The 225,840-nt window shown below is 64.7% G+C and carries 196 protein-coding genes and 5 tRNA genes (2 of these 201 running past the window's edge); 106 read left to right on the top strand and 95 right to left on the bottom strand.

What is annotated here, in order from left to right:
* Positions 1 to 1,308 carry the 5' portion of a sn-glycerol-3-phosphate ABC transporter substrate-binding protein UgpB gene (gene ugpB / locus WH367_RS01825; RefSeq protein WP_133858713.1) on the bottom strand. Its footprint begins 9 nt before the window's first position, so the window shows 1,308 of its 1,317 coding nt (coding positions 1–1,308); it begins with the start codon at positions 1,306 to 1,308; its stop codon lies beyond the left edge, outside the window.
* A gap of 503 nt (positions 1,309 to 1,811) precedes the next feature.
* Between ugpB and WH367_RS01820 the strand changes: the two genes are divergently transcribed.
* The 18 genes from WH367_RS01820 to WH367_RS01735 all read left to right on the top strand — a co-directional run bounded on the left by WH367_RS01820 (position 1,812) and on the right by WH367_RS01735 (position 21,417).
* Complete coding sequence (locus tag WH367_RS01820) at positions 1,812 to 5,723, top strand: FAD/FMN-binding oxidoreductase (RefSeq protein ID WP_339533940.1); 3,912 nt, start codon at positions 1,812 to 1,814, stop codon at positions 5,721 to 5,723.
* Positions 5,720 to 6,199: an HIT family protein gene (locus WH367_RS01815; protein WP_339533938.1), complete on the top strand. Its 480-nt coding sequence runs from the start codon at positions 5,720 to 5,722 to the stop codon at positions 6,197 to 6,199. Before WH367_RS01820 ends, WH367_RS01815 begins: the two co-directional genes overlap by 4 nt.
* Before the next feature lie 103 nt (positions 6,200 to 6,302).
* Positions 6,303 to 6,719: a DUF971 domain-containing protein gene (locus WH367_RS01810; RefSeq protein ID WP_312988130.1), complete on the top strand. Its 417-nt coding sequence runs from the start codon at positions 6,303 to 6,305 to the stop codon at positions 6,717 to 6,719.
* Positions 6,720 to 6,909: 190 nt separating this feature from the next.
* Positions 6,910 to 7,641, top strand: coding sequence for a bifunctional demethylmenaquinone methyltransferase/2-methoxy-6-polyprenyl-1,4-benzoquinol methylase UbiE (gene ubiE, locus WH367_RS01805; protein ID WP_339533936.1), 732 nt, complete (start codon positions 6,910 to 6,912; stop codon positions 7,639 to 7,641).
* Positions 7,642 to 7,788: 147 nt separating this feature from the next.
* Positions 7,789 to 8,778, top strand: a complete 990-nt coding sequence (locus WH367_RS01800) for a Tim44 domain-containing protein (protein WP_339533935.1) — start codon at positions 7,789 to 7,791, stop codon at positions 8,776 to 8,778.
* 75 nt (positions 8,779 to 8,853) lie between these two features.
* Entirely contained in the window at positions 8,854 to 9,492 is a 639-nt protein-coding gene (locus WH367_RS01795) for a hypothetical protein (protein WP_339533933.1), read from the top strand.
* Positions 9,489 to 11,060: a ubiquinone biosynthesis regulatory protein kinase UbiB gene (gene ubiB, locus WH367_RS01790; RefSeq protein ID WP_021027839.1), complete on the top strand. Its 1,572-nt coding sequence runs from the start codon at positions 9,489 to 9,491 to the stop codon at positions 11,058 to 11,060. Before WH367_RS01795 ends, ubiB begins: the two co-directional genes overlap by 4 nt.
* Before the next feature lie 34 nt (positions 11,061 to 11,094).
* A complete protein-coding gene (locus tag WH367_RS01785; RefSeq protein WP_021027840.1) occupies positions 11,095 to 12,576 on the top strand; it encodes a sodium:solute symporter family protein in 1,482 nt (493 codons plus the stop codon).
* Positions 12,577 to 12,679: 103 nt separating this feature from the next.
* Positions 12,680 to 12,976: an FmdB family zinc ribbon protein gene (locus WH367_RS01780; RefSeq protein WP_339533932.1), complete on the top strand. Its 297-nt coding sequence runs from the start codon at positions 12,680 to 12,682 to the stop codon at positions 12,974 to 12,976.
* A gap of 13 nt (positions 12,977 to 12,989) precedes the next feature.
* A complete protein-coding gene (locus WH367_RS01775; RefSeq protein ID WP_027011103.1) occupies positions 12,990 to 13,628 on the top strand; it encodes a DUF502 domain-containing protein in 639 nt (212 codons plus the stop codon).
* Positions 13,629 to 13,669: 41 nt separating this feature from the next.
* A complete protein-coding gene (aspS, locus tag WH367_RS01770; RefSeq protein WP_116927055.1) occupies positions 13,670 to 15,478 on the top strand; it encodes an aspartate--tRNA ligase in 1,809 nt (602 codons plus the stop codon).
* Positions 15,479 to 15,619: 141 nt separating this feature from the next.
* Positions 15,620 to 16,453 carry a CsgG/HfaB family protein gene (locus tag WH367_RS01765; RefSeq protein ID WP_339533931.1) on the top strand — a complete coding sequence of 278 codons (834 nt, stop codon included), beginning with the start codon at positions 15,620 to 15,622 and terminating at the stop codon, positions 16,451 to 16,453.
* Positions 16,450 to 16,941, top strand: coding sequence for a dihydroneopterin triphosphate diphosphatase (gene nudB, locus WH367_RS01760; protein WP_339533929.1), 492 nt, complete (start codon positions 16,450 to 16,452; stop codon positions 16,939 to 16,941). Before WH367_RS01765 ends, nudB begins: the two co-directional genes overlap by 4 nt.
* The gene (locus WH367_RS01755) at positions 16,938 to 17,693 is read left to right on the top strand and encodes an endonuclease/exonuclease/phosphatase family protein (RefSeq protein WP_021027846.1); all 756 of its coding nucleotides are present in this window, start codon (positions 16,938 to 16,940) and stop codon (positions 17,691 to 17,693) included. Before nudB ends, WH367_RS01755 begins: the two co-directional genes overlap by 4 nt.
* A 416-nt stretch (positions 17,694 to 18,109) precedes the next feature.
* Positions 18,110 to 18,841, top strand: coding sequence for a GTP cyclohydrolase I (gene folE / locus WH367_RS01750; RefSeq protein ID WP_021027847.1), 732 nt, complete (start codon positions 18,110 to 18,112; stop codon positions 18,839 to 18,841).
* Between the two features lie 77 nt (positions 18,842 to 18,918).
* A complete protein-coding gene (locus WH367_RS01745) occupies positions 18,919 to 19,809 on the top strand; it encodes a DMT family transporter (protein WP_339533927.1) in 891 nt (296 codons plus the stop codon).
* 3 nt (positions 19,810 to 19,812) lie between these two features.
* Positions 19,813 to 20,670, top strand: a complete 858-nt coding sequence (locus tag WH367_RS01740; protein ID WP_339533925.1) for a DUF429 domain-containing protein — start codon at positions 19,813 to 19,815, stop codon at positions 20,668 to 20,670.
* Between the two features lie 87 nt (positions 20,671 to 20,757).
* On the top strand, positions 20,758 to 21,417 hold the full coding sequence (locus tag WH367_RS01735; protein WP_339533923.1) for a LysE family translocator: 660 nt from the start codon (positions 20,758 to 20,760) through the stop codon (positions 21,415 to 21,417).
* A 41-nt stretch (positions 21,418 to 21,458) separates the two neighbouring features.
* Here WH367_RS01735 and WH367_RS01730 read toward each other — a convergent pair whose 3' ends face one another.
* Complete coding sequence (locus tag WH367_RS01730) at positions 21,459 to 21,851, bottom strand: tautomerase family protein (protein WP_339533921.1); 393 nt, start codon at positions 21,849 to 21,851, stop codon at positions 21,459 to 21,461.
* A 104-nt stretch (positions 21,852 to 21,955) separates the two neighbouring features.
* Here WH367_RS01730 and WH367_RS01725 point away from each other — a divergent pair, with 104 nt between their 5' ends.
* Positions 21,956 to 22,813 carry a LysR family transcriptional regulator gene (locus tag WH367_RS01725; protein ID WP_339533919.1) on the top strand — a complete coding sequence of 286 codons (858 nt, stop codon included), beginning with the start codon at positions 21,956 to 21,958 and terminating at the stop codon, positions 22,811 to 22,813.
* A 3-nt stretch (positions 22,814 to 22,816) separates the two neighbouring features.
* Here the strand turns inward: WH367_RS01725 and WH367_RS01720 are convergent, their stop codons facing one another.
* From WH367_RS01720 to WH367_RS01690, 7 genes are all read right to left on the bottom strand, one after another.
* The gene (locus WH367_RS01720) at positions 22,817 to 24,157 is read right to left on the bottom strand and encodes a tetratricopeptide repeat protein (RefSeq protein ID WP_339533917.1); all 1,341 of its coding nucleotides are present in this window, start codon (positions 24,155 to 24,157) and stop codon (positions 22,817 to 22,819) included.
* Positions 24,158 to 24,174: 17 nt separating this feature from the next.
* Positions 24,175 to 25,581, bottom strand: coding sequence for an amidase (locus WH367_RS01715; protein WP_339533915.1), 1,407 nt, complete (start codon positions 25,579 to 25,581; stop codon positions 24,175 to 24,177).
* A gap of 107 nt (positions 25,582 to 25,688) precedes the next feature.
* A complete protein-coding gene (locus tag WH367_RS01710; RefSeq protein WP_339533914.1) occupies positions 25,689 to 27,179 on the bottom strand; it encodes an ABC transporter substrate-binding protein in 1,491 nt (496 codons plus the stop codon).
* 95 nt (positions 27,180 to 27,274) lie between these two features.
* A complete protein-coding gene (locus WH367_RS01705; protein WP_339533912.1) occupies positions 27,275 to 28,126 on the bottom strand; it encodes an ATP-binding cassette domain-containing protein in 852 nt (283 codons plus the stop codon).
* On the bottom strand, positions 28,123 to 29,148 hold the full coding sequence (locus tag WH367_RS01700; RefSeq protein ID WP_021025010.1) for an ABC transporter ATP-binding protein: 1,026 nt from the start codon (positions 29,146 to 29,148) through the stop codon (positions 28,123 to 28,125). The genes WH367_RS01705 and WH367_RS01700 overlap by 4 nt, the downstream gene beginning before the upstream one ends.
* 9 nt (positions 29,149 to 29,157) lie before the next feature.
* Complete coding sequence (locus tag WH367_RS01695) at positions 29,158 to 30,069, bottom strand: ABC transporter permease (RefSeq protein ID WP_339518406.1); 912 nt, start codon at positions 30,067 to 30,069, stop codon at positions 29,158 to 29,160.
* Between the two features lie 7 nt (positions 30,070 to 30,076).
* Entirely contained in the window at positions 30,077 to 31,039 is a 963-nt protein-coding gene (locus WH367_RS01690) for an ABC transporter permease (protein WP_339533910.1), read from the bottom strand.
* A gap of 200 nt (positions 31,040 to 31,239) precedes the next feature.
* Between WH367_RS01690 and WH367_RS01685 the strand changes: the two genes are divergently transcribed.
* Positions 31,240 to 31,497: a YfhL family 4Fe-4S dicluster ferredoxin gene (locus WH367_RS01685; protein WP_021025013.1), complete on the top strand. Its 258-nt coding sequence runs from the start codon at positions 31,240 to 31,242 to the stop codon at positions 31,495 to 31,497.
* 43 nt (positions 31,498 to 31,540) lie between these two features.
* Here the strand turns inward: WH367_RS01685 and pth are convergent, their stop codons facing one another.
* The 7 genes from pth to WH367_RS01650 form a co-directional block, all read right to left on the bottom strand.
* Entirely contained in the window at positions 31,541 to 32,149 is a 609-nt protein-coding gene (pth, locus tag WH367_RS01680; protein WP_339533909.1) for an aminoacyl-tRNA hydrolase, read from the bottom strand.
* Positions 32,150 to 32,254: 105 nt separating this feature from the next.
* Positions 32,255 to 32,845 carry a 50S ribosomal protein L25/general stress protein Ctc gene (locus WH367_RS01675; RefSeq protein WP_021025015.1) on the bottom strand — a complete coding sequence of 197 codons (591 nt, stop codon included), beginning with the start codon at positions 32,843 to 32,845 and terminating at the stop codon, positions 32,255 to 32,257.
* 129 nt (positions 32,846 to 32,974) lie between these two features.
* Entirely contained in the window at positions 32,975 to 33,940 is a 966-nt protein-coding gene (locus WH367_RS01670; RefSeq protein WP_021025016.1) for a ribose-phosphate pyrophosphokinase, read from the bottom strand.
* Positions 33,941 to 33,996: 56 nt separating this feature from the next.
* Positions 33,997 to 34,073 (bottom strand) — tRNA-Gln (locus WH367_RS01665).
* 40 nt (positions 34,074 to 34,113) lie between these two features.
* Positions 34,114 to 34,971 (bottom strand): 4-(cytidine 5'-diphospho)-2-C-methyl-D-erythritol kinase, encoded by an 858-nt coding sequence (gene ispE, locus WH367_RS01660; protein ID WP_339533907.1) that lies wholly within the window; start codon positions 34,969 to 34,971, stop codon positions 34,114 to 34,116.
* Positions 34,972 to 34,993: 22 nt separating this feature from the next.
* Positions 34,994 to 35,500 (bottom strand): outer membrane lipoprotein LolB, encoded by a 507-nt coding sequence (locus WH367_RS01655; protein ID WP_339533906.1) that lies wholly within the window; start codon positions 35,498 to 35,500, stop codon positions 34,994 to 34,996.
* Positions 35,497 to 37,272 carry a tetratricopeptide repeat protein gene (locus tag WH367_RS01650; RefSeq protein ID WP_339533905.1) on the bottom strand — a complete coding sequence of 592 codons (1,776 nt, stop codon included), beginning with the start codon at positions 37,270 to 37,272 and terminating at the stop codon, positions 35,497 to 35,499. Before WH367_RS01650 ends, WH367_RS01655 begins: the two co-directional genes overlap by 4 nt.
* A gap of 45 nt (positions 37,273 to 37,317) precedes the next feature.
* On the opposite strand from WH367_RS01650, the gene mutM reads away from it, so the two are divergent.
* From mutM to WH367_RS01635, 3 genes are all read left to right on the top strand, one after another.
* Positions 37,318 to 38,130 (top strand): bifunctional DNA-formamidopyrimidine glycosylase/DNA-(apurinic or apyrimidinic site) lyase, encoded by an 813-nt coding sequence (gene mutM / locus WH367_RS01645; protein WP_339533904.1) that lies wholly within the window; start codon positions 37,318 to 37,320, stop codon positions 38,128 to 38,130.
* A gap of 70 nt (positions 38,131 to 38,200) precedes the next feature.
* Positions 38,201 to 39,238 carry an A/G-specific adenine glycosylase gene (gene mutY / locus WH367_RS01640; protein ID WP_339533902.1) on the top strand — a complete coding sequence of 346 codons (1,038 nt, stop codon included), beginning with the start codon at positions 38,201 to 38,203 and terminating at the stop codon, positions 39,236 to 39,238.
* Positions 39,239 to 39,345: 107 nt separating this feature from the next.
* Positions 39,346 to 39,582 (top strand): DUF2789 domain-containing protein, encoded by a 237-nt coding sequence (locus tag WH367_RS01635; RefSeq protein ID WP_339533900.1) that lies wholly within the window; start codon positions 39,346 to 39,348, stop codon positions 39,580 to 39,582.
* Between the two features lie 12 nt (positions 39,583 to 39,594).
* Here the strand turns inward: WH367_RS01635 and rapZ are convergent, their stop codons facing one another.
* Genes rapZ through WH367_RS01620 form a run of 3 tightly spaced genes read right to left on the bottom strand, consistent with a single transcriptional unit; the run spans position 39,595 to position 43,035 of the window.
* Positions 39,595 to 40,488: an RNase adapter RapZ gene (gene rapZ, locus WH367_RS01630; RefSeq protein ID WP_021025023.1), complete on the bottom strand. Its 894-nt coding sequence runs from the start codon at positions 40,486 to 40,488 to the stop codon at positions 39,595 to 39,597.
* Positions 40,478 to 42,136, bottom strand: coding sequence for a DNA repair protein RecN (gene recN, locus WH367_RS01625; protein WP_021025024.1), 1,659 nt, complete (start codon positions 42,134 to 42,136; stop codon positions 40,478 to 40,480). Before recN ends, rapZ begins: the two co-directional genes overlap by 11 nt.
* Positions 42,133 to 43,035, bottom strand: coding sequence for an NAD kinase (locus WH367_RS01620; protein WP_312988822.1), 903 nt, complete (start codon positions 43,033 to 43,035; stop codon positions 42,133 to 42,135). Before WH367_RS01620 ends, recN begins: the two co-directional genes overlap by 4 nt.
* Positions 43,036 to 43,335: 300 nt before the next feature.
* On the opposite strand from WH367_RS01620, the gene hrcA reads away from it, so the two are divergent.
* On the top strand, positions 43,336 to 44,337 hold the full coding sequence (gene hrcA / locus WH367_RS01615; protein ID WP_260720237.1) for a heat-inducible transcriptional repressor HrcA: 1,002 nt from the start codon (positions 43,336 to 43,338) through the stop codon (positions 44,335 to 44,337).
* A 52-nt stretch (positions 44,338 to 44,389) separates the two neighbouring features.
* Positions 44,390 to 44,466: transfer RNA gene (locus WH367_RS01610), tRNA-Ile, on the top strand.
* Positions 44,467 to 44,586: 120 nt separating this feature from the next.
* Here WH367_RS01610 and WH367_RS01605 read toward each other — a convergent pair.
* Positions 44,587 to 44,922 (bottom strand): type II toxin-antitoxin system PemK/MazF family toxin, encoded by a 336-nt coding sequence (locus tag WH367_RS01605; RefSeq protein WP_339533898.1) that lies wholly within the window; start codon positions 44,920 to 44,922, stop codon positions 44,587 to 44,589.
* A complete protein-coding gene (locus tag WH367_RS01600; RefSeq protein ID WP_339533897.1) occupies positions 44,916 to 45,215 on the bottom strand; it encodes an AbrB/MazE/SpoVT family DNA-binding domain-containing protein in 300 nt (99 codons plus the stop codon). The genes WH367_RS01605 and WH367_RS01600 overlap by 7 nt, the downstream gene beginning before the upstream one ends.
* A gap of 127 nt (positions 45,216 to 45,342) precedes the next feature.
* Here WH367_RS01600 and WH367_RS01595 point away from each other — a divergent pair, with 127 nt between their 5' ends.
* On the top strand, positions 45,343 to 45,825 hold the full coding sequence (locus WH367_RS01595) for a GreA/GreB family elongation factor (protein ID WP_339534125.1): 483 nt from the start codon (positions 45,343 to 45,345) through the stop codon (positions 45,823 to 45,825).
* Here the strand turns inward: WH367_RS01595 and WH367_RS01590 are convergent.
* Entirely contained in the window at positions 45,822 to 46,619 is a 798-nt protein-coding gene (locus tag WH367_RS01590) for a hypothetical protein (RefSeq protein WP_339518390.1), read from the bottom strand. The genes WH367_RS01595 and WH367_RS01590 overlap by 4 nt on opposite strands.
* 650 nt (positions 46,620 to 47,269) lie before the next feature.
* Here WH367_RS01590 and WH367_RS01585 point away from each other — a divergent pair.
* Together WH367_RS01585 and ygiD are read left to right on the top strand one after the other, a co-directional pair.
* Positions 47,270 to 48,313 (top strand): NAD(P)-dependent alcohol dehydrogenase, encoded by a 1,044-nt coding sequence (locus tag WH367_RS01585; protein ID WP_339533896.1) that lies wholly within the window; start codon positions 47,270 to 47,272, stop codon positions 48,311 to 48,313.
* Between the two features lie 134 nt (positions 48,314 to 48,447).
* Positions 48,448 to 49,335 carry a 4,5-DOPA dioxygenase extradiol gene (gene ygiD / locus WH367_RS01580; RefSeq protein WP_021025032.1) on the top strand — a complete coding sequence of 296 codons (888 nt, stop codon included), beginning with the start codon at positions 48,448 to 48,450 and terminating at the stop codon, positions 49,333 to 49,335.
* Here the strand turns inward: ygiD and pdxR are convergent, their stop codons facing one another.
* Entirely contained in the window at positions 49,336 to 50,814 is a 1,479-nt protein-coding gene (gene pdxR, locus WH367_RS01575) for a MocR-like pyridoxine biosynthesis transcription factor PdxR (protein WP_339533895.1), read from the bottom strand.
* A gap of 126 nt (positions 50,815 to 50,940) precedes the next feature.
* On the opposite strand from pdxR, the gene WH367_RS01570 reads away from it, so the two are divergent.
* Positions 50,941 to 51,834: a dihydrodipicolinate synthase family protein gene (locus WH367_RS01570; RefSeq protein ID WP_339533893.1), complete on the top strand. Its 894-nt coding sequence runs from the start codon at positions 50,941 to 50,943 to the stop codon at positions 51,832 to 51,834.
* 41 nt (positions 51,835 to 51,875) lie between these two features.
* Here WH367_RS01570 and WH367_RS01565 read toward each other — a convergent pair whose 3' ends face one another.
* Positions 51,876 to 52,844 carry a LysR family transcriptional regulator gene (locus WH367_RS01565; protein WP_021025186.1) on the bottom strand — a complete coding sequence of 323 codons (969 nt, stop codon included), beginning with the start codon at positions 52,842 to 52,844 and terminating at the stop codon, positions 51,876 to 51,878.
* Positions 52,845 to 53,116: 272 nt separating this feature from the next.
* Between WH367_RS01565 and WH367_RS01560 the strand changes: the two genes are divergently transcribed.
* From WH367_RS01560 to aldA, 4 genes are read left to right on the top strand one after another with little or no spacing between them, the layout of a single operon-like run.
* Positions 53,117 to 54,415: an MFS transporter gene (locus WH367_RS01560; protein WP_339533890.1), complete on the top strand. Its 1,299-nt coding sequence runs from the start codon at positions 53,117 to 53,119 to the stop codon at positions 54,413 to 54,415.
* A 24-nt stretch (positions 54,416 to 54,439) separates the two neighbouring features.
* Complete coding sequence (gene rhmD, locus WH367_RS01555) at positions 54,440 to 55,627, top strand: L-rhamnonate dehydratase (protein ID WP_339533888.1); 1,188 nt, start codon at positions 54,440 to 54,442, stop codon at positions 55,625 to 55,627.
* Between the two features lie 46 nt (positions 55,628 to 55,673).
* Positions 55,674 to 56,474, top strand: a complete 801-nt coding sequence (locus WH367_RS01550) for an HpcH/HpaI aldolase family protein (RefSeq protein WP_116927021.1) — start codon at positions 55,674 to 55,676, stop codon at positions 56,472 to 56,474.
* A gap of 9 nt (positions 56,475 to 56,483) precedes the next feature.
* Positions 56,484 to 57,917 carry an aldehyde dehydrogenase gene (gene aldA / locus WH367_RS01545; RefSeq protein ID WP_339533885.1) on the top strand — a complete coding sequence of 478 codons (1,434 nt, stop codon included), beginning with the start codon at positions 56,484 to 56,486 and terminating at the stop codon, positions 57,915 to 57,917.
* 110 nt (positions 57,918 to 58,027) lie between these two features.
* On the opposite strand, the gene WH367_RS01540 is transcribed toward aldA, so the two are convergent.
* Positions 58,028 to 58,615: a TetR/AcrR family transcriptional regulator gene (locus WH367_RS01540; RefSeq protein WP_339533883.1), complete on the bottom strand. Its 588-nt coding sequence runs from the start codon at positions 58,613 to 58,615 to the stop codon at positions 58,028 to 58,030.
* An 88-nt stretch (positions 58,616 to 58,703) separates the two neighbouring features.
* On the opposite strand from WH367_RS01540, the gene WH367_RS01535 reads away from it, so the two are divergent.
* On the top strand, positions 58,704 to 59,987 hold the full coding sequence (locus WH367_RS01535; protein WP_339533881.1) for an MFS transporter: 1,284 nt from the start codon (positions 58,704 to 58,706) through the stop codon (positions 59,985 to 59,987).
* A 25-nt stretch (positions 59,988 to 60,012) separates the two neighbouring features.
* On the opposite strand, the gene WH367_RS01530 is transcribed toward WH367_RS01535, so the two are convergent.
* From WH367_RS01530 to WH367_RS01520, 3 genes are read right to left on the bottom strand one after another with little or no spacing between them, the layout of a single operon-like run.
* Complete coding sequence (locus WH367_RS01530) at positions 60,013 to 61,026, bottom strand: Bug family tripartite tricarboxylate transporter substrate binding protein (RefSeq protein ID WP_339533879.1); 1,014 nt, start codon at positions 61,024 to 61,026, stop codon at positions 60,013 to 60,015.
* Positions 61,023 to 62,039: an NADPH:quinone oxidoreductase family protein gene (locus WH367_RS01525; RefSeq protein ID WP_339533877.1), complete on the bottom strand. Its 1,017-nt coding sequence runs from the start codon at positions 62,037 to 62,039 to the stop codon at positions 61,023 to 61,025. Before WH367_RS01525 ends, WH367_RS01530 begins: the two co-directional genes overlap by 4 nt.
* 14 nt (positions 62,040 to 62,053) lie before the next feature.
* Positions 62,054 to 63,238: a CaiB/BaiF CoA transferase family protein gene (locus WH367_RS01520; RefSeq protein WP_339533875.1), complete on the bottom strand. Its 1,185-nt coding sequence runs from the start codon at positions 63,236 to 63,238 to the stop codon at positions 62,054 to 62,056.
* Positions 63,239 to 63,389: 151 nt separating this feature from the next.
* Here WH367_RS01520 and WH367_RS01515 point away from each other — a divergent pair, with 151 nt between their 5' ends.
* On the top strand, positions 63,390 to 64,313 hold the full coding sequence (locus tag WH367_RS01515; protein ID WP_021025196.1) for a LysR family transcriptional regulator: 924 nt from the start codon (positions 63,390 to 63,392) through the stop codon (positions 64,311 to 64,313).
* Between the two features lies 1 nt (position 64,314).
* Here WH367_RS01515 and WH367_RS01510 read toward each other — a convergent pair whose 3' ends face one another.
* The 14 genes from WH367_RS01510 to WH367_RS01445 form a co-directional block, all read right to left on the bottom strand.
* Entirely contained in the window at positions 64,315 to 65,457 is a 1,143-nt protein-coding gene (locus tag WH367_RS01510; RefSeq protein WP_339533874.1) for an ABC transporter substrate-binding protein, read from the bottom strand.
* Entirely contained in the window at positions 65,454 to 66,266 is an 813-nt protein-coding gene (locus tag WH367_RS01505) for an ABC transporter ATP-binding protein (RefSeq protein ID WP_339518365.1), read from the bottom strand. The genes WH367_RS01510 and WH367_RS01505 overlap by 4 nt, the downstream gene beginning before the upstream one ends.
* On the bottom strand, positions 66,263 to 67,372 hold the full coding sequence (locus WH367_RS01500; protein ID WP_339533873.1) for a FecCD family ABC transporter permease: 1,110 nt from the start codon (positions 67,370 to 67,372) through the stop codon (positions 66,263 to 66,265). Before WH367_RS01500 ends, WH367_RS01505 begins: the two co-directional genes overlap by 4 nt.
* Complete coding sequence (locus tag WH367_RS01495) at positions 67,372 to 69,807, bottom strand: TonB-dependent siderophore receptor (protein ID WP_339533872.1); 2,436 nt, start codon at positions 69,805 to 69,807, stop codon at positions 67,372 to 67,374. The genes WH367_RS01500 and WH367_RS01495 overlap by 1 nt, the downstream gene beginning before the upstream one ends.
* 87 nt (positions 69,808 to 69,894) lie before the next feature.
* A complete protein-coding gene (locus WH367_RS01490) occupies positions 69,895 to 70,860 on the bottom strand; it encodes a FecR family protein (protein WP_339533871.1) in 966 nt (321 codons plus the stop codon).
* The gene (locus WH367_RS01485) at positions 70,860 to 71,366 is read right to left on the bottom strand and encodes a sigma-70 family RNA polymerase sigma factor (RefSeq protein ID WP_339533870.1); all 507 of its coding nucleotides are present in this window, start codon (positions 71,364 to 71,366) and stop codon (positions 70,860 to 70,862) included. Before WH367_RS01485 ends, WH367_RS01490 begins: the two co-directional genes overlap by 1 nt.
* Positions 71,367 to 71,550: 184 nt before the next feature.
* Positions 71,551 to 71,856, bottom strand: a complete 306-nt coding sequence (locus WH367_RS01480) for a transcriptional repressor (protein WP_312990177.1) — start codon at positions 71,854 to 71,856, stop codon at positions 71,551 to 71,553.
* 120 nt (positions 71,857 to 71,976) lie between these two features.
* Positions 71,977 to 72,348 (bottom strand): DUF3325 domain-containing protein, encoded by a 372-nt coding sequence (locus tag WH367_RS01475; protein WP_339533868.1) that lies wholly within the window; start codon positions 72,346 to 72,348, stop codon positions 71,977 to 71,979.
* A complete protein-coding gene (locus WH367_RS01470; protein WP_339533867.1) occupies positions 72,345 to 72,668 on the bottom strand; it encodes a hypothetical protein in 324 nt (107 codons plus the stop codon). Before WH367_RS01470 ends, WH367_RS01475 begins: the two co-directional genes overlap by 4 nt.
* The gene (locus tag WH367_RS01465; RefSeq protein WP_339533866.1) at positions 72,665 to 74,305 is read right to left on the bottom strand and encodes a PepSY-associated TM helix domain-containing protein; all 1,641 of its coding nucleotides are present in this window, start codon (positions 74,303 to 74,305) and stop codon (positions 72,665 to 72,667) included. Before WH367_RS01465 ends, WH367_RS01470 begins: the two co-directional genes overlap by 4 nt.
* Positions 74,306 to 76,894 carry a TonB-dependent siderophore receptor gene (locus WH367_RS01460; RefSeq protein WP_339533865.1) on the bottom strand — a complete coding sequence of 863 codons (2,589 nt, stop codon included), beginning with the start codon at positions 76,892 to 76,894 and terminating at the stop codon, positions 74,306 to 74,308.
* Positions 76,895 to 77,019: 125 nt separating this feature from the next.
* Complete coding sequence (locus tag WH367_RS01455) at positions 77,020 to 78,015, bottom strand: FecR family protein (protein ID WP_339533863.1); 996 nt, start codon at positions 78,013 to 78,015, stop codon at positions 77,020 to 77,022.
* Positions 78,015 to 78,482, bottom strand: coding sequence for a sigma-70 family RNA polymerase sigma factor (locus WH367_RS01450; protein WP_339533861.1), 468 nt, complete (start codon positions 78,480 to 78,482; stop codon positions 78,015 to 78,017). The genes WH367_RS01455 and WH367_RS01450 overlap by 1 nt, the downstream gene beginning before the upstream one ends.
* Before the next feature lie 264 nt (positions 78,483 to 78,746).
* Positions 78,747 to 80,837 carry an IPTL-CTERM sorting domain-containing protein gene (locus tag WH367_RS01445; protein ID WP_339533860.1) on the bottom strand — a complete coding sequence of 697 codons (2,091 nt, stop codon included), beginning with the start codon at positions 80,835 to 80,837 and terminating at the stop codon, positions 78,747 to 78,749.
* A gap of 322 nt (positions 80,838 to 81,159) precedes the next feature.
* Here WH367_RS01445 and WH367_RS01440 point away from each other — a divergent pair, with 322 nt between their 5' ends.
* The 3 genes from WH367_RS01440 to WH367_RS01430 all read left to right on the top strand — a co-directional run bounded on the left by WH367_RS01440 (position 81,160) and on the right by WH367_RS01430 (position 85,322).
* Entirely contained in the window at positions 81,160 to 81,675 is a 516-nt protein-coding gene (locus WH367_RS01440) for a sigma-70 family RNA polymerase sigma factor (RefSeq protein WP_339533858.1), read from the top strand.
* Positions 81,672 to 82,646 (top strand): FecR domain-containing protein, encoded by a 975-nt coding sequence (locus tag WH367_RS01435; RefSeq protein WP_339533857.1) that lies wholly within the window; start codon positions 81,672 to 81,674, stop codon positions 82,644 to 82,646. Before WH367_RS01440 ends, WH367_RS01435 begins: the two co-directional genes overlap by 4 nt.
* A 117-nt stretch (positions 82,647 to 82,763) precedes the next feature.
* On the top strand, positions 82,764 to 85,322 hold the full coding sequence (locus tag WH367_RS01430; RefSeq protein WP_339533856.1) for a TonB-dependent receptor: 2,559 nt from the start codon (positions 82,764 to 82,766) through the stop codon (positions 85,320 to 85,322).
* A gap of 60 nt (positions 85,323 to 85,382) precedes the next feature.
* Here WH367_RS01430 and WH367_RS01425 read toward each other — a convergent pair.
* The 5 genes from WH367_RS01425 to WH367_RS01405 form a co-directional block, all read right to left on the bottom strand.
* Positions 85,383 to 85,470 (bottom strand) — tRNA-Ser (locus WH367_RS01425).
* 68 nt (positions 85,471 to 85,538) lie between these two features.
* Positions 85,539 to 87,197 (bottom strand): Na/Pi cotransporter family protein, encoded by a 1,659-nt coding sequence (locus WH367_RS01420; protein ID WP_021025300.1) that lies wholly within the window; start codon positions 87,195 to 87,197, stop codon positions 85,539 to 85,541.
* Positions 87,198 to 87,400: 203 nt separating this feature from the next.
* Positions 87,401 to 87,919 carry a signal peptidase II gene (gene lspA / locus WH367_RS01415; protein WP_339533855.1) on the bottom strand — a complete coding sequence of 173 codons (519 nt, stop codon included), beginning with the start codon at positions 87,917 to 87,919 and terminating at the stop codon, positions 87,401 to 87,403.
* The gene (ileS, locus tag WH367_RS01410; RefSeq protein WP_339533853.1) at positions 87,919 to 90,774 is read right to left on the bottom strand and encodes an isoleucine--tRNA ligase; all 2,856 of its coding nucleotides are present in this window, start codon (positions 90,772 to 90,774) and stop codon (positions 87,919 to 87,921) included. Before ileS ends, lspA begins: the two co-directional genes overlap by 1 nt.
* Before the next feature lie 149 nt (positions 90,775 to 90,923).
* Positions 90,924 to 91,964 carry a bifunctional riboflavin kinase/FAD synthetase gene (locus tag WH367_RS01405; RefSeq protein WP_339518347.1) on the bottom strand — a complete coding sequence of 347 codons (1,041 nt, stop codon included), beginning with the start codon at positions 91,962 to 91,964 and terminating at the stop codon, positions 90,924 to 90,926.
* Positions 91,965 to 92,166: 202 nt separating this feature from the next.
* Between WH367_RS01405 and WH367_RS01400 the strand changes: the two genes are divergently transcribed.
* Positions 92,167 to 92,724 (top strand): HNH endonuclease, encoded by a 558-nt coding sequence (locus tag WH367_RS01400; RefSeq protein WP_027010515.1) that lies wholly within the window; start codon positions 92,167 to 92,169, stop codon positions 92,722 to 92,724.
* Positions 92,725 to 92,808: 84 nt separating this feature from the next.
* Here the strand turns inward: WH367_RS01400 and WH367_RS01395 are convergent, their stop codons facing one another.
* Positions 92,809 to 94,128, bottom strand: a complete 1,320-nt coding sequence (locus WH367_RS01395) for a methyltransferase (RefSeq protein ID WP_339533852.1) — start codon at positions 94,126 to 94,128, stop codon at positions 92,809 to 92,811.
* 120 nt (positions 94,129 to 94,248) lie between these two features.
* Here WH367_RS01395 and purN point away from each other — a divergent pair, with 120 nt between their 5' ends.
* Positions 94,249 to 94,830: a phosphoribosylglycinamide formyltransferase gene (gene purN, locus WH367_RS01390; protein WP_339533851.1), complete on the top strand. Its 582-nt coding sequence runs from the start codon at positions 94,249 to 94,251 to the stop codon at positions 94,828 to 94,830.
* Positions 94,831 to 94,846: 16 nt separating this feature from the next.
* Here the strand turns inward: purN and WH367_RS01385 are convergent, their stop codons facing one another.
* Positions 94,847 to 95,092 (bottom strand): DUF1653 domain-containing protein, encoded by a 246-nt coding sequence (locus WH367_RS01385; RefSeq protein WP_043338519.1) that lies wholly within the window; start codon positions 95,090 to 95,092, stop codon positions 94,847 to 94,849.
* Between the two features lie 125 nt (positions 95,093 to 95,217).
* Here WH367_RS01385 and WH367_RS01380 point away from each other — a divergent pair, with 125 nt between their 5' ends.
* Together WH367_RS01380 and WH367_RS01375 are read left to right on the top strand one after the other, a co-directional pair.
* Positions 95,218 to 97,182 (top strand): M48 family metallopeptidase, encoded by a 1,965-nt coding sequence (locus WH367_RS01380; protein ID WP_339533850.1) that lies wholly within the window; start codon positions 95,218 to 95,220, stop codon positions 97,180 to 97,182.
* 45 nt (positions 97,183 to 97,227) lie between these two features.
* The gene (locus WH367_RS01375) at positions 97,228 to 98,499 is read left to right on the top strand and encodes an RsmB/NOP family class I SAM-dependent RNA methyltransferase (RefSeq protein ID WP_339533849.1); all 1,272 of its coding nucleotides are present in this window, start codon (positions 97,228 to 97,230) and stop codon (positions 98,497 to 98,499) included.
* Between the two features lie 64 nt (positions 98,500 to 98,563).
* Here the strand turns inward: WH367_RS01375 and WH367_RS01370 are convergent, their stop codons facing one another.
* On the bottom strand, positions 98,564 to 98,944 hold the full coding sequence (locus tag WH367_RS01370; protein WP_339533847.1) for a hypothetical protein: 381 nt from the start codon (positions 98,942 to 98,944) through the stop codon (positions 98,564 to 98,566).
* Positions 98,945 to 99,203: 259 nt separating this feature from the next.
* Here WH367_RS01370 and WH367_RS01365 point away from each other — a divergent pair, with 259 nt between their 5' ends.
* The gene (locus tag WH367_RS01365) at positions 99,204 to 100,739 is read left to right on the top strand and encodes an aminotransferase-like domain-containing protein (RefSeq protein WP_445228050.1); all 1,536 of its coding nucleotides are present in this window, start codon (positions 99,204 to 99,206) and stop codon (positions 100,737 to 100,739) included.
* A gap of 117 nt (positions 100,740 to 100,856) precedes the next feature.
* On the opposite strand, the gene rpmG is transcribed toward WH367_RS01365, so the two are convergent.
* From rpmG to trxB, 3 genes are all read right to left on the bottom strand, one after another.
* The gene (rpmG, locus tag WH367_RS01360; RefSeq protein WP_021026858.1) at positions 100,857 to 101,027 is read right to left on the bottom strand and encodes a 50S ribosomal protein L33; all 171 of its coding nucleotides are present in this window, start codon (positions 101,025 to 101,027) and stop codon (positions 100,857 to 100,859) included.
* 11 nt (positions 101,028 to 101,038) lie between these two features.
* Positions 101,039 to 101,272: a 50S ribosomal protein L28 gene (gene rpmB, locus WH367_RS01355; RefSeq protein WP_021026859.1), complete on the bottom strand. Its 234-nt coding sequence runs from the start codon at positions 101,270 to 101,272 to the stop codon at positions 101,039 to 101,041.
* Between the two features lie 265 nt (positions 101,273 to 101,537).
* Positions 101,538 to 102,491, bottom strand: a complete 954-nt coding sequence (gene trxB / locus WH367_RS01350; protein ID WP_339533845.1) for a thioredoxin-disulfide reductase — start codon at positions 102,489 to 102,491, stop codon at positions 101,538 to 101,540.
* Between the two features lie 515 nt (positions 102,492 to 103,006).
* Here trxB and WH367_RS01345 point away from each other — a divergent pair.
* Entirely contained in the window at positions 103,007 to 105,415 is a 2,409-nt protein-coding gene (locus tag WH367_RS01345; RefSeq protein WP_027010900.1) for a DNA translocase FtsK, read from the top strand.
* Positions 105,416 to 105,560: 145 nt separating this feature from the next.
* Positions 105,561 to 106,193, top strand: coding sequence for an outer membrane lipoprotein chaperone LolA (gene lolA, locus WH367_RS01340; protein WP_021026862.1), 633 nt, complete (start codon positions 105,561 to 105,563; stop codon positions 106,191 to 106,193).
* 106 nt (positions 106,194 to 106,299) lie between these two features.
* On the opposite strand, the gene WH367_RS01335 is transcribed toward lolA, so the two are convergent.
* The 9 genes from WH367_RS01335 to brnQ form a co-directional block, all read right to left on the bottom strand.
* On the bottom strand, positions 106,300 to 107,622 hold the full coding sequence (locus WH367_RS01335) for an LLM class flavin-dependent oxidoreductase (RefSeq protein WP_339533844.1): 1,323 nt from the start codon (positions 107,620 to 107,622) through the stop codon (positions 106,300 to 106,302).
* Positions 107,619 to 108,956, bottom strand: coding sequence for an MmgE/PrpD family protein (locus WH367_RS01330; RefSeq protein WP_339533842.1), 1,338 nt, complete (start codon positions 108,954 to 108,956; stop codon positions 107,619 to 107,621). Before WH367_RS01330 ends, WH367_RS01335 begins: the two co-directional genes overlap by 4 nt.
* A gap of 2 nt (positions 108,957 to 108,958) precedes the next feature.
* Positions 108,959 to 109,807: an amino acid ABC transporter ATP-binding protein gene (locus tag WH367_RS01325; RefSeq protein WP_339533841.1), complete on the bottom strand. Its 849-nt coding sequence runs from the start codon at positions 109,805 to 109,807 to the stop codon at positions 108,959 to 108,961.
* Positions 109,794 to 110,606, bottom strand: coding sequence for an amino acid ABC transporter permease (locus WH367_RS01320; RefSeq protein ID WP_339533839.1), 813 nt, complete (start codon positions 110,604 to 110,606; stop codon positions 109,794 to 109,796). Before WH367_RS01320 ends, WH367_RS01325 begins: the two co-directional genes overlap by 14 nt.
* The gene (locus tag WH367_RS01315; RefSeq protein ID WP_339533838.1) at positions 110,596 to 111,345 is read right to left on the bottom strand and encodes an amino acid ABC transporter permease; all 750 of its coding nucleotides are present in this window, start codon (positions 111,343 to 111,345) and stop codon (positions 110,596 to 110,598) included. Before WH367_RS01315 ends, WH367_RS01320 begins: the two co-directional genes overlap by 11 nt.
* Before the next feature lie 10 nt (positions 111,346 to 111,355).
* Positions 111,356 to 112,180: a transporter substrate-binding domain-containing protein gene (locus WH367_RS01310; protein WP_339533837.1), complete on the bottom strand. Its 825-nt coding sequence runs from the start codon at positions 112,178 to 112,180 to the stop codon at positions 111,356 to 111,358.
* A 66-nt stretch (positions 112,181 to 112,246) separates the two neighbouring features.
* Positions 112,247 to 113,101, bottom strand: coding sequence for a transporter substrate-binding domain-containing protein (locus WH367_RS01305; RefSeq protein ID WP_339533835.1), 855 nt, complete (start codon positions 113,099 to 113,101; stop codon positions 112,247 to 112,249).
* 478 nt (positions 113,102 to 113,579) lie between these two features.
* Complete coding sequence (gene mqo / locus WH367_RS01300) at positions 113,580 to 115,307, bottom strand: malate dehydrogenase (quinone) (RefSeq protein ID WP_339533833.1); 1,728 nt, start codon at positions 115,305 to 115,307, stop codon at positions 113,580 to 113,582.
* 225 nt (positions 115,308 to 115,532) lie between these two features.
* Positions 115,533 to 116,852 carry a branched-chain amino acid transport system II carrier protein gene (brnQ, locus tag WH367_RS01295; RefSeq protein WP_339533831.1) on the bottom strand — a complete coding sequence of 440 codons (1,320 nt, stop codon included), beginning with the start codon at positions 116,850 to 116,852 and terminating at the stop codon, positions 115,533 to 115,535.
* A 393-nt stretch (positions 116,853 to 117,245) separates the two neighbouring features.
* On the opposite strand from brnQ, the gene WH367_RS01290 reads away from it, so the two are divergent.
* The 5 genes from WH367_RS01290 (at position 117,246) to WH367_RS01270 (ending at position 123,580) form a co-directional block, all read left to right on the top strand.
* Positions 117,246 to 118,553, top strand: coding sequence for a replication-associated recombination protein A (locus WH367_RS01290; protein ID WP_339533829.1), 1,308 nt, complete (start codon positions 117,246 to 117,248; stop codon positions 118,551 to 118,553).
* Positions 118,554 to 118,913: 360 nt separating this feature from the next.
* Positions 118,914 to 120,353 carry a cytochrome c gene (locus WH367_RS01285; protein WP_339534120.1) on the top strand — a complete coding sequence of 480 codons (1,440 nt, stop codon included), beginning with the start codon at positions 118,914 to 118,916 and terminating at the stop codon, positions 120,351 to 120,353.
* Between the two features lie 5 nt (positions 120,354 to 120,358).
* The gene (locus WH367_RS01280) at positions 120,359 to 120,952 is read left to right on the top strand and encodes a sugar dehydrogenase complex small subunit (protein WP_339533827.1); all 594 of its coding nucleotides are present in this window, start codon (positions 120,359 to 120,361) and stop codon (positions 120,950 to 120,952) included.
* Positions 120,949 to 122,589: a GMC family oxidoreductase gene (locus WH367_RS01275; RefSeq protein WP_339533826.1), complete on the top strand. Its 1,641-nt coding sequence runs from the start codon at positions 120,949 to 120,951 to the stop codon at positions 122,587 to 122,589. The genes WH367_RS01280 and WH367_RS01275 overlap by 4 nt, the downstream gene beginning before the upstream one ends.
* 79 nt (positions 122,590 to 122,668) lie before the next feature.
* Complete coding sequence (locus WH367_RS01270; RefSeq protein WP_339518327.1) at positions 122,669 to 123,580, top strand: bestrophin family protein; 912 nt, start codon at positions 122,669 to 122,671, stop codon at positions 123,578 to 123,580.
* Here WH367_RS01270 and WH367_RS01265 read toward each other — a convergent pair.
* From WH367_RS01265 to WH367_RS01245, 5 genes are all read right to left on the bottom strand, one after another.
* Positions 123,543 to 124,991 (bottom strand): sensor histidine kinase, encoded by a 1,449-nt coding sequence (locus WH367_RS01265; protein WP_339533824.1) that lies wholly within the window; start codon positions 124,989 to 124,991, stop codon positions 123,543 to 123,545. The genes WH367_RS01270 and WH367_RS01265 overlap by 38 nt on opposite strands.
* Positions 124,988 to 125,689: a response regulator transcription factor gene (locus tag WH367_RS01260; RefSeq protein ID WP_339518325.1), complete on the bottom strand. Its 702-nt coding sequence runs from the start codon at positions 125,687 to 125,689 to the stop codon at positions 124,988 to 124,990. Before WH367_RS01260 ends, WH367_RS01265 begins: the two co-directional genes overlap by 4 nt.
* Before the next feature lie 92 nt (positions 125,690 to 125,781).
* Positions 125,782 to 127,326, bottom strand: a complete 1,545-nt coding sequence (locus WH367_RS01255) for a tripartite tricarboxylate transporter permease (protein ID WP_339533823.1) — start codon at positions 127,324 to 127,326, stop codon at positions 125,782 to 125,784.
* 24 nt (positions 127,327 to 127,350) lie between these two features.
* On the bottom strand, positions 127,351 to 127,788 hold the full coding sequence (locus WH367_RS01250; RefSeq protein WP_043339957.1) for a tripartite tricarboxylate transporter TctB family protein: 438 nt from the start codon (positions 127,786 to 127,788) through the stop codon (positions 127,351 to 127,353).
* Between the two features lie 183 nt (positions 127,789 to 127,971).
* Positions 127,972 to 128,883: a LysR family transcriptional regulator gene (locus WH367_RS01245; protein WP_339533821.1), complete on the bottom strand. Its 912-nt coding sequence runs from the start codon at positions 128,881 to 128,883 to the stop codon at positions 127,972 to 127,974.
* A 121-nt stretch (positions 128,884 to 129,004) separates the two neighbouring features.
* On the opposite strand from WH367_RS01245, the gene WH367_RS01240 reads away from it, so the two are divergent.
* The 15 genes from WH367_RS01240 (at position 129,005) to WH367_RS01170 (ending at position 146,170) form a co-directional block, all read left to right on the top strand.
* Positions 129,005 to 131,125, top strand: coding sequence for a 3-hydroxyacyl-CoA dehydrogenase NAD-binding domain-containing protein (locus tag WH367_RS01240; RefSeq protein ID WP_339533819.1), 2,121 nt, complete (start codon positions 129,005 to 129,007; stop codon positions 131,123 to 131,125).
* A 167-nt stretch (positions 131,126 to 131,292) separates the two neighbouring features.
* Complete coding sequence (locus WH367_RS01235; RefSeq protein WP_021026881.1) at positions 131,293 to 132,489, top strand: acetyl-CoA C-acyltransferase; 1,197 nt, start codon at positions 131,293 to 131,295, stop codon at positions 132,487 to 132,489.
* Positions 132,490 to 132,633: 144 nt separating this feature from the next.
* A complete protein-coding gene (locus WH367_RS01230) occupies positions 132,634 to 133,830 on the top strand; it encodes an acyl-CoA dehydrogenase family protein (RefSeq protein ID WP_339533816.1) in 1,197 nt (398 codons plus the stop codon).
* Between the two features lie 156 nt (positions 133,831 to 133,986).
* Positions 133,987 to 135,144, top strand: a complete 1,158-nt coding sequence (locus WH367_RS01225; RefSeq protein ID WP_339518320.1) for an acyl-CoA dehydrogenase family protein — start codon at positions 133,987 to 133,989, stop codon at positions 135,142 to 135,144.
* The gene (locus tag WH367_RS01220; protein WP_339533814.1) at positions 135,144 to 135,953 is read left to right on the top strand and encodes an oxepin-CoA hydrolase, alternative type; all 810 of its coding nucleotides are present in this window, start codon (positions 135,144 to 135,146) and stop codon (positions 135,951 to 135,953) included. The genes WH367_RS01225 and WH367_RS01220 overlap by 1 nt, the downstream gene beginning before the upstream one ends.
* A 69-nt stretch (positions 135,954 to 136,022) precedes the next feature.
* A complete protein-coding gene (locus WH367_RS01215) occupies positions 136,023 to 137,249 on the top strand; it encodes a CaiB/BaiF CoA transferase family protein (RefSeq protein ID WP_339533812.1) in 1,227 nt (408 codons plus the stop codon).
* A 68-nt stretch (positions 137,250 to 137,317) separates the two neighbouring features.
* Positions 137,318 to 138,067, top strand: a complete 750-nt coding sequence (locus WH367_RS01210; protein ID WP_339533810.1) for an electron transfer flavoprotein subunit beta/FixA family protein — start codon at positions 137,318 to 137,320, stop codon at positions 138,065 to 138,067.
* A 43-nt stretch (positions 138,068 to 138,110) separates the two neighbouring features.
* Positions 138,111 to 139,043: an electron transfer flavoprotein subunit alpha/FixB family protein gene (locus WH367_RS01205; RefSeq protein WP_339533809.1), complete on the top strand. Its 933-nt coding sequence runs from the start codon at positions 138,111 to 138,113 to the stop codon at positions 139,041 to 139,043.
* Positions 139,044 to 139,479: 436 nt separating this feature from the next.
* Positions 139,480 to 140,409: a branched-chain amino acid ABC transporter permease gene (locus tag WH367_RS01200; protein WP_021027913.1), complete on the top strand. Its 930-nt coding sequence runs from the start codon at positions 139,480 to 139,482 to the stop codon at positions 140,407 to 140,409.
* 10 nt (positions 140,410 to 140,419) lie between these two features.
* Positions 140,420 to 141,496, top strand: coding sequence for a branched-chain amino acid ABC transporter permease (locus WH367_RS01195; RefSeq protein ID WP_021027914.1), 1,077 nt, complete (start codon positions 140,420 to 140,422; stop codon positions 141,494 to 141,496).
* 15 nt (positions 141,497 to 141,511) lie between these two features.
* The gene (locus tag WH367_RS01190; protein WP_239810913.1) at positions 141,512 to 142,291 is read left to right on the top strand and encodes an ABC transporter ATP-binding protein; all 780 of its coding nucleotides are present in this window, start codon (positions 141,512 to 141,514) and stop codon (positions 142,289 to 142,291) included.
* Between the two features lie 2 nt (positions 142,292 to 142,293).
* Complete coding sequence (locus tag WH367_RS01185) at positions 142,294 to 143,025, top strand: ABC transporter ATP-binding protein (protein ID WP_021027916.1); 732 nt, start codon at positions 142,294 to 142,296, stop codon at positions 143,023 to 143,025.
* A gap of 450 nt (positions 143,026 to 143,475) precedes the next feature.
* Positions 143,476 to 144,123, top strand: a complete 648-nt coding sequence (locus WH367_RS01180) for a DUF47 domain-containing protein (RefSeq protein WP_021027917.1) — start codon at positions 143,476 to 143,478, stop codon at positions 144,121 to 144,123.
* A gap of 31 nt (positions 144,124 to 144,154) precedes the next feature.
* Complete coding sequence (locus WH367_RS01175) at positions 144,155 to 145,165, top strand: inorganic phosphate transporter (protein ID WP_021027918.1); 1,011 nt, start codon at positions 144,155 to 144,157, stop codon at positions 145,163 to 145,165.
* A gap of 72 nt (positions 145,166 to 145,237) precedes the next feature.
* Entirely contained in the window at positions 145,238 to 146,170 is a 933-nt protein-coding gene (locus tag WH367_RS01170) for an alpha/beta hydrolase (RefSeq protein WP_339533806.1), read from the top strand.
* A 14-nt stretch (positions 146,171 to 146,184) separates the two neighbouring features.
* Here WH367_RS01170 and WH367_RS01165 read toward each other — a convergent pair whose 3' ends face one another.
* Positions 146,185 to 146,664: a hypothetical protein gene (locus tag WH367_RS01165; RefSeq protein WP_339533804.1), complete on the bottom strand. Its 480-nt coding sequence runs from the start codon at positions 146,662 to 146,664 to the stop codon at positions 146,185 to 146,187.
* A 17-nt stretch (positions 146,665 to 146,681) separates the two neighbouring features.
* Entirely contained in the window at positions 146,682 to 147,209 is a 528-nt protein-coding gene (locus WH367_RS01160) for a GNAT family N-acetyltransferase (protein ID WP_339533802.1), read from the bottom strand.
* A gap of 107 nt (positions 147,210 to 147,316) precedes the next feature.
* On the opposite strand from WH367_RS01160, the gene rpsP reads away from it, so the two are divergent.
* The 6 genes from rpsP (at position 147,317) to WH367_RS01130 (ending at position 151,442) form a co-directional block, all read left to right on the top strand.
* Positions 147,317 to 147,568 carry a 30S ribosomal protein S16 gene (gene rpsP, locus WH367_RS01155; RefSeq protein WP_116927508.1) on the top strand — a complete coding sequence of 84 codons (252 nt, stop codon included), beginning with the start codon at positions 147,317 to 147,319 and terminating at the stop codon, positions 147,566 to 147,568.
* 103 nt (positions 147,569 to 147,671) lie between these two features.
* The gene (gene rimM, locus WH367_RS01150) at positions 147,672 to 148,244 is read left to right on the top strand and encodes a ribosome maturation factor RimM (protein WP_021027922.1); all 573 of its coding nucleotides are present in this window, start codon (positions 147,672 to 147,674) and stop codon (positions 148,242 to 148,244) included.
* A 39-nt stretch (positions 148,245 to 148,283) separates the two neighbouring features.
* Positions 148,284 to 149,060, top strand: a complete 777-nt coding sequence (gene trmD, locus WH367_RS01145) for a tRNA (guanosine(37)-N1)-methyltransferase TrmD (RefSeq protein WP_339533801.1) — start codon at positions 148,284 to 148,286, stop codon at positions 149,058 to 149,060.
* Between the two features lie 133 nt (positions 149,061 to 149,193).
* Positions 149,194 to 149,577 (top strand): 50S ribosomal protein L19, encoded by a 384-nt coding sequence (gene rplS, locus WH367_RS01140; RefSeq protein WP_027011119.1) that lies wholly within the window; start codon positions 149,194 to 149,196, stop codon positions 149,575 to 149,577.
* Between the two features lie 93 nt (positions 149,578 to 149,670).
* On the top strand, positions 149,671 to 150,417 hold the full coding sequence (locus tag WH367_RS01135; RefSeq protein ID WP_339533800.1) for a CoA pyrophosphatase: 747 nt from the start codon (positions 149,671 to 149,673) through the stop codon (positions 150,415 to 150,417).
* Positions 150,418 to 150,464: 47 nt separating this feature from the next.
* Positions 150,465 to 151,442 carry a CobD/CbiB family protein gene (locus WH367_RS01130; RefSeq protein WP_021027927.1) on the top strand — a complete coding sequence of 326 codons (978 nt, stop codon included), beginning with the start codon at positions 150,465 to 150,467 and terminating at the stop codon, positions 151,440 to 151,442.
* Between the two features lie 119 nt (positions 151,443 to 151,561).
* Here the strand turns inward: WH367_RS01130 and WH367_RS01125 are convergent, their stop codons facing one another.
* Positions 151,562 to 152,728 carry an MFS transporter gene (locus WH367_RS01125; RefSeq protein ID WP_021027928.1) on the bottom strand — a complete coding sequence of 389 codons (1,167 nt, stop codon included), beginning with the start codon at positions 152,726 to 152,728 and terminating at the stop codon, positions 151,562 to 151,564.
* 159 nt (positions 152,729 to 152,887) lie between these two features.
* On the opposite strand from WH367_RS01125, the gene WH367_RS01120 reads away from it, so the two are divergent.
* On the top strand, positions 152,888 to 153,868 hold the full coding sequence (locus WH367_RS01120; protein WP_339518308.1) for a LysR family transcriptional regulator: 981 nt from the start codon (positions 152,888 to 152,890) through the stop codon (positions 153,866 to 153,868).
* Positions 153,869 to 153,884: 16 nt separating this feature from the next.
* Here the strand turns inward: WH367_RS01120 and rsgA are convergent, their stop codons facing one another.
* Genes rsgA through WH367_RS01105 form a run of 3 tightly spaced genes read right to left on the bottom strand, consistent with a single transcriptional unit; the run spans position 153,885 to position 156,500 of the window.
* Positions 153,885 to 154,868 carry a ribosome small subunit-dependent GTPase A gene (gene rsgA, locus WH367_RS01115; RefSeq protein ID WP_339533797.1) on the bottom strand — a complete coding sequence of 328 codons (984 nt, stop codon included), beginning with the start codon at positions 154,866 to 154,868 and terminating at the stop codon, positions 153,885 to 153,887.
* Between the two features lie 5 nt (positions 154,869 to 154,873).
* Positions 154,874 to 155,218 (bottom strand): 4a-hydroxytetrahydrobiopterin dehydratase, encoded by a 345-nt coding sequence (locus tag WH367_RS01110; RefSeq protein ID WP_021027931.1) that lies wholly within the window; start codon positions 155,216 to 155,218, stop codon positions 154,874 to 154,876.
* Positions 155,211 to 156,500 (bottom strand): M48 family metallopeptidase, encoded by a 1,290-nt coding sequence (locus WH367_RS01105; RefSeq protein ID WP_445228049.1) that lies wholly within the window; start codon positions 156,498 to 156,500, stop codon positions 155,211 to 155,213. Before WH367_RS01105 ends, WH367_RS01110 begins: the two co-directional genes overlap by 8 nt.
* A 60-nt stretch (positions 156,501 to 156,560) precedes the next feature.
* Between WH367_RS01105 and orn the strand changes: the two genes are divergently transcribed.
* Positions 156,561 to 157,175 (top strand): oligoribonuclease, encoded by a 615-nt coding sequence (orn, locus tag WH367_RS01100; protein WP_021027933.1) that lies wholly within the window; start codon positions 156,561 to 156,563, stop codon positions 157,173 to 157,175.
* Here the strand turns inward: orn and WH367_RS01095 are convergent.
* The gene (locus WH367_RS01095) at positions 157,168 to 157,968 is read right to left on the bottom strand and encodes a hypothetical protein (RefSeq protein WP_339533796.1); all 801 of its coding nucleotides are present in this window, start codon (positions 157,966 to 157,968) and stop codon (positions 157,168 to 157,170) included. The two genes, orn and WH367_RS01095, sit on opposite strands and share 8 nt — an antisense overlap.
* Before the next feature lie 341 nt (positions 157,969 to 158,309).
* On the opposite strand from WH367_RS01095, the gene WH367_RS01090 reads away from it, so the two are divergent.
* Positions 158,310 to 160,382 carry a DEAD/DEAH box helicase gene (locus tag WH367_RS01090; RefSeq protein ID WP_339533794.1) on the top strand — a complete coding sequence of 691 codons (2,073 nt, stop codon included), beginning with the start codon at positions 158,310 to 158,312 and terminating at the stop codon, positions 160,380 to 160,382.
* A 119-nt stretch (positions 160,383 to 160,501) separates the two neighbouring features.
* Here the strand turns inward: WH367_RS01090 and WH367_RS01085 are convergent, their stop codons facing one another.
* The 7 genes from WH367_RS01085 to WH367_RS01055 form a co-directional block, all read right to left on the bottom strand.
* A complete protein-coding gene (locus WH367_RS01085) occupies positions 160,502 to 161,740 on the bottom strand; it encodes a multidrug effflux MFS transporter (RefSeq protein ID WP_339533792.1) in 1,239 nt (412 codons plus the stop codon).
* 165 nt (positions 161,741 to 161,905) lie between these two features.
* Complete coding sequence (locus tag WH367_RS01080; protein WP_021027937.1) at positions 161,906 to 162,448, bottom strand: GTP-binding protein; 543 nt, start codon at positions 162,446 to 162,448, stop codon at positions 161,906 to 161,908.
* A 20-nt stretch (positions 162,449 to 162,468) separates the two neighbouring features.
* Positions 162,469 to 163,380: a hypothetical protein gene (locus WH367_RS01075; RefSeq protein ID WP_339533790.1), complete on the bottom strand. Its 912-nt coding sequence runs from the start codon at positions 163,378 to 163,380 to the stop codon at positions 162,469 to 162,471.
* A 324-nt stretch (positions 163,381 to 163,704) separates the two neighbouring features.
* On the bottom strand, positions 163,705 to 164,193 hold the full coding sequence (locus tag WH367_RS01070) for a copper chaperone PCu(A)C (protein WP_339533788.1): 489 nt from the start codon (positions 164,191 to 164,193) through the stop codon (positions 163,705 to 163,707).
* Positions 164,194 to 164,363: 170 nt separating this feature from the next.
* A tRNA-Lys gene (locus tag WH367_RS01065) sits at positions 164,364 to 164,439 on the bottom strand.
* Between the two features lie 67 nt (positions 164,440 to 164,506).
* Positions 164,507 to 164,582: transfer RNA gene (locus tag WH367_RS01060), tRNA-Lys, on the bottom strand.
* Positions 164,583 to 164,779: 197 nt separating this feature from the next.
* Entirely contained in the window at positions 164,780 to 165,757 is a 978-nt protein-coding gene (locus tag WH367_RS01055; RefSeq protein ID WP_021027940.1) for a GMP reductase, read from the bottom strand.
* Between the two features lie 293 nt (positions 165,758 to 166,050).
* Here WH367_RS01055 and WH367_RS01050 point away from each other — a divergent pair, with 293 nt between their 5' ends.
* Both WH367_RS01050 and WH367_RS01045 read left to right on the top strand, forming a co-directional pair.
* Positions 166,051 to 168,504 carry a UvrD-helicase domain-containing protein gene (locus WH367_RS01050; RefSeq protein WP_339533786.1) on the top strand — a complete coding sequence of 818 codons (2,454 nt, stop codon included), beginning with the start codon at positions 166,051 to 166,053 and terminating at the stop codon, positions 168,502 to 168,504.
* Positions 168,505 to 168,799: 295 nt separating this feature from the next.
* A complete protein-coding gene (locus tag WH367_RS01045; protein ID WP_339533784.1) occupies positions 168,800 to 169,933 on the top strand; it encodes an FUSC family protein in 1,134 nt (377 codons plus the stop codon).
* Positions 169,934 to 169,984: 51 nt separating this feature from the next.
* On the opposite strand, the gene WH367_RS01040 is transcribed toward WH367_RS01045, so the two are convergent.
* The 3 genes from WH367_RS01040 to WH367_RS01030 form a co-directional block, all read right to left on the bottom strand.
* Positions 169,985 to 170,782, bottom strand: coding sequence for a BPSS1780 family membrane protein (locus WH367_RS01040; RefSeq protein WP_021027566.1), 798 nt, complete (start codon positions 170,780 to 170,782; stop codon positions 169,985 to 169,987).
* A gap of 140 nt (positions 170,783 to 170,922) precedes the next feature.
* Entirely contained in the window at positions 170,923 to 171,879 is a 957-nt protein-coding gene (locus tag WH367_RS01035) for a homoserine kinase (RefSeq protein WP_339533782.1), read from the bottom strand.
* Positions 171,880 to 172,006: 127 nt separating this feature from the next.
* Positions 172,007 to 172,381, bottom strand: a complete 375-nt coding sequence (locus WH367_RS01030) for a hypothetical protein (RefSeq protein ID WP_339533780.1) — start codon at positions 172,379 to 172,381, stop codon at positions 172,007 to 172,009.
* Between the two features lie 52 nt (positions 172,382 to 172,433).
* On the opposite strand from WH367_RS01030, the gene polA reads away from it, so the two are divergent.
* Both polA and WH367_RS01020 read left to right on the top strand, forming a co-directional pair.
* Positions 172,434 to 175,238 carry a DNA polymerase I gene (polA, locus tag WH367_RS01025; RefSeq protein ID WP_339533779.1) on the top strand — a complete coding sequence of 935 codons (2,805 nt, stop codon included), beginning with the start codon at positions 172,434 to 172,436 and terminating at the stop codon, positions 175,236 to 175,238.
* 238 nt (positions 175,239 to 175,476) lie between these two features.
* Complete coding sequence (locus WH367_RS01020; RefSeq protein WP_339533777.1) at positions 175,477 to 176,433, top strand: ZIP family metal transporter; 957 nt, start codon at positions 175,477 to 175,479, stop codon at positions 176,431 to 176,433.
* A gap of 29 nt (positions 176,434 to 176,462) precedes the next feature.
* On the opposite strand, the gene WH367_RS01015 is transcribed toward WH367_RS01020, so the two are convergent.
* Complete coding sequence (locus WH367_RS01015; protein ID WP_339533775.1) at positions 176,463 to 177,251, bottom strand: LytR/AlgR family response regulator transcription factor; 789 nt, start codon at positions 177,249 to 177,251, stop codon at positions 176,463 to 176,465.
* Positions 177,252 to 177,315: 64 nt separating this feature from the next.
* Positions 177,316 to 178,350, bottom strand: coding sequence for a sensor histidine kinase (locus tag WH367_RS01010; RefSeq protein ID WP_339533773.1), 1,035 nt, complete (start codon positions 178,348 to 178,350; stop codon positions 177,316 to 177,318).
* A 122-nt stretch (positions 178,351 to 178,472) separates the two neighbouring features.
* Between WH367_RS01010 and argH the strand changes: the two genes are divergently transcribed.
* From argH to pbpC, 4 genes are all read left to right on the top strand, one after another.
* Entirely contained in the window at positions 178,473 to 179,930 is a 1,458-nt protein-coding gene (gene argH, locus WH367_RS01005) for an argininosuccinate lyase (protein ID WP_116927565.1), read from the top strand.
* A gap of 42 nt (positions 179,931 to 179,972) precedes the next feature.
* A complete protein-coding gene (locus WH367_RS01000; protein WP_339533771.1) occupies positions 179,973 to 180,959 on the top strand; it encodes a Bug family tripartite tricarboxylate transporter substrate binding protein in 987 nt (328 codons plus the stop codon).
* Positions 180,960 to 181,134: 175 nt separating this feature from the next.
* The gene (locus tag WH367_RS00995) at positions 181,135 to 187,104 is read left to right on the top strand and encodes an alpha-2-macroglobulin family protein (protein WP_339533769.1); all 5,970 of its coding nucleotides are present in this window, start codon (positions 181,135 to 181,137) and stop codon (positions 187,102 to 187,104) included.
* Positions 187,101 to 189,368 carry a penicillin-binding protein 1C gene (gene pbpC / locus WH367_RS00990; RefSeq protein WP_339533767.1) on the top strand — a complete coding sequence of 756 codons (2,268 nt, stop codon included), beginning with the start codon at positions 187,101 to 187,103 and terminating at the stop codon, positions 189,366 to 189,368. Before WH367_RS00995 ends, pbpC begins: the two co-directional genes overlap by 4 nt.
* A gap of 50 nt (positions 189,369 to 189,418) precedes the next feature.
* Here the strand turns inward: pbpC and WH367_RS00985 are convergent, their stop codons facing one another.
* Positions 189,419 to 189,739 carry a heavy metal-binding domain-containing protein gene (locus tag WH367_RS00985; protein ID WP_021027576.1) on the bottom strand — a complete coding sequence of 107 codons (321 nt, stop codon included), beginning with the start codon at positions 189,737 to 189,739 and terminating at the stop codon, positions 189,419 to 189,421.
* An 18-nt stretch (positions 189,740 to 189,757) separates the two neighbouring features.
* Positions 189,758 to 191,032 carry a lytic murein transglycosylase gene (locus WH367_RS00980; RefSeq protein WP_339533765.1) on the bottom strand — a complete coding sequence of 425 codons (1,275 nt, stop codon included), beginning with the start codon at positions 191,030 to 191,032 and terminating at the stop codon, positions 189,758 to 189,760.
* Between the two features lie 197 nt (positions 191,033 to 191,229).
* Between WH367_RS00980 and xdhA the strand changes: the two genes are divergently transcribed.
* The 4 genes from xdhA (at position 191,230) to WH367_RS00960 (ending at position 197,412) form a co-directional block, all read left to right on the top strand.
* A complete protein-coding gene (xdhA, locus tag WH367_RS00975; protein WP_339533763.1) occupies positions 191,230 to 192,831 on the top strand; it encodes a xanthine dehydrogenase small subunit in 1,602 nt (533 codons plus the stop codon).
* Between the two features lies 1 nt (position 192,832).
* On the top strand, positions 192,833 to 195,256 hold the full coding sequence (gene xdhB, locus WH367_RS00970) for a xanthine dehydrogenase molybdopterin binding subunit (RefSeq protein WP_339533761.1): 2,424 nt from the start codon (positions 192,833 to 192,835) through the stop codon (positions 195,254 to 195,256).
* Positions 195,257 to 195,353: 97 nt separating this feature from the next.
* On the top strand, positions 195,354 to 196,655 hold the full coding sequence (locus WH367_RS00965; RefSeq protein ID WP_312988782.1) for an NCS2 family permease: 1,302 nt from the start codon (positions 195,354 to 195,356) through the stop codon (positions 196,653 to 196,655).
* A 121-nt stretch (positions 196,656 to 196,776) separates the two neighbouring features.
* Positions 196,777 to 197,412 (top strand): YbhB/YbcL family Raf kinase inhibitor-like protein, encoded by a 636-nt coding sequence (locus WH367_RS00960; protein WP_339533760.1) that lies wholly within the window; start codon positions 196,777 to 196,779, stop codon positions 197,410 to 197,412.
* Between the two features lie 46 nt (positions 197,413 to 197,458).
* On the opposite strand, the gene WH367_RS00955 is transcribed toward WH367_RS00960, so the two are convergent.
* Positions 197,459 to 199,120, bottom strand: coding sequence for an L-lactate permease (locus WH367_RS00955; protein WP_339533759.1), 1,662 nt, complete (start codon positions 199,118 to 199,120; stop codon positions 197,459 to 197,461).
* Positions 199,121 to 199,397: 277 nt separating this feature from the next.
* On the opposite strand from WH367_RS00955, the gene WH367_RS00950 reads away from it, so the two are divergent.
* The 4 genes from WH367_RS00950 (at position 199,398) to WH367_RS00935 (ending at position 204,466) form a co-directional block, all read left to right on the top strand.
* Entirely contained in the window at positions 199,398 to 200,567 is a 1,170-nt protein-coding gene (locus tag WH367_RS00950; RefSeq protein WP_339533758.1) for an alpha-hydroxy acid oxidase, read from the top strand.
* Positions 200,568 to 200,709: 142 nt separating this feature from the next.
* Positions 200,710 to 201,621 (top strand): DMT family transporter, encoded by a 912-nt coding sequence (locus WH367_RS00945; RefSeq protein ID WP_339533756.1) that lies wholly within the window; start codon positions 200,710 to 200,712, stop codon positions 201,619 to 201,621.
* Positions 201,622 to 201,724: 103 nt separating this feature from the next.
* The gene (locus WH367_RS00940; protein ID WP_043340784.1) at positions 201,725 to 203,068 is read left to right on the top strand and encodes an MFS family transporter; all 1,344 of its coding nucleotides are present in this window, start codon (positions 201,725 to 201,727) and stop codon (positions 203,066 to 203,068) included.
* Positions 203,069 to 203,224: 156 nt separating this feature from the next.
* Positions 203,225 to 204,466, top strand: a complete 1,242-nt coding sequence (locus WH367_RS00935; protein WP_339533754.1) for a Y-family DNA polymerase — start codon at positions 203,225 to 203,227, stop codon at positions 204,464 to 204,466.
* Here WH367_RS00935 and queF read toward each other — a convergent pair whose 3' ends face one another.
* From queF to WH367_RS00915, 4 genes are all read right to left on the bottom strand, one after another.
* On the bottom strand, positions 204,467 to 205,324 hold the full coding sequence (queF, locus tag WH367_RS00930; protein WP_339533752.1) for an NADPH-dependent 7-cyano-7-deazaguanine reductase QueF: 858 nt from the start codon (positions 205,322 to 205,324) through the stop codon (positions 204,467 to 204,469).
* 55 nt (positions 205,325 to 205,379) lie between these two features.
* Positions 205,380 to 206,258 carry a 2-oxoglutarate-dependent dioxygenase gene (locus tag WH367_RS00925; RefSeq protein WP_021027588.1) on the bottom strand — a complete coding sequence of 293 codons (879 nt, stop codon included), beginning with the start codon at positions 206,256 to 206,258 and terminating at the stop codon, positions 205,380 to 205,382.
* Between the two features lie 38 nt (positions 206,259 to 206,296).
* A complete protein-coding gene (gene yaaA / locus WH367_RS00920; protein ID WP_339533750.1) occupies positions 206,297 to 207,073 on the bottom strand; it encodes a peroxide stress protein YaaA in 777 nt (258 codons plus the stop codon).
* 64 nt (positions 207,074 to 207,137) lie between these two features.
* Positions 207,138 to 210,203, bottom strand: coding sequence for an Rne/Rng family ribonuclease (locus tag WH367_RS00915; RefSeq protein WP_339533749.1), 3,066 nt, complete (start codon positions 210,201 to 210,203; stop codon positions 207,138 to 207,140).
* Between the two features lie 588 nt (positions 210,204 to 210,791).
* On the opposite strand from WH367_RS00915, the gene WH367_RS00910 reads away from it, so the two are divergent.
* Genes WH367_RS00910 through WH367_RS00895 form a run of 4 tightly spaced genes read left to right on the top strand, consistent with a single transcriptional unit; the run spans position 210,792 to position 213,975 of the window.
* Complete coding sequence (locus WH367_RS00910; protein ID WP_312988773.1) at positions 210,792 to 211,811, top strand: RluA family pseudouridine synthase; 1,020 nt, start codon at positions 210,792 to 210,794, stop codon at positions 211,809 to 211,811.
* A 33-nt stretch (positions 211,812 to 211,844) separates the two neighbouring features.
* Positions 211,845 to 212,501, top strand: a complete 657-nt coding sequence (locus WH367_RS00905) for an HAD-IA family hydrolase (RefSeq protein ID WP_339533747.1) — start codon at positions 211,845 to 211,847, stop codon at positions 212,499 to 212,501.
* Positions 212,502 to 212,561: 60 nt separating this feature from the next.
* Positions 212,562 to 212,939 carry a Rieske (2Fe-2S) protein gene (locus WH367_RS00900; RefSeq protein ID WP_021027944.1) on the top strand — a complete coding sequence of 126 codons (378 nt, stop codon included), beginning with the start codon at positions 212,562 to 212,564 and terminating at the stop codon, positions 212,937 to 212,939.
* 1 nt (position 212,940) lies between these two features.
* Positions 212,941 to 213,975 carry a S49 family peptidase gene (locus WH367_RS00895; protein WP_052330112.1) on the top strand — a complete coding sequence of 345 codons (1,035 nt, stop codon included), beginning with the start codon at positions 212,941 to 212,943 and terminating at the stop codon, positions 213,973 to 213,975.
* A gap of 87 nt (positions 213,976 to 214,062) precedes the next feature.
* Here WH367_RS00895 and WH367_RS00890 read toward each other — a convergent pair whose 3' ends face one another.
* Complete coding sequence (locus tag WH367_RS00890) at positions 214,063 to 214,845, bottom strand: SAM-dependent methyltransferase (RefSeq protein ID WP_339533745.1); 783 nt, start codon at positions 214,843 to 214,845, stop codon at positions 214,063 to 214,065.
* Positions 214,842 to 215,438: a Maf family nucleotide pyrophosphatase gene (locus WH367_RS00885; protein ID WP_339518261.1), complete on the bottom strand. Its 597-nt coding sequence runs from the start codon at positions 215,436 to 215,438 to the stop codon at positions 214,842 to 214,844. The genes WH367_RS00890 and WH367_RS00885 overlap by 4 nt, the downstream gene beginning before the upstream one ends.
* Before the next feature lie 26 nt (positions 215,439 to 215,464).
* Between WH367_RS00885 and WH367_RS00880 the strand changes: the two genes are divergently transcribed.
* The 12 genes from WH367_RS00880 to WH367_RS00825 all read left to right on the top strand — a co-directional run.
* Positions 215,465 to 216,022 carry a YceD family protein gene (locus WH367_RS00880; protein ID WP_339518259.1) on the top strand — a complete coding sequence of 186 codons (558 nt, stop codon included), beginning with the start codon at positions 215,465 to 215,467 and terminating at the stop codon, positions 216,020 to 216,022.
* Positions 216,023 to 216,177: 155 nt separating this feature from the next.
* A complete protein-coding gene (rpmF, locus tag WH367_RS00875; RefSeq protein ID WP_021027949.1) occupies positions 216,178 to 216,360 on the top strand; it encodes a 50S ribosomal protein L32 in 183 nt (60 codons plus the stop codon).
* A 129-nt stretch (positions 216,361 to 216,489) separates the two neighbouring features.
* Positions 216,490 to 217,542: a phosphate acyltransferase PlsX gene (gene plsX, locus WH367_RS00870; RefSeq protein ID WP_021027950.1), complete on the top strand. Its 1,053-nt coding sequence runs from the start codon at positions 216,490 to 216,492 to the stop codon at positions 217,540 to 217,542.
* Between the two features lie 5 nt (positions 217,543 to 217,547).
* Positions 217,548 to 218,528, top strand: a complete 981-nt coding sequence (locus WH367_RS00865; RefSeq protein WP_312988766.1) for a beta-ketoacyl-ACP synthase III — start codon at positions 217,548 to 217,550, stop codon at positions 218,526 to 218,528.
* 65 nt (positions 218,529 to 218,593) lie between these two features.
* Positions 218,594 to 219,538: an ACP S-malonyltransferase gene (gene fabD / locus WH367_RS00860; RefSeq protein ID WP_021027952.1), complete on the top strand. Its 945-nt coding sequence runs from the start codon at positions 218,594 to 218,596 to the stop codon at positions 219,536 to 219,538.
* Positions 219,535 to 220,281 carry a 3-oxoacyl-ACP reductase FabG gene (fabG, locus tag WH367_RS00855; RefSeq protein WP_021027953.1) on the top strand — a complete coding sequence of 249 codons (747 nt, stop codon included), beginning with the start codon at positions 219,535 to 219,537 and terminating at the stop codon, positions 220,279 to 220,281. The genes fabD and fabG overlap by 4 nt, the downstream gene beginning before the upstream one ends.
* A gap of 105 nt (positions 220,282 to 220,386) precedes the next feature.
* On the top strand, positions 220,387 to 220,626 hold the full coding sequence (gene acpP / locus WH367_RS00850) for an acyl carrier protein (protein ID WP_021027954.1): 240 nt from the start codon (positions 220,387 to 220,389) through the stop codon (positions 220,624 to 220,626).
* An 84-nt stretch (positions 220,627 to 220,710) separates the two neighbouring features.
* Positions 220,711 to 221,955 carry a beta-ketoacyl-ACP synthase II gene (fabF, locus tag WH367_RS00845; protein WP_021027955.1) on the top strand — a complete coding sequence of 415 codons (1,245 nt, stop codon included), beginning with the start codon at positions 220,711 to 220,713 and terminating at the stop codon, positions 221,953 to 221,955.
* A gap of 211 nt (positions 221,956 to 222,166) precedes the next feature.
* Positions 222,167 to 222,628: a hypothetical protein gene (locus WH367_RS00840; protein WP_339533743.1), complete on the top strand. Its 462-nt coding sequence runs from the start codon at positions 222,167 to 222,169 to the stop codon at positions 222,626 to 222,628.
* Positions 222,629 to 222,689: 61 nt separating this feature from the next.
* Positions 222,690 to 223,325 (top strand): RNA polymerase sigma factor RpoE, encoded by a 636-nt coding sequence (gene rpoE / locus WH367_RS00835; RefSeq protein ID WP_182343191.1) that lies wholly within the window; start codon positions 222,690 to 222,692, stop codon positions 223,323 to 223,325.
* 56 nt (positions 223,326 to 223,381) lie between these two features.
* Positions 223,382 to 224,149 carry a sigma-E factor negative regulatory protein gene (locus tag WH367_RS00830; RefSeq protein ID WP_339533742.1) on the top strand — a complete coding sequence of 256 codons (768 nt, stop codon included), beginning with the start codon at positions 223,382 to 223,384 and terminating at the stop codon, positions 224,147 to 224,149.
* 219 nt (positions 224,150 to 224,368) lie between these two features.
* Positions 224,369 to 225,840, top strand: the 5' portion of a protein-coding gene (locus WH367_RS00825; RefSeq protein WP_043341130.1) for a DegQ family serine endoprotease. 1 nt of this gene lie beyond the right edge of the window; only the first 1,472 of its 1,473 coding nucleotides appear in the window; its start codon is at positions 224,369 to 224,371; only part of the stop codon is in view: it crosses the right edge, with 2 bases visible at positions 225,839 to 225,840.

Below are 225,840 nucleotides of genomic sequence, written 5' to 3'. Positions count from 1 at the left end.
GTACGACTTTTCGAAGCGGGCCAGCAGTTCGTTGCCACGGCTCACGATGGAGTCCAGGGCTTCCTTGCCGGTCTTCTTGCCAGCCCAGACCTGTTCGAGTTCTTCGTCCTCGATGGTGCGGATCTGTACGTAGTTGCCCAGGCGGATACCACGCGAGTTGTCGGTGACCTTGCGGATCATCTGCGTCACGGCGGTGTCGGTGCCAGGGTTCTTTTGGTAGAAACCGGACTTTTCGGTCAGGTCATACGCGGCCATCGTCACAGGCAGGTAGCCGGTGCGCTGGTGCGAAGCGGCCTGCACCTTGGTTTGCGACAGGAATTCGAAGAACTTGGCCACGCCCTTGTACTCTTCGGATTTCTTGCCGGCCATCACCCACAGCGATGCGCCACCGATCACGGTGTTCTGAGGCGCGCCCTTGACGTCAGGGTAGTAAGGCAGGGGTGCCAGGCCGTAGGCGAACTTGGCGTTCTTGGCCACGTCGCCGTAGAAACCGGACGAGGTCTGGATCATCGCGCATTCACCGGCGGTGAACGAAGCCTGGGCGGTGGACGCACGGCCCTTGTAGACAAACTCACCGGCCTTGGCGGCAGCGGCCAGGTTGTCGATGTGCTTGACGTGCAGTGGCGAGTTGATCTTCAGGCGTGCCTTGTAGCCGTTGGCAGACAGGCCATTGTGCTCGGTCGCGAACTCGACGTTGTGCCAGGTGGAGAAGGACTCCAGCTGGGTCCAGCCTTGCCATGCCAGGGTCATCGGGCAGCTGTGGCCGCTTTCCTTGAGCTTCTTGGCAGCAGCGAACACTTCAGGCCAGGTGGTGGGCGCCTTTTCCGCGTCCAGACCGGCCTTCTTGAAGGCGTCCTTGTTGTAGTAGAAGATGGTCGTCGAGCTGTTGAACGGGAAGCTCAGCATCTGGCCGTTAGGCGCGGTGTAGTAACCGGCAACCGCTGGGATGTAGGCCTTGGGGTCGAAGGACACGCCGGCGTCGGACATCACCTTGCCCACGGGCACGGTGGCGCCCTTGGAGGCCATCATCGTGGCGGTGCCCACTTCAAACACTTGCAGGATGTGGGGCGCATTGCCCGAGCGGAAGGCGGCGATCGCTGCCGTCATCGACTCGTCGTACACACCCTTGAAGGTTGGCACAACCTTGTATTCCTTTTGGCTGTCGTTGAACTCCTTGGCCAGGTCGTTGACCCATTCGTTGTTCACGGCGGTCATGGAGTGCCACCATTGGATCTCGGTGACGGCATGGGCGGACAGGCTGGTAGTGGCTGCAATACCGGCAGCGATGACCAAACGCTTGAAGTGCATGAATGCTCCTAGGGGTTTATAAAACGCTCAAAAACGAATCGTATGTGGCGTTTGTGAATGTTCTGTGACGTTGTGGCATATCCGCTGGTTTTAGGCAACTGGGGAAAGCCAGCGCCCGTCTGCACAGCGTCAACAAATACAAGGCGTTACGATTGTAGTTCAGCCGCCATTCGTATTCGAGAGAAAAGTGTAACCTTAGGGGTTTAGACGCGACAGTGCTTTGGGGTTGTCACATGGGACTGTCAAACAGTTGTGGTAGAGGTGGGTGGGGGGTTCGAAATGCTCAATTTCGATCAAATAAGAAAAAATAGGAAAAAGTAGGCGCTGACGCAGGCGGGCGCCGGGATGGCTCCAGCGCCGGCAGGGGCCATGCGGCAAAGCCAGACTGCGGCGTACCATGTTTTAAAACGGGCAGCCATGCGTGCAAGCCCGGTGTCATAAAATCGGTGGCCCCACTGCTTACCCATAAAAGGGAGCGCCCGCTCCCGTACAGGTCCCCACACATGAACGCACCGATTGCGCTGGCAAGCTTGCAAGCACAGGTTGACGGGCCCGCCCGTCTCCGCGAGATCCCCTACAACTACACCTCGTTCTCCGACCGCGAAATCGTCATTCGCTTGCTGGGCGCGCAGGCCTGGGATCTGCTCGACCAGCTGCGCCAGGAGCGCAAGACGGGCCGCTCGGCGCGCATGCTCTACGAGGTGATGGGGGATATCTGGGTGGTGCAACGCAACCCCTATCTGCAAGACGACCTGCTGCACAACCCGGGCCGCCGCAAGCAGCTGGTGGAGGCACTGGAGCACCGCCTGGCCGAGGTGCAAAAGCGCCGCGCGCCCGCCGAGGACCCGGCGCGTGATGCGCTGGTGGGGCAGCTGATTGCCGCAGCACAGGTGGCAGTGTCCGAGTTCGACACCACCTTGCAGGAGGCCACCGAGTTGCGCCGCAAGGTGCAGCGCGTCTTCAAGCCGCTGACGGCGAAGGACAACGTCAAGTTCGACGGCCTCTCACGTGTGAGCCATGTGACCGATGCGACCGACTGGCGCGTCGAATACCCGTTCGTCGTGCTGACGCCCGACACCGAAGAGGAAATGGCCGTGCTGGTCAAGGCCTGTATCGGCCTGGGGCTGACGATTGTTCCGCGCGGCGGTGGCACCGGCTACACCGGCGGCGCGATTCCGCTGAGCTGGCGCAGTGCCGTCATCAATACCGAAAAGCTCGAGAAGATGTCCGAGGTGGAGATGGTGTCCCTGCCGGGCATCGACCACCTGGTGCCCACCGTCTGGTCGCAGGCCGGTGTCGTGACCCAGCGCGTGGCCGATGCGGCCGAGCGCGGCGGCTTTGTGTTTGCGGTCGATCCGACCTCGATCGAGGCCTCGTGCATCGGCGGCAATATCGCGATGAACGCCGGCGGCAAGAAGGCCGTGCTCTGGGGTACGGCGCTGGACAACCTGGCGAGCTGGCGCATGGTCACGCCCGATGCGCAGTGGCTGGAAGTCACACGCCTGGACCACAACCTGGGCAAGATCCACGACGCCGAGATGGCCAGCTTCGAGCTGAAGTACCTGGAGGCCGACGGCAAGACCCTGGTGCGCACCGAGCGCCTGGACATCCCCGGCTACAAGTTCCGCAAGGAGGGCCTGGGCAAGGATGTGACCGACAAGTTCCTCTCGGGCCTGCCGGGCATCCAGAAAGAGGGCTGCGATGGCCTCATTACCAGCGCGCGCTGGGTGGTGCACCGCATGCCCTCGCACACCCGCACCGTCTGCCTGGAGTTCTTTGGCAATGCCAAGGATGCCGTGCCCTCGATCGTCGAGATCAAGGACTATATGTTTGGCGAGCAAAAGCGCTGCGGCGTGCTGCTGGCCGGGCTCGAGCACCTCGACGACCGCTACCTGAAGGCGGTGGGCTATGCCACCAAGAGCAAGAAGCACGGCGGCCTGCCCAAGATGGTGCTGTTTGGCGACATCGTCGGCGACAACCCCGATGAAGTGGCGCGCGTGACCAGCGAAGTGGTGCGCATTGCCAACTCGCGCAGCGGCGAAGGCTTTATCGCCATCAGCCCCGAGGCGCGCAAGAAATTCTGGCTGGACCGCAAGCGCACCGCCGCCATCAGCCGCCACACCAATGCCTTCAAGATCAATGAAGACGTGGTGATCCCGCTGCCCCGCATGGCCGAGTACACCGACGGCATCGAGCGCATCAACATCGAGCTGTCGCTGAACAACAAGATCAAGCTCTGCGACGCGCTGCACGACTTTTTTGCCAAGGGCAAGCTGCCACTGGGTAAGCAGGATGACGCCAACGACATCCCGTCGGCCGAGCTGCTGGAAGACCGCGTCGCGCAGGCGCTGGTGCTGGTTACCGAGGTGCGCAACCGCTGGCAGGGCTGGCTCGATGGCGTGGCCGAGCAGTTCCGCCAACTGCAGGACCACAGCCTGCGCGCCAGCTGGAAGAACGATCTGCGCGCGCCGCTGGCCGCGATCTTTGGTGGCTCGGCCTATAAGCCGATCATGGACGAGGTGGTGGCCATCCACCAGCGCGTGCTCAAGGGCCGCGTGTTTGTTGCGCTGCACATGCATGCGGGCGATGGCAATGTGCACACCAACCTGCCCGTCAACAGCGATGACTATGAAATGCTGACCACCGCGCATGCCGCCGTGGCCCGCATCATGGCGCTGGCGCGCAGCCTCGACGGCGTGATCTCCGGTGAGCACGGCATCGGCATCACCAAGCTGGAGTTTTTGAGCGACGACGAGCTGCGTCCCTTTGCCGAGTACAAAGCCAAGATCGACCCGCACGGCCACTTCAACAAGGGCAAGCTGCTGCGCCCCGAAGAGCGCCGCCTGCTGCTGGAGCAGACCTATGCGGGCGACAAATCGCGCAAGTCGCTGATGTATGCCGATCTGACCAATGCCTACACGCCATCGTTTGGCCTGATGGGGCATGAGTCGCTGATCATGCAGCAAAGCCATATCGGCGCGATTGCCGATTCGGTCAAGGACTGCCTGCGCTGCGGCAAGTGCAAACCGGTCTGCGCTACCCATGTGCCGCGCGCCAACCTGCTGTATTCGCCCCGCAACAAGATTCTGGCGACCTCGCTCCTCGTTGAGGCCTTCCTCTATGAAGAGCAGACGCGCCGGGGCGTGTCGATCCGCCACTGGCAGGAGTTCGAGGATGTGTCGGACCACTGCACGGTCTGCCACAAGTGCGCCACGCCTTGCCCGGTCAAGATCGACTTTGGCGATGTGACGATGAACATGCGCAACCTGCTGCGCCAGATGGGCAAGAAGAGCTTCCGGCCGGGCAACAAGGTGGCCATGGCCATGCTCAATGCCACCAACCCGGACACCATCAAGCTGCTGCGCAAGACCATGGTGGGCGTGGGCTTCAAGGCCCAGCGCCTGGCGGTCGATGTGCTCAAGGGCTTTGGCAAGCGCCAGACCGCGCACCCGCCCGCCAGCGTGGGCACGGCGCCGCTCAAGGAGCAGGTGATCCACTTCGTCAACAAGAAGCTGCCCGGTGGCCTGCCCAAGCAGACGGCGCGCGCGCTGCTCGATATCGAGAACAAGGACTACGTGCCCATCATCCGGGACCCGAAGACCACCACCTCCGAGACCGAGGCGGTGTTCTATTTCCCCGGTTGCGGCTCCGAGCGCCTGTTCAGCCAGGTCGGCCTGGCCACACAGGCCATGCTCTGGCATGCCGGTGTGCAGACCGTGCTGCCGCCGGGCTACCTGTGCTGCGGCTATCCCCAACGCGGCTCGGGCCAGTTCGACAAGGCCGAGAAGATGATCACCGACAACCGGGTGCTCTTCCACCGCGTGGCCACCACCTTGAACTACCTGGACATCAAGACCGTGGTGGTGAGCTGCGGCACCTGCTACGACCAGCTCCAGGGCTACCAGTTCGACAAGATCTTCCCGGGCTGCCGCATCATCGACATCCATGAATACCTGCTTGAAAAGGGCGTGACCTTGCAGGGCAAGAGCTCCTACCTGTACCACGACCCCTGCCACACGCCGATGAAGCAGCAGGACCCGATGAAAACGGTCAAGGCCCTGGTGGGCGACAACGTGCTGAAGAGCGAGCGCTGCTGCGGCGAATCGGGCACCTTGGGTGTGACCCGTCCCGATATCTCGACCCAGATCCGCTTTCGCAAGACCGAGGAAATCCGCAAGGGCGAAGCGCAGTTGCGCGAGTCCGGCCAGGTGCAGGCCAAGGAGAACGTCAAGATCCTCACCAGCTGCCCCAGCTGCCTGCAGGGCCTCAACCGCTACCAGGACGATCTGCAAAACGGCCTGCTCGAAGCGGACTACATCGTGGTCGAGATGGCGCGCGAGATCCTGGGTGAGAACTGGATGCCTGAGTATGTGCAGCGTGCCAACCAGGGCGGCATCGAACGGGTGCTGGTATGACGGCCGCCCACGCCCACGCCAACGCTAACCCCGACTGCCCGCTGTGCCAGACCGAGGGCGGACGCCTGGTCTGGCAGGGCGCCCGGGGTGGCGCGCTGCTGCGCGTCATCCATGCCGACGAGGCCGGCTTTCCTGCCTTTTACCGCGTGGTCTGGGCTGCGCATGTGGCCGAATTCTCGGATCTGTCCGAGTCCGAGCGCCAGTGGTGCATGGATGCGGTAATGGCGGTGGAGCTGGCGCTGCGGGCGCTGGAGCCCGCACCGGCCAAGATCAACCTGGCGACCCTGGGCAATATGGTGCCCCATCTGCACTGGCATGTGATTGCGCGCTTCGCGGAGGACAGCCATTTCCCCGCGCCCGTCTGGGCGGCGGCCCAGCGGCCGCGCAATGCCGGGCTGGAAGCGGCGCTGGCCGCGCAACTGCCTGCAGCCGAAGCGCGCATGCAGGCAGCGCTGGAGCGCCTGCGTACGGCATAATTGCTATTGTTTTTGATAGCACGGCGCTGCCTTGCATGGAGCGCCCTGCGTTCATCTGGGCTGGGGCCTGCGGGCCGCTGCGCCTGGTTTGCAAAGGATTGACATGGCTGGCTTGAACCAGGATACCCCCACCCCGACCGCACTGACGGTGCATGGCGCAAGCCGCGTGCTGGAAGTGCAATACGCCGATGGCGCGGCCTTTCGCCTGCCGTTCGAGCTGCTGCGCGTGTACTCGCCGTCCGCCGAAGTGCAGGGTCATGGCCCGGGCCAGGAGGTGCTGCAGACCGGCAAGCGCGATGTGAGTATCGTCGCGGTGGAGCCGGTGGGCAACTACGCCATCAAGCCCATCTTCTCGGACGGCCATGAAAGCGGCCTCTACAGCTGGCAGTACCTCTACGAGCTGGGCAGCCGCCAAACCGAACTCTGGCAGGACTACCTGGACCGCCTGCAGGCCGCAGGCGCGGACCGCGACCAGCCCATGCCTGGCAAGGCCGGCAGCGCCTGCGGACACCAGCACTGAGCCAGCACTGGCCCTGATCACCGAATGGCCACGCGGTCATTCGGAAAAATTTTGTATTTAAAGCTATTAAACTTATAGCTTTGAGTATTCGCCACCATTGGCTTTGGGCGTTTTATGCATTGAACTGCATACCCTCGAATAATTCGGGGTATGGGGGTCGGACGTTACAGAGCTTGCTAGCATTCACACCATGAGTACCACCCACTTTGGATTTGAGACGGTTGACGAGAAGGACAAGGCGCGCAAGGTGCGCGGCGTGTTCGACTCGGTCGCGAGCAAATATGACGTGATGAACGACCTGATGTCCGGTGGCCTGCACCGGGTCTGGAAGCACTACACCGTCATGGTCGCCAACCTCAAGGAAGGCCAGCGCGTGCTGGACATCGCGGGCGGTACCGGTGATCTGTCGCTGGCCTTTGCCAAAAAGGTGGGCCAGAGCGGCCAGGTGGTGCACACCGATATCAACGAAGCCATGCTGCGCGTGGGCCGCGACCGCCTGATCGACAAGGGCCTGAACCTGCCCACCACGGTCTGCGATGCCGAGGCCCTGCCTTTCCCCGACCAGTACTTTGACCTGGTGAGCGTGGCCTTTGGCCTGCGCAACATGACCAACAAGGACCAGGCGCTCAAGGAAATGTGCCGCGTGCTTAAGCCACGCGGCAAGCTGCTGGTGCTGGAGTTTTCCAAGGTGGCCAAGCCGCTGGAGAAGGCCTACGACTTGTATTCCTTCCAGGTGCTACCACGTATAGGGCAGATGGTGGCGGGCGATGCCGACAGCTACCGCTACCTAGCCGAATCGATTCGCATGCATCCTGGCCAGGCCGAACTCAAGGCCATGATGCAAAAAGCAGGCTTTGGCCATGTGGACTACCACAATATGACGGCAGGGATTACCGCCTTGCATGTCGGGATCAAATGCTGAAGAAGTGAGATGCGATACCGGTCGCAAAGCCAGGCGCCTGCCCAGTGCCCAGCGCAATACAACACAACAGACCGGTGTTGCTGAGAAGTGGGCGTGGATGTAATAGCCGGCGCAAAGGCGTACCGGCCCTAACAAAACGGAGCAAATATGACAAAACTGTGGTCAGTGGTCTTGGTGGTACTGCTGGCATTTGTGCACCTCGATGCCGATGCCAAGCGCATGGGAGGTGGCAAGTCCATGGGCCAGCAGTCCGGCAATGTGACCCAACGGCAGGCGACGCCTGCGCAAGCGCCTGGCAACAATGCCACCGCGCCTGCGCAAGCCCAGCGCCCCGCCACCCCGAATGCCGCCCCTGCGGCCCCCAAGAAGCCTTGGGGCGCGATGCTCGGCGGCCTGGCCGCTGGTCTGGGCCTGGCCTGGCTCGCCCACTCGCTGGGCTTTGGTGAGGCCTTTGCCAACATGCTGCTGATTGGCCTGGCCATCATGGCAGTGCTGGCCATTGTCGGCTTTGTGATGCGCCGCAAGGGCGCCGCTGCAGCCCAACCTGCGCAGTCGCCCTTCGCCTTCCAGGGTGCTGGCAACGCCGTGCCGCAAGCGCCGGTCTCGGCTCCGGTGGCTCCGCAGTACAACCCTGAGAAGGTCGGTAACGACGCCTCGGCCCGCCCCTGGGAGCAGGGCGCTGCGCCTGCCGCCGCCGCTGGTGGCAGCATGATCGGTTCCGGCCTGGCCGGTGCCCAATCCTGGGGTGTGCCAGAAGGTTTTGATACCAATGGCTTCCTGGAGGCCGCCAAGCGCAACTTCGTGACCCTGCAGTCCGCCTGGGACCGCTCGGACATCAACACCCTGCGCTCGATGATGACCGACGACATGCTCGGCGAAGTCAAGGGCCAGCTGCAGGACCGTGAGCAGCACCGCGAAGGCGTGCAGCCCAACCAGACCGATGTGGTGATGCTCGAAGCCCAGCTGCTGGGTATCGAGGATGTGGGCAATGCCTACATGGCCAGCGTCGAGTTCTCGGGCATGATCCGCGAAGAAGCCCATGCAGGCCCCAGCCCCTTCCGCGAAGTCTGGAACATGACCAAGCCCAAGGACGGCACCAGTGGTTGGCTCGTAGCAGGTCTGCAAGCGCTGCAGTAAGCAAACCGTAAAACTCCACCGCTTTGCCTGTTAATGCTGACGACAGGCGGCGGACTTGGGGAATAATTGGGGACTATGGCAACACAGTCCCCTTTTTCTTTTCCGGGCGGCATTTTTGCGCGCATTCTGGAGTCGGCCCAACCCCCGCAGTGGCTGGTGTCGGAGGTGCAGCACCGCGTGGTGCTGTTCCTGAACCACGTGCTGATGCAGGAAAGTGCGGCCATGGAGCGCCTGGTGCGCCAAAGCGGGCGCGTCGTTCAGGTGCAGTGGCGCAGCATTGTGCTGGCGCTCAAGATCACGCCCGCCGGCCTGCTGGACCTGGCAGGCGCCCAGGAAACCCCCGATCTGCGTGTGCAGGTGGTCGATGACTCGCCGCTGGCCTTGGCGCGCGGCGTCATCCAGGGCGAGAAGCCCACCATCCGCATCGATGGCGATGTGCAGTTTGCCGCCGAGATCCAGTGGCTGGTCGACCATGTGCGCTGGGATGTGGAAGAAGACCTGGCCCGCCTGGTGGGTGACACCCCCGCGCATTGGCTGGCCCAGCTCGGCCAGCGCGTAGCGGCTGCGCTGCGCCAGTTCGTCAGCATGGGCGTGCGCACCGCAGACCGCTTTGGCGCCGGCCGCTCTGGCGCGCAGGCCCAGCCGCCTGCACCGCCCACGCCCCCCGGCTACGCTGCGGACAGCGACCCAGCCAGTGAGCGCAACGCGACATGAAGCGCTTTTTTCGCGGCTTCACCATTTTGTGGGTGGTCTGGCGCTATGGCTTGCACGACATGGTGCTGTCCAGCTTCAACCACCCCTGGCTCAAGGGCATCACCCGCGTACTGCGCATAGGCCGCAAATGGACCGAGCCGCGCGGCCAGCGCCTGCGCGAGGCGCTGGAGCAACTGGGCCCGATCTTTGTCAAGTTCGGCCAGGTGCTGTCGACCCGGCGCGATCTGCTGCCCCCCGATATCGCCGAAGAGTTGTCCCTGCTGCAGGACCGCGTGCCCTCGTTCGACCCGCGCATTGCAGTGCAGACCATCGAGCGGGCCTTCCGCAAGCCGCTGGCCGAGGTCTTTGTCAGCTTTGACGAAAAGCCCATTGCCAGCGCCTCGATTGCCCAGGTGCACTTTGCCACCATCCGCACCCGTGCGGGGGAGCTGCGCGATGTTGCCGTCAAGGTGCTGCGCCCGGGCATGCTGCCGGTGATCGACAGCGACCTGGCGCTGATGCGCACGATGGCCGAGCTGGTCGAGAAGTTCTCTGCCGACGGCAAGCGCCTCAAGCCGCGCCAGGTGGTGGCCGAGTTCGACACCTACCTGCACGACGAGCTTGACCTGATGCGCGAGGCCTCGAACGCTGCCCAGCTGCGCCGCAACATGGAAGGCCTGGACCTGGTGCTGATCCCCGAGGTGTTCTGGGATTTCTGCCACCAGGAGGTGATGGTGATGGAGCGCATGAATGGCGTGCCCATCAACCAGGTCGATACCCTGCGCGCTGCCGGTGTCGATATCCCCAAGCTCGCCCGCGATGGCGTGACCATCTTCTTCACCCAGGTGTTCCGCGACGGCTTCTTCCATGCGGACATGCACCCCGGCAATATCCAGGTCAGCCTGGAGCCCGAGAGCTTTGGCCGCTATATCTCGCTGGACTTTGGCATTGTCGGCACCTTGACCGAGTTCGACAAAGAGTACCTGGCGCAGAACTTCACCGCCTTTTTCCGCCGCGACTACAAGCGCGTCGCCGAGCTGCACATCGAAAGCGGCTGGGTGCCACCTGACACCCGGGTCGATGAGCTCGAAGCCGCCATCCGCGCGGTCTGCGAGCCGTACTTTGACCGCCCGCTCAAGGAAATTTCGCTGGGCATGGTGCTGATGCGCCTGTTCCAGACCTCGCGGCGCTTCCAGGTCGAGATCCAGCCCCAGCTGGTGCTGCTGCAAAAAACCCTGCTCAACATCGAAGGCCTGGGCCGCCAGCTCGACCCCGACCTGGACCTCTGGAGCACGGCCAAGCCGTTCCTCGAGAAATGGATGCTCGACCAGATGGGCCCCCAGCGCCTGTGGCGCGAGCTTAAATCCCAGGCGCCGCGCTACGCCAAGCTGCTGCCCGACATGCCCCGCCTGGTGCACCAGTACCTGGCGCGCAATGGCGGCGGCGGCCACCACGACGAGACGCTCAAGGAGCTGCTGGTGCAGCAGAAATTGACGAACAAGCTGCTGCAGATCATCATTTGCGGAGGCATTGGTTTTGTCCTGGGGCTGGTGGTGCTGCAAGTGCTCATCCGCATCCGACTTTTTTAAACCCTTAACCCTTACGCTTTGCAGGAGTGACAACGTGCTGCTCTACATGGTGATCGCCTACCTATTTGTAACCATCGGCGTGGGTCTGTGGGCCGCCAAACGGGTCAAGAACACCGCCGATTTCGCCGTTGCCGGCCGCCATCTGCCGCTGTTCATGATCATCACCACCACGTTTGCGACCTGGTTTGGCTCCGAGATCGTGCTGGGTGTGCCGGCCAAGTTCATCGAGGGTGGCCTGCGCAATGTGGTGGAAGACCCGTTTGGCGCTGGCATGTGCCTGATCCTGGTGGGCATGTTCTTTGCGGCCAAGCTCTACCGCATGAACCTGCTGACCATCAGCGACTACTACCGCAAGCGCTACGGCAGCGCGGTCGAGATCATCTGCTCGCTGATCATCATGCTGAGCTACCTGGGCTGGGTCTCCGCCCAGGTCACCGCGCTGGGCCTGGTGTTCAACCTGCTCTCGGGCGGGGCGGTCAGCATCCCCATGGGCATGGTGATCGGCGTGGTGTCCATCCTGGCCTATACCTTGTTTGGCGGCATGTGGTCGGTGGCAGTCACCGATTTTGTGCAGATGATCATCCTGGTGGTCGGCCTCATGGTGCTGGCCTTCTTCGCGTCGGACATGGCCGGCGGCGCCGGCAAGGTGATCGACCTGGCCACCAGCCGCGATCTGTTCCAGTTCTGGCCCGAGCCGAGCTGGCATGACATCGTCTTCTTCTTTGCTGCTGCCATCACCATGATGCTGGGCTCGATCCCGCAGCAGGACGTGTTCCAGCGCGTGATGTCGGCCAACACCGAAAAGTCGGCCGTGCGCGGCACCATCATCGGTGGCTCGGCGTACATCCTGTTCGCCTTTGTGCCGATGTTCCTGGTGGCCAGTGCGCTGATCATCATGCCCGAGGCCACGTCGGCCTTGCTCAAGGACGATCCGCAAAAAGTGCTGCCCACGCTGGTGATGGAGAAGATGCCTTTTGTGATGCAGGTGCTGTTCTTTGGCGCGCTGCTGTCTGCCATCAAGTCCTGCGCATCGGCCACCTTGCTTGCCCCGAGCGTGACCTTTACCGAGAACATCTGGCGCCAGTTCCGCCCCAGGGTGAGCGACCGCGAGAACCTCAAGACCATGCGCATCAGCGTGCTGGTGTTCAGCGCCTGCGTGCTGGCCTATTCGATCCGCATGCAGGGCACCCCCATCTATGAGCTGGTCTCGGGCGCCTACCAGGTGCCACTGGTCGGGGCCTTTGTGCCGCTGGTGATGGGCCTGTACTGGAAGCGCGCCACCACCCAGGGCGCGCTGCTGGCGGTGTTCCTGGGCATCGGCATCTGGCTGGCCGGTTTGAACATGGCCTGGGGCGCTGCCTTCCCGGCCCAGCTCGCTGGTGTGCTGGCCGCCTTCACCGGCATGATTGTCGGCTCGCTGGCGCCGCAAGCCATCCGCAACCAGAAGACGGACGTGCAGGCCTTTGTGGCCGATACCGCGCCCGCCGCCAGCGGCGCAGCAGTGGCGGGGCGCTGAGCGAACGGCGCTGAATGCGGGGCGTAGTGCTAAGCCTACGCCCCGGATCGGTTTTGCAACCCGCCTATAATCAAGAGTTTCCCTCCGTTTTCTTACACGCGCGATGCCTATTTACGCCTACAAGTGCAGTGCCTGCGGCTATGCCAAGGATGTTTTGCAAAAAATATCGGATGCACCGCTGACGGACTGCCCCGAGTGCAAGCAAGCCAGCTTCTCCAAGCAACTGACGGCCCCGGGGTTCCAACTCAAGGGCACGGGCTGGTACGCCACCGACTTCAGTGGCAAGTCGGCTGCGGCGGCACCGGCCAGCGCGCCTGCGGCCGACGCGGCTGCGCCTGCAGCGGCAGCAACGCCCGCACCCGCATCTGCACCGGCTGCCAGCGGCGGCTCGGCGGTCTGAGGGCTACGAGGTGATGGCGTCCTTGCGCAAATGGTTGCTGACCGGCTTGCTGGTCATCGTGCCGGGCGTCATCACGGTCTGGGTGCTCAACTGGATCATCGGCACGCTTGACCAGACCTTGCTGATCCTCCCGCAGCACTGGCAGCCCGACGAGGTCCTGGGCTACCATATCCCCGGTTTCGGCGTGGTGCTGACCTTGGCGATCCTGCTGATCGTCGGCGGCATTGCCAGCAATTTTGTCGGCCGCAAGCTGGTGGCCTGGGGCGATGCGCTGGTCAGCCGGATTCCGGTGGTGCGCTCGATCTACTCGAGCGTCAAGCAGGTCTCCGACACCTTGTTTTCCGAAAGCGGCAATGCCTTTCGCACCGCGGTCATGGTGCAGTGGCCCCATCCGGGCATGTGGACCATCGGTTTTGTGACCGGCGCGCCCAGCGGTGAGCTGGACAGCCACCTGCACCAGAGCCCGGACAGTGCCGATACCGCGTTTGTCAGCGTCTATGTGCCCACCACGCCCAACCCCACGGGTGGCTACCTGGTGATGGTGCGCAAGAGCGACTGCATTGAATTGAACATGAGCGTGGATGCTGCGCTTAAATACATCGTCTCGATGGGGGTCGTGGCTGCGCCCGATGTCCCCACGGGGTCTAAATAACTGAGAACTAAGGCACCTTCATCGGTGCAGGAAGATTGGCTATGGCAATGCGTTCCCAATACTGCGGTCAAGTGACCGAAGCCCAGATGGGCGAAACCGTGAGCCTGTGCGGCTGGGTCAATCGCCGCCGTGACCACGGTGGTGTGATTTTCATCGACCTGCGTGACCGCGAAGGCTATGTGCAGGTGGTCTGTGACCCTGACCGCGCCGAGATGTTCAAGGTCGCCGAAGACGTGCGCAATGAGTTCTGCGTGCAGGTCAAGGGCCTCGTGCGTGCCCGTCCTGAAGGCACCACCAATGACTCGATCAAGAGCGGCAAGATCGAAGTGCTGTGCCACGAGCTGACCGTGCTCAACGCCTCGGTGACGCCTCCGTTCCAGATCGATGACGAGAACCTGTCGGAGACCGTGCGCCTGACCAACCGCGTGCTGGACCTGCGCCGCCCCACGATGCAGCGCAACATGATGCTGCGCTACAAGACGGCCATCCAGGTGCGCAACTTCCTCGACAAGGAAGGCTTCATCGACATCGAAACGCCGATGCTGGGCAAGAGCACGCCCGAAGGCGCGCGTGACTACCTGGTGCCCAGCCGCGTGCACGACGGTGAATTCTTCGCGCTGCCCCAGTCGCCCCAGCTGTACAAGCAGATGCTGATGGTGGCCGGCTACGACCGCTACTACCAGATCACCAAGTGCTTCCGCGACGAAGACCTGCGCGCTGACCGCCAGCCCGAGTTCACGCAGATCGACTGCGAAACCTCGTTCCTGAACGAAGAAGAGATCCGCGCCATTTTCCAGCGCATGATCAAGGAAGTGTTCCAGACCCAGCTGAATGTGGACCTGGGCGAGTTCCCGATCATGACCTACCAGGACGCGGCCTTCCGCTTTGGTTCGGACAAGCCTGACCTGCGCGTCAAGCTGGAATTCACCGAGCTGACCGACGTGATGAAGGACGTGGACTTCAAGGTGTTCTCGGGTGCTGCCAACATGAAGGGCGGCCGCGTGGTGGGCCTGCGTGTGCCAGGTGGTGCGCGCGAGCAGGGCGGTCTGTCGCGTGGCGACATCGACGCCTACACCGACTTCGTCAAGATCTATGGCGCCAAGGGCTTGGCCTACATCAAGGTCAACGAGCTGGCCAAGGGCCGTGACGGCCTGCAGTCGCCCATCGTCAAGAACATCCATGACGCCGCGATTGCCGAGATCCTCAAGCGCACCGAAGCGCAAGACGGCGACCTGATCTTCTTTGGCGCCGACAAGGAAAAGATCGTCAACGACGCCATCGGCGCGCTGCGCATCAAGATCGGCCACAGCGCCTTTGGCAAGAGCACCGGCCTGTTTGAGGACCGTTGGGCACCGCTGTGGGTGGTGGACTTCCCGATGTTCGAACACGACGAGGAAAACGACCGCTGGGCCGCCGTGCACCACCCCTTCACGTCGCCCAAGGACGGCCATGAGGACCTGATGGACACCGACCCCGGCAAGTGCATCGCCAAGGCCTACGACATGGTGCTCAACGGTTGGGAACTGGGCGGTGGCTCGGTGCGTATCCACCGTGCCGATGTGCAGTCCAAGGTGTTCACCGCGCTCAAGATCAGCGCCGAAGATGCACGTGCCAAGTTCGGCTACCTGCTGGATGCGCTGCAGTACGGCGCGCCTCCCCACGGTGGCCTGGCCTTCGGTCTGGACCGTCTGATCACCTTGATGACCGGCTCCGAGTCGATCCGCGACGTGATCGCCTTCCCCAAGACCCAGCGCGCCCAGGACCTGCTGACCCAGGCCCCATCGCCTGTGGACGAAAAGCAGCTGCGCGAGTTGCACATCAAGCTGCGCAACCCAGCCGGCGCGCAGTAAGCGGACCGCGCGCTGCATGGGCCTGCCTGATGCACGGCGCCGCCACAAGGCCAAAGCCCTCCAGGCTTTGGCCTTTTTTGTCATTCTGGGGCGCTATGCTCTGGCCTGACTGACAGATTGCAAAGGGTACGCATGCACGCGATGACTGCGACTTCCAACCGAACCGGGCGCTGGGCATGCGCCATGGCCTGGGCCGCCATCGCGCTGGCCTTGGCCGGCTGCGGCGAGAAAAAGACCGAGCTGGGCGAGGGCGGCTCGGAGGTCTCCGGCTCGGCCGGGCCGGCAGGCGGCCAGGGTGCGCATGCCAGCCTGGAGCGCTGCGACGAGCCCATCGCCACGGTGGCCCTGCTGGAGAACCCGCGCGGCTATGTGATGCCCAGCAGCGTGAACCTGCCGCCCACCCCCGTGCCGCTGGTGCGCTTGCTGATGCAGCAAAGCGGCTGCTTTCGCGTGGTGGACCGGGCCGGAGGCCTGCAGGGCACCATCCGCGAAGGCGAGCTGCAGGATGCCGGCGTGCTGCGCCCCAACGGCACGGTGCAAAAGCGCAAGGGATATGAGGCCCAGTACACGTTGGTGCCCAACCTCACCTTCAGCGAGCAGGATGCCGGCCGGGGCCTGGCGGGCATCATCGCGATGATCCCGGTGCTGCGCGATATCGCGGGCCTGGCCGGCGTGGCCGAGCAGGTCAAGTTCAAGGAGGCGCAGACCGCCTTGTTCCTGACCGACAACGAAACCACCGAGCAGGTCGCCGCCGCCACCGGCTCGGCCCGCGCCACCGACCTGGGCGTGGGCGGCGTGCTGCTGGGCCGCCTGGGTGGCGGCGCCGGCATGGGCTGGAGCAATACCAATGAGGGCAAGGTCATTGCCGCAGCCTTCCTGAACGCCCACAACCTGATGGTGCAGCAGGTGCGGCTGCTGCAGGCCAAGGCCTTGCCACCGGCCGTGGCCATCCGCAAGCCCGAGGTCCCGCGTTGACGATACAAGAGACCACAGGTGCCAGCCTGCCCTACAAGCTGCCCCGCTCGGTGCTGGTCATCATCCACACGGCCGATCTGCAGGTGCTGCTGCTGCGCCGCGCCAGCCAGATGGAGGGCCAGGACTACTGGCAGCCGGTGACCGGCAGCCAGGACAGCGATAGCGAAACCTGGCAGCAGACGGCGATCCGCGAGGTTTTTGAAGAGACCGGCATCGATGCCCAGCAACCTGGCTGCGTGCTGCGCGACTGGGATCTGGAGAACACCTACCCGATCTACCCGGCCTGGCGCCACCGCTATGCGCCCGATGTCTGCATGAACACCGAGCATGTGTTCAGCCTGCAGGTGCCGTCCTACACCAAGATCGTGCTCAGCCCGAGGGAGCACACCGCGCATGCGTGGCATGATTGGCAAGAGGCAGCACAGCGCTGCTATTCCATATCGAACAGCGAAGCCATTCTTTGGCTGCCGAGGTTCATAGCTTCATGACCGATACTCACGACGATTTACCGATACTGCGGGTGGCCACCTACAACATCCACAAAGGGGTGCAAGGCCTGGGACCCGTGCGCAGGTTGGAGATCCACAACCTGGGGCTGGCGGTCGAGCAGATGGATGCCGACATCATCTGCCTGCAGGAAGTGCGCAAGGACAACCGCAAGGAAGAGAGCTTCTTCAACAACTGGCCCGAGCAGAACCAGGCGGATTTTCTGACCCCGCTGGGCTATACCGCTGCCTACCGCACCAATGCCACGACGCGCTGGGGCGAGCACGGCAACGCTTTGCTCACCCGCTGGCCGATTCTGGAGTCGAACCATCGCGACATCTCCGACCACCGCTTTGAGCAGCGCGGGCTCTTGCATGTGGCGATGGCGATTGCCGGCCAGCGCATCCACACCATCGTGGTGCACCTGGGCCTGGTGCATGGCAGCCGCCTGCGCCAGACCGCGCTGATCCATGAGTTCATCAAGGCCCATGTGCCCGATGATGAGCCGGTGATTGTCGCGGGCGACTTCAATGACTGGGGCTTTCAGGTCAAGCGCATGCTGGCCGGTTTTGGCCTGTTCGAGTACGACGAGCAGCCGCTGATGACCTACCCCTCGCGCCTGCCCGTTGTGCAGCTGGACCATGTCTATGCCCGGGGTCTGACGCCCTGCGGCCTGTTTGTGCCCCGGGGCCGCATCTGGTGGCGCATGTCCGACCATCTGCCCTTGATTGCCGAGTTCCGGCTGCGCGACTGAGGCAAAAACCGCTTTTCGGCTTTTGGGCGCCGAATGCTATCGAATCCATAGCTTTTGCCCTTTTCTTGCGCTGGCCTAAGAACCTGTTCAAAGTCTCCTCGCGCCGCGACAGTGTCTTTGCGAGATGGGATGCTAGGCGCAATACCGCAGCAATAGCCGCGCTATTGCGAGGATTTGCAACAACGCAGACCGCTCCCTTCCCGGGCAGCGCAAAGCCACTGTCCCTACGGGTTGGAGTGAAATCGGGCGATTTCTGCGCGCTGGCCCTTGCTTGCACCCCGGTGCAAGCTGCGTTCCATCCCTTCGAACTCATCCCGATTGCACTCCAACGCGGCTGCGTAGAGACTCTGAACAGGTTCTAAGGGGGAGAAACACCGTATGCTTGCGGGTCTGCAATCGCTGCTACCATCCCCGCTATGTTTACAGAACTATCCGATCCGAATAAAGCACCCGCCAGCGACGAAGGCACGCCGGTGTCCGTCAAGATCCGTGAGCGGATAGTGGCAGCCCAGCAGCGCTTCCATGCCAATGACAATATCTCCGAGTTCATCGAGCCCGGTGAGCTCGAGCAGCTGCTTGACGAAGTCGAGCACAAGATGCAGGGCGTGCTCGACAGCATGGTCATCGACACCAAGGACGACCACAACACCCGCAACACCGCGCGCCGTGTCGCCAAGATGTACCTGACCGAGGTGTTCAAGGGCCGCTATGTGCCCCAGCCCGAGGTGACGGCCTTCCCCAATGCCGAGCACCTGAACGAGCTGATGATCGTCGGCCCGATCACCGTGCGCAGCGCCTGCAGCCACCACCTCTGCCCGGTCATCGGCAAGGTCTGGATCGGCGTGCTGCCCAACAAGAACACCAATGTGATCGGCCTGTCCAAATATGCGCGCCTGGTCGACTGGGTGCTGGGCCGCCCCCAGATCCAGGAAGAGGCCATCGTGCAGCTGGCCGATCTGATCATGAAGAAGACCCAGCCCGATGGCCTGGCCGTGGTGCTGGAGGCCTCGCACTTTTGCATGTCCTGGCGCGGTGTGCGCGAGATGGACTCCAAGATGCTCAACTCGGTCATGCGGGGCGAGTTCCTCACCAACCCCAATCTGCGGCGCGAGTTCCTGTCGCTGATTCCGCAGCGCGCAGGCAACTGATCCGCACCCTGACTGTGTGACACCCGGGCCCGACCCGGGTTATTTTTTTCCGTCTCGCTTCCACCGTTCCTCCAGCCATGACGCTCCACGCTTTCACGCTCATCATCGCGGCCGGCATCATCCACGCTTTCTGGAACATCGTCGCCAAGAAAGCCGGGGGTGACGCCCGCTTCTCGCTGTTCACCTCGGTGCTCAATGCGCTGGTGTGGCTGCCGGTGGGCTGGTGGGTGGGCAAGGATGTGGTGCCCCAGTGGGGCCTGACCGAATGGGCCTTTGTCTCGGCCAGCGCCTTGCTGCATATCTTTTACTTTGTCACCTTGCTACGCGGCTACCGGGTGGCCGATCTCACCGTGGTCTACCCGCTGGCACGCGGCAGCGGGCCGCTGATCTCGTCGATGGTGGCGGTGCTGTTTCTGGGCGAGCATCTGTCGAGCCTGGGCGCGGTGGGCATTGCGGCCGTGGTGGCGGGCGTATTTTTGATTGCTGGCGGCCCGGCCATGCTGCGTGCCGCCACCCGGCCGGGCCCCGGCGAGGCCCGCGATCGCACCATCAAGGGCCTGCACTACGGGCTGCTCACGGGCCTGTTCATTGCCGCCTATACGGTGGTGGACAGCTATGCCGTCAAGGTGATGCTGCTCTCGCCCATCCTGCTCGACTACATGGGCAACCTGGTGCGCGTGGTGATGCTGGCGCCGCTGGGCATGATGAACTGGGCTGAGACCCGGCGTCTGTGGCTGCAGCAATGGCGCTTTGCGCTGGTCGTCGCCATCTTCAGCCCCATGGCCTATGTGCTGGTGCTGTATGCGGTGCAGACAGCGCCGATCTCGCATGTGGCGCCTGCGCGCGAGGTCTCGATGCTGTTTGCCGCGCTGATCGGCGGCAAGCTGCTGGGCGAGGGCGACCGCCTGCTGCGCATTGCCGGCGCGCTGCTCATCGGCGTGGGCGTGGTCGCGCTGGGATTGGGCTGAGCGATGCCAGGCGCTGCGCTGCCACCGGTGCTGGGCTGCGATTTCAGCAGCAGCCCGAGCCGGCGCAAACCCGTGGTCGTGGCCTGGGGCCAGCTGGATACCGAGGTGGGCACGGTGGCGCTGCAGGGCTTTGAGCGCTTTGCCAGCTTGGCGCAGTGGCAGGATTTTTTGCAGCAGCAGCCGGCCTGGGTCGGCGGCTTTGACCTGCCGTTTGCGCTGCCGCGCGAGCTGATCACGCAACTGGGCTGGCCCCGCGATTGGCAGGCCTGCATGCAGCACTATGCTGGCCTGGAGCGCAGCGAGATCCGCACCCTGTTCAAAGCCTTTTGCGATGCCCGGCCCGCCGGCGGCAAGTTTGCCCACCGCGCCACCGATGGGCCCGCAGGCTCCAGCCCGTCGATGAAATGGGTCAACCCGCCTGTCGCCTGGATGCTGCATGCGGGCCTGCCCCGGCTGCTGGATGTGGGCGCGGATTTCCCCGGTCTGCTGCGCCGAGAAAGTAAGCGCGTCGCGCTGGAGGCCTACCCCGGCATGCTGGCGCGCGAGTTGATTGGCCGGCGCAGCTACAAAAGCGATGACCGCCAGCGCCAGACGCCCGAGCGTGCCCAGGCCAGGGCAGAGTTGCTGGAGGCCTTGCTGCATGGCCAGCACCATTTGGGGCTGCGCCTGCTGGCCGATGCTGCGCAGCTGCAGACCATGGCAGCCGATGCCAGTGGCGACCACCTCGATGCCGCCATTTGCATGTTGCAGGCCGGCTGGGCGCTGGCCCAGCATGCGGCGGGCCATGCGCTGTATGGCTTGCCGCCCGGCATTGACCCGCTGGAAGGCTGGATCGTCACTGCGCCGCTGTCACGCCCGTAAGCGCTGGCAGATCTGGTCGGCTGGGCCGCAGGCCATAATGTGCCGGTTCTTCGCCGCTGGTCTGCGGCCCTTCCCCGAGACATTCCTATGCCTACCTTTCAATCCCTGCTGGCCTTTTTTGGTGTTGCCGTGTTGCTGGCGCTGTCGCCCGGGCCGGACAACCTGTTTGTGCTGATGCAGTCGATACAGCGCGGCTGGCGGGTGGGGATTGCCGTGGTGGTGGGCCTGTGCCTGGGTGTGGTGGTGCATACCACGGCGGTGGCGCTGGGGCTGGCAGCGGTGTTTGCGGCGTCCAGCATGGCATTCACGGTGCTCAAGTGGTGTGGCGCGGCCTACCTGGCCTATCTGGCCTGGGGGGCCTGGCGGGCACCGGTGGCTGCAGATGCCTCTGCTGGTGGAGCGGCCGCCAGCGGAAACGGTCGAGCGGACATCGCGGGCAAGGACCTGCTGGTGATGGTGCGCCGTGGCGTGGTGATGAACCTCACCAACCCCAAGGTGCTGATCTTCTTCCTGGCCTTTTTGCCGCAGTTTGCCGACCCGGCCATCGGCCCGGTCGGCCCGCAGATCTTTGTCTTTGGCGCCGTGTTCATCCTGGCGGCCTTCCTGGTGTTTGGCGCCATTGCGCTGTTCTCGGGCGCCTTTGGCAATCTGTTGCTGCGCTCGCCGCGCGCGCAGTTTTGGCTCAACAAGATCACCGCCGTGGTGTTTGTCGGCCTGGCAGTCAAGCTGGCCACCGCGCAGCGCTGAGGCGCTGTAAAGTCCCCGGCGGCTGTGCTGGGCGGGATGGGTTAACCGTGGTGGTAGCGGTATTCCTGCGTCTTGCCACCATAGCCATAGGCGGCGGCGCGGGCATCGATCAGATGCACATAGGACACCGGATGGAGCTTGGGCATCAGGCCGGCCATCGTGTCGTAGACCGCTTGCAGGTAGCGCGCCTTTTCGGCCTTGGTATTGGTCTCGTCGGTGATGCTGATGTCCAGCTGAAAGGCCGACTGTCCCAGCTCCTCCAGCGTCTGGCCGGCAATCCACCAGTCCTGCGCAGCGACCTGGGTGAAGGCGATGGCAATCACCTCGGGGCGCTTGCCCAGAATGTCTTGGGTGAGCTGGGCCATGGCCTGGCTGATCTGTTGCTGGCGCTCGGCATGGCGGGAGCCGGAGAGTTGGATGGCGATGTGGGGCATGAAAGGCTCCTGGGGTGGTTGATGGGTCTATTGTGCGAGCCCTCTATGCATTTGAAAAACGGGAAGATATGATGAAAGCCATCTGTTAAACCGTTGGATAGAACATGGCCCATCTGGACCTCGCCCAGCTCCGCACCCTGATCGCCGTGGTCGAGGCCGGCAGCCTGACGGCCGCAGCGCCACAGCTGTTCCTGTCGCAGTCAGCGGTGAGCGAGCAGATCAAGAAGCTGGAGGAATGCATTGGCAAGCCGCTGCTGCTGCGCAGCAAGACTGGCGTGCTGCCCACGGCGGCGGGCAGCCAGCTGCTGGGCCATGCGCGGGCGCTGGTGGGCATGGCCGACCATGCCTTGCGCGACATGCGCGGCCTGGCGCTGCAAGGGGCGCTCAAGCTGGCGGTCACCGATTACTTCAAACCCGATGCGCTGGCGCGCATGCTCAAGGCCCTGGCTGAACGCCACCCTGCCGTGCGGCTGGAGGTCAGCGTGCTGCGCAGCGCCGAGGTGGAGGCCGCCTATGCCCAGGGCCAGTGCGATCTGGGTGTGGTGATGGCGCTGCCCCCTTTCAAACAGCGCCTGCAGTTGCTGGGGCCCGAAGAGCCGCTGGTCTGGGCCCGTGCCCGCCAATGGGCCGCCGAGCCCGGCCAGCCGCTGCCCTTGCTGGTGCTGCCCGACAGCTGCGCGCTGCGCCACTATGCCGAGACGCGCTTGCGCCAGCAGGGCCTGGACTATGTGGTGGCCCACCAGGCCTCCGGCGTCGCCGGCCTGCAGTCGGCCATTGCGGCGGGTTTGGGCGTGGCATGCATCAATGCGGCGGTGCTGACCGAGGCGATGGCGCCCGTGCTGCCTGGCGCGGGCTTGCCGCGCCTGAGCCGCGTGCGCTTTGGCCTGCTGCCGGTGCAGGGGGCTGAGCCGGCCCTGGTGCAGCAGGTGCGGGCCTTGCTGCAATCGGATTGGGTGGCCTGACTGTCAAGCCGCCAGGGAGGGTGGCAAGCCCAGGCCCTGGTAAATGCGCCGCATATGCGCGGCCAGCCGTTTGGATTGGGGCTGCTGGTTGTACCAGGGCTGCACCAGGTTTTGCAAGGCCGTCCACTGGCCGCTGTGCCGCAGGGCGCTCCAGTAGAGCTGGCTGAACAGGTCGCGCTGCGCGTGGCTGCCGCCGACCTCGACCAGGCGCGCAATCAGGGGCCCCAGCTGCTGGGCGGCCTGGCCGTACTGGCCTTGGGCATGGGCCAGCAGGCCGCGCGCGGCGGGCAGGCAAACATCCTGCCAGGCCGTGCGCAGCCGGGGTTGGACCTGCGCATCGGCATGGCCTTGCATGCTGGCCAGCAGCTGCTGCGCGGCCTGCCATTGCCCAGCGCGTGCCAGGCCGTAGAGGTACTGCAGATCCAGAAACGGCAGCACATGGTCATGCTGGCGCTGCAGCAGGTAGGGGCTGAGCTGCTGCCAGCGCTGGCCGACATCGACGCCTTCGAGCTCCAGCCGCGCCAGCAGTGAGATGGAACCGATCTGGTCCTGCGAATAGGCCGGCACCACGCCCCAGACCTGGCTGTCATGCAGCTGCAGGGCCTCGTCGTGGCGCGCATCCTCCATCAGGAACAGCGCCAGGTGCCACCAGTTGTGCGTCTGCATGAAGGAGTTGAGCCCCGTCCAGCTGCTGCTCGCGTTTTGCATAAAGGCCAGGCCCTCGTCCACGCGGCCTTGGGTCAGCAGTACATGGGCCAGCGCATGGTGGGCCCAGGGCTCCTTGAAGCGCAAATGCAGCGCCTGGCGCGCTGCGCGCTCGGCCTGGCCCAGCAGATGGCATTGCTCATAGGCAAAGGCCAGCATGCCGTGGAAGTAGGGGATATCGGCGCAGTGCGGCTGGGCCGCCAGCGCCATGCGCAGCATGGCCGGGGAATCGCCCAGGTTGAAGGCATGGTAGTGCGCAAGCTTGAGCGCGGCCAGATCGCGCGGGTAGTGCTGCAGCAGTGCTTCGAGCCTTTGCGCAGCCAAGGGCATGTCGCCATCGGCCCAGGCCTCGATGGCGGCCAGCCACTGCGCTTCGCGGTCATGGGCCTGCGCCAGCTGGGTGCGGGCGCGCTGCAAAAAGGGCCGCGCCTGCTGGGCGGCCTGCGCATCTTCGGCAAACAGATGGAGCGCGGCGCACCAGATTTGCACCAGTGGGCTGGGGTCCTGCGCGGCGATGTCCAGGATGCGCAGCACGCGCATCTCGCAGGCGGCAAAGCCTTCGGCAAAATCGTTCAGGTAGGGCAGGGCGGCCGCATCGCTGCTGACCGGGTTGCCATACAGGTCCTGCTGCGTGCCCATGCGCTGCGCTCCTTGGCTCAGGCCTGGGGCGGCTGGGGCCAGGGCTTTTGCGGGCCGCGGATCTGCTCGAAAGCGCGCGACAGCTGCAGCACGCCCAGGTCGTCAAAACGCGCGCCGGCAATCTGCAGGCCAATGGGCAGGCCAGCGGCGGTGTAGCCGCAGTTGATGGACGCAGCCGGCTGCTCCGACATGTTGTAGGGCACGGTAAAGCCGATGTGCTCCAGCGGGCGCAAGGGGTCGTTGGTGGGCGATGCCCATTCGGCATCAAAGGCAGCATGTGGCGCCACCGGCGAGATCACAAAATCAAAGGCGCTGCAGGCTTTGACGGTGGCCAGGCGCACCTGGTGGAACTGCTGGCTGGCTTGGAATACTGCGCTGCCGCTCATGCCCTCGGCGCTCTCGGCCCAGGCGCGGATATAGGGCAGCACCTTGTCGCGCTGCGCGCTGCTGAGCGCCTGCAGATCGCTCAGCGAGCGCATGCGCCAGAAGCGGTCCATGCCGTCCAGCATCGCAGGCGTCATGAAGGGCTGCATCGGCGTGATCTGCGCGCCAGCGGCTTCCAGCAGCGCAGCGGCCTGCTCGATGGCCGCGCGCACCTCGGGCTGCAGCGGCAGGCCGCAGCCGGCATCGAGCAAGAGGCCAATGCGCTTGCCCCGGATAAAGTCCGCGCCGGTGCTGGCCACCGTGCTCCAGGCGATGTCCTGCGGCGGCAGGCTCATCGTGTCGCGCGCATCGGGGGCCGACAGCACCTGCATCATCAGTGCCGAGTCGTCCACGCTGCGGGTCATCGGGCCTGCAGCGCGGCCCTGGTAAGGGGGGTCGATGGGGATGCGGCCCAGGCTGGGCTTGAGGCTGTAGATACCGCACCAACTGGCCGGCAGGCGCAGCGAGCCACCGATGTCGGTGCCGATGTGCAGTGGTCCGTAGCCGGCAGCCGCTGCCGCACCACCGCCCGCGCTGGAGCCGCCCGGGCCCTTGCTCAGGTCCCAGGGGTTGCGCGCGAGCGGGTGAAAGCTCGACAGCCCCGACGACAGCATGCCGTAGTCGGGCATGGTGGTCTTGCTGAAACAGATGGCATGGGCCTCGCGCAGGCGGGCTGCGGGCGGTGCATCGGCGGCTGCGGGCACCAGCGTGACGGCCGCTGTGCCGGCGGGCAGGGGGTCGCCCTGGGTGGCAATGTTCTCCTTGATGGTCACCGGCAGGCCATCGAGCAGACCGGCGGGTGCGCCCTTGTGCCAGCGCGCCTCGCTGGCCCGTGCCTGCGCCAGTGCCTCTTCCGGCCGGTAGAGGTAGGTGGCGCAGAGGTGCGGCTCCCACTGCGCGACATGGTCGATGACGGATTGCATGACATCGACAGGGGAGAGTTCTTGCTTTTGGTAGGCGGCCAGCAGCGCTGTGGCGGGCCAATCGTGCAACGCGGTCATATCGGGCAGGGGTAGTGAAAAGGGTAAGGACGCAGAATAAAAAACGCCCATCTCGGCAGGCCGTAGATGGGCGATGTGCTGGTTTGAAGCCTAGCGCAAGACCGGGCTCAAGCCCAGTACATGGATGACAGGTCGTTGATGAAGATCGGCATGTCCTTCCAGAGACCTCGCACGTTCTTGGCGGCAATGGTCACCCATTGCGGCTGGTACAGGAAGACGTTGGCGGCATCTTCGGCCAGCAGGCGCTGCGCCTCGCCCAGCAGGCGCGAGCGGTCAGCAGGACGCGCTTCAAGCTTGATCTGCTCGAACAGCTTGTTGAACTTCTCGGACTTGTAGCCCCAGTAGTAATCGGGCCGGGTGTAGTTCTCCAGATCGAAAGGCTCGACGTGCGAGATCAGCGACAGGTCGTAGTTCTTGTTGGTGTAGGTGCCCGAGAGCCACTGCGCCCATTCCACATTCTGCAGCTTGACCTCGACACCGATCTTGGCCAGTTGCGCGGCAATGATCTCGCCGCCCTGGCGCGCATACGGCGTGGGGGGCAGGGTCATGCTCAGGCTCAGTGGGGTCTTCACGCCGGCCTCGGCCAACAGCTTCTTGGCCTTTTCCACATCAAAGGGGTTGATGCCGGTGGTGTCCACATAGCCATAGGCGCCGGGCACATAGTGGCTGCCAATCGGCACGCCCAGGCCTTCGGCCGCGCCGGCGATGACGGCCTTGCGGTCGATGGCCGCGGACAGCGCACGGCGCACACGCACATCATCGAGCGGCTTGCGGCGCTCATTGATGGCGACGATGGTCTTGGCGCGCGAGCCGGAGATGACCACCTGGTAGCGCGGGTTGGTCTTGAACTGGTCGATGCCTCGGGCCGAGACGCGCGGGAAGATGTCCACATCACCGGCCAGCAAGGCGGCGACTTGCGCAGCGGCATCCGAGATGAAGCGGAAGGTGGCGCGGCGGATACGGATGCTGCCGGGGTTGCGGTACTGCGGCCAGGCCTCCAAGGTGATGGACGCGCCCTTGCTCCAGTTGCCCAGCTTGTAGGGGCCGGTGCCGATGGGCTTGGTGGCGTTGCTGTCGGCGCTCTTGGGCTCGACGATGATCGAGGTGGCCTGGCCCAGCACAAACAGCAGGTCCGGGTCGATTTCCTTGTTCAGGATCACCACCGTGTGATCGTCCACCACCTGGGCCGTCAGGTTGGCGAAGGTGCGCTTGTCCTTGTTGGTGCTCTTCTCGCCGGCCGCGCGGTCAAAGGAGAACTTGACGCTGTTGGCGTTGAAGGGCTCGCCGTTGTGAAAAGTCACCCCGTTGCGCAGCTTGAAGGTGTAGCTCTTGAGATCGGGCGAGACTTCCCAGCTTTCGGCGAGCAGCGGCGAGACACTGCCGTCCGAGTTGATCTTGGTCAGCGTCTCGTAGAGGTTGTAGTGCGTGATCTCGGCAATCGACGAGGCGGCGCCGGCGGTCGGGTCCAGTCCTGGTGGTTCCAGCGTCATGCCCAGCACAACGGTGTCTTTCTTGGCCTGCGCCTGGGCGATGCCAGGCAGCCACAGCGGCAGCGGTGCCAGGGTGCCTGCGGCAAGCAGGTGTCTACGGTTCAGCATCCGGGTACTCCTTGGATAGGGTTTTATTCAATTTATGGGGGAAAGCTGCGGAGTGGCAACGCCCTTGCCGGGCGCGCCGAGAAGCTCAAACACGGTTATACAGGACTTGCGCCAATCCCTGCTGGCATGCGGTGTCGGCGTGGCCGCACCTGGGGCACGGCCTGCACCAGTTTTTGCGTATAGGGATGCTGGGCATGCTGGAACAGCTCGCTGGGCGCGCCGCGCTCGACGATCTCGCCCTGGTAGAGCACCACCACGGCGTCGCAGAGGTGGTTGATGACGGCCAGGTCGTGGCTGATGAGCAGGTAGGTGATGCCATGCTCGCGCTGCAGGTCCTGCATCAGGTTGAGCACCTGGGCCTGTACCGACACGTCCAAGGCGCTGACCGGCTCGTCGGCAATGATCAGCCGGGGCTTGGTGATCAGCGCACGGGCGATGGCGATGCGCTGGCGCTGGCCGCCGGAGAACTCATGCGGGTACTTGTCCACATCCTGCGCGCGCAGGCCCACCTGCTGCAGCACCTGGCTGGCGCGCTCACGCTGCTCGGCCCGCGAGGCGGTGTTTTGCGCCTGCAGCGGCTCGCTGACGATGCGCTCGACGGTCTGGCGCGGGTCGAGCGAGCCATAGGGGTCCTGGAACACCATCTGGAAATCCTTGCGCGCGCGCTGCAGAGCGGCCGCTTCCATGCGGTGCAGGTCCTGGCCTTCGAGCAGCACCTGGCCGGAGGTCGGCTGGTCCAGCGCCATCACCAGGCGCGCCAGGGTGGACTTGCCCGAGCCCGACTCGCCAACGATGCCCAGGCTCTGGCCGGCATGCAGCTCAAAGCTCACGCCCTTGAGGGCCTGCACCGTGGGGGGCGCGGAAAACAGCTTTTCGCGGGGCAGGGTGTAGGTGTGCACCAGGTCGCGCACCTGCAGCAAGGGGGTGTCGTGGGGGGCTGCCGTCATGCGGGGGTCTCGTCAGGGGTCTCGGTGGCGATGGCGTAGGCCTCGGGGCGCAGGCAGTGCACCTGGTGCGTCTCCTGCGGATGGGTCGATGGCAGCGCCACGCTGGGCGGCCTTTGCACAAAGCAGGGGGCCTGGGTAAAGCTGCAGCGCCCGGCAAAGGTGCAGCCTGCGGGCAGGTCGACCAGCTCGGGCACCGAGCCGGCAATGGTGTGCAGGCGCTGGGGCTGACCCTGGATGCGCGGCTGCATGCTGGGGCGCGCGGCCAGCAGGCCCCGGGTGTAGGGGTGGGCCATGTGCTCGAACACGGCCTCGGTGCTGCCCGATTCGACGACGGTGCCGCCATACATCACGACCATCTTGTCGACGTTCTGCGAGATCACGCCCAGGTCGTGCGAGATCAGCAGCAAGGCCATCTGGCGCTCCTGCACCAGCCCATTGATCAGGTCCAGGATCTGCTGCTGGATGGTGACGTCCAGCGCCGTCGTGGGCTCGTCGGCGATCAGCAGATCCGGGCCACAGGCCAGCGCCATCGCAATCGTGATGCGCTGGCGCTGCCCGCCCGAGAACTGGTGCGGATAGGCATCAAAGCGTTGCGCCGGCTGGGCGATGCCGACGCGGTCGAGCAGCGCAATCGCTTCTTCACGGGCCTGGCGCGCGCTCCAGCCCTTGTGCAGGCGCAGCGGTTCGCTGATCTGGCGGCCAATGGTGTGCACCGGGTTGAGTGCCGTCATCGGCTCCTGGAAGATCATCGCAATGCGGTTGCCGCGCACGCTGCGCCACCAGTGGTCGGGCTGCTGCACCAGGCTTTGGCCGTCGAGCTGGGCGCTGCCGTTGACCTGGGCCGACTCCGGCAGCAGGCCCATCAAGGCCATGGCCGTGATGGACTTGCCGCAGCCCGACTCGCCAATCAGGCCCAGGGCCTGGCCGCGCTCGATCTGGAAGCTGACATCGCGCACGGCGCGGGCGGGGCCCCGGTGGGTTTGCAGCACGATTTCCAAGTGCTGTACATCGATCAATGCCATGGCAACTCCTTAGCGCTTGCGGGCCAGACGCGGGTCAAGCAGGTCGCGCAGACCGTCGCCCAGCAGGTTGAGCCCCAGCACCGACAAGGCAATCGCCACGCCTGGGAAGACGGCCAGCAGCGGCGCCTGGAACATCAAGGTCTGTGCCTCGCTCAGCATGCGGCCCCAGGACGGCTGCGGCGGCTGCGTGCCCAGGCCCAGGTAGGACAGTGCGGCCTCGGCCAGGATCGCAATCGCAAAGCGGATGGTGCTCTGCACGATCAAGGTGGCCGAGATATTGGGCAGCACATGCTGCCAGGTGATGGCCCAGGCGCCCTTGCCGCAGGCGCGGGCGGCGGTGACATATTCGCGCCCCCAGATGGTGTTGGCCGAGCCGCGTGCGATGCGGGCGAACATCGGGATGTTGTAGATGCCGATGGCCACGATGGCATTGATGATGCCCGGGCCGAACACGGCAGTCAGCATGATGGCCGAGAGAATCGCGGGGAAGGCCAGCGAGAAATCGGCCAGGCGCATGATGGCCTCTTCAACCCAGCCGCGTTTGGCAGCGGCCAGCAGGCCCAGCGCCGTGCCAACCACGACGCCGATGCCCACGGCAATGACGCCGACCAAAATGGAAGCACGCGCGCCCAGCAGCAGCTGCGAGGCGACATCGCGCCCATAGGCATCGGTGCCCAGCCAGTGGGCGAGCGATGGCCCTTGCAGCTTGGCCTCCATGTTCATCTCGAAGGCCGAGTGCGGCGTCCAGACATAGGACAGGCCAGCGGCGAGCAAGAGCAGGGCCGTGAGCACCAGGCCAATCATGAAGCTGGGGTTGCGCAGCGCGCGGCGCCACAGCGTGTTGCGGGATGCCGTGTGGCCAGGCGCTGGGCTGGCAGCGGGCGTGGGCAGGATGGGGGCGACGGAGGTAGGCGGTTGCATGGCGTGCTCAGATATCGCTGGCTTTGGTGCGGGGGTCGATCCAGGCATAGAGCAGGTCCACCACGAAATTGACGATCACCACCATGGCGGCGAGCAGCATCACGCAGTTGCGCACCACCATCAGGTCCCGGTTGGCAATGGCCTGAAAGATCAGCCGGCCCATGCCGGGCAGGTAGAACACGTTCTCGACCACGATGGTGCCGGCCATCAGCTCGGCAAACTGCAGGCCCATCACGGTGACGACGGGCACCAGCGCATTGCGCAGCACATGGCCGTAGAGTGCTGCGCGTTGCGACAGGCCCTTGGCCCGGGCGGTGCGCACAAAGTCCTCACGCAGCACTTCGAGCACCGACGAGCGCGTGATGCGTGCCAGAATGGCCGCCTGCACCACGGCCAGCGACAGCGCCGGCAGCATCAGCGATTTGAGCGCCGCCCAGGGCGAGCCGCCCGAGGCCTCGGTCCAGCCCGGAAAGCCGCCGGCCGAGAACCATTTGAGGTGCACCGAAAACAGCAGGATCAGCAAGATGGCGAACCAGAAATTGGGGATGGCAATGCCCAGCTGAGCCATGCCCATGACGCTGACATCGCCGAGCTTGTTGTGGCGGCTGGCGGCATAGATGCCGGCGGCCAGTGCCACCACGGTGGTGATGGTCATCGCCATCAAGGCCAGCGGCAAGGTGAGCGCCATGCGCTCGGCAATCAGTTCGATGACCGGGGTGCCGTAGCTGTAGCTATTGCCCAGGTCCAGGTGCACGAGGCCCGAGATCCAGTGCACATAGCGCTCCCAGGCGGGCTGGTTGAGCCCGAGCTGTTCGGCCAGCTCAGCGACTGCTTCGGGCGCGGCATCGGGCCCCATCAGCATCTGGGCGGCGTTGCCGGGCAGGATCTCCAGAACGAGGAAGACGACAATCGAGGTGCCCAACAAGGTGAGCAGCAAGGTGAGTGTGCGCTTGAGAATGAAAAGACCCATGGGTAGCCGTCGTGGTTAGGAAAGGCGCGCAGACCTGCTGGTGCTTGTTGTATTTTTTCGCAGCGGCAAGCATAACGCGAACAATTCCGACACACCATACATGCTTACTCGCAGTGCCACGAGTATGGCTAAGGAGGTCGCGGGATAATGTCGCTCATGTCACACTTCTTCCCCCGTGCTGGAATCTTGGAGACGCATCCATGGCCTTGATGATTACCGATGAGTGCATCAACTGCGATGTGTGTGAGCCCGAGTGCCCCAACGATGCCATCTCGATGGGGGAGGACTACTACGAGATCGATCCGCACCGCTGCACCGAATGCGTGGGCCACTTCGATGAGCCCCAGTGCGTGCAGATCTGCCCGGTCGCCTGCATTCCGGTGCACCCCGATTTTCAGGAAGACAAGCCCACCTTGATGCAGCGCTATGTGCGCCTGCAGGCCGACAAGGGCCTGTGACTGCGGGGTGATCGGGTGGTGATGGGCGTGTAGCCCGGCGCGCTCAGAGGGCCTCTGGGCGCGGCGGCTTGGGCCGCTGGGGCTTGGTGGTGTGGATCTTGAGCGTGGCCTTTTCCATGTCGCCGGCCAGCAGCTCGGGCGATGCCTGCAGCGCATGAATGATGCTGTCCTCGATCAGCTTGCGCTGGTCGGGTGCGGGCTTGCGCAGCACCCAGTTGGATACCTCCTGCTTGTCGCCGGGGTGGCCGATGCCGATGCGCAGGCGCCAGTAATCGGACGATCCCAGCTGCGCATGGATATCGCGCAGGCCATTGTGGCCGCCGTGACCTCCGCCGCGCTTGAGCTTGACCTGGCCGGGCGGCAGATCGAGCTCATCGTGCACCACCAGAATCTCTTCAGGCTTGATCTTGAAAAAACGTGCAAGGGCGCCGACCGACTTGCCCGACAGATTCATGAAGGTCTGGGGCTCGAGCAGCCAGACCGACTCGCCCTGCACCGAAGTACGTGCGACCAGGCCATAGTAATTGCGGTCGGGCACCAGCTGCAGGCGCAAGTCCTGGGCCAGCGCATCAATCCACCAGAAGCCGGCGTTGTGGCGCGTGCCTTCGTATTCAGGGCCGGGGTTGCCGAGGCCAACAAACAGCTTGATCATGGGCGGATGGAATGGGGTGGTGGGAAGAATGAAAAAAGGCTGCATTGACCAGCAATGCAGCCTCTGGCTTGCAGACGCCAGGGGCGTCAGCAGCTTGCTGTGCGATTAAGCAGCAGGCGCTTCGCCTTCTGCAGGTTCAGCAGCGGCAGGAGCGGCCACGGACACCAGCGCAGGGTTGGTTTGTGCAGCCAGCTTCACGCCCTTAGGCAGAGCGATGTCCTTCAGGTGGATGGTCGAGCCCTTTTCCAGCTTGCTCAGGTCCACCGCGATGAATTCGGGCAGGTCCTTGGGCATGCAGATCACTTGGATTTCGGTCACAACCGGGGTCACCAGGTACTTGTCGATCTTCACTGCTGGGGATTCTTCAGCACCGCTGAAGTGCACTGGCACCTTCATGGTCAGCGCGGTGTTGGCATCGACGCGTTGGAAGTCGATGTGCAGCACCAGCTGCTTGTAGGGGTGGTATTGCACGTCGCGCAACAGCACTTGGCTCTTGGCGCCGTCCAGGTCCAGTTCCAGCACGGATGCGTGGAAGGCTTCCTTCTTGAGGGCGTACCACAGGCTGTTGTGGTCCACTTCGATCAACTGAGGCTCAGCAGCAGCACCGTAGATGATGCCAGGCGTACGGCCAGAATTACGCAGGCGGCGGCTCGCACCCGTACCTTGCTTAGCGCGCGCAAAAGCGACAACGTTCATTTTATTACTCCAATGTGGGATGAACCGCGACCAGTTCACCCGGTTAAAAAGGCCGCTACAAATTGCAGCGGCCAGCGAAAACTATCTATTTTAGCAGAAAGCAGAAAAAGGGCCTTGCGGGCCCTTTGATCAGTCGGCTTCCTGGAACAGGCTCATCACCGATTCGCCGGTGGCGATGCGGTGGATGGTCTCACCGATCAGCGGTGCCACCGACAACTGGCGGATCTTGCTGCAGTTGCGTGCTTCGGCTGACAGCGGGATGGTGTTGGTCACCACGACTTCGTCCAGCGCCGCGCCGTTGCCGATACGCTCGATGGCCGGGCCCGAGAAAATGGGGTGCGTGCAATAGGCGTAGACCTTCTTGGCGCCACGTTCCTTCAGCACTTCCGCCGCCTTCACCAAGGTGCCTGCGGTGTCGATCATGTCGTCCATGATCACGCAGTTGCGGCCGTCGATGTCACCGATCACATGCATGACTTCGGACACATTGGCCTTGGGGCGGCGCTTGTCGATGATGGCTAGATCGCAATGGAGTTGCTTGGCCAGTGCGCGTGCACGCACCACACCGCCAACGTCCGGCGACACAACGATCAGGTCTTCGTAGTTCTTCTGGCGCAGATCACCCAGCAGCACAGGCGATGCATAGATGTTGTCCACCGGAATATCGAAGAAGCCCTGGATCTGGTCGGCGTGCAGGTCCATCGTCAGCACGCGGCTCACGCCAGCGGCTTGCAGCATGTTGGCCACCACCTTGGCCGTGATGGGCACGCGGGTCGAGCGAACACGGCGGTCCTGGCGGGCGTAGCCGAAATAGGGGATCACGGCGCAGATATGCTCAGCCGATGCACGCTTCAGGGCGTCGACCATCACCAGCAGTTCCATCAGATGGTCGTTGGTGGGCGCGCAGGTAGGTTGCACCACGAACACATCGCGGGTACGGACGTTTTGCTTGATCTCGACGGTGACTTCACCGTCAGAGAAACGGCCTACGTCGGCGTTACCCAAAGAGGTATGGAGGTGTTGTGCAATTTCAGAGGCAAGTTCGCGGTTGGCGTTGCCAGTGAAAACCATGAAGTCTGGATGATGGTCTTGCATAGCGTCCCAGTGGGTATGGGTTAGCTGTGTGCGTTGCTTGTACGCGGTAAGAAATATGGCAGGGGAAGAAGGATTCGAACCTTCGCATGCCGGAATCAAAATCCGGTGCCTTAACCAGCTTGGCGACTCCCCTACAAGAATTGGTGCTAAGCATCACCAATCCTTTGAAACTTTCAGTCTTGGGTCCAGCCTCTGAGAGGATGTTCCATCAGACTTGTGCAATCTTTCACTGTCCAGTCTTGTGAAAAACTGCTCTGGCAGCTATTAGCTTGCATTTTCTTCACTGCGAAAACTGCGCTACCTGAGCCCGTCATTCTAGCATGTAATCCTTGTGATTTCAAAAAGTCAGAAACTTTTTTTATCGAAGGGCACAGGCTTTCTGCGACCGGCTGCAAGTCGTTTCGACCGAAGTCAAAGTTCTCTGCAGCGAAGCTCGTCATTGTAGCAGCTTCTGAATCGCGTTTTAGGTTCGGACTTGAAAAAATAAGTTTCGTATCCAGACCCTCTTGCGGCTTCACAACTACCAGCGCGGTGTCTGCTAGTTGCTGCTCGTTTTCGAGTGGACGTATTATGTCACCGATTCCTTCGACCCAAGCCGATTTTCCAAAAATAAAAAACGGAACATCGGCGCCCAGCGTCAAGCCGATGCGCTGCAGTTCGCTGCGCGAGAGCTTCAAATCCCAGAGCTGGTTCAGGGCCAGCAAGGTGCTGGCGGCATCGGAGGAACCGCCGCCCATGCCCGCCTGGGCCGGCAGGTTTTTATGCACGCCGATGTGCACGCCCTGCTTGCAGCCGGTGGCCTGCTGCAAGGCCCGCGCGGCGCGGGTGATCAGGTCATCGGCGGGCAGCGGGGTGTTCAGGTCTTCGCGGCTGATCTGGCCGCCGCTGCGCAGCTCAAAGTGCAGCGTGTCGGCCCAGTCGATCAGCATGAAGACCGACTGCAGCAGGTGGTAGCCATCGGCGCGCCTGCCGGTGATGTGCAGGAAGAGGTTGAGCTTGGCAGGCGCGGGAACGTCGTACAGCGTACGCATGGATCAGGGTCTCACAAAAAAATCATGGCGCATCGAGCACGATGCGCAGGCTGGCTTCAGGCAGGGGATGGAGACGGCGGGCCAGAATCTTGCCTTCGCTGCGCGCCTCCAGATCGGCCTGCCAGCCGGCCGCCTCCGTGGGCTTGCCCTGCAGCCAGTCAAACAGCGCAGCAATCGGCAAGCTGGTGCCCAGCAAGGTCCGTGTCAGCTCATCGAGCGAGCTGGCCTGGCGGGTTTGCGTGCCTTGCTGCGCGCTCGCCTGGCCGGGTGACCATTGCACGCGCGCCACGATATTGCCCAGCGGGTTGAGCAGCACCAGCTCACCCGAGTCGGGGCTGCCCGACAGCTCAAAGCTGCCGCTGGTGGTTTGCGGGGGGCTGTCCAGCACCTGCACCGACATGCGGCCCGACCAGTAGGTCTTGCCAGGGGCTGCTTCCAGCTGGCGCGCTGCCGTGCTGCAGGCCGAGAGGAGGGGGAGCAAGCCGGTGCCGATGGCAGCCAGGCAGAGCTGCCTGCGCTGCAGCATCATGGCTTGATTCCCAGGCGCTCAAAGGTCTTCTTGACCATGTCGTTGTTGGGTGCGGTTTTCAGAACCGTGCGCAGCAGCTCTTCGGCAGGCCGTGTCTTGCCCTGTTTCCACCAGACTTCGGCCAGGTGGGCGCCAATCTCGGCATCGGGCTGCTTGGTGTAGGCCTGCTCCAGCAGCTCGGCGGCGCGCTCGAGGTTGCCCAGCTTGAACTCGACCCAGCCGAGGCTGTCGGTGATGAAGGGATCGCCGGGCGACATGCTCAGCGCCTTTTCGATCAGGCTCTTGGCCTCATCGAGCTTGAGGCCGCGATCGGCCAGCGAGTAGCCCAGCGCGTTATAGGCATGGTGAAAATCGGGCTGCAGCTCGATCAGCCGGCGCAGCTGGGTCTCGGCCAGTTCCATGTTGTTCATGCGCTCGGCCAGCATGGCCTGCTCGTACAGCGCATCGGGGTCTTGCGGCTGCAGCGCGACCAGGCGGCCTTGCAGCTCCAGCGCCTTGGCATAGTTCTTGGCGGTCTTTTGCAGCTGCACCTGGGCGGCCAGCTTGGCGCGTGCCTCGCCGGCGTTGCCCTCGGGCAGTTGCTCCAACAAAACCGCTGCGGCGTCGTAGTTGCCCTGCTGCATCTGGATGGAGGCCTTGCGCAAGGTGGCCAGCGCGGTGTTGCCGGCCTTGGCGATCTCATCGGCCCAGCGGTCGGCCTCGGCCCATTTCTGCTGGGCCTCGGCCATCTGCTCGCGCAGCATCAGGCTCTGGATGCGCACTTCGCGCTGCAGCACGGCCGAGGGGAATTTGTCGATCAGGGTGTCGAGCTTGAGCAGCGAGACATCGGCCTCGGTGTACTGCTTGAGCTGGGCCTCCAGCGCGGCCTTCAGCATCCAGGCGTCGGCAGATTCGGGGCTCAGGCGCGTGGCATTGTCCAGCTGGGCCTTGGCCTCGGTAAAGCGCTCGGCGTTCATCAGGCTGCGCGCATAGGCCAGGTGGGCTTCACCGCTCTTGGACTTGTCCAAAAAGTCCACCACCAGCGCCTCCGCCCCGGGCACGCCGGCGTTGACCAGGTCAGCAGCCAGCTTGGCTGCGCTTTCGTTGTCGGGGTTGAGTTGCAGCGACCGGCGGGCGGACGCCAGCGCCTCGGTCTTCTGGTCGGCGGCCAGCTCCATGCGGCCAATGGCGGCCCAGGATTCGGGGCCGGTGGCGGGGTTTTCCAGCTCGGGGGTCAGCGCCTCGCGCACAATGCGGGCGGCCAGCTCCTGGTCGCTCAGGCGCCGGTAGATGCTGGGGATGGCGCGGATCCAGTCGAGCTTTTCATCGGGCTTGGCCAGCGCGATCTCTTGCTTGAGCAGGGGGCCGGTTTCCTCGCCATGGTTGGTCGAGAGCATCACCTGCAGCATGTAGCGGCTGGCTGCGCGCGATTGCGGAAAGGCGCTTTTCCAGGCCTGGGCCACCTCGGTGGCACGGCTGGCAGAGCGCGACAGCAGCGCCAGCTGCGCGCTGCGCTGGTAGACCTTTTCGTCACCCGAGCGGCGGGCGGCATCGAGCAGCAACTCCACGCTGGTGGCCGCATCACCGCGGTAGGCATACATTTCGCCCAAAAGCAGCTCGTAAAAAAGCTCCGCATCCAGCTCGACTCTGGCATCATCGGCGCGCTCGGCCGCCGCCAAGGCCAGTTGCCGCTGGGCAGCGCCATGCTGCGGTGCTTGGGCAGGCGCTGCAAACGCGGGTGCCATCAGGCCGGAGGCCAGAAAATAAGCCAGTAAACGAAGTTTTTGCGTCATCGGCCCATAATAAACGATGCCCAAGGGCCTTGCAGAAGGAAGAAAGTGCCAGAGTTACCAGAAGTGGAAGTCACGCGGCGGGGATTGGTTGCGCCGCTGCAAGGCGCGCGCATTGCCGCCGTGCGCATGGGCAAGCCTTTGCGCTGGCCGCTGGGCATCGACACCGCCGCGCTGGCCGGGCGCACCATCACCGAGGTGCAGCGCCGGGGCAAATACATCGTGCTGGTGCTGGACCAGGGCGTGGTGCTGATCCACCTGGGCATGTCCGGCAGCCTGCAGGTCAGCCCCATGGATGCGCCCGCCGGCCCGCATGACCATTTCGACCTGTTCACCGACCAGCACCTGCTGCGCCTGCATGACCCGCGCCGTTTTGGTGCGGTGGTCTGGTCCGCCGATGCCGACTCCGGCATGGCCGCCAAGCTGTTGGCCAACCTGGGCGTGGAGCCTCTGGGTGCCGGCTTCAGCGTGGAGCACCTCTGGGCCGGGCTGCAAAAGTCGCGCACACCGATCAAGCAGCTGCTGCTGGGCGGCCAGGTGGTCGTGGGCGTGGGCAATATCTACGCCAGCGAGGTGCTGTTCCTGGCCGGCATCGCACCCACCAAACCGGCCAACCAGACGACGCGGCCCCAGGCGAAACGCCTGCATGCAGCGATTGTGGAGGTGCTGACCCGCTCGATTGCGCTGGGCGGCAGCACCTTGCGCGATTTTGTCCAGGTCAATGGCTATGCCGGTGCCTTCCAGGCGCAGGCCAGCGTCTATGGCCGGGCCGGAGAGCCCTGCCCGCAATGCGGCCAGCCGGTGCAGCTCATCAAGCAAGGGCAGCGCAGCACCTATTACTGCAAGCGCTGCCAGAAATAAACGCGGGCCTGGCAGGCCGCCCCAGAGCGGCCAGGCCCACCGATAACTACTCCCCCCGAGAACAGCGATTGTGAGTCGATTTTCCGAACAGATCGTGGCCTGGCAGACAGTCCACGGAAGACACCATCTGCCGTGGCAGAACACCCAGGATGCCTACCGCGTCTGGCTGTCCGAGATCATGCTGCAGCAAACCCAGGTCAGCACCGTGCTGGGCTACTACGAGCGCTTTTTGCAGCGCTGCCCCACGGTGGCCGATCTGGCCGCGGCCAGCGATGAAGAGGTGATGGCGCTGTGGAGCGGCCTGGGCTACTACAGCCGCGCGCGCAACCTGCACCGCTGCGCCAAGGAAGTGATGGAGCGCTTTGGCGGCGCGTTCCCGCACACGGTCGAAGAACTCTCGTCCTTGCCGGGCATTGGCCGTTCGACCGCAGGCGCGATTGCCTCGTTCTGCTTTGCGCAGCGCGCCGCCATTCTGGATGCCAACGTCAAACGGGTGCTCACCCGCGTGCTGGGCTTTGAGGATGACCTGGCCAGCAGCGCCGCCGAGAAAAAGCTCTGGGCGCTGGCCGAAGACCTGCTGCCCACCACCGACCTGGCGCGCAATATGCCGCGCTACACCCAGGGCATGATGGACATGGGCGCCACCATCTGCACCGCCAAGAAGCCCAGTTGCCTGCTGTGCCCGGTGCACGGCGATTGCGTGGCCCACCGCAAGGGCCAGCCCGAGCGCTATCCCGTCAAGACCAAGAAATTGAAGCGCAGCGCCGCTAGCTGGTGGCTGCTGTGCTGGCAGCGGCCCGATGGCGCCATCTGGCTGGAAAAGCGCCCGGCGCCCGGCATCTGGGCCGGCCTGTTCTGCCTGCCGGTCTATGACAGTGAAGAGGCGCTGCTTGCGCAGTCGGCACAGCACGGTGATGCCTCGGAGGCGGTGCATGCCCGGCCTTTTCTGCATGTGCTCACGCACAAGGATCTGCATCTGCACCCGGTGCGGATACCCGTTGCCAGCGATGGTGTGCCCACGCCCTCGGGCCAGTGGTGCCTGCCTGCGCAATGGCCCGATCTGGGACTGCCCGCGCCGATTCGCAGCCTGCTGCAGCGCGGGTTTTGAGGCGGGCTCGGCTGCCGGCACTGGCGTCCATTACCGGGCTTGTCCTGCAAAGGGCGCCGCTGCCCGGCGCTTAGACTGCAGCCATCCTCTTGTCTTGAAAGTACTCCATGGAGCCCACGGTCCACCCCTTCTCGTCGCTGTTCCAGCAACTGGGCCTGCCCGATGATGACGCCTCGATCCGCCAGTTCATCGAATCGCACCGCCCGCTGCCCGACAAGGTGCTGCTGGCAGATGCGGCATTCTGGTCGCCAGCGCAAGCCCGTTTCCTGCGCGAGAGCATCAGCGCCGATGCTGATTGGGCGAACGTGGTGGACCAGCTCAGCGTCGCCTTGCGCGCCGAGTAAGCAGCGCGGGCATCAGCTTTTTTTGGCGCCCAGCTCGCGGTGGCGCTGCAAGGTGGTCCAACGGCCTTGAAAGTGCTGGGCCAGCGCATTGACCAGGTAGACCGAGCGGTGCTGGCCGCCGGTGCAGCCCACCGACACGGTGGCGTAGCTGCGGTGGTTCTTCACCAGCTCGGGCAGCCAGTTGTCCAGAAAACGGATGATATCGGCCTGCATCTGCAGCACCTTGGGCTGCTGCGCCAGGAAGTTGGCAACCGGTGCTTCCAGCCCGGTGTGGGGGCGCAACTCGGGCTCGTAGTAGGGGTTGGGCAGCATGCGCACATCGAACATGTAGTCGCTGTCGATGGGGATGCCATGCTTGAAACCAAAGGACTGGAACAGCAAGGTCAGGCTCGATTGCGGTGCCTGGATCCACTCCTTGATATAGGCCTGCAGCTGGGAGCCGCGCATATTGCTGGTGTCGATCACATGGGCCTGCTCGCGCAGATCGGACAGCAGCGCACGCTCCTCTTCAATCATCTGCACCAGCGCGCGCGGGCCTTCCTGCAGCTTTTCGTTGGTCAGCGGGTGGCGCCTGCGGGTTTCGGAGAAGCGGCGCATCAGCGTGTCGCGCTGCGCATCCATGTAGATCAGCCGTACCTGCGCGCCCGCTTCGCGCAGCCGCTCGAGCTGCTCGGGCACCAGGTACAGGCCCTTGGCGCTGCGCGCATCCATTGCAATGGCCACGCGGCTGCCGTGCTGCCAGTGCTCCAGCGACACCAGGGCCTGCATCAGCTCGGGCGGAAAGTTGTCCACACAGTAGTAGCCCACGTCTTCGAGCGCATGCAGTGCCACGGACTTGCCCGAGCCGGCCATGCCGGTGATGACCACCACTTCCAGCGGCTGCGGGGCAGATGTCTTATCGGTCATTCATTCCTCCGGCAATCATCTCTTGGGCATGCGCCCGGCTGGTGGCCGAAAGGTTTTCGCCGCCCAGCATGCGGGCGATTTCATTGACCCGCTCGTCATCGGCCACGGTACGGATATGGCTGGTGCTGCCGCCCTTGCTGCGCTGCTTGGCCACCAGCAGGTGGTGGTCGCCGCGCGCAGCCACCTGGGCCAGGTGGGTGACGGCCAGCACCTGGCGGTCACGGCCCAGCGCACGCATCACACGGCCCACCGCATCGGCCACCGCGCCACCAATGCCCGAATCGATCTCGTCAAAGATCAGGGTGGGCGCCTGGCCGAGCTGGCTGGTCGATATTGCAATGGCCAGCGAGATGCGCGAGAGCTCGCCGCCCGAGGCCACCTTGGCAATCGGCTTGGGATCGGTGCCGGGGTGGCCGGCGACCAGCAGTTCCACATCGTCAATGCCATCGCTGCGCGGCTCGCGTGCGGGGCTGACCTGGGCGACAAAACGGCCGCCGGCCATGCCCAGGTCCTGCATCGCAGCGGTGATGGCCTTGGACAGGCGCTTGGCCGCCTGCTGGCGCGCCTGGCTCAGCGTAGCGGCCACTTTTTGGTAGGCCTCCTGTGCCTGCTGGGCGTTCTTGCTGAGTTGCACCATGTCGGAGGAGGCTTCGAGCGCCAGCAGCTCGGCATGCCAGCCCTGCAGCAGCGCGGGCAGGTCTTCGGGCGCACGCTTGTAGCGCCGCGCCAGCGATATCCAGCTGCCCAGGCGCTGGTCCAGCTGTTCGAGCTTGTCCGGGTCCAGCTCGGCATGGCGCAGGTAGCCGTTGAGCGAGCGCATCACATCCTCGAGCTGGGCCAGGCACGACTCCAGCGATTCGGCCATCGCCGAAAAACCCGGCTCCACATGGGCCTGATCCTGCAGCGCATGCAGGCTGCGGTTGACCTGGGTGAGCGCGCCGCCGTCTTCGCCTTCCAGGCTGGCCATCGCGTTGTTGGCCGCGTCCATCAAAGCCTGGGCATTGGACAGGCGCCCATGCTGGGTGTTGAGCTCTTCCCATTCCTGCGGGCCGGGCGCGAGCTTGTCGATTTCGGCGATCTGCCAGAGCAGGCGTTCGCGCTCGCGCTGGTGGGTTTCTTCCATGCTGCGCGCTTGCTGCAAGGCCTTGTCGGCACTGCGCCACAGCGCATAGGCGCGTTGCGTGGGGGTGCTGTCGGCACCGGCATAGGCGTCGAGCAGCTGGCGCACCGATTCGGGCTGGGTCAGCCCCTGCCAGGCATGCTGGCCATGGATATCGACCAGCGCGCCGGCAATGCTGCGCAGCTGCGTGGCGGTGGCGGGCACGCCATTGATCCAGAACTTGCTCTTGCCCTGCGCATCGATCACGCGGCGCAGCAGCAAGGTTTCCTCACCCGGCATGTCGTTGTCGGCCAGAAAGCCTTCGAGCGTGGCGGGTGTATCGAACTCGGCCATCAGCTCGGCGCGGCTCGCGCCCTGGCGCACAAAGCCGGTGTCGGCGCGGTGGCCGAGCACCAGCTGCAAGGCATCGATCAGGATCGATTTGCCGGCACCCGTCTCGCCCGTCAGCGCCGTGAAGCCGGGTTGGAAATCCACTTCCAGTTGCTCGACGATGACGAAATCACGCAAGCCAATGCGTCTGAGGCTCATGGCGTGATGCCTCCTTCGTTCCAGCCCAGCTTTTTGCGCAGGGTGGCGTAGTAGTTCCAGCCCCGGGGGTGCAGAAAGCGCGCCTTGTGCGGCGCGCTGCGCACCAAAATCTTGTCACCGCGCAGGATGGAGGCGAGCGACTGCATGTCGAAATTGGCGGCCACATCGCGCCCGCCAATCACCTCGATCGAAATCTCCTGCGTGTCCGGAATCACGCTGGGCCGGTTGGACAGCATATGCGGCGCAATCGGTGCCATCACCCAGCAGGGCACCGTCGGGTGCACGATGGGGCCGCCGACCGACAGCGCATAGGCCGTCGAGCCGGTCGGGGTGGCAATGATCAAGCCATCCGCGCGCTGGTTGGCCACCAGCTGGCCATCGACCTCGACCCGCAGCTCGACCATGCCCGAGGTACCGCCCCGGTTCACCACCACATCGTTGAAGGCCAGGGCCTCGAACACGCATTGGCCTTCGCGCATCACGCGGGCATGGATCATCGAGCGCACTTCTTCTTCGTACTCGCCAGCCAGAATCGCCGACAGCGGGCCCATGAAGGTCTGCAACGGCACATCGGTCACAAAGCCCAGGCGGCCCTGGTTGATACCGACCAGCGGCGTGTTGTACTGGGCCAGCTCGCGCCCCACGCCCAGCATGGTGCCGTCACCGCCCAGCACAATGACCAGGTCGCAGCGTTCACCGATCTCCTGCATGCTGAGCGTCGGGTAGTGTTCCATGCCGGTGAAGGCGGCGGTTTCCTTCTCCAGGAATGCAGTGCCGCCCTGGGCCTCGATATAGCAGGCGATCTGGCTGAAAGCCGCATAGGACTGCTGGCGCACCTCGGCAGTGGGCGGTGCATGGTGTTTGCCGATCAGGGCAATGTGTTGGAAGCGAGACTGCATACGCAAATTACATCACCAAAGTGGCGTAATCTTTTTGAATTTCTTGAGCAGCCCCAGGTGGCGGCTGCCGCCTGCCCTGCAAAGGCGGGCCGCGCCGGTGGCCGGGACTGGGCCTGGAGCTGCGCTGGCGCCTGCAGGCAGGCACGCGGGGCAGCTACGGCTTCATTGTTGCATGGGCGCCATAAGTCGGGTGCGTGGTAGCCATCTCTGGGGTCCGGCCGCTGGCTGGCGTGCTCCGGGTATCCCTGCTTCTAGCCCGAACGCGCCTGCTGGTGCCAAGGACACGGATAAAATGCGCCCATGCTCGATGACCGCGCCCGGCTGCTGCTCAAAACCTTGGTGGAACGCTATATAGCGGATGGCCACCCAGTGGGCTCCCGCGCGCTCACGCAGGCGCCGGGGCTGGACTTTTCGCCGGCCACGATCCGCAATGTGATGGCCGACCTCGAAGGCCTGGGCCTGATTGCCAGCCCCTACACCTCGGCCGGCCGCATCCCCACCGCCAAGGGCTACCGCCTGTTTGTAGACACCATGCTGACGGTGGACCCGGACCAGGTCGTGTCGGCCGAGATTGCGCCTGAGCAGCCGCAAAAGGTCATCACCAGCGCTGCTGGCGTGCTGTCGGAGCTGTCGCAGTACGTGGGCGTGGTGCAGGCGCCGCGCAAAAGCTCGTCATTCCGCCATATCGAGTTCTTGCGCCTGTCGGAAAAGCGCATCCTGCTGATCCTGGTCTCGCCCGAGGGCGATGTGCAGAACCGGGTGATCTTTACCGAGTCGGACTATTCCCAAAGCCAGCTGATCGAGACGGCCAACTACCTCAATGCCCATTACGCCGGCCTGGCGATGGAGCAGGTGCGCCAGCTGCTGCGCAAGGAAGTGGACAGCCTGCGCGACGAGATCGCCGCACTGATGCTGGCGGCGGTGAATGTCGATGAAGACGCCCAGGAGGCGCCGCATGAGCTGGTGATTGCCGGCGAGCGCAACCTGCTGGCCGTCAGCGATTTCAGCAACGACATGACCAACCTGCGCCGGGCCTTTGACCTGTTCGAGCAAAAGACCCAGATCCTGCACCTGCTGGAGAACTCCAACCGCGCCGAAGGGGTGCAAATCTACATCGGTGGCGAGAGCCAGCTGCTGTCCGTCGAGGAGCTGTCGGTCGTCAGCACCCCCTACCAGGTCAACGGCAAAGTCGTCGGCACCCTGGGCGTCATCGGCCCCAAACGCATGCCCTACGAGAAGATGATCCAGATCGTTGGAATCACCTCCAAGCTCGTATCCAACGCGCTGAGCCATCCGAAATAGACGCTAGAATGCAAAGCTTCACTCGCCAGGGCTTCTGGCAGGTGGTGGTACCGGGGCGTTAGCTCAGTTGGTTAGAGCAGAGGACTCATAATCCTTTGGTCGCGGGTTCAAGTCCCTCACGCCCTACCAGATTCATTGGCTGCACAGCTATCATTTTTGATGCTGTGTGGCTTTTTTATTGGCGGGCATAGGCATGGCATCCGCAGTTGGGGCGGGGTGCAATCCAAGATCACCCGCGTGGCGGCTATGTCAGGAATACATTTCTCGCAGAACCTTGAGACAAGCTTGCGTTACCTGGGTTTTCAGGTCACCTCGCTTATCAACCAGGCGTGACTTGTCTACTGCACGCATTTGGTCCAGGAGGATCAAGCCCTGGCAGCTTTGAAATGTCACCGGCACGCGAAAAGGGGCAGCATGGCTGCCGGTTGTCATCGGCGCTACCGTCACGATACCCAAGGCGAGGTTCATCTCATCGGGTGACAAGACGACACAGGGACGTGTCTTTTGGATTTCTTTGCCTTGTGTGGGATCAAGGTTGATCAGCCAAATCTCGCCGCGCTTGATGGGGTGGCTTGCGCTCACCATTCGACAGGTCCGTTGGCTCGTTGCGGGTTGGAGATGTCTTCATCCCATACAAGATCGGCATCTGCTGAGTTGCCAAACTCTCCCATGACAAGGCGGTCATCCTGCGATTGTGCGACCGCTGCAGCCGCTGCTGCCCAACCGCTGCGCACAGCAGGCTGGGCCTTGATAACGATGGATCCGTCAACGACTTGCACATCGGCAACCTGTGCGGTATCCAGGCCGGCCTGCACCAGCAGCGTTTTTGGCAGCACGACTCCTTTGCTGTTGCCGAATGCGCGAATGGTTAATTGCATAGTGACTCCTGAATTATAACTATGTTATTACACTGTCAATGCTCGTGCAAGGTCCGTGGTGTTGGTGGCCAAGGTAGCAAGGCCGTTCATAATCACCCACAAAATTGTTCAAGAGGTCTCTTCCATGGTGGATAAATCCTTGCTGCAGCAGCTGGTGCTGGAGCGGCTGGCCGATGACCTGCGGCAGGTCGAGCAGGCGGTGAGCGCTGCGCATGAAGCGGCGACCCACGAGGAGAATATTGCCGAGAACAAGTACGACACCTTGGGCCTGGAGGCGGCCTATCTGGCGACGGGCCAGGCGCGTCGCGCTGAGGCCATCCGCCAGGCGCTGGTCCATTGGCGGCTCTTTGGCCCGCAGCCCTACAGCGCCAGCAGAGGCATACAGCTGGGCGCGCTGGTTTGCCTGCTGGATGCGGACGAGAAACAGCAGCAGATCTTTCTCGGCCCTGAAGGGGGCAACATGAAGCTGGTCATCGGCGCTGAGTCCATCCAGGTCATCAGCAGCCAAGCGCCCTTGGGCCAGGCGCTGCTCGGCAAGGCGGAGGGTGATGAGCTGACGCTGGTGGTGGCGCAGGCCAGGCAGCAGTTGGAGGTGCTATGGGTTCGCTAAGCTGGCTGAACCCTGCGCCGCGTTTGCACCAGCACCATGGCCACCGCCACCAAGCTGGACAGCAGCACCGCCCCCCAGGCTCCCAGTGCGGGGACTGGGGTGGGTGTGCCCGGGTTGGCCGTCGGGCCGGCTGTCACCGCAAAACTTTGTTGCTGCTGCGGGGCGGCGAAATAGGCGCCATTGCCTGCCTGGTTGGCATTGACCACACAGGTGCCCACGCTGAGAAAGCTCACCGTATTGCCCGTGACCGAACAAATCGCAGCCGCTGAGGGATCGATGGAAAAAACCACCGGCTCGCCCGATTCACCGCCAGTGGCTGCAATGTCGTAGCTGCCTCCCACAGGGGCAGGACTGGGCGGGGTGGAGCTGAAGGTGATGGACTGGGGCGTGGCGCCATCCGAGGAGCCGTTCAGGGTGATGGACTGGGTGCCAAGATTGTCGACTTCAAAACGGAAGGCATCTGTGACGGGGCCCGCAGCAGCCGGCGCAGTGAACGTAAAGCTGATCGTACAGGGCGTGAATTGCGGATAGGGGCCTGCAGCGCAGCTGCTGTCCACGACCGTAAAGGCGGAGTTTGCAGGCGGCGTGACGCTGCTGACATTCAGTATGAATGGCGTGGGGCCTTGGTACTCCACCGTAACGCTCTGCGCTGCCGATACGCTGCCCGCCGCCGTGTTGCTGAAGTTGATGCTGCCTGGCGTGAACAGCAGACCCTGTGCCTGCGCGGCCTGCAAGCCCAGCGCGGCAGCCACAGCGATCAGTGACTTAGTAATCCATGAAATGAATATTCTCATACCAACTCCAGATGATTGGAGTGGATGTTGGCACTCGCCTACTTTTTATGTCATCGGGTATAGCCTGACGGCGTCAGCAGCACCGGGCAACAGGAAAGCGCTGCACAAGGAGGCGCTGGACAGCGCATTAGCTGAGCAATAAACAGGACAGGGGAGAGGATCGCCATGCCGCGAGGGCCTATGCCTGTTTCCGGAACACAGACCTGGCAAGGTCCGCTGGAAGGACTTGGGCGGAGCGCGTCGCAAAGACGGCGAGAGCGCTTCAACGTGAAAAAATGCCTGGCTACATGGAGAACCGCTGGCTAGCAAAAACGACCACTGGAGTAAAAACCCAGTAGGTCGCCCCACGATGAAACAAGGAACGGCGGCAATCGCTGAACCTTGGGGTCTATGATATTCGCAAATGAGAATTATTCTCATAAAACCATTTGATGAAAAGGGCGATCAGCGTTTGGCGGCAGCGCCAGCGGTTCGCAAGCCGTCGCCCGGCCCCAGCAGATCTGCCATACAAGGGGCGTAAGATGAACCTGCCTTCATGCGGGCATGGCTGCCCATGCCTGTGCATGGCGGCTGCACCCCGTGCATCAGTGGCTGGCGTGGCCTAGCCTGCGCCATGCGCTGACCTCCACGAACGGAATAGGACCTTCATCATGACCGTCAAAGCCTATGGCGCCCACGCGGGTGACCAACCCCTGCAAGCCCTGAACATCGAGCGCCGCACGCCCGGCGCCCAGGACGTGCAGATCCGCATTGCCTATTGCGGCGTCTGCCACTCGGACATCCACCAGGTGCGCTCCGAATGGGCGGGCACGCTCTACCCCTGTGTGCCCGGGCATGAGATTGTCGGCGAGGTGGCGGCAGTTGGCTCCGAGGTGAGCGATTTCAAGCCCGGGGATCTGGTAGGCGTGGGCTGCATTGTGGACAGCTGCCAGCACTGCGTGGACTGCGGCATGGGGCTGGAGAACTACTGCAACCACATGGTGGGCACCTACAACGGGCCCACGGCCGATGCGCCGGGCCATACCTTGGGTGGTTATGCGCAAAGCATCGTCGTGCACCAGCGCTATGTGCTGCGCGTCAGCCACCCAGCTTCGCAACTGGCTGCGGTGGCGCCGCTGCTGTGTGCCGGCATCACCACGTACTCGCCACTGCGCCACTGGCGAGTGGGGCCGGGCCACAAGGTCGGGGTGGTGGGCATTGGCGGCCTGGGCCATATGGGCATCAAGCTGGCGCATGCCATGGGCGCGCATGTGGTGGCCTTTACCACCTCCGAATCCAAACGCGATGCCGCCAAGGCGCTGGGTGCTGCCGAGGTGGTGGTCTCGCGCAATGCCGATGAGATGGCCGACCATGCCCAGAGCCTGGACTTTATCTTGAACACCGTGGCCGCCCCGCATGACCTGGACCCGTTCTTCAACCTGCTCAAGCGCGATGGCACGATGACCCTGGTCGGTGCGCCTTCTACCCCGCACCCATCGCCCGGTGTGTTTGGACTGATCATGAAGCGGCGCAGCCTGGCCGGATCGCTGATCGGCGGTATCCCCGAGACGCAGGAGATGCTCGATTTCTGCGCCGAGCACGGCATTGTGGCGGACATCGAGCTGATCCAGGCCGAGCACATCAACGAGGCCTATGAGCGCATGCTGCGCGGCGATGTGGCCTACCGCTTTGTGATCGACAACGCCAGCATCTGATGCCTTGAGTGCCTGACGCTCCGAATGCAGTGCATGCCCTGTGCAAGCACTGCATTTTTCTTTGGGGGCTGCGGCGGAACTTGTGCCCCTCGGCCGCCTCAGACAGCGGCCCTTTGTTTTTTGCTCCACGCCCCATGTTGTCACGTCGCTCCCTGGTCCTGTCCGGCAGTCTGTCTGCGGTGATGGCCGCTCTTTTGCCGATGGGCCACGCCCTGGCCCGCAGCCCGCAGCCGCCGCGCAAAATGCCGGTGCTGTTCATCGGCCATGGCAGCCCGATGAATGCCATCAGCGCCAACCCCTTTACCCAGCACCTGCAACGCTGGGGTGCCAGCCTGCCCCGGCCCACCGCCATCCTGGTGGTGTCGGCCCATTGGCTCACGCGCGGCAGCACCGGCGTGACGGTCAACGACAAGCCCGCCACCATCCATGATTTCTCCGGCTTTCCGGCCGAGCTGCATGCAATGCAGTACCCGGCCGCAGGCCACCCGGCGCTTGCTGCCAAGGCGGCCGCGCTGGTGCGCAGTGGCCAGGCGCAGCTGACGGACCAGTGGGGGCTGGACCACGGCACCTGGACCGTCTTGCACCACCTCTACCCCCAGGTCGATGTGCCGGTGTTCCAGGTCTCGATCGACTACAACCAGCCTGCCCCTTACCACTATGCAGTGGGCAAGGAACTGGCCGCCTTGCGCGAGCAGGGCGTGCTGGTCATTGGCAGCGGCAATATCGTGCACAACCTGCGCGCCACCGTGCGCGGCGCACCCGAAGGGCTGATGGCCGCCCGCGACTGGGCGCAGCAGTTTGATGAAGCAGCCAAGCAGGCCTTGCTGGCGGGCAACCACGAGGCCCTGGTGGCCTACCAGCAGCTGCATGCCTCGGCCAGGATGGCCGTGCCCACACCTGACCACTACTGGCCTTTGCTCTACGCCCTGGGCGCTGCCCACGGCAGTGGCCCGGCGCGCCAGGTGTTTGAGGGCTTTCAGTCGGGCACCATCAGCATGCGCTGCCTGCAGTGGGATGCCTGATCAGCGCAGGCTCCTGAGCGCCTGGGCAAGCTGCTGCACGCCCCGCTCAATCTCGGACAGATCCAGCAAGGCATAACCCATCACCACGCCGGCTTCCGCATGCCTGGCCTGCTCCAGGTACAGCGGGCTGATCGGGTAGACGCGCACGCCGCGCTGCGCCGCCGCCTGCACCAGCTGCGCCTCGCAGCTGGCGGGAAGCGCCGGAAACCACACGGCCAGATGCAGGCCGCTGGCAGCGCCCTGGATGCGCACCTGGGTGCCCAAGTGCTTGTCCAAAGCCTGCAGCAAGGCCTGCTGGCGCGCCTGCTGTTTGCGCCGCATGCGCCGCACATGGCGGGCATAGCTGCCGTCGTCGATCAGCTGGGCCAGCGCGCGCTGGGGGCCGGTGGCACTGTGGCGGTCGGTCAGCAGCTTGGCCTGGGCAAACAGGCTGGCGAGCGCCGGGGGCAGCACCATATAGCCCAGGCGCAGCTGGGGCGACAAGGTCTTGGAGAAGGTTCCTACATGGATCACGCAGTCCGCGCTGTCTAGCGACCACAGGCTGGGCTCGGGCCGAACGGTGTAGCGGTAGTCGCTGTCGTAGTCGTCCTCGATCAGCCAGCAGCGCTGCGCACGCGCCCAATCGAGCAGGGCATGGCGGCGGGCAATCGGCAAAAAGCCGCCCAGCGGAAACTGGTGGCCGGGCGTGACATAGGCCAGCTTTGCGGATGCCTCTGCGGTCAGCGCCGCCAGCTGCGAGGTCTGCAGGCCATCGTCATCCACCTCGGCGCAGACCAGCTGCGCACCATAGGCCGCAAACACCTGGTGCGCCATGCGGTAGCCGGGGTTCTCGACGACGACCGGGTCGCCCGGGTTGAGCAGCAGCCGGGCGCAGAGATCAAGCGCATGCTGCGAGCCGTTGACGACCAGGATCTGCTCCGTGCTGCAGCGTATGTCCCGGGTCTGGTGCAGGTGCTTTTGCAGCGCCTGGCGCAGCTCGGGCGCGCCCAAGGCAGACGCATATTCCAGGCGCTGGCTGCGCTGGCCTTCGGCCCGGCGCAAGGCCTTGAGCCAGTGCAGGGTCGGGAAATCGCTGCCCGCCAGCGGCCCGTAGACAAAGTCGATCATCCCGGCCGGATCGGGCGCAGGCGGGCGCAGCGGCATGGCCTGCAGGCGCTGGGCAAAGGCGGACAGGCGATCGCGGTCGGGCAGCTGGCGCTGGGGCTCGGAGGCAGCTGCCGCTTGGCCCTGGGCGCGGATGCGGTCAGCAGCCCCTGCGGCCCCGCGCGTGGCCGCCCCGGGCCGGGTATCGACAAAGCCGTCCGAGGCCAGTTGCTCATAGACCAGGCTCACCGTGCCGCGCGACAGGCCCCGCTCAGCGGCCAGCGCCCGGGTCGAGGGCAGGGCGGTGCCGGCCGCGTAGCTGCCGTCACCGATGCGCGCGCGGAGGTCGCGGTACAGGCTGCGGCTGCCGGGACGGGTGGACGGGTGGGCTGGCATGGCGGGCAACTGGACCAGTGATTTTGTTGAAAACTGGCTATTTTTAACCAGAAGCGGCAGCCGCACAATCCGGGCTTGGCCGCAACCCAGCCCGAGTGCGGCAGCCGTTTTGACAGGGAAAGAAGAATGTTCAAAGGTTTGAGTGCGTTTCCGCTGACCCCGATGGATGAGAGCGGCATCGATATGCCGGCATTTGCGCAGCTGGTGCAGCGCCTGGTGGCGGCCGGTGTCGATTCCATCGGCGCGCTGGGCTCTACCGGCAGCTATGCCTATCTCTCGCGCGCCGAGCGGGCCCAGGTGGCGGCGCTGGCGGTGGAGCAGGCCCAGGGCGTGCCGGTGGTCGTGGGCATTGGCGCGCTGCGCAGCCGCGATGTGCTGGACCTGGCCGATGACGCCCAAAAGGCTGGCGCCAGCGGCCTGCTGCTGGCCCCGGTCTCCTACCAAAAACTGTCCGATGACGAGGTCTATGGCCTCTACCAGGCCGTCTCGCGTGCGGTGTCGGTGCCCATCGTCGTGTACGACAACCCCGGCACCACGCGCTTTGAGTTCAGCGATGCGCTGCATGGCCGCATTGCGCAGTTGCCCCATATCGCCTCGATCAAGATCCCCGGTGTGCCGGCCGATGCGGCCGAGGCCAAGGCGCGTGTGCAGCGCCTGCGCGCTGTCGTGCCTGCCCATGTCAGCATTGGCGTCAGTGGCGATGCCTTGGGTGCCAAGGGCCTGGTCGCCGGTTGCGATGCCTGGTACTCGGTCATCGGTGGCCTTTGGCCCCAGACCACCTTGGCGATCACGCGCGCTGCGCTGGCTGGCCATGCGGAGCAGGCGCTGGAGCTGTCCGAGCGCCTCGCGCCGCTGTGGTCCTGGTTCCAGCAAAAGGGCGGCAGCCTGCGCTCGGTCGCCACCGCTGCCGAGCTGATGGGCCTGGCCCGCTCGCCTTGCCTGCCGCTGCCGTTGCACACCTTGCAGGGGGAGGATCGCGCGGCATTCGCAGCGCTGTTGCAAACGCTGGATCTGGCCTGATCACGGCGACGACTGGCCGCTGACAGGCCAGCGGCCAGTGCTCAAGCCGCCAGGCGCCTGGCCTGCGCGCGCAGCAGATCCATAAAGTTCTGCTGCTCCTGCGAGGCCTCCTGGTCCTTGCGTGTGAGCATGCCAAACGGGGCCATCGGCACATCGATCTGCACCGGCAAGGTCTTGACCAGGCCCATGCGCAGATAGTCCTTCAAGGCTGAATCCGACAGCAGCATCACCGCGTCCGTCAACTGCACCAGTTGCTGCATCGAGTAGACGGAGCTGCACTCGGTGATATCGGCCGGCACCGGCAGCTCCAGGCTTTGCAGCAGCTGGTCCAGCGCGATACGCGCCGGCGTGCTGGCGGGTTGCAAGATCCAGGGCCAGTCGCGCACCAATTCCTCCCAACTCAGCTTGCGGCGCCGCGCCAGAACATGGCCGCTGCGCACCACCACCAGCAGGCGCTCATTGCCCAGCGCTTCAAAGTCGTAGGCCTCGCTGTCGCCAGCAATGCGGCGGCGCGCAATGGCCAGGTCAATGCGGCGCTGGTCCAGCAGGCGCAGCACCTGGTCGCTGGTGTCGCCCATGATGCGCAAGCGCAGCTGCGGGCTCTGCGCTTTCATCTGGGCCACGGCCGTCATCACCAAGTCGGGCGCTGCGCCCATGATGGTGCCGATCGCCAGGTAGCCATAACCGCCTTGGCGGCGCACCGCCAGGTCCTCGGCGCAGCGGTCCAGGCTGTTGAGCGAGGCCTCGGCAAAGCGCACCAGCTGCAGGCCCAGCGCGGTGGGGCGCATGCCGCGCGGCAGGCGCTCAAACAGCTGGCAGCCAAACATGTCTTCGATCTCGCGCAGCATGCGCGTGGCAGCCGGTTGCGACATCGCCAGGCTGATCGATGCGCGGTGCAGATTCAGGCTCGACCCCAGCGCCACCAGCATGTGCAGATGCTTGTAGCGCAGGCGGTTGAGCAGGCTGCGCTGCAGCGGTGGTGCGGCCGATAAAGCGGGTTTTGCTGGCATAAATAAAAGGTATCGGATATGACTGAAATTTGATTTGTTAGGCATCAATCATGCGCGTACATTCAGCTCCATACAAGAACGAATGACCTTTTAGGAGACAAACATGAACGCCATCGCGCACACTTTTTTCCGACCTCCCGCCTCACGACGGCGCTAGCGCAAGCCGCGCCCCATCGGCGCTGGCTTGCCAGCGCCGCCTTCTCCTTTCTCGCTCCCGCAGCGCCCGCCATTTGGCAGGCGCGCAGGCCGCGCATTGTCTTTAAGGATTTGTCGTGAAAAAACTCCCCGCTCCCTTGCTCGCCAAGATCTCCTGGCGCCTGCTGCCCTTCTTGCTGCTGATGTACATCATGGCCTTTCTGGACCGGGCCAATGTGGGCTTTGCCAAGGTGGCCTTCCAGGCCGATACCGGCATCAGCGACGCCGCCTTTGCGTTTGGCGCCGGTGTGTTCTTTGTCGGTTATGCGCTCTTGGAAGTGCCCAGCAATCTGATCATGCACCGCATCGGCGCGCGCATCTGGATGTGCCGCATCATGGTCACCTGGGGCCTTGTGTCGGCCGCGATGATGTTTGCCCATAACGAGACCACCTTCTATGTGCTGCGCTTCCTGCTGGGCGTGGCCGAGGCGGGCTTCTTCCCCGGCGTCATCCTGTACCTCACCTACTGGTTCCCCGCCGCGCACCGGGCGCAGGCCATGGGCTTTTTCTACTTCGGCGCGCCGCTGGCCTTTATCTTTGGCAGCCCCTTGTCGGGCCTGCTGCTGGAGCTCGATGGCATGGGCGGCTGGCATGGCTGGCAGTGGCTGTTTGCGGTCGAAGGCCTGATGGCTGTGGCCGTCGGTATCTGGTCGTATTTCTACCTCACCAACCGCCCGGCTGATGCCCAGTGGCTGAGCGCCGACGAGCGCCGCCAGGTGCAGGAGATCATCGACAGCGAAGAGCGTGCCAAGGGCGGCCACCAGCACAGCCTGCTCGCTGCCATGTGCCAGCCGCGCGTGCTGTACCTGGCCCTCGTTTATCTGCTGATCCAGGCCAGCGTCTACGGCGTGGTGTTCTACCTGCCCAGCCAGGTGGCGGGCCTCTTGGGCACCAAGGTGGGTCTGCAAGTCGGCCTGGTCTCGGCCATCCCCTGGCTCTGCGCACTGCTGGCGGCCTGGTGGGTGCCCGGCTTCGCCCAGCGCAGCCAAAAGCCCCGCAGCGTGGCCAGCATGACCCTGGTCGTCGCAGCCATCGGCATGGCCGCATCGGTGAGCTTTTCCAGCCCGCTGCTGGGCGTCGCAGCCCTGTGCTTTGCGGCGGCAGGTTTTATCGCGGTGCAGCCGGTGTTCTGGACCTTTCCTGCCAACACGCTGGCTGGTGCCGCTGCTGCGGGTGGCATTGCGCTGATCAATTCGCTGGGCGCCGTGGGCGGCTTTGTCGCCCCCATCGTCAAGAACTGGGCCGAAGGCCATTTCCACTCACCCGCCGCAGGCCTGTACCTGCTGGCAGGCACAACGGTACTGGCAGCGCTGCTGGTGCTGGGCATCCGGGCCCGCATGGCGCCCACGGCGCTGCAGCCCCAGGCCGCTGCCTAAATTGCATAAGGAGCAAACACCACCATGAGCCAGATCCCCACCATCAAGCAAGTACGCGCCTATACCCTCAAAGGGGGCGGTGCCGACTACCACGACCAGGCCGATGGCCACTGGATCGACGACCACATCGCCACGCCCATGGCCAAGTACCCCGAGTACCGCCAGAGCCGCCGCAGCTTTGGCATCAATGTGCTGGGCACCCTGGTGGTCGAGATCGAGGACAGCGCAGGCAATGTCGGCTTTGCCGTCACCACCGGCGGTGAGCCCGCAGCCTATATCGTCGAGAAGCACCTGGCGCGCTTTCTGGAAGGCGCCAAGGTCACCGACATCGAACGCATCTGGGACCAGATGTACTGGTCCACCCTGTACTACGGCCGCAAGGGCATCGTGATCAACACCATCTCCGGCGTGGACCTGGCGCTCTGGGACCTGCTGGGCAAGGTGCGCGGCGAGCCGGTGCACCAGCTGCTGGGCGGCGCGGTGCGCGATGAGCTGCAGTTCTACGCCACCGGCGCGCGCCCCGATCTGGCGCAGAAGATGGGCTTTATCGGCGGCAAGATGCCCCTGCACCATGGCCCGGCCGAAGGCGAAGAAGGCCTGCGCCGCAACCTGGAGGAGCTGGCCACGATGCGCGAGCGGGTGGGCCCCGATTTCTGGCTGATGCTGGACTGCTGGATGAGCCTGGACCTGAACTACGCCACGCGCCTGGCCCAGGGTGCGAAGGAGTATGGCCTCAAGTGGATTGAAGAGGCGCTGCCGCCCGATGACTACTGGGGCTATGCGGCCCTCAAGAAGAACGTGCCCATCGGCATGCTGGTGACCACCGGCGAGCACGAGGCCACGCGCTGGGGCTTTCGCCAGCTGCTGGAGATGGGTTGCTGCGACATCATCCAGCCCGATGTCGGCTGGTGTGGCGGCATCACCGAGCTCTTGAAGATCTCGGCGCTGGCCGATGCCCACCAGGCGCTGGTGATTCCGCATGGCTCCAGCGTCTACAGCTACCACTTTGTGGCCACGCGCCACAACAGTCCCTTTGCCGAGTTCCTGATGATGGCGCCCAAGGCCGACGAGGTCGTGCCGATGTTCCATCCGCAGCTGCTGGGCGAGCCGGTGCCGGTGCAAGGCCGCATGCGCCTGTCGGCGCTGGACAAGCCCGGTTTTGGCGTGGAGCTGAACCCGGCTTGCGAACTGCACCGCCCCTACACCCATTGATAACCATTGCTGGGCCCGCGCTGACGGCCCACCCAGGAGACAGTTTATGGATTTGCCATTGAACCCTTTCAAGGCCGCGCTGCGCCGCAGCGAGCCGCTCTACGGTATCTGGGCCGGTTTTGCCACGCCCTATGCGGCCGAGATCATCGCCACCACCGGCTACGACTGGATGCTGGTGGATGGCGAGCATGCGCCCAATACCGTGCCGACGCTGCTGGCGCAGCTGCAGGCCGTGGCGCCCTATGCCACGCACCCGGTGGTGCGGGCGGTGCATGGCGATGCGGTGCTGATCAAGCAGTTGCTGGACGCTGGCGTGCAGACCCTGATGGTGCCGATGGTCGAGACGGCCGAGCAGGCCCGCGCGCTGGTGCAGGCCATGCGCTACCCGCCGCATGGCATCCGGGGTGTGGGCGGGGGCCTCACCCGCGCCACGCGCTGGGATGCGGTGCCCGACTACATCCGCACTGCGCATGAGCAGCTCTGCCTCATCGTGCAGATCGAGTCGCGCCTGGGCGTGGAAAACGCCGCCGAAATTGCGGCTGTCGACGGTGTCGATGCCGTCTTTATCGGCCCGGCAGACCTGTCCACCGGCATGGGCCATGCGGGGGATGCCAGCCAGCCCGAGGTGCAGGACTGCATACGTCGCACCATCGAGACCACCTTGGCCCATGGCAAGGCCTGCGGCATTCTGGCGCCGCGCGAAGAAGATGCGCGCCGCTACACCGACTGGGGCTGCCGCTTTGTGGCCGTCGCCATCGATATCAGCCTGATGCGCCAGGCCGCTGTGGCCAACCTGGCGCGCTACCGCGCGCCCACCCAGCCCGCCATTGTCTCTACCACCTACTGAGGACGACCCATGCCCACAACCCCTGTTTTGCGCAACTACATTGCTGGCGCTTTCACGGACAGCGCCGAGCTGCACGAGGTGCGCAACCCCGCCACGGGCGCGCTGCTGGCGCAGTCGCCGCTGTCAACCCAAGCCGAGGTGGACCGCGCCATTGCAGCGGCACGCGGCGCGCAAAAAGCCTGGGGCCGCCGCCCCGCCATCGAGCGTGCGCAGTACCTGCGCCGCATCGCCGCCCGCCTGCGCGAGAACGTCGCGCGCATCGCGCGCACCATCACCGAGGAGCAAGGCAAGGTGCTGGGCCTGGCCGAGGTGGAGGTGAACTTCACGGCCGACTACCTGGACTACATGGCCGAATGGGCGCGCCGCATCGAGGGCGAAGTTATCAGCAGCGACCGGGCCAACGAGCAGATCTTTCTGCTGCGCAAGCCGATGGGTGTGGTCGCTGGCATCCTGCCCTGGAACTTTCCCTTCTTCCTGATCGCGCGCAAGATGGCGCCGGCGCTGCTGACGGGCAACACCATCGTCATCAAGCCCAGCGAAGAGACCCCCATCAACTGCCATGCCTTTACCGAGCTGCTGGCCCAGTGCGAGCTGCCCGCTGGCGTGTTCAATGTGGTCTATGGCCAGGGCGGTACCGGTGGTGCGCTGTCGGCCCATGCCGGGGTAGACATGATCAGCTTTACCGGCAGCGTGGGCACGGGAGAGCGCATTGCTGCCGCCGCTGCGCCGCACATCACCAAGCTCAACCTGGAGCTGGGTGGCAAGGCGCCCGCCATTGTGCTGGCCGACGCCGACCTGGACCTGGCCGTCAAGGCCATCCGCGATTCGCGCATCATCAACACCGGCCAGGTCTGCAACTGTGCCGAGCGCGTTTATGTGCAGCGCCAGGTGGCCGACGAGTTCACTGCACGCATCGCCCAGGCGATGGCCGCCACCCGCTATGGCGACCCGATCGCGCAGGCCGATGTGGAGATGGGCCCGCTGATCAACCAAAAGGGCCTGGACAGTGTCGATGCGAAGGTGCGCCGTGCGCTGGCCGATGGCGCGCAGCTGGTCACTGGCGGCCAGGTGGCCGATCTGGGTGCCGGCTTTCACTACCAGCCCACCGTGCTGGCCGGCTGCCGTGCGGACATGGAGATCATGCGCAAGGAAATCTTTGGCCCTGTGCTGCCGATCCAGGTGGTCGAGGACCTGGACGAGGCGATTGCGCTGGCCAATGACTGCGAGTACGGCCTCACGTCCTCCCTCTACACCCGCGATCTGTCCAAGGCCATGCAGGCGATGCGTGAGATCGATTTTGGCGAGACCTACATCAACCGCGAGAACTTCGAGGCGATGCAGGGCTTCCATGCCGGCGTGCGCAAGTCGGGCGTGGGCGGTGCCGATGGCAAGCACGGGCTCTACGAGTACACCCATAGCCATGTGGTGTACCTGCAGTCCTGATCGAGCAGCCACCCTGAGGTTGAACAGCCTCCGCTATCCGCCGTAAAAGAAGGCCGCCAACCCGGGTTACCCAGGTTGGCGGCCTTTTGCATTGGGCGCCATGGGGGCGGTCAGCGCTTGGCGCTCAGCCCTTCCACCACCACGCGCACCTGTTGCAGCACCTCATCGGCCAGTGCAGGATCGGCCTTGACGACGCCGCGCGAGATGGCCATGGCGCCCACCAGGGCGGCGACCAGCGTGCTGGCCAGCGCCTGGCGCTGCTGCGGGTCAGCGCTGTCCGGCAAGGCGGCCTCGATGCCGGCGCGCAGCTCGGTAAAGCCGTCGCTGAAGCTGCGGCTGACGGCCTCGCTTTGGCGGCCGGCATCGCAGGCGGTAGAGACCAGCGGGCAGCCCCGCGTCATGTCATCGCGCACCTGGGGGTTCAGGTAATTGTCCAGGTAGGTGGCCATCGCGTGGTCGCTTCGCTCGCTGGCTTGCTTGACCCGGCCAAAGCCTTGTCCAAACCCATAGGACAGCGCCTGGGCGGCCAGGTCCTGCTTGTCGCTGAAATGCTTGTACAGCGCGCCCTGCGTCAGGCCCGCCTGCTGGCAGATATCGGCCACGCCCGTGCCGTCGATGCCGCGTTCCTTGAACAGGGCAGCGGCGGCATCGAGCAGTGCCTGGCGGTTCTGTTGCGCTTGTTCCTTGGTGACTTTCATCGCAAATACCCTGCTTGAAGCTGTGCTTGACAGTTTTTGATTGTGATCGCTATCATTGTAACTCCTCCGTCGATAACCTCCAAATAACATGCTCGCTTCCCGACTCGCCGTGCTGCTCCAGCGCCATGGCATCCATTACGCCTGGGTGATTGCCGCCATCACCTTTTTGGCCATGCTGGTCACCTCGGCGGCCCTGGGCCTGCCGGGGGTGCTGATGCAGCCGCTGGCCGTCGAGTTTGGCTGGAGCGTGCGTGATCTGTCCTCGGTGTTTGCGACCCGCTTTGCGCTGTATGGCCTGCTGGGGCCCTTTGCCGCCGTCATTTTGCTGCGCTATGGCGTGTCGCGCGTGGTGGCGCTGGCCGCAGCGGTGATTGCCAGTGCCCTGCTGCTGGGCCTCATCATGCGAAACCTGGGCCAGGCCTTTGTGCTCTGGGGCATTGTGCTGGGCATGGGCACGGGCCTCACCGCGATGGTGCTGGGCGCGACGGTGGCCAACCGCTGGTTTGTGCAGCGCAAGGGCCTGGTCATGGGTTTGCTGGCGGGCAGCAGTGCCACCGGCCAGCTGCTGTTTTTGCCCGCCGCTGCATGGCTGATTGCGCAGTACGGCTGGCGCTGGGCGCTGCTGCCAGTTGTCGCGGCCTCGGCCGTGGTGCTGGTGCTGGTGCTGCTGTTCATGCGCGACAGCCCGGCCCAGATGCAGCTAACCCCTTATGGTGCTGACCCGGCCGCAGCGCCTGCCGCCCCTGCGCCCCGCGCCAGCTGGGGCCTGCCGTTCAGCACCTTGGCTGCGGCGGCCAAAGTGCCGGCGTTCTGGATTCTGGCGGGCACCTTCTTTATCTGCGGGCTCAGCACCAATGGGCTGATCCAGACCCACTTTGTCTCGCTCTGCGGTGACTATGGCCTGGGGCCCGTGCCAGCCGCCTCGGTGCTGGCGATGATGGGTATTTTTGACCTGGTGGGCACGACCTTGTCGGGCTATCTGTCGGACCGCTATGACAGCCGCAAGCTGCTGTTCTGGTACTACGGCCTGCGCGGGCTGTCGCTGTTCTGGCTGCCGTACTCCGAGTTCACGATTGCCGGCCTGTCGCTGTTTGCGGTGTTCTATGGCCTGGACTGGATTGCGACGGTGCCGCCCACCGTCAAGCTGGTGGCCAGCGAGTTTGGCCCCGAGCGCGCAGCCCTGGTGTTTGGCTGGGTGTTTGCCGCCCACCAGCTGGGTGCGGCCGTCGCTGCCTACGGTGCAGGTCTGGCACGCTCGGTGCTGTCGTCCTACTCGCCCGCGTTGTTTGTCGCAGGCGCCGCTTGCCTGGTGGCGGCAGCGGCGGTGCTGTGGGTGCGCAAGCCGGTGGTGGCCATGCGCGCCGTGGGCTGACCGGTCCAGCGCCGGGCGCCCTGGCTCAATCGGCCCTTGCGCCCGAGCGTTTCACAATCTCGGCCCATTTCTTTTCTTCGCTGCGCATATAGGCCAAGAACTCCTGCGGGCTCGACCCCACCGGCTCGGCGCCCATGCGCTGGTACTGCGCGGCCACCTCGGGCTTGCGCAAGGCCTGCTGCGCAGCCTGGGCCAGTTTATTGACGATCTCGGGCGGCGTGTTCTTCGGGGCCCAGAGGCCATACCAGGTGCTGGTCGCATAGTCGGCAATGCCCGATTCCTGCATCGTCGGAATCTGCGGCAGCGAGCTCGAGCGCTTGGCGGTGGTAACCGCCAGCGCCTTGAGCTTGCCCGAAGTGATAAAGGGCATGGCCGAGGGCATGGAGTCAAACATCAGCTGGATCTGGCCGCCCATCAAATCAGTGAGCGCCGGCGAGCTGCCCTTGTAGGGCACATGTTGCATCGCAATACCGGTCTTGAGCTTGAACAGCTCGCCCGACAGGTGCTGCGACGAGGCATTGCCGGCCGAGCCAAAATTGATGCTGGCTTTGCTCTTTTTCAGGTAGGCCACCAGCTCCTGCACGTTCGACACCGGCAGCTCGCTGTTGACCACCAGCACCAGCGGCACATCGACGATCTGCGTGATCGGCGCAAAGTCGTTGAACGAGTCATACGGCACCTTGTCGTAGACCGAGGGGTTGATCACCTGCAGCGAGGCATTGGCCAGCAAGGTGTAGCCATCGGGCTGGGCCTTGGCGACCTGGGCCGCGCCCACCATGCCGCTGGCGCCGGGCTTGTTGTCGATGAAGATGGTCTGCTTGAGGCTCTCGCCCATCGAGATGGCGACGAGGCGCCCGACCAGGTCGGTGGGCCCGCCGGGCGGGTAGGGAATCACCAGCTTGATGGTTGAGGCCGGGTAATCGGCCGTCGATGCCGCATGGGCGGCGGGCAGGCCGCTGCCCAGCAGGGCCAGCCCTAAGCCGGTCTGCAGCAGCGATTGCAGGGCCTGGCGGCGCTGCGGTGCGTGGCGTTGTGTCATGTCTTGTCTCCTTGTATTTGTAGGGCGACCTTGCCCAGCACCTCGCGGCTGTGCAGCGCGTCCAGCGCCTCGCACAGCTCGTCCATGGCGTAGACCCGCGAGATGTCGGGGTGGATGGCGTCGCGCTGGGCCATCTCCAACAGCGCGGCCATCATGGCCTGCATGGCAGCGGCATGGCGCTGGCGCTCGTTGGCGGGCGTCCAGCCGATGTACTGGCCATAGAAAAAGCCGTGGATCGTCAGGTTCTTGACCAGTGCGATATTCATCGGCACCTTGGGGATCGTGCCGCTGGCAAAGCCGATGATGACGATGCGCCCGTTCTGCGCGGTGCAGCGCAGCGCCTGCAACAGCAAGTCGCCACCCACCGGGTCAAACACCAGGGTTGCGCCTTTGCCGCCGGTCACCGCCTTGACCTGCTCGATCAGGTGCTGCGGATCGACCGCATGCTGCGCGCCATGGCGCAAGGCGGCCTGGCGTTTGTCTTCGCTGCTGGCGCAGGCAATCACCTGCACACCGGGCACCTGGGCCGCCAACTCGACGGCTGCCGCGCCCACGCCCGAGCCCGCACCCAGCACCAGCAGGCTGTCGCCCGCCTGCAGCGCAGCGCGCCAGTGCAAGGCGGTGTAGGCCGTGCCGTAGGAGATCGGCAGCGCCAGTGCGCGCAGTGGATCGAGCCCCGCCGGCACCGCATACACGGTGCTGGCATGTACCTTGGCCTGCTGCGCATAGGCGCCCCAGTCGCAGATAAACACGACCTGGTCGCCTACCTTTACATGGCTCACAGCGCTGCCGCATTGCAGCACCTGGCCCACACCTTCGGTGCCGGGCACAAAGGGCAAGGGCGGGGTCTTTTGGTACTTGCCTTCAATCAAAAGGCCAGTGGCGTGGCTGACGGTGGCATGGCGCACGTCGATCAGCACCTCGTCGGGGGCCAAGGCGGTGGGGGGCGCGGTGGTTTGGACGGCGGTCACATCGCGGGGCAGGCCGAAGCTGCGGCAGACAATGGCTTTCATGGCTGCGGCTCCTTTCACAGGCCCACGATTTGGCGGGCCGCCAGCGCGCCGATCTCATCGGGCGCCAGGCCCAGGCTGCGCAGAATCTGCTGGCTGTCGGCACCAATGCGCGGTGCGGGCAACGGTGCATCGGGCTTGGCCGGCCAGGGGGTGGCGGCCATCAGCACTTCGCCAAAATCGGGCTGCTGCAGGGTCTTGAAGGTGGCCAGGTGCTGCGCCTGGGGGTGCTGCACCACATCGGCGGCGGTGTGCACTACGGCATGCAGCACGCTGTGCTGGTTGAACAGCGCGCGCAGCTCGGCCAGCGATCGATCTGCCACAGCGCGGGCCAGGTCGGCATGCAGCACCGCCTTGTGCTGCAGCCGCAGCGCATTGCTGGCAAAGCGCGGGTCGCTGTCCCAGCCGGCCAGGTCCAGCGCCTTGCCAATGCGCAGAAACTGCTCGTTGTTCAGCGCCAGAATCGTCAAACGGCCATCGGCCGCATCAAAGATGCCATTGGGCGCGCTGACGGCCGCCTTGACGGTCTGGCCGCCCAGCACCTCTTCCGACAGAGCGGTCGATTGCAGCGCGCAGCAGACATTGAACAGGTTCAGCTCCACATGCTGGCCCTTGCCGGTCTTCATGCGCTGCAGCAGCGCCGCAGTGCAGGCCTGCGCGGCATAAACGCCGGTGGCAATGTCGGCCAGCAAGAAGCCGATGCGCTGCGGCGCGCCCTGCGCATCGCGGTTGCTGTTCATCAGCCCGGTGTCGGCCTGCATCACCGAGTCCGTGGCCGGGTTGTCGGCAAAGGGGCCGTCCGCGCCATAGCCGCTGATCGACACATAGACGGGTTCCAGCCCCAGCGCCTGGAGCGCGGCAAAGTCCAGGCCCAGGCGCTCTACGACCTGCGGGCGAAAATTCTGCACCACCACATCGGCGCTGCGTGCCAGCTGCAGGATCAGCGCCTTGCCCTCGGGGTGCTTGGCATCGACCGCCAGGCTTTGCTTGCCGGCGTTGTAGGTGCTGGACAAGGTGCTGTGGCCATGGCGGGCCACCCCTACATGGCGGCCCCAGTCGCCCTGGGCGGGCTCGATCTTGATGACCTCGGCCCCCTGGTGGGCGAGCAGTTGGGCGCAGTAGGGGCCGGCCACGCCCTGGCTCAAATCCAGGACCTTGAAACCGGCGAGCGGGGTAAACCCCAGTGTTGACTCTGGCGTCACGTATTTGTCTCCATGCTTTGCCCGGGCTATGCGACAGGATGCCGGGCGTTTGTTGTGAGACCCATGGTAGAAACAGGAGGCCGCTTTGGGAACTGCCAAAGCACAGCCATCAGTGGTGATTCAGAATCAACAATCAAAAGGGAAGCCGGCCATGGACCTGAACCTGGTGCGTTTGTTTGTGGCGATTGCCGAGTCGCGCAACCTGAGCGATGCGGCCCAGCGCTCGGGCGTCACGCGCTCGAACGTGTCGCGCCGGCTGGCGCTGCTGGAGCGGCAGTTTGGCGCGCAGCTGCTGCGCCGCACCACGCGGCATATGGAGCTGACCCAGGCCGGCCGCATCCTGCATGGCCAGTGCCTGCAGGCCCTCAATGCGCTGCAAAGCGCCCAGCTGCAGATCGATCAGATCCACCAGACCATCAGTGGCGAGATCCGCGTGCGCATCCCCACCGGGCTGGGGCATTTCCACCTCAAGCCGCTGATCCTGGATTTTTGCCAGGCACACCCCGATCTGCTGCTGCGCCTCGTCATCAACGACCAGATCCATGACCTGGTGGCCTCCAAGGTGGACCTGGCAATCCACATCACCTCGGCGCCGCTGGAAGACCATGTGGCCACCCGCGTCTGCGGCATTGAGTGGGGCCTGTTTGCCACCCCGGCCTATCTGCGGGCCCTGGGCCTGGCGCTGCAAACCCCGCAGGACATCAAGCACGCCCGGCTGCTGGCGCCCCTCAACATCCACCACCGGCTGGAGTTTTGGCGGCACAGCGATGGCCTGCATGAACAGGTGCAGAGCACGCCGTCGATCCAATCGGGCGACTACCAGTTCCTGTTCAATGCCGCGATGGCCGACCTGGGCGTGGTGCTGCTGCCGTATTACGCGGTGCGGGATGCCATCGCCCAAGGCAGCCTGGTGCAGGTGCTGGGGGGCTTTGGCGTCAAAGGCGTGGGCGATGCGCTCTACATCGTGCGTGCACCCAACCGCCAGCCCTCAGCGGCGACCCTGGCGCTGATCGAGCTGCTGGTCTCATCGATCCAGAAGATGGCGCCGGGCTGGCGGCTGGGCACGGCGCTTTGAGCTAGCAAGGCTCGCCGGCATGGTTGCGGCTGATGTGGAATACAAATTCCGCATCGGGCAGGGTGGTGAAGCGCTGCAGCAACTCGCGGTAGGTCTGGTCCGGGTCCAGCGCTGCCAGGCGCTCGGGGTAGAGCATCTTGGCCAGGTGCTCCAGCGCGGCGATATGGAAGGCGCTGTCGTAGAACTGGTGGTAGAGCGCCTGCACACAGCCACCGGCCCCTGCAGTGGCCAGCGCCAGGCCCTTGCGCTGCATCAGCCGGGCCATGGCCTGCTCCGCCTCGCTGACGGAGATGTCGTAGCCAAAGGGTATGGTGCGCGCACCCTTACGCTGGCGCTGGGTGCCGGTCATCAGGTAGACATCGGGCTGCAGGCCGATCAAGGTCTCCAGCGCGATATCGCCCGTCATACCGGGCAGCCATTGCTTGGCGATATTGCGCCCACCCACCGCCTCAATGAGATAACCCCAGGCGGTATTGCCCTGCGAGAAGCAGCACTGCGCCAGCCCCAGCCGACCGGCCCGGATCTCGACAAATACGCGCGGCGGGCGTGGCGCGGTAGCTGCCACCTGCTGGATGGCGTTCAGGCGCGCCTGGTAGAACTCCAGATAGGCCTGGGCCTCGGCCTCGCGGCCCAGCACCTGGCCCAGCATCTGCAGCATGGCGGGCAGGTGTGCCACCGGGTTGCGTGAGCTGTCCACATAGAGGATCGGAATGTTCAGCGCCGCCAGCAGCGCGGCAATGCGTCCGCCCTCCACCGCCGGGCGGCTCTCTAGGCTCAGCAGCACCAGGTCGGGGCGCAGGCGCAGCAGTGCTTCCAGGTCGACATGGCCTGCGCTGTCAAACGGCAGCAGCGGCAGCTGCGCAGCATGGGGCCAGCGCTGCTGCATCAGCCGCCACAGGCTGGGGTCGGAGTCGCCCAGCGAGTTGTTCCAGCCGGCAAGGCGGGCAAACGGGTCCTCGCGCTCGAGCAGCGCCAGCGCGGTCATCGTATTGCCGTTTTGCACATAGATGCGCTGGGGCGGCGCAGCGATGCGGACCAGGCGGCCGGCGACATCGCGCACCTGCAGCGGGTAGGCTGCCAGCACGCCGGTGCTGGTGGCCAGCAAAAGCGCAAGGACGGCGAGTAGCTGCTGCAGGCCCTTCATGGCGGGTCTCCTGCGGTGGTGCCATCCACCACGATCTGCAGCCAGCCTTGCGCACAGCTTTGCACCCGGGCCTGCACGCCATAGACCTCGGCGAGCATCGCCGGTGTCAAGGTCTGCGCCGGGCTGCCGCTGGTGTAGAGGCTGCCGCGCCGCAGCACGATGAGCGCATCGGCCCAGCGTGCAGCCAGGTTCAAATCATGCAGCACGGCGATGACAATGCGGCCTTGCTGGGCGAGCATGCGCGCCGTGCCCATGACGAGCGCCTGGTGGCGCAGGTCCAGCGCACTGGTGGGCTCGTCCAGCAGCAGGATGGCCGGCTCGCGGATCACCGATTGCGCCAGGCTCACCAGCTGGCGCTGGCCGCCCGAGAGGCTGTCGAGCGGCAGCAGCGCCAGGTGGGCAATGCCCAGCTGCTGCAGCAAGGCATGCACCCGTTCGATGGGCGTGGCGCTGGCCGGTGCATCGCTGGGGCTGTGCTGGCTGCGTTGGCTGCGCAAGGCGGCCAGCAGGCTCTCCAGCACCGTCAGCGCCACGCCTTCCGCGGCGAACTGCGGCATATAGCCGACATACTGCGCGCGCTGCGCGGGCCGCAGCGCATGCAAGGCGGTGCTGCCCAGCTGCAGGCTGCCACGGGCAGGCACCAGGCCCGCCAGTGCCTTGAGCAGGCTGGACTTGCCCGCGCCATTGGGGCCCACCAGCGCAGTCACCTGGCCGGGCTGCAGCGGCGGCAGTTGCAGCTGGTCGATGACCTGGCGCTGGCGGTAGCCCACGCTCAGGCCTGTCACCTGCAAGGGGGAGGGCGGGTTCATGCGCGTGCTCCGCTGCGGAAGATCAGCCACACAAACAGCGGCACACCGACCAGCGCGGTGACGATGCCCACCGGCAGCAAGGTACCGGGCACCAGGGTCTTGCTGGCGATGGAGGCCAGCGACATGATGAGCCCACCCATCAGCGCACTGGCGGGCAGAAAGATGCGGTGGTCCTCGCCCACCAGCATGCGCGCAATATGCGGCCCCACCAGGCCGACAAAGCCGATGGTGCCGGTAAAGGCCACGGCCGTGGCGGCCAGCAGGCTCACGCGCAGCAGCGATGCCAGGCGCAGGCGGTTCAGATCGATGCCAAAGCTCAAGGTGCGCTCTTCGCCCAGGCGCAGCACATTGAGCTGCCAGGCCGCGCGCAGCGAAAAAGGCAGCACGCAGGCAATGACCAGGGCCAGCAGCTGCAGCTTGGTCCCGTTGGCGCGCGCCAGGCTGCCCATGCTCCAGAACACCAGCTGCTGCAGCGCATCGGGCGAGGCCACATACTGCAGCAGCGCCACCAGCGCGTTGCAGCTGAACACCAGCGCAATGCCGAACAGCACCAGAATCTGGCGCGAGCCGGGCCGGGCCCGGGCGGTGGCCTGCAGCAGCAGCACCGAGGCAAAGGCAAACACAAAGGTGTTGACCGGCACCATGGCCTCTTCCGGCAGGCCCGGAATGCCCAGGCCCAGCACCAAGGCCAGCGCGGCGCCCAGCGCAGCGGCAGACGATACCCCCAGGGTAAAGGGGCTGGCCAGCGGGTTGTTCAGGATGGTCTGCATCTCGGCGCCGGCCAGCGACAGCGCCACGCCCACCAGCACCGCCATCAGGGCATAGGGCAGGCGCAGGTCCTGCACGATCAGCGCCGTCTCCAATGGCACCTGGCTGGGCAGAAAGACTGCGGTGGCCAGGGTGGCCCAGTCCAGATCGGTGGAGCCCACCGACAGATCGGCCGCCACACTGAGCAGCAGGCCGATGGCCATCGCCAGCAGCAGGCAAAGGCGCTTGCGCATGAGCTGGGCATAGCCTTGCGCCAGGGCCTGTGCAGAGCCAGGCATGGCGGCAGACGCTGCGCCCGGCGGCGCTTCAGGCAGCGCCGGGGTGGAGGGGCGCGCCATCAGAACGCGGCGCGCAGTGCGACGGTGATATTGCGTGGATCGCCGTAGTAGGTCTGGCGGTAGCGGCCACCGGCAAGGCGGTCGAAGTAAGTCCGGTCAAACAGGTTGTTCACCGTCACCGTGGCCTGCAGGTGGCGGTTGATCTCATAGCCGGCCTGCAGCGCATAGACGGCATAGCCGCCCTGGCGCCAGGTGGTGTTGCCATAGGTCGTGGCATTGCTGCTATAGGCCTGCATACCGCCGCCAATCCACAGCCGGCGCAGTGGCTCGGCGGCAAAGCGGTACTTGGTCCACAGCGAGAAGTTGTGGCGCGGGAAGGAGCTGTTGAACGGCTGGCCCTCGGTGTCCACACTGCCGCTGACATGGCGCGTGTCGGTGTAGGCATAGCCGGCGGTCATGTCCCACTGTGGGCTCAGCTTGCCCGATACCTCGGCCTCAAAGCCCTGGCTGCGCACCACACCGGAGGGCAGCGAATAGCCTTCGTTGAGCGGGTCGGTCACCGCGCGGTTTTCATCCTGGATGCGGAACACCGCCAAGTGCGCGTTGAGGCGCTTGTCCATGAACTCGCCTTTGATGCCCATCTCCAGCTGGTTGCCGGTGCGGGCCGGCAGGAAGGCGCCGCTCACCACCGTATCGGTCTGCGGCGCAAACACCTGGTTGGCGCTGGCGTAGACGGACAGCTGCGTGTTCAGGTCATAGACCAGGCCCAGGCTGGGCACGAACTTGGCGCGGATGGACTGGTCATTGGCCGGTTGCTCGGGGTCTTGCGTCTCCCACCAGGCCAGGCGGCCGCCCACCAGCACGGTCAGCGGCTGCACGGGCTTGATGCGGGCATGGGCATAGACGCCATGGTTGGTCACCCGGGTCTTGGGCAGGGTGCCAATGCGCTGCGGCGGCATCAGCAGGTCATGGTCGGGGTGGTCGGCATTTTGCTGAAAGCTGCTGGGGCTGCCTTGCACCTGGCCGCCCTGGTAGGTCTGGTAGTTGGCGCCGATGACCAGGGTCTGCTCCAGGCCATTCCAATCCATCGGCAGCGACAGGTAGGCGTCGATGCCCCGGTCGCGCTCGCGCGACTTCTGGTGGGTGGACAGGATGGTCACCTCGCGGCTGACCGGGTTCAGGTAGCTGTTGGACCAGTAGCGGTCAAACTCGGTACCGCGCAGAAACTGGTTGGCGCTCAGCTTGAACTTGCCGCCACCGTCCAGCTGGTGCTCCAGCTCGGCAAAGTAGCGCGTTGCGTAGTCGTCCTTCTTGCCATGGATGGAGCCCAGAAAGGTTGAGCGATCCAGGTCCGGGTTGCGGCCGTCGGCCAGCAGCGGCAGGCCGGCAAAGGACAGCGAGCTGCCACGCTGCTCGGTCGCGCCAATGGACAAGGTGGTGCTGGGGCTGAAGTCGTACTCCAAGGTGCCATAGACTGTGTTGCGGCGCAGATAGACCTCGTCGACAAAGCTGTCGCGGTCGTCATAGATGCCCACCAGGCGCCCACGCAGCGTGCCCGAGGCATTGAGCGCGCCAGTCACATCCAGCTCTTGGCGGCGCTGGCCCCAGGAGCCCAGCACGGTGGCCGATTGCACCAGGAAATCCGCATGCGCGCGCTTGCGAACCAGGTTGATGGTGCCCGAGGGCTCGCCCGCGCCTTCGAGCAGGCCGGTGGGGCCGCGCCATATCTCCACCCGGTCGTACAGGCCCACATCCATCAAGGTGTTGCCCCAGATGCCCTGGCCGCCCTTGGCCGGCAGGCCATCGATCAGGTAGTTGCCCATCAAAAAGCCCCGGGCCTCGATGTTGACGATGCCGGTGCCCGTGGGCTTGGTGCGCATGCCGGTGACATAGCGCATGGAGTCGGCCAAGGTGGTGGCGTTCTGGTCTTCGATCTGCTGGCGCGTCAGCACCGAGATGGACTGCGGAATCTCGCGCAGCGCATGCTCGCCCTTGCCAATGCTGACCGCCCGCGTGGTGTAGGACTGGCTGTGCTCGGTGGTGGCGCCGGCATAGCTGTCGCGCACCACCGTGGTGGGCAGCGAGATGGTGGCAGCGGCCCCGGCTGCGGCATCGGCTGGGGCGGCTGACGATGCAGCAGCCGGTTGCACGCTGATAGCACCGCTGGCGGTGATGGCCAGTGCCAGGCCGCTGCCGCGCAGCGCTTGCGCTAAGGCCTGCTCCACCGTCAGCCGGGCGTTGATGGCCGGGGCCTGGCGGCCTGCGAGCAGGGCCGGGTCCATCGACGCGACCAGTCCCGCCTGGCTGGCAATGCGGTTCAAGGTCTGGGCCAGCGGCCCGATGGCGATGTCGATCCCCAGCGCCGACTGCATGGCGGCGGGTGTGCTGCGGGTAGCGGCCGAAGGCAAGGTTTGTGCCTGGCTGGCCGAGGCGCCGGCCAGTGCCAGCGAGGCCGCTAGAACCGAGCGGCGAAAGAGAGCTGTGCTGCGAAACATATGGAACTTCCCTGTGCTTTTGTGGTGCATCTGGAAGGCTTGTGTATCGAGCACGCGAAACCGGACAGTGTTTTTGAAAATTATTTTCTAGCGCACATCAATGCGGGTGAGCCAGCTGCCAAAACGCTGCACCCGGATCGGCAAGGTCTCGGCCAGACCGGTCAGCGCGCGCTCAATGTCGTCCAGCGGGAAGACGCCCTGCACCTGGATCTGCGCTGCCTCGGGCGAGACGCGCAGCAGGCCATGGCGGTAGCGCTGCAGCTGGGCAATGACCTCGTGCAAGGGGCGCTGCTGCACCACCAGCCAGCCGCGCTGCCACTCGGTGCTGGGCATCTGGTCGGCGGCCAGGCGCTGCAGCCCTGCCGCATCGACCTGGGCTGCCTCGCCACTGCCCAGCACGGCGCTTTCGCCGCTCGTGCTGCGCAGCTCGACCCGGCTTTCCAGCACGCGCACCTGGGTGCGCTCGGCCAGCTGCTCGACGGCGAACTGCGTGCCCAGCGCGCGGATATCGGCCTGCGCGGTGGAGACCACCAGAGGTCGCTGCACATCGGCTGCGACCTGCACGACGATATCGCCTTCGAGCAGGCGCAGGCGCCGCAGGCCTTCGTCAAATGCCAGGTTGACGCGGCTGCGGGCATTGAGGACCAGGGTGCTGCCATCGGGCAGCGCAAAGCGCGCACGCTGGCCGGTGCCGGTGCTGTAATCCGCCAGCACGGCGCCCAGCGGTTGCCAGCGGTCCAGCAGCAGCAGGCCCACGCCGGCGCTTGCCACCACGGCCAGGCCCTTGAGGGCGGTGCGGCGCCGGGGCTGCAGCAAGAGTTGGCGCGCCTGCTGGGTCTGGCCGGGTTGGCGGCTATCGACGGCGCGCAGTGCGCCCACCGGCCGGCCCACGGTGTTTTGCAGGCGTTGCCAGGCCTGGGCATGGGCGGGGTCTGCGGCCTGCCAGCGTTCAAAGGCCTGGCGCTCGCCGGGCTGCACGCGGCCGGAGCTGAGGCGGACCATCCAGTCAATCGCCTGCTGGGTGGCCGCATCCAATGGGGGTGGCGAGGCCATCAGCGCAGCTGGGCCCGCATGCAGTGCTGCAATGCCTGGGTCAGGTAGCGCGAGACGGTGCGCACGGACACCTGCAGCCGCGCTGCGATCTCCTCATGCGGCATGTCGTTGAGCTGGCTGTAGACAAAGGCGGTGCGCACTGGCAGCGGCAGGCCGTGCAGGATGCGGTCGATCTCGGCAATGGCCTCGATCACCAGCGCCTGGTCCTCCACCGACGGCACGCAGGGCATGGGCAGCGCGGCCATGCTCTCCAGGTACTGGCGCTCCAGCAGCTGGCGGCGCTGGAAGTGGAACAGGATGCGCTTGGCAATCGTCGTGAGAAAGGCCCGTGGCTCCTGGAAGCTGCGCGGATCCAGGCTGGAGTCCACCACCTGCAGGAAAGTCTCTGAGGTGATGTCCTGCGCATCGCTGCGGTTGCGCATGCGGCGGTTCAGCATGCCCAGCAGCCAGGAATGATGCGAGGTGTAGAGCGTGTGCAGGGCTTGGTCGCGAGAGGGGTCCACCACGGAAAGAGATGTGAATGATAGTTATTATCATTCTAGCCTTGGCGTGATTAGCCCTTGCTGCAGGGCAGCATTCGCGGCGGATCGCCTGCGTCCGTGTTCAGACCCCGGCAGGGAGTTGTTGCAGCGGGTTCTCAGGGCGACCTGAGCACGGTGTCAGCGTACCAGGTGGGATGCAGCGCTGCACTTACATGCCAGCGGCCAGGCTGTAGACCGTCAAGCCGCCATCTTCGCGGTCGCGCATCAGCAGGCCAGCCTGGGCCATTTCCTTGGCAACGCAGTAGATCGTCGCTGCAGGCAGTGGAGCCCCGCTTTGCTCCAGGTGCAGGGAGATGTCTGCGCACTTGACCTTGGAGCGGCCCAGCTGGACGATGGCCTCCAGCACCCGCAGCCGCGCGGGCGTGGGCCGTATGCGCACATGGCGGCTGCGCTTGAACCAGTGGGCAGCGGGCAGGGCGGGCGCTGCCTTGCGGGGTGCGTGGTCATCATTCATCTGCGCATCCTGGCATGGGACTATGGAGCCGGTTTGTCGGACTGTGGCAGTTTGTGTCAAGCTGCGTAAAGTTTTGGCGGTGGCCATGGCAGCCACTTCGGGTTGACAGCAGGGCAGACATCATGCGGCCAGGCCTGCCGCAACCACGGCTGTGTGTGACAGGACCATGGTGCTGGCCGACAGCGCCAGTGCCGTGCCCCGGCGCGGGGCGTAGGTCAGGATGAGTACCTGCAACCATGCCGCGACGCTGAGCCAGCCCAGCCAGGCAACGGCGCCCACCGCGGGGCCCCAGGTATGCATGCAGCACTGCAGTGCCAGCGCCAGCAGCAGGGCCGCACCCAGGCGCAAGCCCCAGCGCAGGCGGCGCCCAGGTTCGCCCCGGCGCAGGATCTGCTCGCAGTGGCGGTCCATGGTCTGGCTCAGCAGTAGCATCGCGGGCAGGCACAGCGCCAGCGGCAAGGCGGCGGTAGTGGTGGGGGTGAGGGCGTTCATAGCCAGCGCTCCAGCAGTGCGCGCAGGCTGCCCAGTAGCAGTGCGGCAGCGGCAAACTGCAACGCCAGCCGGGCCAGCTGCTGCACATGGAAGGCCCAGAGCAGCAGCGCGGTGTACAGCACAAAACCCAGCAGCGTGCTGAGCAGCACCGCATGCGCCGGTGAGAAGAGGCCCGCCAGCACCAGTGCCTGCGCCATCACCGCGCAGCCCAGCCCGGTGAGCAGGTAGCCGGCCACGGCTGCCAGGCAGACGCGCAAGCCCACCAGCATGGCATGGCGCCAGGGTTGCGCGGCAGTTGCTGCTTTGGCGGGGGCGTTCATGCGCGCGCTCCATGGCGGCGCCCGGGCTGGGCGGCGCGGGTTGGGGTAGAGGTTGGTGTCGAGAGTCGGTGGCGCCAGGCGGCCCAGGCGGCGAGCAAGCCCAGCGCGATGCTGGTCAGCTCCACCCCGGCGCGCACGCCATCGCCCTGGGCCAGGTAGAGCAGCAAATGCTGGCCGGTGGTGGCGGCGTTGAGCAGCGGCAGGGCCAGGCACAGCAAAGCCAGGGCGCAGAGCTGCTCCTGCCAGGCCCGGCGCACGGGACGCAGCAGCGCATGCAAGAGGCAGAGGGCCCACAGCACAAAGAACAGCCGTATCTCGGCACTGGCCCGGGCCTCCATGGCCAGTGGCAGCAGGCGGTTTCCGTAGAGGTAGCCGATGGAGGCCAGCGAGGTGCCGGCCAGCGCTGCGATGTTCAGCGCATCGATGCAGCGGTAGACGGCTGGCGTGGCCCGGCCCCAGCCATGGTCGCTGCGCGTTCGGCGCTTGCTGGCAAACAGCAGCAGGCCGGTGGCCACCATGGCCGTGCCGGCCAGCCCGCAGACAAAGTAAAGCCATTTCATGGTCCAGCCGCCAAAGCGGGCCATGTGCAGCGACTCGATGACCGGGTGCACATCGCGCGCGCTGGCGGCTGGCTCGGACCGGGGCGGTGCCTGCAGTACCTCACCGGTGTCGGCGGCGATGTGGACCTGCTCTGCGACGTTGTGCATGCGCCTGGAATAGGCGCTGTCGGCCTGCTGCGCCGTAAAGCGGTGGCTGGCGGGGCCCTGCGGCGGGCGCTGCAGCGCGATGGATGCCACCGGCTGGCGCAGCAGCGACTGCGCCAGTTGCAGCTGCTGGGCCAACTGCGGGCCGGCTGGCGGCAGACCGGGCCGGGCTGCCTCTGTGCCCGCGTTCAGATCGGCCTGGTAGCGGCTGTAGGCCTGGCGGTCTTCGCCATAGAGCGCCTGCAGCGCATGGGGCATGTAGCTGGTGTAGAAGTAGGCCAACCCGGTGTAGACGATCATGAACAAAAAGGGCAGGGTGAGCACAGCCGAGGCGTTGTGCGCATCCAGCCAGGATCGTTGGCCCTTGCCCGGGCGAAAGCAGAAGAAATCCTGAAAGATGCGCCGGTGCACGATGAGGCCCGATACCAGCGCCACCATCATGCCCATGGACACCACACCCACCACCCAAAAGCCCGCCAGGCCGCCTTGCAGCGAGTAGTGGAAGGACATGAAGTGCCGGCCGCCCTCGGTCTGGCGGATGGGGGGCAGCGCCTGGGGGGCACCGCTGGCCGGGTCGAGTGCCGCTTGCAGCACGCCGTCCGGGCCGCGCGCAGACAGCTGCACGGCCTCGCCCGCGCGGGCGGGCAGATCGATCTGCCACTGGCTGGCTTGCGCTGCCCTCTGCTGCAGATAGTCCTCAGCCCGGTGCAAGGCCTGCAGCCGGTCCTGCAAGCCCAGCGCGGCGCCGGGTGGCCCGCTGGCAGGCGCCGCCTGCATCCAGCGCGTGATGGGTTCGCGGAACACGCTCAGGGTGCCGGTCACAAAGATGGCGCAGAGCAGCCAGCCGCAGACCAGGCCGCCCCAGGTGTGCAGCCAGGACATGGTCTGGCGCCACCCTGGCTGGCGGGCCGCACCGGGGACGGTACGGGGCATTTAGAAGCTGCCGCGCAAGCTCAGCTTGACGCTGCGGGGCTCGCCATACCAGTTGCCACTGCCCGAGCTGCCCACGGTCTTGTAGTAGGTCTTGTCAAACAGGTTGTTCAGGTTGAGCGTGGCCGACCAGTGGCGGTCGATACGGTACTGCAGGCTGGCGTTCCAGACCGCGTAGCCCGCCTGGGTGAACTTGTAGGGGACGCCCTCGCCATCGAACTTGCCGGTGGCCGGGTTGTAGGGGTAGGCGGTGCCACTGGCATAGGTGGTGCTTTGCACGGTCACGCCGCTGCCCACTGTCCAAGGAGAGAAGTCGCCCGGCAGCTGGTAGCTGCTCCAGAGCTTGAGCAGGTGCTTGGGGGTGATGGTGCTGTAGACCAGCTGCGCGGCATCGCTCTTGTTGCGGTTGTGGTTGTAGGTATAGCCGGCAAACAGCTGCCAGCCGCGCGCCAGCTGGCCCGAGATCTCCATGTCCACCCCTTGGCTCACGATCTTGCCCTGGGCGATGTAGCAGCAGCTCAGGCCCAGGTCGCCCACATCGGTGTCGGGGTAGCGCGGGTCGCGTGCGGCCTCGCCGGTGCGCTCGATGCGGTAGAGCGCAAAGGCGGTGTTGAGCTTGCCGCCGGCCAGCTCGCCTTTGACACCCAGCTCGACATTGCGCCCCTTGATGGGATCGAGCGGCGTGCCGGGCAGCGGGCCTTGCAGGCTGCTGGCCTGGGATTTGTGGATCTCGGAGACGCTGCCATATGCCGTCCAGCGGTTGTCCAGGTCATAGACCAGGCCGGCATAGGGCGTGAGGATGCCGCTCTCCTGGTAGTAGCTTTTGCCGCTGGAGCGCAGTGAGCCATCGGCGTTGTAGTTGAAGTAGGGCGTGACGTTGGAGTAGCTGGCATAGCGCCCGCCCACGATGGCCGTGAGCTTGTCGCTCAGGCTCAGGTTGACGCGGCCATACAGGCCTTTTTGGGTGGCGCCATAGCCGGGGTAGCTGCGGGTCTTGCGCTCGCTGACCGCATGCGGAATCTTGTCGGGGTCGAAGCCGTAGACATTCGTGAGCGACTCGTCCGTCTCCATCTCGGAGTAGTAGGTGTCCTGGTCATCGCGGATCTTGGCCCAGTCGGCGCCCAGCAGCAGCTGGTGGCTGCGGCCCAGCAGCGAGAAGGGTCCGCTGATATTCAGGTCGAGGCTTTTCTTGTCCGAGCGGAAGTCGTTGGAGAAACCGGTCCAGCTCGCGCCCAGGCCGGTGGCGGGGTCCACGGCGCCACTCAGACTGGCCAGGCGGCTGTCGCTGTCCACCTTCTGGTAGTTGAGCTGGGCCTTGGCCTTCCAGCCGCCGGCCAGTTGCTGGTCGAGCTGGGCAAACAGCTCCTTGGCGCTTTTGTCGTAGTGGCTCCAACCGGCCATCAGCGCGGTGTTGCGCGGCAGGTGCAGATCGTCGCCATTGGGGGCGCGCGGAATGCCTTCGCGCCAGGGCGTGGCACTGAGCTTGTCGTAGCTGGCACCCAAGCTGAGCTTGGTGTCGCGGCTGAGATCGGCTTCGACAATGCCGTAGAGCAGGCTGTTCTTGGAGTCGGCACTGCGGTAGAAGAAATCCTTGTCGGTGTGGGCCAGCACCGCACGGCCGCGCACGCTGCCATCGCTGTTCAAGGGGCCGGCCACATCCAGCTCCAGCTGTTTGCGGCTCCAGCTGCCCAGGCTGGCCGAGGCCTGGATCTGGCGCTGCGCCGTGGGGCGCTTGCGCACCAGGTTGATGGCGCCACCGGGCTCGCCATTGCCGCTGAACAGGCCGTTGGCGCCGCGCACGATCTGCACGCTGTCGTACATCGCCAGGTTGGGGTCAAACAGCTGCTGGCTGAAGGCATCGACGCTGGCGCCATCGATCTGCACATTGCCAATCTCAAAGCCACGCGAGAGAAAGCGCGTGGCCTGACCGCCCAGACCACCTGCACCGGCGTAGTCCACCGTCACACCGGTCGCCTGCTGCATCACCTCGCCCACGGTGCTGAGCGCCTGGTCCTCGATCAGCTGGTGGGTCATCACGGTGATGGACTGCGGTGTCTCGCGCACATCCTGGCCCTTGCCCAGCGACACGCGCCCGCTGGTGTAAGAGCCGCTGCCTTCGGTGGCCTCGGTGCGCTCGGCCTGGGCGGTGACCAGCACTTCCGGCAAGGTCTGGCTGGCCGTAGTGCGCCGCTGTACGCTGATGGCTGCGCCGCTGACCATGGCCTCTAGATCGCTGCCAGCCAGCACCTGGCTCAGCGCCGCCTGCAGGCTGAGGCTGCCTTGCAGCACCGGTGCCTGGCGCCCTTGCACCAGGGCGGCATCCACCGAGATGGCCACGCCCCAGGCGCGCGCCAATGCGTTGAGCGCCTGGCCCAGCGGCTGTGCCGGCAGGTTCAGGCTCTGGGTGGTCGCCATGGCCGTCTGGGCGGCTGCCGGCTGCGCATGCACCGGGCCGGGCAGTGACAGCAGTGCCAGCGTGCTGGCACAGGCGAGGCTGCAGGCCCAGGCGATGACAGGCTGGCGGCGCTTGGCCGTGGCTGGCGCTGCGCGGCGGCGGGATGGGCTGCAAGAAGGTGGCAGATCTCGGTACATGCGAATGCTCTCTAGGGTGTTGTCCCTGTGAAGACGTCGCAGTGGCGATATACCGGACAAAAAATTTTGCTGGGCTTGGGGGCAGCGGATCGACGCCGTTGTTCCGGGCGCGCAGGGGCCAGGATTTAGCGCCGGCGAACCAGGCTGCTGCCGTCGGGCAAGCGCTCCACAAGCACCGGCAGCGAGCGCGGCAGGCTGGCGACAAAGGTGGCCGGGTCGCGCAATTGGAAGCTGCCCGTCAGGTGCAGGGACTGCAGGGCTCCCGCTGGATCGAGCTGCAGCGGGCGCTCCAGGTAGTCGTTCCAGCGGCTGAGTACCTCGGGCAGCGGCGTGTGGTCAAACACCAGCCAGCCGTCGCGCCAGGCGCCCACATCCTGGCGGTTGACGCTGCCGGTATGCAGCCCGCCTTGCGCATCCAGGCGCGCGGCCTCACCGGCGGCCAGCACCACATCGGCGGCCTGGGCGGCATCGCTGTGCAGGCCCCATACCGCAACGCGGCCCTGGGCCACACTCACCTGCAGGCCCGATGCGCGCAGCGCTACCGAGAACACGGTGCCCAGGACCCGCACGCGGCCCAGCGGTGTTTGCACCTCCAAGGGGCGCTGGGCATCGTGGACCACATCCAGGCGTATCTCGCCCTGCGCCAGCTGCAGCACGCGGCGGTCGCGGTACAGCACGGCCCCCACGGAAGTGGATGGCGCCAGATCCAGGTGCGAGCCATCGGGCAGGTTTTGGGCCAGCATCTGGCCATGGCCGGTGTGCAGCGCCATGCGTGCCAGCGGCTGCTGCCAGTACCAGCGCCCGCCCAGGCCCAGCAGGCTGGCCAGCCCCGCCGTGCCCAGCAGTGACAAGCTGCGGCGGCGCTGTTGGCGGCTGCGCTCGGCCTGGCTGGTGGGCAGTGCAAAATCCGCCTGCAGCGCATGCGCCTCGGTCGCCTGCCAGCCCTGCAGCGCCTGCTGGGCGGCCGCCTCGTTGTCGGGCGACTGCGCACGCCAGCGGGCCAAAGTCTGTGTCGCGGCCTTGGCGCTGGCTGCCTCCCCCGCGTGCTGGCGGGCGATCAGCAGCAAGGCATATTCCAGGCGTTTGCGCGGGCTGTCTGCCCCAGTGCCGGCCGCTGCCATCAGGCCTCCAGCCCCATGCAGTCGCAAACGGCGCGCACCACATGCTTTTCCACCGAGGCCATGCTGATGTCCATGTGCGCGGCCGCTTCGGCATGGCTAAAGCCATAGATGCGCACCAGCACAAACACCTCGCGGCGCTTGCGCGGCATGGCCGAGAGGCGGCGTACCAAGCGCTCCAGCTGCTGGCGGCTGGCGATGACGCGCTCGGTCGATGGGGCTTCATCAGCGGTAACCAGGGCCAGGGTCTGCAGCAGCTGGGCATCGGCCTGGCGGCGGCGGGCGTCGTCGATGACGATGTTCTTGCCGGTGCGAAACAGCAGCGCCCGCAGGTCCCTGACTGCGACTTCGCGCGCCTGCAGTGCCAAAACACGGGCATAGCTCTCCTGCACGACATCGGCCGCCGCTTGCCGGTCATTGAGCGAGCGGGAGAAGAAGTTCAGCAGTTCTGCGTAATAGCTCGCGAGCACGAGAGGACACCTTGGCCATGGGGCTGCAAAAGGGGCCCCAAAATGCGCCCGGCAGCGACGCGGGACAGGGGCTGGTTGGCAGCGAAGGCGCGATCTTATCAAAAAATAGAAATGAATCTCATTTCCGATAAGACGATCCAGGGTGTTGTGGGTCGGTTGCTGGACGGGGAGGGCAGGCCAGTGTGGGGACTGGCCCTCTGCTGCCGCCAAGGCCGGCAGCCGGGGGGCGCTGCGCCTGCGCACCCCGGGCATCGATCACGATGCTTAGCGGCTGCGCTGAACGCGCGAACGCATGCGCCAGGCGCCGATGCCGCCGGTCAGCAAGGTCAGCAGCACCAGGCTCCATTGCTGCAGGCTCGGCACTGCGGTCGCCTTGGCGGGCAGCGGCGGGGTGGTGGTGGCAACAGTCGCGGTGGCGCTGCAGGGCTGTGCACTGCCGCCGGTGCATTGCGCATTGGCTTCGCTCACCGCCAACGATGCCGTGTTGACCAGGCTGGCAGGGGGCTGCGCGCTGACGGTGGTTGCCAGCTGGATCGTCACACTGTCACCGGCGGCCAGCGAGGCCACGGTCACATCCACCGCGCCGCTGCCGCTGGCGGGCACGCAGGGCGCAGCGCCGCTGTTGCTGCAGGTCCAGCTGGCGTTTTCCAGGCCGGCAGGCAGCGGGTCCGTGATATGGGCCTGGGTGACGGGCACCTGGCCGGCGTTGTGCGCGGTGATGGTGTGGTTCATCGTCTGGCCGGCATAGACTGCTGCGCTTGCCTGCGCCGTCTTGCTCAGTTGCAGCAAGGGGTTGGGCCACAGATCGACCGCCACCGAGGCATTGCAGGGCTTGTCCTGGGTCTGCGCAGTGGCCGGGTTGTAGCACAGCCATTCGGCATTGCTGGCGGTCACGCCCGCGGTGTTGCTGACCTGGTCCATGCGGGTGGCGATGCTGTCCACCGTGGCGACCACGGTGTAGACCAGGCTGGCATTGGCGCGCATGCTGGCGATGGTCTGGCTCAGCACCCCGCCTGCGGCGAGGCTGCCACTGGCTTGTGGGCAGACCGCAAGACTGCCAACGGGCGACTGGCAGCTCCAGGTGGCCGAGGCAAAGCCGGCGGGCAGGCTGTCCGACAGGGCCACGCCGGTCAGTTCGGCCGCGCCTTCATTCTTGACGGTCACCGTGTAGGTGGCGGTTTGCCCGGCATAGAGCGGGCCGGTCGCGTCCACCGTCTTGGTCACGCTGAGCAGCGGGCTGGTGGCCACCGATGCCGAGGCGCTGCAAGGCGTGGGAAAGCCCTCACGGGCAGCGCAGCTGAGCGTGCTGGTGGCAGGCGGCTCGATGGTGGCCGTGTTGGTGATGACGGTGGCACCTGCGGGCAGCGGGCTGCTGAAGCGCGAATTGACGCGGAACACCAGGGCGCTGCCAGCGGGCAGGGTAGGCAGCAGGGCGTCGAGCGGAAAGCTACCCGTGGCTGGCGTGGGGCAGGCCGCTGCGCTGCCGGCGGGGCGGCTGCAAACCCAGGTGCTGCCGGCCGTTTGCAGGCCATCGGGCAGGGCATCGCGCAGGCGCGTGCCGCTGGCGTCGCGCGTGCTGGCATTGGTGACCGTGATGTCATAGAACACGGAGGCGTTGGCGCTGGCCAGGCCGGTGTAGGCGCTGCCATCGCTGTTGACCGCTTGCTTGGCCACGGACAGCGGCGGCGAGCACGAGGCTGTGCCGCTGGACTGCACCAGCAGGCCCGAGGGGTCGCCCTGGTTGCCGACGACGACATAGATCGTGTTGGCACCGGTCTTGAAACCCTGGTTGAGCAGCACCGGTACATTGCCGCCGGCACCAAAGCCACCCACCCCGGCAATGGCGCCGCCGTTGGTGTAATCAAATACCGCATCGTTGACCAGGATGCGCTTGACCTGGTTATCCACATACAGGCTCAGGCTCAGATTGAAACTGTCAGGGTCAACGGACGGGTCCAGCGTGAATTGGTATTGGTAGACGTAGTAGTCCCTGCCGTATTGCACGCCGATCCATTGGGCATTGCCAAAGGGCGACTGCACCCAGGCGCCATTGCCAGCGCCTGGGCGGTCTACCGGGCCTGGGGCATAGGTCAACGCGGCAGCGGCTGCCGGCGTGGTGATATCGCCCAAGGCCGAGGCAATGGTCCAATGCGCATCGACGCTGCCCAGGGCCAGTTTGGGGCTGGTGATGCTGTAGCCATTGCTGCCGTCAATGCCGGTATTGAAGATGGCCGGGTCCGTGCTGCATGAAATAACAGGCGCAGTTTGGGCCTGGACCACCAGGGGTTGCAGAAGTGCTGCCACCGCACATCCCAGGCCCACATAATGGGCCATCGCTATTCTGAAGCCTTTCATTGCATTCCTTTGTAAATAAGTTTATTCAATCCTGTTATGCATGGTAGTAGGATGAACAAGCGGCAGGAATGCGGCAATGTCAAACATCTTCAGGCTGGAGATTGTTTGACAATCTTTATGAATGCGGGCGATGCAGTTGATGCAGTGCAATGCTTGATGCGCATCAAGCCAGCGGGTGCCGGGAGTGGGGTGGCGCGGGGGCTCCGGTCGGTGCAGGGCGTACGCCTAAGACCGTTGCACAAGGGTCTCCGCCCTTTGTGAAAAAAGAATCATTATCAATTATGATCTTGCGGTTGTTCGTGTTTCCTCAACGGCCCCGCCCATGCCACAGCACCCGCTCTACCCTGAGGTGGAGACCATTTTTCGCCAGCACCATGCATGGCTGCGTGGGCGCCTGATGCTGCGCGCATCCAGCCACAGCGAGGCCGAAGATGTGGCATCGGAGACCTTTTTGCAGTTGACCGAAAAGGGCACTTCTACGGAAGGCGAGCTGCTGGATATCCGGCACCCGCGCGCCTTTTTGTCGACGGTGGCCAAACGCATCCTCATCAAGCTCTGGCAGCGCCAGGATCTGGAGGCGGCCTACCAGGACACGCTGCGCCATATGCCCGAGGCGGTGGCGCTGTCGCCCGAGACGCATGCGATGCTGGTCGAGGCGATCTGCCAGATCGACCGGGCGCTGGCCGCGCTGCCGCTGCAGGTCAAAACGGTGTTTCTGCTGTCGCGGCTGGAAGGCATGCGCTACCCGCAGATCGCACAGCACATGGGCATCTCGCAGGCCACCGTCGAGCGCCATATGCGGCGCGCGCTGCTGCAGTGCCTCAACTGCGCGCCATGAGCGGTGCATCCCTGCCCAGCGCCGCGCTGCGCGCCGCCGTGGATTGGCTGGTGCGCCATGAGGCGGAAACGATGAGCGCAGCCGACCACCAGGCTTTTGCGCACTGGCTGCAGCAGGATGCGCAGCACCAGGCGGCCTGGGCGCGCGTGGGCTCGGCGCTGGCCGAGCCGCTGACGGCGGTGCGCAGCCTGCAGGCCCATACCGAGGGCCTGCATGCCCAAGCCGCCATGCAGGCGCTGTTCCACAACCGCCGCCGGCGCGTGCTGCGCGGCGCGCTGGCGCTGGGCGGCATCGGTGTGGCCACCGCGCTGGTTGCAGACCGGCTGACGCCGCTGGGCCAGTTGATGGCCGATTGGCACACCGGCACCGGCGAGCGCCGTGAATTTATGCTGGCCGATGGGACCAGCGTGCTGCTCGATGCCCGTTCTGCCGTCGATGTGCACGATGCCGCGGGCAGGCCCGCGCTGCAGCTGTGCGCCGGGGCCTTGATCGCCACACGCCGCTATGCCGGAGCCGCTCCATTGCAGATCCACACCCGCGATGGGGTGGCGCTCTTCGACGCCGGCCGCATGATGGCCCGGGTGCATGCGGAGCGCACGGATATGGTGGCGCTGGAGCAAAGCCTGAGGCTGCAGCCCCGCGAGGCGGCGCAGACCTTGCTGCATGCAGGCCAAGGCGCGCGCTTCAGTGCCCGGCAGCTGCAGCCCCTGGCGGGCAACGCGGTGCAGCGCGCAGCATGGCAGCAAGGCATGCTCGCTGTCGATGACTGGCCGCTGGCCGATGTAGCCCAGGCGCTGCAGGCCTATTTTTCTGGCTATATCCGCGTGGCCCCTTCGGTGGCGGATCTGCGGGTGTTTGGCATCTTCAGGCTGGACGTGGAGGAGCTGCTGGGCACGCTGGGCCAGATGCTGCCGCTGCAGATCCAGCGTTGGGGGCCGTTGATCACGATTGGCGCGCAGGGTGGGCACTAAGGGGAAAACCGCCCTCCGTTGCGCGACCACATGCGCGCGACCCTATGCAAATAGATGAGGGGTTTTTCGGTTTCGGCGCACTGGTTAAGTAGTACCCAACGAAAAGGAACTTCTGCCGTGACCACTTCCCGTCTCCAGCGCCGCCATGCCGGTGCTCCATCGACCGTGCGCAGCTGTGCTGAACGCTCGCCCTTCCATGTGCTGGCCTTGGCCGCCTTGCTGAGCTCTGCGCTGGCCCCTGCCACAAGCCGGGCTGCCGATGCGCCCCCAGCCGCTGCCGTGCAGCTCGACATTCCTGCGGGCAGCCTGGCCGATACCCTGACACGCATTGGCCAGCAGACCGGGCGCAGCATCGTCGCTGACCCCGCCGTACTGCAAGGCCAGCGCAGTGCCGCGATCCAGGGCCACTGGACGGCAGAGCAGGCGGTGCGCAAGGCACTGGAGGGATCGGCGCTGCAGCTGCAGACGCTCAGGGGTGGCGCGCTGCAGATCCGTAAGCCAATGGCTGCCGAGCAACCGGTGGCAGAGGCCGCGCCGCCAGCGCGGGCTGCAACGCCTGCTGAGGCAGCTGCGGCACCCGCAGAGGCCAGCCACCAGCTGCCCACCGTGGTGGTGACCGACCAGCGCTCCGACAGCTCTTTGATGCAGCCCACCCGCCAGGTCACGGTGATCGAGGGTGAGGAGCTCGATGACCTGCGCGCCACCTCGGCCAATCTGAACAGCCTGCTGGCCAAGAGCGTGCCGGGCATGTCCGATTCGAGCCGCAACATGAGCGATTTCGGCATGACCTTGCGCGGCCGCAACGTGTTGGTGCTGGTCGATGGCATTCCGCTCAATACCAACCGCGACACGGCGCGCAACCTGGTCAATGTGGAGATGAGCCGCATCGAGCGGGTCGAGGTGCTGCGCGGCAGCAATGCGATCTACGGCAGTGGTGCAACAGGTGGCGTGATCTCGGTCACCACCCGCCCGGTCGGCGGCCAGCCGGTGGCACGCACGACGCTGGGTTTTGACAGTGCGCTCTCGCGCCTGAGCGGCGACGGCCTGGGCGGCCAGGTGCAGCACTATCTGTCGGGCGCGGGCGAGGTGGTTGACTACGAGGTCGATATCTCGGCCCGCCGCATGGGCGGCGCTTTTGATGGCCATGGCGACCGCATTGCCTCCGATGCCAGCCAGGGTGATCTGTTCGATTCAAACACCTACAGCCTGGGCGGCAAGATCGGCTTTCGCATTGATGGCAACCAGCGCATCCAGCTGGCGGCCAGCCACTTGCGCGCGCACCAGAAGACCGACTACGCCAACGACCCCAGCGTCAACCAGGCGCCATTAGGATCGGTGGCGGCCCGCGCGATCCGGGGCCTGAAGCTGGCCGAGCAGAACCAGGTGGAGAACAGCCTGCTGAGCGCCAGCTACGAGCACAAGGACCTGGGCGGCAGCCTGCTGAGCGCGATGGTCTACGGCCGTGACAATTTCGTGCGCTTTGCGCCCTTTGATGCGCGCAGCAACAGCAACCGGGGCAACTTTGTCGACCAGGTGATGCAGAACAACAAGGTGTTTGGCGGGCGCCTGACCATCACCACACCCATTGGCGACGATAAGCGCACCAAGCTGGTCTGGGGCGCGGACTATATCCAGGAGCGCAGCAATATGCCGCTGGACACCTTCGATGCCGCCACCTACGACGCGAGCGGCGGCCTGGTGTTCCAGCCCACCGGGCAGCGCATCTACATGCCCTGGGTCACCGTCAAGAGCGCCGGCGCCTTTGGCCAGCTGCAGCACAGGTTCAACGACCGGTGGTCGGCCGAAGGCGGCTTGCGCTATGAGAAATCGCAGGCCAGCTTTGCAGATTTCCAGCCGCTGTCGCAGTCGCGCCTGCCCAACCCGGCCACCGTGGCCGGTGGCAAGGTCGCGTACGACGCGGTGCTCTACAACCTGGGCCTGGCCTTCAAGCCCTGGAAGGACCACGAGTTCTACACCTCGTTCAGCCAGGGCTTTGACCTGCCCGATGTGGGCCTCCAGCTGCGCAATGCGGGCGCCAAGTTCGACATCAATGCGTCCGAGCTGGAGCCGGTCAAAACCGACAACTATGAAATCGGCTGGCGCGGCACCTTCGGCAACACCATGGCCACGCTGGCGCTGTTCCAGTCACGCTCGGACCTGGGCGCTGTCCAATCTTTCAACAATGGCCTGCACCTGACCCGCACGCGCGAGCGCATCCGAGGCGTGGAGCTGACCGCCGACCACTATGCCGACCACTGGTCCACCGGCGGCACCGTCACCTGGATGCAGGGGCGCGAGACGCCGCCCGGCGCCAGCAGCGACCAGCCGATGACGGGCTACCGCATCCCGCCGCTCAAGATCACTGGCTATCTGCAGTACAGCCCCAGCAGCCGCTGGAGCCTGCGCAGCCAGTTCAACTGGTTTGGCGCACGCGACTACCGCCTGGCCGATGGCAAGACCCAGTTCGCCCGGGCCGATGTCAAAAGCTACTACAGCGTCGATGTCGTCGGCCGCTACCAGTTCGACAACAAGAACCTGGTCACCGTCGGCGTGCAGAACCTGTTCAACCGCTACTACCTGCCGCTCTACAGCCAGCTGATGCGCAGTGGCAAGAACGACAGCCGCCTGGCGGCTGCGGGGGCGACCTTGACGGCGAGCTATACGCATAACTGGTGATCGGGGCGTGGCAGAAGCCGCCAACGAAAAAGCACCCTCGGTGGGGTGCTTTTGCTGTTCTGGCGGAAGCTCAGGGATTCGAACCCTGGAACCCTCTCGGGTTGCCGGTTTTCAAGACCGGTGCAATCGACCACTCTGCCAAACTTCCTGGTGGCTGCTGGGCGGAGTGGTCGCCTGGCAGCATCAGCGATTGTATGCGAATTCCGGCCCGCTGCCTCAGTGGCGGGCGGGCTCCGGGTCGTCTTTGAGGCGGCTATGGGCCAGCGCGCCAGCGGCTTCCAGGATCGGGTAGGCGACCGAGCACAGCAGCGAGTTGATGCGCTTGAGGTCGCTGATCAGGTCGATGTGCAGCGAGCTGGTCTCGATGCTGGGGACGGTGTTGTGCGACAGGCGCTCCAGGTGCGAGGCGGAATAGGCCAGCTCCAGGTCGCGGAAGCGCGCTTTTTCTTCGAGCAGCTTTTGCGCATCGCGCACATTGCCCGAGAGGAACACGCTCATCGCCAGGCGCAGGTTGTCCAGCAGGTGGGCATGCAGCTCGTTGATTTCTTCCATGCCCTGCTTGCTGAACTGGCGGCGTTTCTTGATCTTCTTGTTCTCGACGTCGGTGAGCACGCGCTCGATGATGTCGCCAATCTGCTCCATGTTGATCGTGAAGTTGATCACTTCGGTCCAGCGCTGGCTCTCGCGCTCGTCCAGTTCGGCGCGCGAGATCTTGGTCATGTAGTACTTGATGGCCGAGTACAGCTCATCGACCGTGTCATCGAGCTTGCGCAGGTCTTGCGACAGCTGCTGGTTGTCGGTCTGCACAACGTTATGCAGGCCAATCAGCATGGATTCGACCACATCGGCCTGGTGCAGCGCTTCACGCGCGGCGCAGGAGATGGCCAGCGACGGGGTGGACAGCGCTGAGGCGTCGAGGTGGCGCGGGCGCTGGGGGCCCTTGTTGGCTTCCTCCTTGGGCAGCAGTTTGCGCATCCAGTCGCCGATCACGCCGGTGAACCAGATAAAGCCCAGCGTGTTGAGGATGTTGAAGGCCAGGTGGAACAGCACCGCCGAGCGGCCCGCATCGTTGATGTAGGGCATTGCATAGGTGACCCACAAGCCGACAAACGGGGAGACGATGGCCACGCCCATGATCTTGAAGATCAGGTTGCCGATGGTGACCTGGCGCACTTCGATGCTGGACTTGGCCGTTTGCAGCACGGCCAGCACACCGCTGCCCAGGTTGGCACCCAGCACCAGGCCCAGGGCCATATCGCCGGTGATGGCGCCCGACGCGGCCATGGCCGCGATCAGCAGCACGATGGCGAGGCTCGAGTAGGCAATGACAGCCAGGATCGCGCCCAGCAGCAGCTCCATGAAGAAGTCGCTCTTGACGCTGACCAGCAGGGTGCGCACGGCTTCGGATGCGAGCAGGGGCTCGGTGGCCTCGACGATCAGGCGCAGCGCCAGCAGCATCAGGCCCAGGCCGATAAAGACGCGGCCCACGCGGCCGGGCGTGGAATCCTGCTTGGAGATGAACAGCACGACGCCCGAGAAAATCAGCAGCGGCGAGAGCCAGGACAGGTCGGTGGAGAACAGCACCGCCATCAAGGCGGTGCCCACGTCGGCGCCGCGCATGACCGACAAGGCAGCGGTGAGCGGTATCAGGCCCTGGCCGACGAAGGACGCGGTCATCAGGGAGGTGGCACTGCTGGACTGGACGAGGGCCGTGACCCCGATGCCCGAGAGCATCGCGGTAAAGCGGTTGCTCATACTGCGCGCCAGCAGGTTGCGGAGGTTGGCGCCAAAGACGCGCAGCACCCCTGTGCGCACCATATGAGAGCCCCACACCAGCAGCGCAATGGCGGCAAGAAGATTGAGCAAGTGTTTCATAAGGCGAACCGGACACTATACCCCTGATAAGCGCGCTGCGCTGTAGGGCGAATGCCAATGTGTCTCTTTTTATGCAGGCCAGGCGGTGATAGGCGCCTGGCAGCGGCTGTTGTGGAGGCGGGTGGGCCACCGATAAAAAACACCGCCGTCGCGGCGCGAGGGCGGTGTCTGGGTATTGGCTATAAACGCGGCAGAAAGCCTGATCAGCTTTTTTCGCCCCGGCGCATGCGCAGCAGCTCGTCCAGAATCAGCAGGAAGGCGCCCAGGCAAATCGCTGAATCGGCCAGGTTGAAGGCCGGGAAATGGCTGCCCATCCAGTGGAAGTCGAGCATGTCAACCACATAGCCGTGGCGCATGCGGTCGACCACATTGCCAATCGCCCCGCCCATGATGCAGCTGAGCGCCAGGCAAAACAGGGCCTTGTGGCTGTGGCGGTAGAGCTGCCAGACGATGACGGCCGTCACCACCACCCCAATGCCGGTGAACAGCCAGCGCTGCCAGCCGCCGGCGCTGGCCAGGAACGAGAAGGCCGCGCCGGGGTTGTGCGCCCGCACGATGTTGAAAAAGCCGGTGATCGTGGTGTAGTCGCCCAGCTGGTAGTGGGCCAGGATCCATTCCTTGCTCCACTGGTCCAGCCAGAAAATCACCGCAGCAATCACCAGCCACAGCACAAACCGGCCTTTGCCGGCGCTGCCCACAGCAGGGGTGGCGGCGGCCTTCATCAGGCCATCAGGCGGGTTTCACCCGCGCCATGGAGGTTGCTGTCGCAGCGGCCGCACAGGGTGGGGTGGGCCGGGTTCTGGCCCACATCGTCGCGGTAGTGCCAGCAGCGCTCGCACTTGGCCTTGTCCGATGGGTTGACGGCCACGCTCAGCGCATCACCGGCAGCCACCGTGGCGGCTGAGGTGATCAGCACGAACTTGAGGTCGTCAGCCAGGGTCTGCAGCAGCGCCAGGTCCTCGGGCTGGGCGCTGATGGCTACCTCGGCCTGCAGCGACGCGCCCACCTTGCCATCGGCACGCAGGGTTTCGATGTCCTTGTTGACCACATCGCGGATCTCGCGGATGCGGGCCCACTTGGCCAGCAGCGCCTCGTCGCCGGCGGGCAGGTCGCAGAATTTCTCCAGGAAGATGGTTTCGCTGTTGCCGACGATCTTCCAGGCCTCTTCGGCGGTGAAGGACAGGAAGGGCGCCATCCAGCGCAGCATGGCCTGGGTGATCTGGTGCAGCGCGGTCTGGGCCGAGCGGCGCGCCAGGCTGCCTTCGGCACTGGTGTAGAGGCGGTCCTTGAGGACGTCCAGGTAGAAGCCGCCCAGGTCCTCGGAGCAGAACAGCTGCAGCTTGGCCACCACGGGGTGGAACTCATAGACCTTGTAGTGCGCCAGCAGCTCGGCCTGGAACTGCGCCGAGCGGGCCAGCGCCCAGCGGTCGATCTCCAGCAGGTCCTCGTAGGCCACCGCATCCTTGGCCACGTCGAAGTCGCTGATGTTGGCCATCAGGAAGCGCAAGGTGTTGCGGATGCGGCGGTAGGCATCCACCACGCGGGCGAGGATCTTGTCGTCGATGCCCAGGTCGCCCGAGTAGTCGGTCGAGGCCACCCACAGGCGGATGATCTCGGCGCCCATCTTGTTGCTCACATCCTGCGGCGCGACGGTGTTGCCCACCGACTTGGACATCTTCTTGCCCTGGCCGTCGACGGTGAAGCCGTGGGTCAGCAGGCCCTTGTAGGGCGCGCGGCCAAAGATGGCCGAGGCCAGCAGCAAGGAGCTGTGGAACCAGCCACGGTGCTGGTCATGGCCTTCCAGGTACAGATCGGCCTCGGGGCCGCTGTCGTGGTGGTGCTCGGCGTGGGTGCCGCGCAGCACATGCCAGAAGGTCGAGCCCGAGTCGAACCAGACTTCCAGGATGTCGGTGCTCTTGGTGTAGAGCTTGGCCTCGTCGACGCCCAGGATCTCTTCACCGGTCACACGGCTCCAGGCCTCGATACCGCCTTCTGCGACGATGCCCACGGCCTGGTCCAGGATCTCCATCGTGCGCGGGTGCAGCGCGCCCGTGTCCACATGCAGGAAGAAGGGGATGGGCACGCCCCAGCTGCGCTGGCGCGAGATGCACCAGTCGGGGCGCCCGGCGATCATCGCGCGCAGGCGCTCCTGGCCGTTTTCCGGGTAGAAGCTGGTGTGCTCGATCGCGTCCAGCGCGATTTGGCGCAGGGTCTGTGCAGGCTTTTGGGCCGGGTCGGTGAACACGCCTTCGCCTTCGTCCATGCGGATGAACCACTGGGCGGCGGCGCGGTAGATCACCGGCGTCTTGTGGCGCCAGCAATGCGGGTAGCTGTGGGTGATGGTCTTGGTGTCCATCAGGCGGCCGGCAACCTTGAGCGCGTCCAGGATGACGGGCACGGCCTTCCAGATGTGCTGGCCACCAAACAGCGGCAGCTCGGGCTCATAGACGCCATTGCCCTGCACCGGGTTGAGGATGTCCTTGTAGTCCATGCCGTTGTTCACGCAGGAGTTGAAGTCATCCAGACCGTAGGCGGGCGCGGAGTGAACGATACCGGTACCGTCGTCGGCCGTGGCGTAGTCGGCCAGGTAGACGGGCGAGATGCGGTCATAGCCCTTGTCCACATGGGCCAGCGGGTGCTTGAAGGGCATGTGGTCCAGCACCTTGCCGGGGGCCGATGCGATCACCTTGCCGTGGATGCCCCAGCGCTCCATGCACTTGTCCACCAGCGCGCTGGCCAGCACCAACAGGCCACGCTCGGTATCGACCAGGCTGTATTCCAGCTCGGGGTTGACGTTCAAGGCCTGGTTGGCCGGGATGGTCCAGGCGGTGGTCGTCCAGATGACGATGAAGGCTTCCTTGTCGAGCTTGGCCAGGCCAAAGGCAGCTGCCAGCTTGGCCGGGTCGGCCGCCGGGAACATCACATCCAGCGTCTGGCTTTGCTTGTCGGCGTATTCGATCTCGAACTCGGCCAGCGACGAGGCGCAGTCAAAGCACCAGTAGACGGGCTTGAGGCCCCGGTAGACAAAACCCCGCTCCATGACCTTCTTGAGCGCGCGCAGCTCGCCCGCCTCATTGGCATAGTTCATGGTCTTGTAGGGATGGTCCCAGTCGCCCAGCACGCCCAGGCGCTTGAAGTCCGCCATCTGCTGGCCGATCTGCTCGGTCGCAAATGCGCGGCTCTTGGCCTGCATCTCGTCGCGGGGCAGGTTGCGGCCGTGGAGCTTTTCGATCGCGTTCTCGATCGGCAGGCCGTGGCAGTCCCAGCCTGGCGCGTACAGCGCGTCATAGCCTTCCAGTTGGCGGCTCTTGACGATCATGTCCTTGAGGATCTTGTTGACGGCGTGGCCGATGTGGATCTTGCCGTTGGCGTAGGGCGGGCCGTCGTGAAGGATAAACTTGGGCGCGCCGCTGCGGGCATCACGCAGGCGCTTGTAGATGCCTTGGTCCTCCCAGTCCTTGACCCAGCCCGGCTCGCGCTTGGGCAGATCGCCGCGCATCGGAAACGGGGTGTCGGGCATGTTCAAGGTGGCGCGGTACGCAGAGGCCTTTTCTGCGGGGGACGATTTGTCGGACATAAATACCTTCAAAGCAAAACATGGTCCTGATCCGGGCGGGGTGATCATGCCGGTCAGTGGAAAAATGTATAGCGCAGAAGCGTTGTCTGACGTGCACGTGGTGCAGGCGAGTGCGGACTTCTGCGCGGCACGGCGCAGTCAAGTCAGCGTCAAATTCGGTCGCGCGTGGTCTGGCGACGGGTTTCGGCGTGGCTCGCCGTATGGAAGAAGGCACGGGCATCCGCGCAGTCCTTGGCAATCCCTGTGGTCAGGGCGTCCAGACTGTCGTATTTGAGCTCGTCGTGCAGTTTGTGTAGAAGTTCCACTCGGATGATTTTACCGTATGCCCCGTCTCCACCCAGTTCCGCGGGCCATTGCAGGCAATGCGTCTCCAGCAGCACGCGGCCGCCGTTGACGTCATTCGGGTCCAGCGAGGGGCGCACGCCCAGGTTGGCCACGCCCGGCAGCGGCTGGGCCGACAGGCCGTGCACCAGCACGACAAAGATACCGCTGGCAGCGGGTTTCCAATGGTCAAAGCGCAGGTTCAAGGTGCGAAAGCCGTCGCCCGCGCCGGCGCGGCTTTCGGCCAGTTGCCGGCCCAGCTTGCGGCCATGCACCACATGGCCCGATATCGCATAGGGGTAGCCCAGCAGCTTGGCCGCCGCAGGCATATCGCCCTGGCCCAACGCCTGGCGCACCGCCGTGCTGGACACGCGCAGGCCATCGGACTCGTAGCTGTTCATGCGCGCCACATCAAAGCCCTGCTTGCGGCCGGCCTCGACCAGCATCGCGTAGTCGCCCGCGCGCTGGTGGCCAAAGCGGAAATCATCGCCCACCAGCAGGTAGCCGGTGCCCAGGCCTTTGAGCAGCACATCGTCGATAAAGGCCTGCGGGGCTTGCGCAGCCAGCCGCGCATTGAAGGGCAGCACAATCGCCTGGTCAATGCCGCATTGGGCGAGCTGGTCGAGCTTGTCGCGCAAGGTGGAGATGCGGGCAGGCGCCAGGTCGGGCTTGTTCAGCACCTGGGCAAAGTAGTCGCGCGGATGGGGCTCGAAGGTGAGCGCGCAACTGGCCAGACCCCGGCGCTGTGCTTCGCTGCGCAGCAGCGCCAGCATGGCCTGGTGGCCCCGGTGCACCCCGTCAAAATTGCCAATGGTCAGGGCGCAGTGCCGGGTGACCTCGGGGTGGTCAAGTCCTCTGAAGATTTTCATCTTTGCTTTGTTTTTTGTAGCGGCTTGCGCTTTCGAGCCGAGCGCTGGTGTGCAATTTCACAATAAAAGTGTATATTGACCATTATGACTTGGTGCCCGGGTCTGCGTGCAGCATGTGCGTGGGTCGCGGCATTTTTCGTGGCCAGGCGCTGCGCGGGTCAACGGTATTTCGGTTCAATTCCCAATGCGCAGGAGGCCCATTGTGAAGGTGTTGAAGTTATCGGCAAGTGGCGTTCCGCAATCCTGGATCACGTTGCAGGAGGCGGTGACGCACTACGCAGCAGGTGATGTGCGCTGGGAGGCGGGCTCGAGCGTCGCCTGTTTCCGCGGCGGGCATAACGCCATCACCGGCCTGCAGTCACGCATCGAGGTGGCCAGCATCATCGGCACCCGTGGCAAGCCCGGCATCGACCCCTTTGCGATGCGCATGACCCTCACCAACAGCAAGCTGTTTGGCCGTGACCGCCATATCTGCGCCTACTGCGGCGAGCATTTTGACGAAGAGCACCTGACCCGCGAGCATGTCATTCCGGTGTCCCAAAAGGGGCCCGATACCTGGATGAATGTGGTGACGGCCTGCGCCTCCTGCAACCACCACAAGGCAGGCCGCACGCCCGAGCAGGCGCATATGCCGCTGCTCTATGCGCCCTACACCCCCAGCCTCTGGGAAGACTTCATTCTGCGCAACCGCCGCATCCTGACCGACCAGATGGAGTTCTTGATGGCCCATGTGCCCAAGAGCTCGCGCTTGACGGCTTGAGCGCTGCCTTTGCCATCCCCAGCAAAAAGGCCTTGTCGCAAGACAAGGCCTTTTCCGTTGGCGGGCTCTCAGAGCCGTTAGCTATCAGGCCTCCTTGGGCTTGTAGGCGGTGACCACAAAGCCATCGACGGCCTGGCCCGCTTCCATGCGCAGCTCCACATCGCGCGTGTCGATACGGTCAAAGCCGGCAGCCTTGGCCAGGCGCACGGTGCTGCTCAAGGTGTGGGTGTAGCGGCCAAAGGGCTGCAGCTGGCTGTCCGGGCCGGTGACATCACCGTGCTCGCAGGAGAAGATCAGCACGCCGCCGGGGGTCAGCACACGGTAGGCATCGGCCAGGGTTTGCTGCAGGTCGCCGACATAGATCAGCACATCCAGCGCGGTGATGGCCTCGAAGGTGTTGGCCGGGGTAGCGGCCAGCGCTTCGAGCAGGTTGACCTGGTGGAACTTGTAGTAGACCTTGTGCTTGGCCGCTTGCTCGAGCATCTTGGCCGACATGTCCACACCCATGATGTAACCATCGATGGCGCCTAGCGTCGCACCCAGCAGGCCGGTGCCGCAGCCCAGGTCCAGCAGGTTGAAGCGGCGGTTGGGGTAGATCTGCAGCAGCTGGTCGGCCACCTGCTTGGGCAGTTGGTAGGCCAGATGGCGCACCATGTGCATGTCATAGACCGAAGCCATTTCGTCGAACATGTGGGTGGTCAGCTCGACCGGCACATACGCGGGCACCTGGCCCTGGGCCAGCTGGTGGTAGTACTGGTAGACCTTGTCATCGGGCTGCAGCGCCAGCAGTGCCGTGGTATCGGGCAGCGCGTCCTGCATGGTGCCGCGCGCTTGCAGCATCTGCACCCGGCCGATACGGGCCAGATGGTCTTTCGGATCTTCGTCGATCAGCGGACCAAACACGGCCAGTGCTTCGTCGTACTGGCGCACGGTGCCCAGGTCGACCGCCAGATAGCGGCGCAGAATGCGGTCCTCGGGGGTCAGCTCCAGCACGCGGCGCAGGTGGCGGATGGCCATCTCGGTGTTGCCAACGCGGTGGGCGATGTCGATGACGCCGGCAATCACGCGGGCATTGTTGGGCTCCAGGGCAATGACCTTCTCGGCGGCAGCCATGGCCTCGTGCTCGCGGTTATGGCGTGCATACAGCAGGGCTTGCTCCAGAATGCCGGGCGCCCAGTCCGGGGCCAGGGTTTCGCAGCGCTGCATCGCATCAATGGCGCCACGCAGGTTGCCCGACTTCTCGGCCATCAGGCCGGCCAGCATGAACAGGCGCGCATCGCGTGGCGAGCGCTGGCGTGCATCGTTGAGGGTTTGGGCTGCACCCGTGAGGTTGCCCACAGCAATCTGGTGGCGGGCGGTTTCGAGGAATTTGCGAATCGGATCGACAGGTGCTTTTGCGCTCATGGAGTAACTGCGGGCGAGCCCGTAAACGTGGCTGTGAATTCAGTAAAGCCTTTGATTATCCGCCATTTGAGGCCGCGGCGTGTTTCGGGACGTTCGCCGCCCTGCGATAATGCCGCCTCCATGAAAAACATCGTCATCCTGATCTCCGGCAGCGGCTCCAATATGGCGGCCATCGTGCGAACCGCGCAGCAAGAGCGCTGGCAGGAGACCCTGGGGGCGAGGGTGGCGGCGGTGGTCAGCAACAAGGCCCAGGCCGGCGGACTGCAGTTTGCCCAGCAGCAGGGCATTGCCACCGCCGTGGTGGACCACAAGGCCTATGACAGCCGCGAGAGCTTTGACGCAGCGCTGATGCAGTGCATCGATGCCCATGCCCCGTCCCTGGTGGTACTGGCCGGTTTCATGCGCATTCTGACCCCCGGTTTTGTTGCGCATTACAGCGGCCGGCTCATCAACATCCACCCCTCGCTGCTACCAGCTTTTGCCGGGCTGCACACCCACCAGCGTGCGATCGATGCCGGTTGCAGGTTTGCTGGCTGCTCGGTGCACCAGGTGACCGCCGATCTGGATGCCGGCCCCATCCTGGAGCAGGGCCTGGTGCCCGTGCTGCCGGGCGACACGGCCGAGCTGCTGGCCGCGCGCGTGCTGGTGCAAGAGCACCAGATCTACCCCAAGGCGGTGCGCGCGCTGTTGCAGGCGCACTGAGCGCTGCCCAACGCTGTCACACCTGGTCAGGCGTCTCGGTCTGTGGCGTATAAGCCGCAAACCGGGGCTGGCGCTGGCCGTTCACTTCCACGTCCTCGCTGAACATGGCCGCTGGCCGCACCCACCAGCCGTAATCGCCATACAGCGCCTGGTAGACCACCAGCCACTCGCGCGTCTCGCTGTGCTGGGCCAGCTGCCAGACCTGGTAGAGCCGGCCTTTGTAGTGGCGGTAGAGTCCGGGCGAAATAGCTGGTGCTGGCATCGGGTGCTGTTCCATAATCTGAAAAAATAACCAAGCCTAGCAGATGCGCCCGCCTGCACATGCCGATATGGCCCGTGCGCGCCAGGCACCAGCGCTGTGCGGCCAGAACCTGTTCGGAGGGTGGGGTGGAGCAGATAGATTTTGTGCAGCGGGTCGATGCCTATACGCGCGCCGCTGCAGAAGCGCCGGCGGTCTTCCGCCGCCATGTCTTTGGCATGCTGCTGCTGGCGGGGCTGTGGATCTGGGGTGCTCTGCTGCTGGGTCTGGCCTTGCTGGCCTGGTCGGTGCTGTCCTGGGTCTACCAGGGCTTTTACGGCCTGCAGATCTTTGGCTTTTTTGCCGGTGTGGCGCTGCTCATCAGCGTGCTGCGCCTGACCCGCTCCGACTGGGTCACCCCCGAGGGCATCGCCGTGCCCGCTGCCGAATGCCCGCGCCTTTTTGAGGCACTCGAGCGCGTGCGCCAGAAAGTGCGCGGCCCCCGTATCTGCCAGCTGGTGATCACCGAAGACTATGGCCTGCGCATTGCGCAGCAGATGCGGCTGGGCGGCTTGCTGCCGGCGCGCTACCACCTGCTGCTGGGCCTGCCGCTGGCGATGGCGATTGACCGGCCGCGCCTGGTGGCCATGATCGCGCAGGAATACAGCCATCTGCGCCGCCGCCAGGGCTGGCTGCAGGCCGCAGTCTACCGCGCCCGCCGCCGCCTGCAAGGCCTGCATGAGCGCCTCGCCGATGCGCGCCAGATGACGCACCTGGGCTGGGCCAATGAGCGCTTCATGCGCTGGTATTTGCCGCGCTGGTGGGCGGCCAGCTTTGTGCTGGCGCGGCAGGACGAGGCCGTTGCCGACCGCATGGCGGCCCGCTGGGTCAGCAAGCCGCTGATGGGCGAGGCTCTGTCCGAGGTGGCAGTGCGCGGGCGCTGGTTCCGCGAGCAGTTCTGGACCATGCACTGGCTGCGCGCCCGCGAGCTGGCCTCGCCGATCGGGCCTTTCAGCCTGATGGCCGGGGTGATGAACCACAGCATGGATGTCAACTGGGTCTACCAGGGCTGGAAGCAGGAATACCATGCACCCGCCAGCTACCAGGACACGCCCCCCAGCCTGCGCGAGCGCCTGCGGGGCCTCGACGTGCCCCCGGGCCTCACGCCCATGTCCAGCAGCAACTGCCTGGCCTGGCTGGGCAAGCGATCGGAGCGCTGGATCGAGCTGCTCGACCAGCGCTGGTGTGTGCGCCATGGCCATGACTGGGTGGCCTACCGCCAGATCCTGAGCGCATCGGCCGCGCGCGTGGCCGCGCTGATGCCGCGCGAGCCCTACCTGGATGCCGACCAGCTGGTGGAGCTGGGCTGGCAACTGCAAAGCACGGCCTTGCAGCACCAGGATGCCCCCTTGCCGATCTACCAGCGCGCGCTGGAGCTGGAGCCGGGCAACGCCCGCGCGCTGGCCGCCTGCGCCAGCCTGCACATGGGCATGGATTGGGAGGCGCAGCTGCAGTACCTGGCGCAGGCTTTTGCGCAGCTGCCGGCGATGGGTGCGGCCTGGTGCCGGCTGGCCTCGGGCGTGCTCGATGTGCTGGAGGATGAGGATTTTGACGAGGCCTCGGTGCGCCAGCTGCGCAGCGACTGGCGCGCGCGCGAGGCGCTGGCCCGCACGCAGCTGCAGGCGCTGCGCGATGAGCGCCTGGTGCAGGGCAGCCTGCTGGGTGCGCGCGCCTGTACCGCGCTGCCGCATCCGCTGTGGGCTTCGGAGCTCGCAGCACTGCAGCTGCATCTGCAGCACTGCCCGCGCTTGCGCCGTGCCTGGCTGCTGGCGCGGCCACTGCGCAGCTTGCCGGGGGCCTATGCGCTGGTGTTGGTGCTCGACCGGCCCGGCGTGCACTACCAGGACAACAAGCGGCTGGAGCTGCAGTGGCGCGGCTACCTGGAGCGCGAGCTGCTGCTGTGCAAGCTGATGCCGCTGTGGATCACCCATGTCGAGGAGCTGGGCCCCACCGCGCTGCGCCAGCTGGCGGCCATGCCCTGGGGGCTGGTCTATGACCGCACCGAGCAGCCCGGTGGCGCGCCCAGCAGCGGCACAGCGCCGCTCACCGGTTAGCCGGGCCTGGCGCCCGGATACTGGCGCAATGGGACAATAGCGGCTATGCACCCCAAAGCCCTTTTAGATGCCTGCGCCGAGTTGGTCGCGCAGGCCCTCACCTTTGAACACCCGGCCGACGCCGTGGTGTCGCGTTATTTCCGTGAACACCGCAACCTGGGCCCGCGCGAGCGTGGCACGCTGGCCGAGACGGTGTACACCGTGCTGCGCAAGAAAACGTTGTTTGAATCGCTGGCCCGCTCGGGCAGCGGTGCGCGCGAGCGCCGCCTGGCCATCCTCGGCTTTGCCGGCCCGCGCAGCTTTGTCAAAAGCGCGCTCAGCGACCAGGAAGTGCAATGGCTCGACGACTGCGACGCGATTGCGCCGGCCAGCCTCATGCCCCAGCACCGCCACAACCTGCCCGAGTGGCTGGTCGAGCCGCTGCAGGCCCAGGTGGGTGAGCAGTTCGAGCAGCTGGCCGCCAGCATGCTGGAGACGGCCCCGCTGGATCTGCGTGCCAATGCGCTGCTGACCAAGCGCAGCGAGCTGCAGAAAGAGCTCAAGGAAGCGGGCATCAAGGCCGAACCCACCCCGTACTCCCCCTGGGGCCTGCGCGTGGCCGACAAGCCTGCGCTGTCGCGCCTGGAGGCCTTTGTCAAAGGCCGGGTCGAGGTGCAGGACGAGGGCTCGCAGCTGCTGGCCTTGTTGCTGGATGCCAAACGCGGCGAGATGGTGACCGACTTTTGCGCTGGCGCTGGCGGCAAGACCCTGGCCATTGGCGCCACCATGCGCAGCACCGGCCGCCTCTACGCCTTTGATGTGTCGGCCCACCGTCTGGAGGCACTCAAGCCGCGCCTGGCCCGCTCGGGCCTGTCGAATGTGCACCCGGCTGCGATTGCGCATGAGCGCGATGAGCGGGTCAAGCGCCTGGCCGGCAAGATGGACCGCGTGCTGGTCGATGCCCCCTGCTCGGGCCTGGGCACCTTGCGCCGCAATCCCGATCTGAAATGGCGCCAAAGCCCCAAGGCCATTGAAGAGCTGACGGCCAAGCAGACTGCGATTCTGGCCAGCAGCGCCCGCATGGTGAAGTCCGGCGGCCGCCTGGTCTATGCCACCTGCAGCATCCTGCCCGCTGAGAACGAGGCGATTGCCGAGGCCTTTGCCGCCGCCCACCCGGACTTTGTGCCGATGGATGCCGGCGAGCTGCTGGCGGGCCTGAAGGTCGAGCAGGCCGCCAGCCTGTGCAGCGGCGGCGACAGCGGCAGCCAGTACCTGCGCCTGTGGCCCCACCTGCACCAGACCGACGGCTTCTTTGCCGCCGTCTGGCAGCGCAAGTAAGGCAGTCAGTCAAATAAGGCATTGGCCACCAAGGCGATTGCGCCTTGGCAGGCTGCCTCTGCTGTCAGCCTTTCCAGCCCAGCCAGTTGGCCACACTGCGCCAACCGGCGCGCCAGCCCGCATAGGCCTGCACCTGCACCAGCAATTGGGCGGGCTGCAGGCCTTGTGCTTGCAGCCAGTACCAGCCCGCATGCGCGCCATTGCAGTGCGGGGCCTCTTCGGCCACCAGGCGCAGCGCGCTGTGCCAGGGTGAGCTGATCCGCAGCTGCCCGGCGCGGCAGTACAGGCTGCTGCCCGCCTCCAGATACAACCATTGGCCCTGGCCTGCACGCAAGGCCAGGCTGCTGCTGTGGATGGCGGGCTGCGCCGGGGCGCTGGTCTGGGCCTTGGGGCTGGCGCTGCCTGGCAGGGCGGTGGCGAGGCGGGCGGTGGTGCTGGTGGTCATTTTTTGCGCTTTCCTGAGCATTGCAGAACAGGGCTCTAGCGTAAAAAAATGCAGTGCAACGCAACAGACACAGTCCGCACCAGGGTCGGGCAGAACAGCGCAAGCACAAAGCGGCTGTTCTGGTTCAAAATCACAGTTTCTGTATCTGTTCTGTCAGGGTTGAACCTGAGACCATAGCGCTGCGAATGGGAACCTGGCCCTGGCCACTGCGGTGGTGCACAAGGGTGAAGGACAGGTTCCCGGAACCAGGAGTCCTGCTGTGCCGCTGTTAGAAGAGAGTCTGTGTGACATCCCCGAAAGCCATGCCCTAGACGCGGCAGGCAGCCCGCCTGCGGACGATGCGTTTCTGTACGAGCGCATCGCCGCGCATTTTGAGCAGGCTATTGCCCAGCAGACCCTGGGTGTGGGCGCACGCATGCCCTCGGTGCGCGATATCCGGCGCCAGCACCATGTCAGCCACAGCACAGCGTTGCAGGTGCTGCGCGTGCTCGAGTCACGCGGCCTGATCGAGGCGCGGCCCCGCGTGGGCTATTTCGTCAGCGATACGGCCCTGCAGATGCCCGCCGCGCGCGAGCCGCTGCAACTGGGCCCGTTCCCGATGCAGGACCACCGCTTTGAAGGTATTGGTGAGCGGGCGGCCGAGTACCTGAACAAGGCGCGCCTCAAGGGGCCGCTCAAGGTGGATCTGGGCAGTGCGATGCCGGCGCCCGAGCTGTTCGATGCCAAACTGCTCAACCAGCTGGCCGTGGCCTTGCTGCGCGAGCAGCCCCAGATCCTGGTGCACGGCCCGTCGGCGCCGTTCACCCATCCGGATTTTCAGGCCTCGATGGCGCGCTACGCGCTGGGCTTTGGCGTGCGCCTGGCGCCGATGGACATTGCGGCCACCTTTGGCAATTCCGAGGCGGTGAACCTGGCGCTCGATGCGCTGACCCAGCCGGGCGACATGGTGGCGATTGAGTCCCCCACCTTCTACGGCATCCTGCAGGCGATCGAAGCCAAGAAGCTGCAGGCGCTGGAGATCCCGTCGAGCCCGCACACCGGCATGTCCATCGAGGCGCTGGAGCTGGCCCTGCGCACCCACCCCAACCTCAAGGCCGTCGTGGTGGTGCCCCATCTGCAGATGCCCCAGGGCGCCACCATGCCCGACAGCCACAAGCGGCGCCTAGTGGCCCTGTGCCGCGAGTACCGGGTCGCGCTGATCGAGGACGATATCTACCGCGAATTTGTCGAATCCGACGAGGTGCTCAAGCCCTGCAAGGCCTGGGACACCGATGGCTCGGTGATCTATTGCTCCTCGCTGTCCAAAAGCTATGCGCCGGGTCTGCGCCTGGGCTGGATGAATGCCGGGCGCTGGCAGGAGCGGGTGCAGATGATCAAGTTCGCCCGCTCGCGCAACCTGCCGGTCTGGCCCCAGCTGCTGGGCGCACGCACGGTGGGGTCACCGTCGTACATGCGGCACCTGGTACGCCTGCGCCAGCAGCTGCGCGTGCAGCGCCAGGCCGCTGCGCAGGCCGTCGCACGCTATTTTCCGATCGGCACGCGCCTGAGCCTGCCCGCGGGCGGCCTGAGCATCTGGCTGGAGCTGTCCGAGCAAATCTCGTCCAGCCGCCTGTATGACGAGGCGCTGGCCGTGGGCATCCGCGTGGCGCCTGGCGACATGTTCAGCAACACAGGCCATTACGACCACTTTCTGCGGCTGAGCTGCGGCATGCCATTTACCGACGCAGTGGACGAGGCCTACCGCAGCCTGGGGCGCATGATGCATGCGCAGCTGGGGCTGCCGCCCAGGGCTTGATGCCGGGGCGCCGAGGGCGCGCTGCTTAGAAAACCGGACGCAGAAAAGCACAAAGGACACCGAGGTGTCCTTTGTGGTGTTTGCATGCCACCAGGTGAATGGTGGCGTACAGGCTGATTACTTCAGCTTCACTTCCTTGTAATCCACATGCTTGCGAGCCTTGGGATCGAACTTCGTGATCAACATCTTTTCAGGCATTGTCTTCTTGTTCTTGGTGGTCGTGTAGAAGTGACCGGTGCCGGCTGTCGATTCCAGCTTGATTTTTTCGCGTCCGCCTTTGGATGCCATGGTGATACTCCTTAAGCTTGGCCACGTGCGCGCAGGTCTGCGAGCACAGAATCAATACCGTTCTTGTCGATCAGACGCAGAGCGGCGCTGGAAACACGCAGGCGAACCCAGCGGTTTTCAGTTTCCACCCAGAAACGGCGATATTGCAGGTTCGGCAGGAACCGGCGCTTGGTTTTGTTGTTGGCGTGGGAAACGTTGTTTCCCACCATGGGCTTCTTGCCCGTTACTTCGCAAACGCGTGCCATCAGGACACTCCGAAAGTTTTAACAGCTGCTTGCCCTGTCTGCCCCGTTAAAGACAGCGCGGCTTGCAGCCTCACCTCGCCAATCAAAGGGTGGCGGTAGCCCATGTTCACGGCCGGACCTGTTCAGTGGTGCAAGACCGCTGGCAAACCTGCCGTAGTTTCCTGTTCACGCGCCGAAGATTGCGAAATAGCAAAAGGCGGCAAGCAGCAAAGCCAAGGATTATAACCCGAAAGCAAAATTCGGGCTAGGCCCTTTGCTCTGTGGTTTATTCCTGCTCGAGGAAACGCTGGGCATCCAGCGCGGCCATGCAGCCGGTACCCGCGCTGGTAATGGCTTGGCGGTAGATGTGGTCTTGCACGTCGCCGGCGGCAAAGATGCCGGGCACGCTGGTTTGTGTGGCAAAGCCGCCACGGCCCATCTGGGTCACCAGGTAGCCGTTTTCCATCTCCAGCTGGCCTTGGAAGATGTCGGTATTGGGGTGGTGGCCAATGGCGATAAAGCAGCCTTGCAGCGCGATGTCTTCGGTGTGGCCGTCCTGCGTGCTCTTGATGCGGATGCCATTGACGCCCGACTGGTCGCCCAGCACTTCATCGAGCGTGAAGTGGGTCTTGAGCTCGATCTTGCCTTCCTGGACCTTCTCCATCAGCTTGTCGACCAGGATGGGCTCGGCCTTGAACTTGTCGCGGCGGTGCACCAGGGTCACCTTGCTGGCGATGTTGGACAGGTAGAGCGCCTCTTCCACGGCAGTGTTGCCGCCGCCGATCACGCAGACGGGCTGCTCGCGGTAGAAGAAACCGTCACAGGTCGCACAGGCCGACACGCCACGGCCCATGAAGGCCTCTTCGGTGGGCAGGCCCAGGTACTTGGCCGATGCGCCGGTGGCGATGATCAGGCTGTCGCAGGTGTAGGTGCCGCTGTCGCCCTTCAAGGTAAAGGGGCGCTTGCTGAAATCGACCTGGTTGATGTGGTCAAAGATGATCTGGGTCTTGAAGCGCTCGGCATGCTCCAAAAAGCGCTGCATCAACGCCGGGCCTTGCACGCCCATCACATCGGCGGGCCAGTTGTCCACTTCGGTGGTGGTCGTCAGCTGGCCGCCCTGGGCCATGCCGGTGATCAGGACGGGATCGAGGTTGGCACGCGCCGCATAGATGGCGGCCGTGTAGCCCGCAGGGCCCGAGCCCAGAATCAGTACTTTGGCATGTTGGTGGATGGCGGACATAGAACTCCTATCGCATTCATGGGGAGCAGATGCGGGGCATCTGCGAATCAATCAAGGGGGCTGGCTCGCGCGCAGCAAAACATGAAAGAGTATCAAACACTAGCCACCCTCTGTGGATGGCTTGTGTCAATGTCCTTGATTGTCGCAAGCCATCGCAGCACCTGAGGACGCCTGGCGCTGCCTTTGCGCACCAATGACAACAATCGTTGCGGCGTGCTGGCGCAAGGGGTGGGATTGTAGGAAGATAGGTAGATTACAAAATGTTGCGTATTGCCAGGTGACAGGGGCCCAGGACCGGTGGCTAGCCATGCTTTTTGTGCATCAGATTTATGTTTTTATTGGGTATTTGTGCTGATGGCCAGCGCCTGTCGCTGCCTTGGCAGCCCGCTCTGTGTGGCAGGGCGGCCCGCACTTTGCCTGAAGCACCGCGTCGCACCGGGGCATCACCCAGCCCCAGGCCCCTGGCCTGCTATCGAATTTGCAATCCGCTTAGGGTAAGCTCTGGCTCCTAGGTTATGGCTTACTCATCAAAGAAATCAAAGACAGCACCCCAGACCGGCCATTCGCTGGTGATGGGGGTTCGCCGTTTTGGGCACGAGCTGGTGCTCATCGTCAGTTTTGTGCTGATGGCGTTTTGCGTGGCGGCCATGGTCAGCTACTCGCCCAAGGACCCGGCCTGGTCCACCTCGGGCACCCAAATTGCCGGCCATGTCAGCAACTGGATGGGGCGCCTGGGCGCGATGGTGTCTGACGGCGGCTATTTCATGGTGGGTTTTTCGGTTTGGTGGCTGGTGGTCGCGGCCGTGCTGGCCTGGTTCTCGTCGCTGGCACGCTGGCTGCGCGCCGGGGAGGCACCGCCCAATGATCCGCGCCCGCTGTGGCTGCGCCGCATGGTGTTCTGGGGTGGTCTGGTGGTGCTGCTGCTGGCCAGCGCTGCGCTGGAATGGTCGCGCCTCTACCGCTTTGAGGCCAGCCTGCCTGGCGCTGCCGGCGGTGTGCTGGGCTTTTTGCTCGGCCCGCTGGCCGAGCGTTGGATGGGTTTTACCGGCTCGGGCATTGTCGGCGTCATGCTGCTGCTGCTGGGCCTGTCCTGGATTCTGGGCTTCTCCTGGGGCCAGATCGCCGAGAAGGTCGGCGCCGGGATTGAACGCACTTTGCAAAAGCTGATGCTGCGCCGCGAAGCCGCTGCCGACAAGGCCGTGGGCAAGAAGGCGGCGCAGGCGCGTGAGGCCGAGGTCAGCAGTGCGGCACCCGCACCGATGGCCTCGCGCATGGATCCGACCGGTGATGGCCTGGACAGCATGCTGCCCGCTGCGCCGCGCAGCGCAGCCGTCGATTCGGGCCTGCATATCGCCCAGCCGCTCAAGCCCCAGGCGCAGCCCAGCGCCCGTGTGGTCAAGGAGCGGCAAAAGCCGCTGTTCAACGAGCTGCGCGACACGCGCCTGCCCCAGGTGGACCTGCTCGATGCGGCGCCCAAGACGCAGGAGAGCGTCTCCTACGAAACCCTGGAGATGACCAGCCGCCTGATCGAGAAAAAGCTCAAGGACTTTGGCGTCGAAGTCCGCGTGGTCGAGGCCGCGCCCGGCCCGGTGATCACCCGCTATGAGATCGAGCCGGCCACCGGCGTCAAGGGCTCGCAGATCGTCAACCTGGCCAAGGACCTGGCCCGTTCGCTGTCGCTGGTGTCGATTCGCGTGGTCGAGACCATCCCCGGCAAGACCTATATGGCACTGGAGCTGCCCAATGCCAAGCGCCAGACCATCCGCCTGACCGAAATCCTGGGCTCGCACGAGTACCACGACGCCAAGAGCCTGCTGACCATGGGCCTGGGCAAGGACATCATCGGCAAGCCGGTGGTGGCCGACCTAGCCAAGATGCCGCATGTGCTGGTCGCCGGTACCACCGGTTCCGGTAAGTCCGTGGGTATCAACGCGATGATCCTGTCCGTGCTCTACAAGGCCGAGGCCAAGGATGTGCGGCTGATGATGATCGACCCCAAGATGCTGGAAATGTCGGTCTACGAAGGCATTCCGCACCTGCTGTGCCCGGTGGTGACCGACATGAAGCAGGCGGCCAACGGCCTGAACTGGTGCGTGGCCGAGATGGAGCGCCGCTACAAGCTGATGAGCAAGCTGGGCGTGCGCAACCTGGCGGGCTACAACACCAAGATCGACGAGGCCAAGGCGCGCGAGGAAAGCATCCCCAACCCCTTCAGCCTGACGCCCGAGTCGCCCGAGCCCTTGCAGCGCCTGCCGCATATCGTTGTGGTGATCGACGAGCTGGCCGACCTGATGATGGTGGTCGGCAAGAAGATCGAAGAGCTGATTGCACGCCTGGCGCAAAAGGCGCGCGCTGCCGGTATCCACCTGATCCTGGCCACCCAGCGCCCCAGCGTCGATGTGATCACCGGCCTCATCAAGGCCAATATCCCCTCGCGTATCGCGTTCTCGGTGGGCTCCAAGATCGACAGCCGCACTATTTTGGACCAGATGGGCGCCGAGGCGCTGCTGGGCATGGGTGACATGCTCTACATGGCCAGCGGCACGGGCTTCCCGGTGCGGGTGCATGGCGCCTTTGTGTCCGACGAGGAAGTGCACCGTGTGGTCAGCTACCTCAAGGAGCAGGGCGAGCCCGACTATATCGACGGCGTGCTCGAAGGCGGCACTGGTGAGGGCGATTCCGGCTTTGGCGATGAAGAGGGCGGCGGCAGTGGCGAGAAGGACCCGATGTACGACCAGGCGGTCGAGATCGTGCTCAAGGACCGCAAGGCCAGCATCTCCTACGTGCAGCGCAAGCTGCGCATTGGCTACAACCGCTCGGCCAACCTGCTCGAAGAGATGGAGCGCGCCGGCCTGGTGAGCGCCTTGACCGGCAGCGGCCAGCGCGAAGTGCTGGTGGCCCACCGTCCCGGCGGTGAAGAATAGCGCAGCGGCGGGTAAACATTCGCAAAGCCAGCGCCTTGGCGGCCCACAGCGGGCACTTGTGGCCCGCTGCCGCACTCCAAACCCCTTGTTGGCCCGAAAGTGGCCCATGCATTGGCTTTGTTCGCAAAGCACGAAAGGATTCACGATGAAACAATGGATCGCAGCAGCCGCCCTGGTCAGCCTGGCCGGTTGGGCACAGGCCGATGGCCTGCAAAGCCTGGAAAAGTTCATGACCAGCTCGCAGGCCGGTGAAGCCCAGTTCACGCAGACGGTCACCTCGCCCGCCAAGCAGGGCCAGGCAGGCAGGGTCAAGACTTCCAGCGGCAGCTTTGCATTCCAGCGGCCGGGCAAGTTCAAGTTCATCTACCAAAAGCCGTTTGACCAGACCATCGTCGCCGATGGCACGGTGTTGACCGTCTATGACGCCGACCTGAACCAGGTCACCCAGCGCCAGCAGAGCAAGGCCCTGGGCCAGACGCCTGCGGCCCTGCTGGCGTCCGCGTCGAGCCTGCAGGCGCTGAAGGCCGAGTTTGACGTGAGCAGCCTGCCCGAGGCCGATGGCCAGCAATGGGCCCAGGCCATCCCGAAGAACAAGGACGGCCAGATCAAGCAGGTCAAGGTCGGCTTCAAGGGCGATGAGCTGCAGACCCTGGAGATCGAGGATGGCTTTGGCCAGCGCTCGGTGCTGCGCTTTGTCGGCTTCAAGGCCCTGCCTTCGCTGCCGGGCTCGGCGTTCGAGTTTGCGATTCCGTCCGGTGCGGAAGTGATCCGCCAGTAAGACCACAAGCCATTGCAACAAAGCCCTGGCTGTCAGGTACGGCCAGGGCTTTGTTTTGGGCTGAGCAGCGCTGGGCGGCTTCAGTCTCCCGTGTCGTGACTGCTGCCTAGCGCGCAGCGTAGCGGCTGGCCGGGCGGCTCAGGCCCAGGTGGTCGCGCAAGGTACGGCCGCTGTACTCGGTACGGAACAGGCCTCGGCGGCGCAGCTCGGGCAGGACCAGGGCCACAAAGTCATTCAGCCCGCCGGGGAAGTAGGGCGGCATGATGTTGAAGCCGTCGGCGGCCTCGCCCTCGAACCATTCCTGCAGCGCGTCGGCAATCTGCGCCGGCGTGCCAACGACGATGCGGTGTCCGCGTGAGCCGGCGACCAGGTGGTAGAGATGGCGCAGGCTCAGGTTATCGCGGCGGGCCAGGTCGGTCAGCAGCTTGGCGCGGCTCTTGAGCTGGTCGGACTCGGGCAGGTCGGGCAGCGGGCCGTCCAGCGGGTAGCCGGAGATATCGTGGCCCAGCCGCTCGGACAGCATGGACAGTGCACCCGAGGTGTCCACCCATTGCTGCAATTGCTCGTAGCGGTCCTTGGCCTCTTGCGCCGTACGGCCGATGACGGGGAACACACCGGGCATCAGGTGCACGTGCGATGGGTCGCGGTTCCACTGGCCCAGCTGGCTTTTCAGACCCCGGTAGAAAACGCTGGCCTCCTCCAGCGTCTGCTGGGCGGTGAAGACGACGTCGGCCGTGCGGGCTGCCAGCGCCTGGCCGGGCTCGGAGGAACCCGCCTGGATCACGATGGGGTGGCCCTGCGGCGGGCGCGGTGCATTCAGCGGGCCTTTGATGCGGAAATGCGCGCCCTCGTAGTCCAGCGTGTGCAGCTTGGCGGGGTCGAAGTACACACCGCTGTCCTTGTTGCGCACGATGGCATCGTCCTCCCAGCTGTCCCACAGGCCTTTGACCACATCGACAAACTCGCCGGCCATCGCATAGCGCTCGGCATGGTTGGGGTGGTTGCCACGGGTGAAATTGGCGGCCGTGCGGTCGTACGAGGTGGTGACCACGTTCCAGGCGGCCCGGCCCTGCGAGAGCAGATCCAGCGAGGCGAACGAGCGGGCAATGTGGTAGGGCTCGCTGTAGGTTGTCGAGGCCGTGGCTGCCAGGCCAATGTGGCTGGTGGTCATGGACAGGGCCGACAGCAGGGTCAGCGGCTCAAAGCGCAGTGCGGCCGAAGGGTGCATGTCGGGTGTGGCGCTCAGGCCATCGGCCAGGAAGACCATGTCGAACTTGGCGTCTTCAGCGGTCTTGGCCAGGCGCTGGATCAGGCCCAGGTTTTCGCTGCCAGACTCGGCATCGGGGTGGCGCCAGCCAGCCACGTGGTGGCCGGCGCCTTGCAGGAACAGGCCCAGGCGCATCTGGCGGGGAGTGGAGGTAGAGGTCATGCTTGCACCAAAGAGAACAAAGCGGTCAGTTGAATCAGGTCGTCACGGCTGCGCATGCGGCCAACCAGTGCAGGCACGGCGCGCAGCGCCTCTGGCTGCTGCTGCGTGGTGTCGGCAAACTTGGCGGCCAGGTCCTTGGCACGGCTGAGGCCTTGCACGTGCTGCATGTACTGGCGGCCATCGTGCAGCGTCACTTCCACGGTGGAGAAACGGGTCTTGGGGTCGGTGGAGGCACGCGCTGCATGCGGGTCATGGGCGCGGCTGACACGGCGGCCAAAGGCCCGCAGGTCTTCGCGGGCAGGGCGCTCGTCAAACAGCGACAGGCCCAGCGCGCCATCGACCAAGGCAGCGGCCAGCACATATTCGACGCTGAAGCGGCCTTCCAGACCGGTGGCTGGGTCGGTCACGGTCAGTGGCGTATCCCCGGCGGGCGGGAAGACCACACGCACTGCGGCAATGTCCTCGGCACGCAGCTGGTGCGTGGCGCGCAGCGCCAGCGCGGCGTCGGCCGCATAGTGCGTGGCTGTGCAGCAGGCATAGGGCTTGAAGTACAGGCCGGGCGTGACGATCTGCCAGGGCGCGCCCCAGTCGGCCAGCGCGCGTCCTGCATCGGCTGCGCCAAAGCCATAGGCGTCCAGAAAGCCGATGGGTGCTTCCAGCACGCCGGGTGCGCCTTGCAGGCCGGCCTGTGCCAGCTGCGCCGCAAACAGGCCAGCGCGTGCGGCCAGACCGGCGTGCAGCGGCTTGGCCTCGCTGCCAAACTGCAGGCGCAGACCACCGGCCTGCGTGGCGGCCAGACCCAGTGCGTTTTCGGTGGCGGCGGCATCCAGCGTCAGCAGGCGGGCGCAGGCAGCGGCTGCCCCCAGAGGCCCCAGCGTGGCGGTGTTGTGAAAGCCGTTTTCGTAGTGCTTGCTGCCCAGGGCCAGGCCCAGGCGGGCCATGGCTTCGACGCCGACGATATAGGCATCCAGCAGATCGATGGCGCTGGCTGCGGGCAGGGTATCGGCCAGCGCAAACAAGGCTGGCAGCAGTACTGTACCGGGGTGGCCACGCACGCTGGAGTGCACATCGTCAAAGTCCAAAGCATGGCCGGCATAGCCGTTGAGCAAGGCGGCACTCGCGGCATCGGTCGTGGTGGCTTGGCCGATCACACGGGCCGCGCCGCCAGCTTGTGGCAGTACGCCACGCAGCTTGTGCCAGGCCGGGTCGGCTGCGCCGGGAAAGGCCGAAGCCAGAAAATCCAGCACGCCTTCGCGTGCAGCCTGCACGGCGGCGGCATCTTCCAGCGAGCGGGCATCGGCAATGCGCCGCGCAAAGTCCTGGCTGAGGGTCATGGTCAGAAAGCCAGCGGGGTGGCTGGCGTAAAAGGGGTCGATGGATGCTGCGCTGCAGGCGGCAGGCTGGCGCTGCGGTCACCGCCCAGCGCCCGGTGCAGAAAGCTGCGGGTGCGTTCGTTGCTCGGCTGGCCAAAGATTTGCGCGGGCGTGCCGTGTTCGACGATGCGGCCTGCCTCGGTGAAATAGACGTGGTCGCTGATCTCCTCGGCAAAGCGCATCTCGTGCGTCACCAGCGCGCAGGTCATGCCGTCGCGCACCAGTTCGCGGATCACGGTCAGCACCTCGCCGACGGTTTCGGGGTCCAGCGCCGAGGTCACTTCGTCGAACAGCATCAGCTCGGGCCGCATGGCCAGCGCACGGGCAATGGCTACGCGCTGCTGCTGGCCGCCGGACAGCTCGCCAGGGTAGGCATGGGCCTTGTGCGACAGGCGAACCTTGTCCAGCAGCACGCGCGCCTCGCGCTCGGCTTCGCCACGCTCGCGGCCCAGCACGCGGGTGGGCGCGATCACCAGGTTCTGCAGCACCGTCAGGTGCGGGAACAGGTTGTACTGCTGAAAGACAAAGCCCACGCGCTGGCGCAGGGCGATCAGTTCGGCCTCGGTGCGCAAGCTCTGCACCTGGGTCTCGCCCACGCGGATCTGGCCTTGTTGCGGGCGCAGTAGGCCGGTGATGCAGCGCAGGATGGTGGACTTGCCCGAGCCCGAGGGGCCGATGATGGTGACGGCCTGGCCGCGTGGAATATCGACATCAATGCCCTTGAGCACTTCGTTGGCGCCAAAGGCCAGATGGATATCGCGCAGCTGCACCAGCGGCGCGGTCTGGGTGGAGGGGGGTTCAGCGGAAGGCATGGCGTTTTTCCAGGCGCCGTGTAGTGCGCGCAATGGGGTAGCAATAGGCAAAGAACAGCGCCAGCAGCGTGACATACACCAGGATGGTGAAGTCGGTACGGGCGACGGTGTTGCTGGCAATCTGGGCCGTGTCCACAATGTCATGCACACCGACCAGCGAGGCCAGCGAGGTGCTCATCGTGATGCTGGCGTAGAGGTTCATCCAGGGCGGAAGCATGCGGCGTACGCACTGCGGCAGGATGATCCAGCCAAAGATCTGCCTGCGCTTGAAAGCCAGCGACTGCGCGGCCTCCCACTGGGCCGTCGGAATGGACTGGATGGCCCCGCGAAAGATCTCGGCCACCACGGCCGAAGTCGGCAAGGCCAAGCCCAGCACGACCTTGATCCAGTCTGGAAAGGGCAGGCGCCAGTGCAGCAGCTGCAGCTCGAACGGGAAGACATAGGTGGTGAAATAGATCAGCACCAGGATGGGCGCATTGCGAAAGGCCTGTACATACCAGTGCGTGGCGCTGCGCAGCGCGGCCCATTGCGAGAGCGCCAGTGCCCCCACGAACAGACCCGCCACCGTGCCGATGGCCATGGCCAGCATGCTGATGTAGATATTGGTCCACATGCCGCGCACCAAGGCGGGTGACCATTGCCACAAATGGGCCAGCGCAGGCGGAAAGCGGCCCTCGGCATGCCACCAAACGGCCAGCAGCGCGGCGGCCACCAGCAGTCCCAGCAGCCAGGGGTTCAGCAGCAGCGCGGGCCAGCGCAGGGCCGGTGCGGTCTGTGGAGATGTCAGTTCACTGGCCATAGCCGGGCATCCTCAGGCGGTGTTCGAGCCAGCGGCCCGCGCGGCTGACCAGCCAGGTCAAGCCCCAGAAATACAGCAGGATCAGCAGCAGCAGCTCCAGCACGTTGTCACGCTGCGTCCAGATCATCACGGACTCGTAGGTCACATCGCCCACCGCAATGGCCGATGCCACGGCCGTCATCTTCACCAGATCGACCATGTTGTTCACCAGGGCCGGCAGCGCAAAGCGCAGGGCCAGTGGCAGCTCTACGCGCCACAGCAGCTGGCGGCGGCTGAAGCCCAGCGACTGTCCTGCCTCCAAGGTTGCATGGGGCACGGCCTCGATACCGGCGCGCAGCGCCTCGGCATGGAATACGCCCTTGTGCAGCGAGACCACGATAAAGACCCAGACAAAGGGCGTGAGCGGGTTCACGCCGCCATGCGCTTGCAGGCTTTGCGTGATCAGCATGTTCAGCACCAGAAAGGCGCAGTACAACTGAACCAAGGTGGGGGTGTTGCGGGTGAGCTCGACAAAGGTGCGCGTCGTTCCACGCAGCCAGCGCTGGCCTGAAGTCAGTCCGGCAGCCAGCAATACACCTGCCACCAGGCTGCCTGGAATCACCAGCAGGCACAGCTGCAAGGTGACGCCCAGGCCACGGATGAAGGCATCGCGTTCATAGGCTTCCAGCAGAAATGCGAAGTTCAGGCCGAGCGGCTTGGCGGCCTGCACCAGCCATGGGTAGAAGCTGTGCTCCAACATGGCGATTCCGTCAGGCAGGCGTCTTGTGGTACTTGGCTTGCAGGTCGAACAAGCTTTGCGATGGGCTGAGCCCGTTTTTTTTCACGGTCTCAATCAGCCAGCCGCTGCGGTGCCACTGCTGAATGATGCGGTCGATGGCGGCACTGGCATCACTCTCGCCCTTGCGCACCCAGATCACCTGGGGCGAGGGAATCAGGTCCTGGGCCAGCGGCAGTTCGTAGTCCCTCCAGTCACTGCCGCTGGCAACCATGAGCCGCAAGGTGGGGCTGACATGGACGGCGGCATCGCAGCCGCCGCCGCGCAGTGCCAACAGCGATTCGGGCTGACCACGAAAGGCCTTGATCTTGGCACCGTATTCCTCGATCAGCGGCTTGGTGTAGTTGGAACCTTGCGAAACGCAAACGGTCTTGCCGCGCACGTCGTCCCACTGCTTGAAGCTGCCGCCCTTGCGGGTCAGCAGCGCGCCGCCAATCTCCTCAAACGGGGTGGGGGCGAAGTCCAGGATCTCGGAGCGCTCCTGCGTCCAGGACATGTTGGCGATCAGCACATCCACCTTGCCCGATTGCAGAAACTGCACGCGATTGGAAGGTTGGACCTGCACGGCCTCCAGCTTCACACCCAGACCGGTAGCCACGGCCTGGGCGAGATCGACGTTGAAACCTTCGGGTTTTTGGGTCGCTGGGTTGATCGTGCCAAACGGCGGGCCCGACAAAATGACGCCGATGGTGACCTGGCCACGCTGCTTGATTTTGTCGAGCGTGGCATCGGCATGGGCCAGGTGGGCGGTCAGCGCCAGGGCGCTGACGGCGGCAGTGGAGAAAAAGCGAGAGGTCATGGCGAATGGGCAATGGCGGCCTGCCGCAGAGGGCGGGCCGCTTGGTGGCGCGAGAGCGGAGCGGGACTACTTGGACTTGGCGGCCTGCAAGGCCTGTTGCTGCAGTTCCGCGAGCGCCGGCAGCGGTGGCGTGATGCCCAGGCGTTTTTCTGTGTCGATCAACCAGCCCGTGCGGTGCCAGTTCTGGATGACCCGGTCGACTGCTGCAATGGTGTCGTTCTCGCCTTTGCGGGTCCAGACGACGGAAGGCGCCTCGCCCAAGGCCAGGGGGATCGGTGCATCAAAGTCTGTCCAATCGGCATTGGTTTTGAGCAGGGGGTAGATCAGCGTGGTGTCGTGCACGGAGGCCACGCAGTTGCCACCGCGCAGTGCCAGCAAGGCCTCTGCCGAGCCTTTGAAGCCCTTGACCTGTACGCCATAGTCAGCCCCCAAAATGCGGGCATAGCTGCCGCCTTGCGAGGCGCAGACGGGTTTGCCGCGCAAGTCCTCCCACTTGGTCAGGCCACTGCCCTTGCGGGCGATGGCGGCACCGCCCACTTTGTAGAACGGGGTGGGCGCAAAGCCCATCACCTCGGCACGCTCGGGGTTCCAGTCGATGGAGGCGATCAGCAAATCGACCTTGCCCGACTGCAGAAACTGCACGCGATTGGAGGGCTGCACCTGAATCAGCGTGGCGTCCGCACCCAGGTCACGCGCCAGCTGGCGTGCGAGTTCGGGGTTCCAGCCAATGAAGCGCTGGTTGGAGGGGTCAATCGAGCCTGTGGGGCCGCCGTTGAGCAACACGCCAATGGTGACGGACTTGTTGGCCTTGATCTTGTCCAGCGTGGCATCCGCATGGGCGCTAGCGGCACACAGCGCCAGCGCAGCAGCGCAGGCCAGGGTCGAGAGTGAGGGGGAGGAGAAAGAGACCGTCGAACGCATATCAAATGGGCTGCCTAGGCGCAGAAAAAGAGAGAGAAATGACCGCAGATAGCCCCCATTGTTCGGGCTGCGTGCTGCAGGTGACAACGAAGTTTTTCGTGCTTGGGTATGCGTAAGGCTTATATGGGGCGGCCAGCGGAGGGCGCCTGGGCGGACGGCTCCCTTGTGCAGGCTGAGCAGGTCCGGTGGATGGTGAATGCGGCGCTGCTGTGCCACCGGGCAAGCGATCGGCTGCAGCGCCGGCAGGTGGTGGCCACGGCCAGGCCAAATAAAAACGCCCGATGCATGGCATCGGGCGTTTGGGGCCGAATGGCTTAGGCAGGTGCCGGCAGTCCCACCGACGACCTCAGCAAGGGCGGGTCACGGCGCTTGTCTTGCCGGACGCGGATTGCAAGCGTTTGGGCCTGCGCATCGTATGCGCCGCTCGCAGTCTAAGGTAGGGCCCATGGCTGAGGGGTGGTATGGCAGCTTGTGCCTATCACAGCGCCATGTCCGGCACTTTCTTGACAGCACCCTTGTCTTCCTGGGGCTGCACACCGGCTTCCACGCCGTGCAGGCTGGGCGAGGCAATCGCCAGGTTTAGCGCCTGCTCGGTGGCCTGCCATTCCTGCTGCAGCAGCGCAGGGTTTTCGTTGAGCTTAACGCCGTAGCTCGGCACGATCTGGCGGATCTTGGCTTGCCATTCGGCGCTCTTGACCTTCTCGGGGAAGGCCTTTTCCAGCAGGGTCAGCATGATCGCTGGCGAGGTCGAGCCGCCGGGCGACGCGCCCAGCAGTGCGGTGAGCGAACGGTCCTGGGCCACGACGACCTCGGTGCCGAGCTTGAGGATGCCACCCTTTTCGGGGTCGTTCTTGATGATCTGCACACGCTGGCCCGCTTCCCACAGGCGCCAGTCGGCATCCTTGGCCTCGGGCATGTAATGGCGCAGCGCGTCCATCTTCTGCTCCTTGTTCAGGCTCAGCTGCTGGGCCAGGTACTTGACCAGCGCAAACTCGTTGACGCCGACCTGCAGCTGCGGGATCACGTTGGCAAAGGTCGTGGCCTTGGCCAGGTCAAAGTAGGAGCCGTTCTTCAGGAACTTGCTCGACCAGGTCGCGAACGGCCCGAACAGCAGCACACGCTTGCCGTCCAGCACGCGGGTGTCCAGGTGGGGCACCGACATCGGAGGCGAGCCGGTATCGGCCAGGCCATAGACCTTGGCCAGGTGGCGCTCGGTGATCTCGGGCTTTTCGGTGACCAGGAACTCGCCGCCCACGGGGAAGCCGCCATAGACCTTGGACTCGGGGATGCCCGACAGCTGCAGCAGCGGCAGCGCCGCGCCACCGGCGCCGATGAAGATAAAGCGCGCATCCACCGTCTGGATCTTGCTGCTGTCCTTCATGTCGAAGGCCGACACGCGCCAGGAGCCGTCGCTGTTGCGCGTGATGGAGCGCACTTCCTGGCCGGTGCTCAGCTTGAAGTTGGGCTTGGACGACAGGTTCTTGTAGAACTGGCGCGTGATCTCGCCCAGGTTGACGTCGGTGCCCAGCGGCGAGCGGGTGGCGGTCACCACTTCGGCCGGGTCGCGGCCTTCCATCATCAGCGGAATCCATTCCTTGATCTGCGCCGGGTCGATGGACGACTCCATGCCGGTGAACAGCGGCGAGGCTTCCAGCGCCTTCAGGCGCTTTTGGATGAAGGAGCGGTTTTCCTCGCCGAACACCAGGTTCATGTGTGGCGTGGAGTTGATGAACTCGCGGGGATTGCCCAGTACACCGGCGCGCACCTGGTGCGACCAGAACTGGCGCGAGACCTGGAAGTTTTCATTAATGTTAATGGCAGAGGAAATCTGCACATTGCCATTTTTATCCATCGGCGTGTAATTGAGCTCGCACAGCGCCGAGTGGCCGGTGCCGGCATTATTCCAGCCGTTGGAGCTTTCTTCGGCAACCTGGTCCAGGCGCTCGAACAATTCATAGGTCCAGCCGGGTTCCAGCTCCTGCAGATAAACGCCCAAGGTGGCACTCATGATGCCGCCGCCAATCAGCAGCACATCGACCTGGCGGTCTGCTTTTTCTGCGCGGTATTGGCTGCCAAAGAAATACTGGTAACCGACCACGCCCGCACCGACCGCTGCCGCCGAGGCGACGAACTTGCGACGGGTGAAGCCCTTCTTGGGCGCTTTGGCAGCGGAGGCCGCTTGGGGATTTTCTGTTGGATTCGTCATTGCTGAAACTCCACAAATTTTTGGATTTTGACAGTGTTGTCGTAAAAGACCATGAATAACCATGGTTTAAGCAGGCTCAATGTCTCTCCGATTCTGGGGTGCCTGTTCTGACGGTATTGAGCTGCTTGGCTTAGGCGGTTCTAAATAAGGGTGCCAATGAATATCCGAGGCCGATAGTAACGGTGGCTTTGCATATCCATTAATCAGGAAGTGGTTAATCAGCTATCAAGGACGCACGGGTATTTGGCGGCGTGCCAAAAACCAGTCGGCCAGGCCGGCGCAGACCACGGTGGCAGCCACGGGGGTGACCCAGCCCAGGCCCAGCGCGGCGCCGGGCAGGTGGTCCAGCCAGGTGGGCAGGGCAGCGGTCCATTGCAGCGCCTTGGCGCCATCGACCAGGCCAAACACCAGGGCCACCAGCATTACCGGGATGTAGACCCGAGCGGGCTGCTGCCAGCGCTGCAGCAGGCTGAGCGAGACCAGCGCAATCGCGGGGGGGTAGAGGGCGACCAGCACCGGGCCGGCGATCTCGATCAGCTGCGCCAGGCCCTGGTTGGCCACGGCGGCGCTGAAGATGCACAAGGACAGCGCGACACTGCGGTAGGAGAAACCGGTCAGCTGGCTGAAAAAGCTGCTGCAGGCGCTCACCAGGCCCACGCCGGTGGTCAGGCAGGCCAGCAGGATCACGGCGGCGATCAGCCAGATGCCGGCGCTGCCAAAGCGGTGCTGCACAAAGGCGCTGAGGATCTGCACGCCAGTCACGGTGTTCTGTGCCAGCTCGCCACTGGTGGCGCCCAGGTAGCACAGCGAGATGTAAACCAGGCTCAGGCACACAGCCGCAATCAGCCCGGAATAGATGGCGTAGCGGGTGTGCAGGCGCGCATCGGTCACGCCCGCATCCTTGATCGCGTTGACGATGACAATGCCGAACACCAATGAGGCGAGGGCGTCCATGGTCTGGTAGCCCTGCACAAAGCCCTGGGCAAAGGCGGCCAGCTGGGTGCCATAGTCGGGGTTGGCCGTGCTGTAGCCGCCCACAGGGGCCAGCACTGCCATGCCGCCCAGTGCCAGCAGCGCGGCAATCAGCAGCGGGGTGATGAGCTTGCCCAGCAGGTCCATCAGCTTGCCGGGGAACAGCGACAGCAGCAGCACCAGCGAGAAATAGACAATGCTGAACACCAGCAGCGCAATCGAGGTATTGCCGACAAAGGGGGCAATGCCCATCTCGAACGAGACGGTGGCGGTGCGCGGTGTGGCAAAGAAGGGGCCGATCGTCAGGTAGATCGTGGTGGCCAGCAGCAGGCCGGCCATGCGGCCAATCGGATGTGTCAGCTGGTCCAGACCACCGCCCACGCGGGCGAGCGCCACCACGCCCAGCAGCGGCAGGCCCACGCCTGTCAGCAAAAAGCCGGTTGTGGCGCCCAGCAGGTTCTCGCCAGCGGCCAGGCCGACCAGTGGCGGGAAAATGATGTTTCCTGCGCCCAGGAACAGGGCAAAGGTCATGAAGCCGAGGGCGATAATGTCCCTGGTTTTCAGTGATTTCATAAAGGCTCTTGGTTCTTGCTGGTTAGCGCCCACTTAAGGGGGCTGCACCTGGCGAATGGAGTCACGGAGACGGGCATCAGAAAAAAATAGCCCCATGGGACATGTGCTGTGGAGCGTCGGCTGCTGGCTCGGCGCGATAGCCGTGAGCGTGTGGCGTCCATGCCGGGGCTGTTGTTATAGGCTGAGCCAATAAGGGCCCTTGGGTATCTGGTGCGACGCGAATCCGTATAAACCCTTATTTTCTGCGAAAAGTTGTGACCCAGATCATCAAAGGCATATTCATCCCGGGGATACCCTGGGGCATGTTGCATAAAAGTAGTAAGCACCTGCCCCGCCCAGAGTCGCGGCCAGCGGGCGCCTTCTCTGTGGTGGGTCGTTTGGCAGGAGGCCTGCATGGCTGATCTGTTTAGCCAGGAACCGGCCGCGCCGCTGGCCGAGGCGCTGCGCCCCAAGACCTTGGACGAGGTCGTGGGCCAGTCCCATCTGCTGGGAGAAGGCAAGCCGCTGCGCCTGGCCTTCCAGTCCGGCAAACCGCATTCGATGATCTTCTGGGGCCCGCCCGGCGTGGGCAAGACCACGTTGGCGCGGCTGACGGCGACGGCGTTCCAGTGCGAGTTCATCGCCCTGTCTGCGGTCTTGTCGGGGGTGAAGGACATCCGCGAGGCCATGGAGCAGGCCAGGCAATATCTTGCGCAGGGCAAGAACACCATCTTGTTCGTAGACGAAATCCATCGGTTCAACAAGTCGCAACAAGATGCCCTGCTGCCGCACGTGGAGTCAGGGCTGTTCACCTTCATCGGCGCCACCACCGAGAACCCCTCCTTTGAGGTCAACTCGGCGCTGCTGTCGCGGGCCCAGGTCTATGTCCTCAAGTCGCTGACAGAGGCGGAGCTCAAGCGCTTGCTCCAGCGGGCCCAGGAAGAACATGCGCTTGACGATCTGGCGTTTGACGACCTGGCCGTCGATACCCTCGTGGGGTATGCGGATGGTGACGCCAGAAGGTTTTTGAACCTGCTGGAACAAACGAGCACAGCAGCCAAGGCATCAGGCGTTGCGGAGGTCACGGCCGAGTTCCTGCAGAACGCGCTGACCTTGAACAGCCGCCGTTTTGACAAGGGCGGCGACAATTTCTACGACCAGATCTCCGCCTTGCACAAGTCGGTGCGCGGCTCGCACCCGGATGCCGCGCTCTACTGGCTCACCCGCATGCTCGATGGCGGCGCCGATGCGCGCTACCTGTCCCGGCGCATTGTGCGCATGGCCTGGGAAGACATTGGTCTGGCCGACCCGCGTGCGATGCAGATCGCCAACGATGCCGCGCTGACCTATGAGCGCCTGGGCAGCCCCGAAGGTGAGCTGGCCCTGGGCCAGGCTGTCATCTACCTGGCCGTGGCCGCCAAGAGCAATGCCGGCTACAACGCCTACAACCAGGCCAAGGCCTTTGTAAAGCAGGACAAGAGCCGCGAAGTGCCCGTGCATTTGCGCAACGCCCCCACCAAGCTGATGAAGGAGCTGGGCTATGGGCATGAATACCGCTACGCGCATGACGAACCGAATGCCTACGCAGCGGGAGAAACCTATCTCCCAGAAGGGATAGATCCTCCCGGCTGGTACCAGCCCGTACCCCGGGGCCTGGAGCTGAAGATTGGCGAAAAGCTGGCGCAGCTCAAGCGTTGGGATGACGAGGCCGGGCAGGACTGAGCGCCTGCTTTTTTCCTGCCTATTCAAAGGTTTCCTGCGAGATCCACGCTGCGGCAGAGGGTGCCGCTGCACCCCCTCGCATGCCGTCCTCCATGCGTTTTATTAGTTGCGCATGAAACCGTTACCACATCTTGGCGAAACACATATTGCGCTGGATGAAGTGTGAGTAAAACACCGGGATACACCCGGGGGCCTCGGCAGATGTCGTACAAGTTGTCGAAAATTTGTCGCAGATACGACAAAAGACTCTAGCGAGCATGGCGGGCATGCGCGGGAGTCGTACGACAACAAAGGTCTCTCACGATGCGGTTTTGCAAGTCAAAGTCGGGCGGCTCCTGGTCCAGGACTGCCTTCGGCTTGGTGTTTTCTGTGTGGGCGGGGATGCACGCGGCCCAGGCCCAGACGGCAGCGCCCGCGCAGCCCACAGCCGCGTCGGCCGCTACGGCGCCTGCAGCGGCCACGGCTTCTAGCGATGCGCTTTTGGTAGAAAAAGGCCGCAAGCTGGCGGTAGCCGCTGACTGCGCCGCCTGCCACACGGCACCCAAGGGCGGCGCCAGCTTTGCCGGTGGCTACCCCATCGCTTCACCGCTGGGCAGCATCTATGCCACCAATATCACCCCGTCCAAGACGGCCGGCATTGGCAGCTACAGCCTCGAAGACTTCAGCCGCGCGCTGCGCCAAGGGCTGCGCAAGGACGGGGCCCATCTCTACCCGGCCATGCCTTACACGGCCTATGCCCAGATCAGCGATGAAGACACCGAGGCGCTCTACGCCTACTTCATGCATGGCGTCCAACCGGTGGACCAGGCCGCGCCGCAAACGGCCCTGCCTTTCCCCTTCAACATCCGCCTGTCGATGGCCGTGTGGAATGCGCTCTACCTGAAGGACCAGCGCTTCAAACCCGATGCCAGCAAGCCGCCGGAGTGGAACCATGGCGCCTACCTGGTCGATGCGCTGGCCCACTGCAGCACCTGCCACACCCCGCGCAATGCGCTGATGGCCGAAGACAGCAGCCGCTACCTGGGTGGCGGCTCGCTGGGCGCCTGGTATGCGCCCAACATCAGCTCGGATGCCATCAATGGCATTGGTGGCTGGACCGAGGCGGAGCTGGTGCAGTACCTCAAGACCGGCCGTGTGCCCGGCAAGGCCCAGGCCGCCGGCCCGATGGCCGAAGCCATCGAGCACAGCCTGCAGCACCTGCCCGACAGCGATATCCAGGCCATTGCCTCCTACCTCAAGCAAACCAAGGCAGTGGCAGGCGGCGAGACCCAGCCGCGCTACAGCTATGGCAAGGCCAGCCTGCAGTCGGAAGACACGCAGCGCGGTCTGGTCGACGGCGCCGATGCCGGCTGGAAGGTGTTCAGCGGCAGCTGTGCCCACTGCCACCAGGCCAATGCCAGCGGCACAGCCAATGGTGAATACCCCTCGCTGTTCCACAACAGCGTGACGGGAGCGGACCGCGCCGACAACCTCATCGCCACCATCCTGCACGGCGTGGACCGCACGGTGCAGGGGCGCGCCCATTTCATGCCTGCATTTGGCGATGCCGCGTCCTTCACCGACCGGTTGAGCGACCAGGAGATCGCCGATGTCAGCAACTATGTGCTCACCCAGTACGGCAACCCGGCCGTCAAGGTGCAGCCTGCTGATGTGGCTGCCGTGCGCGCCGGTGGCAAGCCGCCGCTGATTGCGCAGTTGCCCCGCCTCATCGTGCCGGCTGCCGTGGTGTTGCTGGTCTTGGTGCTGGCCTTCATCGTGATCCGTCAACGCCGCAAGGCCGCTGCCTCGTCTGGAGTCTGACCCGCATGACCTCGTCTTCTTTCCCAAAATCCGCGGTGCTCTGCGCCAAGCCCCTGGTGCCTGCGATGCCTGCGGGCATCTCGCGCCGCAGCCTGCTGGGCGCTGCGGCTGCCAGCGGTGTGGCGCTTGCCGCTGGCGGCTTTGCCGTGCTGGGCTCCAGCAATGCCTTTGCCGCCAGCGTGGCGGCCGATGATTTCCTGCGCCTGTCGGAGTTTGTCACCGGCGGTAGCCCGCTGTCGGCAGCCCTGGCCACGCGCTACCTGGCGGCACTCACCAAGAGCGATGCCAGCTTTGCCGCCGCTGCACAAGCGCTGCACCAGCATGTGGCCAGCCAGAAGATCAGCCATGTCGATGACCTGCTCGCTGCGCCCGATCTGGACCCGGCGCTGCGCGCCACCGCAACCCAGATCGTCTCGGCCTGGTACCTGGGCGTTGTCGGCGAAGACGCTGACGCCGTGCTGATCAGCTATGCCAATGCGCTGATGTACCGCCCCACGGCCGGCATCCTCGATATTCCTACCTATGGCAGTGGCCCTGATTCCTGGGGCGAAAAGCCCGTCGTGCCTGCCAGCCCCAACCAGAAGAGCCCACAAGCATGAGCAGCAAGCAAACGCAATACGACGCCGACCTGATCGTCATCGGCTCCGGGGTCATGGGCGGCATCATCGGTGCCAAGCTGGCACAGGCTGGCAAGTCCGTCATCATTCTGGAAGCCGGCCCGCGCGTGCGCCGTGCCGACATCGTCGAGACCTTCCGCAACGCGCCGATCAAGCTCTCGCTGGCCAATATGAAGCTGCAGGGCGCGGGCTCGCCGTTTCCCAATCCGCCGCATATCCCGTCGACCTATGGCGACTACCTGCAGCAGACCGGCCCGGTGAAATACCCCACCAAGTACCTGCGTGTGGTGGGCGGCACCACCTGGCACTTTGGCTCGGCGCTGTGGCGCATGATCCCCAATGACTTCAAGCTGCAGACCTTGTATGGACGCGGCCGCGACTGGCCGATTGGCTATGACGAACTCGAACCCTACTACTGCGAGGCCGAGGCCGAGCTGGGCGTGACCGGCTACGATGGCCAGGACGAGAGCGGCCATGGCGGCGAGGCGCATCCGCCGCGCTCCAAGCCCTTCCCGATGAAGGGCTTCAACGTGCCTTACTTCATGCAGCGCATGGACGAGATGCTCAAGCCCGGTGGCTACAACCCGGTGCTCGAACCCCATGGCCGCGCGAGCCGCCCCTACGGCAACCGCCCGGTCTGCGCCGGCAACAACAACTGCAACCCGGTCTGCCCCATCGGCGCCAAGTACGACGGCTCCATGCACATCGATGTGGCCGAGCGCGCTGGCGCCAAGCTGCTCGACAACGCCGTGGTCTACAAGATCGAGGCCGGTGACGACGGCAAGATCACGGCCGTGCACTACAAGAAGCCCGATGGCACATCGCAGCGCCTGACCGCGCGCCACTTTGTGCTGGCCGCCTATGGCATCGAAAGCCCCAAGCTACTGTTGATGTCGACCTCGGAAAAATACCCGAACGGCATTGCCAATTCGTCCGACCAGGTGGGCCGCAACCTGATGGGCCACACCGGAATCAGCATGAACATCATGATGAACGAGGACGTGTGGCCAGGCCAGGGCCCGACCGAGCTGCTGGTCTACCTGAACTACCGCGATGGCGCCTTTCGCAAGGACATCCCCAGCTACAAGACCAAGTTCCGCAACACGGTGACGACCTCGCAGATTGCTTCCAGCCTGATCGCCAAGGGCGTGCTGGGCAGCAAGCTGGACGAAGAAATCCGCCGCCAGTCGGCCCGCTCGCTCAATGTGGCGGTGGACTTCGAGACCGAGGCGCTGCCGCAAAACCGCGTGGTCCCCAGCAAGACCAAGACGGATGCGATCGGCATCCCCGTGCCCGAGATCTACTACAGCGTCAACGACTACTGGAACGCCGGCCGCGACTTTGCGGTGAAGGACCTGCAGCGCATGGCTGGACTGTTGCAAGCCGACATCCTGAAGATGGACACCAACCACCAGGACCGCCAGCACATCATGGGCACCACCATCATGGGCGACGATCCAAGCAACTCCGTCGTGGACCGCGACTGCCGCACCCATGACCATCCCAACCTGTTCATCGCCGGTACCAGCGTGATGCCATCGGCATCGTGCATGAACCCGACCTTGACCGGGGCCGCCTTGAGCGTGCGTATTGCGCACCAATTGCTCAAGGAAATCTAAGCACCACGGCCTCAGCCGCTGCCCGGCGCTGAGGCCAGCCTTTCCCCTCGGATAAGCCCCGAGCAGGACAATACCGGCCATGATCGTCCGTCCTCCCTTGCATTGGCTGCGCATGCTGTTTGTGTGGCGCGGCTCCATCCTGCCGGCGATCACGCCGCAGCTGATCCTCATCACCATCCTCGCGGTGGTGGCCACGCTGCTGCACGGCTCCATCCTGAGCTGGAAGGTGCCGCTGAACTTTGTGCCGTTCTCGCTGATCGGCCTGACCCTGGCGATCTTTCTGGGCTTCAGAAACAGCACCTCGTATGCGCGCTTTTGGGAGGCGCGCACGCTCTGGGGGGTGTTGCTGGTCGAGAGCCGGCACCTGGCCGCCCAGGCGCTGAGCCTGACCCAGGACCGCGCACAGACGCGGGTGCTGGTGCTGCGCCTGTGCGCCTTTGCCTATGCGCTCAAGCACCAGCTGCGCGGCAGCGATGCGCGTGCCGATCTGGCGCTCTTCCTGCCGCCAGGCGAGGTGCAGCAGATCAGCGAGGCGCGCTTTCCTGCCGCCATGGCCATGCTGCTGGTGCAGCGCTGGGTGGGTGAGCAATGCCTGCAGGGCCGCATTGCGCCGGCCGTGGTGCCCGTTTTCGAGCAGGCGCTCGCGCGCCTGGGCAGTGCGCTGGGCGGCTGCGAGCGCATTGCCAGCACGCCGATTCCGTTCACCTATTCGGTGATCCTGCACCGCAGCATCTACATCTACTGCTTTTTGCTGCCCTTTGGCCTGCTGGACTCCATCGGCACGATGACGCCGGTGATCGTCTGCTTTGTCGCCTACACCTTCTTTGCGCTGGAGGCGCTGGGCGCCGAGCTGGAGCACCCCTTTGGCATGGAGGCCAATGACCTGGCGCTCGATGCGATGGTCTATGGCATTGAGTCCTCGGTGCTGGAGATGCTGGGCGAGGCCCCGCTGGCTAAGGCTCCCCAGGTGCGCGATTTTGTACTGCACTGAAGACCAGGCTGGCATGCAGTCCTGCGCCCTCTGAGCGCGGCAACAGCCGGAACCGCGCCTGCTGCAGATGGGCCAGCTTGGCCACAATCGCTAGGCCGAGGCCTGCACCCTGGCCGAGCGACTGGCCGCTGGGCCCTTGCTGCCAGCGCTGCATGGCGGCATGGCATTGTTCCTCGCTCATGCCCGGGCCATCGTCGATGACGGCCAGCTCGGCGCTGCAGCCATCGTCGGCGGCCTGCAAGGCCACGGTGACCGACTGGCCGCCGTAGCGCAGCGCATTGAGGATCAGGTTGTCGAGCATGGCCGCGAGCAGGTTGGCATCGGCGGCGATGCGCAGCTGCTCGGCCCAGGCCGTGTCCAGGCCCTCGGCACCCAGGTCGATCCGAGCGCGGCTGGCGGCATCCCAGTGGCGCAGCACCGCCTGCTGCACCTGCTCGGCAGCGGCGACTGGCGCCAGCTGCACGGCGCTGGCCTCATCGCTCAGCGCCAATAGCAGCAGCTGGTCCACCAGGTGGCTGGCACGTGCCACGCTGTCGGAGATGCGCTGCAGTTGCTGCTGCTGCACGGCAGGGTCGGCATGGCCCAGGCCATAGTCGGCCAGCGCCTTGATGCCGGCCAGCGGCGTGCGTACCTCATGGGCCACATTGCCGGCAAACTCGCGCTGGGTCTCGACGTTGTCGGCAATACGGGCGAGCAGCGCATTGGTGGTCTGGCGCAGCTGCTCGATCTCGCGCGTGGTCGCCGGCGCGCTGGGGGGGATGGGCGCCAGGTCCTGGGCATCGCGCCGCGACAGCGACCGTTCCAGCGCAGCGAGCGGCGCCATGTCCTGGCCAATGCGGTGGTGCAGCCACCAGAGCAGCAGGACCAGCAGGGTCAGCTGCGGGATCGCGGCATAGAGGAAGAGGTGCTGGATCAGGCTGTCGCGCACCCGCGTGGTGTGCATCATCACGATGCTCAGCTGCTGCTCGCCCACGGCGCTGCGCAGCGCCACGGCCCGCACCAGCTGACCGTTGTAGAGGGTCTCGCGGTAGCTCACTGGCTCGCTCTCGTCCCAGGGCAAGAGCGGCAGCGGCTCGCCGGCCAGCTGGCTGCCGTCGGCGCGGTAGACGGCGTAGTACACATACTCGGCCTGGTCGAAGAGGGCGGCCTTGAGCTCGCTGTCGGTCAGCTGCAGGGCCACCTCGCCCTCGTCATCGGCGCGCAGGTGCGAGGCTATTGCATAGGCGTCATCGAGCAGCGCGCGGTCAAAGGCACTTTGGGTGAAATGGTTGGCCAGCGCCATCATGAACACGGTGCCCAGCAGCCAGGTCCAGACCAGCGGCCAGCGCACATGGCGCAGCACGCGCATGCGCAGCGATGGCAGCGGGCTGGAGCGGGCCGTGGTGGATGTGGTGGTGGCGGTGGTGCTCATGCGGCATCGCCGCTGTCGGCCTCGATCAGGTAGCCAATGCCGCGCAGCGTGCGGATGGCTGCGCCGCTGTGCTGCAGCTTTTTGCGCAACCGCGAGATAAAGGCTTCGAGCGCGTTGTCGCCCAGCGCATCGTCATAGCCCGAAAGCTTGTCCGACAGGCTGCGCTTGCTCACTGCGCGGCCGGGCGGGCTCATCAGCTCCCAGAGCACTTCGAACTCGCGCGCCGGCAGGTCCAGCGGCTGCGCACCCACGCGAAAGCGCCGGTTGTTGCGCTCCAGGCTGAGCTGGCCCACGGTCGATACATCCTGGGTGCCAATCGCGCGGCGCACCAGCGCGCGCAGCCGGGCCTCGACCTCGGCCAGTTCAAAGGGCTTGCCCAGGTAGTCGTCGGCGCCACTGTCCAGGCCGGCGATGCGGTCCGGGGTCTGGTTGCGGGCGGTGAGCACCAGCACAGGCGTGTTGTCGCCACGGCGCCGCGCCTGCTGCAGCAGGGCCAGGCCGCTGCCCATCGCACTGCCGCGCACGGCGCTGCAAGGCAGGTTCAGGTCGAGCAAGATGGCATCAAAGCGCTGCACCCGCCACCAGTGCTCGGCCGCGCCCAGGTCGGCCGCCTGGTCCACATGGTGGCCCGCATCGCGCAGGCTGCTGACCACCACATCGCGCAGCACCGCGTCGTCTTCAATCACAAGAATTCGCATGGCCCAAGACTAGCAAAAGCAAAGTGGCGCAGCCAGAAAAAAGCCTGTTCCGGCCGGAAGGCTGGAACAGGCGCACACTGGAGTGCAAACGGTCAGGACGATGCCGCAGCGGGTACAGCACTGTCTTGCGCCTGGGCAAAGGCCCGGGCTTCCTTGCGCGATTTGCGCACGCCCGACCAGATGGCCCACAGCAGGATCGCCGCCGTCAATGCCAGCAAGGAGGCGCTGATCGGGCGGTTGAAGAACACCGAGGCATCGCCACGCGAGAGCAGCATCGCGCGGCGCAGGTTTTCTTCGAGCATCGGCCCCAGGATATAGCCCAGCAGCAGCGGTGCGGCCTCAAAGCGCAGCACCATCAGCACATAGCCGATGATGCCCAGCACGGCCACCATGTAGATGTCGAACAGGTTGTTGTTGACGCTGTAGACGCCCAGCGCGACAAACACCAGGATCGCCGGGTACATCCAGGCAAAGGGAATGCGCAGCAGCGCGACCCACAGCCCGATGGTGGGCAGGTTCAGGATCACCAGGAAGATATTGCCGATCGCAAAGCTGACGATCAGCCCCCAGAACAGCTCGGGCTGCTCGGTCATCAGCATCGGGCCGGGCTGGATGCCGTGGATGATCAGCGCGCCCAGCATCACGGCCATCACCGCGTCGCCCGGAATACCGATGGACAGCGAAGGCACAAAGGCGGTTTGCGCAGCGGCATTGTTGGCCGACTCGGGCGCGGTGATGCCTTCGATGGCGCCATGGCCAAAGCGGCTCGGGTCCTTGGCCACGCGCTTTTCAATCGCATACGACATGAAGGACGCAATCGACGGGCCCACGCCCGGCAGGGCGCCCAGGAACGAGCCCAGCGCCGAGCCACGCAGCATCGGCTTGATGGTGTCGCGGAACTCTTCGCGCTCAGGCACCATCGAGCGCAGGGTGACCTTGTCAGGCTTCTGGTTGGCATCGGCCAGGTTGATGCAGCGGATCACCTCGGCCACGCCAAACAGGCCCATCGCCAGTGCCACCAGGTTGACGCCATCCATCAGCTCGGGGATGTCGAAGGAGTAGCGCGCGACGCCCGAGTTCACATCGGTGCCGATCATGCCCAGCAGCAGGCCGAAGACCACCATGCACAGGCCCTTGGTGGCTGAGCCCGCGCTCATCGACGAGGCGGCCACCAGGCCCAGCAGCATCATCGAGAAGAACTCGGTGGGGCCGAACTGCAGGCCGATCTTGGAGATCGCCGGCGAGAACAGCACCAGCAGGATCAGGCCCGACATCGCGCCGACCAGCGAGGCAATCGTCGTGACAAAGAGCGCCACCCCGGCCTTGCCCTTGCGCGCCATCGGGTAGCCGTCCAGGCAGGTCACCGCCGAGGACGGTGAACCGGGCAGGTTCAGCAAGATGGAGGCGGTGGAGCCGCCATACTGCGCGCCGTAGTAGACCCCGGCCAGCATGATGATCGCCGCCGTGGGCGACATATGGTAGGTAAAGGGCAGCAGCAGCGAGATGGCGGCCAGCGCACCGATGCCGGGCAGCACGCCAACGACGGTGCCCAAAAAGACACCCAGGAAGCAGTACCAGAGCGTCGAGGGATCGGCCACCACATTGAGGCCCATCCAGAGGTTTCCAAGCAAATCCATAGAGATCCTTTGTCAGTGCCGGGCTCAGGGCCAGATAGGCAGCGTCATGCGCAGGCCAATGGGAAAAATCACGGTGGTCAGGGCTGCGACGGCCAGGCTCACCAGCAGGCGCGTGCGCAGGCTCATCTTGGTCGCAAGCAGCGCGACCAGGCTGGCCACCAGCGCGGCCAGCGCCACGCCCAGCGGGTAGAGCAACAGCGCAAAGGCCAGCAGGCTGGCCACCGACCAGAACAGGTTGCCCCACTGCAGCACGATGGGGCTGCCCTGGCGCCACCAGGCGGGTATCGCCAGCAGCAGGCCCAGGCCAAACAGCAGCCAGCCCAGCACGACCGGGAAGTAGCCCGGCCCCATGCGATCGGCACTGCCAAAGTTGTATTCGCGCCCGTAGAGCGCAAAGAACAGGCCTGCTGCTGACATCAGCAGGCCGCCGACGATGTCATGGATGTCTCTTGTCATTTTCATTCGGTTCAATCCTGTGTGGTTCCATGCCGGCGCGCATCTTGGCCAGGATGGGCACGCACGCAGGCGCCGCCACCTTAAGGGCGCTTACCTGACGGGAACCTGATTGCAGGGCGCAAGTCGCGCTCGCAGGCGTGCTGCGGGCGACTCGGCGTTGGTATGCGAATGAAGGGGGTGCTGCGCCGCTCAGCCCAGCGCAGGCAGGTTGCCGGCCTGCTGCGACTGCTCCAGCAAAAAGCTGATCATCGTGCGGACGGCCTTGGTCTGGTGGCGGTTGGGCATCCAGAGCAGGTACATGTGGTTGCCAAAAATGCTCAGCCGCCAGTCGCGCAAGGTGGTGACGACCTCGCCGCGCTCGACCTCGGCGCGGATCACATAGTCGGGCACGATGCCCACGCCCAGGCCGGCCATGATGCCCTGGCGCAGAAACGGAAAATGCTCGGAGATAAGGCTGGGCTCGAGCCGGATCTCCTTGCGCAGCTCGCCCTGGTAGGCGCGCACCAGCAGCTGCTTGCCCACCACGCCGCTGGTGATCAGCGGCACATGGCGCAGGTCCTCGGGCTGCTGGGGCAGCATGTTCTGGCCGGCATAGTCGATGCTGGCGCAGGCCACATAGTTCATCTCGCCCATGTGGCGAGCCACCAGGTTGTCCGGCGGCGTGGGCAGCACCCGCACCGCAATGTCCACTTCGTCGCGCACCAGGTTGTCGACCCGGTTCTCAAAGATCACATCGAGCACGATGTCGGGGTAGAGGCGCTTGAAGGCGATCAGCCAGTCGCTCATCACCAGCTGGCCATAGCCGCTGGGAACCGCCAGCCCGACCCGGCCTTGCAGGCCCTTGCCCAGGCTGCGGATGGTTTCGCTGGCGGCGGCCAACTCATTGCGGATGCTGCGGCCATGCTCATACAGGCGCAGGCCCACCTCGGTGGGCTCGACCCGGCGCGTGGTGCGGCGCACCAGCTGCACGCCCACCGATTTCTCCAGCTGGCCCAGGTGGTAGCTGACATTGGCGCGGCTCATCTTGAGTTTGGCAGCAGCGCGGCTGAGGTTGCCGGAGTCGATGATTTCCACCAACAAGGTGAGGGCGTTGTGGTCCATGGGATGCGATTGTCCAAATTCTTTTGACAGTCTGTCAATCCTCTATGTGATTGTCAAATAAGCCTAGTTGCACTGACAATGGTTCGCAACCCGTTTTCGAATGAACAACCAGGAGACATGCATGAGCGCAGAGAACGCTGCGGTGGTGAGCCTTGCCCGCGAAGGGCAGGTATTGGTCGTCACCATCCAGAACCCCCCCGTCAACGCCTTGAGCCAGGCCGTGCGCCAAGGCCTGGCCGATGCCGTGGCCCAGGCGCGCAGCGATGCGCAGGTCCAGGCCATCTTGCTGGTGGGCAGTGGCAAGGCCTTTATTGCCGGTGCCGATATCCGTGAGTTCGGCAAGCCCGCGATGCCGCCCAGCCTGCCCGATGTGCTGGTGCAGCTGGAAAACAGCGACAAGCTCGTCGTGGCCGCCATCCATGGCCCGGCACTGGGCGGCGGCCTGGAAGTGGCGCTGTCCTGCCACTACCGCCTGGCCGTCTCTGGCGCCAAGCTGGGCCTGCCCGAGGTGCAGCTGGGCCTGCTGCCCGGCGCCGGTGGCACGCAGCGCACCCCGCGCCTGATCGGCGTCAAGGCTGCGCTGGATCTGATGCTCTCGGGCCGCCACGCCAGTGCCGAAGAAGCGCTGGCCATGGGCCTGGTCGACCAGGTCGAGCCCGCAGGCAGCGATGCCCGCACGGCCGGCCTGGCTTACGCCAACGCACTGCTGGCGCAAAACGCCCCGGTGCGCCGCACCCGCGAAGCCACCGCGCTGGCCGACAAGGCTGCGTCGCAGGCTGAGCTCGACACCGCCAAGGCCGAGTCGGCCAAGAAAAGCCGGGGCCTGTTCTCGCCGGGCAAGATCATCGAATGCGTGCAAGGCGCGCTGGACCTGCCGTTTGAGCAGGGCATGCAAAACGAGCGCAAGCTGTTTGTGCAGTGCCTGGAGAGCCCGCAGCGCGCCGGCTTGATCCATGCCTTCTTTGCCGAGCGTGAAACCGCCAAGATCCCCGAAGCCAAGGCCGCCGCACCGCGCGCGCTGAACAGCATCGGCGTGGTGGGTGGTGGCACCATGGGCGCCGGCATCACCGTGGCGGCGCTCGATGCCGGCCTGCCGGTGGTGATGGTCGAGCGCGATGCGGAATCCATCGCCCGGGGCCGCGCCAATGTGGAGAAGGTCTACGACGGCCTGATCGCCAAGGGCCGCATGACGGCCGAGAAAAAGGCCGCCATCATGGCGCGCTACAGCGGCAGCACCGACTACGCCGCGCTCGCCCAGGTCGACCTGGTGATCGAGGCGGTGTTTGAAGAGATGGGCGTCAAGAAGGCCGTGTTTGCCGAGCTGGACAAGGTCTGCAAGCCCGGTGCCGTGATTGCCACCAACACGTCCTACCTGGATATCGATGCGATTGCAGCGAGCATCTCGCGCCCGCAGGATGTCATCGGTCTGCACTTCTTCAGCCCCGCCAACATCATGAAGCTGCTGGAGATCGTGGTGCCCGCCAAGGTGAGCGCCGATGTGGTGGCCACCGCGTTCGAGCTGGCCCGCCGCATGAAGAAGGTGCCCGTGCGCGCCGGCGTCTGCGATGGCTTTATCGGCAACCGCATTCTGGCCGTGTACCGCGAGGCGGCCAACTACCTGCTTGAAGACGGTGCCTCGCCCTACCAGATCGACGAGGCGGTGCGCGAGTTCGGCTACCCCATGGGCCCCTTCCAGGTCGCCGACCTGGCCGGTGGCGACATTGGCTGGGCCACGCGCAAGCGCAAGGCCGCCACGCGTGACCCCCAGGCCCGCTATGTGCAGATTGCCGACCGCATTGCCGAAAAGGGCTGGTTTGGCCAGAAGACCCAGCGCGGCTACTACCTGTACCCGCAGGGTGCACGTGTGGGCGAGCAAGACCCCGAAGTGCTGGCGATTGTGGATGCCGAGCGCCAGCGTGCTGGCGTGATGCCGCGCAGCTTCAGCAATGCCGAGATCATGCGCCGCTACATGGCCGCGATGGTCAACGAAGGCGCCAATGTGGTGCGCGAAGGCATTGCGCTGCGTCCGCTGGATGTGGATGTGACCTTCCTCTACGGCTATGGCTTTCCGCGCTTCCGGGGTGGCCCGATGAAGTGGGCCGACATGGTGGGCCTGGACAAGATCCTGGCCGATATCCGCGAGTTCGCCAAGGAAGACGCGCTGTTCTGGACGCCATCGCCCCTCTTGGTGGAGCTGGTGGAGAAGGGCGAAAACTTCGAGAGCCTGAACAAGGCGGCTTGAGCGCCATCGCGCACATCCGGCCCCTCGGGGCCGGCAGTGCAGCCCGGGGCTTTCGCACAGCCAAACCCCGGGTTGCTACATAAAAAATAGCTGTTAGCGCTTGGGTGACAAGCGCTGGCGGCCGTAAAAATCACAATCAACGGTCGCTCAGACCCAAGGAGACATGCATGCGTGAAGCCGTCATCGTTTCGACAGCGCGTACGCCGCTGGCCAAATCCCACCGTGGGGAGTTCAATGTCACGCCCGGTGCGCAGCTGGCGGCCTTTTCCATCAGCGCAGCGGTGCAGCGCGCCGGCATCGACCCGGCGCTGATCGAAGACGTGGTGCTGGGCTGCGGCTACCCCGAAGGGACGACCGGCCGCAATATCGGCCGCCAGGCGGCCGTCCGTGCCGGCCTGCCCGTCAGCGTGGGCGGCACCGTGGTCAACCGCTTCTGCGCCTCGGGCCTGCAGGCGATTGCCTTTGCGGCCGGCCGCATCATTGTCGATGGTGCACCGGCGATGGTGGCCGGTGGTGTCGAGAGCATCTCGCTGATCCGCTCGAGCAACACCAACCCCTCGGATGCTGATCCCTGGCTGGTGGAGCACAAGCCCGACCTGTTCATGGCGATGATCGACACCGCCGATGTGGTCGCCAAGCGCTACGGCATCAGCCGCGAAGACCAGGATGCGTTCTCGCTGCAAAGCCAGCAGCGCACCGCAGCGGCGCAGGCCAATGGCACTTTCGACAACGAGATCGTGCCCTGCGCCACGCGCATGGCCGAGAAGAACAAGGAAACCGGTGAAGTCAGCTACAAGGACGTCACCGCGACCATGGACAACTGCAACCGCCCCTCGACCACGCTCGAAGGTCTGGCCAAGTTGGAGCCCGTCAAGGGCGCGGGCAACTTTGTCACGGCTGGCAATGCTTCGCAGCTGTCCGATGGTTCGGCCGCCTGCGTGCTGATGGAAGCCAAGGAAGCGGCCAAGCTGGGCCTGGCGCCGCTGGGCGCCTTCCGTGGCCTGGCCATTGCCGGCTGCGAGCCCGATGAGATGGGCATTGGCCCGGTGTTTGCCGTGCCCAAGCTGCTGGCGCGCCACGGCCTGACGGTGCAGGATATCGACCTCTGGGAACTGAACGAAGCCTTTGCCTCGCAGGCGCTCTACTGCCAGCGCAAGCTGGGCATCCCGATGGAACGCCTCAACGTCAACGGCGGCGCGATCTCCATCGGCCACCCCTTTGGCATGACCGGTGCGCGCTTGACCGGCCACATCCTGCTCGAGGGCCAGCGCCGCAAGGCCCGGGGCGAGAAACTGAAGTGGGGCGTGGTGACCATGTGTGTGGGCGGTGGCATGGGTGCCGCTGGCCTCTTTGAGATTTTCTGACCCCCCCTGAGGCGCTTCGCGCCTTGCCCCCGGGGACGACGCCGCCGCTGCGGGGCGGCCTCCTGGCTGGGCATCACCCAGATCGCGCAGCGCAGAGTTTGAGATGTGCAGGCCTTGCCTGCCCACGTTAATGAGGAGATAGCCATGGACTTGCAATTCAGTCCCGAAGAAGAAGCGTTCCGCGCCGAAGTACGTGCGTTTCTGAAAGACAACCTGCCCCAGGACCTGGCCGCCAAGGTCAAGGCCGGCCAGCGCCTGACGTGCTTTGACCAGGAAAACTGGCATGCCATCCTGAACAAAAAGGGCTGGCTGGCCTACCACTGGCCGCAGGAGTTTGGTGGCACGGGCTGGTCGCCGGTGCAGAAGTTCATTTTTGACGACGAATGCGCACTGGCCGGTGGCCCGCGCCTGGTGCCCTTTGGCTTGTCCATGCTCGGGCCGGTGCTGATCAAGTACGGCAACGAGGCGCAGAAGAGCCACTGGCTGCCGCGCATCCTCAATGGCGATGACTGGTGGTGCCAGGGTTACTCCGAGCCCGGCGCCGGCTCCGACCTGGCCTCGCTCAAGACCACGGCTGTGCGCCATGGCGACCACTACATCGTCAACGGCCAGAAGACCTGGACCACCCAGGGCCAGCACGCCAACATGATGTTCTGCCTGGTGCGCACCAACAAAGAGGTGAAGTCGCAGCAAGGCATCAGCTTTGTGCTGATCGACATGAATCAGCCTGGCGTCGAAGTGCGCCCCATCCGCACCTTGGATGGCGACAAGGAAGTCAACGAAGTCTTTCTGACCGATGTGAAGGTGCCGCTGGACAACCTGGTGGGCGAGGAGAACAAGGGCTGGACCTATGCCAAGTACCTGCTGACCTATGAGCGCACCGGCATTGCCGGCGTGGGCTTCTCGATGGCCGGGCTGGAAAAGCTCAAGGTGATTGCCCAGCGCGTGCAGCGCAATGGCAAGCCGCTGATTGAAGACCCGCAGTTTGCCACCCGCATGGCCAAGGTCGAGATCGAGCTTTTGAACATGGCCACCACCAACCTGCGCGTGATCGCCTCGGTCGCGGGTGGCGGTGTGCCCGGCGCCGAGAGCTCGATGCTCAAGATCAAGGGCACTGTTGTGCGCCAGGAGCTGCTGTCGCTGATCCGCCGTGCGATGGGACCGTACGCGCTGCCCTTTATCGAAGAGGCGCAGTTTGCCGAATACGCCGACGCGCCCGTGGGCCCCAAGGAGGCGGCCACCGCCGCTGCGGCCTATTTCAACTACCGCAAGCTGTCGATCTTCGGCGGCTCGAACGAGATTCAGCGCAACATCATCTCCAAGATGATCCTCGGCCTATGAAATAAGCCACCCCCTGAGGCGCTGCGCGCCTTCCCCCTGGAAGGGGGACGACGCCTATGCTGCGGGGCGGCCCTTGCTGGCGTCTCACAGCTGTGCCCTGCAGGTTCCAGGCGCTGCGATCTCAGCAAGCGCCATGGTTAGATAAGGAGATTTTTTATGAACTTTCAACTGGATGAAGACCGCCGCATGCTGGCCGATGCGCTGGGCCGCTACCTGAGCGAGCAGTACAGCACCGAGTACCGCAACAAGGCCGCCTATGGCGCCCTGGGCTTTAGCGCCGATACCTACGCCAAGCTGGCTGAACTGGGGGCGATTGGCGCGCTGTTCAAGGAGGCCGATGGCGGCTTTGGTGGCGATGGCGTCGATATCAGCGTGGTGTTCGAGGCACTGGGCACGCACCTGGTCGCAGAGCCACTGCTGGGCGCCCTGCTGGTAGGCCGCGCGCTGACCGAGGCCGGCAGCGAGGCGCAAAAGGCGCAGCTCGAAGGCATCATTGGCGGCGAGACGATTGCCGCGCTGGCGCATGACGAGCCCGCGAACCACTATGAGCTGAACCGCGTGGCCACCACCGCCCAAACCGAGGGCGATGGCTGGGTGCTGAACGGCAGCAAGGCCGTGGTGCTGTTTGGCGACCAGGCGCAGCTGCTGCTGGTCTCCGCCCGCACGGCAGGCGCCGTGGGCGATGAGGCCGGCATCTCGCTGTTCCTGGTGCCGGGCGATGCCGCTGGTATCAGCAGCCGGGGCTATGGCCGCATCGATGGTGGCCATGCCGCCGAGCTGGTGCTGGCCAATGTCAAGGTCGGCGCCGATGCCTTGCTGGGCAAGCTGGGCGAAGGCCATGCGCTGCTCGAACGCATCTGCGGCTTTGGCCTGCTGGCGCTGGCGGCCGAATCGCTGGGCGCGATGGATGTGGCCAAGAACCACACCCTGGAATACCTGCGCACGCGCAAGCAGTTTGGCGTGCCGATCGGCAGCTTTCAGGCGCTGCAGCACCGCATGGCCGATCTGCTGCTCGAAGCCGAGCAGGCGCGCTCGGCCGTCATCAACGCGGCAGCGGCCATCGACAACCCCGACTACCTCGAGCGTGAAAAAGCGCTGTCGGCGGCCAAGTACAGCGTGGGCCAGATTGGCACCCTGATGGCCGAAGAGGCGATCCAGATGCATGGCGGCATTGGCGTGACCTGGGAGCTGCCGCTGGCGCACTACGCCAAGCGCATCATCATGATCGACCACCAGCTGGGCGACATGGACCACCACCTGGCGCGCTACATGGCGCTGCAGGCCCAGGAACGCGCTGCAGCCAAGGCCGCCTGATGACGACCGCCAGCACCGCCACCCCCGCGCTGCTGGCGCGCCGCGAAGGCGGCGTGCTGGTGCTGACCAACAACAACGAGGCGGCGCGCAATGCGCTGTCGCCCGACTTCTACCTGGGCCTGACCGCAGCGCTCCAGGACGCAGCGACCGACCCGGCCGTGGGCGCGATTGTGCTCACCGGTGCCGGTGGGCATTTCTGCTCCGGTGGCGATCTGCGCCGCATTGCGACGCGCCGGGACCAGCCCGCAGAAAAGCGCCGCGAGCTGCTCGAAGGCCTGCATGACCTGGTGCGTGCGCTGCGCAACTGCCCCAAGCCGGTGGTGGCCGCAGTCGAGGGTGCTGCCGCAGGCGCGGGCCTGTCGCTGGCGCTGGCCTGCGATATGTTGGTGGCTGCGCGCAATGCGGCGTTCTCGGTCGCCTATGTGAAGGTGGGGCTGTCGCCCGATGGTGGCGCCACGGCCTTTTTAGCCGAGCACCTGTCGCGCCAGCTGCTGACCGAGCTGTGCCTGAGTGGCGACCGGGTCAGCGGCGAGCGCATGCAGCAGCTGGGCCTGGTCAACCGCCTGGCCGAGCCGGGCGATGCGCTGGCCCAGGCCATCGCGCTGGCCGCGCAACTGGCCGATGGCCCCTTGCAGGCGATGGCCAGCATCAAGTCGCTGTGCCGCGCTGCCTATGACAACAGCCTGGAAGCGCAGCTGGACATGGAGGCCGAGTTGATGGTGCAGGCACAGGGCACGCCCGAGTCGGCAGAGGGCATTGCGGCCTTTCTGGAAAAGCGCACCGCCAACTACCTGGCGCTGCGCCGCTGAGATGGACCGAAAAAAGTGACGCCGGGTGGGCCCGTTTTGCGGCCGCCCCGGTGATCCGAGGAGACAAGTATGCGTGAGCAAGAGAACGCCGCGGCTCTGCCGCTGGCGGGTGTCAAGGTCCTGGACCTGTCCCGTGTTTTTGCCGGCCCGCTGTGCGGCCAGGTGCTGGGCGACCTGGGGGCCGAGGTGATCAAGGTCGAGCACCCCAAGCGGGGTGACGACACCCGCGACTGGGGCCTGCGCATTGGCAAGACCGAGACCACCTACTACAACAGCATGAACCGCAACAAGCGGTCCATCACGGTGGATCTGCAAAAGCCCGAAGGCCTGGCGCTGATCCTGGAGCTGCTGCCGCAGTTCGATGTGGTGATCCACAACTTCAAGCATGGCGGCGCAGACAAGCTGGGCCTGGGCTACGAGGCACTGAAGGCCTTGAAGCAGGACATCATCTATTGCAGCGTGACCGGCTATGCCACCGACACCGAGGAAGCGGCCCGCCCGGGTTATGACATTTTGGTGCAGGGCGAGGCTGGCTTGATGGCGATGAACGGCGAGGCCTCGCAGCCGCCACTGAAGTTTGGCGTGGCCGTCGTGGACCTGATGACCGGCATGAGCGCCGCCCAGGCCGTGCTGGCCGCGCTGTTTGCCCGCGAGCGCACGGGCCAGGGCCGCAAGATCGACATGGCGCTGTTTGACAACGGCGTCAGCATCACCGGCTACTACGGGCTCGATGCGCTGTTCATGGGCAAGGACCCGGAGCGCTTTGGCAATGCCCACCCCTCGATCGTGCCCTATGGCATGTTCGAGGCGGCCGATGGCCCGCTGATCATTGCGGTGGGCAACAATTCGCAGTTCGAGCGCTTCTGCCGCGATGTGATCGAGCGCCCCGACCTGGCCGACAACCCCAAATACGCCACCAACGTGGAGCGCGCCAAGGACCGCAAGCTCTTGCTGCCGCTGATGATCGAGACCATCCGCAGCTTCCCGCGTGCGCTGTTGATCGAGCGGCTCAATGCCTGCGGCGTGCCTTGCGGCGAGGTGCTGGGCCTGCACGAGGCGCTGACCTCCGAGCGCGTGCAGCAAGCCGGCCTGGTGCAGAACATGCCCCACCCGGTGGCCGGCCACACCGCCGTGCTGGCGCCGCCTATCCGCATGGATGGCCAACGCCTGCCGATTCGCCGCGCGCCGCCCACACTGGGTGAAGGTACACGCGAAGTGCTGCAAAATCTGCTGCGTTTGAGTGATTCGCAACTGCAGGCACTCCAGGCGCAAGGCGTGCTGACCTTGCCCGATTGATACCGTGGCCCGCAGGCGGCAAGCGACGCCGCAGCGGGCCCAGAGTTTATTGTTAGAAAGCTGAGACTATGAAAGTACTGGTACCCGTCAAACGCGTGGTGGACTACAACGTCAAGGTGCGCGTCAAGAGCGATGGCTCGGGAGTGGACATTGCGAACGTGAAGATGTCGATGAACCCCTTTGATGAAATCGCGGTGGAAGAGGCCGTGCGTTTGAAGGAAAAGGGCGTGGTGACCGAGATCATCGCCGTGAGCTGCGGCGTGACCCAGTGCCAGGAGACGCTGCGCACGGCGATGGCCATTGGTGCCGACCGCGCCATCCTGGTGGAAACCGCAGAAGAGCTGCAGCCCCTCGCTGTCGCCAAGCTCCTGAAGGCCCTGGTCGACAAAGAGCAGCCGGGTCTTGTGATCTGCGGCAAGCAAGCCATTGACGACGACGCCAACCAGACCGGCCAGATGCTGGCAGCGCTCGCTGACCTGCCCCAGGCCACGTTCGCCTCCAAGGTCGAAGTCGCGGGCGACAAAGTCAATGTGACGCGCGAAGTGGACGGCGGTCTGGAGACCCTGTCTCTGTCCCTGCCCGCTGTCATCACCACCGACCTGCGTCTGAACGAGCCACGCTACGTCACCTTGCCCAACATCATGAAGGCCAAGAAAAAGCAGCTCGACACGTTGAAGCCAGAAGACCTGGGTGTGGATGTGAGCCCGCGCCTGAAGACCTTGAAGGTGCAGGAACCCGCCAAGCGCGGCGCCGGCGTGAAGGTGCCCGATGTGGCCACCTTGATCGACAAGCTCAAGAACGAAGCCAAAGTCATCTGACTTTGACCCGACACCTGACACATTGAATGGAAAGACGATAGACATGACCGCTCTCGTTATTGCAGAACACGACAACCAAACGATCAAGACCGCCACGCTCAACACCGTCACCGCAGCCCTGGCTTGCGGCGGCGATGTGCATGTGCTGGTAGCGGGCGAAGGGGCTGCAGCTGCAGCCCAGGCCGCAGCCCAGATCGCCGGCGTTGCCAAAGTCATCCTGGCCGATGGCCCGGCGCTGAAAGACGGCCTCGCTGAAAACCTGGCCGCGCAAGTGCTGGCCATTGCCGGCAACTACAGCCACATCCTGGCACCCGCTACCGCCTCGGGCAAGAACGTGGCGCCACGCGTGGCAGCCAAGCTCGACGTCGCCCAGATCAGCGACATCACCAAGGTGGTGAGCGCCGACACGTTTGAGCGCCCCATCTACGCGGGCAATGCCATTGCCACCGTGCAGTCGATCGATGCGACCAAGGTCATCACCGTGCGCGGCACCGGCTTTGATGCAGCCGCAGCCACCGGCGGCTCGGCTGCGGTCGAGAACGCAGCAGCGGTTGCTGACAGCGGCAAGAGCAGCTTTGTGGGCCGCGAAGTGACCAAGAACGACCGCCCGGAACTCACGGCCGCCAAGATCATCGTCTCCGGTGGCCGCGCACTGGGCAGCGCCGAGAAGTTCAACGAAGTGATGACCCCGCTGGCCGACAAGCTGGGCGCGGCCATTGGCGCGAGCCGCGCAGCGGTGGACGCGGGCTACGCGCCCAACGACCTGCAAGTGGGCCAGACCGGCAAGATCGTCGCGCCCCAGCTGTATGTGGCAGCGGGCATCTCGGGCGCCATCCAGCATTTGGCCGGCATGAAGGACTCCAAGGTGATCGTGGCGATCAACAAGGACGAAGAAGCGCCGATCTTCAGCGTGGCCGACTATGGCCTGGTGGCCGATCTGTTTGAGGCTGTGCCTGAGATGGCCAGCAAGCTCTAAACGCTGATCCAGCTCTACGTAGAACGCGGCCCAGGCCGCGTTTTTTTATGCCTGTTCGCAAGCCTGTGTATTTGGTTGTTTATGCAACTGAAAGCCGATATAGGTATTTACACCAGTGTCCCAACCGCGAGACGCAGCCACTTATTTGATTATTGTGTTTGCGGCATCAATTGTAAAAAGTGTGTGGCGATTCGTTGAATCGATACCTAGTAAATTCCCTAGGTGATCGCTGCGGTGTCACCTGTATTCATGCGGTTTTCGCATGGGTCACTAGGGAAAGCGCTAGCGGGGTAGTCGCCAAAAAACCGAGGTCGCGTCTATAGAATTGTTTCGATCCGCATAAAACTGTTATCGCGGTTAGAGGCGGCTGCATCGCGGGAGACCCCCGTTTCATGCAGTTTTCGCTGTTGTGGTTCCAAGCTGAAGGGTTGGTTGTATGGATATTTTGCTGCAGCAGATCATTAATGGTCTGGTATTGGGCAGCATGTACGCTTTGATAGCCTTGGGCTACACCATGGTGTACGGCATTATTCAATTGATTAACTTCGCGCACGGCGAAGTGCTGATGATAGGGGTGCTGACCAGCTGGAGCATCATCGGCGTGATGCAGGAGGCCATGCCGGGAACGCCGGGCTGGGTCATCTTGCTGATAGCGACGCTCATTGCCTGTGTGGTGGCGGCGGTGCTCAATTTCACGATCGAGAAGCTCGCCTACCGGCCGCTGCGCAACAGCCCGCGCCTGGCGCCGCTGATCACCGCAATCGGCATGTCGATCCTGCTGCAGACCTTGGCGATGATCATCTGGAAGCCCAACTACAAGCCCTATCCGACCTTGCTGCCGATGGAGCCCTTTGACCTGGCCGGCGCAGTGATCACGCCGACCCAGATCCTGGTGCTGGGCGTGACGGCCGTGGTGCTGGCGGTATTGATGTACCTGGTGAACTACACCCGCCTGGGCCGCGCGATGCGGGCCACGGCAGAGAACCCCCGCGTGGCGGCGCTGATGGGCATCAAGCCCGACATGGTGATCTCGGCCACCTTTGTGATCGGTGCGGTGCTGGCGGCGATTGCCGGCGTGCTCTGGGCCTCGAACTACGGCACGGCGCAGCACACCATGGGCTTTTTGCCCGGCCTCAAGGCCTTTATTGCGGCGGTGTTTGGCGGTATCGGCAACCTGGCCGGCGCCGTGGTGGGTGCGATGATTCTGGGCCTGGTCGAAGCCATTGGCGCGGGCTACATCGGCCAGCTCACCGGTGGCGTGCTGGGCAGCCAGTATGTCGATATCTTCTCGTTCATCGTGCTGATCATCGTGCTGACGCTGCGCCCCTCGGGCTTGCTGGGTGAGCGGGTGGCCGATCGGGCTTAAGGGGAACCGCATGAAGAACAACAAAGCACAGTTCATTGTGGGCGCGATTGCGCTGCTGGTATTGCCGCTGATCTTGCAGTCCTTTGGCAACGCCTGGGTGCGAATCGCCGACCTGGCACTGCTCTATGTCCTGCTGGCCCTGGGCCTGAACATCGTCGTGGGCTTTGCCGGCCTGCTGGACCTGGGCTATGTGGCCTTCTACGCGGTGGGCGCCTATATGCTGGGCCTGATGGCCTCGCCCCACCTGGCCGAGACCTTTGAAGGCTTCAAGGCCATGTTCCCCAATGGCCTGCACACCTCCATCTGGCTGGTGATACCGCTCGCCGCCTTGCTGGCGGCGATAGCGGGGATGATCTTGGGCTTTCCGGTGCTCAAGCTGCGCGGGGACTACCTGGCCATCGTGACCCTGGGTTTTGGCGAGATCATCCGGATCTTCATGCTGAACCTGGACCAGCCCGTCAACATCACCAATGGGCCCAAGGGCCTGGGCCAGATCGACTCGATCAAGATCTTTGGCTTTGACTTTGCCAAGCCGCTGGAGATCGGCAGCTACACGGTCTCGTCGGTCACCTTGTACTACTACCTGTTCCTGCTGCTGGTCGTGGCCAGTGTGGTGATCTGCTACCGCCTGCAGGATTCGCGCATTGGCCGCGCCTGGATGGCCATCCGCGAGGACGAGATTGCTGCCAAGGCCATGGGCATCAACACCCGCAACCTCAAGCTGATGGCCTTTGGCATGGGTGCCACGTTCGGTGGCGTGTCCGGCGCGATGTTTGCCGGCTTCCAGGGCTTTGTCTCGCCCGAGTCCTTCAGCCTGATGGAGTCGATCATGATCGTCGCCATGGTGGTGCTGGGCGGCCTGGGCCATATCCCCGGCGTCATTCTGGGCGCCGTGCTGCTGTCGGCGCTGCCCGAGGTGCTGCGCTATGTGGCCGGCCCGCTGCAACAGATGACCGATGGCCGTCTGGATGCCTCCATCCTGCGCCAGCTGTTGATTGCGGTGGCGATGATCGTCGTGATGCTGCTGCGCCCACGCGGCCTGTGGCCCGCACCCGAGCATGGCAAGAGCGCGATCCAGAAAGACTGAGCAGGAGAGACGAGCATGACGAATACACAAGCTCCTGCACTCAAGGTGGCAGGTATTTCCAAGCGCTTTGGCGGCTTGCAGGCCCTCTCGGATGTGGGTCTGACCATCGAGCGCGGCCAGGTCTATGGCCTGATCGGCCCCAATGGCGCGGGCAAAACCACGTTCTTCAATGTGATCACCGGGCTGTACACGCCCGACAGCGGCAGCTTTGAGCTGGCTGGCAAGCCCTATGAGCCCAAGGCCGTGCACCTGGTGGCCAAGGCCGGCATTGCACGCACGTTCCAGAACATCCGTCTGTTCTCCGACATGACGGCGCTGGAGAACGTGATGGTGGGCCGCCATGTGCGCAGCCATTCGGGCCTTTTGGGCGCAATCTTTCGCACGCCGGGCTTCAAGGCCGAGGAGCGGGCCATTGCCGAGCGTGCCCGCGAGCTGCTCGCCTATGTGGGCATCGAGCGCTATGCCGATTACAAGGCGCGCACCTTGTCTTATGGCGACCAGCGCCGCCTGGAGATTGCCCGCGCGCTGGCCACCGACCCGCAGCTGATTGCGCTCGACGAACCGGCCGCCGGCATGAATGCGACCGAGAAGGTGCAGCTGCGCGAGCTGATCGACCGCATCCGCAACGACAACCGCACGATCTTGCTGATCGAGCATGATGTGAAGCTGGTGATGGGCCTGTGCGACCGGGTGACGGTGCTCGACTACGGCAAGCGGCTGGCCGAAGGGTCCCCGGCCGAGGTGCAGAAAGACGAAAAAGTGATTGAGGCCTATCTGGGCACCGGAGGACACTGAGCATGGTTGACAAGACATCCAACCCCGTACTGCTGAAGGTGCGTGGGCTGAAAGTGGCCTATGGGGGCATTCAGGCCGTCAAGGGCGTCGATTTCGAGGTGCATGAGGGCGAGCTGGTATCGCTGATCGGCTCCAATGGCGCGGGCAAGACCACGACGATGAAGGCGGTGACGGCCACCCAGGCCATCAATGACGGGCAGATCGAGTTCCTGGGCGAGAACCTCAAGGGCCGGGGCGCCTGGGACCTGGTGGCCAAGGGCCTGGTGATGGTGCCTGAAGGGCGCGGCGTCTTCACGCGCCAGACCATCACCGACAACCTGATGCTGGGCGCCTACCTGCGCAAGGACAAGGCCGGCATCCAGGCCGATATCGAGAAGATGTTCAATATCTTCCCGCGTCTGCGCGAGCGCAAGGACCAGCTGGCGGGCACCATGTCCGGCGGCGAGCAGCAGATGCTGGCGATGGCGCGCGCGCTGATGGCCCAGCCCAAGCTGCTGCTGCTCGACGAGCCGTCGATGGGCCTGTCTCCCATCATGGTGGACAAGATCTTCGAGGTGGTGCGCGATGTCTATGCGATGGGCGTGACCATCGTGCTGGTGGAACAGAACGCCAGCCGCGCGCTGGCCATTGCCGACCGGGGCTATGTGATGGAGTCGGGCATCATCACGATGACCGGCCCAGGCCAGCAGCTGCTGGCCGACCCCAAGGTGCGTGCCGCCTATCTGGGTGAATAGCGGCAGCGCGCATGCACTCCCCAAGCACTGCCTGGCAGTGCTTTTTTTATTGCTGCCGTTTGGCGCGCGCATTTGGCCATCGCCCCGCAAAAACACGGTGGGAGCTGATGGCGGCAAGCGCAAGGTAGCGCGCTTTGGGAGACAGCGCCAGCGCTGCCGTTCTCCCTCTGTAGCGGGCACGGCGGGCAGGGCGCGGGCTGCGCTGTTTTCGGCGTGGCGACCTCAAATGCGACAAAGAAATGACAATTGCATTTAAAATTGGTGAATTTTGCAGTGCAGCAATGCGCCGTGAATGACAGATTTTGCGCACTGCAAACCGCTGACACCGCTGGCAATTCAAGGAGTTGCAGGGTGGCGGCAGGGCCAGGGAGCCGGGGCTGACAAGCCAGATTCCGGCCGGGTGTGCGCAGGTTTTTCCCTTTTTTGCATTGAAACCGAATAGGTGCACCCATGCTCTTTGGCAAACTCTTGCCGCGCGAAGGCAATTTCTTCGAACTGTTCAACCAGCACGCCGACCGCATCGTTGAAGCGGCCCACGCGTTCTCCCAACTGGTGGCCAATTACAACGACCCCCATCTGCGCGAAAAATACAACCAGGACGTGGACAATGCCGAGCGCGCAGCCGACCGCGTGACCCACGAGGTCAACCGCACCCTGCACAAGACCTTCATCACCCCCATCGACCGTGAACAGATCCACTCGCTGATCAACACCATGGACGATGTGGCCGACCTGATCCAGGACTCGGCCGAGACCATGGCGCTCTACGACGTGCGCCACATGACCGAAGAAATCACCCGCCTGACGGACCTGAGCGTCAAGTGCTGCGAGCGCGTGCGCGATGCCGTCAAGATGCTCGACCGCATTGCCGATCCCTCGACCACCGAGGCGGCCATCAAGACCTGCGAGGAGATCGACCGCCTCGAGAGCGATGCCGACCGCGTGATGCGCTCGGCGATGAGCAAGCTGTTCCGCGAGGAGCCCGATGTGCGCGAGGTGATCAAGCTCAAGGCCATCTACGAGCTGCTCGAGACCATCACCGACAAGTGCGAGGATGTGGCCAACCACATCGAAGGCATCATCCTGGAAAACTCCTGATCCTTTGCAGCAAGCAGGAGACTGAACTTCCATGGAACCGATGCAAACAGCCCTGTGGGTGATTGTCGTGCTGGTGGCGCTGGCCATCTTGTTCGACTTCATGAACGGGTTTCATGACGCGGCCAACTCGATTGCGACCGTTGTCTCTACTGGCGTGCTCAAGCCCACCCAAGCGGTGGTGTTTGCGGCATTTTTCAACTTTGTGGCGATCTTTGTCTTCCACCTGAGCGTGGCGGCGACCATCGGCAAAGGCATTGTTCACCCGGGCATTGTCGACACCCATGTGATCTTTGGCGCCCTGGTGGGCGCCATCGCCTGGAACCTGATCACCTGGTACTACGGCATCCCGTCGAGCTCCTCGCATGCGCTGATCGGCGGCATCGTGGGCGCGGTGATTGCGAAGGCGGGCTCCGGTGCGCTGGTTGCCAGCGGCATCTGGAAGACCGTGGCCTTCATCTTTGTCTCTCCGGTGCTGGGCTTTTTGCTCGGCTCGATCATGATGGTGATCGTGGCCTGGCTGTTCCGCCGCACCACGCCGGGCAAGGTGGACAAGTGGTTCCGCCGCTTGCAGCTGGTCTCTGCCGGTGCCTACAGCCTGGGCCACGGCGGCAATGATGCGCAAAAGACCATCGGCATCATCTGGCTGCTGCTGCTGTCCACCGGCTACGCATCGCCCAATGATGCCGATCCTCCTGCCTGGGCCATCATCTCCTGCTACGCGGCCATTGGCCTGGGCACGATGTTTGGTGGCTGGCGCATCGTCAAGACCATGGGCCAGAAGATCACCAAGCTCAAGCCCGTCGGCGGCTTCTGCGCCGAAACCGGTGGCGCAATGACCTTGTTCATCGCCACTGCGCTGGGCATCCCCGTGTCGACCACGCACACCATCACCGGCGCCATCGTCGGCGTGGGCTCCACCCAGCGCATGAGCGCGGTGCGCTGGGGTGTGGCCGGCAATATCGTCTGGGCCTGGGTGCTGACCATTCCGGCCAGCGCCTTTGTGGCGGCCTTTGCCTACTGGGTGAGTCTGCAGCTCTATTGACAGTGGCGGTGCGATAGCCAAAAGGCGGCTGGCGGATATGATCTGCCAGCCGTTTTGTTTTTTGGCCAAGGCATGACCGACCCCGCACTGACCCCTTCGATCTTTTCGCTGCATCCGCTGGCCTGGGTTGCGGCTGTGCTGGCCGCCTTGCTGCTGGCGGTGCTGGCGCTGGCCTGGTGGCTGGCAGGCTGGTTGAGCCAACCGTACCGCCCAGAGCTGGGCGCAGTACCGCAAGAACTGGGCGCTACCGCCGTGGAGATCGCCACGGCGCAAGGCATGGTGCGGGGCTGGTATGCGCCAGGCACCCCTGGCCAGGGCGCCGTGCTGCTGCTGCATGGCGTGCGTGCCGACCGGCGCGCGATGCTGTCCCGGGCGCTGGCGCTGCATGCGCGCGGCCATGGGGTGCTGCTGATCGATCTGCCGGCCCATGGCCAAAGCGATGGGGAGATGCTGTCCTTCGGGCCGCGCGAGGGCCTGGGCATTGCCGCTGCGCTGGCCTGGTTGCAGGCGCAGCAGCCTGCAGAGAAGGTGGGAGTGATTGCTGCCTCGCTGGGCGGCGCTGCGCTCCTGGTGTCCGATCTGTTGCAGCCGCCCGATGCCGTGGTGCTCGAAGCCGTGTTCCCCAGCATGGAGGCCGCTGTGGACAACCGGGTGCGTGCGGTGCTGGGCCCCTTGGCCCCGTTGGCGCCGATCGCCACCCCCTTGCTGCTGTGGCAGATGCCGCTGCGGCTGGGCCTGGACCCGTACCAGCTGCGGCCTATTGACCGCCTGGCGGCCTGGAGCCGGCCGGTGATGGTGCTGGGCGGCACCGAAGACCGCTACACCCCACCCGCTGAAACCCGGCAGATGGCGGAGGCGGCAGGCCAGGCCCATCCGGGGCCGCAGGCGCTGCAGCCGCTATGGCTGGTGCCGGGCGCGGCCCATGTGGACCTGTACCAGTTTGCGCCGCAGGCCTATGAGGCGCAGGTGTTTGGCTTTCTCAGCGTGCATCTGCAGTCGCACTGACCTTCACCAACCTTTTACTGCGAAATCTTGCGAGCTTCCTCGATCTGGTACTGGAAGTAGTGCTCAAAGCTGTAGGCCAGGCTGGCCATCAGGATCGTGGTGCCGATCAGGAGCGAAGCCACAATGCCGAAGATCGTCAGCCAGCGGGTGCGGCCGGGCAGCGCGTCTTCGGGCAGGCCGGGGTTGTGGCGGGCATTCCACTTGTCGGGCGCCATCAGCCCGTAGACGATAGCCGTCAATGCACAGGCGGCAATGGTAAAGCCCAGCAGCGGCACCAGAACCCAGCTGACCTGGTCGTCGATGCCATGGCTGGCAATGCGCTCCATGCCGTACAGGCCCAGCGCCGTGGGAATGGGCAGCATCCAGCCAATCAGGTCACCCAGGCCATGCAGGTAGAAGCGGTGCAGGCCCAGCGGCCCCCCCAGAAAAGCCAGCCAGGTGGCCAGGGTCTTGCTCTTGCTACGCGGCATTGCGTGGGTGATGGGGTGGCTCATAGGGCGGGTGGGGTGGTTTAGGTGGTGGGGGCGCTGTTGTCTCCATCGCCCAGGGTTTTTTCCATCATCACAATATCCAACCAGCGGCCAAATTTCCAGCCCACTGAGCGCATCACGCCCACCTGGCTAAAACCGGCTGCGCGGTGCACGCCGACCGAGCCGAGGTTGTTCGAGTCCCCGATTACGGCGATGAGCTTGCGCACACCGGCGGCTTCGCAGTGTTCGATCAAGGCATTCATCAACAGCCGCCCCAGGCCCCGGCCATGTTGTCCATCGGCCACATAGATCGAATCCTCGGCCGAGAAGCGGTAGGCCGGCCGGGCCTTGAACCAGTTTGCATAGGCATAGCCCAGGATCTGGCCATCGTCGTCCTCCGCCACCAGGTAGGGCAGCTCGCGCGACAATACCTCGTCGCGGCGCCGGGTCATTTCTGCTTCGCTGGGGGCCTCGGTCTCGAAACTGCCCGTGCCATGCAGCACATGGTGGGCATAAATGCGGGTCAGCGCGGGGATGTCATCGGGGGTACTGGTACGAACACTTGGCATGGTTGAAAGAAGTTTGTATAATTTGCGGCTTTACTGCGTGTCGCTGGCCGGGTGGCTAGTTGCGTGTCTCAAACGTGGTAAGAAAACTAACCACCCGAAGGATTATTATGGTCGTTATTCGACTCTCCCGCGGCGGCTCCAAGGCCCGTCCGTTCTACAACATCGTCGTTGCTGACAAGCGCGTGCGCCGTGACGGCTCGTTCATCGAGCGCGTGGGTTTCTACAACCCACTGGCCAAGGAAGGCGTTGAAGGCCTGCGCGTTGCTCTGGACCGCGTGGCTTACTGGAAGAGCGTTGGTGCTCAGGCTTCCACCACCGTGGACCGTCTGGTCAAGCAAGCTGCTGCCAAGGCTGCTTAATTTGCCTCTCTCATCACGGCTGGTGCTCCGGTACCATTCGTGCATGCGGGCCGCTGCTGCGATGAGCACTGCGGCCCGTTTTTTATTGCCCTGTTGAACTGCCATGCCCGCTACCGAGTTGTTGTTAAGCCCTGCCACCTTGCCCGATGACGCCATTGAAGTGGCGCGCATTGCCGATGCCTGGGGCGTCAAGGGCTGGTTCAAGGTGATTGCCCTCAGCCCCGACCCGCAGGCGCTGCTCAAGTCCAAGCTGTGGTTCATCCAGCCGCCCGAGAAGGGCGCGCGCCACTTCCAGGGCGTTGCCCAGCTGGAGATGCGCCAGGCGCGTTTCCATGGCGATGGCATGGTGGGCTGGGCCCAGGGCGTGGACGACCGCGACCAGGCCGAAAAACTCAAAGGTGCGCGGGTGTTCATCTCGCGCGCTGATTTCCCCAAGACCGACGACGGCGAGTACTACTGGGTGGACCTGCTGGGTCTGGCCGTGGTCAACCGCGAAGGCGTGGCACTGGGCACTGTGAGCGACCTGATGGCCTCGGGCCCCCAGACCGTGCTGGTGCTGAACTACGAAGAAGACGGCAAGACGCAGGAGCGCCTGATTCCGTTTGTCGGCGCCTTTGTCGACGAGGTCTCGCTGCCCAACAAGCGCATCACGGTCGACTGGCAGCCGGACTACTGATCGTGCCGGACACGCAGGCCGCCAGCGGGGAGAATTTCCATGCGCTTTGACATCATCACCTTGTTCCCCGAACTGTTCGGCCCCTTTGTCGAGGTGGGGGTGACGCGCCGCGCCTACAGCAGCGGCCAGGTGGCGGTGCAGTGCTGGAACCCGCGCGATTACGCCCCAGGCAACTACCGCCGCGTCGATGACCGCCCCTTTGGCGGTGGCCCCGGCATGGTGATGATGGCCCAGCCGCTGGCCGACTGCCTGGCTGCCATCCGCGAAGCGCGTGCAGAGGCGCAGCCCGCGCCGCTGGTGCTGTTCTCGCCGATTGGCGAGCGCATCGACCATGCCCAGGTGCAGCGCTGGTCCGATTCGCAGGGCGCCATCTTGCTGTGCGGCCGTTATGAAGGCGTGGACCAGCGCTTTATTGACCGCCATGTCGATGTGCAGCTGAGCCTGGGCGATTTTGTGCTCTCGGGCGGCGAGATTGCCGCGATGGCCTTGCTCGATGCGGTGGCCCGCCTGCAACCCGGTGTGCTGCATGACGAGGGCAGCCACCAGTTCGACAGCTTCAACCCCGCGCTCGACGGCCTGTTGGATTGCCCCCACTACACCCGGCCTGAGGTCTGGGAAGGCGAGCCGGTGCCCGCAGCCCTGCTGTCGGGCCACCATGCCAATATCGAGCGCTGGCGCCGCGAGCAAAGCCTGCGCAACACGGCCATCCACCGCCCTGAGCTGCTGGACCAGGCGCGCAGCCGCAAGCAGCTCAGCCGCAAGGATGAACAGCTGCTGGCCAGTGCCGATTTGGCAAATTTGGCAAAACCGCTATAATTGCCGGTTTTACGATCCTCTACACGGCCGCTTTTTTCAATGGTGAGAGAAGCAATACGCCGCACATGCCCCGTACACCGTGCTGGGCGCGGCTGCCAAATTCATGGCGCGCGTATGATCGTTGGATGAAACCATGAACCTGATCCAGATTCTCGAGCAAGAAGAAATTGCTCGCCTGAACAAGACCATTCCTGAATTTGCCCCTGGCGACACCGTGATCGTGAGCGTGAACGTTGTTGAAGGTACGCGCAAGCGCGTGCAGGCTTACGAAGGCGTGGTGATTGCCAAGCGCAATCGCGGTCTGAACAGCGGCTTCACCGTGCGCAAGATCTCCAGTGGCGAAGGCGTGGAACGTACGTTCCAAACCTACAGCCCTATGATCGCCGGTATCGAAGTCAAGCGCCGCGGCGATGTGCGCCGTGCCAAGCTGTACTACCTGCGTGAACGCAGCGGCAAGTCGGCTCGTATCAAGGAAAAGCTGCCAGCACGCAAGGCAGCACCTGTGGCAGCTGCGTAATCACGCTGCGACAGAGCCCAGTGCTGAAAGCCGCTACAGTGCAAGCTGTGGCGGCTTTTTTACATGGCCCGCTGCGTCTGCCGCCTGTTGTTTATGTCTAACGCCTCTTCTGTCTCGCCTTCATCACCGCCTGCCGCCGCCGCTGTGCGGGTGTCGTCCATCATGGATCCGCGCCGCGCGCCGGTCGTGCAGGTCGACTCGGCGCTGCCGGCAGTCGCGCCGCGCCTGTTGCTGGCCGATTCGCTGCGCCAGGCTTTTGTCGCCCATCCCCATGGCGGTGAGCCGGAAATCTTCCGCGAACGCAGCTGGACGGACCGGCCCCCGGCCAAGGCCGCCGTGCTGGTGGCGCTGGTGCAGCGCCAGGAGATGCATGTGCTGCTGACCCAGCGCAGCGCTGGCCTGACGAACCATTCGGGGCAGATTGCCTTCCCCGGCGGCCGCCAGGACCCGGAGGACCGCGATATCAACGACACCGCGCTGCGCGAGGCCTGGGAAGAGGTGGGGCTGGCGCGCGAGCGGGTCGAAATCATTGGCCGCCTGCCCGAGTACGCGACCGGCTCGGGCTTTGAGGTGACGCCTATCGTCGGGCTGGTGCAGCCACCGTTCCACCTGCAGGCCAACCCGGGCGAGGTGGATGAGGTGTTCGAGGTGCCGCTGTCCTTCTTGATGAACCCCGCGCACCACCGCTGGCAGCAGCTCGACACGCCCGAGTTCAGCCGGCGCTGGCTGTCGATGCCCTATGACGATCCCGCATCGGGCCAGCAGCGCTTTATCTGGGGGGCTACGGCCAGCATGCTGCGCAATTTGTACCGGTTTTTGGCCTTTCCACCCGCGTTGTAGTTTGTAACGGCTTGTGTGATACATCACAGCCGGTATGATCACTGTCCATGAGTTTTTTCGCCACGCTGATGGCCCTGCTGCTGGAGCAGGCCAAATCCCTGTCTCGCGACAACCCGGTCTATGCCGGTGTGCGGGCCTGGGTGCAATGGCTCAGCCGCAATCTGGATGCCGGCGAGCAGCGCCACGGCTGGCTGGCCTGGAGCGTGGCGGTGTTGCTGCCCACGGCCCTGGCCATGGGCATGCACTGGCTGCTGGTGGCCCTGGTGGGCTGGCCCCTGGCGATGGCCTGGCATGTGCTGGTGCTGTATGTGACCTTGGGCTTTCGCCAGTTCAGCCACCATTTCACCCGCATCCGCCATGCGCTGGAGTCCGGCGATGAGGACCAGGCCCGCCAGTACCTGGCCGACTGGCAGCAGGTCCACGCCGATGACCTGCCGCGCCGCGAGATCGTGCGCCATGTGATCGAGTACTCGGTGCTGGCCGCGCACCGCCATGTGTTTGGCGTGCTGGCCTGCTACTCCATCGGCTCGGCGCTGGGCCTGGGGCCCGCCGGCGCGGTGTTTTTCCGCATGGCTGAATACGCCTCGCGCTTTGCGCGCCCATCGGTGCAGCCCGTGGCCATGGTGCAAGGCGCTTTCGAGACGGTTGCGGCCAAGGCCTGGACCATCGTGGACTGGCTGCCCTCACGGCTCACGGCGCTGAGCTTTGCCGTGGTGGGCAATTTTGAAGAGGCCATCGACGGCTGGCGCTTTCAGACCCAGCATTTCCCCAATGACAACGATGGCGTGATCCTGGCCGCGACCGCCGGTGCCATCGACATCCGCCTGGGCGGGGTGGCCTTGCGCGCCCGCAGTGTCGATATCGATGCCGCCGCGCCCCTGCAGATCCAGGGCGATGGCGCCACCACCCCGGGCCGTGACCCGGAAGTCGCCCACCTGCGCAGCGTGGTGGGCCTGGTGTGGCGCTCCGTCGTGGTCTGGATGTTACTGCTCGCGCTGCTCACCTTGGCGCGCCTGTTGGGCTGAGCCGCTAACACAACCCTTGATACGTCGTTGCCAAGCCTTGTCGTACTACTGTACTGCCTGCGGCTTGGCGTCTAGTCTCAACCGCAAACCTGCGGTTTGCTGGGCCGTGTTAACGGCTACTAGGCAGTCTGCAGCGCAGCGCTTGGACTGCGGCGCTGGCCCATCGCCACCAGCACCAGGCCGATGGCCGACAGCGCTGCAGCGCCCCAGATGATCGACAGCAGGCCTGCGCCGGCAATCAGGCTGCCGCCCACCCAGGCACCCAGCGCATTGCCCAGGTTAAAGGCCGCGATGTTCAGGCTGGAGGCCAAGGTGGCACCCTGGCTGCCCACGCCTTGCATCACCCGCATCTGCATGGGGGCCACGGTGGCAAAGGCGACAACACCCAGCACGGTCACATAGGCCATGGCCACGGCCGCCGAGATGCCAAAGGCCCAACGGCCTGCCAGCAGCACAAGCACCAGGGCGCCCAGGGTGATCCACAGCGCGCGCACCACGCCCCGGTCGGCCAGCTTGCCGCCGGCAATATTGCCCACGGCCGAGCCGGCGCCAAACAGCAGCAGGCTTAGCGCCACGCCAGTGTTGCCCATCTGGGTGATCTGCGACAGCAGCGGCTCCACATAGGTGTAGAGCGCAAACACGCCGCCAAAGCCGAAGACGGTCATGCCCAGGCCCAGCCACAGGGGCGTGCTCGCCAGGATGGACAGCTCATCGCGCAGCGCAGCGGGCGCCGCCTGCTGCAGCTTGCTGGGCACAAAGGCAGCCAGAATACCCAGCGCGACCACGCCGATCACGGCCACGGTGGCAAAGGCCATGCGCCAGCCAAAATGCTGGCCGATCCAGGTGCCGGCCGGCACGCCCAGCAAGGTGGCCAGCGTCAGGCCCGAGAACATCAGCGCAATGGCCGAGGCCTGCTTGTCCTTGGCGACCAGGCCGGTGGCCACGACGGCGCCGACGCCAAAGAAGGTGCCATGGGTGAGCGAGGTGAGCATGCGCGCGCCCATCAGCCAGCCATAGCTGGGGGCCATGGCCGCAGCGATATTGCCTGCGATAAAGATCAGCATCAGGCCCAGCAGCAGCCATTTGCGCGGCCAGTGGCGCGTGGCCAAGGTGAGCACGGGCGCCCCAATGGCCACGCCAAAGGCATAGCCGGAGATGAGGGTGCCGGCCGTGGGGATGCTGATGCCCAGGTCCTGGCTGACCTGGGTGAGCAGGCCCATGATGATGAATTCGGTGGTGCCGATGCCAAAGGCACCGGCGGCGAGCGCCAGCAATGAGACAGGCATGGGTGGATTCCTTGTGTGTAGGGGCGAAGGCCGGGTGGCCATCAGCGAGGAATGGGATTGTGAAGCGCGGTCTGATTCTTGTGTAGCCGGAATAGCGGAAAGGTATTTGTTCCCAAATGGAACAAATAAGAGCAGAATTTGCCACCACCATCTGCAGCTATGACGCTTTTGACCATGCGCAACCCCGCCTTTCCCGCCAGCCCGACCTTTGAGACCAACCGCTCCGGTGAGCTGGAGGTGTTTGTGCAGGTGGCCGAACACGGCAGCTTCTCGGCCGCTGCCCGCCACCTGGGCGTGTCGCCGTCGGCCACCAGCAAGATCGTGGCGCGCATGGAGGCGCGGCTGGGCGCGCAGCTGCTGCTGCGCAGCACGCGCCGGGTGCAGCTGACGCCCGAGGGCCGCCAGCTCTATGAGCGCGGCCAGCGCGTGCTGGCTGATCTGCAGGAGGCCGAAGCGGCCGCATCGCTGCGCAGCACGCCCAAGGGCGTTGTGCGCATCAACTCCAGCTCATCGACCGGGCAAGCCATTCTGGTGCCGCTGGTGGCCCGGCTGATGCAGCAGTACCCGGGCCTGGTGCTGGACCTGAGTTTTACCGACGAGGTGGTCGACCTGATGGAGGCGCGGGCCGATATCGCGATCCGCTGGGGCAAGCTGCCGGCCTCGGACATGGTGGCGCGCCTCTTGGGCCATACCCGCCAGGTCATCGTGGCAGCACCGGCGTATCTGGATGCGCATGGCGTGCCCACCCACCCCGATGCGCTGGGCGGCCATGTGCGCATTGGCTGGAACTACCAGCGCACGGTGCCGCACTGGCCGTTCCGGCTGGCGGGGCAGGATGTGGAGGTGGCCATTGGCGAGCTGCTGCGCGTCAACGATGGCGATGTAATGCGCAATCTGGCCGTTGAAGGCGTGGGCCTGGCGCGGCTGTCGCTGTTCCATGCCTGGCACGATATCGCGGCGGGCCGGCTGCAGGTGGTGCTGGAGGCCTTCAACACCGGCGTGCTGGAGCCCATCCATGCGGTCTACCTGGGCAAGCCCGAGCGCCTGCCGTCGCGCACCCGGGCCGTGCTTGATTTTCTGAAGACCCATGTCGACCTGGGCCATGCCGAGACCTTGCCCAAAGAGTGGTGCCGGGGCTAAGGTCTGGTCAACCGCTTTAGTACGCGCTCAGGTTGAGCTCGTCAAACAGCTCGCTGTAGATGCGGTAGCGGTTGTCGCTGATCGGCAGCTCGGCATGGCCGTTTTGCACCGCATGGATGACGCCGCAGCCGGGCTCGTGCAAATGGGTGCAGTTGTAGAACTTGCACTCCTTGGCATGGGCGCCGATGTCGGGCATGCAGGCGGCCAGCTGCGTGGGCGCGATGTGGTAGAGGCCAAACTCCTGGAAGCCGGGCGAGTCGATCAGCGCGGTCTTGCGCGCCTCGTCCACCCAGTACAGGGTGGTGCTGGTGGTCGTGTGCTTGCCGGTGTTCAGCGCCTGCGAGATCTCGTTGGTCGCCACATTCGCGCCCGGTATCAGCAGGTTGATGAGCGTGCTCTTGCCCACGCCCGAGGGGCCAAGCACCAAGGTGGTCTTGCCTTCGAGCAGGCCGTAGATGGCATCACGGTCTTCCTCGTCGGCGCCTTCCAGCGCAAAGGGCAGCACCATGTAGTGCGGCGGGTCCTCGACCTGGTCGCGCATGGTGCGGTAGGGCTCCAGCCGCTCCCAGGCGCGCAAAAAGGGCTCTTCCAGGTCCATCTTGTTGAGCGCAATGATGGGCGTGATGTGCGCCGCTTCGGCCGCAATCAGCGCGCGTGCCAGCTGCACCTCGCTGAAGACCGGCTCGGCCGCGATCAGGATCAGCAACTGGTCCAGATTGGCGGCAAAGGTCTTGGTGCGGATGTCGTCCTGGCGGTAGAAGACATTGCGGCGCTCCAGCACCTTCTCGATCGTGCCTTCTTCGCCCTGGCCTGTAGGCGGGGCCAGCCAGCGCACCTGGTCGCCGACGACGGCCTGGCTCTTCTTGCCCCGGGGGTGGCAGATGCGGCGCACGCCGTCAGGCGTCTCCACCACACAGTGGCGGCCATAGCTGGCGACGACCAGGCCCGTCTGCGTCCCCGTCTGGCTGGGCGCGCTGGCGCGTCTTGCAGGTTTTGCCATGTCTCTCAGGCCAGCTGCAGCATGGCTTCGATGCGGCGTGCGCATTCGAAGTCGGTGACCGACAGCCCATGCACATCATGGGTGTTGAAGCGCACCACGCAGCGGTTGTAGTGCACCGACAGGTCCGGGTGGTGGTCCTGCGTATGGGCCACCAGGGCCACGCCATTCACAAAGGCCATGGTCTCGTAGTAGTTGGCAAAGCGGAAGGTCTTCTCGATGGCCACCTCGGCGCCATCACCGCTCAGCACCCAACCGGTCAGTGGGCTCAGCTGGGTCACCACCTCGGAGGCAGACAGCGCGCGGCGGCTTTGGGTGGACCAGTCTTGTTGGGGCAGGTGGGATTCAGTCATGGGCCAATTGTTGCATGTGGCGGATACGCTCTACGGCAGGCGGGTGCGAATAGTAATAGCGCACATAGACCGGGTCGGGCGTCAAGGTGGAGGCGTTGTCCTCGTAGAGCTTGAGCAGGGCCGACTGCAGATCGGCCGCGCGCGTCTGCTGGACGGCATAGGCATCGGCCTCGAACTCGTGCTTGCGCGAGGACTGCGCCATCAGCGGCGAGACAAAGCTGCTGAACACCGGCACGGCCAGCATGAACAGCAGCAAGGCCAGCGCATCGTTGGGGCTGGCTCCGGGCACGCCCGGGATGTTGAGGTTGGGTGTGACGCCCAGGCCGGTGTAGAACCAGCCCTGCTGCGACAGCCAGCCCAGCAGCGCAAAGCCCAGCAGCGTGAGGCCAAACAGGCCCAGCATGCGCTTGAGGATGTGCTTGTGCTTGAAGTGGCCCAGCTCATGGGCGAGCACCGCTTCGACTTCGTCGCCATTGAGCTTGTGCAGCAAGGTGTCGAAGAACACCACGCGCTTGCTGGCGCCAAAGCCGGTGAAGTAGGCATTGGCATGCGCACTGCGGCGGCTGCCATCCATCACAAACAGGCCCTTGGCGGCAAAGCCGCAGCGCTGCATCAGGGCCTGTACGCGGGCTTTGAGGCTCTCGTCTTCCAGCGGCTGGAACTTGTTGAACAGCGGCGCGATGAAAGCCGGGTAGATGACCATCAGCAGCAGGTTGAAGCCCACCCAGAAGGCCCAGGCCCAGAGCCACCACCACTGGCCGGCCGATCCCATCAGCCACAGAATGACGGCCAGAATGGGCAGGCCCACCAGCGCGCCCATGGCCGTGCCCTTGAGCAGATCGGCCAGCCACAGGCCGGGCGTCATCTTGTTGAAGCCAAAGCGCTGCTCCAGCACAAAGGTCTGGTAGTAGCTGGCCGGCAGATCGATGAGGCCGCTGATCAGCGCAAAGGCAGCGACCAGGGTCAGCTGCTGCCACATGCCGCCGCCCAGTGCGTCGAGCAGGCTGGCGTTGAGCAGATCCAGCCCGCCCAGCAAGGTCCAGCCCAGCAGCGCCGCAGTGCCGATGGCCAGTCCCAGCAGCCCAAAGCGGGTCTTGGCAATCGTGTAGTCGGCCGCCTTGTGGTGTGCAGCCTGGCTGATGCGGTCGGCAAAGAGGGCGGGGACGGCATCGCGGTGGGCGGCCACATGGCGCATCTGGCGGCTGGCCAGCCAGAGTTTGGTCAGCACACTGGCGGCCAGTGCGATCGCGAATAGCAGGGTGAACAGCAGCGATGGAGTCACAAGTGGGGGTGTTGGTTGGCGAATACCGGACAGTGTAGGGCATAGGCGACAATCGCCCCCATGCAAAACAAGAACACCCTGGATACGCCGCTGGCACCCGTGCCCGAGCTGGCCAAGTCCGATCTGAACCTGGTCTGGCTCGACTGTGAAATGACCGGTTTGAACCCGCAGGAGCACCGTGTGATCGAGATCGCGCTGGTGGTTACCAGTGCCGATCTGAGCCTGCGCGTCGAAGGCCCGGTGATTGCCATCCACCAAAGCGATGAGGAGCTGGCCAAGATGGATGCCTGGAACCGGGGCACCCATGGCCGCAGCGGGCTGACCGAGCGGGTCAAGGCCTCGCAGATCGACGAGGCCGCTGCGCAGGCCGAGGTGCTGCGCTTCATGAAACGCTATGTGCCCAAGGCCAAGGTGCCCATGTGCGGCAACAGCATTGGCCAGGACCGCCGTTTTCTGGCGCGCTACATGCCCGATCTGGAGGCCTACTTCCACTACCGCAATGTGGACGTGAGCACGCTCAAGGAGCTGGCACGGCGCTGGCGCCCCGAGCTGGTCACCGGCTTCAAGAAGGCGCAAAAGCACACCGCGCTGGCCGATGTGCATGAGTCGATTGACGAGATGCTGTACTACCGCCAGCATTTTCTGCAGCTGGCGCCCGGATCAGCGGCTACTTGATATCGAAGCGGCTGACCTGGCTGGTCTCCGTCACCAGGGTATCGGTTTTTCCCCCTTGGCGGGTGCTGGCGCTCTCCTTGAGTCTGAGCCCGCGGTAGGGGCCCGCCGCTGCCACCCAGGTCGTTGTCTGCGTCTCCCGGCTTGCCTCGGGCTTGCCTTGCTGGCTCGCTGTAACGCTGCTGACGAAGCGGCAGGCCTCCACGGTGCCCAGGGCCGTGGTGATGGTCTCTCTGCCTTCGTAGCTTCGGGTCTCGGCCAGCGTGGTGACGGTCTTTGTTTCTCCGTCAGCGTTCGAGACGCTATCCGTTTGTACGATGGTTTGGGACGTGGTCTGACCGGGCGCCATCGCGATCAGCGACTGGCGGGGCGGGGCCAGGCTTTGGCGGCTGGTGGCGCCGATATTGAAGGCGTTGTAGCCGTGGTAGAGCAGCGCACCGCCCTCGATGCTGTAGTGCAGGCTGGTGCGCCCGCCGTTGGGCGTGGGATTGACATAGATGTGGTTGATGCCGTTCTCCTCGTTCTGGCTGGTGACCCAGTGGTAGACAAGGTTGGTTGAAGCTGGCCCATCGTTCAGACTTTTGCTCTGGCTGACATAGATTTGCGTGTCCTTGCGGTAAAAACCGGCATTGAAGCAGTCGCTGGAATTCTTGGCTTCTTCTGGACTGTCGCTCCCTCCGCCGCCGCAAGCGGTAAGCAGGCCTGCGCCGAGCAATCCGGTAATGGCCATCAGAGTTAGTGAGTAGTTGGTCATGTCGCTCTCCTTGTTGTGGTGCAGGTATCCTATCTTTTTCATTGTTTTTATCAATTAAATTTGCAATTAAAATTGATTTTTTCAAATTAAAGAAATTTAGCCTTCACCCGTAGCTGCTTTGGTACAGAAGTCCTTGCGTTGATGCGGGAAAACCCGAAATGTGCGATAATTTGCGCTTCCCCGCCAAAACTGGCGGTTGATACGCACATCTCCCTTCATTCTCTGGGCGTCCAGGTCATGCGATTCGCAGCATGGCCGCTTTGAACAAGCCCGCGGCAATTTGTACGGCCGTTACCGTTTGATGGTTGATGTATTTAAAACCATGAACGGTACGGAACTGCGTCGCGAAACGCGCAGGAGCCGACCTATTGCTATTGTTCAAAATGACGCAAGACCTCCATCTGCAGGGCGAAGCCGCGCCTGCGCAAAACACTGTTGACGCTACCCAAGAGATCGTCAATACCTCCCCCCTGTCGGCTCTGGCCGAAGACGCTTTGCAAGAAGACGGCACCGCGCTGGTGGCTGAGGCTGAAGGCGAAGCCGAGGTGCTGCCTGAAGAGCCCAATGGCTTTGTCGAGCTGGGCCTGGCGCCCGAGCTGGTGCAGGCCGTCAAGGACCTGGGCTACACCCAACCGACCGCTGTGCAATCGCGCGCCATCCCGCTGGCGATGATCAACGACGGTGAAGCGTCGCAGCACTTTGCGGACCTGATGGTCTCGAGCCAGACCGGCTCGGGCAAGACCGCTGCCTTCTTGCTGCCCGTGCTGCACACCCTGATCCAGCAGCAAGGCCAGGCCGAAGCCGCTGAGCGCGCTGAACACGAACGCCTGGTGGCCGAAGCCCTGGCCCGTGGCGAGCAAGCCCCCAAGCGCGCCAAGCGCAAGAACCCGCTGAGCCCGCGCAATTTCAAGGCTGCCCAACCCGGCGCGCTGATTCTGTGCCCTACCCGTGAGCTGGCCCAGCAAGTGGCCCATGACGCGATCGAGCTGGTGCGCCACTGCCGTGGTCTGCGTGTGGCCAATATCGTCGGCGGCATGCCCTACCAGCTGCAAATTGCCAAGCTGCAAAATGCCGACCTGGTCGTGGCAACGCCCGGCCGTCTGCTCGACCTGCAGCGCTCGATGCAGATCAAGCTCGACAAGGTGCAGTTCCTGGTCGTTGACGAAGCCGACCGCATGCTCGACCTGGGCTTCTCGGACGACCTGGCCGAAGTCAACCAGCTGACGGTGCAGCGCAAGCAAACGATGATGTTCAGCGCGACCTTCGCGCCGCGCATCCAGCAACTGGCCATGCGTGTGATGCATGACAACGGCGCCAGCGTGCAGAAGATCACCATCGATTCGCCCCAGGAAAAGCATGCCAACATCAAGCAGGTGCTGTTCTGGGCCGACAACTCCCAGCACAAGCGCAAGCTGCTGGACCACTGGCTGCGTGATGCCTCGATCAACCAGGCCATCGTGTTTGCATCCACCCAGGTGGAATGTGACGGCCTGGCCAACGACCTGCAGCAAGAAGGCTTCTCGGCTGTGGCACTGCACGGCGCGCTGAGCCAAGGCCTGCGTAACCGCCGCCTGATGGCGCTGCGCAATGGCCAGGTACAGATCCTGGTGGCCACCGATGTGGCTGCACGCGGTATCGACGTGCCCACGATCACCCACGTGTTCAACTACGGCCTGCCGATGAAGGCCGAAGACTACACCCACCGCATTGGCCGTACCGGCCGTGCTGGCCGCTCGGGTCTGGCGATCACTTTCGCCGAGTTCCGTGACCGCCGCCGTGTCTTCGATATCGAGGCCTACACCAAGCAGCAGTTCAAGCCGGAAGTGATTCCAGGCATGGAGCCGCAGCAGCGCTTCCCCGCCCGCAGCGAAGGCGGCCCACGCGGCGCAGGTCGCGGTGGTGACCGTGGCCGTCCAGGTGCTGGCCGTGGTGGCGATCGCCGTGGTGGTGGCGGCTTTGGCGCTGACCGTGGCTTTGGTGGCCGCCGTGATGGCGAAGGCTATGGCCGCAAGCCTGGCTTTGGCGAAAACGCTGGTTTTGGTGGTGGTCCACGTGGTGGCGACAGCCGTCCGCGTTTCGAGCAGCGCGATGACCGCGCCCCCCGCTTTGAGCAGCGTGCTGAGCGCGGTGGCGACCGCTTCCAGGAGCGTGGCCCGGACCGTTTCCAGGACCGTGGTGCAGACCGCTTCCAGGACCGCGCACCGCGCCCCGAAGGCCGTAGCTTTGACCGCGCGCCTGAGCGCCGTGCCGACCGCTTTGCTGGCGACAACCGTGGTGCTGGTGACAGCCGTGGCGCTGACAGCCGTGGCCCACGCAGCCCAGCCCCCCGCCATGCCGGTGGTGGTGACTTCGCCCAGCGCCGCCCAGGCGGTGACAACCGCTTTGGTGGTGAGCGCGGTGGCCGTCCCTACAGCCCCGCTGGCGGTGACCGCAAGCGCACCGAGCGCAGCCGCTAAGCAGCGCATAGCGCAATGACAAAGAGCTTCCTGAGGGAAGCTCTTTTTTTGTGCCTGTTGCACAAGGCGGCTGGTTGATAACGAGCGCTTGGCGCCTCCTTGGGCGCATCCGTCAGACTTCAGACCGCGTTATGGCGCCCGATATCGGGCCAGCGGTGGTGGAAATAGATCCAGCTGAGCAGGCCGGTCAGCATCAAGCCCATCGATGCGATGGCCAGCGCTACCGTCGACTGCATGACCAAGGGGGCGAGCACGCCCGCGACGATGCCATTGGCCACCGAGGTGACGACGGCCTGCAGGGATGAGGCCAGGCCCCGGCGCTCAGGGTGCAGGTCCAGCACCAGCAGGGTGACCACCGGGGTCATCAAGGCCCAGCCAAACGAATAGATGCCCAGCGGCAGCAGCGCCCAGGCCGGGTGCGGCGGCAGTACCAGGTTCAGCGCCAGGTAGATGCAGGAGGTCAGGAACATGATCAGAAAACCATGCCGTACCTGGCGCTTGGGCGGGATCTTGCCCGCCAGCCGGCCGCTGACCCAGGCGCCCAGCATGATGCCGCCAATCGTGCAGATGAAGAACCAGAAGAACTGGGTCGGCTGCATGCGCATATGGGTGCCCAGGAACGTGGGGGCCGACAGGATATAGATGAACATGCCGTTGAAGGGCACGCCGCTGGCAGCGGCCAGCAGCAAAAAGCGCGGGCTGCTGCACAGCTGCCAGTAGCCGCGCATCAGGTTGCGCACATCAAAGGCCTGGCGCTTCTCGGGCGGCAGGCTCTCGGGCAGCAGGCGCCAGTTGTAGGCCCACAGCAGCGCGCCAATGGCCGTGAGCAGCCAGAAGATCGATTGCCAGCTGGCGTAGGCGATGAAGACGCCGCCAATCATCGGCGCCACCGCCGGCGCGATGCCAAAGTAGATGGTGATCTGGCTCATCACCCGCTGGGCCTGGGCGGGTGGGAACAGGTCGCGCACCACCGCGCGTGAGACCACAATGCCGGCGCCCGTGGTGCAGCCCTGCAGTGCACGGAACAGGATCAGTTGCTCAGGCGTCTGGGCCAGTGCGCAGCCCGCTGATGTCAGCGCAAAGGTGGCCAGCCCCCACAGCACGACGGGGCGGCGGCCAAAGCTGTCCGACAGCGCGCCGTGGAACAGGTTCATGAACGCAAAGCCAAACAGATAGGCCGACAGCGTCTGCTGCATCTGCAGCGGCGAGGCGTTGAGCGATGCCGCAATGCCGTCAAAGGCGGGCAGGTAGGTGTCGATCGAGAAGGGCCCGAGCATGCCCAGCAGGGCCAGCATGACCGCCAGAATCCATTGGGGCGTGGGCTGGGCGGATGCGTCTGCGGGGCGTGGTGGGTTCATGGCCTGCGCGCCACCGGCCGTGGGCAGGGGGCGTCGTCAAATAAGGGGGTGAAGGGCGTGGGCTGCTGCAGCCCGGGGCCTGCCCGGTGCGCAAGCAGCAGGCGCCGAGCTTACCTCAAGCGCCAGCGCGCTGCAGTCGCTGTGGTATGGGTCTGCGGGCTGCGCTCAGCGCGGCTGCACTTCGTCGGGCAGCATCGCGGCGATGATGTCCAGGGTATCGAGCATTTGCGAGGGGTTGCGCGGATCGGCGCTGAGCACGGGCACCGCGCATTCGGCATGGGCCGAGAGGCGCACCGTGAACATCTCCTGCTGCGCGGCCGATGCGGGCCGGGCAATCAGCACCACGACGGCCTGGATATTGGGCGCCGCATGGCATTGCTGAATCAGGTCGATGGTCTGCTCCATCGCCTGCGGGTCGTGGATATCGACCATCACGATGGCGCCAAAGGCCAGCGACAGCGCCCACTCGCGCACAAAGTCGTAGCGCTCCTGGCCGGGGCAGCCATAGACCTGCAAGGTGTCCTCATCGTCGAGCTTGATTTCGCCAAAATCCAGGCCCACCGTGGTGGTCTCTTTGGCGTGGGCCTGCTTGTCCAGGTTGGGAACATCGCACTCGATGGCCAAACTGCCGCAGAGGCTGCGGATCGCCGTGGTCTTGCCGATGCCCATGGGGCCCAGCAGCACGATGCGTTTGATGGGGTGGTGCATGCAGTCCTCCCGTCAGGTGTTCAGTGCGGGTCGCTGGCCCGGTTCTGGTGGATCCAGCGGCTCAGTTGTCGGAAAAGGCCCAGCTTGGCCGCCGCCGCCGGGCTGGGCTCGGCGGCATGAGAGGCTGGGGGCACAGGGGTGGCCGGGGCCACCGATTCAACGGCTGCAGGTGGCGCCGTCTCGACCAGCACACCTTTGCCGCGCAGGACCTGCAATACGCGCAGGATCTCGCCCCGCTCCAGATGGGTGCGTTCGGCCAGCTCGTCCAGGCCCCGGTCGCCGGAGATCATCGCGGCCAGCAGCTGCCGGTGCGCCTGGCCGGCCATGCTGCCGGTCAGCTGGGTCCAACGCTTGATGCGAAAACGCGTGCCCGGCGCGGGCAGGTTGCCCAGCGCGGCAGCGGGGGCTGTGGTAGTTGCGGTGGTTGCGGCGGGCGCCTCCAGCACGGGCTCGGGCGCAGGTTCGGCCACCACCAGCGTGGGCTGGCTCAGGTCGGTGGCCTTGAGAAACGCGGCATCGGCATTCTTGACCTGCACGTCGTGCGACAAGGTCATGCTGTGCTGGCGGCGGGTCTTGAGGGTCTCGCGCAGCCGTTTGCCATGCGCTTGCACGCTGATATGTTCGAGCAGCTGGGTCAGGCGCCCCACGCTGTAGTCGGGTGGCAGCTGGGCATCGATCTGGTCGGGCCACTGCGCGCGCGCGGCCTGGGCCTGGTCATCGGTGGCGATCAGCAGCACAAAGGAGCTGTTGGAGCGGTTCTGGATGGCATCGGGCGCGCTGTGGGCGTCGATCACCCACAACTCAGTGGCTGGCTTGGCGGTCTGAGAAGGCTGTTTATCGCGCCAGTGCTTGGCTGCGACTTCAAACAAATAGCTAAAGCGCAGTTGATGGGCTTCACTCAAATGGGCGGCATGCAGGATCAACTCGGACATAACAACTCTCCCTGGCACATTCACCTTCAAGCGTTGCGGACACCGCCGTTCGTGCATGGCATGGGCCAAGCGTGGACGGTGTTCCATTTTCAAAGCTTGTAATAATATGTCAATATCTCAGATATATTAATAATGCGCAATTGATGGAGCGCAACTATTGTGCGATCTCGGTGCCGGATTAGGCGCGGGCATGCCTGAAAAGTGTAACTAGCTTTCTTGGCAGCAATATGGCGAAGCCTGCGGTATACCGCTCAGTTGTATACAAAGGCTTATATAGTGTTCAAATAAACAACAGGCATTCCGGGAGCCTGCTGCGCCTGCCCCTCAGTGCTGGTGCTGGTGGCCGCCAGCGGCGGGTGGATGTGCACCGGTTGCCGGGGCCAGGGCGCGCACCGGGGCGCTGACGGCAATGCTCTCCTTGGCGCCGTCGGCATGCAGCACTTCGAGCGTCAGGTCGACGTTTTCGCCTGCGGTCAGCGGCTTTTTCAGGCCCATCAGCATGATGTGGTAGCCGCCCGGCTTGAGGCTCACGGTCTGGCCGCTGGGCAGGCTGACGCTGGGCACGGCCCGCATCTTCATCACATTGTCTTCCATGCGCATCTCATGCACTTCGGCGCTGCTGGCTGCGTCGGTCTTCACGCCCACGAGCTGGGCATTGTCATGCGCCGAGCGCAGCTCCATGAAAACGCCCGAGGCCTGCTGCTGCGCGACCGTGGCGCGCGCCCAGGGATTGCTGACCGTGACATGGGCAAAAGCGCTGGAGGCGGTTGCAAACGCAAAGGCGGCGAGCAAGGAGGGGAGCAGGGGGCGCATGGTAGGGGCTGGGAGAAATGTCGGATGGAGAGAAAGAGTCCCTGCATTCTACAAGCGCAGGGTCATCATGGGCAGCAGGCGCTGCCGCGCGGCGTGAGGGGCAGGCGGGAAAGGCCAAGCGGGAGGGGAAATAAAAAACGGCCTAGGCGATAAGCCTAGGCCGTTGAACTTGGTGGGCCCTGAGTGATTCGAACACTCGACCAACGGATTAAGAGTCCGCTGCTCTACCAACTGAGCTAAGAGCCCGAAACTGTCGCACCTTGGAAATGCTTTGTTTCGTTGGCCTGCGCGGTCAATCGCAAGCCTAAAAATGTGGTGGGCCCTGAGTGATTCGAACACTCGACCAACGGATTAAGAGTCCGCTGCTCTACCAACTGAGCTAAGAGCCCACATTTGTTTGCTGTCAGCAGTGCGCTGCAGCAAGCCTTGTATTATGCACTAATTTTTACGCCTGTTCGGAAAAATACCGATATCAACCCTGGTTTTTTCCGGCAGGTCGGTTACCGCAGAGGCAAAAACGGCCCGCAAGCTGCCGGGCCGTGCCGGTGCGAGCCAGGCAGGACCTGGCTCGCGTGAGGAAGGCGCTTTACATCAGCAGATGTTCGCCAGCGTTGTCGCCGCCCAGGATCACATAGTTCACCTTGCGGATGTCCATCAGGTGCTTGCCGCCTGCGTAGCTGATGGAGGACTGCACGTCCTGCTCCATCTCGATCAAGGTGTCCTGCAGCTTGCCCTTGATGGGCTCGAGGATGCGCTTGCCTTCGACGTGCTTGTACTCGCCCTTGTTGAAGTCGCTGGCCGAGCCGTAGTACTCCTTGAACAGCTCGCCGTCGAGCTCGACGGTCTTGCCGGGCGATTCCTCATGGCCAGCGAACAGCGAGCCGATCATCACCATCGTGGCGCCAAAGCGGATGCTCTTGGCGATATCGCCATGGCTGCGGATGCCGCCGTCGGCAATGATGGGCTTGGTGGCCACGCGCGCGCACCATTTGAGCGCCGACAGCTGCCAGCCGCCGGTGCCAAAGCCGGTCTTGAGCTTGGTGATGCAGACCTTGCCTGGGCCCACGCCCACCTTGGTGGCATCGGCGCCCCAGTTTTCCAGGTCGATCACGGCCTCAGGCGTGGCCACATTGCCGGCGATCACAAAGGCCTCGGGCAGCTTTGCTTTCAGGTAGCCGATCATGTTCTTCACGCTGTCGGCATGGCCGTGGGCGATGTCGATGGTGATGTATTCGGGGCAGATGTCGTCGGCCACAAAGCGGTCGACCACGTCATAGTCGGCTTGCTTGACGCCCAGCGAGATCGAGGCGAACAGGCCTTGCGACTGCATGGCCTTGGTGAAGGCCACATTGTCGATGTCAAAGCGGTGCATCACATAGAAGTAGCCGTGTTGCGCCAAAAACTTGCAGATCTTCTCGTCCAGCACGGTCTTCATGTTGGCAGGCACCACCGGCAGGCGGAAGGTGCGGTTGCCCAGGACAACGCTGGCGTCACATTCCGAGCGGCTCTCCACGCGGCACTTGCGGGGCAGCAAAAGAATGTTGTCGTAGTCGAAGATTTCCATTTGATTCCAAGCTCCATAAAAGGTCGCAGCGAACTATTTCGCAGCGATGGGGCGCTTGGCTTGGAGACCGGTCGGGCAGGGCGCTTCGCGTTGGAAAGCCCTCTTTTGTGCTGTTGCAGACACAAAAAAACCGGGTCACAAGAAACTTGGGCCCGGTGACTGATTCTAGCAGCATGCACCGGCTTTGCAAAAGCCTTGCCGGCCGCTGCAGTATGCGCAGGCGGCGGGCAAGACCACCAGGCGCTTGCCGGGCGGGCGCCTCGCCGGCCTGCCGATCTCCCTACAATGCAGGCATGGATTCGAATGATTTGTTTGCGCTGCCGCCCGATGCCGGTGGTTCTGGCCATTTGCCACTGCTCAATGGCCTCAACGACGAGCAGCTTGCCGCTGCCACCTTGGAGGGCGGCCATGCGCTGATTCTGGCCGGCGCCGGCTCGGGCAAGACCCGGGTGCTGACCACGCGCATCGCCTGGCTGCTGCAGACGGGCCGCGCCACGCCCGGCGGCATTCTGGCGGTGACCTTCACCAACAAGGCCGCCAAGGAGATGCTCACCCGCCTGTCGGCGATGCTGCCCATCAATGTACGCGGCATGTGGATCGGCACCTTCCACGGGCTGTGCAACCGCATGCTGCGCGCGCATTACAAGTCGGCCAACCTGCCCCAGACCTTCCAGATCCTGGACACGCAGGACCAGCTCTCGGCGATCAAGCGCCTGTGCAAGCAGTTCCAGGTCGATGAGGAAGCGCTGCCACCCAAGCAGCTGCAGTACTTCATCAGCGGCTGCAAGGAAGAGGGGCTGCGCCCGTCGGATGTGCAGGCGCGCGACATGGCCGAGCGCAAGAAGGTCGAGCTCTACCAGCTCTACGAAGAGCAATGCCTGCGCGAAGGCGTGGTCGATTTTGGCGAGCTGATGCTGCGCTCCTACGAGCTGCTGCGCGACAACCTGCCGATCCGCCAGCACTACCAGCACCGCTTTCGCCACATGTTGGTCGACGAGTTCCAGGACACCAACCGCCTGCAGTACCTCTGGCTCAAGCAGCTGGCCGGCGACATGGTGGGCGGCAAGTTCCAGTCCCATAGCAGCGTGATTGCCGTGGGCGATGATGACCAGAGCATCTATGCCTTCCGTGGCGCGCGCGTGGGCAATATGCAGGATTTTGTGCGTGAGTTCGAGGTGCGCCAGCAGATCAAGCTCGAGCAGAACTACCGCAGCTACAGCAACATCCTCGACAGCGCCAATGCGCTGATCAGCCACAACAGCAACCGCCTGGGCAAGAACCTGCGCACCGACCAGGGCCCGGGCGAGCCGGTGCGGGTGTCCGAGAGCGCCACCGACATGGCCGAGGCGCAGTGGATGGTCGAGGAGATCAAGTCGCTGATCAAGAGCGATGGCTTTGCGCGCAGCGAGATCGCCGTGCTCTACCGCAGCAATGCCCAAAGCCGGATTCTGGAAACCAGCCTGTTCAATGCCGGCGTGCCTTACCGCGTGTATGGCGGTCTGCGCTTTTTCGAGCGCGCGGAAATCAAGCATGCGCTGGCCTATCTGCGCCTGCTGGAGAACCCGCATGACGACACCAGCTTCATGCGGGTGGTGAACTTTCCGCCGCGCGGCATTGGTGCGCGTACCACCGAGCAACTGCAGGAAGGGGCGCAGGCCGCCGGTTGCTCGCTGTACGACGCGGTCACCGCCGTGGCTGGCAAGGCAGGCACCAAGCTGCAGTCCTTTGTCGCGATGATCGATGTGCTGCGCGAGGAAACCCAGGGCAAGACCCTGCGCGAGACCATCGAGCGCATGCTGGTGGTGAGCGGCCTGATCGAGCACTACCAGAGCGAAAAGGAAGGCGCCGACCGCATCGACAACCTGGGCGAGTTGGTGACCGCCGCCGAGAGCTTTGTCACCCAGGAAGGCTTTGGCAAGGATGCCGTGGCCATTCCGATCGACGAGCAGCAGGCCATGGGCGTGCCAGGCAGTGGCCAAAGCCCCGTGAGCCAAGGGCTGGACCCGGATGCACCGCTGCTCGATACCCCACTGCCCGATGCCGCCAACCCGGCGATGGTGAACCCCGATACCGGCGAAACCTTGTCGCCGCTGGTGGCCTTTTTGACCCATGCGGCGCTGGAGGCTGGTGACAACCAGGCCCAGGCCGGCCAGGATGCCGTGCAGATGATGACCGTGCATGCCAGCAAGGGCCTGGAGTTTGATGTGGTCTTTATCGGTGGTCTGGAAGAAGGTCTGTTCCCGCACGAGAACGCGATGACCGACACCGGCGGGCTGGAGGAAGAGCGCCGCCTGATGTATGTGGCCATCACCCGGGCGCGCAAGCGCCTGTACCTGAGCACCTCGCAGACGCGCATGCTCCACGGCACCACGCGCTACAACGTGCGCAGCCGCTTTCTCGATGAACTGCCCGAAGGCGCGCTCAAATGGCTCACGCCCAAGCATTCGGGATTTGGCAGTGGCATGGGCAGCCTGGCTTACGGCGGGGGAGGCGGCGGCGGCCGCTCATCGGGCGGTGGCTATGGCGATGCCGCGCCCAGCATGTGGGGCAAGACCCCCGTGCCGGTGCAAAAGGCCGAGCCCGCGCATGGCATCAAAAAGGGCGCCAGTGTGTTCCACAACAAGTTTGGCGAAGGCAAGGTGCTGGCGGTGGAAGGCACCGGCGACGATGCCCGCGCCCAGGTGAATTTTCCGCGCCATGGCACCAAGTGGCTGGCGCTGTCGGTGGCCAAGCTGACGGTGGTGTAAACCCTCGTTGCAAGCCTGGTAGGTCGTGCTTGGATAGTGGGCACCAACCTCAGGCTTGCCATAAATAGTTGCATGGGATACTATATGGGCTACTCATCGGCATACGCAGCCCCTGCTGCGTCCTGACTTGGTACCCCTAACAGGACCAGCGCGAGCCATCCCTGTACGCGCACAGGCTGGCGCCCGTGCTGCTTTTTGGCTGGTGAGTCTCCACTTTCCTATCCCAGCCACACTGGCTGGCCGCTGTGCCGGCCAGGCTGCGCGTTGGCCAGTTGCTGGGTAGACGAGGATGCCCATGACACCTGCCCCCAAGATCGACATGACCACCCCAGCCATTGGCCGCCACCAGGCGCTGCGCCACCTGCTGTCACCGCGCCAGCTGCGTGACAGCGTCCGCCTGCAACCGCTTCCCTCGCTGCACATTGCGCTGGTTGCGGCCATGCAGGCAGCGCTGGCGGTGCTGCTGGCCCTGGTGGTGGCGCGGCTGTCGCCCTGGCCCCAGCTGGTGGGGCCCTTGGGGCTGGGCGCGTTGGCCGCCTTGTTTGGCCGTTTTGCAGCGCCGGGCCGGCGCATGCGCATCGTCGGCATCTGCGCGGCCATGCTGTGCGCTGCAGTGTTTTTGCCATCGCTTGCCTCCTGGGCCGGGCTGCCCGCCCAGGCCATGGTGGGGGTGCTGGCGCTGGTCGCTGGCGCGGCCACCTTGGCGGTCAGCCACTGGCGCCTGGGTGGGCCGGGCGCGGTGATTGTGGTGTTCGCCGCCGGTGCCTCGCTGGCGCCGGTGCACAGCGGGCAGCAGCTGCTGGAGCGGACCTTGGGCACCTTGGCTGGGGGCCTGTTGGCAGCCTTGGTCTGCTGGGCCACCGATGGCCTGCGCCACCAGGCCGTGCAGCGCGTGCAACTGCCCGCGCAGCCGCAGCGCCCCTGGCCCGCCGAGCTGGCCGCCGCCGGCCGCATTGTGCTCGGTGCTGGCCTGGCCGCCTGGGTGGCCCAGGCCGCTGGCTGGCAGCATCCGGCCTGGGCGGCGATTGGCGCCACGGCGGTGATGCAGGGCAGCCATCTGCACATCACGATGAACCGGGCGCTGCAGCGCATGGTGGGCACCATGCTGGGCGCGCTGGTCGCCGGTCTGATTTTGTCGCTGGAGCCATCGTTTTGGTGGATTGCCGCAGCCATCGTCGCGCTGCAGTTCATCACCGAGGTGAGCATTGGCTACAACTACGCCCTGGGCCAGATCACCGTCACGCCCATGGCCTTGCTGATGACGCATCTGGCCTCATCACCGCTGGCCCCCTTGGCCATGCCGCTGGAGCGGGTGCTGGATACCGTGCTGGGCGCGGCGCTGGGCATTGTGTTTGCGCTGGCGCTGTCCAGCCTGGAAGACCGCGCGCAGCTGCACCGCCTGCACCACGGCGAAGGCCCCCAGCGATGAAAAAAGCCCGGGCTGTGGGACACAGACCGGGCTGGGGTGAGCGGGTAGGGCTTAGAGCGCGACGCTGTCAGTCTGCTCCGGCGCTTCAAAGCAGTCACGAAAGCTGAACACTACCGAGGTCAGGAACATCGTGGCCAGCATCAGCGAGCCGGCAATGGCAATCGCCGCTGCTGCCCAGGCGCCCAGCAAGGTGCCCAGCAGCGCAGACAGCAAGGCCATGGCGATGCCAAAACCGATGCCGACAGCCATCCAGGCCAGACCAAACATCGTGAAGGCGCCGATATTGCGGCTGCAGGCGATCAGGCTGAAGAACACCGCCTTGATGGCGGGAACGCGGTGCCAGTAAATGAGGCCAGGCGCATGCCAGAACAGCAACGACAGCGGAATGTACAGCAGCATGGTGGCGAACATGGCCTGCTGGAAGGCCGGTTGCTCAACGATCTCACGCGTGATCTCGCCGCCCATCAGGTTGAGCCGGGCGAACTGGCCGCCGTCGAACAGCGCCGAAAAGCCCAGCACCAGCAGGAAGGATAGCGCATAGAACACGCCCAGCACGACAAAGGAGTTGCGCCGTTCCTTGTCCACACGCAGCGCAGCCAGCACCACCGGCAAGGTCGGGCGCGTGCCCTGGGCCGTCAACGCGGCGCCAATCATCATGCACAGGGTGGAGACCGGCAGCAGCGCCAGCGCGATAAAGGTGCCGGCAATCGGGATGGCGCCGATCAGGGACATCACCATCATCGACAGAAAGAACAGCGAAGTGAGGGCCAGGGCCTGTGTCTTGAAGGTTTTGAAGCCGTCTTGCACCCAGGTCACACCCTGGCGGGCAGTGGCGATACGAAGTTTCATGCACCAGCGCGCTGCAGCGTGGGCTGCAGCGATAAAAAAATCAAAGGGGATGGCGCACTGTAACCCATGCGCCCAAGGGGCAGGCACCCATATGGGCATGGTGCGCGCGGGCGCGCCCTGGGTTGCTTTGAACAGGTCGCTTATTTCAGCTGGTAAGGCGTGGCCAGGCGCTCGCGCAGCACGCGCTCGAAATGGGTCGGGTCGTGCGGCTTGAGCAGCGAGGCTTCGCGCGGCAGGTAGAAGTCCCACAGGCGCGAGATCCAAAAGCGCAGCGCGCCAGCGCGCAGCATGGCGTTGAGCAGTTCGCGCTCGCAGGCCTGCAGCGGGCGCACGGCCTGGTAGGCGGCCAGCAGCGCATCGGCGCGCGCCAGGTCGATGGCGCCGGTGGCCAGGTCGATGCACCAGTCGTTGATGACCACGGCAATGTCGAACAGCCAGGTATCGACACCGGCGAAATAGAAGTCAAAGATGCCGGTCAGCGTCTCGCCCTCGAACATCGCATTGTCGCGGAACAGATCGGCATGCACCGGGCCGTGCGGCAGCGCGGTATAGGCCGAGCTTTGCGCCACATGGTTCTGGTAGGCCAGTTCGCTGCGCAGCAGCTCGGCAGTGGCGCTGTCCAGGTAGGGCAGCACCACCGGCACGGTCTCGTTCCACCAGGGCAGGCCACGCAGATTGGGCTGCTGGCGCGGGTAGTCGAGGGCGGCCTGGTGCATTCTGGCCAGCACCTCGCCCAGCGATTGGCAATGCGCCGCCTGGGGCGCCAGCTGGCTCTTGCCGGGCAGCTTGCCGACGATGGCAGCGGGCTTGCCCTCGACCTGCAGCAGGATGTCGCCGGTCTTGCCATCGGCCTGGGGCTCGGGCACGGGCACGCCGGCCTTGGCCAGGTGCTTCATCAGGTACAGATAGAACGGCAGCTGGTCGGCACGCAGGCGCTCGAACAGGGTCAGCACGTACTCGCCCTGGCTGGTGGTCAGAAAGTAGTTGGTGTTTTCAATACCGCCTTCAATACCGCGCAACGAGACGAAATCGCCCAGTGGGACGCGCTTGAGCAAGGCCTTGGCAGCCTTGTCGGATACTTCGGTGAAAACAGCCATGGATGTATATCGTCACTACAAAAACAAGGCCAGCCTCTGTGGCTGGCCTGGCCCGCTAAGCGGCGGGTGCAAAGGGGCGATTATCGCAAGCCTGCGCGGCGCTGGGCTATTCGCTCTGGTATCGCGCTCAGAAATTGCCGATATTCCAGACGCGCTTCTTGCTTTGGGTGTCGCCAAAGCCGTCAGGGCGGGCGCGGGCGCCGTCGGTGGGCTTGACCTCGTAGCCGGGCATATTGCCCATCTTGGGCTGCACATGGATGCTCTGGGTCTGGCCGCCAATGCGCACCTCATCGATGCGGCTGCCCGCGTCTTCCACCCGGATGTACTCGGCCTTCTGGTTGTACTTGTCGTTCGCGGGCGCTGCGTCGGCAGGGGCCGCTGGCTGTGCAGCGGGTTGCGCCGCAGGCGCCTGTGCAGGAACTGCGGGTTGCTGGGCCAGCGCAGGGGCTGCCAGCACCAGTGCCAGGGCCTGGGCGATGAAAGAAGTGGTAATTGCGCGCATGGCCCAATTGTAAGTTGTCGCCCGGTGTTTGCGTACCGGGCACAATGTCAATATGCGTAATCCTCCTACTTTAGTGCTGGTGGACGGTTCCAGCTATCTGTACCGTGCCTACCATGCCATGCCCGATCTTCGTGCGGTTCCCGGCGATCCTGCCAGCCCGGCCACCGGCGCCATCCGCGGCATGGTCAATATGATGCAGGCGTTGCGTAAAGACATACAGGCCGACTACGCGGTCTGTGTTTTCGATGCCAGCGGCCCGACCTTTCGCGACGATCTCTACACTGAGTACAAGGCCACACGCTCGCCGATGCCCGATGACCTGCGCTCGCAGATCGCCCCCATCCACGAGGTGGTGCAGCTGCTGGGCTGGAAGATCCTGGCCGTGCCCGGTGTCGAGGCCGACGATGTCATTGCCACCCTGGCCCAGATGGCCTCGCAGCAGGGCATCCAGGTGATCGTCTCCAGCGGCGACAAGGACTTGAGCCAGCTGGTCAACGAGCATGTGACCATCATCGACACGATGAATGGCAAGCGCCGCGATGTCGCCGGCGTCACCGCCGAATTTGGCGTGCCGCCCACGCAGATGGTCGACTACCAGGCCCTGGTGGGCGATACGGTGGACAACGTGCCTGGCGTCAGCAAGGTGGGCCCCAAGACCGCCGCCAAGTGGCTGGAGGAGCACGGCTCGCTCGATGAGCTGATTGCCAAGGCCGACACGATCAAGGGCGTTGCTGGCCAGAACCTGCGCGATGCGATCGCCAGCGGCCAGCTGGCGCTCAGCCGCCAGTTGGTGACGATGAAGACCGATTGCGCGCTGGACGACTATATCCAGGGCCTGCCTGCCTTCGATGGCATTACCCTGGGCGAGCCCGATGCCGTGGCCTTGGTGCCGTTCTACGAGCAATATGGCTTCAAGGGCTTGGCGCGCGCGCTGGGCTCTGCCGCTACCCCCGCGTCCGCCAAGGCGACGGGCGACAGCGCGTCCGGCCAGGCGGGCCTGTTTGACAGCGCCGATGCCGCCGTGACCGAGGTGGCCATCGAGGCCCAGCAGCGCGATGTGGTCTACCACACCATCCTGACCGAGGCCGATCTGGACGCCTGGCTGCTGAAACTGCAGGCGGCCGAGCTGACGGCGCTGGACACCGAAACCGATTCGCTCGACGAAATGCAGGCCCGCATCGTCGGCATCTCGTTCAGCGTGCAGGTGGGTGAGGCGGCCTACGTGCCGCTGCGCCATGAAGGCCTGGATGTGCCCGAGCAGCTGCCCATCGACCTGGTGCTGGCCAAGCTCAAGCCCTGGCTGGAAGACGCCAGCAAAAAGAAGCTGGGCCAGCATGTCAAATACGACCAGCATGTGCTGGCCAACCATGGCATCCGCGTGCAGGGCTATGCGCATGACACCATGCTGCAGTCCTATGTGCTCGAAGCCGACCGCCCCCACAACCTGGGCAGCCTGGCGCTGCGCCACACCGGCCGCACCGGCATCAGCTACGAAGACCTCTGCGGCAAGGGCAAGGGCCAGATCCCGTTTGCCCAGGTGCCGGTGGACAAGGCAGCGGCCTACAGCTGCGAAGACTCGGACCAGACCCTGGATGTGCACCGCGTGCTGTGGCCGCGCATCGAAGCCAATGCGGGCCTGGCGCATATCTATGCGCTGGAGATGCAGACCAGCGAGGCGCTGTTCCGCATCGAGCGCAATGGCGTGCGCATCGATGCGCCCGAGCTGGCGCGCCAGAGCAATGACCTGGGCCGCCGCATTCTGGCGCTGGAGGCCGAGGCCTATGAGATCGCCGGCCAGCAGTTCAACCTGAGCAGCCCCAAGCAGCTCGGCGAGATCTTTTTTGACAAGCTCGGCCTGCCCGTGGTGAAGAAAACCGCCACCGGCGCGCGCAGCACCGACGAGGAAGTGCTGGAGAAGCTGGCCGAGGACTACCCGCTGCCGGCCAAGATTCTGGAGCACCGCTCGCTGTCCAAGCTCAAGGGCACCTATACCGACAAACTCGCGCAGATGGCTTTGCCCAGCGATGGCCGCGTGCACACGCACTATGCGCAGGCGGTGGCCGTGACGGGCCGCTTGTCCAGCAACGACCCCAACCTGCAGAACATTCCTGTGCGCACCGCCGAAGGCCGCCGCATCCGCGAGGCCTTTGTTGCGCCCGAGGGCAAGCTGATTGCCAGTGCCGACTACTCGCAGATCGAGCTGCGCATCATGGCGCATCTGTCGGGTGACGAGGCGCTGCTCAACGCCTTCCGCGATGGCCTGGATGTGCACCGCGCCACCGCCGCCGAGGTGTTTGGCGTGGCGCTGGACCAGGTCAGCAGCGAGCAGCGCCGCTATGCCAAGGTCATCAACTTTGGCCTGATCTATGGCATGAGCAGCTTTGGCCTGGCCAAGAACCTGGGCATCGAGACCAAGGCCGCTGCCGCCTATATCGACAAGTACTTCCAGCGCTACCCCGGCGTCAAGCGCTATATGGACCAGACCGTGGAGCTGGCCCATGCGCAGGGCTATGTCGAGACCGTGTTCGGCCGGCGCCTGGTGCTGCCCGAGATCAATGGCGGCAATGGCCCGCGCAAGAAAGCGGCCGAGCGCGCTGCGATCAATGCCCCCATGCAGGGCACGGCGGCCGATTTGATCAAGAAGGCCATGGTCGCTGTGCAGGCCAAGCTCGATGCAGACAAGCCCGAGGTGCTGGTCATCATGCAGGTGCACGATGAACTGGTGTTCGAGCTGCCCGCTGCCGAGCAGGAATGGCTGCGCACGGAGATCCCGGCCATCATGGCCAGCGTGGCCGACCTGAAGGTGCCGTTGATCGCCGAGATCGGCTTTGGCCCGAACTGGGAAAAGGCGCACTGACGCCGGTGTCCACAATCCTGGGTGGTGCTCGCAGTCGCAGAGGTTCCACTCGGGCCGCCCCAAGTCCTGTCACCTGCACAGGATTTGGGGTGGTTAATGCAACTGCGTTGCAACAAAGTGCTACCATGCGCGGCATGTTGGAGAGGGCACGGGTGCCCGGGGGCTGCGCGGATGAGCGATGGGCCGGCCCGGGTTGGCGGCGTTTTTGCCAAGTCCGGCCCCGCTGAAGGATGGTTTCATGACTTTGATCGCAATCGTGCTGGCGACCCTTGCTGCCGGTTTGGGCAGTGTGTGGGTGGCCGCAGCGCTGATGCGCACGGGCATTGGCAGCCAGGGCAGCCGCTTTGGTGCCCAGCACCTGCTGAGCCTGGCCGCGGGCGCCTTGCTCGCCACCGCCTTTGTGCATTTGCTGCCCGAGGCTTTCGAGAGCCAGATCAACCCCAAGGCGCTGTTTGTGGTGCTGCTGCTGGGTCTGGTGTTTTTCTTCTTGCTGGACAAGGCCGAGTTGTGGCACCACGGCCATGAGCACCGCCATGCGCTGCCCGAAGAGCGCGGCCATGCCCATGGCGAGCATGCGGACGGCGAGCACGCCGATGGCCCGCATGGCCATGCACACCACCACCACGGCCACACGCACAACAACAGCGCGGGCGGCTGGTCGCTGCTGACCGGCGACAGCGTGCACTGCTTTGGCGACGGCATCCTGATTGCGTCGGCCTTCATGGCCGATATGTGGCTGGGCATTGTGGCGGCCATCTCGGTGCTGGCCCATGAGGTGCCCCACCATATGGGCGACCTGGTGGTGCTGTCGGGCAATGGCAGCCGCAGCCAGAGCAAGGTGGCCTTGCTCAAGCTGTCGCTCGCTGGTGCGGTGACGGCACTGGGCGGCGTGGTTGGCTATTTCCTGGTCAGCTCACTGGCGGATTTTCTGCCGTACTTCCTGGCCATTGCGTCGAGCAGCTTTATCTATGTGGCCCTCGCTGATCTGATCCCGCAGCTGCAGCGCCAGCTGACGGCCAAGCAGACGGTGCAGCAGGTGGTCTGGCTGGCCATCGGCATGGTGGTGGTGAGCGCGGTCAGCACCTGGGCGCATGGCGACCATGACCACCATGGCCATGCGCACGGCCCGGCCGAGCAGCATGAGGCCCATGGCGCGCAGGATGCGCATGGCGACCACGACGGGCACAAGCACTGAAACAGATGAGAAATGAGGAAGGGTAGGGCTCAGCCTGCGCGCAGGCCGCCGCCCTTGTTGGCCAGCAAGGCCCGCACCACCGGCAGCTGGCGCCGCGAGACCAGCAGCACATCCTCGATGCCAAACAGGCGCAGCTGCCAGCCGTCGCTGTCGTCCCCCCCCCAGGCCTTTTCCAGGCAGCGTATCGCAGACGGCGCCACCAGCGCATTGCGGTGCACGCGCAAATAGCGCTTGGCAAAGCGCGTCTCCAGATCATTGAGGCTGCCCGACCACAGGTAGGCATGGGTGGCGGTGCGCACGGTCACATACTTCAGCTCGGATTTGAAATACAGCACATCGGCCAGGCGCACCCGCTCGGTGCGGCCCCGGTCGGTGATCAGCAAGCTGTCGGTCTCGGCATCCGGCTCGGTCTGGGCCGGCGCCTGGCGCAGCGCATGGGCCTGGGCGACCAGGGCCACCTTGTGCAGCGCAGCGGCCAGGCGCTCGCGCCGCACCGGCTTGGTCAGGTAGTCGGCGGCATTGACCTCGAAGGCGCTCAGCGCATGCTCGGGGTGGGCGGTGACAAAGACCACGGCGGGGGCTGCGGGCTGCTGCTGCAGCTGGCGCGCCAGCTCCATGCCGCTGTGCCCCGGCATATGGATGTCCAGCAGCAGCACATCAAAGGGCTCGCTCCGCTCTGCGGCGCTGGCCAGCGCCTGCAGTGCCTCGGGGGCATTGGCGGCCTCGTGCACGGCGCTGGGCGCTGGTGTTATCTCGACCAGCAGGCGCCGCAGCCGGCTTCGGGCCAGCGCTTCATCATCCACAATCAATACTCGCATGGCCGCTATGCTAGCGGAGCCCGGTGCCGCCTGCCAACACCGGCCGTCGTGTCGTTGCACCCGCTCAAGCAGGGATGCTGATGCGCACCATGTAGATGCCATCCTTGCTGGTGGCCTTGAAGTCGTATTCGAGGTCGTAGAGCAGGCGCAGGCGCTTTTTCACATTCAGGATGGCTGTGCCGGTGCCGGCGCGCCGCTCGGGCTGGGGGGCGCTAAAGGGGCGCGGCGTGGTGTTGATGATCTGGATCTGCACCATATTGCCCCGCCGGCGCGTGGCAATGATGATGCGGCCATGGCCATGGCTGGGCTCGATGCCGTGCTTGACGGCGTTCTCCACCAGCGGCTGCAGAAACAGCGGCGGCACGGTGGCGTCATCGGCGCGCGAGTCCAGGTTCCAGCGCACGGCCATGCGGTCGTCAAAGCGGATCTGCTCGATCGACAGGTAGCGGCGCGCCAGCATCACCTCTTCGGCCAGGGTCGAAGCCTCGCGCTTTTCGGTCAGCGCATGGCGGAACAGGTCGCTCAGGTCTTCGAGCATGGCCTCGGCTTTTTGCGGGTGGTCCTGCACCAGCGCAACGGCACTGTTGAGTGCATTGAAGAGGAAGTGCGGCCGGATGCGCGCCTGCAGCTCGGCCAGGCGCGCGGTGGTGGCCGCCGGCGTGCGGGCCTGGGCGCGCCACTGCAGGCCCACCACCACCATCGCCGCCAAAAAGCCCCCGGCCGCTGCGCTGGCCAGCCAGGCTGTTTGCGCCGACAGGGTGGCCCACTGGTAGAGCATGGCTGCCAAGAGCCCGCAGACCACGCCCAGCGCGGCCCCGGCCAGGTACTGCCGCTGCGTGCTGCAGCGCTGCAGCAGCTTTTTTTGCTGGCAGGCCAGCACCAGCCACAGCAGGCTGGCGGGCAGCACCACGGCAGTGAGCAGCGCCAGCTGAAAGAACCAGTCGGCCAGGCCGCTGGCACCAAAGGCGGCGGCAATGGCCACCACAGTCTCGACCAGGGCCACGGTGCGGCCGATCACGCTGGCGGTGCAGGCATCAAACACATAGGCGGTGCCGACGATGGCTTCGCGTGGTGCTGGATTAGTTGATGTTGCTGGCATGGTCGTGCAGGGTCGATAAAATCCTGGTTTTTCGCCCAGGGCTTTGGCGGGCCTCAGGCACAGCACCGCGGGCTGTGTTTCCGCAGCGCAACTGGCAGCTTAACCCGAATATTGCGACCTTCATGTCTACACCACAAGCTTCGTCTCCTTCGCACAACCAGCTCGATTCCAAGTCCGAAGCCTGGTCGGCGCTGTTCTCCGAACCCATGAGCGATCTGGTCAAGCGCTACACCTCCAGTGTGTTTTTCGACAAGCGCCTGTGGCAGGCAGACATCCAGGGCAGCCTGGCCCACGCGCAGATGCTCTGCGCCCAGAAGATCATCGGCGAGCAGGACCTGGCCTCCATCGAGCAGGGCATGGCGCAGATCACCTCGGAGATCGAAGCGGGCAGCTTTGAGTGGAAGCTGGACCTGGAAGACGTGCACCTGAACATCGAGGCGCGCCTGACCCAGCTGGTGGGCGACGCGGGCAAGCGCCTGCACACCGGCCGCAGCCGCAATGACCAGGTCGCCACCGATGTGCGCCTGTGGCTGCGCGGCGAGATCGACCTGATCGAAGGCCTGCTGGGTGAGCTGCAGCTGTCGCTGGTGGAAGTGGCCGAGAAGAATGTCGACGTGATCCTGCCGGGCTTTACCCACCTGCAGGTGGCCCAGCCGGTGAGCTTTGCCCACCACCTGCTGGCCTATGTGGAAATGTTCAAGCGCGATGCCGAGCGCATGCTCGATGTGCGCAAGCGCGTCAATGTGCTGCCGCTGGGCAGCGCTGCACTGGCCGGCACCACCTACCCGCTGGACCGCGAGCGTGTCGCCCAGACCCTGGGCATGGAAGGCGTGTCCCAGAACTCGCTGGACGGCGTCAGCGACCGCGATTTCGCCATTGAATTCACCGCAGCGGCCTCGCTGTGCATGGTGCACATCAGCCGCCTGTCGGAAGAACTGATCATCTGGATGAGCCAGAACTTTGGCTTTGTGCGCATTGCCGACCGCTTCACCACCGGCTCGTCGATCATGCCGCAAAAGAAGAACCCCGATGTGCCAGAGCTGGCGCGCGGCAAGACCGGCCGCGTGGTCGGTCACCTGATGGGCCTGATCACCTTGATGAAGGGCCAGCCCCTGGCCTACAACAAGGACAACCAGGAAGACAAGGAGCCGCTGTTCGACACCGTCGACACCCTGAAGGACACCTTGCGCATCTTCGCCGAGATGATCGGCGGCCAGGTGAACCCTGCGACCGGCGCCAAGGAAGGCGGCATCACCGTCAACGCCGACAACATGCGTGCCGCAGCGCTCAAGGGCTATGCCACCGCCACCGATCTGGCCGATTACCTGGTCAAGAAGGGCCTGCCTTTCCGCGATGCGCATGAGACCGTGGCCCATGCCGTCAAGCTGGCCTCGCAAAAGGGTGTGGACCTGACCGAGCTGCCACTGGCCGAGCTGCAGGCCTTCAACCCCAATATCGAAGCCAATGTCTTCGAGGCACTGAGCCTGGAAGGCTCGCTGAACGCGCGCAACACCCTGGGGGGCACGGCGCCCGTGCAGGTGCGTGCCCAGCTGGCCAAGCACCGCACCCGCCTGGCATAAGCTTTGCTTGAACGGTTCTTCTTCGATTCCTGAAAGCCCAGCATGCCCTTGCGCCGCCGCCATTTCTCCCAACGACTGCTGGCCGCTGCTGCGGCCGGGTGGCTGGCTGGCCCCAGCTGGGCGGCGGGCTACAACAAGGGCAAGCCGGTGCGGCTGCTGGTGGGCTTTCCACCGGGCGGCGGCACCGATGTGATCGCGCGGCTGCTGGCCGAGAAGATGAAGGACAGCCTGGGCACCTCGGTCGTGGTGGAGAACAAGCCCGGCGCGGGCGGCCAGATTGCGGCCCAGATCCTCAAGGCTTCGCCAGCCGATGGCGCGACCTTCTTCGTCACCCACGACCACACGATCTCCATCCTGCCCCAGGTCATCAAGAATCCAGGGTTTGACCCGCATGCGGACTTTGTGCCGGTGGCCGGTTTTGCCAGCTTTGTCAATGCGATTGCGGTCTCCGACGGCCTGGGCGTGCGCAGCTTCGAGGCCTATCTGCAGTGGCTCAAAAAGCAGGGCGGCAAAAGTGCGGTGGGCATTCCGGCGCCGGCATCGACGCCGGAGTTCCTGGTGCGGGTGCTGAACCAGCGCTTCAAGACCGACCTGGTGTCCGTGCCCTACCGGGGCAGCGCGCCCATGCTGGCTGACATGATGGGCAACCAGATCCCCGCCGGCATTGGCTCGGTGCAGGATTTCATCGAAAGCCACAAGGCCGGCAAGATCCGCGTGCTGGCCGTGCTGGGCGGCAAGCGCCAGCAGGCCTTGCCCGATGTGCCGACCTTCAGCGAACTGGGTCTGCCGGGTCTGGAAGACATGCCTTACTACGGCATCTATGCCGCCGCCGGCACGCCCCCCGAGATGGTGCAGGCCGTATCGCAGGCGGTTGCCAAGGCCGTGGCTGCCCCCGATGTGCATGAGCAGCTGGTGGGCATGGGGCTGAGCGTGGGCTATATGACGCCCGAGCAGCTGCTGGCCCGCGAGCGCGCCTATTCGGCCGTCTGGACCCGCATCATCCGCGACAGCGGCTTCCAGCCCCAGTGAGCTGGACTGGCGCTGTTGGACAGCATGGCATGCATCGGCAGAGCCCTGGCAAGCCACAAGCCCAATAAATAGGCTCATCTTGTTGCCAAATGAAACACCTGGCTGCCCTGGGCGGCCAGCCAACACTGGCGCAGGCTAATTTTGGTACGCTCTCACCATCCTAGGGGAGAGCTCCGTGAATACAACATTACAACGCTGGCTGGCGGGCGCCGGCTGGGCCGCGCTGGGCCTGTCAGCCCATGCCACAAGCATCACATCGGTGTCACCGCAGGGCGAGGTGGCCCGGGTACGGCAAATAGTCGTCAAGTTCGATGCGGCCGTGGTGCCGATGGGCGATCTGCGTGCGGCAGCGCCCGTCAAACTCGACTGCGACAACAAACAGGCCCAGAGCCAGGGGACGGGACGCTGGACGGGCCCGCGCGAATGGGTGTTTGACCTGGCCGATGACCTGCCGCCCGGTGTGCGCTGCACGGTCGAAAAGGTCGCCAACCTCAAGGATGCTGCCGGCGAGCCGGTCAAGGGCGCGGCCCAGTACCGCTTTGCCACCGGAGGGCCGTCGGTGACGCGCGTGGTGCCCAGCAGCTACCAGCCGCTCGACAGCCGCCAGTTCTTTGGCCTGCAGTTCAATGCCGATGTCGTGACCAGCTCGGTGCAGGACAACACCTGGTGCACGGTCAAGGGCATCGGGGAGCGCATTCCAGTGCGCATCCTCAGCGCCTCGGAGTCCGATGACTTCATGCAAAGCCAGTTTGGCCGCGATAGCTTGCAGCAGCGGCCGCGCCGCCATGTGGCCTTGCAATGCCAGCGGGCCTTGCCCGAGGGTGCGCAGATGAGCCTGGTGGTGGGCGCGGGGGTGAGCACCGACAACGGCGTCAAGCAGACGCGTGAGCGCCGCTTCGACTACCAGGTGCGCCCGCCGTTCACGGCCGAGTTCAGCTGCGAGCGCGCCAATGCGCAGGCCGGCTGCCTGCCGATCCGCCCGCTCAACCTGCTCTTTAGCGCTTCGGTGGACCGCAAGCTCGCAGAAGGCATCTTCCTGGAAACCTCCAAGGGCAAGGTCAAGGCCAGCTTCCCCGATGACGGGGATGAAGGCGAGGTCAACCGCCTGCAGTTTGCGCCGCCCTTTGGCGAGAAGGAGACGATGCGCATCGTGCTGCCCCAGGGCTTCAAGGACGAATCGGACCGGCCGCTGGCCAATGCCAACCTGTTCCCGCTGCAGGTGCAAAGCGGGCTGATGCCACCGCTGGCCAAGTTTGCCGCCTCGCCGTTTGGCGTGGTCGAGCGCTTTGCCGAAGGCGACAAGGGCCCGGCCATGTTCCCGGTGACCCTGCGCAATGTGGAGCAGGACCTGCAGATCCAGGGCTTGTCGATCGAGGACAAGGGCACTGTCTCGACCCTGCAGCTGCAAAGCGATGCCGACATCATCCGCTGGTACCGCAAGCTCCAGCGCTACGACAACTGGCAGGTCAGCCGCAAGCAGGCAGCGCAGGACAGCAAGATCCCGCTGCCCAATGTGCTGCCCGATGGCGACAAGAACTATGTCGAGACCCGCATGCTCTCGCTGCTCGAAGGCCAGGCCACCAGCAAGAAGCTGGCCCTGCCCAAGACCGACAGCAAGGACCCGCGCCCGTTTGAGGTCGTGGGCATTCCGCTGGAGACCGGTTTCCATGTCGTCGAGATCGCCTCGCCCATGCTGGGCGACGCACTGCTCAACACCGACTACGACAGTGCCCGCCGCGTGATGTTTGTGCGCAGCTCGGCGCTGGTGACCAACCTGGGCGTGCACTTCAAGCTGGGGCGTGAAAACGCGATGGCCTGGGTGACCAGCCTGGACAAGGGTAAGCCGGTGGCCAATGCCCAGGTACGCATCTCTACCTGCGACGGCAAGACGCTGGTGCAGGGCACGACCGACAAGGACGGCGTGGCCCGTTTTGACAAGCTCGACACCCAGGCGCAGGTGCGCTGCGAGGCGGGCGCCAACAGCGACACCAGCGCTGCCTACTTTGTGAGCGCGCGCGCCACGGTGGACGGCAAGCAGGACATGGCCTTTGTCTGGAGCGACTGGCAGCGCGGCATCGAGAGCTGGCGCTTCAACCTCGAGACCGACAGCAGCCCCGTGCAGGATGTGGTCGCCCACACGGTGCTGGACCGCAGCCTGCTGCGCGCTGGCGAGACGGTGTCGATGAAGCACCTGATCCGCAGCCAGACCATGGGCGGCCTGGGCCTGCCCGGCAAGGAGCAGTTGCCCAACCAGGTGGTCATCACCCATGTGGGCAGCAACGACGAGTTTGAGCTGCCCATCAGCTGGGAGCGCCCGGGCCAGGGCCTGTCGGCCGTGTCCGAGTTCAAGATTCCCAAAGCCGCCAAGCTGGGCACCTACCGCATCACGCTCAAGGGCGGCAAGGGCAAATGGGGATCGATGGAGATGCAGACCGGCTCGTTCCGGGTGGAAGAGTACCGCCTGCCGGTGTTCAAGGGCAGCGTGACGCCGGACCAGCCTGCGCCCATCGTGCAGCCGGGCAAGCTGGGCGCCCAGGTGCAACTGTCCTACCTCTCGGGCGGCGCAGCGGCCAAGGAGGCGGTCAAGGTCTCAGCCGCGATCCAGTCGCATGCGGTGAGCTTTGAGGACTACGACAGCTTCTCGTTTGGCCGGCCCTATTTGAGCCGCAAGCTGCCCGGCGCGGGCAACGATGGCGAGGACTACAGCAATGACCGCCGCGTGATTGCCGACAAGCTGGCGCTGACCCTGGATGCCAATGGCGTGGGCAAGGCCGAGATCGAGCAGGTGCCCAGCTCCGTGGCGCCGCAGGATCTGCTGCTGGAGGCGAGTTTTTCCGACCCCAATGGTGAGGTGCAGACCATCAGCCACCACAGCGTGATCTGGCCCGCCTCGGTGGTCGCCGGCATCAAGGCCGAGAACTGGGCCTCCACCGACAAGAAGCTGGGCTTCCAGGCGCTGTCGCTGACGCCGTCGGGCAAGCCCGTCTCCGGCGTCAAGCTGCAGGTGCGCGCGGTGGCGCGTGTGGTCACCTCCACGCGCAAGCGCATGGTGGGCGGCTTCTACAGCTACGAGAACCATGAGAGCTACAAGGACCTGGGTGTGGTCTGCAGCGGCAAGAGCGATGCCAAGGGCCTGCTGGCCTGCGACACCCAGCTGAGCGAAGGCGGCGAGACCGAGTTGATTGCCGAGGCGACCGACGACAAGAACCGCAGCTCCAAGGCCGCGACCTCGGTCTGGGTGACCAAGCAGGGCGAGCTCTGGTTTGGCGGTGAAGACACCGACCGCATGGACCTGCTGCCGGAAAAGAAATCCTACAAGGTGGGCGACACCGCACGCTTCCAGGTGCGCATGCCTTTCCGCGAAGCAACGGCGCTGGTGACGGTGGAGCGCGAAGGCGTGCTCTCCAGCCAGGTGATCACCCTGCGCGGCGATGACCCCACGGTCAACCTGAAGGTGCAGGAGGGCTGGGGCCCGAATGTCTATGTCAGCGTGATGGCGCTGCGTGGCCGCCTGCGCGAAGTGCCTTGGTACAGCTTCTTCACCTGGGGCTTCAAGTCGCCGCGTGAATGGTGGACCTCGTTCTGGTACGAGGGCAAGGAATATGTGGCGCCCACCGCGCTGGTGGACCTGTCCAAACCCGCTTACCGCCTGGGCGCGGCCGAGATCCGCGTCGGCATTGCCGACCGCCAGCTGGCCGTGACCGTCAAGAGCGACAAGGAAAGCTACCGCATCCGCAACACCGCCAAGGTCACGATCGAAGCCAAGCTGCCCAATGGCAAGCCGGCGGCGGGCGCGGCCGTGTCGGTGGCGGCCGTGGACCAGGCCTTGCTGGAGCTCAAGAGCAATGACACCTGGGCGCTGCTCGAAGCCATGTACCAAAAGCGTTCCTGGGGCGTGGAGACCTCCACCGCCCAGATGGAAATCATTGGCCGGCGCCACTATGGCCGCAAGGCCGTGGCAGCGGGCGGCGGCGGTGGCAATGGCCAGACCCGCGAGCTGCTCGACACCCTGCTGCTGTGGCAGCCCAATGTGGTGCTGGATGCGAACGGCCGCGCCGAGGTCGATGTGCCGCTCAATGATGCCCTCACCAGCTTCAAGATCGTGGCCGTGGCCGAGAGTGGGCTGGAGCTGTTTGGCACCGGCACGACCCAGATCCGCACCACGCAGGAGCTGCAGATCATCAGCGGCCTGCCGCCGCTGGTGCGCGATGGCGACCGCTATGACGCCCAGGTCACCCTGCGCAACACCACCAGCAAGCCCATGCAGGTGCTGGTGACCCCCAAGGCGACCTTGCTGCAGCTCGAGCCGCAGACAGTGGAAGTGGCGGCCAACGAGGCCCGCACCGTGAGCTGGAGCGTGACGGCGCCTGCCGACATGTCGCAAAGCCGCCAGGGCGAGCTGCTCTGGGAGATCAGCGCCAAGGACAAGCAGGGCGATGCCGCCGATGCGCTCAAGGTCAGCCAGCGTGTGGTGCCTGCTGTGGCGGTGGAGACCCTGCAGGCCACCCTGGTGCAGCTCGACGGCAGCCTGGATATGCCGGTCAGCGCACCGGCCGATGCCTTGCCCGGCCGTGGCGGCCTGAAGCTGTCGCTGGTGCCGCGCCTGGCAGAAGGCCTGCCCGGTGTGCGTGACTGGTGGCGTGCCTACCCGTATGCCTGCCTGGAGCAGACCACCAGCAAATCCATCGGCATGCAGGATGCAGCGCTGTGGAAGAGCACGATGGAGCGCCTGCCCACCTACCTCGATGGCGACGGCCTGGCCAACTACTTCCCGCCGCAAGCGGGCAGCAGCAACACCGGCAGCGATGCGCTGACCGCCCACCTGCTGCAGGCCGCTTTCGAGATGAAGCGCATCGACCCGGCCTTTGCTATTCCCCCTGCGCCGCTGGGCCGCATGCAGGACGCGCTGGCCCGCTTCATCGATGGCCGCATCGAGCGCAAGTTCTGGAGCCCACGCTCCGACCTGGAAGTGCGCAAGCTCGCCGCCATCAACGCCTTGGCGCTGTATGGCAAGGCGCAGCCGCGCATGCTGACCAGCATCCAGATTGCACCCAATGACTGGCCCACCCAGACGGTGGTGGACTGGCTGTCGATTCTGGGCCATATGAAGGATGTGCCCAACCGCAGCAAGCTGCTCGAAGAGGCCAACCAGATCCTGCGTGCGCGCCTGAGCTACCAGGGCACCAAGGTGCTGTTCGCCAACGAGAACAACGACTACTGGTGGTGGCTGATGCAAAACGGCGATACCACCCTGGCGCGTTTCCTGCTGGTGGTGATGGACGACCCGGCCTGGAAGGACGACATGCCACGCCTGGCCAGCAGCTTCATCAGCCGCCAGAAGAGCGGTGCCTGGACGACGACCACGGCCAACCTCTGGGGCGCGCTGGCGCTGGAACGCTTCTCGCGCACCTATGAGTCCACACCCGTGACCGGCACCACCGAGGCCAGCATGGCCGGCAAGTCCGGCACCGTGGACTGGAGCCGCGTGACCAAGGCGCAGGATGCGATCGAGCTGCTGGCCCAAGGCGGCAAGCGCACGCCCGGCCCGACCGAGCAGGTGGCGCAGTGGCTCAACAACACCATTGACCTGCCCTGGGCCGCTGGCAACCAGAGCCTCAAGGTGCAGCAAAAGGGCAGCGGCAAGCCCTGGCTGACGGTGCAATCGCAGGCGGCCGTGCCGCTCAAGCAGCCACTGTCGGCCGGCTACACCATCAGCAAGACCGTGGTGGCCGTCGAGCAGGCCAACAAGAACCTGCCCGCCGGCCAGTACACCCGGGGCGATGTGCTGCGCGTGACCCTGGAGGTGAACGCCAGCGCCAACATGACCTGGGTGGCGATCACCGATCCGATCCCGGGCGGCGCCACCATCCTGGGCAGCGGCCTGGGCCGGGACTCGGCACTGTCCACCGCCGGCGAGAAATCGACCGGCTGGGGCTGGAAGGCGTTCGAGGAGCGGTCGTTCGAGAGCTACCGCGCCTACTACGGCTACCTGCCGCAGGGCAAGCTCAGCCTGCAGTACAGCTACCGCGTCAACAACACCGGTGAGTTTGCGCTGCCATCGACCCGCGTCGAGGCGCTGTATGCGCCCGAGATGTTCGGCATGGCACCCAACCCCAAGGTGACGGTTGTGCCCGTGGCGCCATGAGGCTGCGCGCTATAGCCCGCTGGCGGCTGCTGGCGCTGGCCTGCCTGGTGCATGCACCACTGGCCCAGGCCGTGCCCAGCTTTGGCGAGGTGCGCCAGGACTTCAGCTCGTCGGAGACGCGGGTGCTCTCGCGCGAAGGCGAGCTGCTGCAGAGGGTGCGCACCGACAGCACGGTGCGCCGGGGCGACTGGGTGGCGCTGGGCGATGTGTCGGCTGCGCTGCGCACCGCCATGCTGCTGAGCGAGGACAAGCGCTTTTACGAGCACAGTGGCGTGGACTGGGCGGCCGTCACATCGGCTGCCTGGGGCAACCTCTGGAACCAGCGCACACGCGGGGCCAGCACCATCAGCATGCAGCTGGCCGGCCTGCTCGACGGCGACTGGCGGCGCAGCAATGGCGGCCGCTCGGTGGTGCAAAAGGTGGGCCAGACGGTGGCCGCCCAGGTGCTGGACCGGCGCTGGCAGAAGACCCAGATCCTGGAGGCCTACCTGAACCTGGTGCCTTTTAGGGGCGAGCTGGTGGGCATTGATGCGCTGTCGCGCACCCTGTTCGACAAGGCCCCCCATGGCCTGGACGACCGCGAGGCCGCCGTGGCCGCCGCGCTGGTGCGCGCGCCCAATGCGCGGCCCGGCCAGGTGGGCCAGCGCGCCTGCGGGGTGCTCAAGGAGATGCGGCGCGATCCCAAGCTGGACTGCGAAGCGATTGTGTTCTTCACCGAGATTGCGCTGAAAAAGCGCGCCTTTGATGCCAGCGAAGGCATTGCGCCGCACTTCAGCCGCATTGCGCTGCGCGAGGCGCGGCAAGGCGCGGATGGCAAAACCCAGCAGGCGGCCATGGCCAGCCTGCGCACCACCTTGAGCGCGCCGCTGCAGCGCTATGCGGTCGATATGCTGGGCCAGCACCTGCAGGCCTTGCAGGGCAGCAATGTGCAGGACGGCGCGGTGCTGGTGCTGGACAACGCCAGCGGCGAGGTGCTGGCCTGGGTGGGGTCCTCCGGCGCACTGAGCCAGGCACATGCGGTCGATGCGGTGCTGGCGCCGCGCCAGCCGGGCTCGACCTTGAAGCCCTTTCTCTATGGCCAGGCAATTGCCGAGCACAAGCTGACGGCTGCGTCCTTGATCGAGGATTCGCCCGCGCGCATTCCGACGGCCAGCGGCCTCTATATTCCGCAGAACTACGACCGCAGCTTCAAAGGCTGGGTGTCGGTGCGCACGGCGCTGGGCGCCTCGCTCAATGTGCCGGCGGTGCGCACCCTGGTGATGGTGGGTGTTGACGATTTCTTTGACCAGCTGGTGCGCCTGGGCATGCCGATGCGCGAGAGCGGCAGCTATTTTGGCTACAGCCTGGCGCTGGGCAGCCCTGATATTCCGCTGGTGCAGCTGACCAATGCCTACCGCGCACTGGCCAATGGCGGGCGCTACAGCCCGGTGGCCTATGCGCGCGGCGGCAAGCCGCAGTTCCGCCAGGCCATGGATGCGGGCGCCGCCTATGTGGTGGGCGATATGCTGGCCGATGGCAATGCCCGCGTGCGCACCTTTGGCCTCGATAGCGTGCTGGGCACGCGCAGCTGGGCGGCGGTGAAAACCGGCACCAGCAAGGACATGCGCGACAACTGGGCCGTCGGCTGGTCCGACCGCTACACGGTCGGCGTCTGGGTCGGCAATGCCAGCGGCGAGGCCATGCATTCGGTCAGCGGCACCAGCGGCGCGGCACCCGTCTGGGCCAGCATCATGGGCTTTTTGCACCAGGGCCAGCCCAGCCGTGCGCCCAAGCCGCCGGCCGGTTTGCAGGCGCAATGGGTGGATTTTGGCCCGGCGCCTGCTGGGCAATCGGGTGCCGGCTTTGCGCTGGAGGCGCGGCGTGAGGAGTGGTTCCTGGCCGGCACCGCGCAGCCGCGCTTTGCGCTGGATGGCCAGGCCACCGGGGTCGATGAGATGGTGGGCGGCCGCAGCTTTGCCGGGCGATCGGCCGACGGCACTGGCTCGGCAGCACCGCCTGCGGTGCGCATTCTGGCCCCGGCCAACGGCACGATTGTCGCGGTGGACCCGGACATTCCACCCGAGCGACAGCGCCTGCAGTTTGTCGCCGATTCGGCCGCTGCGCGCTGGCGCATCGATGGCAAGGATGTTGCGCGCGGCGCGCGCTGGGCCTGGCTGCCCTGGCCGGGCCGCCACCAGGTGGAGCTGGTCAATGCGCAGGGCGAGGTGCTGGACAGCATTCGCCTGGAAGTGCGCGGCGCGGGCGTCAAACAGGCCAAGCGCTAAAAGGTGCTGCAGCCCCCGCAAGGGGACTGCCGCAACACGGACAGAGGCGCTTAGTCGACGACGACGGCCGTGCCGCTGGCCGACACCATCAGCATGCCGTTGTCCTTGCCCAGCACTTCGTAGTCCAGATCGATGCCGACGACGGCATTGGCGCCCAGCGCCTTGGCGCGCTCCTGCAGCTCATTGAGTGCAATGTCTCTGGCCTTTTGCAGCTCTTTCTCGTAGGTGCCCGAGCGGCCGCCAACAATGTCGCGGATGCCGGCAAACCAGTCCTTGAAAAAGTTGGCGCCCAAGATAGCCTCGCCATTGACGATGCCGCAGTAGCGGCTGATGCGCTTGCCTTCAACGCTGGGGGTGGTGGTGACAATCATGGTGTGGCTCCAGCGGTATCAGTTGGCGAGCGCGCGCAGCAGCTTTTGGCCCGCGCGGCCATCGGTCTTCATGCCCAGGCGGTTTTGCTCGGCCTTGATGGCCTCGCGCGTCTTGGCGCCTATCATGCCGTCGGGCTCGCCAATCGCATAACCCCGGGTCAGCAGCGCCTGCTGCAGCTCCTTGTTCTGCGCGCGCGACAGGCCCAGGTCGTCGGTCGGCCAGGGGGTGACAAAGCTGATCTGGCTCTGCTGGCTGTCGGCCACCAGGTTGGACAGCTGCGCAATGGCCAGGCCATAGTTTTCCGAGGCGTTGTAGCTGTAGAGCGCATCAAAATTGCGTCCTACTAGAAAGGCGGGGCCACCGGCGGCCGGGATCATCAGGCCGGCCGATGGCAGCGAATCGGGCAGCGGATCGCCATTGGCCAGGGTGACGCCGGCCGAGCGCCAGAAATCCAGCGGCTTCTTGTTCTTGCGGCCGGCATCGGCGGTGCTGAAACCGCTGGGCAGCTTGACCTCAAAGCCCCAGGGCTGGCCCGGGCGGTAGCCGGCGTTCTTCAGGAACATGGCGGTGGAGGCCAGCGCATCGGGCACGCTGTCGACGATGTCGCGGCGGCCATCGCCGTCAAAGTCCACGGCGCTGCGGAAAAAGGTCGAGGGCATGAACTGGGTCTGGCCAAAGGCGCCCGCCCAGGAGCCCACCAGCTTGGACTCGGCAATATGGCCTTCTTGCAGAATGCGCAGCGCGCTGGCGAACTCGCCCCGGAAATAGGCCTGGCGGCGGCCAAAGCAGGACAGAGTGCCCAGCGACTGCACCAGCGAGCGCCCGCCCAGGTTCTGGCCGAAGTTGCTCTCCACGCCCCAGACGCCGATGACGATCTGCGGGGCAACGCCCGTGCTCTGTTCGATCTTGTCCAGGGTGTCCTTCCACTTGGCATAGGCAGCGCGGCCTTCGGCCACGCGCTGCTCGTCGACCAGCACGGCGATGTAGTCCCAGACGGGCATCGTGAACTCGGGCTGGCGGTTGAGGAGCGGCAGCACCGTGGCATCGGGCTGGAGCTGGGCGGTGTACTGGCTGAAGGTGGCCGGCGTGATCGCGGCAAAGGCCTTGCTGCTGCGCAGCTCGCTCAAACAGGACTGGAACTCGGCCTGGCTCAGATTCGGCGGCTCTTGCGGCGCGCTGGTCTGGGCAAATACGGCGCAGGCGGCAAGGCCCAGGCTGACGGCGGTGGCGAGCTGGCGCATCGCAGGGTGGGGGCGGCGGAACATCATCCAGGCAATATACCTGCTTGCCATGGCCGCAGCCCTGGTAAACCCGCAAGGCGCGACCATTGCTTACGTTTTTGCGGGCCAGAAAGATGCGGGTTAACCCAAAAATATATGCGCTGCACCATAGCGCCTATCGCTGGCTTGTTATGGCTGGCGCCGCGCGGCACACTACGCTTGTACACAGTTTTGCAGACCGGCGCGGCAATGCGCGACCGAGCCCCACCATGAGCCCCATGACCGCCCCACAAGCCATCCGTTTCTACCACCAAGGCCGTATCACCGAAGTTGAAGGCCTGGCCCCCACGCGCAGTGTGCTGGACTGGCTGCGCGAGGACGCGCGCTGCACCGGCACCAAGGAGGGCTGCAACGAAGGCGATTGCGGCGCCTGCACGGTGATGCTCGCTGAGCTGGCTGAACCCGGCGATCCACAGGCCGTGCAAGGCCTCAAGCTGCAGACCGTCAATGCCTGCATCCAGCTGCTGCCCAGCCTGCATGGCAAGGCGCTCTTCACGGTAGAAGACATGAAGACCAGCTGCCGCCCCAAGGAGGCTGGCGAGGCTTGCAGCGACCTGCACCCGGTGCAGCAGGCCATGGTGGACTGCCATGGCTCGCAATGCGGCTTTTGCACGCCCGGTTTTGTCATGTCGCTGTGGTCCGTGTATGAGCGGCAGCAGGCCAGCCAGGGCGCGGCGCCCACGCGCCAGCAGCTGGCCGATGCACTGAGCGGCAACCTCTGCCGCTGCACCGGCTACCGGCCGATTCTGGATGCCGGCCAGCAGATGCTGGACCTGCCCGCCCGCCAGCTGGATGCGGCGCCCGTGGTGACGGCCCTGCAGGCGCTGCGCAGCGATGCCGACTGGAGCTATGCCTACCGCCCCAGTGGCGGCCAGCCCCAGCATTTCCACGCGCCGGCCAGCGTTGAGAGCCTGGCCCAGCTGCGCGCTGCGCTGCCCGATGCCCGCATGATCGGCGGCACCACCGATGTGGCCTTGTGGATCAACAAGCAGTTCCGGCCGCTGGGCGATTTGATTGCCGTGGGGCGCGTGGCCGAGCTGCGCCGCATCGAAGAGCGCGATGGCATGCTCTGCATTGGTGCGGGTGCTTCGCTCGAAGCCGCCTGGGCCGCGCTGGCCCAGCGCTTTCCGACGCTCACCGAGGTCTGGCTGCGCTTTGCATCGCCGCCCGTGCGCCATGCCGGCACCATGGGCGGCAATGTGGCCAATGGCTCGCCGATTGGCGATGCCCCGCCGGTGCTGATGGCACTGGATGCCGAGATCGAGCTGCGCCTGGGCGAGCGCCTGCGCCGCATGCCGCTGACCGATTTTTATGTGGACTACATGAAGAACCAGCTGGAGCCCGGCGAGTGGGTGCAGGGCCTGCGCGTGCCGCTGGCGGTGCAGGCGCGCCAGGTGCGGGCCTACAAGATCAGCAAGCGCTTTGACTGCGATATCTCGGCACTGTGCGCGGGCTTTTCGCTGCAGCTGGATGCCCAGGGCCAGGTGGAGACCGTGCGCCTGGCCTTTGGCGGCATGGCGGCCACAGTGCGGCGCGCCGCCAAGGCAGAAGCTGCGCTGCTGGGCCAGGCCTGGACGGTGCAGGCCGTGCAGCGCGCCCAGGCCGCGCTGGCCGAGGATTTTCAACCAATGACCGACATGCGGGCGAGCGCCGCTTACCGCCTCAAGGTGGCGCAGAACCTGCTGCAGCGCCTGTGGCTGGAGACCCGGGCCGATGCCCCCTTGCCAGCCGATGCCACTACCGTCTGGGCCGCGATGCCGCACTTGATCAGCAGCGCCCAGGCCCCGCAGGCCGCAGCCACCGGAGCCTGATATGAACACCTCGATCCCCAAGCATGTGTTGGCAGGCGCCGAAGCCTTTGCCGATTACCGCGACAACCAAAAGGCACGCATCGACGTGGCGCAGGAGGCGCGGGCGCGCCAGCAGGGCCACCAGGTTGGCATCAGCCGCAGCCATGAGTCTGCTGCCTGGCATGTGGCCGGCGAGGCCGCCTACATCGACGATATGCCCGAGCTGGCCGGCAGCCTGCATTGCGCGCTGGGCCTGTCGCCGGTGGCCCATGGCCGCCTGCTGTCGCTGGATCTGGACGCGCTGCGTGCCCAGCCCGGTGTGGTGGCGGTGCTGACGGCGGCCGATATTCCCGGTGTCAATGACTGCGGCTCCATCATCCATGACGACCCCATCCTCTGTGATGGCGAGATCCGCTACCTGGGCCAGCCCATGTTTGCGGTGCTGGCCCGCGACCGGCAAACCGCGCGGCGCGTGGCCGCGATGGCGCGCAAGCTGGTCACGGTGGAAGAGGCCGAGCCGGTGCTGACGCCGCAGCAGGCCCATGCGCTGGGCCAGTATGTGATGCCGCCGATGCAGCTGGTGCGCGAGACCGATGCCGGCGGCGCCCCCCAGGCCATTGCCCAGGCCCCGCACCGCCTGCAGGGCAGCTGGGAAGTGGGCGGCCAGGAGCAGTTCTACCTCGAAGGCCAGATCAGCTACGCGATCCCCAAGGAGGGCGGCGCGATGCATGTGTTCTGCTCGACCCAGCACCCCAGCGAGATGCAGCACCTGGTCGCGCATGCGCTGGGCGTGCAGTCCCATGCGGTGCATGTGGAATGCCGGCGCATGGGCGGCGGCTTTGGTGGCAAGGAATCGCAATCGGCGCTGTTTGCCTGCGTGGCGGCGGTGGCTGCGCGCAAGCTGGGCCGGCCCGTCAAGCTGCGGCTGGACCGCGACGATGACTTCATGATCACCGGCCGGCGCCATTGCTTCTGGTACGAGTACGACATTGGCTATGACGATGCCGGCCGCATCCTGGGCGCCGAGGTGACCATGGTCTCGCGCGCCGGGCATTCGGCCGATCTGTCGGCGCCGGTGATGACCCGCGCGCTCTGCCATTTCGACAATGCCTACTGGCTGCCCAATGTGCGCATGCGCGGCTTCATGGGCAAGACCAATACCCAGAGCAATACCGCGTTTCGCGGCTTTGGCGGGCCGCAGGGCGCGATCGTGATGGAGAACATCATGGACTCGATCGCGCGGCAGCTGGGCAAGGATGCGCTCGATGTGCGCCGTGCCAACTTCTATGCCAAGGACAGTGGGCAGTGCACGCCCTATGGCCAGGAGGTGGACGACAACATCATCGACGAGCTGGTGGCGCAGCTGGAGGCGCGCAGCGACTACCGGGCGCGGCGCGCGCAGGTCGATGCCTTCAATGCCACGAGCCCCGTGCTCAAGCGCGGCCTGGCGCTGACCCCGGTCAAGTTCGGCATCTCCTTCAACGTCAAGCACTTCAACCAGGCCGGCGCCCTGGTCCATGTCTACAACGATGGCTCCATCCTCGTCAACCATGGCGGCACCGAGATGGGCCAGGGCCTGAACACCAAGGTGGCCCAGGTGGTGGCGCATGAGCTGGGCGTGGCCTTTGAGCGGGTGCGGGTGACGGCCACCGACACGACCAAGGTGGCCAACACCTCGGCGACGGCCGCGTCGACCGGCACCGACCTGAACGGCAAGGCCGCGCAGGATGCGGCGCGCCAGATCCGCGAGCGCCTGGCCGCCTGCCTGGCAGCCCAGCATGGGGCCGATCCGGCATCGGTGCGCTTTGTCAATGACGAGGTGCACTGCGCGGGCCAGAGCCTGCGTTTTGAGGCCCTGGTCAAACAGGCCTATCTGGAGCGGGTGCAGCTGTGGTCCGATGGCTTTTATGCGACGCCTGGCCTGTCCTGGGATGCGGCGGCCATGCGTGGCCGGCCCTTCTTCTACTTTGCCTACGGCGCGGCCGTCAGCGAGGTGGTGGTGGACACCTTGACCGGCGAGAGCAAGCTGCTGCGCGCCGATGTGATCCATGATGTGGGCCAGTCGCTGAACCCTGCCGTGGACATTGGCCAGGTCGAGGGCGCGTTCATCCAGGGCATGGGCTGGCTCACGATGGAGCAGCTGGTCTGGCACCCCAAGACTGGTGCCTTGATGACCCATGCCCCCAGCACCTACAAGATCCCGACCGCCAACGACTGCCCACCGGTGCTGAATGTGCAGCTGTTTGACGGTGCCAACCCGCACGAGACCATCCACCGCAGCAAGGCGGTGGGCGAGCCGCCGCTGCTGCTGCCGTTCTCGGTGCTGTTTGCGATACGCGATGCGGTGGCTGCGACCGGCGCGCCCGGTTGCTGCCCGCCGCTGCGGGCACCGGCCACGGCCGAGGCGGTGCTCGACGCCATCGCGGCTGTGCAGACAGGGCTTTGACGCTGCGAGCCGGCAGCCTGCGCGGGCAGCTGCGATACTCGCCGCCTTCGATAGAAATCAGCTTCCCATTAACGATGCATAACCACGAGGAGCAGCCATGAGCGCGCTGGACAAATATTTCAAGCTGGGAGAGCACGGCACAACGGTGCGGACCGAGGTGCTGGCGGGGATCACCACCTTTTTGACGATGGCCTACATCATGTTCGTCAACCCCTCCATCCTGGGGGATGCGGGCATGCCCAAGGGCTCGGTGTTTGTCGCCACCTGCCTGATTGCGGCGCTGGGCTCGGTGCTGATGGGCCTGTATGCGAACTACCCGATTGCGATTGCGCCGGGCATGGGGCTGAACGCCTACTTTGCCTATGTGGTGGTGCTGGGCATGGGCTACACCTGGCAGGCGGCACTGGGGGCGGTCTTTGTCTCCGGGTGCCTGTTCTTGCTGGTCACCATCTTTCGCATACGCGACCAGATCATCAACGGCATACCGGCTTCGATACGCGTGGCCATCACCGTCGGTATCGGGCTCTTTCTGGCGCTGATTGCGCTCAAGAGTGCCGGCGTGGTGGTCGAATCCAAGGCCACCTTGGTGACCCTGGGTGATCTGCATTCGCCATCGGTGATCCTGTTCACGCTGGGCTTTTTCCTGATCGTGGTGCTCGACCGCCTGCGTGTGCCCGGCGCCATCCTGATCGGCATTCTGGCCGTCACCGTGGCCTCCTTCATCTTTGGCGGCAACCAGTTCCAGGGTGTGTTCTCGGCGCCGCCATCGATTGCGCCGACCTTCCTGCAGCTCGATATCAAGACCGCGCTGTCCAGCGGTTTTCTGAATGTGGTGCTGGTGTTCTTTCTGGTGGAGCTGTTTGATGCCACCGGCACCCTGATGGGTGTGGCCAAGCGTGCGGGCCTGCTGGTGCCCGGCAAGATGGAGCGCTTCCACCGCTCGCTGCTGGCCGACAGCGGCGCGATCTTTGCCGGCTCGCTGCTGGGTACCTCCAGCGCGACGGCCTATGTCGAGAGCGCCTCGGGCGTGCAGGCCGGTGGCCGCACGGGGCTGACGGCCGTGACGGTGGCCGTGCTGTTCCTGGCCTGCTTGTTCATTGCGCCTTTGGCAGGCTCGGTGCCCGCTTATGCCACTGCTCCTGCGCTGCTGTTTGTCGCCTGCCTAATGCTCAAGGAGCTGACCGAGGTGGACTGGGCCGATACCACCGAGGCCATTCCCGCTGCCATCACTGCCGTGATGATGCCCTTTACCTACTCGATCGCCAACGGCCTGGCCTTTGGCTTTATCTCCTACGCGGCCATCAAGCTGTTCACCGGCCGCGCCCGCGAGGTGCACTGGATGGTCTGGATCATTGCGGCGCTGTTCCTGTTCAAGTTCGCCTATATCGGCGGGCATTGAACCTCGCCTGTCGGATACCGCCTGACTGACAGCTGCGCAGCAGCAACCTAGAATTTGCCAAAGTGCCCTGACCCCGGTCGAGGCCCTTTGGCTTTTTTCATACCCGCAAAGGATTTATCAGATGCAGCTCAGCAGCCACAGCTTTCAAGACGGCCAGGCGATCCCTGGCGAGTTCGCTTTTGCCGTGCCCGATGCCAGCGCCCATGTGGCGCTGTCGTCCAACCGCAATCCGCACCTGGCCTGGCGCGATGTGCCCGCGGGCACCCAGTCCTTTGTCATCGTCTGCCATGACCCCGATGTGCCCAGCCGGGGCGACGATGTGAACCAGGAAGGCCGCACGGTGCCAGCCGATCTGCCGCGCGTCGATTTCTTCCACTGGCTGCTGCTGGACATTCCAGTGGGCACCACCGAGATCGCCGCCGGTGCACAGTGCGATGGCATCACCGCCCATGGCAAGCCCGGCCCGGCTGCGCCCCAGGGCCTGCGCCATGGCATCAACGACTATACCGGCTGGTTTGCTGCTGATGCGCAGATGCAAGGCGAGTACTACGGCTACGACGGCCCCTGCCCACCCTGGAACGACAGCCTGGTGCACCACTATGTGTTCACGGTCTATGCGCTGGCCACGCCCAGCTTGGCAGTCCCGGGTGCGCTTACGGGGGCCAATGTGCGCGCCGCGCTGGCCCAGGCCCCGGTGCTGGGCCAGGCCAGCATCACCGGCTTGTACAGCCTGAACCCTGCGGTCCCTGCTGTTTAACAACTGGGATGCGATGAACGGGGCTCCTCTGGGAGCCCCGTGGTGCTTACTTCACCACCATCAAGGTGAAGGGGTAGACATAGGCCTGCAAGGTGACAAAGATGCCCACCAAGGTGGCGAGCGCCACCGAGTGGAAGAACACGTAGCGCAGAATGTCGCCCTCATGGTTGAACCAGCGCGTGGCGGTAGAGGCCACGACGATGGACTGGGCATCGATCATCTTGCCCATCACGCCGCCCGAGCTGTTGGCCGCGCCCATCAGGTTGGGCGACAGGCCCAGCTGCTCGGCAGCGACCTTCTGCATGCCGCCAAACAGCACGTTGGATGCCGTGTCCGAGCCCGTCAGCGCCACGCCCAGCCAACCCATCATCGTGCCAAAGAAGGGGTAGAACACGCCGGTGTTGGCAAAGGCCAGGCCCAAGGTAGTGTCGGTGCCGGAGTAGCGGGTGAGGGTGCCCAGCGCCAGCATCAGCACAATGGTCAGCAGTGAAAAGCGCACCAGCCAGATCGTCTTGAGAAATTGCTTGATGAGGGCCAGTGGGCTGTACTTCATCACCAGGCCGCCGACGATGGCCGACAGCAGAATGCCGGTGCCGGTGGCCGACAGCAGGTTGAGCACATAGACCGCACCTTCCTTGGTGGGCTGGGGCACCACGGGCGGCACCTTCTCGATCATGTTGTGCAGCCCCGTCATTGGGAAGGACGGCGCAAACAGGCCGTTGAGCGCGGCCTTGACCGAAGGCAGGCCCCAGATGAACACAAACACGGTCAGGATGGCCCAGGGCGTCCAGGCGCGGATCACATCGGCGCGGGCATGGGCCACCACGGCGCGGGGCTTGGCCGTGGTGTCTTCGCTGGTGTCGCGGCCCTTGAGCGAGGTGCTGCGCCAGATGTTCTTGGGCTGCCATACGCGCAGAAAGCCGATCAGGCAGCCCATGGAGACGATGGCGGCAATGATGTCGACCAGCTCCGGGCCGATGAAGTTGGACACCAGGTACTGCGGAATCGCAAACGACAGGCCGGTGACCAGGATGGCCGGCCAGATCTCCACCATCGCCTTGCGGCCGGCAAAGGCCCAGATCAGCCAGAACGGAACCAGCACCGAGAAGAAGGGCAGCTGGCGGCCGACCATTGCGGTGACCTCCATCACGTCATAGCCATGGACCTTGGCCAGGGTGATCACCGGCGTGCCCAGCGCGCCAAAGGCGACGGGCGCGGTATTGGCAATCAGCGACAGGCCCGAGGCTGCCAGCGGTGAAAAACCCAGGCCGATCAGGATCGCCGCCGTGACCGCCACCGGCGTGCCAAAGCCCGCCGCCCCTTCAAAAAAGGCGCCAAAGGCAAAGGCGATCAGCAGCAGCTGGATGCGCCGGTCCTCGGTGATGCCGGCAATCGAGTCCTGCAGGATCTTGAAGCTGCCGTTGTGCTCTGTGAGCTGGTGCAAAAAGATGATGTTCAGCACGATCCAGCCAATGGGCAGCAGGCCCGTGAGCCCCCCAAACACCGCTGCGCGGCCCGCCATATCGGCCGGCATGCCATAGACCACGATCGCGATGAGCAGGGCGCAGACCAGGCCGGCGCCGGCCGCAATATGGGCCTTGAGGTGGAGAAAACCCAGCCCTACGAGCATCACCACCACCGGCAGCGCCGCCAGCAAGGTGGAGAGCACCATATTGCCCACCGGGTTGTAGATCTGTTGCCAAACCATGCCTGACTCCTCGTTGTAGCGCAGCGCAAGCGCGCGGCCGGGAGGCCATGCACCACCAGGATGGCTATGCACTGCTGTTATGCCAAAAACACCTGGATGGATAGAACATCGACATAATGTCGGCCTAACTGGCTGCCTGCAGTCCTGTAAAACCCCTAGCTCTTGTAACGAAGCTGTGGGGTTTGCCGCCTGCGTGACAAGGACGCCGGGCACAGCGGGTTACACAGAGGGCCTGGCCGCCAGCGCCGCTGCAGTGGCTTGATAACAAGGAAGATTTGTGGCTGATTTATCCAAGATCACATGTATTGAAGATTTGCGCGTCCTGGCCGAAAAGCGCGTGCCTCGGATGTTTTACGACTATGCGGACTCGGGCTCCTACACCCAGGGCACCTACCGCGACAACGAAGCGGCGTTCCACAAGATCAAGTTGCGCCAGCGTGTGGCAGTCAATATGGAAGGACGCAGCACGCGCAGCACGATGGTGGGGCAAGAGGTCAGCATGCCCGTGGCCATTGCGCCCACGGGCCTCACGGGCATGCAGCATGCCGATGGCGAAATCCTGGCGGCCCGCGCGGCCAAGGCCTTTGGCATCCCGTTCACCTTGTCGACGATGAGCATCTGCTCGCTCGAAGATGTGGCCGAGCACACCGGCCGCCATCCCTTCTGGTTTCAGCTCTATGTGATGCGTGACCGGGGCTTTATGGAGCGCCTGATCGACCGGGCCAAGGCGGCCAACTGCTCGGCGCTGCAGCTCACGCTGGATCTGCAGATCCTGGGCCAGCGCCACAAGGACATCAAGAACGGCCTGTCCACACCGCCCAAGCCGACGATCAAGAACCTCATCAACCTGGCGACCAAGCCGCGCTGGTGCATGGGCATGCTGGGCACCAAGCGCCGCACCTTTGGCAATATCGTCGGCCATGTCGATGGCGTGGGCGATGTGAGCTCGCTGTCGTCCTGGACGGCCGACCAGTTCGACCCCTGCCTGAACTGGGGCGATGTGGAGTGTATCAAGAAGCGCTGGGGTGGCAAGCTGATCCTCAAGGGCATCATGGAGGCCGAGGATGCGCGGCTGGCGGCGGAGACGGGTGCGGACGCGCTGATCGTCAGCAACCACGGCGGCCGCCAGCTCGATGGCGCACCGGCGACCATCGATGCGCTGCCGTCCATCGTGCAGGCTGCTGGCAAGGACATCGAGGTCTGGCTGGACAGTGGCATCCGCAGTGGCCAGGATGTCCTCAAGGCCCGCGCACTGGGCGCCCAGGGCACCTTGATCGGCCGCAGCTTTCTGTACGGCCTGGGCGCCTATGGCCAGGAGGGCGTGACGCGCGCGCTGCAGATCATCCACAAGGAGCTCGATGTGTCGATGGCCTTTTGCGGCCATACCAACATCAACAATGTGGACCAGCGCATTCTGGTGCCCGGCACCTATCCCCAGCCTTATTGACCGAGATGCTGGGCCGCTGCAATGCAGCCCCTCTTGATGCCGCAGGCTCGCATCGCCAAATGCAGGCGCACAAGGGGCCGTGATCGCCTACCATCGGGGCCCTGGTGATGAAGTGGATGTGCTAATGGCTGATGGAGCGGGAATGCAATGGGGTGGTTGGTGGATGGGGCTGGTGGTGTTTGCCGCCATCGCGCAGACGGCGCGCAATGCGGCGCAGCGCTCGCTGACCCGCGACCTGGGTACCTGGCCCGCCACCTTGGTGCGCTTTCTCTATGGCCTGCCGCTGGCTGCGCTGGCGCTGGTGCTGCTCTACACCTTGCCCGCCAAGGCGCCTGAGATAGCGCATTGGACGGGCGCCTATTTTGGCTGGCTGGCGCTGGGCGCGTTCTTCCAGATCGCAGCGACTGGCGCCTTGCTGCTGGCGATGCAGCAACGCAATTTTGCCGTCGCCGTGACCCTGTCCAAAACCGAGGTGCTGCAGGTGGCGCTGTTTGGCGCGGTCTTCTTGGGCGAGCTGCCCACCTACTGGGCGCTGGCGGCGATGGCCATTGCCACCATTGGCGTGGCGCTGCTGTCCTTGCCGCCGCGCCAGATCGGCGCCAAGCTCGACTGGCGCAGCAAGGCTGCGATGTATGGCCTCATTTGCGGCGCCTGCTTTGCGATTGCGACGGTGGGCTTTCGGGGTGCGGCGCTGGCGCTCAATGCGCCGAGCGCGCTGCTGTCGGGCGCCTGGGGCGTGTTCATTGCGCAGTGCATGCAGACCTTGGCGATGGGGGCCTGGTTCCTCTGGCGTGACCGCAGCGTGCTGCTGCGCATTGCCAAGGCCTGGCGCGTGTCGCTGCTGGCGGGCTGCATGGGCAGTGCGGCGTCGCTCGCCTGGTTCAGCGCCTATGCGTTGCAAAGCGCCGCATCGGTGCGTACCCTGGGCATGGTCGAGGTGGTGTTCAGCTACCTGGTCTCGCGCCGGGTGCTCAAGGAGCAGTTGCGCCGCAATGAGAAATGGGGCATTGCGCTGATGCTGGTCGGCATTGTGGTGATCTGCACCCAGCTCTAGTCCATGGGGTGGGCGCGGGCGGTGGAAATTCAGCGCCCGTCTGACATCAGAGGGTCTCGCAGGCGGCGCATCATGGTCTGCATTGCTACACGGGACCACTCCAATGACAACACCCTCCGTGCCAGGATCTGGGCCATCGGCCGCCCAGACTTCGGCCAACACCCCTCCCCATTACAGCCCTGAAGAAAAGCGCCACCGCATTTTCTCCATCATGGCGGCCTCATCGGGCAACCTGGTCGAATGGTTTGACTTCTATGTCTATGCGTTCTCGGCCATCTACTTTGCCGCCGCCTTCTTCCCCAAGGGGGATCCCACCGTACAGCTGCTCAACACCGCCGGCGTTTTTGCCGCCGGCTTTTTGATGCGTCCCATCGGTGGCTGGCTGTTTGGCCGCATTGCCGACAAGTACGGCCGCAAGAAGTCGATGCTGATCTCGGTGACGATGATGTGCGCTGGCTCCTTGGTGATTGCCTGCCTGCCCACCTATGCGCAGATTGGGGCCTGGGCGCCGTTTTTGCTGCTGATGTGCCGCTTGTTCCAGGGCCTGTCGGTGGGTGGTGAATATGGCACCACGGCCACCTATATGAGCGAAGTGGCCCTCAAGGGCCAGCGCGGCTTTTTCTCTTCGTTCCAGTATGTGACCCTGATCGGCGGCCAGCTGCTGGCCGTGCTGCTGATCGTGATTTTGGAAGCGGTGCTGACGGACGCCGAGCTGCGTGCCTGGGGCTGGCGCATACCGTTTGTCGTGGGCGCTGCGGCCGCTGTTGTGGCCATGCTGCTGCGCCGGACTCTGCATGAGACCCAGTCTACCGAGGCGATGCAGAACAAGGACACCGGCACCCTGGCCAACCTGTTCAAGCACCACTGGCGCGCCTTTGTCACCGTGCTGGGCTATACGGCCGGCGGCTCGCTGATCTTCTACACCTTCACCACCTATATGCAAAAGTACCTGGTCAATAGCGTGGGCCTGCCGATCAAGACGGCCAGTTACGTGATGACCGTGTGCCTCTTTGTGTACATGTGCATGCAGCCGCTGTTTGGCGCGCTGTCCGACCGCATTGGCCGGCGCACCAGCATGATGCTGTTTGGTGCGCTGGGTGCCCTGGGCACGGTGCCGATTCTGACGACCATGCACCAGGCCTCGTCGCCGGTGACGGCCGGCCTGTTGATCCTGGTCGCGCTGGCGATTGTGAGCTTCTACACCTCGATCTCGGGCATCGTCAAAGCGGAGATGTTCCCGCCCGAGGTGCGCGCGCTGGGCGTGGGCCTGGCCTATGCGGTGGCCAATGCGATTTTTGGTGGCTCGGCCGAGTTTGTGGCGCTGGCGCTGAAGAATGCCGGCCATGAAAACGCCTTCTTCTGGTATGTGTCGGTGATGATGGTGATTGCCTTTTTGTTCAGCCTGCGCCTGCCCAAGCAGGCCGCCTATCTGCACCACGACCACTGACCGCCCGCAGCAGCCGGCTCGGCAGCCTCCGCTGCTGGTTTTGCGCCGCTGGCCGCTGCAAGCCGCGCCGCGCTGGGGGACAATAGCCGGGTGTGCTCCGCCCCCTCGCCATCGCCTGTTGTTCTGCCGCCGCGCCGCCGCATTGCGCATCTGGACATGGATGCCTTCTATGCCTCGGCCGAGCTGCTGCGCTATCCGCAGCTCAAGGGGCTGCCCGTCATCATTGGCGGGGGCCGCCGGGCAGAAGATGAGGCGCTCAAAGCCCGCTATGGCGATCGCCTGGACGAGATCCCGCCCGAGGCCTTTCCTCAGCTCAAGGACTATGTGGGCCGGGGCGTGATCACGACGGCCACCTACCCGGCGCGCGCCTTTGGCGTGGGCTCGGCCATGGGCATGATGAAGGCGGCCAAGCTTTGCCCGCAAGCCATTCTGCTGCCGGTGGACTTTGCACGCTACCGGCATTTCTCGCGCCAGTTCAAGGCCATCATCACCGCGATGGCGCCGCAGATGGAGGACCGGGGCGTGGACGAGGTCTATATCGACTTCACCCATGTCGAAGGCGGCCAGGACGACCATGGCCGCAGCCTGGCGCTGCGCATGCAGGCCGCGATCCATGCGGCCACCGGGCTGACCTGCTCGGTCGGGGTGGCCCCCAACAAGCAGCTGGCCAAGATGGCCAGCGAGTTCAACAAGCCCAATGGCGTGTCCATCGTGCTGGAGAGCGATCTGCAAACGATGATCTGGCCGCTGGCCTGCCGCAAGATCAATGGCGTGGGCCCCAAGGCCGATGCCAAGCTGCAGGCACTGGGAATCAGCACCTTGGGCGATCTGGCCGCCAAGGACCTGCCCTGGTTGGTGGAACACTTTGGCCGCAGCTACGGCGCCTGGCTGCATGCATCGAGCTGGGGGCGGGATAACCGGCCCGTGGTGACCGAGAGCGAGCCGGTCTCGATGAGCCGCGAGACCACGTTTGACCGCGACCTGCATGCGGTGCGCGACAAGGCCGAGCTGGGCGCGATCTTTACCGAGCTGTGCCAGATGGTGGCGGCCGATTTGCAGCGCAAGGGCTATGTGGGGCGCACGATTGGCATCAAGCTGCGCTACCCGGACTTTCGCATCGCCACGCGCGACCACAGCCTGCCGCTCTATACCCAGGATGCCGCCGCCATCCGGCATGCGGCCGGCCAGTGCTTGAAGCGCGCGCCTTTGGACCAGCGCCTGCGGCTCCTGGGGGTGCGGGTGGGTGGGCTGCTGCCTTTGGAGCAGGCCTTGGCGCAAGGCCTGGTGGGCGACTGGCAGGCCATGCGCCAGGCACTGCGCCAGGCGCAAAGCCGCCCGGCCATTGCCGAGCACAAGGCCGACCCCTACACCTTGCCGCTGTTCGGCGATCTGGACTGATTACTGGCGTGCAGTACGGATATTGGCCGGCAGGGCCATCGGCTGGCTGGTGCGCAGCGGGTTGATGTCCAGGCCCCCCCGGCGCGTGTAGCGGGCATAGACCGTCAGGCGGATCGGCTTGCAGTGCTGCCAGATATCGACAAACATGCGCTCGACGCACTGCTCATGGAACTCGTTGTGGTTGCGAAAGCTCACGATGTACTGCAGCAGACGCTCCTGGTCGATCGCCGGGCCGGTGTAGCTGATGCGCACGCTGCCCCAGTCGGGCTGGCCGGTGACCAGGCAGTTGCTCTTGAGCAGGCGGCTGCTGAGCGTCTCGGTGACGGGCGCCTCGTCAAAAGCGGCGCGCAGCAGCTGGGGTTGGGGCTGGTAGTGCTCGCAGTCGATGTCCAGCCGGTCCAGGTTCAGGCCGTCGAGCTCTTGCAGTGGCAGGGTGTCGAATACCTCGGGGTCGATCATCTGCACGCCGACCGAGGCCTGGTAGGGCGCGCCGCGCCATACGGCTTCGCTGATATCGGCGAGCAGCTTGGCGCGCACCTCATCGACCGAGCCAAAGCGGCTGTTGTTGAAGCTGTTGAGGTAGAGCTTGAAGGACTTGCTCTCGACGATGTTGGGCGTCTCGCAAGGGATGGTGAAGCTCACCAGCGCCACCTGGGGCTTGCCGCGCAGGTTGAGCCAGGAGACTTCATAGGCCGTCCACAGGTCGGCGCCAAAAAAGGGCAGCTTGTCGGGCTGCAGGCCGATCTCGTCGCGCTTGGCCTGGCGTGGCAGCGGAAAGAGCAGGGTGGGGTCGTACTGGTCGATGTACGCGGAGCGCTGGCCCAGGGGCGATTGCTCGGGCGAAGGAGAGACGGTCATGCTGTGGAACAAAAAGCGGCCGCTGCCGGCGCGGGGGCCCGGCGGCGGCTGCGGTTTACTTGAATTCGCCCTCGCGCAACCACTTGGTGGCGATCCATTTCTCGCCGGCAATCACCGGTGAGCCGCCATGCAGGCTTTTGGTTGCGGGGTCGGGCGCGGGGTAGCTGAAGAACACCGCATTGCCGCGGCGCGGCGCGACTTCCAGCCCCACATCGGGGAAGCTGGTGCCGCCGCCAGCTTGCGGGTTGTTCAGGTAGATCACCAAGGTGGCCAGGCGCTGGCCGCCACGCTTCAAAATCGTCGGTGTGCCCGGCTGGGTCGGGTCGAAATAGTCGTAGTGCGGCTTGTACTCGGCGCCAGGCCGGTAGTGCAGCACCTGTAGGCCTTCGCCATGGTTTTCCGGCCAGTTGACCAGCTTGGCGATGCGGCGCTCCAGCGCGGCGACGGCGGGCGTTTCCTCGCGCTGGAAGAACATGCCGTCGCTGGTGCGGTCGGCATTGACTTCTTCGCCGCCAGTCTTGGTCTCGACGGTCAGCGAGCGCTGCATGCGCGGCTCGGCCGCAGCGATGATGGCGTCGCACTCCTCGTCGGACAGCAGATTGCCGAACACGACGACGCGCGGGTGCTGCAGGGCCAGCAGCACGCTGACCTCGCGGTCACCGACATCGATGCTGGAGGGCGATTGGCCCAGGCTGGGCTCGGGCAGGGGACGGGATAGGGCAGCTGGCTGGGAGGCCGCAGCAGCGGTCCCCTGGCTCGCCTGCAACTGCGCGAGGTGCTCGGTCAGCACCGACTCCATCGCGGACTCGGCGACATCGGCGTTCCAGCCGGCATCGCACATCGCTTTGAAGACGCGGTCGGCGCTGACGCCGGCGCTGGCCTGATCAATGATCCAGGCGCGCAGTTCCGGGGTGAGGGGTTGCGAGGCTGTCATCAGATTCCTTTCGCGGCCCATTGTGCATCAAAGTCGCATCAATCGACTTTGCGCCTGAACACGAAATGGTCTTCGCTCGATGCCTCGGGCGTGAAGGCGTAGCCCGCGGTGCTGAACTTCTTCAAGGCCGCCGGCGTCTTGGTCTGGTGCTCAATCGCGTAGCGCGCCATCAGGCCGCGTGCCTTCTTGGCAAAGAAGCTGATGATCTTGTACTGGCCGTTCTTGTAGTCTTCAAAGCTGCAGTCGATGACGCGGGCGCGCAGCACCTTGCGGTCGACCGATTTGAAGTACTCCTGCGAGGCCAGGTTGACGACGACGGGCTTGTCTTCGCTCGCCTGCTGCGCATTGAGGTAGTCGGCGATCTGCGTGCCCCAGAAGTGGTAGAGGTTGCTGCCCTGGTCGGTTGCCAGGCGCGTGCCCATCTCCAGCCGGTAGGGCTGCATCAGATCGAGCGGGCGCAGCACGCCGTAGAGGCCGCTGAGCATGCACAGGTGGGACTGCGCCCAGTCCAACTGCTTGGGGTTCAAGGTGGGGGCCTGCAGGCCGTCGTAGACATCGCCGTTGAAGGCCATGATGGCCTGACGCGCGTTCTTGCTGCTGAACTTGGGCGACCAGGCCTCATAGCGGGCCACATTCAGCGCAGCGAGCTTGTCGCTGATGTCCATCAGGCTGGCAATCTGCTGGGGCGACTGCGTGCGCAGCACCGCGATCAAGGCCTTGGACTGGGGAATGAACTGCGGCTGCGTGCTGGCCAGGCCGGCGGGCAGCGGGGTTTCATAGTCCAGAGATTTGGCAGGCGAGAGCAGAAACAGCATCAGGGGCTCCATCAATGAAACAGGCCGGATCGCTCCGGCCTGAGGGTTGCGGGGTCAGCGCTTTTTAAGCGGATTCGCGCTCAAAAGGCAGCACCAGGTCGGTCAGATCCTTGCGCGTCTCGACAAGGATCAGCGGGCCCTGGTCGATCTGCACCACGGGCTGGCGCTCACGCGGCACATGCACGGGCTTGGGCTCGGCGGCAATGGCCGCTTGCACTGCTGCGATCTTGTCGGCATCGGAGTTGATCCATTGCAGACCTGCGGTGCTGGCGATCTGGTGCAGGGCATCCAGTGGCAGGCTGTAGCTGGCGATCGCTGGCAGACCGGCCTTGGCAGGCTCGGCGGCGACGGGCGCAGGAGCGGCAACCACCGGTGCTGCTGCGACAGGCGCTGCAGGCACGACAGGGGCCACAGCGGCGACAACGGCCACGGGTGTTGCTTCCGGAGCGGCAACCGCTGCCTCGGCTTGCGCCACAGGGGCGGGAGCTGCTGCAGCATCGGCCACATCAGCCACGGCGGGCGCTGCGGCTTCTACGGGTGCGGCAGCAGGCGCTGCGTTGAAGTAGCTGCGGCGGGGTGCCTCGTCGCCATCTTGCGACATGGTGGAGGCGGCAGGGGCGGCATCGGCGCCAAAGCCCGAGTCAGCGGCGGCGTTGTCGCCTTCGGCTTGCTCGTCACGGCCATTGCGCTCGCGCTCACCACGGTTGCGGCGGTCACGGCCATAGCGGTCACGCGAGCGGCGCTCACGGCGCTCTGGCGTTGCACCGTCTGCATCAGCGGCTGGGGCCGGCTGGTTACCGGTCTCCAGGTCCAGCGAGGGCAGCGAGGCGATCACCGCATCGGCGTTGATCGGTGCCGGTGCCACGGCGTTGAGGGGCTGGGCCGCCTCGTCACCGTTGTTGCGGCGGTCCTGGCGCTCACCACGTTCAGCACCACGGTCACGGCGGCCTTCACGCGGCTCGCGGGGAGCGCGTTCGGGGCGGGGGGCGCGTTCCTGGCGCTCGCCATTGGCGGCGGCGTTGTCGCCGGCTTGCGGGTTCAGCGGGGCGTCGTCACGGCGGTTGCGCTCCTGGCGGTCACCGCGCTCACCACGGCGGTTGCGGCCTTCCTGGTCGCCACCACGGGGGCTGCGGCTGCCGTCGGCTGCGCCGTTGTTGCCACGGCCATTGCGCTCACCGCGTTCACCTTCGGCGCGCTCGCCACGGGCTGGGCGGTTGCCATCCTTGCGCTCACCCCGGTCGCCGCGCTCTGCACGGTCACCTCGGCCGCCACGGTTGTTGGCGTTGCGGCCATCGCGGTTTTCACGGCGGGCCTCGCCAGCAGGTGCTGCTGCGGGTGCAGGCACGGGCGCTGGTGCGGGTTCAGGGGCCATGCCGAAGAAGCGCTTGAGCCAGGCGAAGAAGCCCTTTTGCGGGGCAGCCACCGGTGCGGCAGCAGGCGCTGCGGCGGGGGTGCCAGCGGGCTTGCCGTTTTGCGGGCTGGCCGTACGGGCAGCGGGCGCTGGGCGTGGCTCGGCAATCGGTGCCGGTGCATCGGGCAGCACGCCCTTGATGACGGGGGTCTGCTTGTTGGTCGGCTCTTGCGAGCGGCGGGTAAAGCCCAGGCTTTCCTCTTCGGGGTCGGCCAGCTTGTAGCTCGCTTCCATCGAGTCCAGACGCGGGTCGTCGTGCTTCATGCGCTCGAGCTTGTAGTGCGGGGTCTCCAGCGCCTTGTTGGGCACCATGGTGACGGACACGCGCTGCTTGAGCTCGATCTTCTGGATTTCGGTGCGCTTTTCGTTGAGCAGGAAGGAGGCAACTTCGACAGGCACCTGGCAGTTCACCGCTGCCGTGTTGTCCTTCATCGACTCTTCCTGGATGATGCGCAGGATCTGCAGCGCCGAGCTTTCCGCATCGCGGATGTGGCCGGAGCCGCCGCAGCGTGGGCAGTTGATGTGGGCGCCCTCGCTCAGCGCCGGCTTGAGGCGCTGGCGGCTCATCTCCATCAGGCCGAACTTGCTGATGGTGCCGAACTGCACGCGGGCACGGTCCTGGCGCAGCGCGTCACGCAGGCGGCTTTCCACATCGCGGCGGTTCTTCGACTCTTCCATGTCGATGAAGTCGATCACGATCAGGCCGCCCAGGTCGCGCAGGCGCATCTGGCGGGCCACTTCGTCAGCGGCTTCCAGGTTGGTGCGGGTGGCGGTTTCCTCGATGTCGCCGCCCTTGATGGCGCGGGCCGAGTTCACGTCGATGGAGACCAGCGCTTCGGTGTGGTCGATCACGATGGCGCCGCCCGATGGCAGTGTCACGGTGCGCGAGTAGGCCGACTCGATCTGGTGCTCGATCTGGAAGCGGCTGAACAGCGGCGCATCATCGCGGTAGCGCTTGACGCGGGCAGCGTGCTCAGGCATCACATGGGCCATGAACTGCTGGGCTTGTTCATAAATGTCATCGGTGTCGATCAGGATGTCGCCGATGTCATTGTGGAAATAGTCGCGGATCGCGCGGATCACCAGGCTCGATTCCTGGTAGATCAGGAAGGCGCCCTTGCCCGACTTGGCAGCGCCGTCGATGGCGCCCCAGAGCTTGAGCAGGTAGTTCAGGTCCCATTGCAGCTCAGGCGCGCTGCGGCCAATGCCAGCCGTGCGTGCGATGATGGACATGCCCTTGGGGTACTCGAGCTGGTCCATCGCCTCCTTGAGCTCGGCGCGCTCGTCGCCTTCGATGCGGCGCGAGACACCACCACCTCGGGGGTTGTTGGGCATCAGCACCACATAGCGGCCTGCCAGCGAGATGAAGGTGGTCAGGGCCGCGCCCTTGTTGCCACGCTCTTCCTTCTCGACCTGGACGATCAGCTCCTGGCCTTCCTTGATCACATCATTGATGCGGGCCTGGCTGGGGGAGACGCCTTCGGCGAAATACTGTTTGGAGATTTCCTTGAAGGGCAGAAAGCCGTGGCGGTCTTCGCCGTAGTCGACAAAACAGGCTTCCAGAGAGGGCTCGACCCGGGTAACAACGGCTTTGTAGATATTGCCTTTGCGTTGTTCGCGGCCTTCGATTTCAATTTCGTAGTCCAGCAGCTTTTGGCCATCAACAATGGCGAGGCGGCGCTCTTCAGCTTGCGTGGCGTTGATCAGCATCCGTTTCATGATGCGCGTCCTTCGTAATGCGGGACAGGCTGCCTTTGTCAGTCAGGCACCTGTCTCCAATCCCAACAATAAACAGGCTCTTACTGGAGCCACAGATGCCGGGACAGACGCAGAGAAACGAAAGAATTCACAGAGCGTGTCATGTTTGCTGGTAATACTTATGTCAGCACAGGGGATCTAGGCACGCGGGAGAGGGCATGTAAATAAGCAGCCAGCCAGCGCTGGGCTGCCTCCGGCTGGGATATTTGCCCTGAGAACATGCGCACAGCGGGCACAGCAAGACGCACTGGCGCACAGCTGCTGCTGTGCCAGAGAGTTGCCATCCAAGCCCACAAAATCAACATGTTTGGTGTGAAGACGATCAGCTGGGCGGGGCCTGGTTGCAGGCCTTTGCGACAGCTGTCGCCAAAAATCTGTTTTTTCGTTGTTTCAATGTGTCTGTCCGCCTGATTCACTTGGCGTCCCCTGCGCAATCTTTTGGTATGCAGGTGGGGCGGCAAGGCGATCAGCCAGACATCGACCGGCCTGTGCGGGTACTGGTGGGTGAATTAAACTGCTCACCGGTAAACCAATAACTCTATCGCGCAGGTGAAACATATTATAGGGGGCAAACCGGGCGAGCCCCGTAGTCCACAAGCACCCCCAGTGGCTGTAAGGCTGGTCGAGGTCCATCCCGACGACGCAGGCCAGCGCCTGGACAATTTTCTGATGCGCCACCTCAAGGGCGTACCCAAGACCCATGTCTACCGCATCATCCGCCAGGGTGAAGTCCGTATCAACAAGGGCCGCGCGACAGCGGACACTCGCGTCCAGCCCGGCGATGTGGTGCGGATTCCGCCGGTGCGCGTCGCAGCAAAACCTGAAGAAGCCGAGCGCGCGGTGCCAGCTAGGGAGTTTCCCTTGTTGCTCGATGACGATGTCATGCTGGCGATCAACAAACCCGCTGGCGTGGCCGTGCATGGCGGCTCGGGCGTCAGCTTTGGCGTGATCGAGCAGCTGCGCCGCGCCCACCCCGATGCCCGCTTTCTGGAGCTGGTGCACCGGCTCGACCGCGAAACCTCAGGCATCCTGCTGGTGGCCAAGAAGCGCTCGGCGCTGACCCATCTGCAGGACCAGTTCCGCGAGCGGGAGACGGGCAAGACCTACCTGGCGCTGGTCATCGGCGAATGGCCGGCCAACAAGAAGGTGATCGACACCCCCTTGCGCAAATACCTGCTGCCCGATGGCGAGCGCCGCGTGCGCGCCACCACGGCCGACGACCCCGAGGGCATGCGCTCGGTCTCACTGGTCAAGGTACAAAAAGTATTTGCCGCCCGGCACCAGCTGGGCCTGCCGGCGATGAGCCTGCTGGAGGTGACGATCAAGACTGGCCGCACCCACCAGATCCGGGTGCACCTGGCCAGCAGCGGCCATGCGATTGCCGGCGATGAGAAATATGGCGACTTCGATCTGAACAAGCGCCTGGCCAAGCACGGCCTCAAGCGCATGTTCCTGCACGCCTGGCGCCTGCAGTTCAACCACCCGCAGACGGCAGAGCGCGTGCAACTGGGCGCCGAGCTGCCGCCGGAGCTGGCGGATTTTGTGGCGGCGGCCTCGGCGGCCGATTGATGAATTTTGTGACAGCTAGAGAAAGAGCACCCGATGGCCCGCCAATTTGACCTGATTGCCTTTGACTGGGATGGCACCTTGTTTGACTCGACGGCGGCCATTGCGCTGTCGATCCAGGATGCGGTGCGGGATGTGGGGGGGACGGTGCCCAGCCTGGCGGATGCCAAGTATGTGATCGGCATGAGCCTGCAAAGCGCGCTGCGCCATGCCGCGCCCGATGTTCCGGAGGACCAGATGGTGGCGCTGACCAACCGCTACCGCCTGCACTTCCTCAAGCGCCAGGAGCAGGTGACCTTGTTTGACGGCGTGCTGGAGCTGCTGGACCAGCTGACCGCCAGCGGCCACCTGCTGGCCATTGCCACCGGCAAGAACCGCCGGGGACTGGACCGGGTGCTGGATACGACCTTGCTCAAGGGGCGCTTCCATGCGACGCGCACCTCCGACGAGACGGCTGGCAAGCCCCATCCGCTGATGCTGCAGGAGCTGATGGCCGAGCTGGATGTGGCGCCCGAACGCGTATTGATGGTGGGTGACACCACGCATGACCTGCAAATGGCTATTAATGCCGGCTGCGCCAGCGTAGGGGTGAGCTATGGCGCCCACCACCATGCGGGTTTTGAGGCTTTCAAACCCTTGTATGTGGCCCATACCGTTGCTGAACTGCAACAGTGGATGGCGGATCATGCCTAGCTATGGTGCAATTACTGTCTGTATGTACAGTCAGATGAACCTCGGTGAACAGGTGCGGTGATGGCGGAAGTACCGGCGCAGATGATTGCCTTGTGCCAGAGCGATGCGCTGCTGCACGGTGGGCGCGCTGTGGCCTTTGATGTGGTCTATGCCGGGCAGACCTGCCAGGCCTTTGCCATCCGCTACCACGCGGGAGTCCATGCCTATTTGAACCGCTGCACCCATGTGGCGATGGAGATGGACTACCAGCCCGGGCGTTTTTTCGACGACACAGGTAATTGGTTGCTCTGCGCCACCCATGGCGCCGCCTATGTGCCCGATACTGGAGCCTGTGCCGGCGGTCCCTGTCGTGGCGGTTTGGTCAAGGTTGCGCTGAGTGAGAGTGATGGCGTGGTCTATTGGCACACGGATAACCGTCTCCAACCTCTTGATTTTTAAGATGAACCCCATGGACAACAACCCTCAGCACAATCCGCCGCCGGCGCCCGACCTGTGGGGGCAGACGGCCGCTGCGGCGCCTGCCGCTGCCGCAGCACCCAGCCCGGGCTGGGAGCGCTCGGTGCTGGAGCGCCTGGCCTTTGACACGCTCAAGGAGCAGCGCGCAGCGCGCCGCTGGAAGATTTTCTTCCGCCTGGTCTGGCTGGGTCTGGTGGTTGCGTTTGTTAGCTACCTGTTTGGTTCGGACGGATCGGCCGCCAAGACCTCGACCGAGCACACGGCTGTTGTCGAGCTCAAGGGGGAGATCGCCTCCGGCGCGGACGCCAGTGCCGAATTTGTGATTGCAGCCCTGCGCACCGCTTTTGAAGATGACGGCGCCAAGGCCGTGGTGCTGCTGATCAACTCGCCCGGCGGCAGCCCCGTGCAGGCGGGCATGATCAATGACGAGATCGTGCGCCTCAAGGCCCAGTACAAGAAGCCGATGTATGCGGTGGTCGAGGAGTCCTGCGCCTCTGCCGCGTATTACATTGCCTCTGCGGCTGACAGCATCTATGTCGACAAGGCCAGCATCGTGGGCAGCATTGGCGTGCTGATGGATGGCTTTGGTTTTACCGGTACGATGGATAAGCTGGGTGTGGAGCGCCGCTTGCTCACCGCTGGCGCCAACAAGGGCATGCTCGATCCATTCAGCCCCATGAACGACAAGCAAAAGGCCTATGCGCAGCAGATGCTGAGCCAGATCCACCAGCAGTTCATCCAGGTGGTGCGCCAGGGCCGGGGTGACCGTTTGAAGGAAACCGAGGACACGTTCAGCGGCCTGTTCTGGACGGGCCAGGAGGCCGTGAAGCTGGGCCTGGCCGATGGCCTGGGCAGCCTCGACCAGGTGGCCCGCGATGTCGTGGGTGCCGAAGAGGTGGTGGATTACACCCGCCGCGACAATGTGGCCGAGCGCTTTGCCAAGCGTTTTGGTGCCTCGGTCGGCGCGGGCGCGGTCGGTACCTTGCGCTCGATGTCGCTGCTGCCCAGCGTGCGCTGACAGCCTTCTAGGCTTGAATGACAAAGCGGTGCCGAGGCACCGCTTTTTTCATGGGCGAGCCGCAACGGCTGCAGCCATGAGCGAGGCTTAGCGGCCAATGGCAAACACCATGGGGGTGCGGTTGTCCAGGTGGGTATTGAGCGGCTTCCACTGCTTGACCAGGCGGCTTTGCGTGTTGGCACTCTCCAGGGTCAATCCGCTGGAGATGGACAGGCGCGTGTTGGGCTGCAGGGTCTGCAGCAAGGCGCCCAGCAGTGCCTGGTTGCGGTAGGGCGTCTCGATGAAGATCTGGGTCTGGCCCTGGCGCAGCGCCAGTTGCTCGAGCTCGCGCAGGCGGGCGCTGCGATCGGCAGCATCGCTGGGCACATAGCCGACGAATGCAAAGTTCTGGCCATTGAGGCCGCTGGCGGCCAGTGCCAGCAACAGCGAGGTGGGACCGACCAGCGGCACCACGTCGATGCCCGCGTCATGGGCGGCGCGCACCACCGAGCTGCCGGGGTCGGCAATCGCGGGCATGCCCGCTTCGCTCACCAGGCCCACATCATGGCCTTGCAGCGCAGCGGCAATCAGGCTGCTGCTGTCGCTGCCAGCGCTGGTCTGCGGGTGGTGGTCGCCTTTTTTATGGGCTTCGCGCGGCAGCTCGGCAATGTTTTGCTGCTGCAGCGGCAGCGCCAGGGGTGCTGCCGCATCCACCCGCTTGAGAAAGGCGCGGCAGCTTTTGGCGTTCTCGCAGACCCAGTGGGTGATGCGGGCGGCGGCTTGCACGGTGTGCAGCGGCAGCACATCGGTCAGCGGCGCCTCGGTGGCGCAGCCAAAATCGAGGGGGGTGGGGACCAGGAACAGGCGCCCTTTGGTCGTTTGTTGGTTCATGGCAACACCAATCCGGCAGCGCGCAGCAAACGGGCTGTGCGGATCAAGGGCAGGCCGATCAAGGCGGTGGGGTCGTCGCTCTCGATGGCGTCGAGCAGGGTGATGCCCAGGCCTTCGCTCTTGGCGCTGCCGGCGCAGTCATAGGGCGTTTCTGCCAACAGATAACGCTCGATCTCAGCGTCTTCGAGCGGGCGGAACACCGTGCGCACCACGGCGGTATCGGCCTGCGCAAAGCCAGTGGCCTGGCAGACCACGGCCACGGCGGTGTGGAACTGCATGCTTTGCCCGCTCATCGCACGCAGCTGCGCCACGGCCTTGTCATGCACCATCGGCTTGCCCAGCGGCTGGCCGTGCAGGTCGGCGACCTGGTCTGAGCCGATCACGATCGCATCGGGGTACTGGGCGGCCACCGCATGGGCCTTGGCCAGCGCCAGGCGCAGCGCCAGCGCGGCCGGGCTTTCGCCGGGCTGTGGGGTTTCATCCACATCGGGCGAGGCGGTCTCGAAGGGCAGGCGAAAGCGCGACAGGAGCTCCCGCCGGTAGCGGGAGGTGGAGCCCAGTACAAGGGCGCGGGGCATCAGGGATTCAGACATGCCCAGATTCTCTTACACTGGCGCGCATGACAAAGGAATTTTCAGTCAATCGCCTTGAGATCAAGGCTTTTGCCCACCAAAACGCTTCGCTGGAAGGCGAGTTGCCCCTGGGGCAGCTGGCCCGCTTGCTGGCCGAAGACCAGCGCGGCGAGGCCGCTGCGGCCGAGCCCGTGCGCTGGGTGCTCGATGGTGAATGGGTGGAATCGACCGGCGGCCCCGGCCAGGCCTGGCTGCACCTGCATGCCGAAACCCAGGTGCAGTTGCAGTGCCAGCGCTGCATGCGCCCGGTGGATGTGGCGGTGGAGAGCAGCCGCTCCTTCCGCTTTGTGAAGGACGAGGCCACGGCGGCAGCGCTCGATGACGAGAGCGAAGAAGATGTGCTGGTGCTGGCGCCCCAGATCGATGCGCTGGAGCTGATCGAGGATGAGTTGCTGATGGCCCTGCCCATGGTGCCGATGCACGAGGTCTGCCCGGTGGATGTGAAGCTGGAGTCCGCCACCCAGGATTTTGACGACCGCCCTGCGGAAAAAGCCAATCCCTTCGCGGCGCTGGCATCGCTGCGCATCGATAAAAACCAATCCTAGTTCGGGTGGCTTGAAGCCTGCTTGCGATCTTTGCTATAATTTGAGGCTTCGCGCGAATCCCTCGTGTCTTTAATGGGCTAGTCGCGTAAATTTCGGGCATGCGTTTGTGATTGCGCAGGCCATGTCACCAACCCTTTCAAGACTCAGGAGCCATCATGGCTGTTCAACAAAACAAGAAATCCCCTTCCAAGCGCGGCATGCACCGTTCGCACAACGCACTGAACGTGCCTGGCATCGCTGTGGAACCCACCACCGGTGAAACCCACATGCGTCACCACATCAGCCCCAACGGTTTCTACCGTGGCCGCCAAGTGCTGAAGAACAAGTCGGAAGCCTAAGCCATAGCTGTATAAAAAAGGCCCGCAGCTACATAGTAGCGCGGGCCTTTTTTATTTCTTGCCAGTTTGCGGCGCGCTGCGCGCCGAACTGGAACTCGGTGCGAACAACGTCAAAGAATTACCGAACGAATGATCACACTGGCCGTGGATTGCATGGGTGGGGACGCAGGTATCCGTGTCACACTACCCGCATGCAAGAAGTTTTTGGATAGCCACCCTGATGCCCATCTGTTGATGGTCGGGCAGGCTGAGGCATTGCAGTCTTTTCAGCACGAGCGTGCCACCATCGTGCCTGCAAGCGAAGTGGTCACTATGGATGACCCGGTGGAGGTGGCCCTGCGCAAGAAGAAGGATTCTTCGATGCGGGTGGCCATCAGCCAGGTGAAGACGGGCGCCGCACTGGCGGCCGTGTCGGCGGGCAATACCGGGGCGTTGATGGCCATTGCCCGTTATGTGCTCAAGACGCTGGAGGGCATCGACCGCCCGGCTATCGCCACCCAACTTCCCCACGCCAAGGGTGGCGCCACCACGGTGCTGGACCTGGGCGCCAATGTGGACTGCAGTGCAGAGCATCTGCTGCAGTTCGCCGTCATGGGCTCGGCCTTGGTCAGCGCCCTGGAAAACAAAGAAAACCCCACCGTTGGCCTGCTCAATATTGGTGAAGAAGCCATCAAGGGCAGCGAGGTCATTAAGCGCGCCGGCGAGCTGCTGCGCACCGCTGGCCAGTCGGGGTACCTCAATTTTTACGGCAATGTCGAAGGCAATGACATCTTCAAGGGCACGGTCGATATCGTGACCTGTGATGGCTTTGTCGGCAATGTCGCGCTCAAGGCCAGCGAAGGCGTGGCCAGCATGATCAGCAACGGGCTCAAACAAGAGTTCAAGCGCAACCTGCTCACGAAGATCGCCGCAGTGATCGCTTACCCGGTGCTGGCGCGCTTGATGAAGCGGGTGGACCACCGCCGCTACAATGGGGCTGCATTGCTCGGATTGCGCGGCCTGGTTTTTAAAAGCCATGGCTCGGCCGACGCGGTGGCGTATGAGCATGCCTTGCGGCGCGCCTATGATGCCGCCCGCAATGATTTGCTGGGGCGTGTGCAGACCAAGATTCAGACGGCAGCGCCCCTGCTGATGTCGGCAGACAGCAATGCTGCTGCCAAAACCGTGACGTCTCCTACCTGAATTCGATGAGTATTTATTCCCGCATTATCGGCACTGGCAGCTACTTGCCGCCACGTCGTGTCACCAATGATGAGTTGGCTGCTGAGATGGCCACGCGCGGTCTGGAAACCTCCGACGAGTGGATTGTGGAGCGCACCGGTATCAAGGCGCGCCATTTTGCAGCGCCCGATGTCGTAGCCAGCGATCTGGCGCTGGAGGCCTCGAAGAACGCGCTCCAGGCCGCCAATATCCAGGCCAGCGACATCGACCTGATCATCGTCGCGACCTCGACGCCGGACATGGTCTTCCCCTCGACCGCCGCGATCCTGCAGCACAAGCTGGGTATTGCCAATGGCTGCCCGGTGTTTGACATGCAGGCGGTTTGCAGCGGTTTTGTCTACGCGCTGACGGTGGCGGACTCGATGATCAAGTCCGGCAGCGCCAAGCGCGTGCTGGTGGTGGGTGCCGAGGTATTCAGCCGCATTCTGGACTTCAATGACCGCACCACCTGCGTGCTGTTTGGCGATGGCGCCGGCGCTGTGGTGCTGGAGGCGTCTGACAAGCCCGGCATCCTGGCCACCGAGCTGCATGCCGATGGCAGCCATGTCGACATTCTGTGCGTGCCGGGCAATGTCTCGGGTGGCCAGGTGATTGGCTCGCCGCTGCTGCGCATGGATGGCCAGGCGGTGTTCAAGCTCGCCGTCGGTGTGCTGGACAAGGCCGCACGCGCTGCACTGGAAAAGGCGAACATGCAGGAAGCCGACATCGATTGGCTGATTCCGCACCAGGCCAACCTGCGCATCATGATGAGCACGGCGCGCAAGCTCAAGCTCGCGCCGGAGAAGGTTGTCGTCACCGTCGACCAGCATGGCAACACCTCGGCGGCCTCGATCCCGTTGGCGCTGGACCACGCCGTGCGCAGCGGCCAGGTCAAGCCCGGGCAGAATGTGATGCTCGAAGGCGTGGGCGGCGGCTTCACCTGGGGTGCGGTGCTGCTGACGATGTAGCATGGCTCGGCGTTGCCGAGACCGCTGTCATCCGCTGATTGATAAAAAACTGATTGAACCGAGACATGAGCGCTTTTGCATTTGTATTTCCGGGCCAAGGCTCGCAGTCTGTGGGCATGCTCGATGCCTGGGGTGGCCACCCCGCCGTTGTCCAGGCGCTGCAGGAAGCCTCTGATGCGCTGGGCGAAGACCTGGGCGCGCTGATCCAGAACGGCCCCAAAGAAACATTGGCGCTGACCGCCAACACCCAGCCCGTGATGCTGGTCGCTGGTGTGGCGGCATGGCGTGTCTGGCAGGCCGAAGGCGGCCCCATGCCGATAGCGGTTGCTGGCCACTCGCTGGGCGAGTATTCCGCCCTGGTGGCTGCCGGTGTGCTGACCCTGAGCCAGGCCGCGCCGCTGGTGCGCCTGCGGGGCGCTGCCATGCAAGAGGCCGTGCCTGTGGGTGCTGGCGCCATGGCGGCAGTGCTGGGCCTGGAGGCCGACAAGGTCAAGGCCGTGTGCGCCCAGGTGACGGCCCAGCTGGGCGGCGCCGAAGTGGTCGAGGCGGTGAACTTCAACGACCCTGGCCAGACGGTCATCGCCGGCTCCAAGGCTGCGGTGGAAGCGGCCAGCCTGGCCGTGAAGGAGGCGGGTGCCAAGCGCGCGCTGCCGCTGCCCGTGTCTGCGCCTTTCCACTCCAGCCTGATGAAGCCCGCCGCTGAAAAGCTCAAGCTGGCCTTGGCAGAGCTGCAACTGGCTGCGCCCCAGATTCCGGTGCTCAACAACATCGATGTGGCGCTGCCTACCGATGCCGATGCCATCCGTGATGCGCTCTACCGCCAGGCCTTTGGCCCTGTGCGCTGGGTTGAGTGCGTGCAGCGCCTGCGTGCGCTGGGCGCCACCCACCTGGTCGAATGCGGCCCGGGCAAGGTGCTCACCGGCATGACCAAGCGCATCGACCCCGAACTCGTCGGTGTGGCCCTGTATGATCCCGCCACTTTGCAAGAAACCAAAGGAGCCATTGCATGACGGAAACCACCTCAACCGCCAAAGTTGCCCTCGTTACTGGCGCATCGCGCGGCATTGGCGCCGCCATTGCCCAGGCACTCGGCGCTGCCGGCTACCAGGTGATCGGCACGGCAACCACCGAAGACGGCGCTGCCAAGATCTCGCAAGCGCTGTCGGCCTTTGCCGGCTCGCGTGGCGTGGCACTGGATGTGAACGATGGCGCTGCCGTTGACGCGCTGATTGACAGTCTGGTCAAGACCCAGGGCGGTCTGCATGTGCTGGTCAACAACGCCGGTATCACCCGCGACACCTTGGCCATGCGCATGAAGGACGAGGACTGGGATGCCGTGCTGGGCACCAATCTGAAGGCCGTGTTCGGTGCCAGCCGCGCCGCCATCCGTCCGATGATGAAGCAGCGTTTTGGCCGTATCATCAGCATCACCAGTGTGGTGGGTGCATCGGGCAATGCCGGTCAGGCCAACTACGCGGCCGCCAAGGCGGGTGTGGCAGGTATGACGCGCTCGCTGGCCAAGGAGCTGGGCAGCCGTGGCATCACGGTCAACTGCGTGGCGCCTGGTTTCATCGAGACCGATATGACGGCCCAGTTGCCCGAAGAGCAGAAGAAAGCACTTCAGTCGCAGATTGCCTTGGGCAAGCTGGGACAGCCGCAAGACATTGCCAACGCTGTGGTCTATTTGGCCTCAGATGGCGCCGGTTATGTGACCGGGCAGGAGTTGCATGTCAATGGCGGCATGTATATGTAGATTTGACGAAAGTTGAATGCCGTTTCCTCGCGACGGCAAGTTGCACTCAGGTATTGCTGAAGCAGCTAGAATCGCGGGTTCATTCACAACCCCCAGAGGGAAACCATGAGCGATATCGAAGCACGTGTCAAGAAAATCATCGCCGAGCAACTCGGCGTGGAAGAGTCTCAAGTAACGAACGAAAAGGCTTTTGTAGCCGACCTGGGCGCTGACTCGCTGGACACCGTGGAACTGGTGATGGCTTTGGAAGATGAGTTCGAGATCGAGATCCCTGACGAAGACGCAGAGAAGATCACGACGGTGCAGAACGCCATCGACTACGCCAACAGCCACCAAAAGGCTTAATTGATTGCGCATGCACTTGGCGCCCTTGTGGCGCAAGTGTCTTGCTGCCAATCTTCCGAGAGATCAACAAGAAAGTTGTAACGCATGAGTCGCCGTCGCGTCGTCGTGACTGGTCTGGGTTGCATCAGCCCCGTGGGTAACACGGTTGCTGAAGCCTGGTCCAACATTTTGGCCGGTCAATCCGGCATTGACCTCATTACCAAGTTCGACACCACCGATTTCAGCTGCAAGATTGCAGGTGAGGTCAAAGGTTTCGACCTTGAGTCCTATATGAGTGCCAAGGAAGCACGCACGATGGACTCCTTCATTCATTACGGCATTGCCGCTGCCCAAGAGGCAGTGAAAGACGCCGGCCTGCCTTTGGGCGAGGCACTGGATGAAGAGCTCGCAACTCGTATTGGCTGTGTGATTGGTTCGGGTATCGGTGGCCTGCCACTGATCGAGAACACGCACGGTGAATATGAGCGCCGTGGTGCGCGTCGCATCACGCCTTTCTTTGTTCCCGCGTCCATCATCAATATGGTCGCAGGTCATGTATCGATGCGTTTTGGCTTCAAGGGCCCGAACCTGTCGGTGGTGACTGCTTGCACGACAGGTTTGCACTGCATTGGTGAAGCCGGTCGCATGATTGAGTACGGCGATGCCGACGTCATGATTGCAGGTGGTACCGAAGCAACTGTTTCTCCATTGGGTGTGGGGGGGTTCGCAGCCATGCGCGCGCTGTCCACACGCAATGACGATCCCAAGGCGGCATCGCGCCCCTGGGACAAGGGCCGTGATGGCTTTGTGCTGGGTGAGGGTGCCGGTATCGTGGTGCTCGAAGAGTACGAGCATGCCAAGGCCCGTGGTGCCAAGATCTATGCCGAGCTGCTGGGTTATGGCATGAGCGCTGACGCCGGTCACATGACCGCGCCCAATATGGACGGCCCGCGCCGCGCCATGCTGGCCGCTCTGCGCAATGCAGGTGTCAACGCCGACCAGGTGGACTACCTCAATGCCCACGGCACTTCCACGCCGCTGGGAGACCTCAATGAGACCAATGCCATCAAGGCCGCCATGGGTGAGCACGCCAAGAAGCTGGTGGTCAGCTCGACCAAGTCCATGACTGGCCATTTGCTCGGTGGTGCTGGCGGCCTGGAAAGCGTCTTTACCGTGATGGCCTTGAAGGACCAGAAGATTCCTCCGACCATCAACTTGGTGGACCAGGATCCGGAATGCGACCTGGACTACTGCGCGAACACCGCGCGCGACGCCAAGCTGGACATCGCCGTCAAGAACAACTTTGGTTTTGGCGGCACCAACGGCACCTTGGTGTTCAAACGGGTTTGATGCGGGTTGGCGCCTGGTGCGCCGCCCCAGCCACGCTTGGATAAGGCCTCTGTGACAGAGGCCTTTGTTGTTTTTGCGCCGCCTCGGTCAGCACGGTGTTGGAGCTGCTACACGGGGTTTGCCCTGCGGGATCGCCGATAGGTGCACTGCAGAATGGGGTGATGCCGCTGTCAATCATCACCCAGCCATGCCCCAGCATCGCCCACTTGCCTTGATGGCGCTGCAGTCCTTTGTGCTGGTGAGCCCAAGCCGCATCCGCCTGCTGTTGGCCGGCTGGGTGTGCCTGGTCACGTTGCTGTGCCTGGTCTGGATGCATGCATCCGCTCCTTCGGCGCTGCCGCGCGCGCTGGCGGTGCTGGCGTTGGCGCTGGCGATCGGGCTGGTCTGGCGCATGCCGCTGTGGCCGCAGGGAACTTGTTTGTGCTGGACCGGCTCTCAGTGGTGCCTTGGGCAGGGCCCGCTGGCGCTCGAGCAGCGCCAGGAGCTTGCGCAACTGGCTGTGCTGATGGATGGGCAATCCTGGATATTGCTGCAGGCCCAGGGGCTGCCAAGCCGGGGTCCTGGTCAGTGGCTGGTTGTGGCAAAAGCCGCTAATCCAGAGCGCTGGCCGGATATTCGTCGGGTTTTATACTCGTCGCTTGCCGCTGAACCGCAGAACATCCATCAGGTGTAAGCCTACAGCTGAACAACCACAACAATAGCTGCAAGCTTGTAGCGCCAAGAGGGCCTCTTTTATGACGGGAACGCCAACGGCCAGTACCCCGAATGCAAATGACAGCGATCTGCACCTGGTGCAGCGCACGGTGGCAGGAGATCAAAAAGCCTATGGCCTGCTGGTGCTCAAGTACCAGCGCCGCATCGAGCGCCTGATCGGGCGTATGGTGCGCGATGTGGATCTGGTGCCCGATCTGGCCCAGGAGACCTTTTTGCGTGCCTACCGCGCGCTGCCGCAGTTTCGGGGCGACGCGCAGTTCTACACCTGGCTGTACCGGATTGCCGTCAATACCGCCAAGAAGGCGATGGTCGAGCTCAGCCGTAACCCGGTGATGACCGAGAGTGCGCTGCGCGGAAAAGACGATGACGATGAAACTTATGTGCCCGGACGTGAACTAACGACCGATGAGACGCCGGAAACGGTGATTGCCGCCCAGGAAATTGCCCAGGCGGTGAACACGGCGATGGACGCGCTGCCCGAAGACCTGCGACAGGCTATCGTGCTGCGCGAGATTGAAGGCATGTCTTATGAAGACATTGCCGCTGCGATGGATTGCCCCATCGGTACGGTACGGTCGCGTATTTTCCGCGCCCGCGAGGCGATTTCCGCCAAGGTAAAGCCCATGCTTGAACGCCAGTCTGGCAAGCGTTGGTAGCTGATATGAGTGTGATGACTGGCTGCAAGGGCCTGGGGCCCGCTAGGAATATGGCTATGAATCTCGAAAACCAAGCATCGAACAAGAGCACGCAGGCAGCCTGTGAGCAGCTGTCCGCCTGGGTCGATGGTGAGCTGGACGACCAGGCGCTCAGCCAGCTGCTGGCCGAGCTGCCGGAGTTGGCCCAGGACGAGGCCTGCTACGCCTCGGTGCAGTCCTACCAGGTCATTGGCGATCTGATGCGCTCGGCGCATGCGCCGTGCTCCGACAGCCTGGCATTTCTGGATGCGCTCAATGCCAAGCTGGCGCTGGAGCCGCCGTTGCTGGCCCAGGGTCAGCCCGCGCCAGGCGCGGTCGCCGTGCCGGCCGTGGCTGCTGCAGTTGCGCAGGCCGTCAAGCCTGCCGCTGCAGCGCAGGATGCCGCCAACCACTCGGTCTTCCGCTGGAAGATGGTGGCCGGCTTTGCCACCGTGGCCGCTGTGGCGATGGTGGGCTGGAACAGTATCGGCTTGCTCTCAGGTGGCGCCGGCCAAGAGGCACGCCAGCAGATGGCAGGTGTTGCTGCACCACAGGTGGTTGCATCGGCTGCATCGCCAAGGCCGGCGGCGTCCAATGCCCAAGGCCTGGTGCAGCAGCAAGTGACGGTGGGCCAGAACTCCAGCATCATGCTGCGTGATCCGCGCCTGGATGAATTGCTGGCGGCACGCGGCCAGATTGGCGGCACCGCCAATCTGCAGATGCCAGCGGGCTTCTTGCGCAATGCCACTTTCAATGCCGAAAAGCGCAGCGATGGCTGCGCCGACAAGGCATCGCGCCTGTGCTGATGATGCGCTGAACCCTTTGAAAAACACCTGCCTGGCAGGTGTTTTTTTATGCCTTTCGCGCACCGAGGCTTGAAACCTGTGGTTTACCGCCTATCTGATGGTGATGCACGCTTGGAACCTTGAGGCCTATTGCCCCTCCAATTGCGGCACGGCACCATGGGCAAAGCGTTTGAACCGCTGCGCATGCGCTGCCGCCATATTGTCAAATTGAGGAGTGATATGTCTCTAAAGCGTTGGAAGCCTTTTCAGATCAGTGCGCTGGCGGCCATCCTGTCCGTCAGCAGCGCCATGATGCTGCCGGCAGCAGCCCAGACCCCCGCACCTGCCGTGGTGCGTGGCCTGCCTGATTTCACCGACCTGGTCGACCAGGTGGGCCCATCGGTGGTCAATATCCGCACGATGGAGAAGGTGTCCAACCGCCAAAGCCAAAGCGGCCTCGACCCCGAGATGCTGGAGTTCTTCAAGCGCTTTGGCCTGCCGGTGCCCAGCATTCCCAAGCAGCAACGCCCCCAGCGACCTGGCGCCGATGGCGATGAGGTGCCCAGTGGCCTGGGCTCGGGCTTTATCCTGACGGCTGACGGCTATGTGATGACCAATGCGCATGTGGTCGATGGCGCCGATGAAGTGATCGTGACGCTGACCGACAAGCGTGAGTTCAAGGCCAAGATCGTGGGCGCCGACAAGCGCACCGATGTGGCCGTGGTGAAGATCGACGCCACCGGCCTGCCCGCCGTCAAGATTGGCGATGTGAACCGCCTGCGCGTGGGCGAGTGGGTGATGGCGATTGGCTCGCCCTTTGGCCTGGAAAACTCGGTGACCGCCGGCATTGTCTCGGCCAAGCAGCGCGACACCGGCGACTACCTGCCCTTTATCCAGACCGATGTGGCCATCAACCCCGGCAACTCGGGCGGCCCGCTGTTGAACATGCGCGGCGAAGTGGTGGGCATCAACAGCCAGATTTATTCGCGCTCGGGCGGCTTCATGGGTATCTCGTTCTCGATTCCTATCGATGAAGCGGTGCGCGTGAGCGACCAGCTGCGCGCGACCGGCCGCGTGGTGCGCGGCAAGATCGGTGTGCAAATCTCCACCGTGAGCAAGGATGTGGCTGAATCCATCGGTCTGGGCAAGGCCCAGGGCGCGATGGTGACGGGTGTGGAAAGCGGCTCGCCTGCGGAGAAGGCTGGCGTGGAAGCGGGCGACATCATCACCAAGTTCGATGGCAAGCCGCTGGAGAAGCTCGCGGATCTGCCGCGCTGGGTGGGCAATACCAAGCCAGGCTCGAAGAGCACCGTCACGGTGTTCCGCCGTGGCAAGACTTTGGACCTGCCGATCACCATCATCGAGATTCCGTCAGATGCCGCTGCAGATGCTGCTGCCACCAGCAAGGAGCCAGAGAAGTCCAAGCCTTCCACCGCTGCCCAGCAACTGGGCCTGGTCGTCACGGATCTGACCGATGCACAGCGCAAGTCCATGCACCTCAAGGGGGGCGTGCAGATTGTGTCGGCCGATGAGGCTGCTGCCCGTGCTGGTCTCAAGCAAGGCGATGTGATCCTGGGGATTGCCAATACCGAGATCAATGACGTCAAGCAGTTTGACGCTGCCGTGGCCAAGGCCGACAAGTCCAAGCCCGTCAACGTGCTGTTCCGCCGGGGTGAGTGGACGCAGTATGTGCTGATTCGCCCAAGCAAATA

It is taken from the genome of Comamonas sp. MYb21 (assembly GCF_037479395.1).
Lineage (GTDB): Bacteria > Pseudomonadota > Gammaproteobacteria > Burkholderiales > Burkholderiaceae_C > Comamonas.
The sequence above is the reverse complement of the archived record's forward strand: the minus strand, read 5'-3'. Positions and strand labels throughout refer to the sequence as shown.

What these genes read in the sequence shown, in the direction of transcription:
- WH367_RS01820 (WP_339533940.1), top strand. Translation starts at nt 1,812, where the DNA reads ATGAACGCACCGATTGCGCTGGCAAGCTTGCAAGCACAGGTTGACGGG.
- WH367_RS01815 (WP_339533938.1), top strand. Translation starts at nt 5,720, where the DNA reads ATGACGGCCGCCCACGCCCACGCCAACGCTAACCCCGACTGCCCGCTG.
- WH367_RS01810 (WP_312988130.1), top strand. Translation starts at nt 6,303, where the DNA reads ATGGCTGGCTTGAACCAGGATACCCCCACCCCGACCGCACTGACGGTG.
- ubiE (WP_339533936.1), top strand. Translation starts at nt 6,910, where the DNA reads ATGAGTACCACCCACTTTGGATTTGAGACGGTTGACGAGAAGGACAAG.
- WH367_RS01800 (WP_339533935.1), top strand. Translation starts at nt 7,789, where the DNA reads ATGACAAAACTGTGGTCAGTGGTCTTGGTGGTACTGCTGGCATTTGTG.
- WH367_RS01795 (WP_339533933.1), top strand. Translation starts at nt 8,854, where the DNA reads ATGGCAACACAGTCCCCTTTTTCTTTTCCGGGCGGCATTTTTGCGCGC.
- ubiB (WP_021027839.1), top strand. Translation starts at nt 9,489, where the DNA reads ATGAAGCGCTTTTTTCGCGGCTTCACCATTTTGTGGGTGGTCTGGCGC.
- WH367_RS01780 (WP_339533932.1), top strand. Translation starts at nt 12,680, where the DNA reads ATGCCTATTTACGCCTACAAGTGCAGTGCCTGCGGCTATGCCAAGGAT.
- WH367_RS01775 (WP_027011103.1), top strand. Translation starts at nt 12,990, where the DNA reads ATGGCGTCCTTGCGCAAATGGTTGCTGACCGGCTTGCTGGTCATCGTG.
- aspS (WP_116927055.1), top strand. Translation starts at nt 13,670, where the DNA reads ATGGCAATGCGTTCCCAATACTGCGGTCAAGTGACCGAAGCCCAGATG.
- WH367_RS01765 (WP_339533931.1), top strand. Translation starts at nt 15,620, where the DNA reads ATGACTGCGACTTCCAACCGAACCGGGCGCTGGGCATGCGCCATGGCC.
- WH367_RS01755 (WP_021027846.1), top strand. Translation starts at nt 16,938, where the DNA reads ATGACCGATACTCACGACGATTTACCGATACTGCGGGTGGCCACCTAC.
- folE (WP_021027847.1), top strand. Translation starts at nt 18,110, where the DNA reads ATGTTTACAGAACTATCCGATCCGAATAAAGCACCCGCCAGCGACGAA.
- WH367_RS01745 (WP_339533927.1), top strand. Translation starts at nt 18,919, where the DNA reads ATGACGCTCCACGCTTTCACGCTCATCATCGCGGCCGGCATCATCCAC.
- WH367_RS01740 (WP_339533925.1), top strand. Translation starts at nt 19,813, where the DNA reads ATGCCAGGCGCTGCGCTGCCACCGGTGCTGGGCTGCGATTTCAGCAGC.
- WH367_RS01735 (WP_339533923.1), top strand. Translation starts at nt 20,758, where the DNA reads ATGCCTACCTTTCAATCCCTGCTGGCCTTTTTTGGTGTTGCCGTGTTG.
- WH367_RS01730 (WP_339533921.1), bottom strand. Translation starts at nt 21,851, where the DNA reads ATGCCCCACATCGCCATCCAACTCTCCGGCTCCCGCCATGCCGAGCGC.
- WH367_RS01725 (WP_339533919.1), top strand. Translation starts at nt 21,956, where the DNA reads ATGGCCCATCTGGACCTCGCCCAGCTCCGCACCCTGATCGCCGTGGTC.
- WH367_RS01720 (WP_339533917.1), bottom strand. Translation starts at nt 24,157, where the DNA reads ATGGGCACGCAGCAGGACCTGTATGGCAACCCGGTCAGCAGCGATGCG.
- WH367_RS01715 (WP_339533915.1), bottom strand. Translation starts at nt 25,581, where the DNA reads ATGACCGCGTTGCACGATTGGCCCGCCACAGCGCTGCTGGCCGCCTAC.
- WH367_RS01710 (WP_339533914.1), bottom strand. Translation starts at nt 27,179, where the DNA reads ATGCTGAACCGTAGACACCTGCTTGCCGCAGGCACCCTGGCACCGCTG.
- WH367_RS01705 (WP_339533912.1), bottom strand. Translation starts at nt 28,126, where the DNA reads ATGACGGCAGCCCCCCACGACACCCCCTTGCTGCAGGTGCGCGACCTG.
- WH367_RS01700 (WP_021025010.1), bottom strand. Translation starts at nt 29,148, where the DNA reads ATGGCATTGATCGATGTACAGCACTTGGAAATCGTGCTGCAAACCCAC.
- WH367_RS01695 (WP_339518406.1), bottom strand. Translation starts at nt 30,069, where the DNA reads ATGCAACCGCCTACCTCCGTCGCCCCCATCCTGCCCACGCCCGCTGCC.
- WH367_RS01690 (WP_339533910.1), bottom strand. Translation starts at nt 31,039, where the DNA reads ATGGGTCTTTTCATTCTCAAGCGCACACTCACCTTGCTGCTCACCTTG.
- WH367_RS01685 (WP_021025013.1), top strand. Translation starts at nt 31,240, where the DNA reads ATGGCCTTGATGATTACCGATGAGTGCATCAACTGCGATGTGTGTGAG.
- pth (WP_339533909.1), bottom strand. Translation starts at nt 32,149, where the DNA reads ATGATCAAGCTGTTTGTTGGCCTCGGCAACCCCGGCCCTGAATACGAA.
- WH367_RS01675 (WP_021025015.1), bottom strand. Translation starts at nt 32,845, where the DNA reads ATGAACGTTGTCGCTTTTGCGCGCGCTAAGCAAGGTACGGGTGCGAGC.
- WH367_RS01670 (WP_021025016.1), bottom strand. Translation starts at nt 33,940, where the DNA reads ATGCAAGACCATCATCCAGACTTCATGGTTTTCACTGGCAACGCCAAC.
- ispE (WP_339533907.1), bottom strand. Translation starts at nt 34,971, where the DNA reads ATGCGTACGCTGTACGACGTTCCCGCGCCTGCCAAGCTCAACCTCTTC.
- WH367_RS01655 (WP_339533906.1), bottom strand. Translation starts at nt 35,500, where the DNA reads ATGATGCTGCAGCGCAGGCAGCTCTGCCTGGCTGCCATCGGCACCGGC.
- WH367_RS01650 (WP_339533905.1), bottom strand. Translation starts at nt 37,272, where the DNA reads ATGACGCAAAAACTTCGTTTACTGGCTTATTTTCTGGCCTCCGGCCTG.
- WH367_RS01635 (WP_339533900.1), top strand. Translation starts at nt 39,346, where the DNA reads ATGGAGCCCACGGTCCACCCCTTCTCGTCGCTGTTCCAGCAACTGGGC.
- rapZ (WP_021025023.1), bottom strand. Translation starts at nt 40,488, where the DNA reads ATGACCGATAAGACATCTGCCCCGCAGCCGCTGGAAGTGGTGGTCATC.
- recN (WP_021025024.1), bottom strand. Translation starts at nt 42,136, where the DNA reads ATGAGCCTCAGACGCATTGGCTTGCGTGATTTCGTCATCGTCGAGCAA.
- WH367_RS01620 (WP_312988822.1), bottom strand. Translation starts at nt 43,035, where the DNA reads ATGCAGTCTCGCTTCCAACACATTGCCCTGATCGGCAAACACCATGCA.
- hrcA (WP_260720237.1), top strand. Translation starts at nt 43,336, where the DNA reads ATGCTCGATGACCGCGCCCGGCTGCTGCTCAAAACCTTGGTGGAACGC.
- WH367_RS01605 (WP_339533898.1), bottom strand. Translation starts at nt 44,922, where the DNA reads ATGGTGAGCGCAAGCCACCCCATCAAGCGCGGCGAGATTTGGCTGATC.
- WH367_RS01600 (WP_339533897.1), bottom strand. Translation starts at nt 45,215, where the DNA reads ATGCAATTAACCATTCGCGCATTCGGCAACAGCAAAGGAGTCGTGCTG.
- WH367_RS01590 (WP_339518390.1), bottom strand. Translation starts at nt 46,619, where the DNA reads ATGAGAATATTCATTTCATGGATTACTAAGTCACTGATCGCTGTGGCT.
- WH367_RS01585 (WP_339533896.1), top strand. Translation starts at nt 47,270, where the DNA reads ATGACCGTCAAAGCCTATGGCGCCCACGCGGGTGACCAACCCCTGCAA.
- ygiD (WP_021025032.1), top strand. Translation starts at nt 48,448, where the DNA reads ATGTTGTCACGTCGCTCCCTGGTCCTGTCCGGCAGTCTGTCTGCGGTG.
- pdxR (WP_339533895.1), bottom strand. Translation starts at nt 50,814, where the DNA reads ATGCCAGCCCACCCGTCCACCCGTCCCGGCAGCCGCAGCCTGTACCGC.
- WH367_RS01570 (WP_339533893.1), top strand. Translation starts at nt 50,941, where the DNA reads ATGTTCAAAGGTTTGAGTGCGTTTCCGCTGACCCCGATGGATGAGAGC.
- WH367_RS01565 (WP_021025186.1), bottom strand. Translation starts at nt 52,844, where the DNA reads ATGCCAGCAAAACCCGCTTTATCGGCCGCACCACCGCTGCAGCGCAGC.
- rhmD (WP_339533888.1), top strand. Translation starts at nt 54,440, where the DNA reads ATGAGCCAGATCCCCACCATCAAGCAAGTACGCGCCTATACCCTCAAA.
- WH367_RS01550 (WP_116927021.1), top strand. Translation starts at nt 55,674, where the DNA reads ATGGATTTGCCATTGAACCCTTTCAAGGCCGCGCTGCGCCGCAGCGAG.
- aldA (WP_339533885.1), top strand. Translation starts at nt 56,484, where the DNA reads ATGCCCACAACCCCTGTTTTGCGCAACTACATTGCTGGCGCTTTCACG.
- WH367_RS01540 (WP_339533883.1), bottom strand. Translation starts at nt 58,615, where the DNA reads ATGAAAGTCACCAAGGAACAAGCGCAACAGAACCGCCAGGCACTGCTC.
- WH367_RS01535 (WP_339533881.1), top strand. Translation starts at nt 58,704, where the DNA reads ATGCTCGCTTCCCGACTCGCCGTGCTGCTCCAGCGCCATGGCATCCAT.
- WH367_RS01530 (WP_339533879.1), bottom strand. Translation starts at nt 61,026, where the DNA reads ATGACACAACGCCACGCACCGCAGCGCCGCCAGGCCCTGCAATCGCTG.
- WH367_RS01525 (WP_339533877.1), bottom strand. Translation starts at nt 62,039, where the DNA reads ATGAAAGCCATTGTCTGCCGCAGCTTCGGCCTGCCCCGCGATGTGACC.
- WH367_RS01515 (WP_021025196.1), top strand. Translation starts at nt 63,390, where the DNA reads ATGGACCTGAACCTGGTGCGTTTGTTTGTGGCGATTGCCGAGTCGCGC.
- WH367_RS01510 (WP_339533874.1), bottom strand. Translation starts at nt 65,457, where the DNA reads ATGAAGGGCCTGCAGCAGCTACTCGCCGTCCTTGCGCTTTTGCTGGCC.
- WH367_RS01505 (WP_339518365.1), bottom strand. Translation starts at nt 66,266, where the DNA reads ATGAACCCGCCCTCCCCCTTGCAGGTGACAGGCCTGAGCGTGGGCTAC.
- WH367_RS01500 (WP_339533873.1), bottom strand. Translation starts at nt 67,372, where the DNA reads ATGGCGCGCCCCTCCACCCCGGCGCTGCCTGAAGCGCCGCCGGGCGCA.
- WH367_RS01495 (WP_339533872.1), bottom strand. Translation starts at nt 69,807, where the DNA reads ATGTTTCGCAGCACAGCTCTCTTTCGCCGCTCGGTTCTAGCGGCCTCG.
- WH367_RS01490 (WP_339533871.1), bottom strand. Translation starts at nt 70,860, where the DNA reads ATGGCCTCGCCACCCCCATTGGATGCGGCCACCCAGCAGGCGATTGAC.
- WH367_RS01480 (WP_312990177.1), bottom strand. Translation starts at nt 71,856, where the DNA reads ATGAATGATGACCACGCACCCCGCAAGGCAGCGCCCGCCCTGCCCGCT.
- WH367_RS01475 (WP_339533868.1), bottom strand. Translation starts at nt 72,348, where the DNA reads ATGAACGCCCTCACCCCCACCACTACCGCCGCCTTGCCGCTGGCGCTG.
- WH367_RS01470 (WP_339533867.1), bottom strand. Translation starts at nt 72,668, where the DNA reads ATGAACGCCCCCGCCAAAGCAGCAACTGCCGCGCAACCCTGGCGCCAT.
- WH367_RS01465 (WP_339533866.1), bottom strand. Translation starts at nt 74,305, where the DNA reads ATGCCCCGTACCGTCCCCGGTGCGGCCCGCCAGCCAGGGTGGCGCCAG.
- WH367_RS01460 (WP_339533865.1), bottom strand. Translation starts at nt 76,894, where the DNA reads ATGTACCGAGATCTGCCACCTTCTTGCAGCCCATCCCGCCGCCGCGCA.
- WH367_RS01455 (WP_339533863.1), bottom strand. Translation starts at nt 78,015, where the DNA reads ATGGCAGCGGCCGGCACTGGGGCAGACAGCCCGCGCAAACGCCTGGAA.
- WH367_RS01445 (WP_339533860.1), bottom strand. Translation starts at nt 80,837, where the DNA reads ATGAAAGGCTTCAGAATAGCGATGGCCCATTATGTGGGCCTGGGATGT.
- WH367_RS01440 (WP_339533858.1), top strand. Translation starts at nt 81,160, where the DNA reads ATGCCACAGCACCCGCTCTACCCTGAGGTGGAGACCATTTTTCGCCAG.
- WH367_RS01435 (WP_339533857.1), top strand. Translation starts at nt 81,672, where the DNA reads ATGAGCGGTGCATCCCTGCCCAGCGCCGCGCTGCGCGCCGCCGTGGAT.
- WH367_RS01420 (WP_021025300.1), bottom strand. Translation starts at nt 87,197, where the DNA reads ATGAAACACTTGCTCAATCTTCTTGCCGCCATTGCGCTGCTGGTGTGG.
- lspA (WP_339533855.1), bottom strand. Translation starts at nt 87,919, where the DNA reads ATGAAGGCCGCCGCCACCCCTGCTGTGGGCAGCGCCGGCAAAGGCCGG.
- ileS (WP_339533853.1), bottom strand. Translation starts at nt 90,774, where the DNA reads ATGTCCGACAAATCGTCCCCCGCAGAAAAGGCCTCTGCGTACCGCGCC.
- WH367_RS01405 (WP_339518347.1), bottom strand. Translation starts at nt 91,964, where the DNA reads ATGAAAATCTTCAGAGGACTTGACCACCCCGAGGTCACCCGGCACTGC.
- WH367_RS01395 (WP_339533852.1), bottom strand. Translation starts at nt 94,128, where the DNA reads ATGAGCGCAAAAGCACCTGTCGATCCGATTCGCAAATTCCTCGAAACC.
- purN (WP_339533851.1), top strand. Translation starts at nt 94,249, where the DNA reads ATGAAAAACATCGTCATCCTGATCTCCGGCAGCGGCTCCAATATGGCG.
- WH367_RS01385 (WP_043338519.1), bottom strand. Translation starts at nt 95,092, where the DNA reads ATGCCAGCACCAGCTATTTCGCCCGGACTCTACCGCCACTACAAAGGC.
- WH367_RS01375 (WP_339533849.1), top strand. Translation starts at nt 97,228, where the DNA reads ATGCACCCCAAAGCCCTTTTAGATGCCTGCGCCGAGTTGGTCGCGCAG.
- WH367_RS01370 (WP_339533847.1), bottom strand. Translation starts at nt 98,944, where the DNA reads ATGACCACCAGCACCACCGCCCGCCTCGCCACCGCCCTGCCAGGCAGC.
- rpmG (WP_021026858.1), bottom strand. Translation starts at nt 101,027, where the DNA reads ATGGCATCCAAAGGCGGACGCGAAAAAATCAAGCTGGAATCGACAGCC.
- rpmB (WP_021026859.1), bottom strand. Translation starts at nt 101,272, where the DNA reads ATGGCACGCGTTTGCGAAGTAACGGGCAAGAAGCCCATGGTGGGAAAC.
- trxB (WP_339533845.1), bottom strand. Translation starts at nt 102,491, where the DNA reads ATGTCCGCCATCCACCAACATGCCAAAGTACTGATTCTGGGCTCGGGC.
- WH367_RS01345 (WP_027010900.1), top strand. Translation starts at nt 103,007, where the DNA reads ATGGCTTACTCATCAAAGAAATCAAAGACAGCACCCCAGACCGGCCAT.
- lolA (WP_021026862.1), top strand. Translation starts at nt 105,561, where the DNA reads ATGAAACAATGGATCGCAGCAGCCGCCCTGGTCAGCCTGGCCGGTTGG.
- WH367_RS01335 (WP_339533844.1), bottom strand. Translation starts at nt 107,622, where the DNA reads ATGACCTCTACCTCCACTCCCCGCCAGATGCGCCTGGGCCTGTTCCTG.
- WH367_RS01330 (WP_339533842.1), bottom strand. Translation starts at nt 108,956, where the DNA reads ATGACCCTCAGCCAGGACTTTGCGCGGCGCATTGCCGATGCCCGCTCG.
- WH367_RS01325 (WP_339533841.1), bottom strand. Translation starts at nt 109,807, where the DNA reads ATGCCTTCCGCTGAACCCCCCTCCACCCAGACCGCGCCGCTGGTGCAG.
- WH367_RS01320 (WP_339533839.1), bottom strand. Translation starts at nt 110,606, where the DNA reads ATGGCCAGTGAACTGACATCTCCACAGACCGCACCGGCCCTGCGCTGG.
- WH367_RS01315 (WP_339533838.1), bottom strand. Translation starts at nt 111,345, where the DNA reads ATGTTGGAGCACAGCTTCTACCCATGGCTGGTGCAGGCCGCCAAGCCG.
- WH367_RS01310 (WP_339533837.1), bottom strand. Translation starts at nt 112,180, where the DNA reads ATGACCTCTCGCTTTTTCTCCACTGCCGCCGTCAGCGCCCTGGCGCTG.
- WH367_RS01305 (WP_339533835.1), bottom strand. Translation starts at nt 113,101, where the DNA reads ATGCGTTCGACGGTCTCTTTCTCCTCCCCCTCACTCTCGACCCTGGCC.
- mqo (WP_339533833.1), bottom strand. Translation starts at nt 115,307, where the DNA reads ATGACGAATCCAACAGAAAATCCCCAAGCGGCCTCCGCTGCCAAAGCG.
- brnQ (WP_339533831.1), bottom strand. Translation starts at nt 116,852, where the DNA reads ATGAAATCACTGAAAACCAGGGACATTATCGCCCTCGGCTTCATGACC.
- WH367_RS01290 (WP_339533829.1), top strand. Translation starts at nt 117,246, where the DNA reads ATGGCTGATCTGTTTAGCCAGGAACCGGCCGCGCCGCTGGCCGAGGCG.
- WH367_RS01280 (WP_339533827.1), top strand. Translation starts at nt 120,359, where the DNA reads ATGACCTCGTCTTCTTTCCCAAAATCCGCGGTGCTCTGCGCCAAGCCC.
- WH367_RS01275 (WP_339533826.1), top strand. Translation starts at nt 120,949, where the DNA reads ATGAGCAGCAAGCAAACGCAATACGACGCCGACCTGATCGTCATCGGC.
- WH367_RS01270 (WP_339518327.1), top strand. Translation starts at nt 122,669, where the DNA reads ATGATCGTCCGTCCTCCCTTGCATTGGCTGCGCATGCTGTTTGTGTGG.
- WH367_RS01265 (WP_339533824.1), bottom strand. Translation starts at nt 124,991, where the DNA reads ATGAGCACCACCGCCACCACCACATCCACCACGGCCCGCTCCAGCCCG.
- WH367_RS01260 (WP_339518325.1), bottom strand. Translation starts at nt 125,689, where the DNA reads ATGCGAATTCTTGTGATTGAAGACGACGCGGTGCTGCGCGATGTGGTG.
- WH367_RS01255 (WP_339533823.1), bottom strand. Translation starts at nt 127,326, where the DNA reads ATGGATTTGCTTGGAAACCTCTGGATGGGCCTCAATGTGGTGGCCGAT.
- WH367_RS01250 (WP_043339957.1), bottom strand. Translation starts at nt 127,788, where the DNA reads ATGAAAATGACAAGAGACATCCATGACATCGTCGGCGGCCTGCTGATG.
- WH367_RS01245 (WP_339533821.1), bottom strand. Translation starts at nt 128,883, where the DNA reads ATGGACCACAACGCCCTCACCTTGTTGGTGGAAATCATCGACTCCGGC.
- WH367_RS01240 (WP_339533819.1), top strand. Translation starts at nt 129,005, where the DNA reads ATGAGCGCAGAGAACGCTGCGGTGGTGAGCCTTGCCCGCGAAGGGCAG.
- WH367_RS01235 (WP_021026881.1), top strand. Translation starts at nt 131,293, where the DNA reads ATGCGTGAAGCCGTCATCGTTTCGACAGCGCGTACGCCGCTGGCCAAA.
- WH367_RS01230 (WP_339533816.1), top strand. Translation starts at nt 132,634, where the DNA reads ATGGACTTGCAATTCAGTCCCGAAGAAGAAGCGTTCCGCGCCGAAGTA.
- WH367_RS01225 (WP_339518320.1), top strand. Translation starts at nt 133,987, where the DNA reads ATGAACTTTCAACTGGATGAAGACCGCCGCATGCTGGCCGATGCGCTG.
- WH367_RS01220 (WP_339533814.1), top strand. Translation starts at nt 135,144, where the DNA reads ATGACGACCGCCAGCACCGCCACCCCCGCGCTGCTGGCGCGCCGCGAA.
- WH367_RS01215 (WP_339533812.1), top strand. Translation starts at nt 136,023, where the DNA reads ATGCGTGAGCAAGAGAACGCCGCGGCTCTGCCGCTGGCGGGTGTCAAG.
- WH367_RS01210 (WP_339533810.1), top strand. Translation starts at nt 137,318, where the DNA reads ATGAAAGTACTGGTACCCGTCAAACGCGTGGTGGACTACAACGTCAAG.
- WH367_RS01205 (WP_339533809.1), top strand. Translation starts at nt 138,111, where the DNA reads ATGACCGCTCTCGTTATTGCAGAACACGACAACCAAACGATCAAGACC.
- WH367_RS01200 (WP_021027913.1), top strand. Translation starts at nt 139,480, where the DNA reads ATGGATATTTTGCTGCAGCAGATCATTAATGGTCTGGTATTGGGCAGC.
- WH367_RS01195 (WP_021027914.1), top strand. Translation starts at nt 140,420, where the DNA reads ATGAAGAACAACAAAGCACAGTTCATTGTGGGCGCGATTGCGCTGCTG.
- WH367_RS01190 (WP_239810913.1), top strand. Translation starts at nt 141,512, where the DNA reads ATGACGAATACACAAGCTCCTGCACTCAAGGTGGCAGGTATTTCCAAG.
- WH367_RS01185 (WP_021027916.1), top strand. Translation starts at nt 142,294, where the DNA reads ATGGTTGACAAGACATCCAACCCCGTACTGCTGAAGGTGCGTGGGCTG.
- WH367_RS01180 (WP_021027917.1), top strand. Translation starts at nt 143,476, where the DNA reads ATGCTCTTTGGCAAACTCTTGCCGCGCGAAGGCAATTTCTTCGAACTG.
- WH367_RS01175 (WP_021027918.1), top strand. Translation starts at nt 144,155, where the DNA reads ATGGAACCGATGCAAACAGCCCTGTGGGTGATTGTCGTGCTGGTGGCG.
- WH367_RS01170 (WP_339533806.1), top strand. Translation starts at nt 145,238, where the DNA reads ATGACCGACCCCGCACTGACCCCTTCGATCTTTTCGCTGCATCCGCTG.
- WH367_RS01165 (WP_339533804.1), bottom strand. Translation starts at nt 146,664, where the DNA reads ATGAGCCACCCCATCACCCACGCAATGCCGCGTAGCAAGAGCAAGACC.
- WH367_RS01160 (WP_339533802.1), bottom strand. Translation starts at nt 147,209, where the DNA reads ATGCCAAGTGTTCGTACCAGTACCCCCGATGACATCCCCGCGCTGACC.
- rpsP (WP_116927508.1), top strand. Translation starts at nt 147,317, where the DNA reads ATGGTCGTTATTCGACTCTCCCGCGGCGGCTCCAAGGCCCGTCCGTTC.
- rimM (WP_021027922.1), top strand. Translation starts at nt 147,672, where the DNA reads ATGCCCGCTACCGAGTTGTTGTTAAGCCCTGCCACCTTGCCCGATGAC.
- trmD (WP_339533801.1), top strand. Translation starts at nt 148,284, where the DNA reads ATGCGCTTTGACATCATCACCTTGTTCCCCGAACTGTTCGGCCCCTTT.
- rplS (WP_027011119.1), top strand. Translation starts at nt 149,194, where the DNA reads ATGAACCTGATCCAGATTCTCGAGCAAGAAGAAATTGCTCGCCTGAAC.
- WH367_RS01135 (WP_339533800.1), top strand. Translation starts at nt 149,671, where the DNA reads ATGTCTAACGCCTCTTCTGTCTCGCCTTCATCACCGCCTGCCGCCGCC.
- WH367_RS01130 (WP_021027927.1), top strand. Translation starts at nt 150,465, where the DNA reads ATGAGTTTTTTCGCCACGCTGATGGCCCTGCTGCTGGAGCAGGCCAAA.
- WH367_RS01125 (WP_021027928.1), bottom strand. Translation starts at nt 152,728, where the DNA reads ATGCCTGTCTCATTGCTGGCGCTCGCCGCCGGTGCCTTTGGCATCGGC.
- WH367_RS01120 (WP_339518308.1), top strand. Translation starts at nt 152,888, where the DNA reads ATGACGCTTTTGACCATGCGCAACCCCGCCTTTCCCGCCAGCCCGACC.
- rsgA (WP_339533797.1), bottom strand. Translation starts at nt 154,868, where the DNA reads ATGGCAAAACCTGCAAGACGCGCCAGCGCGCCCAGCCAGACGGGGACG.
- WH367_RS01110 (WP_021027931.1), bottom strand. Translation starts at nt 155,218, where the DNA reads ATGACTGAATCCCACCTGCCCCAACAAGACTGGTCCACCCAAAGCCGC.
- orn (WP_021027933.1), top strand. Translation starts at nt 156,561, where the DNA reads ATGCAAAACAAGAACACCCTGGATACGCCGCTGGCACCCGTGCCCGAG.
- WH367_RS01095 (WP_339533796.1), bottom strand. Translation starts at nt 157,968, where the DNA reads ATGAAAAAGATAGGATACCTGCACCACAACAAGGAGAGCGACATGACC.
- WH367_RS01090 (WP_339533794.1), top strand. Translation starts at nt 158,310, where the DNA reads ATGACGCAAGACCTCCATCTGCAGGGCGAAGCCGCGCCTGCGCAAAAC.
- WH367_RS01085 (WP_339533792.1), bottom strand. Translation starts at nt 161,740, where the DNA reads ATGAACCCACCACGCCCCGCAGACGCATCCGCCCAGCCCACGCCCCAA.
- WH367_RS01080 (WP_021027937.1), bottom strand. Translation starts at nt 162,448, where the DNA reads ATGCACCACCCCATCAAACGCATCGTGCTGCTGGGCCCCATGGGCATC.
- WH367_RS01075 (WP_339533790.1), bottom strand. Translation starts at nt 163,380, where the DNA reads ATGTCCGAGTTGATCCTGCATGCCGCCCATTTGAGTGAAGCCCATCAA.
- WH367_RS01070 (WP_339533788.1), bottom strand. Translation starts at nt 164,193, where the DNA reads ATGCGCCCCCTGCTCCCCTCCTTGCTCGCCGCCTTTGCGTTTGCAACC.
- WH367_RS01055 (WP_021027940.1), bottom strand. Translation starts at nt 165,757, where the DNA reads ATGGAAATCTTCGACTACGACAACATTCTTTTGCTGCCCCGCAAGTGC.
- WH367_RS01050 (WP_339533786.1), top strand. Translation starts at nt 166,051, where the DNA reads ATGGATTCGAATGATTTGTTTGCGCTGCCGCCCGATGCCGGTGGTTCT.
- WH367_RS01045 (WP_339533784.1), top strand. Translation starts at nt 168,800, where the DNA reads ATGACACCTGCCCCCAAGATCGACATGACCACCCCAGCCATTGGCCGC.
- WH367_RS01040 (WP_021027566.1), bottom strand. Translation starts at nt 170,782, where the DNA reads ATGAAACTTCGTATCGCCACTGCCCGCCAGGGTGTGACCTGGGTGCAA.
- WH367_RS01035 (WP_339533782.1), bottom strand. Translation starts at nt 171,879, where the DNA reads ATGGCTGTTTTCACCGAAGTATCCGACAAGGCTGCCAAGGCCTTGCTC.
- WH367_RS01030 (WP_339533780.1), bottom strand. Translation starts at nt 172,381, where the DNA reads ATGCGCGCAATTACCACTTCTTTCATCGCCCAGGCCCTGGCACTGGTG.
- polA (WP_339533779.1), top strand. Translation starts at nt 172,434, where the DNA reads ATGCGTAATCCTCCTACTTTAGTGCTGGTGGACGGTTCCAGCTATCTG.
- WH367_RS01020 (WP_339533777.1), top strand. Translation starts at nt 175,477, where the DNA reads ATGACTTTGATCGCAATCGTGCTGGCGACCCTTGCTGCCGGTTTGGGC.
- WH367_RS01015 (WP_339533775.1), bottom strand. Translation starts at nt 177,251, where the DNA reads ATGCGAGTATTGATTGTGGATGATGAAGCGCTGGCCCGAAGCCGGCTG.
- WH367_RS01010 (WP_339533773.1), bottom strand. Translation starts at nt 178,350, where the DNA reads ATGCCAGCAACATCAACTAATCCAGCACCACGCGAAGCCATCGTCGGC.
- argH (WP_116927565.1), top strand. Translation starts at nt 178,473, where the DNA reads ATGTCTACACCACAAGCTTCGTCTCCTTCGCACAACCAGCTCGATTCC.
- WH367_RS01000 (WP_339533771.1), top strand. Translation starts at nt 179,973, where the DNA reads ATGCCCTTGCGCCGCCGCCATTTCTCCCAACGACTGCTGGCCGCTGCT.
- pbpC (WP_339533767.1), top strand. Translation starts at nt 187,101, where the DNA reads ATGAGGCTGCGCGCTATAGCCCGCTGGCGGCTGCTGGCGCTGGCCTGC.
- WH367_RS00985 (WP_021027576.1), bottom strand. Translation starts at nt 189,739, where the DNA reads ATGATTGTCACCACCACCCCCAGCGTTGAAGGCAAGCGCATCAGCCGC.
- WH367_RS00980 (WP_339533765.1), bottom strand. Translation starts at nt 191,032, where the DNA reads ATGGCAAGCAGGTATATTGCCTGGATGATGTTCCGCCGCCCCCACCCT.
- xdhA (WP_339533763.1), top strand. Translation starts at nt 191,230, where the DNA reads ATGAGCCCCATGACCGCCCCACAAGCCATCCGTTTCTACCACCAAGGC.
- xdhB (WP_339533761.1), top strand. Translation starts at nt 192,833, where the DNA reads ATGAACACCTCGATCCCCAAGCATGTGTTGGCAGGCGCCGAAGCCTTT.
- WH367_RS00965 (WP_312988782.1), top strand. Translation starts at nt 195,354, where the DNA reads ATGAGCGCGCTGGACAAATATTTCAAGCTGGGAGAGCACGGCACAACG.
- WH367_RS00960 (WP_339533760.1), top strand. Translation starts at nt 196,777, where the DNA reads ATGCAGCTCAGCAGCCACAGCTTTCAAGACGGCCAGGCGATCCCTGGC.
- WH367_RS00955 (WP_339533759.1), bottom strand. Translation starts at nt 199,120, where the DNA reads ATGGTTTGGCAACAGATCTACAACCCGGTGGGCAATATGGTGCTCTCC.
- WH367_RS00945 (WP_339533756.1), top strand. Translation starts at nt 200,710, where the DNA reads ATGCAATGGGGTGGTTGGTGGATGGGGCTGGTGGTGTTTGCCGCCATC.
- WH367_RS00940 (WP_043340784.1), top strand. Translation starts at nt 201,725, where the DNA reads ATGACAACACCCTCCGTGCCAGGATCTGGGCCATCGGCCGCCCAGACT.
- WH367_RS00935 (WP_339533754.1), top strand. Translation starts at nt 203,225, where the DNA reads ATGGATGCCTTCTATGCCTCGGCCGAGCTGCTGCGCTATCCGCAGCTC.
- queF (WP_339533752.1), bottom strand. Translation starts at nt 205,324, where the DNA reads ATGACCGTCTCTCCTTCGCCCGAGCAATCGCCCCTGGGCCAGCGCTCC.
- WH367_RS00925 (WP_021027588.1), bottom strand. Translation starts at nt 206,258, where the DNA reads ATGACAGCCTCGCAACCCCTCACCCCGGAACTGCGCGCCTGGATCATT.
- yaaA (WP_339533750.1), bottom strand. Translation starts at nt 207,073, where the DNA reads ATGCTGTTTCTGCTCTCGCCTGCCAAATCTCTGGACTATGAAACCCCG.
- WH367_RS00915 (WP_339533749.1), bottom strand. Translation starts at nt 210,203, where the DNA reads ATGAAACGGATGCTGATCAACGCCACGCAAGCTGAAGAGCGCCGCCTC.
- WH367_RS00905 (WP_339533747.1), top strand. Translation starts at nt 211,845, where the DNA reads ATGGCCCGCCAATTTGACCTGATTGCCTTTGACTGGGATGGCACCTTG.
- WH367_RS00900 (WP_021027944.1), top strand. Translation starts at nt 212,562, where the DNA reads ATGGCGGAAGTACCGGCGCAGATGATTGCCTTGTGCCAGAGCGATGCG.
- WH367_RS00895 (WP_052330112.1), top strand. Translation starts at nt 212,941, where the DNA reads ATGAACCCCATGGACAACAACCCTCAGCACAATCCGCCGCCGGCGCCC.
- WH367_RS00890 (WP_339533745.1), bottom strand. Translation starts at nt 214,845, where the DNA reads ATGAACCAACAAACGACCAAAGGGCGCCTGTTCCTGGTCCCCACCCCC.
- WH367_RS00885 (WP_339518261.1), bottom strand. Translation starts at nt 215,438, where the DNA reads ATGTCTGAATCCCTGATGCCCCGCGCCCTTGTACTGGGCTCCACCTCC.
- WH367_RS00880 (WP_339518259.1), top strand. Translation starts at nt 215,465, where the DNA reads ATGACAAAGGAATTTTCAGTCAATCGCCTTGAGATCAAGGCTTTTGCC.
- rpmF (WP_021027949.1), top strand. Translation starts at nt 216,178, where the DNA reads ATGGCTGTTCAACAAAACAAGAAATCCCCTTCCAAGCGCGGCATGCAC.
- plsX (WP_021027950.1), top strand. Translation starts at nt 216,490, where the DNA reads ATGATCACACTGGCCGTGGATTGCATGGGTGGGGACGCAGGTATCCGT.
- WH367_RS00865 (WP_312988766.1), top strand. Translation starts at nt 217,548, where the DNA reads ATGAGTATTTATTCCCGCATTATCGGCACTGGCAGCTACTTGCCGCCA.
- fabD (WP_021027952.1), top strand. Translation starts at nt 218,594, where the DNA reads ATGAGCGCTTTTGCATTTGTATTTCCGGGCCAAGGCTCGCAGTCTGTG.
- fabG (WP_021027953.1), top strand. Translation starts at nt 219,535, where the DNA reads ATGACGGAAACCACCTCAACCGCCAAAGTTGCCCTCGTTACTGGCGCA.
- acpP (WP_021027954.1), top strand. Translation starts at nt 220,387, where the DNA reads ATGAGCGATATCGAAGCACGTGTCAAGAAAATCATCGCCGAGCAACTC.
- fabF (WP_021027955.1), top strand. Translation starts at nt 220,711, where the DNA reads ATGAGTCGCCGTCGCGTCGTCGTGACTGGTCTGGGTTGCATCAGCCCC.
- rpoE (WP_182343191.1), top strand. Translation starts at nt 222,690, where the DNA reads ATGACGGGAACGCCAACGGCCAGTACCCCGAATGCAAATGACAGCGAT.
- WH367_RS00830 (WP_339533742.1), top strand. Translation starts at nt 223,382, where the DNA reads ATGAATCTCGAAAACCAAGCATCGAACAAGAGCACGCAGGCAGCCTGT.